Origin of the sequence: Nonomuraea purpurea (genome assembly GCF_042650645.1) — a bacterium.
Classification (GTDB): Bacteria; Actinomycetota; Actinomycetes; order Streptosporangiales; family Streptosporangiaceae; genus Nonomuraea; species Nonomuraea purpurea.
In genome coordinates, this window is the sequence record NZ_JBHSBI010000005.1 from 54,357 (window position 1) to 277,634 (window position 223,278).

General features: G+C 69.4%; 212 protein-coding genes, 5 tRNA genes, 1 pseudogene and 1 riboswitch (2 of these 219 running past the window's edge). Of the genes and pseudogenes, 133 read left to right on the forward strand and 85 right to left on the reverse strand.

Annotated elements, in window-relative coordinates; translation table 11 throughout:
• The 9 genes from ACFOY2_RS11445 to ACFOY2_RS11485 form a co-directional block, all read left to right on the forward strand.
• Window positions 1–737, forward strand: the 3' portion of a protein-coding gene (locus ACFOY2_RS11445; RefSeq protein WP_379527947.1) for a 2-hydroxyacid dehydrogenase. 82 nt of this gene lie to the left of the window's left edge; only the last 737 of its 819 coding nucleotides appear in the window; its start codon lies beyond the left edge, outside the window; it ends in the stop codon at window positions 735–737.
• Window positions 738–975: 238 nt separating this feature from the next.
• Window positions 976–3,711, forward strand: coding sequence for a putative bifunctional diguanylate cyclase/phosphodiesterase (locus ACFOY2_RS11450; protein WP_379527948.1), 2,736 nt, complete (start codon window positions 976–978; stop codon window positions 3,709–3,711).
• Window positions 3,712–3,915: 204 nt separating this feature from the next.
• Window positions 3,916–5,655 carry an acetolactate synthase large subunit gene (locus ACFOY2_RS11455; RefSeq protein WP_379527949.1) on the forward strand — a complete coding sequence of 580 codons (1,740 nt, stop codon included), beginning with the start codon at window positions 3,916–3,918 and terminating at the stop codon, window positions 5,653–5,655.
• On the forward strand, window positions 5,648–6,172 hold the full coding sequence (ilvN, locus tag ACFOY2_RS11460) for an acetolactate synthase small subunit (protein ID WP_379527950.1): 525 nt from the start codon (window positions 5,648–5,650) through the stop codon (window positions 6,170–6,172). Before ACFOY2_RS11455 ends, ilvN begins: the two co-directional genes overlap by 8 nt.
• Before the next feature lie 23 nt (window positions 6,173–6,195).
• Complete coding sequence (ilvC, locus tag ACFOY2_RS11465) at window positions 6,196–7,179, forward strand: ketol-acid reductoisomerase (RefSeq protein ID WP_379528297.1); 984 nt, start codon at window positions 6,196–6,198, stop codon at window positions 7,177–7,179.
• 237 nt (window positions 7,180–7,416) lie between these two features.
• Entirely contained in the window at window positions 7,417–7,935 is a 519-nt protein-coding gene (locus tag ACFOY2_RS11470; RefSeq protein WP_379527951.1) for a PadR family transcriptional regulator, read from the forward strand.
• Window positions 7,936–7,987: 52 nt separating this feature from the next.
• Window positions 7,988–8,710, forward strand: a complete 723-nt coding sequence (locus ACFOY2_RS11475) for a siderophore-interacting protein (RefSeq protein ID WP_379527952.1) — start codon at window positions 7,988–7,990, stop codon at window positions 8,708–8,710.
• 59 nt (window positions 8,711–8,769) lie between these two features.
• A complete protein-coding gene (gene map / locus ACFOY2_RS11480; protein WP_379527953.1) occupies window positions 8,770–9,537 on the forward strand; it encodes a type I methionyl aminopeptidase in 768 nt (255 codons plus the stop codon).
• Window positions 9,538–9,819: 282 nt separating this feature from the next.
• Window positions 9,820–10,080 (forward strand): hypothetical protein, encoded by a 261-nt coding sequence (locus ACFOY2_RS11485; protein WP_357808878.1) that lies wholly within the window; start codon window positions 9,820–9,822, stop codon window positions 10,078–10,080.
• Between the two features lie 122 nt (window positions 10,081–10,202).
• Here ACFOY2_RS11485 and ACFOY2_RS11490 read toward each other — a convergent pair whose 3' ends face one another.
• Window positions 10,203–11,129, reverse strand: coding sequence for an adenosine deaminase (locus ACFOY2_RS11490; RefSeq protein ID WP_379527954.1), 927 nt, complete (start codon window positions 11,127–11,129; stop codon window positions 10,203–10,205).
• A 113-nt stretch (window positions 11,130–11,242) separates the two neighbouring features.
• Here ACFOY2_RS11490 and ACFOY2_RS11495 point away from each other — a divergent pair, with 113 nt between their 5' ends.
• Window positions 11,243–12,385 carry a PucR family transcriptional regulator gene (locus ACFOY2_RS11495; RefSeq protein WP_379527955.1) on the forward strand — a complete coding sequence of 381 codons (1,143 nt, stop codon included), beginning with the start codon at window positions 11,243–11,245 and terminating at the stop codon, window positions 12,383–12,385.
• On the opposite strand, the gene ACFOY2_RS11500 is transcribed toward ACFOY2_RS11495, so the two are convergent.
• A complete protein-coding gene (locus tag ACFOY2_RS11500) occupies window positions 12,350–13,531 on the reverse strand; it encodes a metal-dependent hydrolase family protein (protein ID WP_379527956.1) in 1,182 nt (393 codons plus the stop codon). The two genes, ACFOY2_RS11495 and ACFOY2_RS11500, sit on opposite strands and share 36 nt — an antisense overlap.
• A 219-nt stretch (window positions 13,532–13,750) precedes the next feature.
• On the opposite strand from ACFOY2_RS11500, the gene ACFOY2_RS11505 reads away from it, so the two are divergent.
• From ACFOY2_RS11505 to ACFOY2_RS11525, 5 genes are read left to right on the forward strand one after another with little or no spacing between them, the layout of a single operon-like run.
• Window positions 13,751–14,797, forward strand: coding sequence for an ABC transporter substrate-binding protein (locus ACFOY2_RS11505; protein ID WP_379527957.1), 1,047 nt, complete (start codon window positions 13,751–13,753; stop codon window positions 14,795–14,797).
• Window positions 14,794–15,546 carry an ABC transporter ATP-binding protein gene (locus ACFOY2_RS11510; protein ID WP_379527958.1) on the forward strand — a complete coding sequence of 251 codons (753 nt, stop codon included), beginning with the start codon at window positions 14,794–14,796 and terminating at the stop codon, window positions 15,544–15,546. The genes ACFOY2_RS11505 and ACFOY2_RS11510 overlap by 4 nt, the downstream gene beginning before the upstream one ends.
• Window positions 15,543–16,292 carry an ABC transporter permease gene (locus tag ACFOY2_RS11515; protein WP_379527959.1) on the forward strand — a complete coding sequence of 250 codons (750 nt, stop codon included), beginning with the start codon at window positions 15,543–15,545 and terminating at the stop codon, window positions 16,290–16,292. Before ACFOY2_RS11510 ends, ACFOY2_RS11515 begins: the two co-directional genes overlap by 4 nt.
• On the forward strand, window positions 16,289–17,056 hold the full coding sequence (locus tag ACFOY2_RS11520; RefSeq protein WP_379527960.1) for an ABC transporter permease: 768 nt from the start codon (window positions 16,289–16,291) through the stop codon (window positions 17,054–17,056). Before ACFOY2_RS11515 ends, ACFOY2_RS11520 begins: the two co-directional genes overlap by 4 nt.
• 39 nt (window positions 17,057–17,095) lie before the next feature.
• Window positions 17,096–17,992: a hypothetical protein gene (locus ACFOY2_RS11525; protein ID WP_379527961.1), complete on the forward strand. Its 897-nt coding sequence runs from the start codon at window positions 17,096–17,098 to the stop codon at window positions 17,990–17,992.
• A gap of 129 nt (window positions 17,993–18,121) precedes the next feature.
• On the opposite strand, the gene ACFOY2_RS11530 is transcribed toward ACFOY2_RS11525, so the two are convergent.
• From ACFOY2_RS11530 to ACFOY2_RS11540, 3 genes are all read right to left on the reverse strand, one after another.
• Complete coding sequence (locus ACFOY2_RS11530; protein WP_379527962.1) at window positions 18,122–18,877, reverse strand: CAP domain-containing protein; 756 nt, start codon at window positions 18,875–18,877, stop codon at window positions 18,122–18,124.
• Window positions 18,878–19,056: 179 nt separating this feature from the next.
• Window positions 19,057–20,598, reverse strand: a complete 1,542-nt coding sequence (gene dacB, locus ACFOY2_RS11535) for a D-alanyl-D-alanine carboxypeptidase/D-alanyl-D-alanine endopeptidase (RefSeq protein ID WP_379527963.1) — start codon at window positions 20,596–20,598, stop codon at window positions 19,057–19,059.
• Window positions 20,599–20,691: 93 nt separating this feature from the next.
• Window positions 20,692–21,243, reverse strand: a complete 552-nt coding sequence (locus tag ACFOY2_RS11540; protein WP_357808844.1) for a DUF1707 and FHA domain-containing protein — start codon at window positions 21,241–21,243, stop codon at window positions 20,692–20,694.
• 88 nt (window positions 21,244–21,331) lie between these two features.
• Here ACFOY2_RS11540 and ACFOY2_RS11545 point away from each other — a divergent pair, with 88 nt between their 5' ends.
• The 3 genes from ACFOY2_RS11545 to ACFOY2_RS11555 are packed head-to-tail and all read left to right on the forward strand — an operon-like array spanning window position 21,332 to window position 25,076.
• On the forward strand, window positions 21,332–21,841 hold the full coding sequence (locus ACFOY2_RS11545; RefSeq protein WP_379527964.1) for a PadR family transcriptional regulator: 510 nt from the start codon (window positions 21,332–21,334) through the stop codon (window positions 21,839–21,841).
• Window positions 21,838–22,518 (forward strand): ABC transporter ATP-binding protein, encoded by a 681-nt coding sequence (locus ACFOY2_RS11550; RefSeq protein WP_379527965.1) that lies wholly within the window; start codon window positions 21,838–21,840, stop codon window positions 22,516–22,518. Before ACFOY2_RS11545 ends, ACFOY2_RS11550 begins: the two co-directional genes overlap by 4 nt.
• A complete protein-coding gene (locus ACFOY2_RS11555; RefSeq protein WP_379527966.1) occupies window positions 22,515–25,076 on the forward strand; it encodes an FtsX-like permease family protein in 2,562 nt (853 codons plus the stop codon). Before ACFOY2_RS11550 ends, ACFOY2_RS11555 begins: the two co-directional genes overlap by 4 nt.
• Here the strand turns inward: ACFOY2_RS11555 and ACFOY2_RS11560 are convergent.
• Together ACFOY2_RS11560 and ACFOY2_RS11565 are read right to left on the reverse strand one after the other, a co-directional pair.
• Window positions 25,036–26,397, reverse strand: coding sequence for an MFS transporter (locus ACFOY2_RS11560; RefSeq protein WP_379527967.1), 1,362 nt, complete (start codon window positions 26,395–26,397; stop codon window positions 25,036–25,038). The genes ACFOY2_RS11555 and ACFOY2_RS11560 overlap by 41 nt on opposite strands.
• Before the next feature lie 74 nt (window positions 26,398–26,471).
• Window positions 26,472–27,326 carry a hypothetical protein gene (locus tag ACFOY2_RS11565; protein WP_379527968.1) on the reverse strand — a complete coding sequence of 285 codons (855 nt, stop codon included), beginning with the start codon at window positions 27,324–27,326 and terminating at the stop codon, window positions 26,472–26,474.
• A gap of 240 nt (window positions 27,327–27,566) precedes the next feature.
• On the opposite strand from ACFOY2_RS11565, the gene serA reads away from it, so the two are divergent.
• Window positions 27,567–29,156 carry a phosphoglycerate dehydrogenase gene (gene serA, locus ACFOY2_RS11570; protein ID WP_379527969.1) on the forward strand — a complete coding sequence of 530 codons (1,590 nt, stop codon included), beginning with the start codon at window positions 27,567–27,569 and terminating at the stop codon, window positions 29,154–29,156.
• 416 nt (window positions 29,157–29,572) lie between these two features.
• Here the strand turns inward: serA and ACFOY2_RS11575 are convergent, their stop codons facing one another.
• Complete coding sequence (locus tag ACFOY2_RS11575) at window positions 29,573–30,388, reverse strand: class I SAM-dependent methyltransferase (RefSeq protein ID WP_379527970.1); 816 nt, start codon at window positions 30,386–30,388, stop codon at window positions 29,573–29,575.
• A gap of 106 nt (window positions 30,389–30,494) precedes the next feature.
• Here ACFOY2_RS11575 and ACFOY2_RS11580 point away from each other — a divergent pair, with 106 nt between their 5' ends.
• Window positions 30,495–30,872 (forward strand): SSI family serine proteinase inhibitor, encoded by a 378-nt coding sequence (locus ACFOY2_RS11580; protein ID WP_379527971.1) that lies wholly within the window; start codon window positions 30,495–30,497, stop codon window positions 30,870–30,872.
• A 109-nt stretch (window positions 30,873–30,981) separates the two neighbouring features.
• Here ACFOY2_RS11580 and ACFOY2_RS11585 read toward each other — a convergent pair whose 3' ends face one another.
• Window positions 30,982–31,536 carry a C40 family peptidase gene (locus ACFOY2_RS11585; protein ID WP_379527972.1) on the reverse strand — a complete coding sequence of 185 codons (555 nt, stop codon included), beginning with the start codon at window positions 31,534–31,536 and terminating at the stop codon, window positions 30,982–30,984.
• Window positions 31,537–31,562: 26 nt separating this feature from the next.
• Window positions 31,563–31,701: riboswitch (cyclic di-AMP (ydaO/yuaA leader) on the reverse strand.
• Between the two features lie 100 nt (window positions 31,702–31,801).
• Here ACFOY2_RS11585 and ACFOY2_RS11590 point away from each other — a divergent pair.
• The 3 genes from ACFOY2_RS11590 to ACFOY2_RS11600 all read left to right on the forward strand — a co-directional run bounded on the left by ACFOY2_RS11590 (window position 31,802) and on the right by ACFOY2_RS11600 (window position 34,846).
• Window positions 31,802–32,848 (forward strand): 3-isopropylmalate dehydrogenase, encoded by a 1,047-nt coding sequence (locus tag ACFOY2_RS11590; protein ID WP_379527973.1) that lies wholly within the window; start codon window positions 31,802–31,804, stop codon window positions 32,846–32,848.
• A 215-nt stretch (window positions 32,849–33,063) separates the two neighbouring features.
• Window positions 33,064–34,161, forward strand: coding sequence for a branched-chain amino acid aminotransferase (locus ACFOY2_RS11595; RefSeq protein ID WP_379527974.1), 1,098 nt, complete (start codon window positions 33,064–33,066; stop codon window positions 34,159–34,161).
• A 127-nt stretch (window positions 34,162–34,288) separates the two neighbouring features.
• Window positions 34,289–34,846, forward strand: coding sequence for a Uma2 family endonuclease (locus tag ACFOY2_RS11600; RefSeq protein ID WP_379527975.1), 558 nt, complete (start codon window positions 34,289–34,291; stop codon window positions 34,844–34,846).
• Window positions 34,847–34,901: 55 nt separating this feature from the next.
• Here the strand turns inward: ACFOY2_RS11600 and gltX are convergent, their stop codons facing one another.
• Window positions 34,902–36,278: a glutamate--tRNA ligase gene (gltX, locus tag ACFOY2_RS11605; protein WP_379527976.1), complete on the reverse strand. Its 1,377-nt coding sequence runs from the start codon at window positions 36,276–36,278 to the stop codon at window positions 34,902–34,904.
• Window positions 36,271–37,050, reverse strand: coding sequence for a fumarylacetoacetate hydrolase family protein (locus ACFOY2_RS11610; protein ID WP_357808805.1), 780 nt, complete (start codon window positions 37,048–37,050; stop codon window positions 36,271–36,273). Before ACFOY2_RS11610 ends, gltX begins: the two co-directional genes overlap by 8 nt.
• Window positions 37,051–37,223: 173 nt before the next feature.
• Between ACFOY2_RS11610 and ACFOY2_RS11615 the strand changes: the two genes are divergently transcribed.
• From ACFOY2_RS11615 to ACFOY2_RS11645, 7 genes are read left to right on the forward strand one after another with little or no spacing between them, the layout of a single operon-like run.
• Entirely contained in the window at window positions 37,224–37,709 is a 486-nt protein-coding gene (locus ACFOY2_RS11615) for an Asp23/Gls24 family envelope stress response protein (protein WP_379527977.1), read from the forward strand.
• A complete protein-coding gene (locus tag ACFOY2_RS11620; RefSeq protein WP_379527978.1) occupies window positions 37,706–38,086 on the forward strand; it encodes a hypothetical protein in 381 nt (126 codons plus the stop codon). Before ACFOY2_RS11615 ends, ACFOY2_RS11620 begins: the two co-directional genes overlap by 4 nt.
• Entirely contained in the window at window positions 38,083–38,277 is a 195-nt protein-coding gene (locus ACFOY2_RS11625; RefSeq protein WP_357808797.1) for a hypothetical protein, read from the forward strand. Before ACFOY2_RS11620 ends, ACFOY2_RS11625 begins: the two co-directional genes overlap by 4 nt.
• Window positions 38,274–38,636, forward strand: a complete 363-nt coding sequence (locus tag ACFOY2_RS11630; RefSeq protein WP_379527979.1) for an Asp23/Gls24 family envelope stress response protein — start codon at window positions 38,274–38,276, stop codon at window positions 38,634–38,636. The genes ACFOY2_RS11625 and ACFOY2_RS11630 overlap by 4 nt, the downstream gene beginning before the upstream one ends.
• An 8-nt stretch (window positions 38,637–38,644) precedes the next feature.
• A complete protein-coding gene (locus tag ACFOY2_RS11635) occupies window positions 38,645–39,214 on the forward strand; it encodes a DUF6286 domain-containing protein (RefSeq protein ID WP_379527980.1) in 570 nt (189 codons plus the stop codon).
• Window positions 39,211–39,786, forward strand: a complete 576-nt coding sequence (locus tag ACFOY2_RS11640) for a hypothetical protein (protein WP_379527981.1) — start codon at window positions 39,211–39,213, stop codon at window positions 39,784–39,786. The genes ACFOY2_RS11635 and ACFOY2_RS11640 overlap by 4 nt, the downstream gene beginning before the upstream one ends.
• 16 nt (window positions 39,787–39,802) lie before the next feature.
• Window positions 39,803–40,147, forward strand: a complete 345-nt coding sequence (locus ACFOY2_RS11645; protein WP_379527982.1) for an antibiotic biosynthesis monooxygenase family protein — start codon at window positions 39,803–39,805, stop codon at window positions 40,145–40,147.
• 33 nt (window positions 40,148–40,180) lie between these two features.
• On the opposite strand, the gene ACFOY2_RS11650 is transcribed toward ACFOY2_RS11645, so the two are convergent.
• Window positions 40,181–40,774 (reverse strand): HD domain-containing protein, encoded by a 594-nt coding sequence (locus ACFOY2_RS11650; RefSeq protein WP_379527983.1) that lies wholly within the window; start codon window positions 40,772–40,774, stop codon window positions 40,181–40,183.
• A gap of 183 nt (window positions 40,775–40,957) precedes the next feature.
• Here ACFOY2_RS11650 and ACFOY2_RS11655 point away from each other — a divergent pair, with 183 nt between their 5' ends.
• Complete coding sequence (locus ACFOY2_RS11655) at window positions 40,958–42,559, forward strand: heparinase II/III family protein (protein ID WP_379527984.1); 1,602 nt, start codon at window positions 40,958–40,960, stop codon at window positions 42,557–42,559.
• Between the two features lie 413 nt (window positions 42,560–42,972).
• Here ACFOY2_RS11655 and ACFOY2_RS11660 read toward each other — a convergent pair whose 3' ends face one another.
• Window positions 42,973–43,764, reverse strand: coding sequence for a helix-turn-helix domain-containing protein (locus ACFOY2_RS11660; RefSeq protein WP_379527985.1), 792 nt, complete (start codon window positions 43,762–43,764; stop codon window positions 42,973–42,975).
• 404 nt (window positions 43,765–44,168) lie between these two features.
• On the opposite strand from ACFOY2_RS11660, the gene ACFOY2_RS11665 reads away from it, so the two are divergent.
• Window positions 44,169–44,510 carry a hypothetical protein gene (locus tag ACFOY2_RS11665; protein WP_379527986.1) on the forward strand — a complete coding sequence of 114 codons (342 nt, stop codon included), beginning with the start codon at window positions 44,169–44,171 and terminating at the stop codon, window positions 44,508–44,510.
• On the opposite strand, the gene ACFOY2_RS11670 is transcribed toward ACFOY2_RS11665, so the two are convergent.
• The gene (locus ACFOY2_RS11670; protein WP_379527987.1) at window positions 44,503–44,763 is read right to left on the reverse strand and encodes a hypothetical protein; all 261 of its coding nucleotides are present in this window, start codon (window positions 44,761–44,763) and stop codon (window positions 44,503–44,505) included. The two genes, ACFOY2_RS11665 and ACFOY2_RS11670, sit on opposite strands and share 8 nt — an antisense overlap.
• 358 nt (window positions 44,764–45,121) lie before the next feature.
• Complete coding sequence (locus tag ACFOY2_RS11675) at window positions 45,122–45,481, reverse strand: hypothetical protein (RefSeq protein WP_379527988.1); 360 nt, start codon at window positions 45,479–45,481, stop codon at window positions 45,122–45,124.
• Between the two features lie 159 nt (window positions 45,482–45,640).
• On the opposite strand from ACFOY2_RS11675, the gene ACFOY2_RS11680 reads away from it, so the two are divergent.
• Complete coding sequence (locus ACFOY2_RS11680) at window positions 45,641–46,021, forward strand: nuclear transport factor 2 family protein (RefSeq protein WP_379527989.1); 381 nt, start codon at window positions 45,641–45,643, stop codon at window positions 46,019–46,021.
• Between the two features lie 17 nt (window positions 46,022–46,038).
• On the opposite strand, the gene ACFOY2_RS11685 is transcribed toward ACFOY2_RS11680, so the two are convergent.
• Window positions 46,039–47,187 (reverse strand): Fic family protein, encoded by a 1,149-nt coding sequence (locus tag ACFOY2_RS11685; RefSeq protein WP_379527990.1) that lies wholly within the window; start codon window positions 47,185–47,187, stop codon window positions 46,039–46,041.
• A 51-nt stretch (window positions 47,188–47,238) separates the two neighbouring features.
• On the opposite strand from ACFOY2_RS11685, the gene ACFOY2_RS11690 reads away from it, so the two are divergent.
• Window positions 47,239–47,571: a hypothetical protein gene (locus ACFOY2_RS11690; protein ID WP_379527991.1), complete on the forward strand. Its 333-nt coding sequence runs from the start codon at window positions 47,239–47,241 to the stop codon at window positions 47,569–47,571.
• A 10-nt stretch (window positions 47,572–47,581) separates the two neighbouring features.
• Here ACFOY2_RS11690 and ACFOY2_RS11695 read toward each other — a convergent pair whose 3' ends face one another.
• Window positions 47,582–48,049, reverse strand: a complete 468-nt coding sequence (locus ACFOY2_RS11695) for an NUDIX hydrolase (protein WP_379527992.1) — start codon at window positions 48,047–48,049, stop codon at window positions 47,582–47,584.
• 114 nt (window positions 48,050–48,163) lie between these two features.
• Entirely contained in the window at window positions 48,164–48,634 is a 471-nt protein-coding gene (locus ACFOY2_RS11700) for a hypothetical protein (RefSeq protein ID WP_379527993.1), read from the reverse strand.
• A 227-nt stretch (window positions 48,635–48,861) separates the two neighbouring features.
• Between ACFOY2_RS11700 and ACFOY2_RS11705 the strand changes: the two genes are divergently transcribed.
• Both ACFOY2_RS11705 and ACFOY2_RS11710 read left to right on the forward strand, forming a co-directional pair.
• Window positions 48,862–49,419 carry a WD40 repeat domain-containing protein gene (locus ACFOY2_RS11705; RefSeq protein WP_379527994.1) on the forward strand — a complete coding sequence of 186 codons (558 nt, stop codon included), beginning with the start codon at window positions 48,862–48,864 and terminating at the stop codon, window positions 49,417–49,419.
• 45 nt (window positions 49,420–49,464) lie between these two features.
• Window positions 49,465–49,662, forward strand: coding sequence for a DUF1737 domain-containing protein (locus tag ACFOY2_RS11710; protein ID WP_379527995.1), 198 nt, complete (start codon window positions 49,465–49,467; stop codon window positions 49,660–49,662).
• A gap of 11 nt (window positions 49,663–49,673) precedes the next feature.
• Here ACFOY2_RS11710 and cimA read toward each other — a convergent pair whose 3' ends face one another.
• Window positions 49,674–51,251, reverse strand: a complete 1,578-nt coding sequence (cimA, locus tag ACFOY2_RS11715) for a citramalate synthase (RefSeq protein WP_379527996.1) — start codon at window positions 51,249–51,251, stop codon at window positions 49,674–49,676.
• 198 nt (window positions 51,252–51,449) lie between these two features.
• Window positions 51,450–52,097 (reverse strand): DsbA family protein, encoded by a 648-nt coding sequence (locus tag ACFOY2_RS11720; RefSeq protein WP_379527997.1) that lies wholly within the window; start codon window positions 52,095–52,097, stop codon window positions 51,450–51,452.
• 58 nt (window positions 52,098–52,155) lie between these two features.
• Between ACFOY2_RS11720 and ACFOY2_RS11725 the strand changes: the two genes are divergently transcribed.
• Complete coding sequence (locus ACFOY2_RS11725; RefSeq protein ID WP_379527998.1) at window positions 52,156–52,800, forward strand: O-methyltransferase; 645 nt, start codon at window positions 52,156–52,158, stop codon at window positions 52,798–52,800.
• Window positions 52,801–52,882: 82 nt separating this feature from the next.
• Here the strand turns inward: ACFOY2_RS11725 and ACFOY2_RS11730 are convergent, their stop codons facing one another.
• A complete protein-coding gene (locus ACFOY2_RS11730) occupies window positions 52,883–54,856 on the reverse strand; it encodes a M3 family metallopeptidase (protein WP_379527999.1) in 1,974 nt (657 codons plus the stop codon).
• Window positions 54,857–55,022: 166 nt separating this feature from the next.
• Here ACFOY2_RS11730 and ACFOY2_RS11735 point away from each other — a divergent pair.
• A tRNA-Gln gene (locus ACFOY2_RS11735) sits at window positions 55,023–55,094 on the forward strand.
• Window positions 55,095–55,131: 37 nt separating this feature from the next.
• Here the strand turns inward: ACFOY2_RS11735 and ACFOY2_RS11740 are convergent.
• Window positions 55,132–56,058, reverse strand: a complete 927-nt coding sequence (locus ACFOY2_RS11740) for an alpha/beta fold hydrolase (RefSeq protein WP_379528000.1) — start codon at window positions 56,056–56,058, stop codon at window positions 55,132–55,134.
• A gap of 109 nt (window positions 56,059–56,167) precedes the next feature.
• Between ACFOY2_RS11740 and ACFOY2_RS11745 the strand changes: the two genes are divergently transcribed.
• The 5 genes from ACFOY2_RS11745 to ACFOY2_RS11765 all read left to right on the forward strand — a co-directional run bounded on the left by ACFOY2_RS11745 (window position 56,168) and on the right by ACFOY2_RS11765 (window position 58,881).
• A complete protein-coding gene (locus ACFOY2_RS11745; protein ID WP_379528001.1) occupies window positions 56,168–57,370 on the forward strand; it encodes a sensor histidine kinase in 1,203 nt (400 codons plus the stop codon).
• A gap of 44 nt (window positions 57,371–57,414) precedes the next feature.
• Complete coding sequence (locus tag ACFOY2_RS11750; RefSeq protein ID WP_379528002.1) at window positions 57,415–58,023, forward strand: response regulator; 609 nt, start codon at window positions 57,415–57,417, stop codon at window positions 58,021–58,023.
• A 22-nt stretch (window positions 58,024–58,045) separates the two neighbouring features.
• Entirely contained in the window at window positions 58,046–58,627 is a 582-nt protein-coding gene (locus tag ACFOY2_RS11755; protein WP_379528003.1) for a hypothetical protein, read from the forward strand.
• 85 nt (window positions 58,628–58,712) lie between these two features.
• Window positions 58,713–58,788 (forward strand) — tRNA-Glu (locus ACFOY2_RS11760).
• A gap of 20 nt (window positions 58,789–58,808) precedes the next feature.
• Window positions 58,809–58,881 (forward strand) — tRNA-Glu (locus ACFOY2_RS11765).
• Between the two features lie 216 nt (window positions 58,882–59,097).
• On the opposite strand, the gene ACFOY2_RS11770 is transcribed toward ACFOY2_RS11765, so the two are convergent.
• Together ACFOY2_RS11770 and ACFOY2_RS11775 are read right to left on the reverse strand one after the other, a co-directional pair.
• Complete coding sequence (locus ACFOY2_RS11770) at window positions 59,098–60,810, reverse strand: hypothetical protein (protein ID WP_379528004.1); 1,713 nt, start codon at window positions 60,808–60,810, stop codon at window positions 59,098–59,100.
• Window positions 60,811–60,927: 117 nt separating this feature from the next.
• Window positions 60,928–61,644, reverse strand: a complete 717-nt coding sequence (locus tag ACFOY2_RS11775; protein WP_379528005.1) for an IclR family transcriptional regulator — start codon at window positions 61,642–61,644, stop codon at window positions 60,928–60,930.
• 143 nt (window positions 61,645–61,787) lie between these two features.
• On the opposite strand from ACFOY2_RS11775, the gene leuC reads away from it, so the two are divergent.
• From leuC to ACFOY2_RS11795, 4 genes are all read left to right on the forward strand, one after another.
• Window positions 61,788–63,173, forward strand: a complete 1,386-nt coding sequence (gene leuC / locus ACFOY2_RS11780; RefSeq protein ID WP_379528298.1) for a 3-isopropylmalate dehydratase large subunit — start codon at window positions 61,788–61,790, stop codon at window positions 63,171–63,173.
• A gap of 14 nt (window positions 63,174–63,187) precedes the next feature.
• The gene (gene leuD / locus ACFOY2_RS11785) at window positions 63,188–63,775 is read left to right on the forward strand and encodes a 3-isopropylmalate dehydratase small subunit (RefSeq protein ID WP_379528006.1); all 588 of its coding nucleotides are present in this window, start codon (window positions 63,188–63,190) and stop codon (window positions 63,773–63,775) included.
• Window positions 63,754–63,981, forward strand: a complete 228-nt coding sequence (locus ACFOY2_RS11790; protein WP_357808716.1) for an SCO5555 family protein — start codon at window positions 63,754–63,756, stop codon at window positions 63,979–63,981. Before leuD ends, ACFOY2_RS11790 begins: the two co-directional genes overlap by 22 nt.
• A gap of 99 nt (window positions 63,982–64,080) precedes the next feature.
• Complete coding sequence (locus ACFOY2_RS11795; RefSeq protein ID WP_379528007.1) at window positions 64,081–64,380, forward strand: HU family DNA-binding protein; 300 nt, start codon at window positions 64,081–64,083, stop codon at window positions 64,378–64,380.
• 49 nt (window positions 64,381–64,429) lie between these two features.
• On the opposite strand, the gene ACFOY2_RS11800 is transcribed toward ACFOY2_RS11795, so the two are convergent.
• A complete protein-coding gene (locus tag ACFOY2_RS11800) occupies window positions 64,430–64,636 on the reverse strand; it encodes a hypothetical protein (protein WP_379528008.1) in 207 nt (68 codons plus the stop codon).
• A 51-nt stretch (window positions 64,637–64,687) separates the two neighbouring features.
• Window positions 64,688–65,323: a 2-phospho-L-lactate guanylyltransferase gene (gene cofC, locus ACFOY2_RS11805; protein ID WP_379528009.1), complete on the reverse strand. Its 636-nt coding sequence runs from the start codon at window positions 65,321–65,323 to the stop codon at window positions 64,688–64,690.
• Between the two features lie 425 nt (window positions 65,324–65,748).
• Between cofC and ACFOY2_RS11810 the strand changes: the two genes are divergently transcribed.
• The 3 genes from ACFOY2_RS11810 (at window position 65,749) to ACFOY2_RS11820 (ending at window position 68,706) form a co-directional block, all read left to right on the forward strand.
• Window positions 65,749–66,411 carry a lysophospholipid acyltransferase family protein gene (locus ACFOY2_RS11810; RefSeq protein WP_379528010.1) on the forward strand — a complete coding sequence of 221 codons (663 nt, stop codon included), beginning with the start codon at window positions 65,749–65,751 and terminating at the stop codon, window positions 66,409–66,411.
• Window positions 66,412–66,539: 128 nt separating this feature from the next.
• The gene (locus tag ACFOY2_RS11815; protein WP_379528011.1) at window positions 66,540–67,547 is read left to right on the forward strand and encodes an NAD(P)H-dependent glycerol-3-phosphate dehydrogenase; all 1,008 of its coding nucleotides are present in this window, start codon (window positions 66,540–66,542) and stop codon (window positions 67,545–67,547) included.
• Window positions 67,548–67,611: 64 nt separating this feature from the next.
• Entirely contained in the window at window positions 67,612–68,706 is a 1,095-nt protein-coding gene (locus ACFOY2_RS11820) for a D-alanine--D-alanine ligase family protein (RefSeq protein ID WP_379528012.1), read from the forward strand.
• On the opposite strand, the gene ACFOY2_RS11825 is transcribed toward ACFOY2_RS11820, so the two are convergent.
• Both ACFOY2_RS11825 and ACFOY2_RS11830 read right to left on the reverse strand, forming a co-directional pair.
• Window positions 68,689–69,120 (reverse strand): DUF3515 domain-containing protein, encoded by a 432-nt coding sequence (locus tag ACFOY2_RS11825; protein ID WP_379528013.1) that lies wholly within the window; start codon window positions 69,118–69,120, stop codon window positions 68,689–68,691. The genes ACFOY2_RS11820 and ACFOY2_RS11825 overlap by 18 nt on opposite strands.
• 13 nt (window positions 69,121–69,133) lie before the next feature.
• Window positions 69,134–69,367 carry an Lrp/AsnC family transcriptional regulator gene (locus tag ACFOY2_RS11830; RefSeq protein ID WP_106249262.1) on the reverse strand — a complete coding sequence of 78 codons (234 nt, stop codon included), beginning with the start codon at window positions 69,365–69,367 and terminating at the stop codon, window positions 69,134–69,136.
• A gap of 47 nt (window positions 69,368–69,414) precedes the next feature.
• Here ACFOY2_RS11830 and ACFOY2_RS11835 point away from each other — a divergent pair, with 47 nt between their 5' ends.
• From ACFOY2_RS11835 to thiD, 3 genes are all read left to right on the forward strand, one after another.
• On the forward strand, window positions 69,415–70,383 hold the full coding sequence (locus ACFOY2_RS11835) for a thiamine-phosphate kinase (protein WP_379528014.1): 969 nt from the start codon (window positions 69,415–69,417) through the stop codon (window positions 70,381–70,383).
• Between the two features lie 266 nt (window positions 70,384–70,649).
• The gene (locus ACFOY2_RS11840; protein ID WP_379528015.1) at window positions 70,650–72,404 is read left to right on the forward strand and encodes a hypothetical protein; all 1,755 of its coding nucleotides are present in this window, start codon (window positions 70,650–70,652) and stop codon (window positions 72,402–72,404) included.
• Between the two features lie 17 nt (window positions 72,405–72,421).
• Window positions 72,422–73,216, forward strand: coding sequence for a bifunctional hydroxymethylpyrimidine kinase/phosphomethylpyrimidine kinase (gene thiD / locus ACFOY2_RS11845; protein ID WP_379528016.1), 795 nt, complete (start codon window positions 72,422–72,424; stop codon window positions 73,214–73,216).
• Between the two features lie 225 nt (window positions 73,217–73,441).
• Here the strand turns inward: thiD and rpmB are convergent, their stop codons facing one another.
• The gene (gene rpmB, locus ACFOY2_RS11850; RefSeq protein WP_043618345.1) at window positions 73,442–73,627 is read right to left on the reverse strand and encodes a 50S ribosomal protein L28; all 186 of its coding nucleotides are present in this window, start codon (window positions 73,625–73,627) and stop codon (window positions 73,442–73,444) included.
• 388 nt (window positions 73,628–74,015) lie between these two features.
• Between rpmB and recG the strand changes: the two genes are divergently transcribed.
• The 14 genes from recG (at window position 74,016) to ACFOY2_RS11920 (ending at window position 89,889) form a co-directional block, all read left to right on the forward strand.
• Entirely contained in the window at window positions 74,016–76,196 is a 2,181-nt protein-coding gene (gene recG / locus ACFOY2_RS11855) for an ATP-dependent DNA helicase RecG (protein ID WP_379528017.1), read from the forward strand.
• A gap of 442 nt (window positions 76,197–76,638) precedes the next feature.
• On the forward strand, window positions 76,639–77,205 hold the full coding sequence (gene rsmD, locus ACFOY2_RS11860) for a 16S rRNA (guanine(966)-N(2))-methyltransferase RsmD (RefSeq protein WP_379528018.1): 567 nt from the start codon (window positions 76,639–76,641) through the stop codon (window positions 77,203–77,205).
• Window positions 77,206–77,219: 14 nt separating this feature from the next.
• Window positions 77,220–77,696, forward strand: a complete 477-nt coding sequence (gene coaD / locus ACFOY2_RS11865; protein ID WP_185068071.1) for a pantetheine-phosphate adenylyltransferase — start codon at window positions 77,220–77,222, stop codon at window positions 77,694–77,696.
• 72 nt (window positions 77,697–77,768) lie between these two features.
• The gene (locus ACFOY2_RS11870) at window positions 77,769–78,320 is read left to right on the forward strand and encodes a YceD family protein (RefSeq protein ID WP_379528019.1); all 552 of its coding nucleotides are present in this window, start codon (window positions 77,769–77,771) and stop codon (window positions 78,318–78,320) included.
• 1 nt (window position 78,321) lies between these two features.
• On the forward strand, window positions 78,322–78,501 hold the full coding sequence (rpmF, locus tag ACFOY2_RS11875; RefSeq protein WP_033409409.1) for a 50S ribosomal protein L32: 180 nt from the start codon (window positions 78,322–78,324) through the stop codon (window positions 78,499–78,501).
• A 256-nt stretch (window positions 78,502–78,757) separates the two neighbouring features.
• Window positions 78,758–79,477, forward strand: a complete 720-nt coding sequence (gene rnc, locus ACFOY2_RS11880) for a ribonuclease III (protein ID WP_379528299.1) — start codon at window positions 78,758–78,760, stop codon at window positions 79,475–79,477.
• A 19-nt stretch (window positions 79,478–79,496) separates the two neighbouring features.
• A complete protein-coding gene (gene mutM / locus ACFOY2_RS11885) occupies window positions 79,497–80,342 on the forward strand; it encodes a bifunctional DNA-formamidopyrimidine glycosylase/DNA-(apurinic or apyrimidinic site) lyase (protein ID WP_379528020.1) in 846 nt (281 codons plus the stop codon).
• Window positions 80,343–80,397: 55 nt separating this feature from the next.
• Complete coding sequence (locus tag ACFOY2_RS11890; protein ID WP_379528021.1) at window positions 80,398–80,703, forward strand: hypothetical protein; 306 nt, start codon at window positions 80,398–80,400, stop codon at window positions 80,701–80,703.
• Window positions 80,704–80,733: 30 nt separating this feature from the next.
• The gene (locus ACFOY2_RS11895; protein ID WP_379528300.1) at window positions 80,734–81,009 is read left to right on the forward strand and encodes an acylphosphatase; all 276 of its coding nucleotides are present in this window, start codon (window positions 80,734–80,736) and stop codon (window positions 81,007–81,009) included.
• 190 nt (window positions 81,010–81,199) lie between these two features.
• Window positions 81,200–81,394, forward strand: a complete 195-nt coding sequence (locus ACFOY2_RS11900; RefSeq protein WP_090938435.1) for a hypothetical protein — start codon at window positions 81,200–81,202, stop codon at window positions 81,392–81,394.
• Window positions 81,395–81,558: 164 nt separating this feature from the next.
• Window positions 81,559–85,239, forward strand: coding sequence for a chromosome segregation protein SMC (gene smc, locus ACFOY2_RS11905; RefSeq protein WP_379528022.1), 3,681 nt, complete (start codon window positions 81,559–81,561; stop codon window positions 85,237–85,239).
• A 285-nt stretch (window positions 85,240–85,524) separates the two neighbouring features.
• Window positions 85,525–86,700: a signal recognition particle-docking protein FtsY gene (ftsY, locus tag ACFOY2_RS11910; protein ID WP_379528023.1), complete on the forward strand. Its 1,176-nt coding sequence runs from the start codon at window positions 85,525–85,527 to the stop codon at window positions 86,698–86,700.
• A 252-nt stretch (window positions 86,701–86,952) separates the two neighbouring features.
• Window positions 86,953–88,629 (forward strand): tetratricopeptide repeat protein, encoded by a 1,677-nt coding sequence (locus ACFOY2_RS11915; RefSeq protein ID WP_379528024.1) that lies wholly within the window; start codon window positions 86,953–86,955, stop codon window positions 88,627–88,629.
• A 3-nt stretch (window positions 88,630–88,632) separates the two neighbouring features.
• Complete coding sequence (locus tag ACFOY2_RS11920) at window positions 88,633–89,889, forward strand: MFS transporter (RefSeq protein ID WP_379528025.1); 1,257 nt, start codon at window positions 88,633–88,635, stop codon at window positions 89,887–89,889.
• Here ACFOY2_RS11920 and ACFOY2_RS11925 read toward each other — a convergent pair.
• The 3 genes from ACFOY2_RS11925 to ACFOY2_RS11935 are packed head-to-tail and all read right to left on the reverse strand — an operon-like array spanning window position 89,810 to window position 92,687.
• Window positions 89,810–90,613: an ABC transporter ATP-binding protein gene (locus ACFOY2_RS11925; RefSeq protein WP_379528026.1), complete on the reverse strand. Its 804-nt coding sequence runs from the start codon at window positions 90,611–90,613 to the stop codon at window positions 89,810–89,812. The genes ACFOY2_RS11920 and ACFOY2_RS11925 overlap by 80 nt on opposite strands.
• A complete protein-coding gene (locus tag ACFOY2_RS11930) occupies window positions 90,610–91,653 on the reverse strand; it encodes a FecCD family ABC transporter permease (RefSeq protein ID WP_379528027.1) in 1,044 nt (347 codons plus the stop codon). Before ACFOY2_RS11930 ends, ACFOY2_RS11925 begins: the two co-directional genes overlap by 4 nt.
• Window positions 91,653–92,687, reverse strand: coding sequence for a FecCD family ABC transporter permease (locus ACFOY2_RS11935; protein ID WP_379528028.1), 1,035 nt, complete (start codon window positions 92,685–92,687; stop codon window positions 91,653–91,655). Before ACFOY2_RS11935 ends, ACFOY2_RS11930 begins: the two co-directional genes overlap by 1 nt.
• Before the next feature lie 101 nt (window positions 92,688–92,788).
• Here ACFOY2_RS11935 and ACFOY2_RS11940 point away from each other — a divergent pair, with 101 nt between their 5' ends.
• Both ACFOY2_RS11940 and ACFOY2_RS11945 read left to right on the forward strand, forming a co-directional pair.
• Complete coding sequence (locus ACFOY2_RS11940; protein ID WP_379528029.1) at window positions 92,789–93,760, forward strand: ABC transporter substrate-binding protein; 972 nt, start codon at window positions 92,789–92,791, stop codon at window positions 93,758–93,760.
• A gap of 403 nt (window positions 93,761–94,163) precedes the next feature.
• Window positions 94,164–94,748 (forward strand): sigma-70 family RNA polymerase sigma factor, encoded by a 585-nt coding sequence (locus ACFOY2_RS11945; RefSeq protein ID WP_379528030.1) that lies wholly within the window; start codon window positions 94,164–94,166, stop codon window positions 94,746–94,748.
• Between the two features lie 2 nt (window positions 94,749–94,750).
• Here the strand turns inward: ACFOY2_RS11945 and ACFOY2_RS11950 are convergent, their stop codons facing one another.
• Window positions 94,751–95,587, reverse strand: coding sequence for an EamA family transporter (locus ACFOY2_RS11950; RefSeq protein ID WP_379528031.1), 837 nt, complete (start codon window positions 95,585–95,587; stop codon window positions 94,751–94,753).
• Between the two features lie 95 nt (window positions 95,588–95,682).
• Between ACFOY2_RS11950 and ACFOY2_RS11955 the strand changes: the two genes are divergently transcribed.
• The 3 genes from ACFOY2_RS11955 (at window position 95,683) to ACFOY2_RS11965 (ending at window position 98,190) form a co-directional block, all read left to right on the forward strand.
• Window positions 95,683–96,258, forward strand: coding sequence for a helix-turn-helix domain-containing protein (locus ACFOY2_RS11955; protein WP_379528032.1), 576 nt, complete (start codon window positions 95,683–95,685; stop codon window positions 96,256–96,258).
• Window positions 96,259–96,714: 456 nt separating this feature from the next.
• Window positions 96,715–97,509 (forward strand): polysaccharide deacetylase family protein, encoded by a 795-nt coding sequence (locus ACFOY2_RS11960; RefSeq protein WP_379528033.1) that lies wholly within the window; start codon window positions 96,715–96,717, stop codon window positions 97,507–97,509.
• Window positions 97,510–97,539: 30 nt separating this feature from the next.
• Window positions 97,540–98,190 (forward strand): DUF2461 domain-containing protein, encoded by a 651-nt coding sequence (locus ACFOY2_RS11965; protein ID WP_379528034.1) that lies wholly within the window; start codon window positions 97,540–97,542, stop codon window positions 98,188–98,190.
• Window positions 98,191–98,427: 237 nt separating this feature from the next.
• On the opposite strand, the gene ACFOY2_RS11970 is transcribed toward ACFOY2_RS11965, so the two are convergent.
• Window positions 98,428–100,950, reverse strand: a complete 2,523-nt coding sequence (locus ACFOY2_RS11970) for a hypothetical protein (RefSeq protein WP_379528035.1) — start codon at window positions 100,948–100,950, stop codon at window positions 98,428–98,430.
• A 176-nt stretch (window positions 100,951–101,126) separates the two neighbouring features.
• Complete coding sequence (typA, locus tag ACFOY2_RS11975) at window positions 101,127–102,977, reverse strand: translational GTPase TypA (RefSeq protein WP_379528036.1); 1,851 nt, start codon at window positions 102,975–102,977, stop codon at window positions 101,127–101,129.
• Between the two features lie 292 nt (window positions 102,978–103,269).
• Between typA and ACFOY2_RS11980 the strand changes: the two genes are divergently transcribed.
• From ACFOY2_RS11980 to ACFOY2_RS12000, 5 genes are all read left to right on the forward strand, one after another.
• A complete protein-coding gene (locus ACFOY2_RS11980) occupies window positions 103,270–104,013 on the forward strand; it encodes an AMP-binding protein (RefSeq protein WP_379528037.1) in 744 nt (247 codons plus the stop codon).
• Window positions 104,014–104,124: 111 nt separating this feature from the next.
• On the forward strand, window positions 104,125–106,542 hold the full coding sequence (locus ACFOY2_RS11985) for a LuxR C-terminal-related transcriptional regulator (RefSeq protein WP_379528038.1): 2,418 nt from the start codon (window positions 104,125–104,127) through the stop codon (window positions 106,540–106,542).
• A gap of 56 nt (window positions 106,543–106,598) precedes the next feature.
• On the forward strand, window positions 106,599–107,012 hold the full coding sequence (locus ACFOY2_RS11990) for an AMP-binding protein (protein ID WP_379528039.1): 414 nt from the start codon (window positions 106,599–106,601) through the stop codon (window positions 107,010–107,012).
• Window positions 107,013–107,094: 82 nt separating this feature from the next.
• Window positions 107,095–109,563, forward strand: coding sequence for an ATP-binding protein (locus tag ACFOY2_RS11995; protein WP_379528040.1), 2,469 nt, complete (start codon window positions 107,095–107,097; stop codon window positions 109,561–109,563).
• Between the two features lie 10 nt (window positions 109,564–109,573).
• Complete coding sequence (locus ACFOY2_RS12000; RefSeq protein ID WP_379528041.1) at window positions 109,574–110,326, forward strand: alpha/beta hydrolase; 753 nt, start codon at window positions 109,574–109,576, stop codon at window positions 110,324–110,326.
• A gap of 134 nt (window positions 110,327–110,460) precedes the next feature.
• Here the strand turns inward: ACFOY2_RS12000 and ACFOY2_RS12005 are convergent, their stop codons facing one another.
• Complete coding sequence (locus tag ACFOY2_RS12005; RefSeq protein WP_379528042.1) at window positions 110,461–110,721, reverse strand: GntR family transcriptional regulator; 261 nt, start codon at window positions 110,719–110,721, stop codon at window positions 110,461–110,463.
• A gap of 603 nt (window positions 110,722–111,324) precedes the next feature.
• Here ACFOY2_RS12005 and ACFOY2_RS12010 point away from each other — a divergent pair.
• Together ACFOY2_RS12010 and ACFOY2_RS12015 are read left to right on the forward strand one after the other, a co-directional pair.
• Window positions 111,325–111,630: a hypothetical protein gene (locus ACFOY2_RS12010; protein ID WP_379528043.1), complete on the forward strand. Its 306-nt coding sequence runs from the start codon at window positions 111,325–111,327 to the stop codon at window positions 111,628–111,630.
• A gap of 208 nt (window positions 111,631–111,838) precedes the next feature.
• A complete protein-coding gene (locus ACFOY2_RS12015) occupies window positions 111,839–112,342 on the forward strand; it encodes a hypothetical protein (protein WP_379528044.1) in 504 nt (167 codons plus the stop codon).
• 124 nt (window positions 112,343–112,466) lie between these two features.
• Here the strand turns inward: ACFOY2_RS12015 and ACFOY2_RS12020 are convergent, their stop codons facing one another.
• Both ACFOY2_RS12020 and ACFOY2_RS12025 read right to left on the reverse strand, forming a co-directional pair.
• The gene (locus tag ACFOY2_RS12020) at window positions 112,467–112,832 is read right to left on the reverse strand and encodes a hypothetical protein (RefSeq protein ID WP_379528045.1); all 366 of its coding nucleotides are present in this window, start codon (window positions 112,830–112,832) and stop codon (window positions 112,467–112,469) included.
• Window positions 112,833–113,415: 583 nt separating this feature from the next.
• Window positions 113,416–113,745, reverse strand: a complete 330-nt coding sequence (locus ACFOY2_RS12025; RefSeq protein ID WP_379528046.1) for a hypothetical protein — start codon at window positions 113,743–113,745, stop codon at window positions 113,416–113,418.
• 228 nt (window positions 113,746–113,973) lie between these two features.
• Between ACFOY2_RS12025 and ACFOY2_RS12030 the strand changes: the two genes are divergently transcribed.
• The 6 genes from ACFOY2_RS12030 (at window position 113,974) to ACFOY2_RS12055 (ending at window position 117,360) form a co-directional block, all read left to right on the forward strand.
• On the forward strand, window positions 113,974–114,144 hold the full coding sequence (locus ACFOY2_RS12030; protein ID WP_379528047.1) for a hypothetical protein: 171 nt from the start codon (window positions 113,974–113,976) through the stop codon (window positions 114,142–114,144).
• Window positions 114,141–114,500, forward strand: a complete 360-nt coding sequence (locus tag ACFOY2_RS12035; RefSeq protein ID WP_379528048.1) for a hypothetical protein — start codon at window positions 114,141–114,143, stop codon at window positions 114,498–114,500. Before ACFOY2_RS12030 ends, ACFOY2_RS12035 begins: the two co-directional genes overlap by 4 nt.
• A gap of 18 nt (window positions 114,501–114,518) precedes the next feature.
• Complete coding sequence (locus ACFOY2_RS12040) at window positions 114,519–114,737, forward strand: hypothetical protein (RefSeq protein WP_379528049.1); 219 nt, start codon at window positions 114,519–114,521, stop codon at window positions 114,735–114,737.
• Between the two features lie 181 nt (window positions 114,738–114,918).
• The gene (locus ACFOY2_RS12045) at window positions 114,919–115,107 is read left to right on the forward strand and encodes a hypothetical protein (RefSeq protein WP_379528050.1); all 189 of its coding nucleotides are present in this window, start codon (window positions 114,919–114,921) and stop codon (window positions 115,105–115,107) included.
• 25 nt (window positions 115,108–115,132) lie between these two features.
• Entirely contained in the window at window positions 115,133–115,516 is a 384-nt protein-coding gene (locus ACFOY2_RS12050) for a hypothetical protein (RefSeq protein ID WP_379528051.1), read from the forward strand.
• Window positions 115,513–117,360, forward strand: a complete 1,848-nt coding sequence (locus tag ACFOY2_RS12055) for a cell division protein FtsK (protein ID WP_379528052.1) — start codon at window positions 115,513–115,515, stop codon at window positions 117,358–117,360. Before ACFOY2_RS12050 ends, ACFOY2_RS12055 begins: the two co-directional genes overlap by 4 nt.
• Window positions 117,361–117,877: 517 nt before the next feature.
• Here the strand turns inward: ACFOY2_RS12055 and ACFOY2_RS12060 are convergent.
• The 4 genes from ACFOY2_RS12060 to ACFOY2_RS12075 all read right to left on the reverse strand — a co-directional run bounded on the left by ACFOY2_RS12060 (window position 117,878) and on the right by ACFOY2_RS12075 (window position 124,285).
• The gene (locus tag ACFOY2_RS12060) at window positions 117,878–119,455 is read right to left on the reverse strand and encodes a recombinase family protein (protein WP_379528053.1); all 1,578 of its coding nucleotides are present in this window, start codon (window positions 119,453–119,455) and stop codon (window positions 117,878–117,880) included.
• Window positions 119,456–119,712: 257 nt separating this feature from the next.
• Entirely contained in the window at window positions 119,713–121,146 is a 1,434-nt protein-coding gene (locus ACFOY2_RS12065) for an aldehyde dehydrogenase (RefSeq protein ID WP_379528054.1), read from the reverse strand.
• Window positions 121,147–121,268: 122 nt separating this feature from the next.
• Window positions 121,269–122,759, reverse strand: a complete 1,491-nt coding sequence (locus ACFOY2_RS12070; protein WP_379528055.1) for a hypothetical protein — start codon at window positions 122,757–122,759, stop codon at window positions 121,269–121,271.
• The gene (locus tag ACFOY2_RS12075; RefSeq protein ID WP_379528056.1) at window positions 122,756–124,285 is read right to left on the reverse strand and encodes a M14 family metallopeptidase; all 1,530 of its coding nucleotides are present in this window, start codon (window positions 124,283–124,285) and stop codon (window positions 122,756–122,758) included. Before ACFOY2_RS12075 ends, ACFOY2_RS12070 begins: the two co-directional genes overlap by 4 nt.
• Window positions 124,286–124,486: 201 nt before the next feature.
• Here ACFOY2_RS12075 and ACFOY2_RS12080 point away from each other — a divergent pair, with 201 nt between their 5' ends.
• Complete coding sequence (locus ACFOY2_RS12080) at window positions 124,487–125,383, forward strand: hypothetical protein (RefSeq protein ID WP_379528057.1); 897 nt, start codon at window positions 124,487–124,489, stop codon at window positions 125,381–125,383.
• Here the strand turns inward: ACFOY2_RS12080 and ACFOY2_RS12085 are convergent.
• Complete coding sequence (locus tag ACFOY2_RS12085) at window positions 125,372–126,676, reverse strand: GH1 family beta-glucosidase (RefSeq protein ID WP_379528058.1); 1,305 nt, start codon at window positions 126,674–126,676, stop codon at window positions 125,372–125,374. The genes ACFOY2_RS12080 and ACFOY2_RS12085 overlap by 12 nt on opposite strands.
• Window positions 126,677–126,742: 66 nt before the next feature.
• Here ACFOY2_RS12085 and ACFOY2_RS12090 point away from each other — a divergent pair, with 66 nt between their 5' ends.
• The 8 genes from ACFOY2_RS12090 (at window position 126,743) to ACFOY2_RS12125 (ending at window position 136,032) form a co-directional block, all read left to right on the forward strand.
• Window positions 126,743–127,384, forward strand: a complete 642-nt coding sequence (locus ACFOY2_RS12090) for a TetR family transcriptional regulator (RefSeq protein ID WP_379528059.1) — start codon at window positions 126,743–126,745, stop codon at window positions 127,382–127,384.
• 33 nt (window positions 127,385–127,417) lie between these two features.
• Window positions 127,418–127,777 carry a MerR family transcriptional regulator gene (locus ACFOY2_RS12095; protein ID WP_379528060.1) on the forward strand — a complete coding sequence of 120 codons (360 nt, stop codon included), beginning with the start codon at window positions 127,418–127,420 and terminating at the stop codon, window positions 127,775–127,777.
• 36 nt (window positions 127,778–127,813) lie between these two features.
• Window positions 127,814–129,271: a penicillin-binding transpeptidase domain-containing protein gene (locus tag ACFOY2_RS12100; RefSeq protein ID WP_379528061.1), complete on the forward strand. Its 1,458-nt coding sequence runs from the start codon at window positions 127,814–127,816 to the stop codon at window positions 129,269–129,271.
• A gap of 88 nt (window positions 129,272–129,359) precedes the next feature.
• Window positions 129,360–131,714 (forward strand): ATP-binding protein, encoded by a 2,355-nt coding sequence (locus ACFOY2_RS12105; RefSeq protein WP_379528062.1) that lies wholly within the window; start codon window positions 129,360–129,362, stop codon window positions 131,712–131,714.
• A gap of 341 nt (window positions 131,715–132,055) precedes the next feature.
• A complete protein-coding gene (locus tag ACFOY2_RS12110; protein ID WP_379528063.1) occupies window positions 132,056–132,829 on the forward strand; it encodes an AMP-binding protein in 774 nt (257 codons plus the stop codon).
• A gap of 122 nt (window positions 132,830–132,951) precedes the next feature.
• Window positions 132,952–134,247, forward strand: a complete 1,296-nt coding sequence (locus ACFOY2_RS12115; RefSeq protein ID WP_379528064.1) for an ABC transporter substrate-binding protein — start codon at window positions 132,952–132,954, stop codon at window positions 134,245–134,247.
• Between the two features lie 40 nt (window positions 134,248–134,287).
• A complete protein-coding gene (locus ACFOY2_RS12120) occupies window positions 134,288–135,172 on the forward strand; it encodes a carbohydrate ABC transporter permease (protein ID WP_379528065.1) in 885 nt (294 codons plus the stop codon).
• A complete protein-coding gene (locus ACFOY2_RS12125; protein WP_379528066.1) occupies window positions 135,172–136,032 on the forward strand; it encodes a carbohydrate ABC transporter permease in 861 nt (286 codons plus the stop codon). The genes ACFOY2_RS12120 and ACFOY2_RS12125 overlap by 1 nt, the downstream gene beginning before the upstream one ends.
• Here ACFOY2_RS12125 and ACFOY2_RS12130 read toward each other — a convergent pair.
• The 8 genes from ACFOY2_RS12130 to ACFOY2_RS12165 form a co-directional block, all read right to left on the reverse strand.
• The gene (locus ACFOY2_RS12130) at window positions 136,022–137,026 is read right to left on the reverse strand and encodes a 2-hydroxyacid dehydrogenase (protein ID WP_379528067.1); all 1,005 of its coding nucleotides are present in this window, start codon (window positions 137,024–137,026) and stop codon (window positions 136,022–136,024) included. The genes ACFOY2_RS12125 and ACFOY2_RS12130 overlap by 11 nt on opposite strands.
• The gene (locus ACFOY2_RS12135) at window positions 137,023–137,640 is read right to left on the reverse strand and encodes a histidine phosphatase family protein (protein WP_379528068.1); all 618 of its coding nucleotides are present in this window, start codon (window positions 137,638–137,640) and stop codon (window positions 137,023–137,025) included. The genes ACFOY2_RS12130 and ACFOY2_RS12135 overlap by 4 nt, the downstream gene beginning before the upstream one ends.
• Window positions 137,637–139,100: an FGGY-family carbohydrate kinase gene (locus ACFOY2_RS12140; RefSeq protein ID WP_379528069.1), complete on the reverse strand. Its 1,464-nt coding sequence runs from the start codon at window positions 139,098–139,100 to the stop codon at window positions 137,637–137,639. The genes ACFOY2_RS12135 and ACFOY2_RS12140 overlap by 4 nt, the downstream gene beginning before the upstream one ends.
• Complete coding sequence (locus tag ACFOY2_RS12145; RefSeq protein ID WP_379528070.1) at window positions 139,097–140,572, reverse strand: FGGY family carbohydrate kinase; 1,476 nt, start codon at window positions 140,570–140,572, stop codon at window positions 139,097–139,099. Before ACFOY2_RS12145 ends, ACFOY2_RS12140 begins: the two co-directional genes overlap by 4 nt.
• Window positions 140,572–141,804, reverse strand: a complete 1,233-nt coding sequence (locus ACFOY2_RS12150) for a sugar ABC transporter permease (protein ID WP_379528071.1) — start codon at window positions 141,802–141,804, stop codon at window positions 140,572–140,574. The genes ACFOY2_RS12145 and ACFOY2_RS12150 overlap by 1 nt, the downstream gene beginning before the upstream one ends.
• Before the next feature lie 22 nt (window positions 141,805–141,826).
• On the reverse strand, window positions 141,827–142,588 hold the full coding sequence (locus ACFOY2_RS12155) for an ATP-binding cassette domain-containing protein (RefSeq protein ID WP_379528072.1): 762 nt from the start codon (window positions 142,586–142,588) through the stop codon (window positions 141,827–141,829).
• A gap of 8 nt (window positions 142,589–142,596) precedes the next feature.
• Entirely contained in the window at window positions 142,597–143,679 is a 1,083-nt protein-coding gene (locus ACFOY2_RS12160; RefSeq protein ID WP_379528073.1) for an ABC transporter substrate-binding protein, read from the reverse strand.
• Window positions 143,680–143,812: 133 nt separating this feature from the next.
• Window positions 143,813–144,781 (reverse strand): sugar-binding transcriptional regulator, encoded by a 969-nt coding sequence (locus tag ACFOY2_RS12165; protein ID WP_379528074.1) that lies wholly within the window; start codon window positions 144,779–144,781, stop codon window positions 143,813–143,815.
• A gap of 483 nt (window positions 144,782–145,264) precedes the next feature.
• Between ACFOY2_RS12165 and ACFOY2_RS12170 the strand changes: the two genes are divergently transcribed.
• Window positions 145,265–147,349: a zinc ribbon domain-containing protein gene (locus tag ACFOY2_RS12170; RefSeq protein WP_379528075.1), complete on the forward strand. Its 2,085-nt coding sequence runs from the start codon at window positions 145,265–145,267 to the stop codon at window positions 147,347–147,349.
• On the opposite strand, the gene ACFOY2_RS12175 is transcribed toward ACFOY2_RS12170, so the two are convergent.
• Window positions 147,340–148,326: a LacI family DNA-binding transcriptional regulator gene (locus tag ACFOY2_RS12175; RefSeq protein ID WP_379528076.1), complete on the reverse strand. Its 987-nt coding sequence runs from the start codon at window positions 148,324–148,326 to the stop codon at window positions 147,340–147,342. The two genes, ACFOY2_RS12170 and ACFOY2_RS12175, sit on opposite strands and share 10 nt — an antisense overlap.
• A 92-nt stretch (window positions 148,327–148,418) precedes the next feature.
• Here ACFOY2_RS12175 and ACFOY2_RS12180 point away from each other — a divergent pair, with 92 nt between their 5' ends.
• Both ACFOY2_RS12180 and ACFOY2_RS12185 read left to right on the forward strand, forming a co-directional pair.
• A complete protein-coding gene (locus ACFOY2_RS12180) occupies window positions 148,419–149,567 on the forward strand; it encodes a CynX/NimT family MFS transporter (RefSeq protein WP_379528077.1) in 1,149 nt (382 codons plus the stop codon).
• A gap of 12 nt (window positions 149,568–149,579) precedes the next feature.
• Window positions 149,580–150,248 carry a hypothetical protein gene (locus ACFOY2_RS12185; RefSeq protein ID WP_379528078.1) on the forward strand — a complete coding sequence of 223 codons (669 nt, stop codon included), beginning with the start codon at window positions 149,580–149,582 and terminating at the stop codon, window positions 150,246–150,248.
• On the opposite strand, the gene ACFOY2_RS12190 is transcribed toward ACFOY2_RS12185, so the two are convergent.
• The gene (locus ACFOY2_RS12190; protein ID WP_379528079.1) at window positions 150,217–150,750 is read right to left on the reverse strand and encodes a cysteine dioxygenase; all 534 of its coding nucleotides are present in this window, start codon (window positions 150,748–150,750) and stop codon (window positions 150,217–150,219) included. The two genes, ACFOY2_RS12185 and ACFOY2_RS12190, sit on opposite strands and share 32 nt — an antisense overlap.
• Window positions 150,747–151,814: an amidohydrolase family protein gene (locus ACFOY2_RS12195; protein WP_379528080.1), complete on the reverse strand. Its 1,068-nt coding sequence runs from the start codon at window positions 151,812–151,814 to the stop codon at window positions 150,747–150,749. The genes ACFOY2_RS12190 and ACFOY2_RS12195 overlap by 4 nt, the downstream gene beginning before the upstream one ends.
• A 211-nt stretch (window positions 151,815–152,025) precedes the next feature.
• On the opposite strand from ACFOY2_RS12195, the gene ACFOY2_RS12200 reads away from it, so the two are divergent.
• Entirely contained in the window at window positions 152,026–153,021 is a 996-nt protein-coding gene (locus ACFOY2_RS12200; protein ID WP_379528081.1) for a LacI family DNA-binding transcriptional regulator, read from the forward strand.
• Here ACFOY2_RS12200 and ACFOY2_RS12205 read toward each other — a convergent pair.
• Together ACFOY2_RS12205 and ACFOY2_RS12210 are read right to left on the reverse strand one after the other, a co-directional pair.
• Complete coding sequence (locus tag ACFOY2_RS12205; protein ID WP_379528082.1) at window positions 152,984–154,330, reverse strand: aromatic amino acid ammonia-lyase; 1,347 nt, start codon at window positions 154,328–154,330, stop codon at window positions 152,984–152,986. The genes ACFOY2_RS12200 and ACFOY2_RS12205 overlap by 38 nt on opposite strands.
• 6 nt (window positions 154,331–154,336) lie before the next feature.
• Window positions 154,337–154,717 carry a phage holin family protein gene (locus ACFOY2_RS12210; RefSeq protein WP_379528083.1) on the reverse strand — a complete coding sequence of 127 codons (381 nt, stop codon included), beginning with the start codon at window positions 154,715–154,717 and terminating at the stop codon, window positions 154,337–154,339.
• A gap of 133 nt (window positions 154,718–154,850) precedes the next feature.
• Here ACFOY2_RS12210 and ACFOY2_RS12215 point away from each other — a divergent pair, with 133 nt between their 5' ends.
• Window positions 154,851–155,126, forward strand: a complete 276-nt coding sequence (locus tag ACFOY2_RS12215) for a hypothetical protein (RefSeq protein ID WP_357808531.1) — start codon at window positions 154,851–154,853, stop codon at window positions 155,124–155,126.
• Here the strand turns inward: ACFOY2_RS12215 and ACFOY2_RS12220 are convergent.
• Together ACFOY2_RS12220 and ACFOY2_RS12225 are read right to left on the reverse strand one after the other, a co-directional pair.
• Window positions 155,123–155,899, reverse strand: coding sequence for an FAD:protein FMN transferase (locus ACFOY2_RS12220; protein WP_379528084.1), 777 nt, complete (start codon window positions 155,897–155,899; stop codon window positions 155,123–155,125). The genes ACFOY2_RS12215 and ACFOY2_RS12220 overlap by 4 nt on opposite strands.
• A 49-nt stretch (window positions 155,900–155,948) precedes the next feature.
• Window positions 155,949–156,650, reverse strand: a complete 702-nt coding sequence (locus tag ACFOY2_RS12225; RefSeq protein ID WP_379528085.1) for a hypothetical protein — start codon at window positions 156,648–156,650, stop codon at window positions 155,949–155,951.
• Between the two features lie 118 nt (window positions 156,651–156,768).
• Here ACFOY2_RS12225 and ACFOY2_RS12230 point away from each other — a divergent pair, with 118 nt between their 5' ends.
• The 4 genes from ACFOY2_RS12230 to ACFOY2_RS12245 all read left to right on the forward strand — a co-directional run bounded on the left by ACFOY2_RS12230 (window position 156,769) and on the right by ACFOY2_RS12245 (window position 159,055).
• Complete coding sequence (locus ACFOY2_RS12230) at window positions 156,769–157,161, forward strand: OsmC family protein (protein WP_379528086.1); 393 nt, start codon at window positions 156,769–156,771, stop codon at window positions 157,159–157,161.
• A 261-nt stretch (window positions 157,162–157,422) separates the two neighbouring features.
• Window positions 157,423–158,343, forward strand: coding sequence for a nucleoside hydrolase (locus ACFOY2_RS12235; RefSeq protein ID WP_379528087.1), 921 nt, complete (start codon window positions 157,423–157,425; stop codon window positions 158,341–158,343).
• 41 nt (window positions 158,344–158,384) lie between these two features.
• A tRNA-Lys gene (locus tag ACFOY2_RS12240) sits at window positions 158,385–158,461 on the forward strand.
• Between the two features lie 237 nt (window positions 158,462–158,698).
• Window positions 158,699–159,055, forward strand: a complete 357-nt coding sequence (locus ACFOY2_RS12245; RefSeq protein WP_379528088.1) for a hypothetical protein — start codon at window positions 158,699–158,701, stop codon at window positions 159,053–159,055.
• A gap of 72 nt (window positions 159,056–159,127) precedes the next feature.
• On the opposite strand, the gene ACFOY2_RS12250 is transcribed toward ACFOY2_RS12245, so the two are convergent.
• Genes ACFOY2_RS12250 through ACFOY2_RS12260 form a run of 3 tightly spaced genes read right to left on the reverse strand, consistent with a single transcriptional unit; the run spans window position 159,128 to window position 161,179 of the window.
• Window positions 159,128–159,553, reverse strand: a complete 426-nt coding sequence (locus tag ACFOY2_RS12250; RefSeq protein ID WP_379528089.1) for a nucleoside deaminase — start codon at window positions 159,551–159,553, stop codon at window positions 159,128–159,130.
• Between the two features lie 2 nt (window positions 159,554–159,555).
• A complete protein-coding gene (locus ACFOY2_RS12255; protein ID WP_379528090.1) occupies window positions 159,556–160,413 on the reverse strand; it encodes a DUF4429 domain-containing protein in 858 nt (285 codons plus the stop codon).
• Between the two features lie 55 nt (window positions 160,414–160,468).
• A complete protein-coding gene (locus ACFOY2_RS12260; RefSeq protein WP_379528091.1) occupies window positions 160,469–161,179 on the reverse strand; it encodes a FadR/GntR family transcriptional regulator in 711 nt (236 codons plus the stop codon).
• Between the two features lie 180 nt (window positions 161,180–161,359).
• On the opposite strand from ACFOY2_RS12260, the gene ACFOY2_RS12265 reads away from it, so the two are divergent.
• The 5 genes from ACFOY2_RS12265 to ACFOY2_RS12285 are packed head-to-tail and all read left to right on the forward strand — an operon-like array spanning window position 161,360 to window position 167,744.
• Entirely contained in the window at window positions 161,360–162,964 is a 1,605-nt protein-coding gene (locus ACFOY2_RS12265) for an ABC transporter substrate-binding protein (protein WP_379528092.1), read from the forward strand.
• A complete protein-coding gene (locus ACFOY2_RS12270) occupies window positions 162,961–163,920 on the forward strand; it encodes an ABC transporter permease (RefSeq protein WP_379528093.1) in 960 nt (319 codons plus the stop codon). The genes ACFOY2_RS12265 and ACFOY2_RS12270 overlap by 4 nt, the downstream gene beginning before the upstream one ends.
• The gene (locus ACFOY2_RS12275) at window positions 163,917–165,860 is read left to right on the forward strand and encodes a dipeptide/oligopeptide/nickel ABC transporter permease/ATP-binding protein (protein WP_379528094.1); all 1,944 of its coding nucleotides are present in this window, start codon (window positions 163,917–163,919) and stop codon (window positions 165,858–165,860) included. Before ACFOY2_RS12270 ends, ACFOY2_RS12275 begins: the two co-directional genes overlap by 4 nt.
• A complete protein-coding gene (locus ACFOY2_RS12280) occupies window positions 165,853–166,842 on the forward strand; it encodes an oligopeptide/dipeptide ABC transporter ATP-binding protein (RefSeq protein ID WP_379528095.1) in 990 nt (329 codons plus the stop codon). Before ACFOY2_RS12275 ends, ACFOY2_RS12280 begins: the two co-directional genes overlap by 8 nt.
• The gene (locus ACFOY2_RS12285) at window positions 166,839–167,744 is read left to right on the forward strand and encodes a dihydrodipicolinate synthase family protein (RefSeq protein WP_379528096.1); all 906 of its coding nucleotides are present in this window, start codon (window positions 166,839–166,841) and stop codon (window positions 167,742–167,744) included. The genes ACFOY2_RS12280 and ACFOY2_RS12285 overlap by 4 nt, the downstream gene beginning before the upstream one ends.
• Window positions 167,745–167,778: 34 nt before the next feature.
• Here the strand turns inward: ACFOY2_RS12285 and ACFOY2_RS12290 are convergent, their stop codons facing one another.
• The 3 genes from ACFOY2_RS12290 to ACFOY2_RS12300 all read right to left on the reverse strand — a co-directional run bounded on the left by ACFOY2_RS12290 (window position 167,779) and on the right by ACFOY2_RS12300 (window position 169,867).
• On the reverse strand, window positions 167,779–168,045 hold the full coding sequence (locus ACFOY2_RS12290) for a dsRBD fold-containing protein (protein WP_379528097.1): 267 nt from the start codon (window positions 168,043–168,045) through the stop codon (window positions 167,779–167,781).
• A 110-nt stretch (window positions 168,046–168,155) separates the two neighbouring features.
• Window positions 168,156–169,100 carry a sugar kinase gene (locus ACFOY2_RS12295; RefSeq protein ID WP_379528098.1) on the reverse strand — a complete coding sequence of 315 codons (945 nt, stop codon included), beginning with the start codon at window positions 169,098–169,100 and terminating at the stop codon, window positions 168,156–168,158.
• Window positions 169,097–169,867 carry an IclR family transcriptional regulator gene (locus ACFOY2_RS12300; protein WP_379528099.1) on the reverse strand — a complete coding sequence of 257 codons (771 nt, stop codon included), beginning with the start codon at window positions 169,865–169,867 and terminating at the stop codon, window positions 169,097–169,099. The genes ACFOY2_RS12295 and ACFOY2_RS12300 overlap by 4 nt, the downstream gene beginning before the upstream one ends.
• Window positions 169,868–169,975: 108 nt before the next feature.
• On the opposite strand from ACFOY2_RS12300, the gene ACFOY2_RS12305 reads away from it, so the two are divergent.
• From ACFOY2_RS12305 to ACFOY2_RS12325, 5 genes are all read left to right on the forward strand, one after another.
• Complete coding sequence (locus tag ACFOY2_RS12305; RefSeq protein ID WP_379528100.1) at window positions 169,976–171,217, forward strand: extracellular solute-binding protein; 1,242 nt, start codon at window positions 169,976–169,978, stop codon at window positions 171,215–171,217.
• Window positions 171,214–172,134 carry a carbohydrate ABC transporter permease gene (locus ACFOY2_RS12310; RefSeq protein WP_379528101.1) on the forward strand — a complete coding sequence of 307 codons (921 nt, stop codon included), beginning with the start codon at window positions 171,214–171,216 and terminating at the stop codon, window positions 172,132–172,134. The genes ACFOY2_RS12305 and ACFOY2_RS12310 overlap by 4 nt, the downstream gene beginning before the upstream one ends.
• Entirely contained in the window at window positions 172,131–172,949 is an 819-nt protein-coding gene (locus ACFOY2_RS12315) for a carbohydrate ABC transporter permease (RefSeq protein ID WP_379528102.1), read from the forward strand. Before ACFOY2_RS12310 ends, ACFOY2_RS12315 begins: the two co-directional genes overlap by 4 nt.
• A gap of 52 nt (window positions 172,950–173,001) precedes the next feature.
• Window positions 173,002–174,000: a hydroxyacid dehydrogenase gene (locus ACFOY2_RS12320; protein WP_379528103.1), complete on the forward strand. Its 999-nt coding sequence runs from the start codon at window positions 173,002–173,004 to the stop codon at window positions 173,998–174,000.
• A gap of 71 nt (window positions 174,001–174,071) precedes the next feature.
• On the forward strand, window positions 174,072–175,709 hold the full coding sequence (locus ACFOY2_RS12325) for a serine/threonine-protein kinase (RefSeq protein WP_379528104.1): 1,638 nt from the start codon (window positions 174,072–174,074) through the stop codon (window positions 175,707–175,709).
• On the opposite strand, the gene ACFOY2_RS12330 is transcribed toward ACFOY2_RS12325, so the two are convergent.
• Together ACFOY2_RS12330 and ACFOY2_RS12335 are read right to left on the reverse strand one after the other, a co-directional pair.
• Window positions 175,706–179,104, reverse strand: coding sequence for a WD40 repeat domain-containing serine/threonine protein kinase (locus ACFOY2_RS12330; RefSeq protein WP_379528105.1), 3,399 nt, complete (start codon window positions 179,102–179,104; stop codon window positions 175,706–175,708). The two genes, ACFOY2_RS12325 and ACFOY2_RS12330, sit on opposite strands and share 4 nt — an antisense overlap.
• A gap of 138 nt (window positions 179,105–179,242) precedes the next feature.
• On the reverse strand, window positions 179,243–179,734 hold the full coding sequence (locus tag ACFOY2_RS12335; protein WP_379528106.1) for a shikimate kinase: 492 nt from the start codon (window positions 179,732–179,734) through the stop codon (window positions 179,243–179,245).
• Window positions 179,735–179,772: 38 nt separating this feature from the next.
• Here ACFOY2_RS12335 and ACFOY2_RS12340 point away from each other — a divergent pair, with 38 nt between their 5' ends.
• Both ACFOY2_RS12340 and ACFOY2_RS12345 read left to right on the forward strand, forming a co-directional pair.
• Window positions 179,773–180,054, forward strand: coding sequence for a hypothetical protein (locus tag ACFOY2_RS12340; protein ID WP_357808459.1), 282 nt, complete (start codon window positions 179,773–179,775; stop codon window positions 180,052–180,054).
• Window positions 180,055–180,066: 12 nt separating this feature from the next.
• Window positions 180,067–180,189: pseudogene (locus ACFOY2_RS12345) on the forward strand (ChaB family protein); the annotation flags it as partial.
• A 254-nt stretch (window positions 180,190–180,443) separates the two neighbouring features.
• Here the strand turns inward: ACFOY2_RS12345 and ACFOY2_RS12350 are convergent.
• The 4 genes from ACFOY2_RS12350 to ACFOY2_RS12365 form a co-directional block, all read right to left on the reverse strand.
• Window positions 180,444–180,671, reverse strand: a complete 228-nt coding sequence (locus tag ACFOY2_RS12350) for a hypothetical protein (protein ID WP_379528307.1) — start codon at window positions 180,669–180,671, stop codon at window positions 180,444–180,446.
• A gap of 56 nt (window positions 180,672–180,727) precedes the next feature.
• Window positions 180,728–182,557, reverse strand: a complete 1,830-nt coding sequence (locus ACFOY2_RS12355; protein WP_379528107.1) for a transketolase — start codon at window positions 182,555–182,557, stop codon at window positions 180,728–180,730.
• A 416-nt stretch (window positions 182,558–182,973) separates the two neighbouring features.
• Window positions 182,974–183,981, reverse strand: a complete 1,008-nt coding sequence (locus ACFOY2_RS12360) for an SDR family oxidoreductase (protein ID WP_379528108.1) — start codon at window positions 183,979–183,981, stop codon at window positions 182,974–182,976.
• 7 nt (window positions 183,982–183,988) lie between these two features.
• Window positions 183,989–184,246, reverse strand: coding sequence for a hypothetical protein (locus tag ACFOY2_RS12365; RefSeq protein ID WP_379528109.1), 258 nt, complete (start codon window positions 184,244–184,246; stop codon window positions 183,989–183,991).
• Window positions 184,247–184,387: 141 nt separating this feature from the next.
• Here ACFOY2_RS12365 and ACFOY2_RS12370 point away from each other — a divergent pair, with 141 nt between their 5' ends.
• Complete coding sequence (locus ACFOY2_RS12370; RefSeq protein WP_357808444.1) at window positions 184,388–184,636, forward strand: BON domain-containing protein; 249 nt, start codon at window positions 184,388–184,390, stop codon at window positions 184,634–184,636.
• Entirely contained in the window at window positions 184,620–185,363 is a 744-nt protein-coding gene (locus tag ACFOY2_RS12375) for a metallophosphoesterase family protein (protein ID WP_379528110.1), read from the forward strand. Before ACFOY2_RS12370 ends, ACFOY2_RS12375 begins: the two co-directional genes overlap by 17 nt.
• Here the strand turns inward: ACFOY2_RS12375 and ACFOY2_RS12380 are convergent.
• Together ACFOY2_RS12380 and ACFOY2_RS12385 are read right to left on the reverse strand one after the other, a co-directional pair.
• Window positions 185,360–187,141, reverse strand: a complete 1,782-nt coding sequence (locus ACFOY2_RS12380; RefSeq protein ID WP_379528111.1) for a SpoIIE family protein phosphatase — start codon at window positions 187,139–187,141, stop codon at window positions 185,360–185,362. The genes ACFOY2_RS12375 and ACFOY2_RS12380 overlap by 4 nt on opposite strands.
• Before the next feature lie 135 nt (window positions 187,142–187,276).
• Window positions 187,277–187,426: a GPGG-motif small membrane protein gene (locus ACFOY2_RS12385; protein WP_379528112.1), complete on the reverse strand. Its 150-nt coding sequence runs from the start codon at window positions 187,424–187,426 to the stop codon at window positions 187,277–187,279.
• Between the two features lie 169 nt (window positions 187,427–187,595).
• On the opposite strand from ACFOY2_RS12385, the gene ACFOY2_RS12390 reads away from it, so the two are divergent.
• The 7 genes from ACFOY2_RS12390 (at window position 187,596) to ACFOY2_RS12420 (ending at window position 195,952) form a co-directional block, all read left to right on the forward strand.
• Entirely contained in the window at window positions 187,596–188,192 is a 597-nt protein-coding gene (locus ACFOY2_RS12390; RefSeq protein ID WP_379528113.1) for a nucleotidyltransferase, read from the forward strand.
• Window positions 188,193–188,436: 244 nt separating this feature from the next.
• A complete protein-coding gene (locus ACFOY2_RS12395; RefSeq protein WP_379528114.1) occupies window positions 188,437–189,252 on the forward strand; it encodes an SAM-dependent methyltransferase in 816 nt (271 codons plus the stop codon).
• Window positions 189,253–189,459: 207 nt separating this feature from the next.
• Window positions 189,460–190,320 carry a DMT family transporter gene (locus ACFOY2_RS12400; RefSeq protein ID WP_379528115.1) on the forward strand — a complete coding sequence of 287 codons (861 nt, stop codon included), beginning with the start codon at window positions 189,460–189,462 and terminating at the stop codon, window positions 190,318–190,320.
• Between the two features lie 188 nt (window positions 190,321–190,508).
• Window positions 190,509–192,659: an accessory Sec system translocase SecA2 gene (gene secA2, locus ACFOY2_RS12405; protein WP_379528116.1), complete on the forward strand. Its 2,151-nt coding sequence runs from the start codon at window positions 190,509–190,511 to the stop codon at window positions 192,657–192,659.
• Window positions 192,660–192,853: 194 nt separating this feature from the next.
• Window positions 192,854–194,332: a hypothetical protein gene (locus tag ACFOY2_RS12410; protein WP_379528117.1), complete on the forward strand. Its 1,479-nt coding sequence runs from the start codon at window positions 192,854–192,856 to the stop codon at window positions 194,330–194,332.
• 172 nt (window positions 194,333–194,504) lie between these two features.
• The gene (locus ACFOY2_RS12415; protein ID WP_379528118.1) at window positions 194,505–194,879 is read left to right on the forward strand and encodes a VOC family protein; all 375 of its coding nucleotides are present in this window, start codon (window positions 194,505–194,507) and stop codon (window positions 194,877–194,879) included.
• Window positions 194,880–195,028: 149 nt separating this feature from the next.
• Window positions 195,029–195,952, forward strand: coding sequence for a hypothetical protein (locus tag ACFOY2_RS12420; protein WP_379528119.1), 924 nt, complete (start codon window positions 195,029–195,031; stop codon window positions 195,950–195,952).
• Window positions 195,953–195,957: 5 nt separating this feature from the next.
• On the opposite strand, the gene ACFOY2_RS12425 is transcribed toward ACFOY2_RS12420, so the two are convergent.
• A complete protein-coding gene (locus tag ACFOY2_RS12425; protein ID WP_379528120.1) occupies window positions 195,958–198,333 on the reverse strand; it encodes an nSTAND1 domain-containing NTPase in 2,376 nt (791 codons plus the stop codon).
• A 24-nt stretch (window positions 198,334–198,357) separates the two neighbouring features.
• Window positions 198,358–198,933 (reverse strand): GNAT family N-acetyltransferase, encoded by a 576-nt coding sequence (locus ACFOY2_RS12430; RefSeq protein WP_379528121.1) that lies wholly within the window; start codon window positions 198,931–198,933, stop codon window positions 198,358–198,360.
• Between the two features lie 107 nt (window positions 198,934–199,040).
• On the opposite strand from ACFOY2_RS12430, the gene ACFOY2_RS12435 reads away from it, so the two are divergent.
• The 3 genes from ACFOY2_RS12435 to ACFOY2_RS12445 are packed head-to-tail and all read left to right on the forward strand — an operon-like array spanning window position 199,041 to window position 202,440.
• Window positions 199,041–200,243 carry an acyl-CoA dehydrogenase family protein gene (locus ACFOY2_RS12435; protein WP_379528122.1) on the forward strand — a complete coding sequence of 401 codons (1,203 nt, stop codon included), beginning with the start codon at window positions 199,041–199,043 and terminating at the stop codon, window positions 200,241–200,243.
• The gene (locus tag ACFOY2_RS12440; RefSeq protein ID WP_379528123.1) at window positions 200,234–201,397 is read left to right on the forward strand and encodes an acyl-CoA dehydrogenase family protein; all 1,164 of its coding nucleotides are present in this window, start codon (window positions 200,234–200,236) and stop codon (window positions 201,395–201,397) included. Before ACFOY2_RS12435 ends, ACFOY2_RS12440 begins: the two co-directional genes overlap by 10 nt.
• Window positions 201,394–202,440: an acyl-CoA dehydrogenase family protein gene (locus ACFOY2_RS12445; protein WP_379528124.1), complete on the forward strand. Its 1,047-nt coding sequence runs from the start codon at window positions 201,394–201,396 to the stop codon at window positions 202,438–202,440. The genes ACFOY2_RS12440 and ACFOY2_RS12445 overlap by 4 nt, the downstream gene beginning before the upstream one ends.
• On the opposite strand, the gene ACFOY2_RS12450 is transcribed toward ACFOY2_RS12445, so the two are convergent.
• On the reverse strand, window positions 202,411–203,001 hold the full coding sequence (locus ACFOY2_RS12450) for a TetR/AcrR family transcriptional regulator (protein ID WP_357808396.1): 591 nt from the start codon (window positions 202,999–203,001) through the stop codon (window positions 202,411–202,413). The genes ACFOY2_RS12445 and ACFOY2_RS12450 overlap by 30 nt on opposite strands.
• 183 nt (window positions 203,002–203,184) lie before the next feature.
• Here ACFOY2_RS12450 and ACFOY2_RS12455 point away from each other — a divergent pair, with 183 nt between their 5' ends.
• Window positions 203,185–203,952 carry a nuclease-related domain-containing protein gene (locus tag ACFOY2_RS12455; RefSeq protein WP_379528125.1) on the forward strand — a complete coding sequence of 256 codons (768 nt, stop codon included), beginning with the start codon at window positions 203,185–203,187 and terminating at the stop codon, window positions 203,950–203,952.
• Between the two features lie 7 nt (window positions 203,953–203,959).
• Here ACFOY2_RS12455 and ACFOY2_RS12460 read toward each other — a convergent pair whose 3' ends face one another.
• Complete coding sequence (locus ACFOY2_RS12460) at window positions 203,960–205,333, reverse strand: vWA domain-containing protein (protein ID WP_379528126.1); 1,374 nt, start codon at window positions 205,331–205,333, stop codon at window positions 203,960–203,962.
• Entirely contained in the window at window positions 205,326–206,165 is an 840-nt protein-coding gene (locus tag ACFOY2_RS12465; RefSeq protein WP_379528127.1) for an AAA family ATPase, read from the reverse strand. The genes ACFOY2_RS12460 and ACFOY2_RS12465 overlap by 8 nt, the downstream gene beginning before the upstream one ends.
• A 101-nt stretch (window positions 206,166–206,266) precedes the next feature.
• Between ACFOY2_RS12465 and ACFOY2_RS12470 the strand changes: the two genes are divergently transcribed.
• Window positions 206,267–206,340, forward strand: a tRNA-Lys gene (locus ACFOY2_RS12470).
• A 648-nt stretch (window positions 206,341–206,988) separates the two neighbouring features.
• A complete protein-coding gene (locus ACFOY2_RS12475; RefSeq protein ID WP_379528128.1) occupies window positions 206,989–207,459 on the forward strand; it encodes an RICIN domain-containing protein in 471 nt (156 codons plus the stop codon).
• A gap of 596 nt (window positions 207,460–208,055) precedes the next feature.
• Here ACFOY2_RS12475 and ACFOY2_RS12480 read toward each other — a convergent pair.
• Window positions 208,056–209,276, reverse strand: coding sequence for a TIGR04222 domain-containing membrane protein (locus ACFOY2_RS12480; RefSeq protein WP_379528129.1), 1,221 nt, complete (start codon window positions 209,274–209,276; stop codon window positions 208,056–208,058).
• 19 nt (window positions 209,277–209,295) lie between these two features.
• On the reverse strand, window positions 209,296–209,877 hold the full coding sequence (locus ACFOY2_RS12485) for an MFS transporter (RefSeq protein ID WP_379528301.1): 582 nt from the start codon (window positions 209,875–209,877) through the stop codon (window positions 209,296–209,298).
• A 327-nt stretch (window positions 209,878–210,204) separates the two neighbouring features.
• Between ACFOY2_RS12485 and ACFOY2_RS12490 the strand changes: the two genes are divergently transcribed.
• Together ACFOY2_RS12490 and ACFOY2_RS12495 are read left to right on the forward strand one after the other, a co-directional pair.
• Window positions 210,205–213,372, forward strand: a complete 3,168-nt coding sequence (locus ACFOY2_RS12490) for a S8 family peptidase (RefSeq protein ID WP_379528130.1) — start codon at window positions 210,205–210,207, stop codon at window positions 213,370–213,372.
• A 545-nt stretch (window positions 213,373–213,917) separates the two neighbouring features.
• Window positions 213,918–214,811, forward strand: a complete 894-nt coding sequence (locus ACFOY2_RS12495) for a hypothetical protein (protein WP_379528131.1) — start codon at window positions 213,918–213,920, stop codon at window positions 214,809–214,811.
• Between the two features lie 660 nt (window positions 214,812–215,471).
• Here ACFOY2_RS12495 and ACFOY2_RS12500 read toward each other — a convergent pair.
• The 5 genes from ACFOY2_RS12500 to ACFOY2_RS12520 form a co-directional block, all read right to left on the reverse strand.
• Entirely contained in the window at window positions 215,472–216,758 is a 1,287-nt protein-coding gene (locus ACFOY2_RS12500; RefSeq protein WP_379528132.1) for a sialidase family protein, read from the reverse strand.
• 328 nt (window positions 216,759–217,086) lie between these two features.
• Window positions 217,087–217,551, reverse strand: a complete 465-nt coding sequence (locus ACFOY2_RS12505; RefSeq protein ID WP_379528133.1) for a nuclear transport factor 2 family protein — start codon at window positions 217,549–217,551, stop codon at window positions 217,087–217,089.
• A 68-nt stretch (window positions 217,552–217,619) separates the two neighbouring features.
• Window positions 217,620–218,093 (reverse strand): Atu4866 domain-containing protein, encoded by a 474-nt coding sequence (locus tag ACFOY2_RS12510; protein WP_379528134.1) that lies wholly within the window; start codon window positions 218,091–218,093, stop codon window positions 217,620–217,622.
• On the reverse strand, window positions 218,090–218,944 hold the full coding sequence (locus tag ACFOY2_RS12515) for a helix-turn-helix transcriptional regulator (RefSeq protein WP_379528135.1): 855 nt from the start codon (window positions 218,942–218,944) through the stop codon (window positions 218,090–218,092). Before ACFOY2_RS12515 ends, ACFOY2_RS12510 begins: the two co-directional genes overlap by 4 nt.
• Before the next feature lie 458 nt (window positions 218,945–219,402).
• Window positions 219,403–220,125: a flavodoxin family protein gene (locus ACFOY2_RS12520; RefSeq protein ID WP_379528136.1), complete on the reverse strand. Its 723-nt coding sequence runs from the start codon at window positions 220,123–220,125 to the stop codon at window positions 219,403–219,405.
• A 371-nt stretch (window positions 220,126–220,496) separates the two neighbouring features.
• Between ACFOY2_RS12520 and ACFOY2_RS12525 the strand changes: the two genes are divergently transcribed.
• Complete coding sequence (locus tag ACFOY2_RS12525) at window positions 220,497–220,904, forward strand: nuclear transport factor 2 family protein (protein WP_379528137.1); 408 nt, start codon at window positions 220,497–220,499, stop codon at window positions 220,902–220,904.
• A 377-nt stretch (window positions 220,905–221,281) separates the two neighbouring features.
• Here the strand turns inward: ACFOY2_RS12525 and ACFOY2_RS12530 are convergent, their stop codons facing one another.
• Window positions 221,282–223,278, reverse strand: partial view of a WD40 repeat domain-containing serine/threonine protein kinase gene (locus ACFOY2_RS12530; RefSeq protein WP_379528138.1) — the 3' portion only. The gene runs 1,513 nt beyond the window's last position; only the last 1,997 of its 3,510 coding nucleotides appear in the window; its start codon lies beyond the right edge, outside the window; the stop codon is at window positions 221,282–221,284.

A 223,278-nucleotide genomic window follows, 5' to 3' on the forward strand; every position in this document is an offset into this window, starting at 1 on the left:
TGACCTCGGTGCGGTTGGTGCAGACCGTCACCGCCGGTGTCGAGCAGTACCGTCCGTACCTGCCCAAGGGCGCGGTGCTGTGCAACGCGCGCGGCGTGCACGACGCGGGCACCGCGGAATGGGCGGTCGGGGCCATGATCGCGGTCCTCAGGGAGTTTCCCGGGTTCGTCGACGCGCAGCGCGCGGGCGAGTGGACCTACCACCACACCGGCGTGCTGGCCGACTCCACCGTGCTCATCGTCGGCTACGGCTCCATCGGGGCCGCGCTCGACAGGCGGCTTGAACCGTTCGAGGTCGAGGTCGTCCGCGTGGCCAGGAGCGCCCGCGAGGGCGTGCACGGCATGGACGAGTTGCCCGCGCTGCTGCCGGAGGCGGACGTCGTCGTGCTGCTGGTGCCCGCCACCGCCGCCACGGCCGGGATGGTCGACGCGGCGTTCCTGGCCCGGATGAAAGACGGGGCCGTCCTGGTCAACGCCGCCAGGGGCGGGGTCGTCGACACCGACGCACTGGTCGCCGAGCTCAAAACCGGTAGGCTACGCGCCGCGCTGGATGTGACCGCGCCCGAGCCGCTGCCCGAGGGCCACCCCCTCTGGAGCGCGCCAGGCGTGCTGATCACGCCGCACGTCGCCGGCAGCACCCCCGCCTCGGGCCGGCGCACCCTCAGGCTCATCCGCGCCCAGATCGGGCGTTACGTCGCCGGGGAACCCCTGATCAACGTCATAACCGACTCGTACTGAGAGGATCCCGGAACGTGGCTGGGCCGTGACCTTCGGTGCGTACGGTGGCCTTTGCAGGGAGTTCCTGACTCACTGTCAAGGAACTCTTGGCGGCAATTGGTCTGTGTGGTTATCAGATCGGTGACGACATCGGCATTGTCACCACCCGCGCACCCACGACCGCACACACTGGCGAAGTGGCCTGCCGGACTTCGGCAAGCGACTTGGTACAGAGTTCGAGACGGGATGGGCAACGACTGTGATCCGCTGGCGTGATCCACGGGTGCTGCCGGCCGCTGCGGCGGTGGCAGGCGCGGTTGCGTTCGCCGTCGCGCTCCTCACGGACGGTCAGGCCTTGCTCACCGGCGCGGTCGCCGGAGTGCTGGCGGCGTCCGCTGCCGCCGCCTCCCTGCTGGTCGCCTCGGCGCGCGCCACCAGGCAGCCGGCCAAGGAGCCGCGGGCGGAGTCGGCCGACGCGCAGCGGGCGGAGCCGACTGACGCGCAGCGGGCGGAGTCAGCTGACGCGCAGCGGGCGGAGTCGGCCAACGCGCAGCGGGCAGAAGGTCCGATGGCGCTGGGTGCGCGCTGGATGGCCGCGGGCGCGGTCGCCTGGGCCGCCGGGGTGGCGCTGCGCCCGTTCGCCGAGAGCTTCGTGGTCAGCTTCACCGACCTGTTCATCCTGCTGGGCACCGTCGTCACGGCCGGTGGCGCGTTGATCGTCGCCGACCGCAGATTCCCGGCCAGGGTCGTTTTACGGCACATCTCCGACGCCTACCTGTGTGCCGCCTCGCTCTTCCTGATCGGCTGGGTGGTGACGCTGCGCCACGTCTACGCCGACGCGGCCGACCCCGCCGGGTTCACGCTCGTCATGCTGCCGCCGATGATCACGCTGCTGGTGACCTGCGCCGTGATCCCGTCCGTGCTCACCAGCAGGTCCTCGTCCTGGCTGCTGGCTCTGGGGGGCGTCGGCCTGCTGGCCACCACGACCGTGGCGGGCCTGGCGGTCGCGGTGGCCCGCCTTGAGGGCACCGACCCGCAGACCTGGAGCCTCATGCTGGCGCCGATGGCCTTCCTGCTGCTGGCGGCCGTGCCCTGGGGGCCGCGCGTCAGCCAGCGGGGCGGGTCGGCGATCGGCAACGCGGTCGCGCTGGCGCCGATGGCCCTGGTCGCCGTGGCGGCCTTCACCATGCTCGCCCACCTGGTCGGCGGGCGGCCCGAGCAGCCCGTGACCGGCGTCGTGGTGGTGGCGGTCTCGGTGGTCCTGCTCCTGCTGCTGCGCATGTTCGTGGTGTCGGCGACCAACATGCGCCTGCGCGGCCTGGTCAAGCTCGGCGAGCGGCAGCTCAGGGAGATGGCCGACAGCGCCGGCGACGTGGTGTTCACCTGCGACTACGACGGCGTCGTCCGCGAGATGGGCGCCGGGGTCGAGGCCACCTACGGCTACCGCCCCGACGAGCTGGTCGGCGGGTCGATCTTCGACTACATCCACCCGGAGGACGTGCCCGGCATCCAGCTCGCGCTGCGCGCCATGCACCTCGACGAGGACGCCACCGCGCCGGGCACCTGCCTGATCGCCTGCCGGGTGCGCGCCTCCGACGGCACCTGGCGTCCCGCCGAGTCGGTCGCCACCCGCCACGTCCGCGGCGACGAGCTCATCCTCGTGACGACCAGGGACATCAGCGACGAGGAGGCGCTGCGCAACCAGGTCGCCCACCTGACCTTCCACGACGGCGTCACCGGGCTGCCCAACCGCGCCTACTTCGAGGAACGCACCCGCGAGGTGCTGCCTGGACGCACGTCCGGCAACGTCGCGGTGATCTTCCTCGACCTCGACGGGTTCACCTCGGTCAACGACTCGGTCGGGCACGCCAGCGGCGACTACCTGCTCGGGCAGGCCGCGCGGCGGCTGCGCGGAGCCGTACGCGCCGACGACACGCTGGCCCGCTGGGGCGGCGACGAGTTCGCCGTCCTGGTCGAGACGGGCGGCGACGCGCAACTCGCGGTCGACCTGGCCGAGCGGCTCGTCCGCGCGGTCTCGCAGGAGCCGTTCCGCGTCGCCGACCGCGACGTGGCGCTGACCGCGAGCGTGGGCGTGGCCTTCACCGAGGATGACCTTCCCGCCGCCGACCTCATCAGAAACGCGGATGTGGCAATGGCGCGCTCCAAAGAGCTCGGCGGGCGGCGGGTGGAGGTGTTCGCCGCGCAGATGCACGCCGACGTCGTACGCCGCCTGGAGCTGGCCGCCGACCTGCAGCGGGCGCTCATCGAGCAGCAGTTCGCCATCGAGTACCAGCCCGTGGTCGACCTGGCCACCTCGCGCGTCACCGCGGTCGAGGCGCTGGTGCGGTGGTGGCGCGGGTCGGTGTTCGTGCCGCCTGAGAGCTTCCTCGGCCCGGCCGAGGACACCGGGCTGATCGTGCCGCTGGGCGAGTGGATCCTGCGCGAGGCGTGCCGCGAGGTGGCCGCCTGGCGCGCGTCCTCGTGGGACATCGGCCTGTCGCTGAACCTGTCGGCGCGCCAGATCACCGCGCCCAGGTTCGTGGAGACGGTCGAGGAGGCGCTGGCCGAGAGCGGGCTGCCCGCCTCCGCGCTCACCCTTGAGGTGATCGAGGAGATGCTGGTCGAGGACGCCGAGGAGACGATCAAGCGCCTGTCGGAGCTGCGCGCGCTCGGCGTGCGGCTGGCGATCGACGACTTCGGCACGGGCTACGCCTCGCTGGCCTTCCTCAGGCAGCTTCCCGTCGACATGATCAAGATCGATCCCTCCTTCGTGTCGGGTCTCGGCAGAGACGACACGCTGACGCTGCTCACCAGCACGATCGTGCGGCTCGGGCACGACCTCGGGCTCATCGTGGTGGCCGAGGGCATCGAGCGCCCGGAACAGCTCGACCTGCTCAAGCGCATGGGGTGCACGAGAGGTCAGGGATTCCTGGTGGCCCGCCCGATGGCGGCGCGCGGAGTCGATTCGCTGATGCGTACGAGTCTCACCGTTTGAGACAAGTGTCCACCAAGTTGACACTGAGGCGTTCGGAGCGGCTATCGTGTAAGCCATGCTTCGCAGTGAGATTCTCGTAGTACTTCGCCGGCGCGCAGGCCGATAGCGAAGCACGACGACCTGCGCGCCGCCCCAGACCCGCCGCCCGGTGGGACGGGGCCTTTTTTATGTCCTTAAGCGAGTAGCCACGCAAGGAACGAGCCGATGACCGAACGGATGACAGGTGCACAGGCCCTGGTGAGGGCGCTGGAGCACATGGAAGTCGACACCGTGTTCGGGATCCCAGGCGGCGCCATCCTGCCCGCCTACGATCCTCTCTACGACTCGACCAAGGTCCGGCACGTGCTCGTACGCCACGAGCAGGGTGCGGGGCACGCGGCCGAAGGCTATGCGCAGGCCACGGGCAAGGTCGGCGTCTGCATGGCGACCAGCGGCCCCGGCGCCACCAACCTGGTGACGCCGATCGCCGACGCCTTCATGGACTCGGTGCCGATCGTGGCGATCACCGGCCAGGTCGCCGCGCCGATGATCGGGACCGACGCGTTCCAGGAAGCCGACATCTCCGGCATCACCATGCCGATCACGAAGCACAACTTCCTGGTCACCGACCCCGCCGACATCGCCCGTACGATCATGGAGGCGTTCCACATCGCCTCCACGGGCCGGCCCGGCCCCGTGCTCGTGGACATCTCCAAGGACGCCCTGCAGTCGCAGACCACCTTCAGCTGGCCGCCGACCATGCAGCTCCCGGGCTACCGCCCGGTCACCAGGCCCCACTCCAAGCAGATCCGCGAGGCCGCCAAGCTGATCGCCGAGTCCAGGAAGCCGGTCCTGTACGTCGGCGGCGGCGTCCACAAGGCGGGCGCCTCGGCCGAACTGCTGCAGCTCGCAGAACTGACGCACATCCCCGTCATCACCACCCTGATGGCCAGGGGCACCTTCCCCGACGGCCACCCCCAGCACATGGGCATGCCGGGCATGCACGGCAGCGTGGCGGCCGTGGGCGCGCTGCAGAAGTCCGACCTGATCATCGGCCTGGGGGTGCGGTTCGACGACCGGGTGACCGGGAATCTGTCCTCGTTCGCGCCCCACGCCAAGGTCGTGCACGCCGACATCGACCCCGCGGAGATCTCCAAGAACCGCCACGCCGACGTGCCGATCGTGGGCGACTGCAAGGAGGTCGTCACCGACCTCATCGCCGCCATCGAGGCGTCGGGGCAGAAGGGCGACTACGAGGAGTGGTGGACGCTGCTCAACGGCTACAAGCAGACGTACCCGCTCGGTTACGAGGAGTTCGAGGACGGCTCGCTGGCCCCGCAGTACGTCATGGAGCGGCTGAGCGCGATCGCCGGCCCCGACACCTACTACGTGGCCGGCGTCGGCCAACACCAGATGTGGGCCTCGCAGTTCGTCCACTACGAAAAGCCCGGCACCTTCATCAACTCCGGCGGCCTGGGCACGATGGGCTTCGCCGTCCCGGCCGCGATGGGCGCCAAGATGGGCCGTCCCGACACCACCGTGTGGGCCATCGACGGCGACGGCTGCTTCCAGATGACCAACCAGGAACTGGCCACCTGCGCGCTGGAGGGCGTGCCGATCAAGATCGCCGTCATCAACAACGGCAACCTCGGCATGGTCCGCCAGTGGCAGACGCTCTTCTACGATCAGCGTTACTCCAACACCGATCTGCAGACCACGCGCCGCATCCCCGACTTCGTCAAGCTGGCCGAGGCCTACGGTTGTGTGGGCCTGCGATGCGAGCGTCCCGAGGACGTGGACGAAGTGATCAAGAAGGCCATGGAGATCAACGACGTGCCCGTCGTGGTCGACTTCGTCGTCCACCAGGACGCCATGGTCTGGCCCATGGTGGCGGCAGGCACCAGCAACGACGACATCAAGATCGCCCGTGACATGGCGCCGAAGTGGGAGCACGACGATGAGTAGACACACCCTGTCCGTGCTTGTCGAGAACAAGCCGGGTGTGCTGGCGCGCGTGTCCGCGTTGTTCAGCAGACGGGGCTTCAACATAGACTCGCTGGCAGTCGGGCCGACCGAGCACGACGACATCTCTCGCATGACCATCGTGGTCAGCGTCGAGGAACTGCCCCTTGAACAAGTCACCAAGCAGCTCAACAAGCTCGTGAACGTCCTGAAGATCGTCGAACTCGACACCTCGCAGTCCGTGCAGCGCGAGCTCATGCTGATCAAGGTGAAGGCCGACGCCGACAGCCGTTCCCACGTGCTGGAGCTCGTCCAGCTCTTCCGCGCCCGCTGCGTCGACGTGGCGGCCGACGCCGTGACCATCGAGGTCACCGGCACCCGCGACAAGCTTGACGCGTTCATCAAGGTCCTCGAACCGTTCGGGATCAAAGAACTCGTCCAATCGGGCATGGTGGCCATCGGCCGCGGCGCCCGTTCCATCACCGACCGGTCCCTCAGGGCACTGGACCGTACCGCCTGAAAGGTTTATCGCAAGTGACCGAGATCTTCTACGACGACCAGGCTGACCTGTCGATCATTCAGGGACGCCACGTGGCCGTGCTGGGGTACGGCAGCCAGGGCCACGCCCATGCGCTTTCCCTGCGTGACTCCGGCGTGGACGTGCGCATCGGCCTGCCCGAGGGCTCCAAGAGCCGCGAGAAGGCGGAGAACGACGGGCTGCGGGTCGTCACTCCGGCCGAGGCGGTCGAGGAGGCCAACCTCACCATGATCCTCGCGCCGGACCACGTCCAGCGCGACCTGTACGCCCAGCACGTCGCCCCCAACCTCGTCGAGGGCGACGCGCTGTTCTTCGGTCACGGCCTGAACATCCGCTACGGCCTCATCGAGGCCCCCGAGGGCGTCGACGTGTGCATGGTCGCCCCCAAGGGCCCCGGCCACCTCGTGCGCCGCCAGTTCGAGGCCGGGCGCGGCGTGCCGTGTCTGGTCGCCGTCGAGAAGGACGCCTCCGGCAAGGCTCTCGACCTGGCGCTCTCGTACGCCAAGGGCATCGGCGGCACCCGCGCCGGCGTCCTGAAGACGACCTTCACCGAGGAGACGGAGACCGACCTGTTCGGTGAGCAGGTCGTGCTGTGCGGCGGCCTGTCCGAGCTGATCAAGGCCGGGTTCGACACCCTCATCGAGGCCGGCTACCAGCCCGAGGTCGCCTACTTCGAGTGCCTCCACGAGGTGAAGCTGATCGTCGACCTCATGTACGAGGGCGGCCTGTCCAAGATGTACTGGTCCGTCTCCGACACCGCGGAGTACGGCGGCTACACCCGCGGCCCGCGCGTCATCGGCGACGAGACCCGGCAGGAGATGCGCCGGATCCTGGGCGAGATCCAGGACGGGAGCTTCACCCGCGAGCTCGTCCAGGAGTTCGACAGCGGACAGAAGGAGTTCTCGAAGCACCGCGAGGAGCTGGCCGAGAACCCGATCGAGAAGACGGGCGCCAAGCTGCGTCCGATGATGAGCTGGCTGAAGGCCTAGTTCTTTTCCTGCGACGGGCGGGGCACGCGGGCACTCTCCCGCGTGCGCCCGCCCGTCGTCTTCAATCGCATGCGGCAGGTGGCCGATGAGTTGCGTCTTCTGCCGGATCGTGGCCGGGGACGAGCCTTCGCACTTCCACATCCACATCGGTGACCACTCTCCCCATCGCTGTTCGTTGGGTGAAAACGCGATATAGCTTGTTTACTTCGTTATATCGTTCGATATAGCATCCGACCTATGATGAACGCCCGTCGCACACCGGGCCTCGGCCCCACCGGACGCTTCTTCGGGCCGGGAGAGCTCCGCCTGGCGATCCTCGCGCTGGTCGCCGAGCAGCCCGGCCATGGCTACCAGGTCATGGGCCGCCTCGCCGACCGCTTCAACGGCACCTACGAGCCCAGCGCCGGCTCCATCTACCCGACCCTGCAGCTGCTCGAAGACGAGGGCCTCGTACGGGTCGAGCAGGCCGACGGCCGCAAGGTCTACCAGGTCACCGACGAGGGCAGGCGCGCGGTCGAGGAGCAGATCGATGAGATCGAGCGCCTGTGGGGGCGGGCGGCCAGCAGGGGCGAATGGGGGATGTTCCGCGAGCCCGAGGCCGCGGAGATCGTCGGCCCCGCGCTCCGCCTGGTCAAGGCCGCCGTGAAGACGCTCGCCCACGCCCACGGCGACCCGCGGGTGGTCGAGCGGATCCAGGAGATCTTCGTCGCCGCCCGCCGCGAGATCGAGGAGCTCGACCCGAGGCGGCACCGATGAGGGGGCGATTCCGGCAGGCGCCGCCGGTTCGGCGGCCAGGAAGGAGGAGGACGTGAAGCGCACGATCGCACGGCGGTTACTGGAGCGGATGTTCGTCACCGGCGAGGTCGTCGAGGCGGAGCAGCTCACCCCGAGCATGCGCCGCGTGAGAATCGCCGGAGAGTCCATCCCGGCGCTGGACTGGACCCCGGGCCAGCACGTCCGGCTGCTGATCGGCGACGGCGGCCTGCTCGGGAGTGTGCTGCGGACGTACTCGGTCTGGCGGCACGACCCGGCCGGGGAGTCGATCGACCTCGTCGGGTACGACCATGGCGGCGACTCACCGGGCGTCTCGTGGATCAGGCACGCGAAGGCGGGCCAGGAGATCGCGTTCACCAGGCCGGAAGGACGTTTCGTGGTACGGCGGGAAGCGTCCTGCCATCTGTTCGCCGGCGAGGAGACCGCCTCCGTGGCGTTCGACGCGATGGTGCGGGCCCTGCCCGAGGGCGTGGCGACGTACGGCGCGGTGGAGGCCGACGGCCCCGGCGACCATCTGGAGTTGCCGAAGGACCTGGTCAGGGTGTGCAGGAACGGCGCCTCGGCGGCGGGTTCGCAGCTCCTGGTGGACGCGGTCAGGAACCTGGACCTCCCGGACCGGCCGGGCGTCGCCTATCTGGCGGGTGAGGCGCGCACGATCCAGGCGATCCGCACCCACCTGGTCAAGGAGCGCGGCTGGCAGCGCGGCGACGTCCTGACGAAGCCGTTCTGGACGCCGGGCAGGCGGGGTATGGATTGACCCGAGAGGCGTGATAATAATACCGGTATAGTTATCGACGGAACCGGGAGGAGAAGGCCGTGATCGAACTCAAGAGCGCCGGCGAGATCGCCACGATGCGGGAGGCGGGCAGGGTCGTCGCCGCGATCCAGGCGGCGACGCGGGAGCAGGCGGCCGTCGGGGTGTCGTTGAAGCAGCTCGACGAGGTCGCGCGGACGGTCATCCACGAGGCCGGGGCGGGGGCGTCGTTCCTGGGCTACCAGCCGACGTTCGGGGCCACCCCGTACCCGGGAGTGATCTGCACGTCGGTGAACGGGGTCATGCTGCACGGCCTGCCGTCGCCGTACCGGCTGCGGGACGGCGACCTGCTGAGCGTCGACTGCGGCGCGTTCGTGGACGGCTGGCACGCCGACGGCACGGTCAGTTTCACGATCGGGCACGCCCGCGAGGAGGACCTGAAGCTGATCAGGGTCGCGGAGGAGACGCTGGCCGCGGGCATCAGGGCGGCCGTGCCCGGCGGACGGCTGGGCGACATCGGCCACGCGATGGCCATGGTCGGACGCGGCGCCGGCTACGGCATGCAGAACGACTTCGGTGGCCATGGCATCGGCCGGGCCATGCACGAGTCGCCGTTCGTGCCCAACGAGGCCCCCCAGGGTCGAGGGTTGCGGCTTCGTCCCGGGCTGGTGATCGCGATCGAGCCGAGCCTGATGGCCGGAGGCGACGACGGCTACCGCATGGACGACGACGGCTGGTCGGTCTGCTCGGGCGACGGCAGCAGGAGCGTGCACGTCGAGCACACCGTCGCGATCACCGGGGACGGCCCGGTCATCCTCACCCTCCCGTAGAGGCCCCAGCCCGAATTTGGTGGCCCTGCGTTACATGTACCCATTTTGGGGGGCGGAACGGGCCGCCCGCGATGGTCTGCTTTCGGTCATGAAAGGCGACGGCGACCCCTCGGCCGGACACACGTGATCGTCAAGCGCCCGGCTCTCGGTAATCATTTTGGCTACGTACCGGATTTCAGCAGGTCAAGAGCGAAAATGTGGGCGTTTGTCGAAGTCGGGGCCGGGAAAATCTTCTCCCGATAGCTACGGAGAGTAGTCGTTAGGTATCAGAGGAGAATCGATATGTACAAGCAAGGGCTCGTCCTGGCCGGGATCGTCGGAGGGCTGCTCATGTCCGGCGTCGCCGCGAACGCGGCCACGACCAACTGGCCAAGGCCCAGTGAGGACCACGACAGGAAGCTCCTCATCTGCGGTGACGAGAACATCCTCGCCAACGGTGAGGTCAACAACAGCCACAGCGCCGTGATCAACGTGGAGACCGGCGACATCCTCAGCCAGATCCTCGGCATCAAGAGCAAGGAAAACAAGTGCTCGGTCACCTGATCTGAGTCCTCAGTCTGAGAAGCGTGACTAAGGGGCCCGCCTGTGAAGGCGGGCCCCTTCACTCTGCTCAGCCCTCGAAAGCTGCTCAGCCCTCGAAAGGCGAAGGCGCGTGAAGGCGGTGCTCAGCCCTCGTACGCGAAGGCCGCCTCGAAGGAGTTGCGGGCGATCCGGTCGAGCTGCTCCTCGGTCATCCCCAGCTCCCGCCGCAACGCCGCGTAGTTGTCCTCCACGTAACCCCCGAAGTACGCGGGATCGTCGGAGTTGACGGTCACGACCAGCCCCTCGTCCAGCATCGCGGGCAGGATGTGGTCGCGCAGGGACGGTACGGCCCGCAGCCGCACGTTCGACAGCGGGCACACGGTCAGCGGGATCCGCTCCTCCCGCAGCCGGGCCACGAGCTGCGGATCCTCCATCGCGCGGATGCCGTGGTCCACCCGTTCGACGCGCAGGACGTCCAGCGCCTCCCACACGTAGTCGGGCCCGCCCTCCTCGCCGGCGTGCGCCACTCTGTGCAGCCCTTCGGCGGCGGCGATGTCGAACACCCGCCGGAACAACGACGGCGGATACCCCACCTCGGCCGAGTCCAGCCCCACCCCGATGAAGTGGTCGCGGTAGGCCAGCGCGGTTCGGAGCACCTGCTCGGCCTCCTCGGCGCCCCGGTCGCGGAGGAAGCACAGGATCAGCGCGGACGACGCCTCGCCGTCCTTCAGCGCCGCCGACAGCCCGCCGATCACCACGTCCATCGGCACGCCCCTGCTCAGGTGCGCCTGCGGGTCGAAGAAGATCTCGGCGTGCCGCACCCCCTGTTCGGCGGCCCGCCGCAGGTAGGCGGAGGCGAGGTCGTAGAAGTCCTCCTCGGTGCGCAGCACCGCCATGTTCTCGTAGTACACGTCCAGGAACGACTGCAGGTTCGCGAAGGAGTAGCGCGCCCTGATGGCCTCCACGTCGAAGGTCGGCAGGTCGACCCGGTTGCGCCGGGCCAGCTCGACGACGAGTTCGGGTTCCAGGGTGCCTTCGATGTGCAGGTGGAGTTCCGCTTTGGGACGCATGGCAACGAGTAAACAGCAACCCCTGGAGCCGGAGGTATCGTGCGAACCTCTGAAGTCTGGGGGGTCATGAATGAGAAACCTCCTAATCGGAGGCTGACATACCATCAGATTTCATGAGGCTGGCGGACCTGCTCGCGCGCGACGACCTTCGGCTGAAGCCCGTGACAGGTCACGAAGGGCTCGACCGCGAGATTCGGCGCGCCTACCCGACGGACCTGCCCGACCCCCGCCGTTACCTGCGCTCCGGCGACCTCGTGCTGACCAGCGGCGTCTGGTACGGAGAGCCGTCCGACTGCGAGCGTTTCGCCGACGCGTTGTGGGCCAGCGACGCCGCCGGGCTGGTCGTGGGCCTGATCGTGCTCGGCGAGCTGCCCGACGCGCTGGTCGAAGCCTGCGAACGCCGCCGGCTCCCGCTGCTCCTGGCCGCCCCCGACCAGTCGTTCGGCGCGATCACCGAGGCCGTGACCGCCGATGGCTTCGCCGCCGAGCAGCGCAGGGCCGAACGGGTCAGGGCGCAGACGCTGCTCGACGTGCTCGGCCAGATCCCGCCCGGCGAGGTGTCGGCGCACCTGCGGCTGCTCGGCGCCGACCCCGGGCTGCCGACGGCCGCCGTGGTGGTGAGCCTGACAGGGCCGGGCGCGTATGACCTGCCGGAGATGCTGCACGAGGGCCTGGCCAGGAAGGGCCGGCACCTGATCGTCGGCGGCACGCCCGGCGAGGCGGTCGCGCTGGTCAACGGCAGGGCCTCACGCAAGAGCCTGGCCGACGAACTGCGCGCCCTGGCGGCCGAGCAGCCGGGCCTGCGCATCGCGGCCGGGATCAGCGAGATGGCGGCCAGCGTGTCGCAGCTCGGCGAGGCGCTGGAGACGGCCAGGCGCGGCATGGAATCAGCCAGAGGGGGCGCGGGCCCCGTCTCGATCATGTCGGTGGCCGACATCGACAGCTTCGACCTGCTGCTGGCCACGCTCCCCGCCGGGGTGCGCAGGTCGTTCCGCGACCACCTGCTCGGGCCCGTGGAGGAGTACGACGCGCGGCACGGCTCCGAGCTGCTGCGCACGCTCGACATCTTCCTGGAGACCTGCGGATCCTGGCAGCGCACCGCGGACGAGCTGTATGTGCACGTCAACACCCTGCGCTACCGCATGCAGCGGATCGAGGAGCTCACCGGCAGGCGGATGTCGTCGATGCGCGACCGCACCGACCTGTACCTGGCACTGCGGTCAGGGCAGGTCGCCCGCTACGACGCGTCCTCGTGACACCACGGCCACGATGTTGCCGGTGGCCAGGTCCTCGACGCGCTCCCACGGCCGCCCGCGCAGCACGACGAAGTCGGCGCCCAGCCCCGGCGCGATCCTGCCCACCGGCACGCCGATCGAGTCGGCGGCGTCGGAGGTGGCCGCGCGCAGCGCCGACTCGGCGTCCATCCCGAGGATCCTGGTCATGTGCACGACCTCGGCGAGCTGGTCGCCGAAGTCCACGTGGTGGCCGTTGGCGTCGGTGCCGAGCACGAAGCGCACGCCCAGCGCGGCGGCCTGGGCCAGCAGCACGTTTCGGGTGGCGACCAGCTCGGCGGCCTTGGCCCTGGCCTCGGCGGTGACGGGGACGCGGCCCTCCGCGATGGCCTCGTTGATCAGCAGCGTCGGGGCGACCGGCGTGCCCCTGGCGGCCAGGGTCTCGGCCAGGTCCCTGCTCATGAGCGTGCCGTGCTCGATCGAGTCGACGCCTTCCTCGACGGCCACGCGGATGCCGTCCTCGGAGTGGGCGTGCGAGGCCACCAGCATGCCCAGCGCGTGGGCCTCGTCCACGACGGCCCTGATCTCGTCGCGGGTGTAGTTGCGCCAGCCGTTCTTGTCGCCGATCGACAGGACGCCGCCGCTGGTGGTGAGCTTGATGCCGTCCATGCCGGCGCGGGCCCAGGCGCGCACCAGCTTGCGGCACTCGTCGGGCCCGTCGGCCGTGGGCTTGCGCTGCGGGAACGCCGGCGGCACGAACAGGTCGTTGTGCCCGGCCGTCATCCCCACCACGCCGTGCACCTGGACGCGCGGCCCCGGCAGCACCCCGGCCTCGAAGACCCGGCGCAGCGCGATCTGAGCCTCGTCGCCCGCCAGGTCGCGCAGTGTCGTCACGCCGTGGCGCATGGCCCGCTGGGCGTGGGCGACGCCGTGCAGCACCTGCTCGTCGCGCGTGGTGACCAGCGGCCAGGTCGCGAAGTCCGGCGGTTCGCCGGGACCGGCGTACCCGATCAGGTGCACGTGCGTGTCCACCAGACCAGGGATGACGCACAGGTCGCCGTGGAGTGCCGGGGCCGGGGTCACCGCGGTGATCCGGTCGGGCTCCCAGCTCAGGTCGACCGGGCCGCGGAATTCGGTACCGTCCCAAAGCGGGATTCCGTCGAGTCTCATTTCACGCACGACGCTACAGGAGCCGCCGGGCCGCTGGAGGGATCTACGGTCCTTCCACCGCCCTCTCGTAGGGACCTACAGGGGTTGCCAGCGGTTTTCCCCGATTCCCGCTCCAGGACCATCGGCGGGGCAGTGCTGTCCCAAACCATCGTCACACGATGGTAATAATCGATAGATACCTTCCTGACCTGCATCTTCACCGCCGCTCAAGGATGAATTATGGCTACTTCCCTCGACCGCCGTGCGTTCCTGCGGACAACGGGCCTGACCGGCCTGGCGCTCGGCCTGGCAGCCTGCGGCGAGTCCACGGCGGGCGGTGACCAGGGTGGCGGCCTCGGCTCGGTCAAGCTGCAGCTGTCGTGGAAGAAGAACGTCGAGTTCGCCGGCGAGTACTTCGCCGACAACAAGGGCTACTACAAGGCCGCCGGGTTCTCGCAGGTCGAGCTGCTGTCGGGTGGTGGCTCCGGAACCTCGGTCGAGTCGGGCCTGGCCACCGGGCGCTGCTGGATCGGGCTGTCCGCGCCCACGATCACCGCGCCCGCCATCCTGCAGGGCGCCCCGCTGAAGATCGTCGGCGCGACCTTCCAGAAGAACCCGTTCGCCATCATCTCCCTGAGCAAGAAGCCGATCGAGAGCGCCAAGGACCTGGTCGGCAAGAAGATCGGCGTCCAGGACTCCAACGAGCTGGTCTGGAACGCGCTGCTCAAGGCCAACGGCATCGACGCCGCCAGCGTGACCCGGGTGCCGTTCCAGTCCGACCCGTCGATGCTCACCTCAGGCCAGCTCGACGGCTACGTCGGATTCGTCACCAGCGGCCCCGTGCGGCTGAAGATGCAGGGCCACGACGCCACCTACCTGCTGCTCGCCGATGCCGGTCTGCCGCTGGTCGCCGAGACGTTCACGGTCACGCAGCAGACCATCGACAACGAGCGCGACAAGCTCAAGGCGTTCCTGACGGCCGAGATCAAGGGCTGGAAGGACGCCGTCGCCGACCCGGCCAAGTCCGCCGAGCTGGCCGCCACCGTCTACGGCAAGGACCAGAACCTCGACGTCAAGGAGCAGACCGAGGAGGCCAAGATGCAGAACGAGCTCGTCGTCACCCCCGACGTCAAGGCCAACGGCCTGTTCACGATGACGCCCGAGCTGATCGAGCAGAACATCGCCTCCCTGGCCAAGGCCGGCCTGACGATCAAGGCCGAGCAACTGTTCGACCTGACGATCCTGGACGAGGTCTACAAGGCCGACCCGAGCCTGAAGCTGTCATGAGCGGGATCGCCATCACCGGGCTCAGCAAGGTCTTCGGCAAGGGCCTGACCGCCGTCGAGGGCGTGGACCTCCAGACGAAGAAGGGCTCGTTCCTGTCGCTGCTCGGGCCCTCCGGCTGCGGCAAGTCGACCGTCCTGCGCATCCTGGCGGGGCTGGAGGAGCCCACGACCGGCGAGATCCGGGTGAACGGCGAGACCCCGCGGGAACTGCGCGGAGGCCACCACCTCGGCATCGCCTTCCAGGACTCCGCACTGCTGGCCTGGCGCAGCGTCGCGGCCAACATCCGGCTGCCGCTTGAGGTCGCCGGGATCAGGCCGGAGCCCGGCGTGATCGAGGACCTGATCAAGCTGGTCGGCCTCGAAGGCTTCGAGAAGGCCAGGCCCGCCGAGTTGTCGGGCGGCATGCGCCAGCGCGTGTCCATCGCCCGCGCGCTCGTCGTCAAGCCCAGCGTGCTGCTGCTCGACGAGCCGTTCGGCGCCCTGGACGACATGACCCGCCAGCGGCTCAACCTGGAGCTGCTGCGCATCTGGACGGAGAAGCCCGCCACGACGCTGATGGTCACCCACGGCATCAGCGAGGCGATCTTCCTGTCGGACGTGGTCGCCGTCATGAGCCCGCGCCCCGGACGGGTCGTGGAGCTGGTCGAGATCGGCCTGCCGCGCCCGCGCACCCCCGACATGATGCGCACCCCCGAGTTCCACGCCATCCACGACCACCTCAGCGACCTGCTGTTCGGGCACGGCTCATGAGACGCCTCCAGGGGCTGCTCGGCGTTGTCTCCCTCGTCGCCCTCTGGTGGCTGCTGGCCGCGACCGTGTTCGCCGGCGGCGGCGCCGTGCCGACCCCGGCGGCGGTGCTGACCTCGATGGGCCAGGACGGCTGGGCCTTCTACGGGCCGAACGCCTCCGCCACCCTGTCGGCGGCGGTCCAGGGCTTCCTGTGGGGCAACGGGCTGGCCATCGGCGTGGCGCTGCTGGTGCTGCTCGTGCCCCGGCTCGAAGCCGTCGCCACCCAGCTCGCCGTGATCAGCTACTGCATCCCGCTGCTGGCCATCGGGCCCATCGTGCTGGTCGTCTTCGGCGGCGAGGCCACCGTGGTGTTCCTGGCCGCCATCTCGGTCTTCTTCACCACGCTCATCGGCGCGCTGCTCGGGCTGCGCTCGGCCGACCGGGCCAGCCTCGACCTCATCACCGTCTACGGCGGCGGCCGCCTGGCCAGGCTGCGTTACGTGCAGATCATCGCCGCGTTGCCGAGCACGTTCGCCGGGCTGAAGATCTCCGCGCCGTCCGCGCTGCTCGGCGCGATCATCGGCGAGTACCTCGGCAGCAACGACCAGGGGCTCGGCGTCTCCCTGATGATCTCCCAGCAGCAGTTCCAGGTGCCGCGCACGTGGGGCCTGGCCCTGGTGTCGGGCCTGATCGCCGGGCTCGGGTACGCCCTCGTCGCGCTCGTCGCCCGCCTGGTCACCCCCTGGTCGAGAGGCGAATCATCATGATCGGGCGGACCGTGCTGCGGATCGTCGGCCCTCTCGTCCCCTCCGTGGTCATCGTGGTGGCCGCGTGGTGGCTGGCGCTGGAGGCGTTCGGGATCAGCCCGCTCGTCGGCAAGCGCCCGCCGCAGGTCTGGGAGTATCTGACGGCGTCCGCGGCCCATCGCGAGGCCGTCTTCGGCGCGCTGGGCATCACGATCAGGGACGCCGCCATCGGCTTCACCACCGGCATGGTCGCCGCGATGGCGGTCGCGGTCACGTTCGTGCTGTTCAAGACCGTCGAGCAGACGTTCATGCCGGTCGCGATGCTGCTGCGCTCCGTGCCGCTGGTGGTGATGACGCCGCTGATCACGCTGATCTTCGGCAGGGACCTGCTCGGCGTCGCCGTCATCGGCGGCATCGTGGTGTTCTTCCCCGCATTGGTGAACATCGCCTTCGGCCTGCGCTCGGCCTCCCCGCAGGCGACCGACCTGATCATGGCGTATGGCGGCACCCGCATGACCGTCCTGCGCAAGGTCGCCGTGCCGACGGCGATGCCCGCGGTCTTCGCCTCGGCCAGGATCTCCGTGCCCGCCTCGATCATCGGGGCGCTCATCGCCGAATGGCTGGCCACGGGGCAGGGCATCGGCGCGGAGATCCTGCGGGCGATCGGCGGCTTCCGCTACGACGAGGTGTGGGCGGACATCGTGGTGGTCACGGCCGTGTCGATCCTCGCGTACGCGGTCGTGGGCGTCGTGGAGTCGCTGGTCCTGGCCCGTTTCTCCGACTGAGTTGCCTCTGACACCGTGTCAGGGCCTTCAATGGCCGGCATGGTCGCTTACCAGGGCTCCGGCCCCTACTGCTACACCCATTCGCTGGCGATGCTGCTCGGCCCGGACGCGCCGCCGCCCGGGGTGATCGAGACGCTGACGGGGTCGCCGTTCGGGATGCAGCTCGTCGGCGGCCTCACCCCGTACTTCGACCCTTACGGCTGGGATCCGGAGATCGGCGTGGACGCGGCGCTCGACCTGCTCGGCTGGACCTGCGAGCGCAGCGAGGCGGGCACCCCGCAGGAGGCGCTGACCAGGCTGCGGGCCGCCGGTCCTGCCATGGCGGGGCCGCTCGACATGGCGCTGCTGCCCTACACGCCGCACGGCGACGGCGACCACTACCTCGTGGTGCTGGCGGTGGAGGGCGACACCGTCGTCGTGCACGACCCCCACGGCCATCCCTACGCCACCCTGCCGGTCGCGGACTTCCTGGCCGCCTGGCGGGCGGAGTCGGTGGCGTACCTGTCGACGTCGTTCGTGCTGCGCACCGGCTTCGCCCGGGTCCGCGAGGTGCCCGTGCGGGAGGCGCTGCGCGATTCGCTGCCCACCGCCGTGCGCTGGCTGGACGGGCGGGACGACCTGCCGGTCCCGCCGGGGTCGCTCGGTGGGGCCGCTGCGGCGCTGCGGCTGGCCGAGTTGGTGGAGCAGGGGCTCGACGCCGGCGTGCGCGACCTGCTCACGTACTTCGGCGTGCGGGTGGGCGCCCGGCGGCTCGCCGACGCCGCCGCGTGCCTGGAGCTGCTCGGCCTGGACGAGGCCGCCTCCGTCGCGGCGGGCCAGGCCCGCGTGCTCGGTGGCCTGCAGCATCCGCTCGTCACGGGCGACGACGCGGCCGTGGCGGCGGGGCTGCGGAAGCTGGCGCCGGCCTACGAGCGTCTGCGGTCGCTGCTGGTGTGAAGAAGTGCGGACCCGGCCGCGGTCCTTGTGCGGGGGGAGGCGCGGCCGGGTCCGCCGGGAGGGGAGCGTTTGGGCGTGCGGTGGGAAACCGGCATGGGTGGGGCCGGTGAAGCCCGACGCTCCCTTGGCTCAGGGCGTGGCGAAGACCTGGGTCCAGGTGGGTCCCTTGGTGTTCTGTCCGACGCCGGTGTGGGTGTAGGAGCAGTTCATGATCGTCTTACGTAGGGGTGGGCTGTCGAGCCAGGCGTCGACCACCGCGGCGGCGGTGCGCTGGCCCTGGGCGATGTTCTCCGCGGCCTTGGTGAAGGAGAATCCGGCCGCCCGGATGCGCCGGTCGAAGCTGGTGCCGTCGCTGGAGTCGTGCGTCAGGCGGTTGGTGCGCGCCATGTCCGCAGAGTGCCGCTCGGCCGCCAGGTGCAGCCGGGGGTCGTGCGTCAGCGGGCGGCAGCGCTGCTTGGCCCTGGCCCGATTGACGATCTTGACGACCTCCTCCTCGATCTGCGAGGCGAACTCGCAGGCCAGTTTGACGGGCCGCGACTTGCCGCTGCGGCCCTTGGAGTCGAGCGCGACCACGTAGTAGTGGCGCGGGGCCGCGGCGCACGTGACGCCGGCCGTGACGCGGCCGTTGCGGACGGTCCTGGAGCCGCTCTTGAGCGCCCGGTCGGCGCCTGAGACGGCGACCATGACGCGTACCCGCAGCGTGGCCCGGTCGGCGCAGCCCGTTCTGGTGGCCGTGCCCCGCACCATGCCGCCGGTCGCGACCGGTTTGCCGGCGATCACCTTGCACGCCTGGTTCGAGTCGGCCGACGCCTGCGCAGCGGGCATGGCGGACAACCATGCCGCCAGGCTTCCAAGGCAGGCGATCGCCTGGAGCCGTCTGCGCATTCTCTCCTCCGGTCGGGGCTCGACATTGCATCGAACCCGAATTCTGGCGCTCCAAAGTCGGCTTTGTACGGAAATTCCGGATGCAACCTGGAGTTCCAAGTGGCCGAATCGTGATCCGCCCTTGTTGATCTCGGTAAACCATAGCGGTCCCCGGAACGTCCAGGGACCGCCGGATTCGTCTAGCAGTGCACCGGCTTGAGCCACGAACATTCGAGATCGCCCGCCGTGCCGGGGTCGGCGGCGCGGAGCTGGACGGCCTCGGCCGTCGCGGTGCGGGAGAACTGCGCGAGCCGGACGGCGATCTTGTCCTCGATGTCCTTCGGCGAGGCCGACAGGTACTGGTTCAGCATGATCGAGAAGATCAGCGGTTCGCCGTCGGCGCTCGTGACGTACCCGGACAACGCCGTGACGCCGGTCAGCGAGCCGGTCTTGGCGTGCACGTTGTTCGCGGCCGGCGTGCCCCGCATCCGGCTGCGCAGCGTCCCGCCGACGAACCGGTCGGCGTTGCCCGCGATGGGCAGCGACTTGTACCAGGTGTCGAACCACGGCTTGCCGCGCACGGCCGTCAGCAACCGCACGATCGAGCCGGGGGAGAAGCCGTCGCGGCGCGACAGCCCCGACCCGTCACGCATGTTGATCACCTGGACGCCGTTGGCCCTGGCGTAGTCGGTGCTGACCTTCAGCCCGGCCGACCACGTCCCCTGCCCGGCGACCTTGCGGCCCATGGCCTTGGTGAGGATCTCGGCGTGGATGTTGTTGCTCAGCTTCATGAACGGCACCAGCAGTTCGCCCAGCGTCATCGACTGGCGCGCGGCCAGTTCCTTGGCCCCCGCCGGAGCCGCCCCGGGGACGGTCTGGCCGAGGACCTTGACGCCGTGCTCGGCCAGCGACGTGCGGAACAGCGATGACGCGTACGCCGTCGGATCGTCGACCGCCACCCACTCCTGGTACGGGTCGGCCACCGTGCCGGTGATCACGACCGTGCGCGAGTTGTGCTGCCGCTCGATGAGCACGTCGGTCTCCGTGCCCACGGTGGCCCGGTTGACGATCTTCAGGTAGTCGGTCTCCGGGGTGGTCGTGACCTTGACCTTGCCGCCGTCGGCCGCGACGGCGACGACCACCGTGCCCGCGTCGTAGTCCCTGTCGGGAGAGGCGGTCAGGGCGGAGATCGGCGCCGCGTAGTAGGCGGTCTCGTCGCTCCACGACCAGTCGTTGCCGAGCCGCTGGGAGTCGAACCAGGTGTCGTCGGCGACCAGCCTGCCCGTGACGACCTTGATGCCCGCTTTCGCGATCTTCGCGGCCAGCGCGTCGTAGTCCTCGGCCAGCATGGTCGGGTCGCCGGTGCCGCGCAGGACGAGATCGCCGGTCAGCACGGCGCCCGCTTTGCGGCCGGTGCTCAGCACGGTGGTGGAGAAGCGGTAGTCGAGGCCGAGCGTCTCGACCGCCGCGGCCGAGGTGAACAGCTTGGTGTTGGACGCCGGGACCAGCAACTTGCCGGCGTCGCTCGCGTACAGCTCTTCGCCTGTCGTCGCGCTCTTGACCACGACGCCCGCTCTGGCGACGGTGAGCCGGGAGTCGCTGAGGATCTGGTTGATGTCCTGGGTCAGATCGGCCACGCCCGCCGAGGGGTCGAGCGCGGCAGCGGGGGAGGAGGGTCCGGACGCCCACGCGAGGGCCGCGACGAGCGCGCCCGCGACGAGGGATGCTGAGGTGCGCCGCATGGGGTCTCCAAGTGACTGAGAGTCATGGCGAGCATGAATCAGCGCAGGCGACCTGTATATCCGCAAATCTCCGTATTTATCGGTGGTGGGAGATCAGTGCGACGGCTGGCCCGACGTCACCATGAACCCGCAGTCGCCGAACGAGATCTCATCGCCCGACCTGACCCGGGCGGGCCCCACCAGCCGCCACCCGTTGAGCCGGGTGCCGTTGAGCGAACCGAGATCGACCAGCATCCACCCGCCGTCGTCCTCGCGCCGCAACTCGGCGTGGACCCGTGAGACCGTCAGGTCCGACAGCACGAGATCGCAGGCCGACCCCCGGCCCACCACGTAACGCAGCCGGTCGTCGTCGGGCAGCGCGAGCCGGGGCAGCCGGGGCCGCCGCCACGCCGACTGCATCTTGGTGGTGAACTCCGACACCGACGCCACCGCGTCGGTCAGCCGCTGCCGGAACGTCGGCCGTCGCGGCAGGTCGGCCACCAGTTCGTCGAGTTCCTGCCGGTTCTGCGCCCGCAGCGCCTGGTCCACCCGGCCCACGAACGTGTCGTGGGAGATGCGCCCCTCTACGGCGCGATCCCTGAGCTCGTCGATCGCACGGTCACGTTCCCCATCTGAGGCGCGAAAGGGCGGATGCGTGGAGCTCATGTAGCGAGTATCGGCCTGAACCGCGCCCCCTGTCCAGAAAAGCCGGATCAGTTGCGAAGAGCATACTCGGTATGCATACTCAGTATCTATGTCGATCAGGCACGGACTGCTCGCGTTGCTGAGCAGCGGACCGCGTTACGGCTATCAATTGCGGGTCGAGTTCGAGGCGTCGACGGGGGCGACCTGGCCGCTCAACATCGGCCAGGTCTACACGACGCTCTCCCGCCTGGAGCGCGACCGGCTGGTCGCGCCCGGCGGGGCCGACGAGCAGGGCCGCGCGGTCTACACGATCACCGAGGCAGGCCGGGGGGAGTTGGAGCGATGGTTCAGCACCCCCGTCGCCCAGACCGACCGGCCTCGGGACGAACTCGCCATCAAGATCGCGATGGCGGTGGCGGGCGGCGTCGACGTCGCCGAGGTCATCCAGACCCAGCGGATGGCCACCATGAGCTGGCTCCAGCAGCTCACCAAGGCCAAACGCACCGCCACCGGAGGGCTCGCGCAGCGCCTGGTCCTCGACTCGATGATCTTCAAGGCCGAGGCGGAACAGCGCTGGCTGGACCACTGCGAGGCCGTTTCCAAGGAGAAGAAACAATGACTGTGGTGAGTTTGCGGGACGTGACCCGCGAGCACGGCCAGGTGCACGCGCTCAAAGGCGTGAGCCTGGAGGTCTCGGCGGGGGAGCTGGTCGCGGTCATGGGCCCCTCGGGGTCCGGCAAGTCCACCCTGCTCAACCTGGCCGGCGGCCTCGACAGGCCCACCTCGGGAAGCGTGAGGATCGAGGGCACCGACCTGGCCGAGGTCAAGGACCTGGCCGCGCTCAGACGCGGCAGCGTCGGGTACGTCTTCCAGGACCTCAACCTGATCCCGTCCCTGACCGCCGCCGAGAACGTGATGCTGCCCAGGGAGCTCGACGGCGTACGCGCCGGGCAGGCACGCGAGGAGGCGCTCGCCGTCCTTGCCGAGGTGGGGGCCGAACAGGTCGCCGACCGCTTCCCCGAGGAGCTGTCCGGCGGGCAGCGCCAGCGCGTCGCCATCGCCAGGGCGCTGACGGGGGAGCGGCGGCTGCTGCTGGCCGACGAGCCCACGGGGGCGCTCGACACGGCCACCGGCGACGAGATCCTCCACCTGCTGCGCGCCCGCTGCGACGCCGGCGTCGCGGTGCTGCTCGTCACCCACGAACCCCGCTACGCGGCCTGGGCCGACCGCGTGGTTTACCTGCGTGACGGCGAGATCGTGGAGTCCAACGCCGTCCGGTTGGAGAGCTCCCGATGAGCGCCTTCCGCGCCGCGCTACGCATCTCCCGCAGGGACGCGCTGCGCTTCAAGGGCCGCACCGCGCTGATCATGATCATGATCTGCCTGCCGGTGCTGACCATCACGGCGGTGCTCACGATGGCCGAGACCACCTCGTTGACGCCGCGCGAGGAACTGCCGTCGCAACTCGGCCCGGTGGCCGATGCCAGGATCATGTCCCACTTCCACCGAACTGCCATCAGACAGGACCCGGCGGGCCGCTTCGGAAACCAGGAAGACACCGGCAAGCAGCCGCCGCCGTGGACGACGGCCGAGGTCAACGCCCTGCTGCCGGGTCGGTTGCTGCCGATCCAGGAACACCAGACGGAGGCCCTGCTGTCCGACGGCCTTGACATGATAAACGTGCTGGAGGCGGATCTGCGCGACCCGCTCGCCGCCGGCATCCGCCCGCTGGCCGAGGGCCGGATCCCGGTCACCGACGACGAGGTGGCGGTCACGCCCGGCCTGCTCGATCGAGGTGTCCGGCTCGGCAGCACGCTGAAAGTGACCAGACAGGCCAAGCCGCTGCGGGTGGTGGGCGTCGTCGAGAACCCCAACCAGCCCGGCATCGCGGAGCTCGTGAGCCAGCCGGGCGCGATTCTGCGGGACAAGAGAGACGGGCTGGGCACCGGCTGGCTCATCGACACGCCCTCTCCGGTGCAGTGGTCGGACGTGCGGCGGCTGAACCAGGCAGGACTGCGGGTCGCCTCCCGAGCGGTGATCGAGAGCCCGCGCACCGACCAGTACGACTACAGGCACTCCAACTCGGACGAGCAGATCGCGATCGCGATCGCCGTGGTCCTCATCGTCACGGAGACGACCCTGCTGGCCGGGCCCGCGTTCGCCGTCGGACTGCGGCGGCGCAGGAGAGAGCTGGCCACGATCGCCGCGCAGGGCGGCTCAGCCCGGCACCTGCGGGCGATCGTGCTCGCCGACGGCGTCGTGCTCGGTGGTCTGGCCGCCGTGATCGGCGTCGTGCTGGGGATCGGCGCGGGAGCGGCGAGCGAGACCGTTCTGGCGCGGCGGTTGGACTGGCAGAGCGCCCCACTGGACATCCCCTGGGTCCAAGTGCTCGGCGTCGCCGCGCTGGGCTTGATCAGCGCGTTGGCGGCGGCCCTTGTCCCGGCCGTGCAGGCGGCCCGGCAGAACCCCGCGCAGGTGCTGGCCGGACGGCCGGGCGAGGTGCGCGACCGGGCGGGCCGCCCGGTGCTGGGGCTGGTGCTCGTGGTGCTCGGGCTGGGCGCGATGGCCGTGGCCGTGCGCGGCAGAGAAGTAGCCGTGGTGGCGGCCTCGACGGTGGTCCTGTTCGGGCTGATCGCGTTGATGCCGTGGCTGGTGCGATTCACCGGGCGGCTCGCGAGGCGGCTCCCGCTGCCCGCGCGCCTGTCGGTCCGCGACGCCGCCCGCCACAGGGTGCGTACGGCCTCGGCCGCGGCGGCGGTCATGGCGGCCACCATGGCGGCGGTGACGGCCGGCATCGCCTACAACTCCGAGGCGATGCTCCGCGATGCGAACAGAACGTTCGACATACCTCCCGGCGCTTTGCTCGTCTATGCCGACGACCTCGACGACGCGGGGTGGGCCGCCTTGCGTGCCGAGGCCCAGACGAGACTGCCCGGAGCGAGCCTCGTCCCTGGCCTCGCGACGACCGACGCGGCGGGCCGGGGCGTGATGCTGTCCGCCCTGTGGAAGGGCAAGGCCGACTGCGGAGATTGCACCATCAGCCCCTCCAAGATGGCGATCGGCGACGCCCGGCTGCTCGCCTTCCTCCAGGGCCGGCAGGATCCGGGGGCCGCCGCGGCGCTGGCGGCGGGGAAAGCGGTCGCGTTCGACTCCCGGCTGGTGCGCGACGGCAAGGTCACCCTGGCCACCGAGCGATACGACGGTGACAAGGTTACGACGTCGCGACTTGCCGAGGTGCCCGCCGTGGTGGCCACCGGGGCCGACATCCGGCAGAGCGGTCTCCTGCTCCCGGCCTCGGCGGTGACGGCGGCGGGGCTCAAGACGACCGAGCGGCGGATGTACACCATGTACCGGCCTGACGATTTCCAACGCCTGCAGCGTGGCCTGAATGCGGTGACCGACAAGGCGATAATCAGCTTCAATACCGGAGACGACGGAAGCCTCGTCGTGCTGCTCTCGGCGGCCCTCCTCGCGGCGCTGGTCCTCGTGCTCGGCGGCACGTTCGCCGCCACCGGGCTGGCCGCCGCCGACATGCGCGCGGACCTGGACACCCTGTCGGCCGTGGGCGGACGGCCCCGAACCCGCAAGTTGGTGGTCGCGGCCCAGGCCGGATACATCGCCGGGCTGGGGGCCGTGCCAGGGCTGCTCGGAGGTGTCGTCGCCGGGATCGCGGTCACCGTGCCGATGCCCGGCTGGGGCAGTTCCCGGGGCGTCGGCATCGAGATCGGTCCCACCACGGTCGCCGTGCCGTGGCTCTTCCTGGCCGCGCTCGTGGTGGGCCTGCCCCTGCTGGCGGCGCTGCTGGCCGGGCTGTTCACGCGGACGCGTCCGACGCTGGCGCGCCGGGTGGTGTGAGCCGGTACTTCAAGGTCATCAGCGCCGACGCGAAGATGATCAGCGCGGGGACCGCGGTCTGTCCGATGAGGACCGCGGTCACCGCGCTGTCCGGTTGCTGGACCGGCCGGCTCGGCTCGGACTCGATGAAGCCGCCCAGCGACAGGATGATCCCGAAGATCAACGCCCCGAACGAGCTGACCCCGCTTTCGATGGCCGTCCACAGCCCGGTCAGCACGCCCGCCCGCCGTTTGCCGCTCCGCTGCGCGTCCGCCGCGATCACGTCGGCGAGCATCGAGAACTGCAGCAACTGCACGCCCGCGTACCCGACGCCCACCACCAGGATCGTCACGTGCGCCCACGCCGATCCGAACAGGGGCGTCGCGACGGCTGCCGTCGTCCCGCCTCCGAACAGCACCGTCGCCAGGATCATCGCGCCGCGCTTGTCGAAGCGCCTGGCCAGGCGCACCCACAGCGGCATCGTCAGCAGGATCGGGCCCACCAGCGCGGCGAAGAGCGTCTGCGTGGCGGTGGGCGTGCCGAGGGTGTAGGCGGCGAAGTACGGCGCCGCCGCCAGCATCATGCTCACGGCCAGCATCTGCGTGCAGGCCAGCACGGTCAGCCACAGGAATGCCGAATTGTCCTTGACCGCGGAGAACTGCTCGCGCCACCCGCCCCTGTCGGCCTCGGGCGCGCCGGTCATGGGGGCGCGGGCGGTGCCGAAGAACGCGCCCAGCATCGAGACCAGCATGATGGCCGCGATCGTGGCCCCCATCAGCCGGTAGCTGGCCGGCGTCCCGTCGTCGCCCTGGCTGGTGACGATGGCCGGCGCGAGCACCCCGGCGATCGCGGTGGCCGCGCCGATGAAGACCATCCGCCACTGCAGCAGCGAGGTGCGCTCGTGGTAGTCGTGCGTCATCTCGCCGGGCATCGCCTTGTACGGCACCTCGAACAGCGCGTACGCGGTGGCCGTGGCCAGGAAGCAGGCGGCGATGTACAACGCCGCGGGCACCCCGGTCAGCGGCGGCCCGGCGAAGACCAGGAAGAACGCGATCGGCAGCGTGCAGGCGCCGGCCAGCAGCCAGGGCCGCCGCGGGCCCATCCGCGACCTGGTCCGGTCCGACCAGCGGCCGACCATCGGGTTGATGAACAGGTCCCAGACCTTGGGCGCGGTCACGACCACCCCGGCCAGCCACGCGGGCACGGCCAGGAAATTGGTCATGTAGTAGAGCAGGAGCAGGCCGGGCACGGCGGTGACCGTGGCCGTGCAGAAGGATCCCACGCCGTAACCGAGGCGCACGCCCCTGGACACGGTGGACGTGCTCGCCGCCGGTGCGATCATGGCCTCATTGAAACCGAGCGGAAGCTCGGTTGGGCAGGCCCAGTTTCGGGGACCCGGTCACCCGGGTCCCCGGCTCAGTCGCAGACGTCTGCGCAGACGACGTGCGCGCCGATCTCCAGCATCCGCTGCTCGCTGCGCGCGTCGGCCACCCTGGCCATGAGGATCGGCGCGCCGGAGGCCGCGAACTGCGGCAACCGGGCCCGGACCAGGCGGTGCAGGTCGCGTACGACGTCCTCGGCGGCCGACATGTGCACCTTCACGTGCAGCATGATCCCCGGGGCTCCGGAGGCCGTGCGGGCTTCGGAGATCCAGACGTGGTGCACCAGCGGGAAGTCCATGAGCAGGTACCCGATCGCCTGCCGCAGCGCGGGCAGGATCGGATGCGTGCACCGCCGGTACCCGGGGTCCACCTGCTGCATGGGCCCGGACAGGTGCGGCCGGGGCGCGGGCACCCACGGCAGCGTGGGGGCGTGCGGAGTCGGCGGCGCCACCTGGGCCAGCGCGGCACCGCGTGACACGGTCGCCATCGCTCCCGTCGCGTAGGCGGCTGGCACCGCCCCTGACAGGACGGGCGTCGGCCCCGTACGCGTCATGGTGAGGAAGCGCTGGAGATCGTCGATGGGCACAGCCGCCGCGGCTGGTCCGGCCGCGTCGATCACGATCTCCCGCACGCCGGTGACGCGCTGGATGTCCAGGATGGTGTCGGCGTCGCACGCCGATAGGGAATGACTGCCGCGGTGCCTGGCATAGGTGGCAGGGCCGGTGTAACCGAGCAATACCCGGTCACCCGCCTGGGTCGTCCCGAGGACGACCGAGCGGTCTGGACGCACTGCTACCAGGACTCCACCGTCGGCGAGAGCGCCCAGCAGGCGGTGCGGAGTGCCATGCTGGGCGAGCACGTCGGCAAGCGCAGAATTCCCGATGCTCATATGACGAACCATAGGTAGTCGGCCACGGCTTATCAGGCTAATGGTGAATAAATCCCCCGATCAAGACAAAGATGGCCGCGATGTGGATGAGTTTGCCGCCACGGGGTACCTCAGGACCCGTCTCACATCGTGAGTCCCTCGTGAACGCGTTCACAAGCGGTGGATACACTCTGTGGGACAGCCGGGGGATCCGTGCAGGTGTCCCCCCGAAGCCCGCCGTCCCGCTAAGGATCCACACCCGTGAACAAGCCCGTCGTTCTGGTCGCAGAGGAGCTGTCCGAGGCAGGCCTCGCCGTGCTCGCCGCTGATTTCGAGGTCCGCCACACCGACGGCGCCGACCGTTCCAAGCTGCTGCCCGCCCTGGCCGACGTGGACGCGCTGATCGTCCGCTCCGCCACGCAGGTCGACGCCGAGGCCGTGGCCGCGGCCCCCAAGCTGCGCGTGGTCGCCCGCGCCGGCGTCGGCCTCGACAACGTCGACGTCGAGGCCGCCACCAAGGCCGGTGTCATGGTCGTCAACGCCCCGACCTCCAACATCACCAGCGCCGCCGAGCAGACCGTCGCCCTCATCCTGGCCAGCGCCCGCAACACGCCGCAGGCCCACGCCGCGCTGAAGAACGGGGAGTGGAAGCGCTCCAAGTACACCGGCATCGAGCTCGACGAGAAGGTCATCGGCATCGTCGGCTTCGGCAAGATCGGCCAGCTCGTGGCCCAGCGGCTGCTGCCGTTCGGGGTGGAGATCATCGCCTTCGACCCCTACCTGCCCCCGGCCCGCGCCGCCCAGGTCGGCGTGCAGCTGGTCAGCTTCGAGGAGCTGCTGAAGAAGTCCGACTTCATCACGCTGCACCCGCCGAAGACCAAGGAGACCGTCGGGCTCATCGGCGCCAAGGAGCTGCAGCAGGTCAAGCCGTCGGTGCGGATCATCAACGTGGCGCGCGGCGGGATCATCGACGAGAACGCCCTCTACTCGGCGATCAAGGAAGGGCGCGTCGCCGGCGCGGGCATCGACGTGTTCGCCAAGGAGCCGTGCACCGACAGCCCCCTGTTCGAGCTCGACCAGGTCATCGCGACCCCGCACCTGGGCGCCTCCACGCACGAGGCCCAGGAGAAGGCCGGCACCCAGGTCGCGCGGAGCGTGAAGCTGGCGCTGGCGGGCGAGTTCGTGCCGGACGCCGTCAACGTCCAGGGCGGCGCGGTGGCCGAGGACGTCAAGCCGGGCCTGCCGCTGGCCGAGAAGCTGGGCCGGGTGTTCACCGCACTGGCCGGCGAGGTCGCCACCAAGCTCGACATCGAGGTGCGCGGCGAGATCGCCTCCGAGGACGTGCGGGTGATCGAGCTGGCCGCGCTCAAGGGCGTGTTCGCCGACGTGGTCGAAGAGCAGGTCACCTACGTCAACGCGCCGCTGCTGGCCAAGGACCGCGGCCTCACCGTCGAGCTGGTCACCAGCACCGAGAGCCCCGACTGGCGCAACGTCGTGACCGTGCGCGGCCTGCTCGCCGACGGCCGCCCGGTGTCGGTCTCCGGCACGCTGTCGGGGCCCCGCCAGATCACGAAGATCGTCGAGGTCAACGGCTACGAGATGGAGATCGAGCCGACGGCCCACCTGTGCTTCTTCACCTACACCGACCGTCCCGGCATCGTCGGCGTGGTCGGCAGGCTGCTCGGCGAGCACAGCGTCAACATCGCCTCGATGCAGGTGGCCCGTGACGTCAAGGGCGGCAAGGCGCTCATCGCGCTGACCGTCGACTCGGCGATCCCTGCCGACGTGGTCGAGCAGATCAGGGCCGAGATCGGCGCCGACAGCGGTCGCTCGGTCGACATCGAGGACTGACCTCACCTCGCGTGAAAGGCCGTCACCCGTTCGGGTGGCGGCCTTTTCTGTCTCAGCATGCGAGATACTAGGACGTCCAACGAGATGGCTGAGGTACTGTTACTGGAAATGCGCCAGGTTCTCGTACTCATTACCTGCCGCGGCGGGGCCTGTTAGGGGCAGGTCGACGACCCGTCGCGGTGAGCGGCGTGTGTCGGCCACTAAGTCCCTTTCGTCCGGGTCCGTGATCCGGACCGCGAGTGCAGGCCCGGTCGGGTTCGCGACCGGGATCCGACGTCCCCCGATGGAACACATCCGCGAAACGAGATGAGCCACATGTACGAGATGTATGCCTGGAACCGTGCCGAGGACCACGAGGACGAGGCCGCCGAGGCGTTGCAGATGGCGCTGGACCGCAGGGACAACGGCGGCGCGCCTCAGAACTCCAGCCGGTAGATCACGGCCGTCCGCTTCAAGCTCGGGAGCAGTTCGGCGAGCCAGAACATGATGCGGTACGGGAGCGACAACGTGCCGAACCCGGCCGCGTCGAACGCGCTCAGCGCCGACACGCAGCGCAGCTTCGGATGGATCGCCAGCAGGTCGGCCGGGCCGTCGATGGCCCAGTGCATCGTGGCCCCGGCCCTGCGCACGGGTCCGTTGAACCTCTGTAGCCGCAGCCCCAGCGTGCTGAGCGCGTCGAAGACGAACTGGCCGCAGGGGAAGCGGTCCACGATCGTCCGCAGCAGCCGGGCGCCCTCGGCCGGATCGAGGTAGTAGAACAGGCCCTCGGCGACGACCAGCGCCGGAGCGTCGTCGGGGATCTGGTCCAGCCAGGCCAGGTCGGTGACCGACGAGCCGATCATCGTGTAGCCGGGCGGCCTCGGGAACAGGCGGGCACGCAGGTCGATGACCTCGGGGTAGTCCACGTCGTACCAGCGCACGCTGGGCGGCACGGCCATCCGGTGGTAGCGGGTGTCGAGCCCGCAGCCCAGGTGGAGCACGACGGCCTCCGGGTGCTCCGCCAGGTACTCGGCGGCCCAGTCGTCGACGGAATGCGCCCTGAGCGCGACGGCCGGGGCGATGGCGGGGCCGATGCCCGTCTTGGAGAAGTCGTAGTCGATGCGGTCGATCGTCTCGGCGGCCAGTTTGTCGCCGAGGATCGGGTGACGGGATCGTGCGTCGAGCGCCCTGCCGTACAGGGTGGCGAGCAGGGTGGCTTTCTCCCCCGTCAGGTGCACTTTCTGCTGCCCCATACCACCACGCTACGTCTGCGGCCGAGGGTAGGGACACCTCACCGTCCGGATACGCAGAGCATTGGTAGCGTCACGATCTGTATCCGATCGTCGAGGAGGCCCCCGCATGCCCCTGATCCAGCGCGCCGTCGCCGTCCCTGCCTTCGCGGCCGCCCTGTTCGTCACGGCCGCCCCCGCCCATGCCGAGATCGGGCAGCTGGAGATCACGCGGTACGACGTCCGCTCGGGGGAGAAGCAGCAGTGGTACCTCGCCTGCGATCCGGACGGCGGCACCCACCCTGATCCCGTCGGCGCCTGTGACCGGCTGCGCGGGAGCGACGCCGACCTGGAGCGGCTCCGGTTCGGGCCGGCGCCGTGCCCGAAGATCTACGATCCGGTCGAGGTCGAGATCGTGGGCTACTGGAACGAGGAGCCCCGGCGCTTCCGTCACCGATACCCGAACCCCTGTTCTGTCCGCTACCAGGCGGCTCCTGTCGTGCTGTAGGCGTCCCGGCCCGCGGTGTCCGCGTCGGGCTCCCCGGCATGGGAGGGGGGAGTCGTCCGCACGCCGTGGAAAGACGCGAACACCGCGGGCCGGGAGATGAGGGCTCACCTCAAAGGGTGGCGACGGGCATGGACGGGGCAGGGGTGAGGCTCTGCTTGATCGAGAGCCGCACGCCCTTGGGATCGGGCCGGACGGCGCCGACGAAGGCGTCTCTGCGCCAGTTCGACAGCCGTTCTTCCTTGACCACGTCGCCGGAATGCGGCGCGTGCACCATGAAGCCGGGCTTGGAGATCATCCCGACGTGGCCCAGATTGCTGAAGAACACCAGGTCGCCCGGCTTGAGGTTCTTCCAGGAGATCTTCCTGTCGAACGCGGCGTACTGGTCGTTGGTGACGCGGGGCAGTTCGATCCCCGCGGCTTCGTAAGCTCGGAGCATGAGCCCCGAGCAGTCGTAGCCACTGTCGCTCGCTCCGCCCCAGACGTACGGGATCCCGCGTTTGTCCATGGCGAACTTGAGGGCGATCTTCCAGGCGGGCTTGTTCTGCTTGTCCTGGATGCGCTTGAGCTTAGGGCCGGTCAGAGTGATGTCGGCGCCGTCCTGGGGATCGGCGGCCGCGTGCGCGGGGGTGACCAGAGCGAAGAGCCCTGCTGTGCCCGCCGCCACGAGAATGGCGATGCGAGACAGTGAACTGATCCTTCCACGTGGCCTACCGGGTTAGCTGACGGGCTCGGGCCTGGAAGTAGCCCTACGGCTTGCGCCGATTCGCCCCAGGGGAAAGGTGGGTCCCCGGCTCCACACAGGGCTGTGTGGATTAGGCTGGCTCGGACTCTAACGAAACGGTCAAAGCGTGGCAAATCTGTTAAAACCGGGCGTCCGGACAATGAGATGATGTGTTCGTCAGTCGAGACGAGCCGGTAAGGTACCGCCCATGGACTCGCGTAACATCCGCCTGGCCGTCATCCCCGGGGACGGGATCGGCACTGAGGTCGTAGCCGAAGGACTCAAGGTCCTGGAGGCCGTCGGCACGAAGATCGAGCCCACTCACTACGACCTGGGCGCCGCACGCTACCACCGCACCGGCGAGACGCTGCCCGACGCGGTCCTCGAGGAGCTGCGCGGCTACGACGCGATCCTGCTCGGCGCCGTGGGCGACCCCAGCGTGCCGCCGGGCGTCCTCGAGCGCGACCTCCTGCTCCGCCTGCGTTTCGAGTTCGACCACTACGTCAACCTGCGGCCGGTCAAGCTGTTCCCCGGCGTGGAGACCCCGCTGGCCGACACGCCCGCCGAGGACATCGACATGATCGTCGTCCGCGAGGGCACCGAGGGCCTCTACGCGGGCACCGGCGGCGTCATGCGGCGCGGCACGCCGCACGAGATCGCCACCCAGGAGTCGCTCAACACCGCCTACGGCGTCGAGCGCGTGGTGCGTTACGCCTTCCAGAAGGCCCAGTCGCGGCCCCGCAAGAAGCTCACGCTCGTCCACAAGACCAACGTCCTGACCTACGCGGGCGACCTGTGGCAGCGCACGGTCAACCGGGTGGCGCAGGAGTTCCCCGAGGTCACGACCGACTACTGCCACATCGACGCGGCCTCGATGTTCTTCGTGAGCCAGCCTGAGCGCTTCGACGTGGTCGTCACCGACAACCTGTTCGGCGACATCATCACCGACCTCGGCGCGGCCATCGCCGGCGGCATCGGCCTGGCGGCCAGCGGCAACATCAACCCCGAACGCACCTCGCCGAGCATGTTCGAGCCGGTGCACGGCAGCGCCCCCGACATCGCCGGGCAGGGCAAGGCCGACCCCACCGCCACCATCCTGTCCGTCGCCATGCTCCTCGACCACCTGGGCCTGCACGATGCGTCGGCCAAGGTCGAGCAGGCGGTCGCCGACGACATCCTGGAGCGGCTGACCGGCTGGGCCGGCCGCACGACCCATGAGATCGGCGACGACATCACCGCGCGAGTATCCGGCTAGGACCGCCTAGCCCCGATCAGCGCCTGGCGGTCCGAGGAGGACTGCCAGGCGCTTTTTCGCGTCTACACGGGCGAACCCCGCCAAGGGCCGCTAGCCATCCCATATGGCGAGACAATAGGAAGTACGGACTGCCCTCAGCCGCCGTCAGGCATCGTGAATCCGCAGATCCAGCAGTTTCGGTAGATTTCGCAGAAGTCGCAGAGAGAAGGACCGCCATGACCATCGCTCAGAAGCTCAGCTTCGACGTGCAGCTATCCGACCACGCTCGCACCGCGGCCGAGCGGGAGCAGGTACTGGCGAACCCCGGCTTCGGCCAAACCTTCACCGACCACATGGTCTCGATCGACTACACCGAGGGCGCGGGCTGGCACGACGCCAGGCTCATGCCGTACGGGCCGCTCTCGCTCGACCCGGCCACCTCGGTCTTCCACTACGCGCAGGAGTTGTTCGAGGGGCTCAAGGCCTACCGCCAGACCACGGGCTCGATCGTGACCTTCCGCCCCTACGCCAACGCCGCCCGCTTCAACCGCTCCGCCGTCCGCATGGCCATGCCCGAGCTGCCCGAAGAGGCGTTCGTCGAGTCGCTCGAACTGCTGGTGGAGACCGACAGGGAATGGGTGCCCACGACCGAGGGCCACAGTCTCTACCTGCGCCCGTTCATGATCGCCACCCAGGCGGGGCTCGGGGTCAACTACCCGTCCAAGAGCTACAAGTACCTGGTCATCGCCTCCCCGGCGGGCTCGTACTTCACCGGCGGCATCAAGCCCGTCTCGGTCTGGCTGTCCACCGAGTACACCCGCGCCGCCCCTGGCGGCACCGGCTTCGCCAAGTGCGGAGGCAACTACGCCGCCGCGTTCGTGGCGCAGCGCCAGGCCGTCGAGAACGGCTGCGACCAGGTGGTGTGGCTGGACGCCCACGAGCACCGCTACGTCGAGGAAATGGGCGGGATGAACCTGTTCTTCGTCTTCGGCGACAAGCTCGTCACCCCCGCGCTGACCGGGACCCTCCTGCCCGGCATCACCCGCGAATCCATCCTGGAACTCGCCGGCGACCTGGGCCTGGAGACCGAGGAGCGCCTCATCACGGTCGACGAGTGGCAGGCGGGCTGTGAGTCCGGCGAGCTCACCGAGGTCTTCGCCTGCGGAACGGCGGCCGTGGTCACCCCGGTCGGCTCGGTCAAGGGCGCCGACCGCTCCTGGACCGTCGCCGACGGCACCTCGGGCCCGGTGACGATGCGGGTGCGGGAGGAGCTGGTGGGCATCCAGTACGGCGTCCGCCCCGACCCCCACGACTGGATCCACAAGATCGTCTGATCTGCCCGCCCCCTGTGCCGTTCCTCCCGGCATGGGGGGCGTGAAAATCCGTCGCCGATAAAGCCTCCCCTGTCACAACCCTCGCGCATTACCCTGGGTAACATCACGACTACCCGAGGACGGCGGCATGGTCAGGCCCCTGGAAGAGCGTTTCCGCACGGTCCGCGATTTGTTCCCCGAATTCCGGGTGGAAACCCGGAGAGGGCGGCTCCTGGTGAACGAGTCGGGTACCTGGCAGCACAACACGATTCTTTTTCAGCTGCTTTTCCAGCTCGTCGGCCCGGTGGCCGCGCGAGGCTGGGAAATCTGGCCCAACATCACCGTCTACCTGGGCCAACACGCCGACCGCTACGTGCCCGACCTCACCGTCGTCCCCGAGACTCCGCGCATGGAGGAGGACCACACCGTCCACGGAGATTCGACGCTGCTGCTCGTGAGCGTCGTTTCCGCGAGCAGCTTCTACGACGATTACTTCGTCAAGCCCGGCGATTACTCCCCGAACGGGGTCCCGTTTTATCTGGTGATCGATCCGTTCCGGCGCGAGGTCAAACTCTTCAGCGAGCCGGGAGGCAAGGAATACGGGCGGGAAACGGTCGCGATGGGCGGCGAGCCGCTCACCCTCCCCGACCCGTGGAACCTCGCCCTCGACACCGGAAAACTGCTTTACGGGGACGACGGCGCGTGAGGGCCCCGACGCCACGACGCGCCGGCTGCCGGGGCCACGATCAGCCTGCTGCGGGTCAGGGTTTCTGGAGGCGTTCGAGGGCCGAGCGCAGACGCTCCTTGGCGCGATCGCGCCCCAGCACCTCGATCGACTCGAACAGCGGCAGCCCCACCGTACGGCCGGTGACCGCGACCCGGACCGGCGCCTGGGCCTTGCCGAGCTTGAGCCCGTGGGCCACCCCGACCTCCTCCAGCGCCTGCTTGAGCGACTCGGGGTCCCAGCTCACCGCCTTCAGCCGGTCGAGGTAGTCGGTGAGGATCTCCACCGGGGAGTTCTTCATCGCCTTGTCCCACGACGCCTGATCGAACACCGGCTCCTCAAGGAAGAGGAAGTCGACGTTCTGCCGGATCTCCGACAACACCGTGATGCGGGTCTGGGCGAGCGCGGCGACCTTGCTGAACAGCTCGCGATCCCAGGAATCGTCGAGGTAGGACGTGCAGCGCGCCTCGAACGTCTCCAGCGGCAGCGCCCGGATGTACTCGCCGTTGAACGCGCGCAACTTCTTCTCGTCGAAGAAAGCGTTGGACGGGTTGACGTCCTCAAGGCTGAAGCGCTCCACCATCTCCGACCACGGCATGATCTCGCGGTCGTCACCGGGGCCCCAGCCGAGCAGCATGAGGTAGTTGACCATGGCCTCGGGCAGGTAGCCCTCGGCGCGGTAGTCCTCGAGCGCCACCTTGTCGCGTCGCTTGGACAACTTCTTGCGCTGCTCGTTGACGATCACCGGCAGGTGGGCCCAGACCGGCGGGGTCGCGCCCAGCGCGGGCCACAACAGCTCCTGCCTGGCCGCGTTGGGCAGGTGCTCCTCGCCCCTGGCGACGTGGGTGACGCCCTGGGTGATGTCGTCGACGGCGTTGGCCAGCACGTAGAGGGGCGAGCCGTCGCTACGCGCGATGACGAAGTCTTCCTGCGCGTTGTTGGGGAACTCCACCCGGCCCCGGACCAGGTCGTCGACCACGGTGACGCCTTCGTCGGGCGTGCGGAAGCGAACCGCGCCGGCCGTGAGGCCACGCTCGCGGCAGTGGCCGTCGTAGCCCTTGTCCTTCGAGCCCGTGCGCTCCTGCACCTGCTCACGGGTGCAGTCGCAGTAGTAGGCCTTGCCGTCGGCGAGCAGCTTGGCCACGGCCTCGCGGTGCTGCGGCTCGTAGGCCGACTGGAAGTAGGGCCCCTCGAACACCGGGTTGGTGCCGTTGATGCCGATCCAGTCGAGCGCCGAGATGATGCCCTCGGTCCACTCAGGACGGTTGCGCGTGGCGTCGGTGTCCTCGATGCGCAGGATGAACCGGCCCCCGGCGCGTTCGGCCACGGCCCAGTTGAACAGCGCGGCGCGGGCGCTGCCCACGTGGAACATGCCAGTAGGGGACGGGGCGAACCGGACCCGTACGTCAGTCACGGGAGACCACCTTGTTCGTGAGTGTGCCGATGCCTTCGATGCCGACGCTGACCTCGTCGCCGATCTCCAGCGGGCCGACGCCGGCCGGTGTGCCGGTGAGGATCACGTCGCCGGGGATCAGGGTCATGACCGCGCTGACGTACGCGACCAGCGCGGGGATGTCGTTGATGAGCTGGCTGGTGCGGCCGCTCTGGCGGATCTCGCCGTTGACCGTGGTCGTCAGCGCCAGGTCGCCGGCCTCGAGATCGGTCTGGATCCACGGGCCCAGCGGGCAGAACGTGTCGAACCCCTTGGCCCGCGTGAACTGCACGTCCTTCTTCTGCAGGTCGCGCGCGGTGACGTCGTTGGCGCAGGTGTAGCCGAAGATGACGTCCTTGACCCGCTCGACCGGCACCTCGCGGCACAGCCGGCCGATCACCACGGCCAGCTCGCCCTCGTAGTCGACGCGGTCGGACAGCGACGTGGGATAGGCGATGTTCTCGCCGTGGCCGATCACCGTGGTGGACGGCTTCATGAAGATGAGCGGCTCCTCGGGCACTTCGTTGCCCAGCTCGGCCGCGTGCTCGGCGTAGTTCCTGCCGATGGCGACCACCTTGCTCGGCAGCATCGGGGCAAGCAGCTTCACCTGGGAGAGCGGGAAGCGCTCACCGGTGAACTGCACCTGGCCGAACGGGTGACCGGAGATGCCGGAGACGAACTCTTCCCCCGGACCGCCTTCGACCACGCCGAACGACACGCCACCTTCGCCTGTGGAGAACCTCGCTATACGCACCCGACAAGGCTATCGCCGCTGTCGGAGGGCTCCACCCATTAACGTCACCGCCACGTCAGGAACTGTCGATAAATGCACCTAGAGTCCGCTTTGTCAGGCATCACCCGTGTTGTGACGGTTATCTCATCCTATTGAGCAATGTACGTAGGGGGTGACGGACCGTGTCGGACACGATGTCTACTCGGCCCACGGGCAGCGGCCAAGCCGGGGCCGTGCCACGGGCGAGAACTCAGGAGGACGGCCCGGTGAGCGCGTTGGTCACCGACCGGGGGACCACGACCATCGAGGACGTGGTCGTCGCCAAGATCGCCGGTCTGGCCGCGCGCGAGGTGTCCGGCGTGTACGCCATGGGCGGAGGCGCGGCGCGGGCCTTTGGGAGCGTCCGGGGCATAGTCGGCGGAGACCGGAATCTCGCCCAGGGCGTCTCGGTCGAGGTGGGCGAGCGTCAGGCCGCCATCGACCTCGACCTGGTGACCGAATACGGGACGGCGATTCCCGATCTGGCCGGGGCGGTGCGCAAGAACGTGATCCAGGCGGTGGAGCGGATGTGCGGGCTCGAGGTGACCGAGGTCAACATCAGAGTTGACGACGTCCACCTTCCCGATCAGGACCGGGATCGGGGCATGGAGGACGTCGAACAGGAGCCCAGGGTCCGATGACGGACGCCCCGCCCGGATCCGCCGCGCCCGGCTCGGGCAGGCCCGGCTCCAGCGCGGGATCCGCCGCCCAAGCCGGCGGGAGAGGCGCTGCCGGGGCGGGTGCCGAAGCTGAGGTGTATGCGATCGCCGAACGGGCGCGCCAATGCCCCGGGGTGGTCGGCCTGTCCGGCGGGTTGTTCGGAACGGTGGCCACGTACCTGCCGGGAGGCCGCCTCATGGGCGTGTCCGCGAACGACCGCACCGTGGAGATCTCCATCGTCGCCACCCCGGATCGGCCCCTCCCGGAAACCGCCGCCGAGCTGCGGCGGGTTCTGGCGGGCCTGGCGGGAGAGCGCAAGGTGAACGTCCGCATTGCGGACATCGTGGAGGAAGTATGAACAACAGCCGCAACACGGTCCACTGGCTGCCCCTGATCGGCATGGCGGTCGGCATCATCCTCGGCCTGACCGGCGCCTTCGGCGGCCTCATTGCTTTCCTGCTCGTCCTGGTGCTGGGCGCGGTCGGTCTTCTGGTAGGCCGCATCGCCGAGACGGGCGAGCTGAACCTGCCGGGTCAGAGGCGCAGATGAACTCCACCGTGACGGTCCCCGCGCAGCGCCGCCCGCCGCTGCCGGAGCCGGAGCACCGGGGCCGGACCGAGATCGCCCCCCGTGCGGTCATCAAGATCGCATGTCACGCCGCCAGAGAGGTCCCCGAGGTGCGTGAGGTGCAGATGCGCCCCGCGGGACGGCCGCGGGGACGTGTGTCCAGCGTCCGGGTGCACCGTGACTGGGCCACGGTCCGCCTCAACGTGAGCGTGGTCTACCCGTCGCCGCTGCGCGCTGTGGGGGAGCGGCTGCGGCAGCACGTGATCGAACGCGTCGTGTCCCAGACGGGCCTGAAGGTGGTCCGTCTGGACGTGATCATGACCAACCTGGTTGAACCATGACTGCCGTGATGCCCAGGCCGCGGAACAAGGCGGCCGACCGGGCCGCGATCAGGGCGTTCCGGTCGTATCTGAGGATTCCCGCCATCGTGGTGGCGGTGCTGCTCACGCTCCTGGGCCTGCTCGTCGCCGCCGAGACGATCTCCGCCCTCCTCGGCCGGCCGCTGCGGCTGCTCCCCTATGACGCGATGTCGGCCTGGGCCTCCAGAACATTGTGGTCGGACCCGCAGGCCCTGGCCATCTCCGCGATCGTGGCGCTGGTCGGGCTCGCCCTGCTGGCGACGGCGCTGGTGCCGGGCCGTCCGAAGATGATGCCGGTACACACGGGGGACTCCTCCCTGATCGTCGGCCTGCGTCCCAAGACCGTCAGCAGGGCGCTGGCACACGCGGCCGAGGACGTTCCCGGCGTGCTCTCGGCCCGTGCCGCTCTGCGCGGTGCCAAGATCACTGTCAGGCCGCTCATCGAGGGGCCGGACAACGGGATCGGCCAGAACGTCCATGACGCCGCGCTCGCCAGGCTGACGGCGCTGGACCTGGTCAAGCCCTACCGGGTGGTCGTCAACGTCAGGGAACGCAAATGAACAGGAGGATCAGAGGAGTCAACCGGCTGGGACTGGCGCTGGTCGGGCTGGTGCTGACGGTCCTCGGCGGGCTCGCCCTGGCCCGTGGGCTGGGCGCGTACTCACAGGATTGGGCCGCCGCGCGGACCCCCATCGTGGACGCCAACGTCCGGGACTTCTTCGCGCACACGAGCCCATGGATCTGGTGGGCGGTGGCGGCGGCCGGGATCGTCGTGGCGCTGCTCGGGCTGCGGTGGCTGTTGGCGCAGGCCCGCAGGGACGCACGCCGCCCCGTGCGCCTGGAGAGCGGCCCCGCCGGCGTTACCGAGGTCTCCGCCGACGGCATGGCGCACGCCCTTGCGGCCGACGTCGAGTCGAGCCCCGTCGTGCTGAGCGCGCAGCCGCGCCTGGCGGGCGCCGAGGCGCGGCTGAACCTGGTCGCCGATGAAGCGGCGCCGATGGAGGAGCTCACCAGGCACCTGTCCACGACGGTTCTCCCGCACCTGGCCGACGCGCTGGACCGGGATCGGGTACCGGCGCTGGCCCGCGTTAGCCTGGAGCCCTCATCCGCGCCGCACCGAGTGGTGCGCTGACGAGAGGGGCCCCAAGATGTCCGTCGTGAAGATCAACGTGCTGACCGTGCCCGACGAGATGCGCGAGGAGCTGGAACGCCGTTTCGCCAAGCGGGCGGGGATGGTGGACTCGGCCGACGGCTTCGAGTGGTTCGAGCTGCTGCGGCCGGTGGAGGGCACGGATCGCTACCTCGTCTACACGCGCTGGCGCAGCGAGGAGGACTTCCAGAAGTGGCAGCAGGGCGAGGCGTTCCAGCGCGGCCACGCCCAGGCCGCAGCCGCCGCTCAGGGCCAGGGTCACGGCCACGGGCATGGGCCCGCGGCGACGGGCTCCGAGCTGTGGAGCTTCGAGGTCGCCGAGAGCGCCGGCCCCAAGTCCTGACGGATCACTTCAGCGCGCGGCCCGGCGGAGGAATCAGTCGAGCGGGTTGCGCGCGATCCGGTCGAGGATGCCGCCGCGGACGAACTGTCCGGCGAAGCTCGACGGCTTGCGCGCGCCCTGGTCCGAGATGCAGGCCGCGAACTCCTTGGCGATCTCCAGCCGGGGATGGCGCTCCAGGACCTCTTTGCGGATCGCCTCGGGGAGGTCCTCGGTGCGGCGGCCCGAGATGTCCATGCCGGTGGACAGCTCCAGCAGATGCCCCTCCGGGTCGTCCTCCAGGGGGACCTCCTCCCACATGTGCCGGATGATCACCTCGCAGGCGCGGGTCCGCCGCTCCGGCGACCAGCCGGCCCCGGCGCAGAACGCCCAGGCCACGTGCCCGCCCGCCTCCTCGTAGGGCACCGTGTGGCTGTCGAACTCGGCGACCAGCCCGATGTCGTGCAGCATGGCCGAGACGTAGAGCAGTTCGGCGTCGAACGTGATGCCGCGCTCCCTGGCGTAGGCGGCCGCCCACAGGTAGGCGCGGATCGAGTGGTTGAGCAGGGACGGCGAGTGGTAACGGGCGGCCACTTCGAGCGCGCCGCGGCAGGCGGGTGTGTCCGGGGTCACGAGGTCGTCGAATGTCACGACCCCAGCATGTCGTGACGGGTACGCCGCCGCCAGCAGGGATGGCGGCGACGCCGCATCGGGCGGCTAACGAATCGGACAATCAACTTGACCAGTTGATCAAAGGTCCGAAAGCATGTCCCGCCCTCATCATTTGTCCCGGAAGGAACTGGCGTGCGCCGGTTTGCGATACCTCTTGCCCTGATGCTCGCATTAGGAGCTCTTACGAGCCCTGCCGCGCACGCCGACAAGGTCACCCGCACCGCCGAGTGCCAGGGCGACTGGCTGCCGGGCACACCGACGGCCGACGACGTCATGCGAGGCGAGATCTCGCTGGTGGGCCTGCCGGACTTCAAACTCGGCAAGAAGATCAACTGGGGTGCGAGCCCGTACGGGAACCGCTCGTGGGAGTTCGTCTTCCAGTCGTTGCGCTGGATGGGCACGCTCGTCGTCGCCTACGAGAACAGCGGCGAACGGCGCTACCTGGACCGCGCGACGGAGATCACCAAGGACTGGGTCGCCAACAACAAGTACGGCGCCCGCGGCACGAAGCCGTACGTCTGGAAGGACCACCCCGTCTCGCTGCGCACGCAGCCGCTGCTCTGCCTGAGCAAGCACGTCAACGAGAGCTGGCTGAAGGACAGCCTGGCCACGCACGCGGGGCTCCTGTCGGACCCCCGCCTGTACAAGAAGGGCCACAACCACGGCATCGACCAGGACATCGCCCTCATGGGCATCGGCTGCAGGTACGGCCGCAAGGACTGGGCGAACCTCGCCTCCAAGCGCCTGACCGGCACGGTCAAGCTCGACGTCGACTCGCAGGGCGCGCTCATGGAACAGGCGCCTCGGTACGCGGTGTACGTCTACGGGCGGCTGCAGGTCGCGATGACCAACATGAAGTCCTGCGGGCGCAAGGTGCCAGGCGACATCGCCGAACGCACCGAGGCGATGAAGGACTTCGTCGCCCACTCCACGATGCCCAACGGCTACATGGTGCCCATCGGCGACGGCAGCGCCGAGGTCGAGCCCAAGATGGAGACCGGCACGCCGAAGCAGGAGGTCAAGACGTACCGGGCGGGCTACGTGTTCGGGCGCACGGCGTTCGGCAAGCCGGAGTCGGCCTTCTACTCGATCAGGTTCGGCCCGGGGATGAAGTTCCACGGCCACGAGGACCACCTGGGCGTGACGTACTACGCGCAGGGGCGCGACATCCTGGTCGACGGCGGGTTCCACTCCTATGAGAAGAGCGCCTACCGCCACTGGACGCTCTCGCCCGAGGCCCACAACGTGCCCACCGTCGTGGGCGCGCGCTTCAAGCCCCGTACGGCCTCCAAACTCGTCAAGACCGACTACGGCAAGGACCGCCAGGCCTTCAAGCTGACCGACCAGGCCTACGGCGTCAGCCGTACCCGATCGGTGCTGGTCAACCACGGCGAGGACCTCATGGCGGTGCTCGACACCGCCTCCGGCGGCAAGAAGATCAAGAACGTGTGGCGCTTCGACCCGTCGCTGAAGGTCGTCTCCAACGGCGGGGGCAAGGTCGTGCTCGGGGACGGCAAGTTCAAGGTCACGATGCTCCAGCTGACCTCCTGCTCCAAGGCCGGCGGGCAGAAGGTTGAGCGGGGCGGGAAGCTGGGCTGGGTGTCGCCGACGTACCTGTCGAAGAAGCCGACCAACGTCGTGCTCTCGCCGGCGGCGAAGTCCCTGCTCACGGTGATCGTGCCGGGTACGGACTCGCCCAAGGTGTCGTGCGCCGGCGGCAAACTCACCGTCGACGGCACCACCTTCTCCACCAACCTCCTCTGACCGTGCTACGGGTGGGCCGCCGACGCCCACCCGTCGCCTGGCTACGCGGTGGGCGCGCATCGGGTTCGGATATGTCGCAAGATTGCCGTCATGCGTGCTGTCTCGCTGCTCTGCGGATGATTCGCACTCGCCTCGCTGCTGACATTGGGTGAGGCGAGTCGCGCCGGCGCTCGGCACCGCCGTACCGGTCAGAACGGACGTACGCGCTTCGTCCTGTCGGAACGCAGCCTGGAAAGCCGCGTCCGTGGCGATCAGCGCGGCGGCAGATGGTGGGGCCTGTACCCGAACCCGGACCCGCCTGCACGCCCCGGTCCCGCAAACCCGCCGAACGCCGCCCGTCCCGCTGCTGCATGAAGAGGACGTCCGGATTGCGTCGGAGATGGTCCGCGCAGGGAGGTCGCCGGGCCGGTTGGCTAGGGCGGTGAGGAGGCGGCTGATCGGCGTAGATAGGCGGTGGTTTCGGCGTCGGCGGGGAAGAGGGATTCGACGGCGATCTCTTCGAGGGTGATGTCGAAAGCCGCGCCGAACGTGGTGATCGTGCTGAAGAAGGAGAGTTCGGCCCCGTCGTGGCAGAGGCGGATGGGCATCGCGATGTCGGCGGGGCCGGCCGTCGGAGGATCGTCGCCGGCGCCGTACGAGCGTAGTTCCTCATACAGGGAGCTCAGCTCGGGGTCGCCGGTGCGGGCGGCCTGGCGGGCGAGCCTCGGGAGCAGGTACGCGCGTACCTGACCCAGATTCCGCAGCCGCGGCGCGAAGCCGCGCGGGTCCATGCCCAGCCGCATCATGTTGACCGGCGGCTCCAGCAGCGCGGGGTCGACTCCGTCCAGGAAGATCCCCAGGGCGGAGTTGGCCAGGAGAACGTTCCAGCGATGGTCCACGGCGACCGCCGGGAACGGCTCGTGCTCGCGTAACACCCGTTGGACGGCGTCATATGCCGTGGCCAGCTCCGGATCCTCCAGGGGGCGGCGCGCGTACACGGGGGCGTATCCGGCCGCCACCAGGAGTTTGTTACGTTCCCGTAGTGGTACGTCGAGGTGTTGGGCCAGGTGAAGGAGCATGGGGCGGCTGGGAGTCGTACGTCCCGTTTCGACGAAGCTGATGTGCCGGGTGGACACGTTCGCCTGTATGGCCAGGTCGAGCTGGGTCAGGCGGCGACGGTTCCGCCACTCCCGCAGCAGGGTCCCCACCGAGCGATCGCGTTGCATTCCTCAGTTGTATCCGCTCGCCACACCAGTCAGTCCGGCGGTTGCACATTCCGCGACATGGAATGTGAGACGGGCGGATGCGCCGCGAACTCGCCGGTCGCCCGGTCGCGGCTCGATCTCAAGCGAGTCGTCGCCGATGCCGAGCACGTGGCGCTCCACTCCCACCTGGACTCGAAAACGAGATCTTCGCTCCCGGCCACCCATCAACGAAGGCCGCATCTTGCACTGGTCACACTGGTGACGACACCACCAAACCCGCCAAAGTCACTACCGGCGATGACAACTCAAAGATCGATAAGTGCGGCTGGAGTAATTGGCTGCCGGGCCAGAACGGGCAACGTCTCGGCGAACCCCGGTCATCTATCCATGCGCTAAATGACTGTGTGTGATGCGATGCTGTATGCATGTTCCGTCTCAGCTCCAGGAACCGCCAAGAGTTCTACTACCGCCCTGATCGGCGCAGGTGGTGGTGGCAGGGCCGTGGCGATGATGACGACTTCCCCATGGAGAACCTGGCGTCCGTCGACGAGGGCCGCCAGGTGTGGCGGATCGCCTGGTGGGGCGATGGCTGGGGAGTTTGGGCCGGGCGCTACCCAGACTTGTCCACGCCGCCGGCGTACAGCACGGTCAACATCCCGCACCACATGCATGAGGCCGCCGGCAACTGGGCGCTCGGTGTCGTCCCCCCGCATCCCAACAAGGGGATCACCTGCTCGCATGGGGGAGACCCCGACGCGGTCATGTGACCGATTCCGGATGCTCACAGTCCACGCTGGTCGTGCCCGACTCGTCTTTCACGGTGTACGGCTCCCCGTTGGTGAATGTGCCTGTGATGGAGGCTCGCGCCCGGTAGTAGCCATCCCGGCAGGGAGCGGACGTCAGCGGGTAGGAGTTCGCCAGCCCGGGGAGCTGCTCGTAATAGTCGTGGGCGATCTCGTACCAGTCGCCCAGTCGGCTGTCCTTGTGGTCGATGGCGATGCGGGCGTGGAATGTCATCATGACGATCTGGTCGCATTTGACGCGCAGGCTTGCTCTAACGCGAGGCTCGGCAGTTCCGAACCTGACGGCGACCAGGGGAGCCCATGAGTTCCGGCAACCATGTCTGCCCTCGGGATGGCTGCTGCTGACGCGTCCAGCACTGCAGTCAGCGGGGGCGGAGGTCAGGAGGACGCCGACGGCCACCCCGGCGGCCCACCGCGTCAGCATGAAAGTCCGCAGTGCATCACGTCTCGGACGGTAGTCCAATAAACTACATTCAGTAGCATTGCGTAAGCAGAATGCTACCATCGGGTGAGGCGCGGCGGAGAGACGGGGCCATGTCTATGGCGTCTTTCGGGGAGTAAGTCCCGTTGGCCGTTCAGATGGGCCAGATGCGGACGAAACGCAGACCGGGTTGCACTCGACCCGCGTCGCGCAGGTCGAGCGTGAGGTAGTCCCGGCGCCAGGATCCACGCAGGTCAATGACTCCGTTGTGGAAGTGACTTCGTGTGGTGAAGGAGATGGCTCCCTCGGAGAAGTCATAGCGCGCGACGTGAACTCCGTTGAGCGGTGCCGGCGCGTCGCGGTGGAGCCACGCGGCGACGGCCTGGCCTTCATCGGGTCCTGGAGGGGGCTTGACCAGCACATCCAGCACGACGCCGTCGGGATAGAACCGGAACACCTGTGGTCCGGCCGCGTAGATCCCGGACGGGCGTGACCGGCCTCGCTGTCGTGCCATGAACCCTTCACCTCCTCGGGCGATCTCGTCGTTTCCGCAGAACGGTGACGGCCTCGCACACGCACCAGCGGTCTGCCGCTTATCAGCTCCCTCTACGGTCTTGTCCATTACATCGCATGTAATCGACAGGACTCGACCCCATCCACGAGGGTGGTTCGCATGAGCGAGAACAGCGTCGCCGAACGCAACAGAGAATTGGTCCTGCGCGGCTTCAAGGAGTTCGCGGCGGGAAACGTCGACATTCTGCGAACTCTCCTTCGGGAGGATTTCGTCGAGCACAGCCCGGGAAATCCGTCCGGGCGGGACGCGTTCGTCGAGTTCATCGCGAACTCGCCGGTCGCCCGGTCGCGGCTGGATCTCAAGCGGATCGTCGCCGATGCCGAGTACGTGGTCGTTCACTATCACATGGATACGGGGGACGGCGGGCGCGGGCACGCGGTCGTTGATCTGTGGCGACTGGTGGACGGGCAGATTGTCGAGCACTGGGATGTGGTGCAGCCGGTTCCCGAATCCTCTGACGTGCCGAACGGGATGTTTTAGTGTTGTGATTTGTCTCATCACGACGTTCGGCGACTTCGATAAGGATCGGCGTAGGGTTTCGTCGACTGTTTGACAGACTCCACGATGGGCTGCATAGCCGGGCCGGCCACATAGTAACGGCCTCTCGCCTGCCCCTCGGGTGTCAGCCAATTGAGGCGGCACATCTCTCGGATATCGCGCACGGCCTGCTGAGGGCTGAGTTCTGCGTCCTGCTGGTATACGGTCCGTCGTACGCGCGACGTCCAGAAGGCAGGCAGGAGAGCGAAGACGGTTCGCTCGTCAAGACCGTCTGCGACGGCTGCCTCCGACAGCGCGGACCATGCCCGGCTCAGAAGATCGACTCTGCGCTTCGCCTGTTGAGCCTGGAGGTGGTGGGCACGCAAACAGAATGTGATCCACCCATGTGTCGATCGGCGAGGGCTCCATTCCGGACCACCCACCTCTCCCAGGATCTGGTAGTAGGCGTAGGTGTTCTGCCCTCTGCCCAGCCACTCCTCGATGGAGGAGAACTCCGGAGGGAGCAGGGCTTCCCTGGCGAAGACCAGCGTTGACAGCGCCCGGGACATGCGCCCGTTTCCATCCGCCCAGGGATGGATGTTCACCAGGTTCAAGTGCGCCATTGATGCCCGAACATGGACTGGGGCGTCCACATCACCTTCATTGAGCCATTGAATGAGCTCAGTCATGAGGCCGGGTACCACTTTGTGATCTGGCCCCGTGTAAGCCGCGACCGATGGGTCGTCAGGGCTTGTGACATAGACCGGACCCTGCCGAAGGCGGCCCGGCCGTTTCCTTGAGTGATGCTCCTGCGTCATGAAGTGCAGGCCGTTCAGCAGGCCGAGGTCGTAGCTGAACTCCGCGCCGGCGTCGGAGAGCGCCTGAATGTAGGTCATCGCCCGCCGATAACCCTCCAACTCCCTGCGGGTCGCGTCGCTGGTTTCCAGAGGCGCCTCTCCCGCCATGAGCGCCTCCACGTCTTCGACCGACGCCGCGTACCCTTCGATGGTGTTCGAGCCGACGATGGCCCTGGCGGTGAGGCTCCGGCGCAGCTGCTTCGTCCACCGCTCTTGGGGGCGGATGTGCATGCGCAGGTCGTGCCGCATCTCTTCGATCTCTTCGACCACACGAAGGTCGGCATCGGTCAGTTTGGGCGTCCCATAGAGCATGACTTGATGACACCATTATCGTGTCATCGAGTCAATTCGCCATGGCCGTCCATGGCCGGGTCGATCGGACAGGACACCCCTGACACCGCCATGGCGCTGCGTCGCGAGATCGCCGCACAGGCGATGCTGATGGTCATGGCTGGAGCGCGAACGGGGATCAACCCGCAGGACTTCGAAGCATCGGCGCGTATTGGCCAAGGCGTGACGGCACAACTCCTCCCAGCCCTCGACCGCGTCGCTGGGACCGAACCGGACATCCCACTCGGTCATCCGGCGGTGGCACGGTTCACCGGCAGTCGCAGGCCTCTGGGCGTCATCCGCAACAGGCTTGCGACAGACATCCGTTTCCGGATCGCGTGGGATGGCGCCGCCCACGAGTCTTGACCACATAGGTTCAATCGACGTGTGGGTACGCACGCTCTAGATAGTCGTTGAGCTGCCGCCATTGCGTGGGGTGGATGTCCAGAGAGTGCAGATCTCCCGGCTCCACCCAGCGGACATCACTGGCCTCGTCGTTGGCCTCCGGTCGGCCGCCGACCGGACGGGCGATCAGCATCACCTCGTACTCCTGGCGGATCTCGCCGTCGCTGTAGGCGACGATGTGGCCCGGGTCGGAGTAGATCCCCAGGATGCCCACGGCCTCGACGCGGACGCCGGTCTCCTCCTCAGTCTCCCGCACGGCGCACTGGGACGGCGTCTCTCCGATCTCCATCTTGCCCATGGGCAGCGCCCACTGGCCGGTGTCACGGCGGCGCTGCATGAGGATGCGTCCGGCGTCGTCCACGGTCACCGTGCCGCAGGCCGGCACCAGGCTGTTCGCTTTCGGGGCGTCCGGGTCGTTCCAGTACTCGACTCGTCCCATCAGAAGCCTTTCAGGTCTCCGCACCCGACCAAGGTGCAGCCCCGCCCCAGACACGCTCGGACGATGACGTGCCATCCGGCGGTGGCACGGTAACTCGAGCTCCGCGCTTCGGGCTCATGCCGAAACCTGTACCGGCCCGAAGTCGCCGCTCGTGGGCTTGCGTGCCTTGGCGTAGTGCGCAGGGTCGGCCTTGATCCTGGCGGTGGCTCGCCAGCCCGCGATGACCTCCTGGGTCGTGACGTCGACATCCAGCTCGGCCGCGTCCGAAAGCGCATCGACCAGTTCCAGGGTGAAGGCACGCAGCTCGTCCGGGGACAGGTGGCGAACCCGAGGGAAGACCTCCGGCATGGCGATGACCAGTGCACGCGCGGTGGGATCGTGCTTGATGAAGGCGAGGAACAGCCGGGATGTGGTGGCGAACGTCCGTTCGCGCCCCTCTTCGCGGTCCGCTGCCGTCAGGTCGAAGTCGGGAGCATCCCGATGTGTTATCCGCACGCCTCCCAGGCGTGCCGCACGCTCGGCGACTGCCCTGAGGTTCCTCGACAAGTCAGAAAAGGTCACTGCGCCGGCATCGCTGATGCTCACAGCATGAATGTAGGTCAGAACACGCTCTGAGGTGGGCGAATCAGGACGGCCACAGCGGCTGACAGACCATGAAGCAAGGGCGGAGCCCAGCACTACGCTGGCCCGGTGCCCGACATATCGATGCTTGCGAGCAGTAAGGTGCCTTCCTCGACACCGATCATGGATATGTCGGTGGTCGAAGTCGGCGGAGACATGTTCGTGGTCTGCGCGAACTGGTACGGAGCCGTGTGGACCTGGGACCCGTCGCGCGACTTCTGGCAGGAACGCACCCTGGCGTACGCCTTTGCCCCGGACCCCCTCGCCGCCGAATACCCCGATGCCGAGAACTGCCTCCACGTGGTGGCCGCAGCCGTCACCGACGGACGCGTCGTGCCGGCGGCAGGCGGCCACGAACGAACGCTGACGCGCAGGCGGTCGCGCTGTCGTGCCTCGACGGCCGTCCGATCGTCGCCGCGGCCGGTCCCGGCATCTACGTCTGGGAGATCTCCGAGGACGAGGACGGCGACCCGATTTACGATCCGCTCATCGGGCACGAGGACCAGGTCCTGGCCATGGACGTCATCACGGTGGCGGGCCGGCCTGTTGCGGTGACCGGCTCAAAGGACCGGACTGTGCGCATATGGGACCTGGCTGAGGGGACGCCGATCGGGGGTCCCTTGCGTGGACACCAAGGCGCGGTCGAGTCCGTGGTCACCGCCGTGCTGGACGGCTGCGAAGTCGCTCTGACGGCGGGGCGGGACGGCGTGGTGTGTGCCTGGGATCTCAGCTCTCTGCCCGACTTGTGATCGGGCGTGATAGGGAGGAGTCATGTCGACTGGTGTGAAGACGCTATGAGCGCGCCCCCGGATGGCCTGCCCGTCTACCGGGTACTGACAGGCCCCGATGATGAGGCCTTCTGCCGTCGGATCAGCGAGGCGATCGCGCTTGGGTACCGCCTGCACGAAGGCCCCGCTGTGACGTTCAACGGTGAACGGGTGATCGTCGCGCAGGCGCTGCTGTGGCCGGGAGCGCCTGCGGCGAGTGCTTAGCGCTTGGGTGGTCAGGGGGTTTCGCGGCCGGCTCGGAGGAGGCCGTAGGTTACTGCCTGCTCCAATGCCTGCCACGACGCGTCGATGATGTTCTCGGCGACCCCCACCGTGGCCCACTCGGCCGTGTCGTCGCTGGAGGTGATGAGGACGCGGGTGATGGCGTCCGTGCCGTGCGTGCCCTCGAGTATGCGGACCTTGTAGTCGACCAGTTCCAGTTTGGCGAGCTCGGGGTAGAGCTGCTCCAGCGCCAGGCGTACGGCCTTGTCCAGGGCGTTGACGGGGCCGTTGCCCTCGCCGGTGGCGACGATGCGCTCGCCCTTGGCGTGCAGTTTGACGGTGGCCTCGCTGACGAGTTCGCCGCCCTTGGTGCGTTCGATGATGACGCGCCAGGATTCGACGTCGAAGTGGCGCTTGCGCTCGCCGTGGACGGTGTCGCGCAGGAGCAGTTCGAAGGAGGCGTCGGCGGCCTCGAAGGTGAAGCCCCGCGACTCCAGGTCCTTGACCCGCTCGACCAGCGACTTGGTGTGTTCGGGAGTGAGTTCGTAGCCCAGGGCGCGGCCCTTGAGTTCGACGGAGGCGCGTCCTGCCATGTCGGAGACGAGCATGCGCATGTCGTTGCCGACGAGTGCCGGGTCGATGTGCTGGTAGAGGTTGGGGTCGACCTTGATGGCACTGGCGTGCAGGCCGGCCTTGTGGGCGAAGGCGGAGGTGCCGACGTACGGGGCGTGGGAGTTGGGGGTGACGTTGGTGACTTCGGTGATCGCGTGGGCGATGCGGGTCATGTCGGCGAGCGCGTCCTGGGGGACGAGGTCGAAGCCGCGCTTGAGCTGGAGGTTGGCGACGACGGTGAAGAGGTTGGCGTTGCCTGAGCGTTCGCCGTAGCCGTTGGCACATCCCTGTACGTGCGTGGCTCCGGCCTTGACGGCGGCCAGGGTGTTGGCGACGGCGCAGCCGGTGTCGTCGTGGCAGTGGATGCCGACCCGGGCGCTGGTCCGCACGGCTTCGTGGACGACGTCGGCCAGTTCGTCGGGGAGCATGCCGCCGTTGGTGTCGCACAGGGCGATGACGTCGGCCCCGGCTTCCGCGGCGGTCCTGATGACCTCCAGCGCGTAGGCGGGGTTGGACCGGTAGCCGTCGAAGAAGTGTTCGGCGTCGAGGAAGACCCGCTGGCCCTCCGCGCGCAGGTGGGAGACCGTGTCGCGGATCATCGCGAGGTTCTCCTGGAGAGTCGTGCGCAGGGCCAGTTCCACGTGCCGGTCGTGACTCTTGGCGACAAGGGTCACGACCGGCGCGCCGGATTCGCGCAATGCGGCGACCTGTGGGTCGTCGGCTGCTCGCATACCGGCCCGGCGGGTCGCGCCGAACGCGGCGAGTTGCGCGTGTTTCAGATCGAGCTCTGTTCGAGCGCGTCTGAAGAACTCGGTGTCCTTGGGATTTGCGCCCGGCCAGCCCCCTTCGATGTAGCCGACTCCCAGGCCGTCCAGGTGACGTGCGACGGCGAGTTTGTCGGCGACCGTCAGGTTCAGGCCCTCTTGCTGGGCGCCGTCACGCAGCGTCGTGTCGTAGACGTGGAAGCGGTCGTCGGCCATGAGTCTCTCTTCTCTCTGGGAGCGTCCCCGGGAAAACAAAAAGACCCCTCACGGACGTGAGAGGTCTGCGCGCTGGCGGTGTCCTTCTGTCAGCCAGCGCGCCTGCCGATAATGAGCAGACCGTAGAACATGGTGCCGTCCAGTCTGCCATACGTGTTCACCAGTTGGCACATCGGTCTCACCCCCTGGACGCGGCCGTCATACCGTGACGCCGTCACCGCCGGTGATCAGGCGTTCGAGCGCGGCCGGGTGGCCGAACACCTCGACGTCCAGCATCTGCCCGTCGAGCAGCACGGTCGGCGTGGCCTGGATGGGGAGCTTGGCCGTCTCCGCCAGGTGCGTCTTCGCGTACGACTGCGACCTGATGCACGTGTCCACGGACGCCCCCGCCTTCTTGGCGGCCCCGATCAGCTCCTTGACGGTGAAGCCCGAGGCCACGCCGTGCGGCGCGGGCTGGATGGCGTACAGCTGGTTTCTGAAGGCCAGCCAGTTCGCCTCGGGAAGGCAGCGGGCGGCAGCGGCGGCCCGGACGGAGTTGGAGCGCATGGGCTCGTCCCGGAAGATCGTCACCGCGTGGAAGACGACCTTGACCTTGCCCTCCCTGGCCAGGCGCTGGATCGTGGCGTCGACCCTGGTGTGCATCTGCTTGCAGGCCGGGCAGTCGAAGTCCTCGAACACGTCGAGGACGGGCGCCTTGCTCGATCTGTCGGCCAGGACCATGGATCCGTCGGCCTGCCGTTTCAGCTGTACCCCGTCGGACGACATACCGGGCGAAGAGAACGCCAGAACCCCAAGAACGGCGATCGCCACGCACGCGGCCGCGACCACCATCAACCGCTTCATCATCAGCCACCCTCACCTCATAGATCGCGCAGACCCTACCCGAAACGGAAACAATGTCCGCATGAAGGCATACCTACTTGACCAGGCCGTGGCCCGGTACGTCCTCGAACATTCCACTCCGCCCGACCCCCTATTGCAGGAGCTGGCGAAAGAGACCGTCGAGGCCACGGGCGACAACGCAGGCCTGCAGATCTCTCCGGACCAGGGCGTCTTCCTGACCATGATCACCCAGCTCCTGGCCCCCTCGGTGGCCGTCGAGGTCGGAACGTTCACCGGCTATTCGTCGGTCTGCATCGCGCGCGGGCTGTCCGGCGGGCGGCTGCACTGCTTCGACGTGAGCGAGGAGTGGACGTCGATCGCGCGCCGCTACTGGACGGCGGCCGGAGTCGACGACCGCGTGACGCTCACGCTCGGCCCGGCGCTGGAGACGCTCGCCGCCTTCGACCAGACCATCGACCTCGCCTTCCTCGACGCCGACAAGGGCAACTACCCGGGCTACTACGAGCTGCTGATGGAGCGGCTGCGGCCCGGCGGCCTGATCGTGGCCGACAACACGCTGCGGCGGGGCTGGGTGGCCGACCCCGGGCACGACGAGCCCACGACCGTGGACATCCGCCGGTTCAACGAGCTGGTGATCGGGGATCCGCGGGTGAGCGCCCTGGTGCTGCCGGTCGCCGACGGGATGACGCTGATCAGGAAGAAATAGGGACGCCCGCCCTGGCCTGGCTCGTCCACCGCGGCACGGTGCCGTTCCCGGGGGACGCGCCGGGCCAGGGTTCCGGGTTCGTTCAGTTCAGTCCGCGGCGGACGAGGAGGGGCTCGATGCTGGGCTCGCGCCCGCGGAAGTTCCTGAAGGCGGTCAGCGGGTCGACGCTCCCGCCCCGCGACAGCAGCTCACGACGGAAGTGATCGCCGTTCTGCCTGCTCAGCCCCCCGTTCTCCTTGAACCACTCCACGCTCTCCGCGTCGAGCACCTCACTCCAGATGTAGGAGTAGTAGCCGGCGCTGTAACCGCCGGTCGAGGCGAAGACGTGGGCGAAGTAGTTGGTCCGGTAACGCGGCCTGACCTGCGGGATGGCGATCCCGGCCGCCTCCAGCGCGGCCGCCTCGAACGCCTCGGGGTCGGCCACGCTCTCGCCCGGCTGCAGCTTGTGCCAGGCCCAGTCGAGCAGCGTCGCGGCCAGGTATTCGACGGTCTTGAAGCCCTGGTTGAACTTCTCGGCCGCCTGCAGCTTGTCCACCAGGTCGGCCGGCATCGGCTCGCCCGTCTCGTGGTGCTTGGCGTAGTTGGCCAGGATCTCCGGCCAGGTCACCCACATCTCGTTGACCTGGGACGGGTACTCGACGAAGTCACGCGGCACGCTGGTGCCGGACACCCTTGGGAAACGCACCTGGGAGAACAGTCCGTGCAGCGTGTGCCCGAACTCGTGGAAGGCCGTGTTGACCTCGTCGTAGGTCAGCAGCGTCGGCCCGGAGGCGGGCTTGGCGACGTTGAGGTTGTTCATCACGACCGGCCGCAGCCCGAACAGGTGGGACTGGTCGACCAGGCTGTTCATCCAGGCCCCGCCGCGCTTGCCCTGTCTGGCGTACGGGTCGAGCAGGAACAGGCCGAGCCGGCTCCCGTCCTGTTCGAACACCTCGAACACCGTCACGTCGGGGTGGTATCCGCGCAGGTCGGGACGTTCGGTGAAGGTGATGCCGTACAGGCGGGTGGCCGCGTGGAAGATGCCGTCGCGGTAGACCCGGTTCAGCTCGAAGTAGGGCCGCATGGCGGCGCCGTCGAAGGCGTAGCGGGTCTGGCGCACCTTCTCGGAGTAGAGCGACCAGTCCCACGGCTCGATGTCGAACCCGGCCTGCTCCGCCAGCTCCTGCGCCTCCTTCTGGGCGTTGCGCACGGCGGGGCCGACGAGCTGGCCGAGCATCGCCTCGACCGCCTCGACGGTCTTGGCCGTCTGGTCGGCCACGATGTAGGCGGCGTGGGTGGGGAACCCGAGCAGCGCCGCCCGTTCGGCCCGCAGCGCCGCCATCTTGGCCGCCACCCCGAAGTTGCCGGGGGCGCGGCCGACGCTCAGCTCGTACAGCCTGCGGCGCACGTCGCGGTTGGTGAGCTGGGCCAGGGCGGGCTGGGCGGTGAAGTTGAGCAGCGGCAGGACGTAGGTGCCGTCCTTGCGCAGCGACTCGATCCTGGCCTCGTCGAAGCCGTCGAGCTCCGCCGGGTCCTCGACGACCAGCGCCGACTCGTTGGACGCCCTCAGCAGGCTCTGCGCGAACTCCGTGGCGAGCGCCGACAGTTGCTGGTTGAGCTCGCGCAGGCGGTCCTGCTCCGACTCCGACAGGTCGGCACCGGCCCTGATGAAGTCGTCGCGGTACTTCTCCAGCAGCCAGGACTCCTCAGGATCCTCCGTGCTGACCTGCTTGATCCGCCCCCACAGGGCCCGGTTGAGCCTGATGGTGTCCATGTGCCTGGTCAGCAGGGGGGAGATCTGCTTCTCGATCTCCAAGATGCCGTCGCTGGAGTTGGACGCCGCGACGGTGAAGAAGACCGTGGCCGCACGGTCGAGGATCCGCCCCGATCGCTCGAGCGCCGCGATCGTGTTGTCGAAGCTCGCCGGCTCCGCGCTGCTCGCGATCGCGTCGACCTCGGCCAGTTGCTCGGCCATGCCGCGCTCGAACGCAGGCGTGAAGTGCTCCTCGCGGATGTCGGCGAAGGGCGGCAGCTCGTAGGGCAGGCTACTTGGGGCGAAGAACGGGTTCTCGACCAACGCTCGGGCTCCTCCACATGGTGTTTTGTCCCCATCAGCTTGGCACGACCCGGGCCGTGCTGGGGGCTGTGGAGGGCCCGCCGGTCAATCGTTTTGGTCTTACCCCCGTAGCTGGGCTATTCTTTTCGACGTCGCCAAGCGCAGCTTCGCAAGGGCCGCGTAACGGTGGGGTATGGTGTAATTGGCAGCACGACTGATTCTGGTTCAGTTAGTCTAGGTTCGAGTCCTGGTACCCCAGCAGTGAACGGATGTCCCCAGTGGAGACATCCGTTTTTTCATTTGGCGAGCTTGTGCAGAATGTGAGTGATCTGACGGTACGCCTTGGGCGTCGGCGCGTGCGTGGCCTCGATCGTGAACACCTTGAACGTGTTGCCCGGCGTCGCCGCGTCCGCCTCCCTGATCATGCGGTCCTGGAGTGCGGGCGGGATCACCCTGTCCTTCGAGTGCCTGATGTAGACCCTCGGCACGCGTCCCCATGCGTTCTTGCTGCCCCTGGCGTCGCCGTTCGAGACCAGCAGGCTCTCGTCGGGCAGCAGCGAGTTCAGCATCGCGAGCAGTTCGCCGTCGGTGGCGTCGGCCATGAACGCCTCCTTGACGGCGGCCAGGAACGCCCTGTCGTTGGAGCGCCAGTTGACCCGGATCGCCTTGAGCACGCGGGGGTCGCCGACCAGGCCGCCGAGGATGCCGGTCGCCAGGCTCGGCTTGCCCTCGGGGGTCTCCAGGTATTGCGCGGGCGAGGGCAGCTTGGTGCAGCAGTACGCCGCGTCGTAGACCAGCCGGTCGATCAGGTCGGGCACCTCGTCGGCCACCTTCGTGATCGTCGCTCCGCCCAGGCTGCCGCCCACCAGGATCACCGGGCCGTGTTCGGCGGCGCGGCGCACGACGTTCACCGTGGCCTCGACGTAGTCGTCCAGCGTGACGTCCGTCACGGGCGAGGGGATGGTCGCCAGCTTCTCGAGGTCCTGCGGCGCCTGGTAGGCGAGGTGGAACTGCTCCTCGGGGCCGTGGCCCGGCAGGTTCACGCCCACGGTGCGGTGGCCGCGCAGCGTCAGCTCGGAGTCGCCCGCGGCCACGCCGTTGGCGCCGGTCACGAAGACGAACGTGGTCACCTTCTTGGGCTTGGCGGCGGCGGTGGCGCCGGCGGCTCCGGCGCCCGTGACGGCGGCGTACTGGAACATGTTTCTGCGGGTCATATCGGTCATGGGACGATGTTCGCCCAGGTCGGCAGGGGGCCACATCGTCCACGTGGCAGGACGTGCGGTTGAGGCCGGACATCCACCGATCGGTTGACGACGTGCCAGGCTTGGCCCCATGAGCTGGTTCGACGGTCGCGAGCGCCTGGTCTACCCCGGCCTCGCCTACGGACTGCTCGCGGTCTGCGCGATCGTGGCCGCCGTCTCCGGCGTGCCAGAGGGGACCGCGGGCCTCGCGCGGGCGTTGCCGTCCTGGCCCGTGCTGGCCGTGGCCGCCGCCGGGTGGCTCGCGCCGACCGCCTGGCTCTACGCCCGCCGCGACAGCCGTCGCGGGCTCGTGGTGATCCACTACCTGGTGCTGATCGCGCTCGCCGGGGCGCTGATCCTCAAGAGCGCGCCGTTCGTCGTGTTCGCCGCGATCGGCTACCCGCTGGCGATCGCCCTGCTGCCCGCCCGGCTGGTCATCGCGGGCGTGACGCTCACCGCCGTGGTCACCGTGGTCGCCCAGGCGGGGCCCGGGGCGCAGTCCACGGTGCTCACCGTGATCGCCGGCGTGGCCCTGCCGCTGGTCCTGGCCGGCTGGTACGTCTCCGCCGAGCACGACAAACGCCGCCGCCTCGTCGAGCGTCTGCGCGCCGCCATGGCCGAGAACGCCGACCTGAACGCCAGGCTCCTCGGCCAGGCCAGGCACGCAGGCGCACTGGACGAACGGCACCGGGTGGCGGGGGAGATCCACGACACGGTCGCGCAGGACCTCGTCGCCCTCATCGGCCAGCTCGACGCCGCGGGCCGCGTCGCCCAGGACGCCGCGCTCCGCCACCACCTCGACCAGGCCGCCGAGCTGGCCCGCCGCGGCCTGACCGAGGCCCGCAGGTCCGTACGCGGGCTGCGCCCTGAGCCGCTGGAGGACACCGAGCTTCCCGAGGCGATCAGCCGGATGGCCGGCTCCTGGTCGAAGGCGTCGGGCGTGGCCCTCGCCCTGGAGATCACGGGCACGCCGGTCGCCCTGGACGCCGACGTGGAGGCCGCGCTGTTCCGCGTCGCCCAGGAGGCCCTGGCCAACGTCGCCAAACATGCCAAGGCCACCAGGGCGGGGCTGACTCTGTCGTACACGGACGAAATCCTTCTCCTGGACATTCGCGACGACGGCGCGGGTTTCAATCCGCAGCGGCCCGCTGACGGCTTCGGACTGGACGGGATGCGGCAGCGGGCCCGCGGCGTTGGCGGCACCCTGGAGATCGAGTCGGAGCCGGGCCGGGGCACGGCCGTGGCCGCCGCCGTCCCCGTCATCCCCGCCGCCACGCCGCACCGCGATCGATGAGAGGCTGAATCGTGGACGACTCTCGCGGAGGGCACGGAATACGGGTGAGGCTGCTGATAGCCGACGACCACCCCATCGTGCGCGACGGGCTGCGCGCGGCCCTCGGCGGCGAGCCCGGCGTCGAGGTCGTCGGGGAGGCCGCCGACGGGGCCGAGGCCGTCCGGCTGTCCGCCGAGCTCCGGCCCGACGTCGTCCTGATGGACCTGCGCATGCCCGGCATGGACGGCGTCAGCGCCATCCGCAGGCTCAGCGGCACGGGGCCGAGGGTGCTGGTGCTCACCACGTTCGACACCGACGTCGTGCCCGCGATCGAGGCGGGAGCCAGCGGCTACCTGCTGAAGGACGCCCCTCCTGAGGAACTGGTGCGCGCCGTCCTGGCCACCCACGCGGGCGAGACCGTGCTCGCCCCCGCCGTCGCCGGCCGCCTGGCCGATTCCCTGCGCCGGCCGGCTCGGGGACGGCTGAGCAAGCGGGAACTCGAAGTGTTGCGCCTGGTCGCCGGGGGAGCGACGAACAGGGAGGCGGCGGCGACCCTGTTCATCAGCGAAGCCAGCATAAAGACCCATCTGCTACATATCTATGCCAAACTCGACGTTCGTGACCGTGCTGCCGCCGTCGGCGAGGCCTATCGTCGCGGTCTCCTGACCAACTGACCGCTCCAACCCCCTTCTTTTCATGGATGAATTTCGTATTCGCGCGGGCAGCTTCCCGCGCTTCCTCGCCCCGTTCCTCGCCCCGCTGATCTTCTTCTTCGTCGTCTGCCTCCTCCTGGGCGCCATCTTCACCAACAGCACCCCGCTCGGCGCCCTCATCGGCGCGCTGGCCACCGCGGTCCTGTTCGGCGTCCTCGCGGTCAAACACCGCCGCCTCACCGCCGGCACGGTCGTCCGCTTCTCACCCGACGGGGTGGAACTGAGCGACTCGGCCGGCTTCCACGTCCGGCTCCGCTGGCCCGACATCACCAGAATCGACGTCGTCGACACCCAACTCGCCAACCCCCGCAGCATCGGCCGCCCCGGCGGCGTGCGGGTGCGCACACAGGCCCTGCGCTCGGTGGGGCTCATCGGCTGGGGCGAGCGCACAGTGCCGCCGCGCATCCCCGGCTGGATGCGCGACCGCCTGGCCCGCGTCCCCGTTGACCCCGCGACAGGCCGGCCGGAGGTCACGATCCCGCTCGGAGAGATCGACGCGCAGTGGGAACGAGGACGCATGGGCGAGTGGGTTCGCCACCACAGGCCCGACCTGATGGGCCGGTAAGTGGTTTGGTTGTGGTCTGCGGGGTGCGGTAGAGTTACCGGCGTCGCCAGGGAGGAAACCCCCCGGCACACGAGCTTGTGGACAAGGTCCCGTCGTCTAGTGGCCCAGGACGCCGCCCTCTCAAGGCGGTAGCGCCGGTTCGAATCCGGTCGGGACTACCACTTGTCACAAGCCCGCAGAAGGTCCCGTCGTCTAGTGGCCCAGGACGCCGCCCTCTCAAGGCGGTAGCGCCGGTTCGAATCCGGTCGGGACTACGTCTACACCGCTCCGGCGCCTAACGGCCCGGAGCGTTTTGCTTTTTCCCACCGGTTTCCCGCCGGACGTTTCTCGGGGCGCGATCACCACGTCGGAGGCCCACAGCGCGCACGTCACGGCGCCCGGCCCCGTGAACCGCAGGAGCGTTCCCCTGGACAGGGCCCAGCCACGTGCGGTGGATGGGCCCTCCCGTGCGGAGCCGTAAAAGATGGACTTTAAACAGATCGCGCCTTGAACAGCGCACGCCTGGCCGCCTTGGCGACTTGTTTGTCGGGGTGGACCTGGGAGATCAGGTCGAGGAGCTCCTCCACGTGGGCGTGGGGGATCTTCCAGATCACTTCGAGCAGGTTGCTGACCATCTCGGGCCCGATGTCGCGCAGGCTGCTCACGAACTCCGACCGCCCCAGCCCAGCCGAGATCGTCCACATGTCCAGGATCAGCCAGTGGGTGTCGTCCTGCGTGGGCTCGGGCGCCCCCTCGATCTCCAACTGGCTCAGATGCGTGGCCGCGTAGGGCCGCAGCGAGGGCTGTTTGAGCGCCGCCTGCCAGGCCGGGATGGCGTCCTGGCCGAGCGTGCCGACCACGCTGGCCGCCTGCACCCGGATGAGCGCGTCGCTGTCGTCCTCGGCCGCCGCCTCCAGCAGCTCCTCGGCGGCCTTGCCCGGCTCACGCAGCCGCATCCAGGCGGCGAACTCGGCGTCGGCCTCGTCCTCCGGCAGCTCGGCGCTGAGCGCCAGCAGCTCGTGGGCGCTCATGGACTCGATCGCGGGCCTGGCGTCGACCTCGATGTCGGCGTCGTCCACCAGGTGGACGACGCCCTCGGTGCCCAGCGGCGTGAGCCGCAGCGTCGAGCCGTCGACCTCGACCATGCCGTAGCCGACCAGCCAGTCGATCGAGGAGGCCAGCGGGTCGCCGACCGCCTCCCAGGCGTCGGAGCCCAGCTCGTCGAGGTCGGCGGCGGCCTCGGCCAGCTCCTGCGCCAGCTCTTCGATCTCGCGCGCGCCGCCGGCCAGCAGCAGCCTGACGAGCACTCCCCGCGTCAGGCCCGCCAGGGCCATCGTGAGGTCCTCGTCGTCGAGCTCGGGGTCGCCGTAGTCGACCGAGTGGAGGCCGAGCATCCACGCGTCGAGCACGTCCTCGTCGTCGTCGAACGGCCACTCGGCGGTGTCGTCCTGGACCGCGACCGTGTTGGCGTCGCCGGGTTCGAGGAACTCCAGGTCGACGGCCAGGTTCCAGATGTTCCACAGGTAGGGGACGACCTCGGCGATCGGGCCGTCGGTGTCGGGCTTGGGCAGCCCGACGGCCACCAGAGCCTCCTCCACCTCGGCGTCGCTCAGCAGGGTGTCCTCGCCCACCCGGCGGCCCGAGCCCACCCACAGGGCCAGATCGCGGGCCTTGGCCACCAGCGGCACCTCGCGGGCCGCGGCGGCCAGCTCGGAGTCGGGCCGCAGCCTGATCGTGTCGAGATCGGCCAGCTCGTCGGCGAACGGCTCGAAGTCGCCCAGATCGCCGACCTCCTCCTCGTCCTCGTCGCCGCCTTCGGCGTCTTCGAGCAGCTCCTCCATGAGGTCGACGAACTCGTCCTCGACCTCGTCCAGCTCGGCCTGCAGATCGGTGAGGGAGTCGGAACCCTCGGTCAGCCTGCCGGTCTGGGAGAGGAACGTCAGGTACGCGTCCACGGCCGGGAGCATCCCGTCGGCGGCGGCGTCGGGATCCTCCACGACCTTGGGCATACGGTCGAGCAGCAAATTACGCAGGTCGGCACGCTTCCAGGTGCCGAGATCCTGCGAGAAGGCGAGCCGGTGCCAGAGAGCGGCGGGCCCCACGAGCTCGGGGTCGCTTCCGGGCGCGTTCGCACGCGCCCACAGGATGAACTCTTCGAGCAGGGGTCGCAGCTCAGTGGCGGCTACCTCGATGCGATCTGTCACGCACTCAGGCTAGTGCGCCCGCGAGGCAGTCGGCTCCCCAAATACATCCTTTCGCCGATCATGACGTGGGGAATGCCTGTTTCAGGCCAAGGGATCATGACATGGGACGCATCGGGATCATGACGTGCGGCGCATAGCCTCGGTGATCCTTTCCGCCGCCGCCATCACGGGCACCGCGTGCAGCCGCCCCGGCGCTCGGGTGAGCCGTTCGATGGGTCCCGAGACGGACACGGCCGCGACCACCTTGCCGCCGCTGCCCCTTATGGGCGCCGAGACGCTCGCCACGCCCTGCTCGCGCTCGCCCACGCTGTGGGCCCACCCCCTGCGCCGTACGGAGGCGAGCGTGGCGGCGGTGAACTTGGCGCCGCGCAGGCCGCGGTGCAGCCGGTCGGGCTCCTCCCACGCCAGCAGGATCTGCGCGGCGGAGCCCGCCGTCATCGGCAGCGCGGAACCCACGGGCACGGTGTCGCGCAGGCCGCTGGCCCGCTCCGCCGCGGCCACGCAGACCCGCTCGTCGCCCTGGCGGCGGTAGAGTTGGGCACTCTCCCCGGTCAGGTCTCTGAGCTGCATCAACACGGGAGCGGCCACCGCCAGCAGCCGGTCTTCTCCGGCCGCGGTGGACAACTCGGAAAGCCGCGGGCCGAGCACGAACCTGCCCTGCGTGTCACGACTCACAATGCGGTGGTGCTCCAGTGCGACGGCCAGCCGGTGGGCCGTGGGCCGGGCCAGACCGGTGGCCTGGACGAGCTGCGCCAACGAAGCGGGTCCCGCTTCCAGGGCATTGAGTACAAGAACGGCCTTGTCGAGTACTCCGACTCCGCTAGAGTTGTCCATACACCGATACTGCCGTCTCGACATATGAGAAGGCAAGTCGGAGGCAGACTCCCGCGGGGAGCACCGGCCGCTGAGCGGCGACCAGCGGGGCCGGGCCTCGGCGAGCGATGCGACGGCGCATCGCGAACAACCAGGAGGAGATCATGGGCCGCACACTGGCAGAGAAGGTCTGGGAGCGACACGTAGTACGGCGCGCCGAGGGCGAACCGGACCTGCTCTACATCGACCTGCACCTCATTCACGAGGTGACCAGCCCGCAGGCGTTCGACGGGCTCCGTCTCGCCGGCCGCAAGGTGCGAAGGCCCGACCTCACGATCGCCACCGAGGACCACAACGTGCCGACCGTGCTCGGCCCGATCTCCGACCCGGTGTCCAAGACCCAGGTAGAAACGCTGCGCAAGAACGCCGCCGAGTTCGGCATCAGGCTCCACCCGATGGGCGACGCCGGTCAGGGCGTGGTGCACATCATCGGCCCGCAGTTCGGCCTGACCCAGCCGGGCATGACGATCGTCTGCGGCGACTCCCACACCTCGACGCACGGCGCGTTCGGCGGCATCGCGTTCGGCATCGGCACCTCCGAGGTCGAGCACGTGCTGGCCACGCAGACGCTGCCGGCCTACCGGCCCAAGACCATGGCCATCGAGGTCTCCGGCGAACTGCCCGCCGGTGTCACCGCCAAAGACCTGATCCTGGCCATCATCGCCAAGATCGGCACCGGCGGCGGCCAGGGCTACATCGTCGAGTACCGGGGCGAGGCCGTGCGCAAGCTCTCCATGGAGGGCCGCATGACCGTCTGCAACATGTCGATCGAGGCGGGCGCCCGCGCCGGCATGATCGCGCCGGACGAGACCACGTTCGCCTACCTCAAGGGCCGCCCCCACGCGCCCGAGGGCCAGGCGTGGGACCAGGCCGTCGCATACTGGAAGTCGCTGCGCACCGACGACGACGCCGTCTTCGACAAGGTCGTGGAGATCGACGCCACGACGCTGACCCCCTACGTCACCTGGGGCACCAACCCGGGGCAGGGGCTGCCGCTGGGTGAGTCCGTCCCGGCCCCGGAGAGCTTCTCCGACCCGGTCGCGCGCTCTTCCGCCGAGCGGGCGCTGGAATACATGGGCCTGACCGCGGGCACGCCGCTGCGCGAGATCGAGGTCGACACGGTGTTCGTCGGCTCGTGCACCAACGGCCGCATCGAGGACCTGCGTTCGGCCGCCGAGGTCCTGCGCGGCCGCCAGGTGAAGACCCGCACGCTGATCGTGCCCGGCTCGATGCTGGTCAAGGCGCAGGCCGAGCAGGAGGGCCTGCACGAGGTGTTCAAGGCCGCGGGCGCCGAGTGGCGCGAGGCCGGCTGCTCGATGTGCCTGGGCATGAACCCCGACACGCTCAAGCCGGGCGAGCGCAGCGCCTCCACCTCCAACCGCAACTTCGAGGGCCGTCAGGGCAAGGGTGGCCGCACCCACCTGGTCTCGCCGCAGGTCGCCGCCGCGACCGCCGTCACCGGCCGCCTGACCGCTCCGGCCGACCTGTAAGGGAGAAGACTTCGATGGACGCTTTCACCACCCACACCGGTACGGCGGTGCCGCTGCGCCGTAGCAACGTCGACACCGACCAGATCATCCCGGCCGTCTGGCTCAAGCAGGTCAGCCGCACCGGCTTCGAGAAGGGCCTGTTCGCCGCCTGGCGCGAGGACCCGACGTTCGTCCTGAACGACCCCGTCCACGAGGGCGGCTCGATCCTCGTCTCCGGCCCCGACTTCGGCACCGGATCCTCCCGCGAGCACGCCGTCTGGGCGCTGCAGCAGTACGGGTTCCGCGTCGTGATCGCCGCCAGGTTCGGCGATATCTTCCGCAACAACTCCACCAAGATGGGCCTGCTGCCCGTCATCCTGCCCGGCGAGAAGGTCGAGGCGCTGCAGGCGGCCGTCGAGGCGGAGCCGACCCTGGAGGTCACCGTCGACCTGGTCGAACGCCAGGTTCGCTGGGCCGGCGAGGCTGTCCCGTTCGAGATCGACGACTACACCCGCTGGCGGCTCATGGAGGGCCTGGACGACATCGGGCTGACCCTGCGTCACGCCGACGATGTGGCGGCATACGAGAATGGTCGGCAGCCATGGCTGCCGACGACCGTCTAGAAGACGACGAACTGGCGCGGCGGTTGCGCGAGGCGCACCGCCGCGTCCGCATGCTTCCCGTCACCGAGAAGGAGCGGGCCGCCCGCCGATACCTGGCCATCTGCGATCTGGCCAAGCGCGATCCCGAAAGAGCCGCGGTCCGGCTGGAGGCATTTTTTGCCGCTCTCGACACGCCACGCGAGGGCGAAAACACGCTCGGTGATTGAGTTCCCCCGCAATCCAGCCTACTTTCGAGCGCGTAAGGGGTTTCTACGTCGAACTCGTGAGCTGGAACCCCGAGCCGTAACTGGGGGAGCAGAACTTTCATGAACAAGCGAGAACTCGTCGATGCCGTCGCGGATCGGTTCGGCGACAAGAAGACTGCCAGCGAGGCCGTCAATGCCGTCCTCGACGCCATTCAGAAGGCTGTGGCCAGCGGCGACAAGGTCTCGATCACGGGCTTCGGCGCGTTCGAGATGGTGAACAAGCCCGCTCGCACGGCCAGAAATCCGTCCACTGGTGCGGAAATCAAGGTCGCGGAGAGCTGGGCGCCCAAGTTCCGCCCCGGCTCTGATTTCAAGGATCAGGTCAACGAGGGCGGCAAGAAGATCGGCAAGAAGAAGTAAACCCAGCAGACCTACCACGCCCGGGCCGAACGGCCCGGGCGTGGCGCATTCATGCGCCGGGAACCGGGAAAGTCGAGAGCGTGATGTAGGTGATTTCGGCGCCGGACATCGCGAGATTGACCCGCTGCCCGGTGCGCAGCAGTCGCAGCGGGCCCGCGTCGAAAGCGGGGGCGCCGAACTCCAGCACGGTGCCGTCGTCGAGGAAGACCGTGCCGGAACGGGTGGCCTCGTCGAAACTGCGTACCGTCGCCTGCACGCAGACCAGCGTAAGGGGGCCGCGTCCGGCGGTCCACCGCAGGCGCGGGGGCTACGCGTCCGGCCAGAGCTCCACGACCACCGCCGCCGTGTGCGGGCCCAGCCCAAGGGTGATGGCCGCGCGCAGGTCGTCGGGGGTGTCCACGTCCCGCCGCACCGAGTCGATCCCCGGCGCCCCCAGCTCCTTCGCCCCGCCGGCCAGGTGCTTGGCCCGCGACTCCCCGCCGAACCTGGGCGTGAAGACAAGCCCGGGACGCACCCCGTAGAAGGTCGTCCCGACGTCGAGCGCGTCGGGCACGAACGACTGGTCGAACTCGGCCGCCGCCTCCAGCGCCACGGCCAGCTCGGCGGGCCGCAGGGCGGGCAGGTCGGCCTGCAGCGCCCCCACGCCGTCGCCGGGCGCGACCCGTACGGCATGGGCGGCCCCCGTGCGCAGCGCGGTGTTCAGCCCGCGGTCCGGGTCATGCACCACCTCGGCCCCCAGCGCGCCCAGCGGCCCCGCCGCGGCCGGGTCGGCCGTCACCACGATCACCCGGGCCACGGCGGGACACGAGAGCGCCGCGGCCACGGTGTCGCAGGCCACGGCGACGGCGAACTTCGTGCGATGCGGCCCCGTCGCCGCGGCCAGCCGCGTCTTCGCCGCGACCAGCGTCTTCACCGGGACGACCAGTGACCAGCGGATGCTCATGTGCTCTCCTCAGGCGTGGAGGACGCCCTGGCGGTGTCGAATGCTTGAACGATTCTCACGCGAACGCGCGTTACGATGTGAGGTATGCCACAGAAGGTGAAGCGACGCGGGAAGCCGCCGGTCCTCGTCGGCGCGCGGCGTCCTTCGCCAGGGGCCGGGCGGGCGGAGCGCTGAGACGCCTGTGAAGACGGTGCGAGAGCTCAATCCATTCCTCCGAACGGGCGACTGGCGGCGAAACGGGAAACCTCACGGGCCACCGTAGGCATTCCCGCCTTCCGCGAGGGGAGAAGAGGCCAAAGGCCCGCACCCCGTGCCTCGACATCCCCGGTGACCACCCGAGAGACTTGGGGCGCATCCCGTAAGTGTTGGAGGAGACCATGAGCCGCCCCACGCGACCATCGCGTTTCTGGGAGACACTGGCAGTAGTGATCGTGAAGCCGCTGTCCACGCTCCTGGTCAAGAGGGACTGGCGCCATGGGGAGCGCATTCCCCGCTCAGGCGGTGTGATCATCGCGGCGAACCATCTCTCCTGGGCGGACCCGGTCCTGCTCTCGCACTTCCTGTTCAACAACGGCCGCTGGCCGGTGATTCTCGCCAAGTCCGCCCTGTTCAAGGTGCCCTTGCTGGGCCGGGCCGTGATCGGCCTGCTGGCGATCCCCGTCGACCGCGGCAGCGACGAGGCCGCCAAGTCGCTGCGTGTCTCGGCCCAGCGGCTGGAGGACGGCTGCGCGATCCTGTTCTACCCCGAGGGCACCTGCACCCGTGATCCCGGCCTGTGGCCCATGGCCGGCAAGACCGGCGCGGCCCGGCTGGCGCTGGAGAGCGGGGCGCAGGTCATCCCGGTGGCCCACTGGGGCGCCCAGGAGCTGCTCCCGTACGGTGAGAAGAAGCCCAGGCTGTTCCCGCGCAAGACCTTCCGCGTGCAGGTGGGGCCGCCGGTGGACCTGTCGAAGTACGCAGGCAGGCCCCCGCGGGCCGACGTCCTGCGCGAGGCGACGGCCGACATCATGGCGGCGATCACCGCGCAGCTCGCCGAGCTGCGCGGCGAAAAGGCGCCCGAGACTCCCTACGATCCGGCCGGACGGTGATGGCATGACCGAGCTTGTCGAGGTCATCAATAAGCAGGGAAACATGGGCCCGACGAAGGAGGGTTCATGAGCGAGCTTGTCGAGGTCATTAATAAGCAGGGGAACATGGGCCCGACGCAGGAGGGTTCATGACTAAGGTGGCCGTTTTCGGCACGGGCTCGTGGGGCACCACGTTCGCCGTCATCCTGGCGGAGGCGGGCAACGAGGTGACGCTCTGGGGGCGCAGGCCAGAGCTGGTCGAGAAGATCGACCGTGATCACGTCAACCCCGACTACCTGCCCGGAGTGGCGCTGCCGTCCACGCTGCGGGCCACGACCGACCCGGCGCGGGCGCTCGACGGGGCCGACTTCGTGGTGCTGGCGGTGCCGTCCCAGCTTCTGCGGCCCAACCTGGCCGCCTGGCGCGAGCACATCCCGCCGCACGCGGTCCTGGTCAGCTTGATGAAGGGCATCGAGCTGGGCACGACCAAGCGCGTGAGCGAGGTGATCCGCGAGGTCGCCGAGGTGCCGGAGGAACGCGTCGCGGTCGTGTCGGGGCCCAACCTGGCCAAGGAGATCGCCCAGCGCCAGCCCGCCGCCACGGTCGTGGCCTGCACCGACGAGGCGGTCGCCGGGCGTCTGCAGGCGATCTGCCATCTGCCGCGGTTCCGTCCGTACACCAACCCTGACGTGGTCGGGGTCGAGCTCGGCGGCGCGGTGAAGAACGTGATCGCGCTGGCCGTCGGCATCTCGGCGGGCATGGGCATGGGCGACAACGTCAGCGCCATGCTCATCACCAGGGGGCTGGCCGAGATCTCCCGGCTGGGGGCGGCGCTCGGGGCCGACGCGCACACCTTCGCCGGTCTGGCGGGCATGGGCGACCTGGTGGCCACGTGCACGTCGCCGCTTTCGCGTAACCGCACGTTCGGCGAGAACCTGGGCAGGGGCATGACGCTCGACGAGGTCGTCGCCACCACCAAGCAGACCGCCGAGGGCGTGAAGTCCTGCGAGTCTGTGCTGGCGCTGGCCAGGAAGCACGACGTGGAGATGCCGATCACCGAGGTGGTCGTCGGCGTCGTGCACGACGGCATGTCGCCGGCCGAGGCGGGAATGTTGCTGATGTCACGTTCGCCGAAACCCGAGCGGTACGGGGTGTGAGAAATGCCTGACTACGGCGTGCTTGACTCGCTGTGACCGGGACGTCCCGGTAGATTCGGACACCATGAGCAAGCCACGCGTCGCCGTCGTTTTCGGAGGCCGCAATTCCGAGCACGCCGTGTCCCTGATGGGCGCGGGCAGCGTGCTGGATGCGATCGACAGGAGCAAGTACGAGGTGATCCCCATCGGGATCGCCCAGGACGGCAGGTGGGTGCTGGCCGCTTCCGACCAGCGGTACGCCATCGAGTCGGGCGAGCTGCCCGTCGTCGACACCACGGGCGCGGCGCTGGCGCTGCCCTCCGGTGGCAGCGCGCTGGTGGCCTACGACGCGGGCAGCATCCCCGTGGAGCTCGGCACGGTCGACGTGGTGTTCCCCGTGATGCACGGGCCCTTCGCCGAGGACGGCACGATCCAGGGCCTGCTGGAGATGGCCGGGGTGCGCTATGTCGGCTCCGGCGTGCTGGCCAGCGCCGTCGGCATGGACAAGGCCCACATGAAGACCGTCATGGCCGCCGCCGGCCTGCCGACGGGGTCTTACGTGGTGATCCGCGACCGCGACTGGCGGCTCGGCCGCGAGCTGGTGCTCAAGGAGGCGGAGGAGCTCGGCTACCCGGTGTTCGTCAAGCCGGCCAGGGCGGGCTCGTCGCAGGGCATCTCCAAGGCCGCCGACCGGGCCGAGCTGGAGGCGGCCGTGGAGTTCGCCAGGCAGCACGACCCCAAGGTGATCGTCGAGGCCGCGATCGTGGGCCGCGAGCTGGAGTGCGCGGTGCTGGAGTCACTCGGAGACGAGCCGGCCGCCGCGTCCATGCCCGGCGAGGTGAAGGTCGAGGGCGGGCAGGAGTTCTTCGACTTCGAAGCCAAGTACTACCCCGACCAGATGTCGCTGACCGTGCCCGCCGACATCCCCGCCGAGACGGCGCAGGAACTGCGGGCGATGGCGGTGCGCGCGTTCGAGGCGCTCGACTGCGAGGGGCTGGCGCGGGTCGACTTCTTCTACACCTCCGACGGCAAGCTGGTCTTCAACGAGATCAACACCATGCCGGGATTCACCTCGCTGTCGGTGGCGCCGCAGCTCTGGGCCGCCTCGGGCCTGACCTACCCGGAGCTGGTCGACCGGCTCATCCAGCTCGCGCTGTCGCGCTCACCGGGGCTGCGTTGAGATCCGGGCGATCGGGCTCGACAGGTCCGCGAGCACCCCGGCGGCCACGTGCTCGCCGCCGACCGTGACCTCCACGTAGGCCGTGTCCGTCACCGCGGTGAACAGCGTCGGCTTCTCAGGATCGGCGAACCACCCCACACCGTTGATCTCCCGCAACTCGTCGGTGGGCGCCATCCTGGCCGGTCGCGGCACGCCGCAGCGCAATGCGATGATCCCGCCGCCCCAGACGGCCACGTACGGCGAGTCGGGCGTGGACGTGCCACGCTCCTCGCCGTCCAGTGTCCGGGGCAGCAGGGGAGCCAGCTTGTCGCAGGCCGCCACCGCCTCGCCCTGCGGCGTGGGCGGATCGACCCGTACGGTGCCACCGCAACCGGCGAGCGCTAGGAGAACGAGCAGGACGGCGGCGGCACGCATACGACAACTACCTTCAAATGTGGACGATCGGACACGTAAGAGTACGTGTGATCCCTTCCACGGCCTGAATCTGCGCAACGACGAGCTTGCCCAGTTCGTCGACGTTGTTGGCCTCCGCGCGCACGATCACGTCGTAGGGCCCCGTCACGTCTTCCGCCTGAGTGACCCCGGGAATCCCGGAAATCTCGCGAGCCACGGCGGCAGCCTTGCCGACCTCGGTCTGGATAAGGATGTAGGCCTGCACCATTACGTCCTCCCGGGCGATTCGATCACGCCGAAGGGTAACCGTACCCTGTGTGCGTCAGGAGGTGTGTCATCACAGTCGGAGATCTCGGCGAATTCGGTGTGGTAACTCGTATTACCGGACGTCTGCCCCAAGGAGCGGCGGTAATGCTCGGCCCGGGTGACGACGCCGCCATGATCAGCGCGCCCGACGGGCGGGTCGTGGTCTCGACGGATCTGCTGCTCGAAGGCCGGCATTTCCGGCGCGACTGGTCCGGCGGCTATGACGTGGGCCGCAAGGCCGCGGCCCAGAACCTCGCCGACATCGCCGCCATGGGGGCCGTGCCGACGTCCATCGTGGTCGGGCTCGGCATCCCGGCCGACCTGTCGCTGGAGTGGCTCGACGCGCTGACCGACGGGTTCGGCGACGAGTGCGCGGTGGTCGGCGCGAGCGTGGCGGGGGGCGACATCACCCGCTGCGACCGGGTCGTCATCGGGGTGACCGCGCTGGGCGACCTGGGCGGACGGGCTCCCGTCACGCGGTCAGGGGCCAGAGCGGGGCAGGTGGTGGCGGTGGCGGGCCGGCTGGGGTACTCCGCCGCCGGGTGGGCGTTGCTGGAGGCGGACGCGCCGGCCGACTCCCCGGCCCTGCTTGAGGCGGTGGCCGGGCATCGGCGGCCGTGTCCTCCGTACGCCATGGGGCCGCAGGCGGCCGAGCTGGGCGCGAGCGCGATGCTGGACGTCAGCGACGGGTTGCTGCAGGACCTCGGCCACGTCGCGCGGGCCAGCGGGGTGCGGGTCGAGCTGGACCCGCAGGCGTTCACGATCGGCGAGCCCGTGGCGCTGGCGGCCAAGGAGCTCGGCGCCGACCCTCTGGAGTGGGTGCTCACGGGTGGTGAGGATCACGCGCTGGCGGCGGTGTTCCCTCCAGAGGTGCGGTTGCCGGCGTCGTGGCAGGTCGTGGGCCGGGTGGTCGAGGGTGAGGGCGTCGCGGTTTTCGGACGGGAGATAAGGCGCCGAGGCTGGGATCACTTTCGGTGATGACTTGTCCCGATTTGCGTGAACTTTTCCTGTTTTGGGGTATGACTAGCGGGATTGCTGTGACAACGGCGCAGCAAAGGTGTTATGAAGATTGGCGGCCACTGTAACCGCGAGAAAGGGCAGCCATGGGCCGCCACGGCACAGGTGGATCCGACGACGGGGATGAACGGGGGAACAGCGCGTTTTGGGGTTCTGACGAGCAGGACGAGCAGCCGGGCTGGCCGTCGCTGCCGGACCAGCCTGAGGTGACAGGGCAGTGGGCCCCCATGCCACGGCGCGGGGACGCCCCGCCGCCGCGCGCGCCGCAGTCCGAGCCGTTCGAGACCACCGGGGCCTTCGCGCTGCCCGTCGAACCCGCCGCCGGTCCCGCGGGCGCTTTTCCGCCGGCCCCGGATCCCGCGGGCGGGCAGGCAGGGCCGTTCGAGACGACGGGCGCCTTCGTCCGGCCGTCGGAGTGGGGCCCGCCCTCCGACAACGGGTTGGACACACCAGGCGAACGTACGGCCGTCTTCGGCCAGAACCAGGCACCCGGCGCGCCCGGCGCCGAGCGGGTGCTCGGCCCCGACGCCGTTCCCGGCGGGCCCGGACATCCCGGCCCCCTGGGCGGCCCGCCCCCAGAGGGACGTGGCCTCTTCGAACCGCGCAACAGCGGGCCGTCCGACCGGCCCGGCGCCCCGAAGGACCCCTTTGACGGGCCGGGAGCCGCGTTCTTCGACGAGCCGGGCGGCAACGACACCGCCAGGTTCGACGGGCCGGGCGGCAACGACACGGCCAGGTTCGACGGGCCGGGCGCGGCCTTCTTCGACGAGCCCGGCCAGAACACGGCCAGATTCGACGGCCCACCGGATCGCCGCCCCGGATTCGACGGCGCTCAGGACCGCGGCCCCGGGTTCGACGGGCCTGGATTCGATGGTCCTCAGGACCGTGGTCCCGGGTTCGACGGGCCTGGATTCGACGGGCCCGCGGACCGTACCGCCAGGTTCGACGTGCCGCCGCCTCCCGTGTCGGCGGGACCGCCCGAGCCCGGAGACATCAAGGTCGCCGGTGAGCCGACCGCCGTCCAGGCCCCGGCCTGGGCGAACGCCGACACCAGCTTCCTGCGCGCCGACTGGTCCGACTCCGAGCCTCCCCCCGCCTTCACCGGGCAGGAAGAGCCCAAGGGCCGCCGTGGCCGCCGTAAGAGCCGCGACGACGTGCTCGCCGCCCCGGCCGGGGCGGGCAAGGGCAAGGTTGCGCTGCTGTCCGTGGCCGCCGTGGCCGTGGTGCTCGGCGGCACCGTGGCGGGTGTCAAGTTCATGAGTTCCGCGGGAGAGACGGGCAAGTGCGTCAACACGACCTGCGCCGCCGTACAGGCGCCCTCGAACCAGCCGGGTCCGGCGGCCTCCGATCCCCCCGTGGAGGAGACCGAGCCGGAAGAGGAGCCGACGGAGGAGCCGTCCGGGAAGGACAGCGCGCAGGCCGAGACCCCGACGCCGACGGCCTCCTACAACGTCAGGACGCCGCGTCACACCGAGACCCCCACGCCGACGCCCACCAAGACCAAGGAGAAGGCGTCGGCCAAGCCGACGAAGGAGCGGGAAGAGGCCCCGCCGGCCGAGGAAACCCCGTCTCAGACGCCGTCGGAGGAGCCGTCGACCCTGGACGACGCCGACACCGGCCGCGCGCCGACCATCGACCCGATCCCCACCAACACGGGCAGCTCCGACGTCGGCACCGGCGCGTCTGCCTCGCTGAACATCAGGCAGACGATCAGGCAGAGCCTGGGCACCTACAAGGCCGACCTGGAGCTCTCGAACACCTCGGGGCAGACCCTGCAGGGCCCCACGGTCTCCGTGTCCGTCGAGGGCAAGGTCATGAGCGTGTCGGGGGCCGGCTGGACGCAGGACGGCGACCTGCTGATCCTGGACCTGCCGCAGTCGCTGGCAGTCGGCGACTCGGTCACGGTCTCCTTCACCGCCACCGGCAGGGGCGCGAAGGCCGGCAACTGCGGCATGGTCAGCGGGGAGTGCGCCATTAACTGAAGTGGTTGGATGGGGACATGACGGCTTTGACCCCTCCACGTGTGCTGACCGTCGCCGGCTCCGACTCAGGGGGCGGCGCGGGCATCCAGGCCGATCTGAAGACCATGCTGGCCATGGGCGTCCACGGCATGAGCGTCATCGCGGCGGTGACCGCTCAGAACTCCCTGGGCGTCCAGGGCTACTGGGAGCTGCCCCCTGAGGCCGTGCGGGCGCAGCTCGACTCCGTGCTGGGCGACATCGGCGCGCAGGCGGTCAAGACCGGCATGCTGGCCTCGCCGGAGCTGGTGGAGACGGTGGCGGAGGTGCTCGGCTCGTACGCCGCCCCCGTGATCGTGGACCCCGTGGGAGTGTCGAAGCACGGCGACACCCTGCTCGTGCCCGAGGCCGTGGAGACGATCAAGACCAGGCTGCTGCCCGTGGCCACCATGGCGACGCCCAACCTGTGGGAGGTGGAGCAGCTCACCTCGGTCAAGGTGGAGGACGAGAGCGGGCTGCGGGCGGCGGCGGAGGCCGTACTGGAGCTCGGGCCCCGCTGGGCCCTGATCAAGGGCGGCCACCTGCCCGGCGACCCAGTCGACCTGCTCACAGACGGCACCGACGAGTACCGTTTCGCCGCCGAACGCCTCGACAACCGGCACACCCACGGCACGGGCTGCACGCTCGCCTCGGCCATCGCCTCCCGGCTGGCGCAGGGGGACGAGGTGCCCGAAGCGGTGGAGAAGGCGAAGGAGTACGTCACGGGCGCCATCGCCCATGGTTTCCCGCTGGGCGACGGCATCGGCCCTGTGGACCACGCCTGGCGCTGGCGCTGACCCCTTTTGGACGCCCGGCCCTGAGCGCCGCCCAAGCCCCGCTCACACGTACGCCACGACGCCCCCAGCCCACGGGGCCGGGAAGCGACCACTGGGGCTGTGAAGACGGTCAGCGGTCCGGGGAGACGGGTCCGGGGCGCGGGGGAGTGGGGAAACGACGGCCACGGAACGACGAGAGCCCGCCACCCCCAGCAGGGGCGGCGGGCTCTCGTGGAAGATGGGGAACTAGCGGGTGACCTTGCCCGCCTTGATGCACGAGGTGCACACGTTCAGCTTCTTCGGCGTGCCGCCGACGACCGCGCGAACCGTCTGGATGTTGGGGTTCCAACGACGGCGGGTGCGGCGGTGCGAGTGGGACACGTTGTTGCCGAAGGTCGGCCCCTTGCGGCAGACATCGCAGACGGAAGCCACGGTATCGCTCCTTAAAACAGTCGATGTAGCCCTGTCCGCTGATGTTTTCCTGGCGGAGGGCATGCCGGGACAACCGGCCAGCCAGACGAGAATATCCGATCGACACCCATGGGCGCGAACCAGACCACTGGATCGGGCTCTGAGCGGCGATATCGTCCTCGGACAAAGCTAGCGCATTCGGGGAGATAGGAGTCGCACAGTCGTGGACGCGGGCGGCGCCGGCGCGGCGATCGTGCTGGAAACCCTGGCCGAGGTGATCACCGACTCCTACAGACGGGGAGTGAGCCCCAACGAGTGAGCGGAGCGAGGGAGCAGGGCGAGGGACCAATGAGCAGGGAGGGAGCGTCGGCGGGATTCCTGTCGGCCGCAGGCGGTAGAACTTAATGCCGTGAGCCGTTTCGACGAGCCTCTGACGAAGGCGCTCGACCCGAAGACCGCAAAGCTGCTGCACGACGTGCTCGGCCTGGAGACGGTCGGCGACCTGCTGCGCCACTATCCGCGCCGCTACGCCGAGCGCGGCGAGCTGACCACGCTCGACGCGCTTGAGGTCGACGAGCATGTCACCGTGGTCGGCGAGGTGACCAGGCTCATGCGCAAACCCATGCGCAACCGGGGCGGCACCTGGCTGGAGGTCGAGATCGCCGACGGCAACGGCAACCGGCTCTACCTGTCGTTCTTCGGCAAGGGTTCCCACGCGGCCGAGTCGCGGCTCAAGCCGGGCACGCGCGGGATGTTCGCCGGCAAGGTGGGGCTGTTCGGGGCGCGGGCCAAGCCGCGCTGGCAGCTCGCGCATCCGGAGTTCGAGCTGTTCGAGGACGGCGATGCCGGCGCCGAGGAGTTCGCGGCGGCGCCGGTGCCGATCTATCCGGCGGGCAAGGACGTGACGCCGTGGGCGATCAGGCGGGCCGTCGGCGTGGTGCTCGACACGCTCGGCCCGCTCGACGACCCGCTCCCGGCCGACCTGCGGGCCCGTCACGGGCTGCAGCCGCTGGGCGAGGCGCTGGTGGCCATCCACCGGCCGAAGGACTTCGCCGAGATGGGGCGGGCGCGTAAGAGGCTGAAGTTCGACGAGGCGTTCGTGTTGCAGGCCGTTCTGCTCCAGCGGCGGCAGGCCGCCACCGCCTGGCCCGCCAAGGCCCGTCCTCCGCGTTCCGACGGCATGCTGGCCGATTTCGACACGAGGTTGCCGTTCTCGCTGACCGAGGGGCAGGCGCGGGTGGGCGAGGAGATCGCCGCCGACCTGGCGATCGAGCACCCGATGCACCGGCTGCTGCAGGGCGAGGTCGGTGCGGGCAAGACGGTGGTGGCGCTGCGGGCGATGCTCCAGGTCGTGGACGCGGGCGGGCAGGCGGCGCTGCTGGCGCCCACCGAGGTGCTGGCCCAGCAGCATCACCGCTCGATCACGAACATGCTCGGCGACCTGGCGCAGGGCGGCATGTTCGGGGGTACGGCGGTCACGCTGCTGACCGGCTCGATGGGCGCCGCCGCGCGCCGCGCGGCCCTGCTCGACGCCGCTTCGGGCACGGCGGGCATCGTCGTGGGCACGCACGCGCTGCTGCAGGAGCATGTGCAGTTCGCCGATCTGGGGCTGGTCGTGGTGGACGAGCAGCACCGGTTCGGGGTGGAGCAGCGCGACGCCCTGCGCGCGAAGGCCGGAGAGTCGCGCCCGCACGTCCTGGTCATGACCGCCACCCCGATCCCGCGGACGGTCGCCATGACCGTCTTCGGCGATCTTGAGGTTTCGACGCTGTCCCAGCTCCCGTCGGGCCGCGCTCCCATCACCACCCATGTCGTCCCGGCGGCCGAGAAACCCCACTACCTCGAACGCACCTGGCAGCGCGTCAGGGAGGAGGTCGCGCTGGGGCGCCAGGCGTACATCGTCTGCCCCCGCATCGGCGACCTGGAGGGCGACGAGGGCGACCTGGCGGCTCCCACCAACACCGACGACGAACGCCGGCCGCCGCTCGCGGTCCTCGACGTCGCCCAGCTCTTGACCGAGGGGCCCTTCCACGACCTGAAGGTCGGCACGCTGCACGGCAAGCTCCCGCCGGAGGAGAAGGACGCCCTCATGCGCGCCTTCACCGGGGGTGAGCTCGACGTCCTGGTGGCCACCACGGTCATCGAGGTCGGCGTGGACGTCCCCAACTCCTCCGTCATGATCATCATGGACGCCGACCGCTTCGGCGTCTCCCAGCTCCACCAGCTCCGCGGCCGTGTCGGCCGTGGCGGCCTGCCCGGTCTCTGCCTCCTGGTCTCCGACTTCGCCGAGGGCACCCCGGCCCGCGCCAGACTGGACGCGGTGGCGGCGACACTGGACGGCTTCGAACTCTCACGCGTCGACCTGGAACAACGCCGAGAGGGCGACGTCCTGGGCGCGGCCCAGTCAGGCAAACGCTCCTCACTGAAGCTCCTGCAACTCCTCCGCGACGAGGACGTCATAGCCACAGCCAGGCAGGAAGCCGCCACCCTCCTGTCACAAGACCCGGACCTGACCTCCAACGCCCCCCTGAGAGCCGAAATAGCCCGCCTGAGGGAAGACGAACGAGCGGACTACCTGGAAAAGACGTAGACCAAGGGCAGTGGGGGCGAAAACGGCGGATCACCCTGAAAACGGCGCCCAGGGTGGGAACCACGGAGCCAAGTGAACATGCGCACCGTAACGGCGCCCAGCCAGGTGCGGGTCAGCGGCCGTTCCCCTGGAGGCCGGCACGACGTGCGGCGTCTGGCACAAACCAGGCCGGCCGTAAAAGAAGAAAATAAAATGGTGCCCAGCCGCGGGGACGGCCTCCCCCCGAATGCCGTCCCCGGCTGGGCCCACCCTCGGGTCAGGTGCCGAGGGAACCGGCGTGCGGAAGGGCTCACGATCACGCCGGTCGGCCTTCACGTGGGTCACCTCGAAGGCCGCAGATTCATCATGCGGGCCCATCGACCCGATGCCAATCATCCTTGCGTACTCGAGGCAGACACTTGTCCACTCTTGACCTGCATGAATATGCGGAACAATGGACATCATGACTCGGATCATCGCGGGTAGCGCAGGTGGCAGACGGTTGACCGTGCCGCCGGGGCGCGGGACGAGGCCGACCAGTGACAGGGCGCGAGAAGGGATCTTCTTGACGCTCGATTCACTGTACGGGCTCGATGGCGTCCGTCTCCTCGACCTCTACGCCGGTTCTGGGGCCATCGGCCTGGAGGCGCTGTCGCGGGGTGCGGCCGAGGCCGTGCTGGTGGAGTCCGACCCCAAGGCGGTCCGGACGATCAAGGCGAACGTGCGGACCCTGGGTTTGGAGGGCGCCCAGGTGGTGGCCGACAAGGTCGAGCGGGCACTGATGAAGACGCCCGACGAGCCGTTCGACATCGTCTTCGCCGACCCGCCTTACGCGGTGCCGGACGACGAGGTGGTGCGGATTCTGGAGTTGCTGCGTGACAACGGCTGGCTGGTCGATGAGGCGTTGGTGGCGTTCGAACGGGAAAGCAGGGGAAAAGCCCTGATGTGGCCTGAAAGGTACGTTGAGGAGAGGGTCCGTAGATATGGCGAAGCGTCCGTTTGGTACGGTCGCGCCGCCGGGAACCCGTAGACCTGGGAGGCGTCTTGCGCCGAGTAGTCTGCCCGGGGTCGTTCGACCCCATCACCAATGGCCACCTCGACATCATCGGCCGATCCGCCCGGCTGTATGACGAGGTGACCGTGGCAGTCCTCATCAACGTCGAGAAAAGCAGCCTGTTCACCGTCGACGAACGCATCGAGATCCTGCAGACCGTGACCAAGGAGTACCCCAACGTCAAGGTCAGGAAGTTCCACGGCCTGCTGGTCGACTTCTGCCGCCAGAACGACATCCCCGCCATCGTCAAGGGCATCCGCGTGGTCAGCGACTTCGACTACGAGTTGCAGATGGCGCAGCTCAACTACCGCCTGTCGGGGGTCGAGACGCTGTTCATGCCCACGAACCCCGAATACTCCTTCCTGTCCTCCAGCAGGGTGAAGGAGATCGCCCGCTATGGTGGTGACGTGTCGGGCCTGGTACCGGATCTGGTCCACAAGCTGCTCATCGAGCGGCTCAGGGGCTGAGCTCGACCTGCTATCCTTTGATTTCGGCCTTGTACGACGGCGATTGTCTTCGCCATGCCTAGCGAGAGCAGGATGACTCAGCACCTCGACCCCCGCTCCCCATGGGTGCTTTCGACCCATGACCTGGGTAAGCGGCCGGGCACGATGCGGCAGCTCACCCTGACCCTCCCGGCACCGGCAGACCTCGGCGTCGACATGATCGGTGTCCCCAAAGACGCCGAAGTCGAGCTGGAGCTCCGGCTCGAAGCAGTGATGGAAGGCGTGCTCGTCTCTGGCACGGCGCAGGCCCCGCTCGCCGGGGAGTGCGCGCGGTGCCTCGACCCCGTCGTCTCGGATATCGAGGTCGACCTGCAGGAGCTGTTCTTCTACTCCGACGAGGACGCCTCGGAGGAGGATTCACTGCTCGACGGCGAACTGCTCGACCTCGAGCCGACGTTCCGCGACGCGGTGGTGCTCGCACTGCCGCTGAGCCCCATGTGCGGTGACGACTGCGAGGGGCTCTGCACGGAGTGTGGGATCAAGCTGGCCGAGGCCGGCGACGATCACCGGCACGAGAAGATCGACGCTCGCTGGGCGTCGTTGCAAGGTCTGGTTACCGACAAAGATAACGATCAGGAGAAGTGACGTGGCCGTCCCGAAGCGAAAGATGTCGCGGAGCAACACCCGCGCCCGTCGCTCCCAGTGGAAGACGACTGCTGTCGCCCTGGTGAGCTGCCCGCAGTGCCGTTCGCCCAAGCAGCCGCACATCGCGTGCCCCACCTGCGGCACCTACAACCGTCGTCAGGTCATCGAGCCGTCCGCCTGATCCGACTGACACGAAACCTGCCGGTTCGCATCGCAGGTTTCACGCCGGCAGTTGACGTGATGCCGACCGGGTGCCAAAGTGCCTCGGTCGGCGTTAGCGTCTCAGATGCGTGCGGCGGCGGTTCGCCCGCGGCCGTGGTGGACGCCGGGGCTACACCGTACCCCGACGCCCACCACGTTTTCGGGCATCATTCGCAGCCGACGCGCCTTGTGAAGATGTCCGAGGAGGAAAGCACGTGGGCGCAGGTCCTAAGCCGGTGGCCGTCGAGGTCGCCCGAGACGAGCTGGAGCGGGTCCTTGAGGTCGGCCTCGACCTCGACATTCTCGAGCGGGCGCTGACGCACCGCTCCTACGCGTACGAGAACGGTGGCCTGCCCACCAACGAGCGCCTGGAGTTCCTGGGCGACTCGGTGCTGGGCCTGGTGGTCACCGACACCCTCTACCGCAACCACCCCGACCTGCCGGAGGGCCAGCTCGCCAAGTTGCGGGCCGCGGTGGTCAACATGCGCGCGCTGGCCGACGTGGCCCGCGGCCTCGGCCTGGGGCGGTTCCTGCGGCTCGGCAGGGGCGAAGAGGGCACCGGCGGGCGCGACAAGTCGTCCATCCTGGCCGACACGCTCGAGGCCCTGATCGGCGCGATCTACGTCGACAAGGGGCTCGACGAGGCGTTCAGGGTGGTGCACCTGCTGTTCGACCCGCTGATCGTCCGCTCGGCCTCGCTCGGCGCCGGGCTCGACTGGAAGACCTCCCTGCAGGAGCTCACCGCCTCAGAGGCGCTCGGCGTGCCCGAGTACCACGTCGAAGAGAGCGGGCCCGACCACGCCAAGTCGTTCACGGCCATGGTGCGGGTCGGCGGCGAGACCTACGGGTCGGGCAACGGGCGCAGCAAGAAGGAGGCCGAGCAGCAGGCGGCCGAGGCGGCGTGGACCCGCATCAGGGCCCGCAGGGAGCAGCGCGAGAGCCAGCCCGCGGGCTGAGCGGGGAGCGAGGGCCGGAGTGCCGGAGTTGCCGGAGGTCGAGGTCGTCAGACGCGGCCTCGCGCAGTGGGTCATCGACCGTGAGATCGCCTCCGCGGAGGTCCTGCACCCCCGCGCGATCCGACGCCACGTGCCCGGCGCCGACGAGTTCACGGCGCGGCTCAAGGGCCGTGCCCTGCTGTCCGCCGAGCGCCGGGGCAAGTACCTGTGGCTGCCCCTGTCGGGCGCGGAAGAGGCGCTGATGGCCCACCTGGGGATGAGCGGCCAGTTGCTCGTCGTGGAGCCAGAAGCGCCGCCCGAGAAGCACCTGCGGGTACGCCTGCGCTTCGAGGACGGCGGCCCCGACCTGCGCTTCGTCGACCAGCGCACGTTCGGCCACGTCATGCTGTCCCCGCTGGCGGGCGAGGTGCCCGAGCCGATCGCGCACATCGCCCCCGACCCGTTCGAGCCGGTGTTCGACGAGGCCGAGTTCGGCCGCAGGCTGCGGGCCAAACACACCGAGATCAAACGGGCGCTGCTCGACCAGTCGCTGATCAGCGGCGTCGGCAACATCTACGCCGATGAGGCCCTGTGGATCGCCAGGCTGCACTGGGCCAGGCCCACGAACACGCTCACCCGTCCCAAGATCGCTGAGCTGGTCGCGGCCGTCCGCGCCGTCATGAGCGCCGCCCTCCAGCAGGGCGGCACGTCGTTCGACAGCCTGTACGTCAACGTCAACGGCGAGAGCGGCTACTTCGAGCGCTCCCTGGAGGTCTACGGCCGGCGCGACCTGCCCTGCTCGCGCTGCGGCACCGCGATCACGCGTGAGGCGTTCATGAACCGGTCGTCCTACTTCTGCCCCAGATGCCAGCGACGGCCGCGCTGACGACGGCCGGTCCCGCGCCCGCCCGCATCACCGCGGAGATCGACAGTCGGCCTCCGTGCCGTTGATCGGGCTGGACGGCCCGGCTCCGCGTGCGTGGCGTGAACGGTTGGCACCGTCCGTAACCCCTTCCGGACGGCCGATTTCCCGGGCCGCCACGGTGGCCACCAGCCAGGAGGGCCTGACCCAGGTGGCGCTCAACCGGGGTGGGATGCTGTTCTGCACTCCCACGGCCGACTGTCACAAGCGCCCAGACGTGCGTTTCGTCCCTGTGACCGGGCTGCCGCCGTCGATGCTCGCCCTGGCCGCTGTGACCAGGGAGTTCAGGGAGGCGGCGGCCGGGGAGGACGCCCTGGTGGCGTGAAAGCTGACGGGAGAGGAAATGCCGGAGAACATGGAGATCACCCGACTGACCGCCTGGGTTCGGGGCAGGGTCCAGGGGGTGGGGTTTCGCTGGTGGACCCGGGCAAGGGCCCTTGAGCTGGGCCTGGTCGGCTGGGCACGCAACACGGATGACGGCCGCGTGGAGATCGTCGCGGAGGGACCGCGCGCGGAGTGCGTCAAGCTGCTGGAGCTGCTCAGAGGTTGCGACACGCCCGGCAGAGTCGATGGAGTAGTGGAACGTTGGAGCGAACCCCGAGGTAGTTTGGGTGGGTTTGTAGAGCGGTAGGGCCTTTCGTTAAACCGCCTAAATAGGGTATAGTTGTATGTCGGGAGTGCCCATCAGTAGGGCGCAGCGGTTCCTTCGACTTGACCGCCCACACTGCCGGTGCGACTCTTGTTAGGTACCACGCGCACCCCTCCCGCGGAATAGAAGTGCGCGAACCAGTCTGGTCACTCAGCGTGGAGGACCCTTTACCATGGCGAAGGCTCTACTCGGCCACGTCGGCGGTCCTGACCCTCGAATGGTCTCCGAGATGCGCCGCCTGCAGCAGCGTATCCGGGATCTGGAGGCAGAACTCATCCGACTTCAGGCCACGAATGACGCTCTTGCGGCGCAAACCCGCGACGAGGCGCTAAGCCGCATGCAGGAGCGCGAGCCGGCACTCACCTGAGAGTGATCGGAGCGCAAGACCCTAGGGACGTCTCAGCGAGGCGTCCCTTGTTATTTCCCCCGAACCCCCCGGTAGACGCGGTCCCCGGCCTGTAGATGCCCACCTGGGGCAGCAAGGACCAGTAGTCTTTTCCGAAGTCCGCTCACCGGGGAAAGGGGTCGCGCTTGTATTTGAAGACCCTCACCCTGCGCGGCTTCAAGTCCTTCGCCTCCGCTACCGCCCTGCGTTTCGAGCCGGGCATCACCTGCGTCGTCGGCCCCAACGGCTCGGGCAAGTCCAACGTGGTCGACGCCCTGGCCTGGGTCATGGGCGAGCACAGCGCCAAGTCGCTGCGCGGCGGCAAGATGGAGGACGTCATCTTCGCCGGCACCTCCTCCAGGCCCCCGCTCGGGCGCGCCGAGGTGACGCTGACCATCGACAACACCGACGGCGCGCTGCCGATCGACTACACCGAGGTCACGATCAGCCGGCTGATGTTCAGGTCGGGGCAGAGCGAATACGCGATCAACGGCGACACCTGCCGCCTGCTCGACATCCAGGAACTGCTGTCCGACTCGGGCATCGGCCGCGAGATGCACGTCATCGTGGGGCAGGGCCAGCTCGACGCCGTCCTGCACGCGGGGCCGGAAGACCGGCGGGCGTTCATCGAGGAGGCCGCGGGCGTACTGAAGCACCGCAAGCGCAAGGAGAAGGCGCTGCGCAAGCTCGACTCCATGCAGGCCAACCTGACGCGCGTGCAAGACCTCGCCACCGAGCTGCGCCGCCAGCTCAAGCCCCTGGGGCGGCAGGCCGAGATCGCCCGCAAGGCCGCGGTCATCCAGGCCGACCTGCGTGACGCCCGGCTGCGGCTGATGGCCGACGACATGGGCATCCTGCGCGCGACGCTGGAACGCGAGGCCGCCGACGAGGCCGCGATCACGGCCAGGCGCAACCAGGTGGAGACCGAGCTGGCCGAGGGCCAGCAGCGCGAGGGCGCCCTGGAGAGCGCGGAGGCCGAGGCGCAGCCCAGGCTGGCCGCCGCCCAGGAGACCTACTTCAGGCTCTCGTCCCTGCGCGAGCGCATCACCGGCCTCGAACAACTCGCCGCCGAACGCCACCGCCACGCGCTCGACGCCGCCGCCATCGACCGCCGTGGCCGCGACCCGGAAGACCTCGAACGCGAGGCGGCCGAGGTCCGCGAACACGAGCTCATCCTGCGGGCCGAGCTGGAGCAGGCGCAGGAACTGCTGGAGGAGGCGATCCAGCGGCGGGCCGAGAGCGAGGCCGAGCTGAGCGCCGAGCAGCAGCGGCTCGCGCTGGCCGCCAGGGCCGCCGCCGACCGCCGCGAGGGCCTGGCCAAGCTGCGCGGCCAGGTCGACTCCGTACGCAGCAGGGCCAGAGCCGCCGAGGAGGAGATCGGACGGCTCCAGCAGGCCGTGGCCGACGCCTCCGAGCGCGAGCGGCAGACCAGGGACGAGCTGGAGACGCGGCGGCTGGAAGAGCCCGCCGTCGATCCCGCGCTGGCCGAAGAGCTGGCCACCGCACAGGCCGTGGTCGAGGAGGCCAGGGCCGTGGCCGAGGAGGCCAGGGCCGCCGCGGAAGAGGCCAAGTCCGCGCTCGACGCGCCCCGCGCGGCCGCCCAGGCCGCCAAGTCGGGGGTCGCGACCGCGCGCGCCGCCGACCAGGAGGCGCAGCGCTCGGTGGCCGCCCTCGCCGCCCGCCGCGACGCGCTTGAGCTGGGCCTGGCCAAGGGCGACGGCGGCGCGGCCCTGCTCGACGCCGACCTGGCCGGGGTGCTCGGGCCGCTGGCCGCCACGATGCAGGTCACGCCGGGCGCGGAGCTGGCCGTGGCCGCCGTGCTGGGGCCCGTCGCCGAGGCGATCGCGGTCAAGACGGTCGACACGGCCGTCGAGGCCCTGGAACTGCTGCGTACGCAGGGGTCGGGGCAGGCCACGCTGCTGGTGGCGGGCGACGATCTGGCGACGCCCGAGGCCCGGACGACGGCTCCTGAGGGCGCGAGCTGGGTGGCCGACCTGGTCACGGTCCCCGGCCACCTGCGGCCGGCGCTCGACCACGTTCTCGATGGCTACGTCCTGGTCGAGGGCCTCGACGCCGCCCGCGCGGTCGTCGAGCGCCGCCCGGAGCTGCGGGCCGTCACCGCGGCGGGCGACCTGGTGGGTGCCCATCTGGCCAGCGGCGGCGCCGAGGGCGGCACGTCCGTGCTGCAGGTGCGGGCCGCGCTCGACGAGGCCGTTCGCGACCTGGAAGAGGCCGAGGGCAGGGCCGAGGAGACCGCGGGGGCCCTCGACGAGGCCGTCGAAGGCGAGCAGGCCGCCCAGTCGGCCCTCGAAGCCGCGCAGGCCGGGGTCAACGAGGCCCAGACTGCCGTCACCACCGCCCAGGCCGGCGTCAGCGCCGCCCAGGGGGCGCTCGACCAGGTCAGAGGCCGCCAGCGGGAGGCCGACCAGCGCAACGCCGCCGCCGCCAAACGCCTGGCCCAGCTCGAGGCCGCCGCCAACGCCGCCCGCGACGAGGCCGAGCGGCTGGCCGGCAGCGTCACCAAGGCCGAGGAGGCCCGGACAGAACGCCTGGAAGAGCTGGCCGAGCTGGAGATCCGGCTGGCCGAGGCCGAATACGCCCAAGAGCTGGAGTCCGAGCCCACCACCGACCTGCGCGACGAGCTGGCCGGCGCCTGCGAGGCCGCCAGACAGCGCGAGATGGAAACCCGCCTGCAGGTGCGCACCGCCGAGGAGCGGGTCAAGGGCATCGAAGGCCGCGCCGACGGCCTCCTGCGGGCCGCCCGGCGCGAGCGCCAGGAACGCGCCCAGGCAGCCGCCCAGCGCACCAGGCGCAGGCAGCAGGCGACCGTGGCCGAGGCCGTCAGCAAGGGGGCCAAGCAGGTGCTCAGGGCGCTGGACCAGTCGGTTCAGCTCGCCTCCAGGGAACGCGACGAGGCCGACCTGGCCAGGGTCGCCATCGACGCCGAGCTCAAGCAGGTGCGCCTGCGCGTGCGCGAACTCGGCCAGGAGCTCGACAAACTGGTCAACCGCGTGCACGGCAGCGAGGTCGCCCGCACCGAGCAGCGCCTGCGGCTGGAGCAGATGGAACAGCGGGCGCTGGAGGAGTTCGGCGTCGAGACCGAGACCCTGATCTCCGAGTACGGCCCCGACGCCCCGGTCCCCGGCGACCCGCCCGTGCCCTACGTGCGTGAGGAGCAGGAGAAGCGGGCCAAGGCGGCCGAGCGGCAGATGAACCAGCTCGGCAAGGTCAACCCGCTGGCGCTGGAGGAGTTCGCGGCGCTGGAGGAGCGGCACGCCTTCCTCAACTCCCAGCTCGAAGACCTCAAGAAGACCCGGCGCGACCTGCTGACCGTGGTCAAGGAGGTCGACGACCGGGTCGAGCAGATGTTCGCCTCGGCGTTCGAGGATGTGGCCAGGGAGTTCGAGGAGATCTTCACCCGGGTCTTCCCCGGCGGCGACGGGCGGCTGGTGCTCACCGAGCCGGCCGACATGCTGACCACCGGCATCGAGGTCGAGGCCAGGCCGCCCGGCAAGAAGGTCAAGCGGTTGTCGCTGCTGTCCGGTGGCGAGCGGTCGCTGACGGCCGTGGCGTTCCTGGTCTCGATCTTCAAGGCGCGGCCGTCGCCGTTCTATGTGATGGACGAGGTCGAGGCGGCGCTCGACGACACCAACACGCAGCGGCTGCTGACGTTGTTCGAGGAGTTGCGGCAGAGCTCCCAGTTGATCGTCATCACCCACAACAAGCGCACGATGGAGATCGCCGACGCGCTCTACGGGGTGTCGATGCGGGGCGACGGCGTGACCCAGGTGGTCAGCCAGCGACTCCGCGAACGCGAATCCGCCTGACCCACCTTCCGGGCCCCTCGGGCTTCGCCCCCCAAGGACCGTAATCACGACGATGGGGCGGATGGTTTGCCGTCCCAAAGACCTCAGAGCGCTCACCCACGAGCAACTCCGTTATCTCTCATCAGGACCGTTACCGCGACGGTGGGGTGGGTGGTTTGCCGCTGTTCGGGGTTTGGGGCCCTTGGGGGTTCGTCTTCTTTCCCGAAGGGATGGGGGCGGGAGTTGGGGGTGATCGGGGTGGCCTTGGGCATGACCATGCCGGTCGATCTGGAAAACTGACATCTTGTGGATGGTTACCTCGGCGTCATCGTGATCGTGGCCGTCGTCGCCCTGCTGGCGGCCGGCGGTCTCTTCCTGCTGTTCAGGCCGGGTCGCAAGGCGCCTCCGCCGGTCGAGCCGAAGCAGGCGCCCCCGCTGCCCGAGGAGGAGAAGCGGGCGGGAACGGGTGAGGAGGGCGAGGGCGCGACCACCACGCTGCCGCCCCCGGTCAAGCCCGCCGAGCCGGCCGTGGTCAAGCCCGAGGTCGAGGTGCCGCCCCCGTCCGAGGGCCGGATGGTGCGGCTGCGTTCGCGGCTGGCCCGTTCGCAGAGCGCCTTCGGACGCGGGCTGCTTGAGCTGCTCTCCCGCGACCGGCTCGACGACGAGGTGTGGGACGAGATCGAGGAGCGCCTGATCACCGCCGACGTCGGCGTGGCGGCGACCCGGGCGATCGTCGAGGAGTTGCGGACCAAGGTCAAGGTGCTGGGCAGCCGTACGCCGCAGGAGGTGCGCGGCCTGCTGCGCGAGCAGCTTCTGACCCAGGTCAACCCCGACCTCGACCGCACCCTCCACGTGCGCAAACACGGCGAGCGGCCCGCGGTGGTCCTCGTCGTGGGCGTCAACGGCACCGGCAAGACCACCACCACGGGAAAGCTCGCCCGCGTGCTCGTCGGCGACGGCAAGAAGGTGGTGCTCGGCGCGGCCGACACCTTCCGCGCCGCCGCCGCCGACCAGCTCCAGACCTGGGGTGAGCGGGTGGGGGCCGACATCGTGCGCGGTCCCGAGGGTGGCGACCCCGCCTCGGTGGCTTTCGACGCCGTGGCCAGGGGCACCGAGGAGAAGGTCGACGTCGTGATCGTCGACACCGCGGGCCGGCTGCACACCAAGACCGGCCTGATGGACGAGTTGGGCAAGGTCAAGCGGGTCATCGAGAAGAAGGCCACGGTCGATGAGGTCCTGCTGGTCCTCGACGCCACCACGGGCCAGAACGGCATGCGCCAGGCCCAGGTGTTCGCCGAGGTCGTCAACATCACGGGCATCGCGCTGACCAAGCTCGACGGCACCGCCAAGGGCGGCATCGTGATCTCGGTGCAGCGGGAGCTGGGTGTGCCGGTCAAGCTCGCGGGGCTGGGCGAGGGGGCCGACGATCTGGCGCCGTTCGACCCGGAGGTGTTCGTGGACGCGATTCTCGGCGAGGAATAGGGCGTTTCGGGCGTTCGGTAATTGCCTCGAAAATATCCATTTCCGGATAAATGTTGATATGTGAGTTTTCAATGTGCTGACATGTTCCGGTCATCAGTGATCGCGAAGGGGCGCACATGAAGAAGATCGTCGTTCACCGGCCTGGAACCGTTAAGCCGACCGCCTCGGCCGCGCCGAGGCACGGTCACTGAACCAGTTTCCGGCCGGCGTCCCTCAACGGGGGGCGCCGGCCGTCGCCGGAGCATGCTGGAGGTGGACACGATCATCCTCGACGCCGACCGTCGCATCGACGGCCCCTACACGTTCGGCGCGGCTCTTCTCGCGCAGCTCGTCCCGAGGGCGCTGGAGCGCCGGCCCGACCTGGTCGCCGCGCACGACATCGAGATCAGGGCCGCCGCGCCCGGATTGCGCGAGGTGGTCCAGGCCCGCAGGCGGTCGCTGGCCGAGAGTCTGCCCCGAGGGCAGCGCATACTCGTCCCCGGCGCCCGGCGCAGCCTCAGGATCGCCAACGGGCTGGCCGAGTTCGTCCGCGACCATCTGCGCGATGACGGACCGCTGGCCGTCACCGTCACGAACCTGGACGCCGCCGACCCCACCGACACCGAGCTCGTGGCCGTGCTGCGGCGCAGGCTCGACCCTGGGCTCCTGCGCATCCAGGAGGGCCCGTCCGCGCCCGCGACGGGGCCGCTGCGCTCCGACTTCGACCGCTACCGCGACGAGGGCTTCCACCACGCCATGGCGGAGTCGGGGCTCGAAACGCTGAACGGCATGGCCTACGACGACGACCCGGAGGGCTGGCAGCACCTGCTGCAGCGCATCGCCGCCGCTCTGGAGGCCATCGAACGCGAGGACGAGGCCCGCGAGCTCTACGACCGGTCCAGGCGTGTCAGCACCGACCCCAAACACCGCGCCACGATCGCCTACGCCACCGCCATGACCCTCGTACGCCACCACGACCCGGCCGGCCGCGACCCCGAGCAGGCGCTGGCCTGGATCAACGAGGCGATCACGATCACCTCCCTGCTGCCCGATCCCCGGGAGCGCGCCTTCCACCTCGGGTTCGACCTCAACGGCAGGGCCCTGGTCGAGGTCCGCAGAGGCCGCCGGGAAGCGGCCATGGAGCTGGTGCAAAGGGCCATCGACCTGGCCGAGGCCGACCTGCCTGACGAGCACCCGATCCACCGGCTCGTGCTGTACGCCAACAGGGCCCAGCTCCTGGCCATGGCCGGTCGGGCCGAGCAGGCGCTGGCCGACTACACGCGCGCCATCGAGGCCGACCCTGGCTACCCCGACTACTACCTCGACCGGGGCAACCTGCTGCACAAGCTGGGCCGCCGGGAGGAGGCCCTGGCCGACTACGAGAGCGTCATACGCCTCAGCCCGCCCTTCCCCGAGGCGTACTACAACCGCGCCGAGCTGCGCTTCGAGGCGGGGGACGTCGAGGGCGCCCGCGCCGACCTGGACCACACGCTGGAGCTCGACCCCGAGTTCGTGGCCGCGTACGTGAACAGGAGCGGCATCTTCGTGGCCCTGGGCGAGGTCGAGGCGGCCAGACGGGACGTGGAGCGCGGGATGGAGCTCACGCCACGCGACCCCCACCTGCTGTGCGTGCTCGGGCAGATCGAGATGGCCGAGCGGAAGTACCCGGAGGCGCGGATCGCCTTCGACCAGGCGCTGGAGCTCGACCCCGACCTGGTCGCCGCCTGGGCGAGCCGGGCCGAGCTGGCCTACGAGCGCGGCGACCACGCCGCCGCAGTCGACGACCTGACCCAGGCGCTGAAGCTGGAGGAGAACGCGGAACTGCTGTTCAACAGGTCCGTGGTGCACCGGGCCGCCGGCCTGCGGGAGCAGGCCAGACAGGATCTGCTGCGGGCCGCGGAACTGGCGCCGGGCGACGAGGATGTCAGGCGGGCATTAGCCGAGGCGTGAGCCATGGGGGCGCGCTACTGGCTGCTGCTGAGCGCGTTCCTCTGCTCCTGCCTCGGCACGTGGATCTACCGGCTGGCCCTTCCGCTGCTGGTCTACGACCTGACCGGCTCGGCGCTCGGCACGGGGCTCGTGTACGTCATGGAGTACCTGCCGTACCTGGCGCTGGGGATGTTCGGCGGCGTGCTGGCCGATCGGCTGGACCGCCGCCGCCTGCTCGTCCTCGGCGACCTCGCCTCGGGGGCGATCACGATCCTGCTCGCGCTGCTCGTCACCGCGCAGGTGCGGCAGGTGTGGCTGATCTACGTGGTGGCGTTCCTGCTGGCCTGCGTGGACCCGCTGTACCAGCCGGCCTTCCGCTCGATCCTGCCGTCGCTGGTCGCGGTGGAGCGGCTGCCGCAGGCCAACGCGCGCGTGCACATGGGCGAGCACGCGGTGAACATGATCGGCCCGGTGGTCGGGGGCGCGCTCGTGGTGGGCTTCGGTTACGAGGTCGCGGTCTACGCCGACGCGGGAACGTTCCTGGTGTCGGCGCTGCTGATCTGGCTCATCAGGACGGCCCCGAGCGCGGCGGCGGCGCACGGATGGTCGGTGCCGGCCGACATGCGCGAGGGCCTGCGCTTCCTCACGGGCGGCGACAAGGTCGTGCTCACCACCGCGCTCAGCGCCATGGCCTGCAACTTCGGCGTCTGGCTGCTGCTCGCGGGCCTGGTGTACTACCTCAGCTCCTATCACGGGTTCACCGCGGGCGAGATCGCCGTCGTGTACGCCTTCCAGGGGGCGGGCGCGGTGCTCGGGGCGGTGCTCGGCAGCCGGTTGATCCGCCGTCTGCCGCCCGGGCCGGTGATCTGCTGGGCCACCGCGGCGGGCGGCCTGTCGATGCTGGCCTTGATCCCGGCGCGTGGTCCCGTGCTGATCGGGCTGGCCTGGATGGGGCAGTTCGCCGCTGCGGGCGCCTCGATCGTGGCCACGGCCACCATTCGCCAGCTCCTGGTGCCCGACCGTCTGCTCGGCCGGGTGCTGGGCACGGCCAGGATGATCGCCTTCCTGTCGATCCCGCTGGCCGCGCTCGCGACGGGGGTGTTCGAGTCGGTGACGCGCAACGCCTACGCGCTGATGGCCTTCGCCGGCGTGAGCTGGCTCGCGATCGCCGCGGCCGTGGCGGCTTCGCCGTTGTGGCGGGTCAGGCTCGATGCTCTGGGGGATGCGAACGGGGACCGATCGGCACCACCAGAGGAGTCCCCGCCACCGGATCCGCGATGATCTTGGCGTCCAGCTCGAACGCCTCGCGCAGCAGCTCCTCGGTCAGCACCTCGTGCGGGGTGCCCGCGGCGATCACCTTGCCCGCGCGCATGGCCACCAGCCGGTCGGCGTAGCGGGCGGCCAGGTTGAGGTCGTGCAGGACCATCACGACCGTACGACCGGCCTCCTGGTGCAGATGCCGGACGAGCTCCAGCACCTCGACCTGGTGCGCCAGATCCAGGAACGTCGTGGGCTCGTCGAGCAGCAGCAGGTCCGTGCCCTGGGCCAGGGCCATGGAGATCCACGCCCGCTGCCGCTGCCCGCCCGACAGCTCGTCCAGCGGCCGTTCGGCCAGGTCGGCCAGGCCCGTCATGGACAGTGCCGCCTCGACCGCGCCCTCGTCGTCGGAGGACCACTGCCGGTACCAGGTCTGGTGCGGATGCCGGCCCCTGGCGACCAGGTCGGCCACGGTCAGCCCCTCGGGCGCGACGGGCGCCTGGGGGAGCACGCCGAGGATCTTGGCGACCTCGCGGGTGGGGATGCGGTCGATGCGTTTGCCGTCCAGCAGCACCTCGCCGCCCTGCGGCTTGAGCAGGCGGCCGAGCGCCCGCAGGAGGGTGGACTTGCCGCAGCCGTTCGGGCCGATGATGGTGGTGACGGTGCCCGCCTCGATGCCCAGGTCGAGACCGTCCACGACGACGCGGTCGCCGTATCCGAGCTTGACCCCGGCGGCCTGCAGCCTCATTTGCGTGCCTTCCAGATCAGGTGGATCAGGTACGGAGCGCCCAGGACGGCGGTGACGATGCCGACGGGCAGTTCGATCGGTGAGAAGGCGGTCCTGGCGATCAGGTCGGCGGCCGTGGTGAGCACGCCGCCGATGATCGCCGAGCACAGCAGCGGCGGCCGGCCCGAGCGGGCGAGCCGGAGCGCGATCTGCGGCGAGGCGAGCGCCACGAACGCGATGGGCCCCGCGGAGGCGGTGGCCACCGCGGCCAGCAGCACGGCGGCCAGGATCATCAGGGCGCGGGAGGTGTTGACACGGACGCCGAGCGAGGTGACCGTGTCGTCGCCGAAGCGCAGGGCGTTGAGCGAGCGGGTGCCGAGCAGGGCCAGCGGCACCAGCACTGCCAGGGCGAGCGCCGTGGGCGTCACGTGCTCCCAGCCCCGGCCGTTGAGCGAGCCGCTGATCCAGACCATGGCGCGGCTGGTGTCGTTGACGTCGCCGACGGTCAGCAGCCAGAACTTGACGTTGGTGAACACCGCCGCCACGCCGATGCCCACCAGCACCAGGCGGTAGCCGTCCAGGCCGCGCCGCCACGCCAGGCCGTACACGACGGCCGCGCCGACGAGGCCGCCGAGCAGGGCGAGCGCGGGGATGCCGAGGGTGGACAGCAGACCGCTGGCGCCGCCGTACGCGCTGCCGCTGGCCACCACGCCGGCCACGACCGTGACGGAGGCGCCGGAGGTGACGCCGAGGATCTCGGGGCTGGCCAGCGGGTTGCGCGCGATGGACTGGATGATCGCGCCGGACAGCGCGAGCGCGGCCCCGACCAGGGCGCCGGTCAGCGCGCGTGGCAGGCGCAGTTCCATGATCACGAAATGGGCGGCGCTGTTGCGGTCGAAGGTGCCGGCGACGACCTCCGCCAGCGTCATCTGGATGTCGCCGATGCGCATGTTCAGCGCCATGAGCAGGCCCAGCAGGGCCAGCCCCGTCACGGTGATGACGACGCCGCGCGGGCGCACCTGCCAGGACAGGCCGCCGACGCGCAGGGGGAGGGTGGTCATCACAGCCGCACCGGCTTCCTGCGGCGCACCAGGGCGACGAAGAACGGCGCGCCGATCAGCGCGAGCACGACGCCGACCTCCAGCTCTCCCGGCGGGGCCACCACCCGGCCGATCACGTCGGCGAGCAGCAGCAGCGCCGCGCCGATCAGCCCGGAGTACGGCAGCAGCCACCGATGGTCGGTGCCCGACAGCGGCCGGGCCATGTGGGGCACGATCAGGCCGACGAACGCCAGCGAGCCGCAGGCCGCGACGGACGCGCCCGACAGCAGGGTGACGGCGGCGACGCCGACGGCGCGGGTCATGGCGATGTTCTGGCCGAGGCTCCTGGCCACGTCCTCGCCGAGGGAGAGCGCGTTCAGGCCCGGCGCGTTGATCATCGCGAGCACCAGGCCCACCAGGATGAACGGCATCACCTGCCAGACCACGTCGGAGCCCCTGGCGGCGATCGAGCCCGCCTGCCAGAAGCGGAAGACGTCCATCGCCTGCTCGTCGAGGAGCACGATGGCAGAGGTCAGCGCGTACAGGAAGGCGCTCACGGCGGTGCCGGCCAGCGCCAGCGTGACCGGGGTCGGGCCGCCTCTGCCGCCGACCATGCCGAGCGCGAACACCGCCACGCTGGCCACCAGCGCTCCCGCCAGGCCGAACCAGATGTAGACCAGCAGGCTCGATGCGCCGAACACGATGATCGAGGCGACCATCGCGAACGCCGCCCCCTGCGTGACGCCGAGCAGCCCCGGGTCGGCCAGCGGGTTGCGGGTGTGGCCCTGCATCAGCGCGCCCGCCACGCCCAGGGCGATTCCGGCGAGCACCCCTAAGACGGTCCTCGGGATGCGCAGGGAGCGGATGACGATGTCGTTCTCGGAGCCCGAGGGGGCGGTCAGGGCGTGCCAGGCGTCGGCCAGTGGCACGGACTTGGAGCCGATCGTGATGCTCAGCACCACCGCCACGCCCACGGCGGCCAGCAGGGCGAGCAGGACGGTGAACCGCCTGTGACGAACGTCGCGGAGGCGCGGCGCGACGGCGGTTGCGCTCACCGGTCCTCCTCCGCTGTCTTGTCGATCCTGGTGAAGTATGCCAGCTTAGGCTGGGCTAACCTAATTTAGGGTTGCCTTACTTTTCTTTGAAGGGATGTTGGATGAGACCGTTGCACGCGTTGGCCGGCGTTCTCCTCGTGGCGGGGCTCGCCGCCTGCGGTACGTCGGCCGGGCCCGCGTCCGCCCCCTCGTCGAGCGCCCCCTTCAGGACGATCAAGCACGCCATGGGCGAGACGGTCATCCCCGCCCAGCCCAAACGGGTGGTGGCGCTCGACCAGAGCTTCGTCGACGCCGTGCTCACGCTGGAGACCCCCGTGGTGGGGTACACGACGTACCGGTCGATCGACACCAAGCTGCCCGACTACCTCGGGGCCGTCGCGGCGGAGTTCGGCAAGGAGGCGGCCCCCGTCGGGACGCTGGAGCAACCCAGCCTCGAGAAGGTCATGGCGCTCAAGCCCGACCTGATCGTCTCGGCCAAGGTGCGTCATGAGAAGGACTACGACAAGCTTTCCAAGATCGCGCCGACCGTGTTCAGCGAGACCACGGGGGCCATCTGGAAGGAGAACCTCCGGCTCATGGGCCAGGCCCTGGGCAAGGAGCAGCTCGCCGACGCCCGGATCAAGGAGTACGAGGCGCGGGCGGCGAAGATCGGCCAGACCATCAAGGCCAAGGACGGCAAGCTGCCGACGATTTCGATCGTGCGTTTCGCCGGCGAGCCGACGACGCGCCTGTACGTCGAGAACTCCTACTCGGGCCTGGTGATGAAGGACGTGGGTTTCCCGCGTCCCGAGGGCCAGCCGACCGCCCCTGACGCCATCGCCGTCGACGTGAGCCAGGAGCGGATCGCGGACCTGGACGCCGACCAGATCTTCGTCGCGACCTATCCGGATCCGTCGGCTGACGGGCCGAAGGAGAAGTTCGTCGCAAACCCGCTGTGGGGCAGGCTCAAAGGCGACAAGCACGAGGTCAGCGACTTGACATGGATGAGCGCCGTGGGTATCCAGGGGGCGCACGCGATGCTGGACGACGTCGCCAGGTTCTTCGAGGTCGATCCGGCCCGCCCGGCCTCCTGACGCCGCCATGTCGTTCCGATATGGCAGCTCGATCAGATTCCCGTGAACCTTATGGGGGTGTCCGGTCGTCTTTCCATGTAGAGGTTTACGCCCCCACGCGGGGGCAGCGGAACGACGTGCGAGAGCGACCATGGTGGGCACGCTGCGGCTGGCAGGTCTTATATGCCATCGAGTGTGACTCTGACCACTATTACGGCAAAATTGGGTGGTTAGTGTTATGATAACGAGACTTGTCCGGCCGTGGACGTGACCACGCACGCCGCGAGCAGATGGACTCACACCCCTACTGGCCCAAGCGGAACCCCTAACGCGGCCCTTACCTGGGACTTGCGATGATGGTGACGCCGTCAGTGCGGCTTGTGCCGAAACGGGGGATAGCGCAAGGGGGAATGATTTGATCACTATGACCGATGAGCAGCGTCAGGACTGGTTCGAGCGCGATGTCGTGCCCGTGACGTCGCAGCTTTTCGCTTCCGCCATGCGCCTGACCCGCAACGCAGCCGACGCCGAGGACCTGGTGCAGGAGACGGTGGCCAAGGCATACACCTCCTACCACCAGTTCCGCGAGGGGACGAACCTCAAGGCGTGGCTGCACCGGATCCTCACCAACAACTTCATCAACGACTACCGCAAGAAGCAGCGCTCGCCCAAGTTGTCCGCCGCAGAAGACATCGAGGACTGGCAGTTGCACGCCGCCGAGTCGCACAGCTCGACCGGCCTGCGGTCGGCCGAGACCGAGGCGCTCGACCGGCTGCCCGACAGCGTCGTGATGAACGCCCTGCGATCCCTGCCCGAGGACTTCCGCGTGGCCGTCTACCTGGCCGACGTCGAGGGCTTCGCCTACAAGGAGATCGCCGAGCGGATGGGGACGCCCATCGGCACCGTGATGTCCCGTCTGCACCGTGGCCGCCGCCAGTTGCGCGGCATGCTGGAGGAGTACGCCCGCGAAGAGGGCGCGGTGCGCCTGCCCGCTCAGCGCGCCGCCTAGCACTAACCGGGCTGCGCGACGGCTATCAGCGCCACCGCGCCGAGCGCGCATGCCACGCCCGTCACCTGGATGGCCCGCAGCCGTTCCCCGAGCACCCGCCTGGCCAGCAGCAGGGTGCTCGCGGGGTAGAGCGAGACCAGCACGGCGACCAGGCTGAGCAGGCCGCCCTGCTGGGCCATCAGGTAGAGCACGTTCGCGGCCATGTCGAGGACGCCCGCCGCCACGATGATGTGCAGCGAACCCGCGCCGGGCCGCAGCGTCCGCCGCGTGACCAGGGCCAGCAGCGCCACCGTCCCCACCGAGCACAGCCGGGCGCCGACCAGCGGCCACAACCCCGCCTCGTGCGGCGCCATGGACAGCAGGATGAAGAACCCGCCGAACCCCGCCCCCGCCGCCAGCGAGGTCAGCACGGAGGCGAGCGAGGCGCCGCCGCCCGATCTCTCCTGGCTGACCAGCAGCACCGAGCCCAGCGCCAGCGCCACGCCCACCAGTGCCCAGAACTCCGGCCGCTCACCCGCCGCCAGCCCGAACAGCACGGGCAGCGCCGCCGAGGTGACGGCCGTCGTGGGCGCGACCACCGACATGACGCCCGTGGCCAGCGCCCGGTAGAACAGCACCATCCCGACGGCCCCCGACAGGCCGGCGGCCAGCCCCCACGCCAGCGCCGCGCCGCTGACCGCGCCGGGCAGCAGGGGCAGCAGGACGAGGATCAGCGCCAGGCCGGCGAGTTGCGAGAGCACGACGACCGAGAACACCTGGGAGCGCCGGGTGGCCAGGCCGCCGAAGAAGTCGGCCGTGCCGTACACCATCGCGCAGGCTGTCGCCAGGATCACCGTCACCAGGGGGTTCCTCTCATCAGTTCAATACATTGAACCGTTGGTACAATGCGAAGAGTACATCACACTGCAAATGTGATTCACTAGACTGCACTCCCGTGGAAGACCAGGAGCTGATCACCCAGGCCATCGCCAGCAACGTCCGGGCCCAGCGTGCCCACCGAGGGCTGACTCTCGACGCGCTGGCCGCCAGATCAGGGGTGAGCAGGGGCATGCTGGTCCAGGTGGAGCAGGGCCGGACGAACCCGAGCGTTTCCACCCTCACCAGGATCGCCTCCGCCCTCGGGGTCACCGTGGCCAGGCTGGTCGAGGTCGGCGACGTGCCGATCGTGCGGGTGGTCGACAAGGCCGACGTCGTCACCTTCCACCAGGGAGACGTGCGGGCGCGGCTGCTGGTCGGCGCCGACATGCCGATGATCATGGAACTGTGGGACTGGCGGCTCGCGCCCGGCGAGCACCACGACGGCGACGCGCACCCGCCGGGCACCCGCGAGATGCTGACGGTGCTCGACGGCGAACTGACGCTCACGGTGTACGGCAAGAGCCATCGCATCACCAAGGACGACGCCGTCCTGTTCACCGCCGACCGCCCTCATCGCTACGCGAACATGGGCGACGAGGAGCTCAGGTTCGTGATGGTCGTCGCGGAACCACGCGATACGCAGGACCAATAACGGCGAATGCCCTCCGGATCACCCGACGGAGTTTGATGATTACTCCATGTCTTGGACGGCTGATGCCCGTTGGTGGGTACATCCTTGGTGTTCGGCCGAACGTCGACAGGGGGGTGGCGTGTGAGTGAGGCCCGAGACGCGACGGAGAAGCTGCAGGCGGAGCTTCATGGTCTGGGCGTCACGAGCGCGTACGAGGTGGGGGACGACGCCACCATCTCAGTGTGGATCGGCCTGGTCGTGCGGTATAGAGATGGTTTTTACCGTTGGCAGGAAGGACCGGTGAAACGTCGGCATCTGGGTACGGATCCGGTTGGATGTGCCATGCGCGTGGCGCGCCGCCACAAGGAACTGCAGGCCGATATCCCACTCTGGTGGGACGACCTGGCCAGGGAATTGCGGGGGAGACCGGCTCAGGACTATCCATAGGCCCCCGCATGCGGCGTTTCGGGGGGAAGCATGCGCGTATGGGCCTTGCCGCTGGCCCTGCTCGCCTTGGTGAGTTGCGTCACCCAGTCGGTGCCGCGCCGCCAGCAGCAGACCAGGGCGCCGATCGTGCCCGCCAAGCCGGCCGTCATAGATCCCGTCGCACTGGCCAAACGGCTGGCGTCGATACAGGCGGGCTGGCCGCGCAGCAGGCAGTTCGACTGCGCTCGGATCAAGTGCGTGGCGCTGACCTTCGACGACGGGCCGGGTGAACACACCTGGCGGCTGCTCGACATGTTGCGCCAGCGTGATGTCAGGGCCACGTTCTTCGTCGTGGGGCAGATGGTGGCGGCCGACAAAGGGGGCCGGATCGTCCACCGCATCGTGGACGACGGTCACGAGATCGGCAACCACTCCTGGAGCCATCCATCGCTCTCGGGGGTCTCGCACGAGGAACTCCAGCGCCAGCTCCAGTACACCGACGAGATCGTGTGGCGGCTGACCGGGGTGAAGATGCGGGTGATGCGGCCGCCGTACGGGGCGACGAACAGCAACGTCGCGGCCGAGACGCGCCGCGAGGGGCTGGCCCAGATCCTGTGGAACGTCGACACCCTCGACTGGCGTGACCGGGTCGCCACGATCGTGGCCAGACGGGCCGGAGGGGCCAAACCCGGATCAATCATTCTTATGCACGACATCCACCGCAGCACCGTGGACGCCGTGCCGTCAATACTCGACACGCTCGCCAAGAAGGGCTACACCTTCGTCACCGTCTCCGAGCTGTACGGCAAGACGCCGACGCCCGGGCAGATGTACACCGAGCGCTGACTGTCGGCGCCGCATGGCACCCTTGTCGGCATGGGTTTCACCGGCTTCCCCGACGAGGCGTTCCTCTTCTACGAAGGTCTCGAGGCTGACAATTCCAAGGCATACTTCGCGCAGCACAAGCAGCTTTACGAGGACGCCGTGCGGGCGCCCATGCTGGCGCTCACCGACGAACTGGCCGCCGAGTTCGGCTCGGCGCACCTGTTCCGGCCCTACCGGGACGTCCGCTTCGCCAAGGACAAATCCCCCTACAAGACGCATCAGGGGGCCTTCGTCGATCGGATGCCCGGGATCGGGCTGTACGTCGAGATCAGCTCGGAGGGGGTGTTCGCGGCCGGGGGCTGCTACACCCGGGCATCCGACCAGGTCGCACGCTACCGGGCCGCCGTCGACGAAGACCTGACGGGCAAACCGCTGTCCTCGATCACGGACGCGCTCGTCTCCGCCGGTTACGTCCTGGAGGGCGAACGGCTCAAGACACGGCCGAGGGGCTTCGACGAGGACCACCCCCGCATCGACCTGCTGCGCCACAAGTCGCTGTACGCGGGGCTGGTATTCGAGCCCGAGCCGTGGGTCCACACGGCCGCGGTACACGGACGGGTGGCGGACGCCTGGCGCGCGTTCGGACCCCTGGTGGAGTGGATGTCCACCAACGTCCGCGGAAGCGAACTACCCCGCCGCTGACACGCTGCCACCACACCCAGAACCCGGGGACGCACGACACAGCCGGAAGAACCTCGCGCCGCTCCGGCGTCGGGTCGTCGGGGAGTCGCACGGCGACGTTCGGCGCGACGCGGTGAGGTGTGGGAGCGGTCCCGCCGCGGTTGACGCTCGGCCAGACCGGCGCCGGATCGGTGGGCCCGTTGTGTGGCGGTGTTCGGCGCGATGTGGTCGGTGGCCGACGGGGGTTGGGGTGGGAGGTCAGCGGGGGGTGGTGACTTGGTCGCCTTTGAGGATGCGGTCGACTGTTTGGCCGGCGGCTGAGGCGGCGGCCGTGGTGCCGACCGCCAGGATCAGGGCCAGGGCCGGCGCGGCGAGGCTGCGGACGCTGCGGAGGTTGCGGACGCGGGCCCAGGGTTCGTCCGCCAGGTGCATGATGCGCCACTCCCAGAACAGCCCCAGGCCGACGCACACCGTCATGACCTGCCCCACCACGATCCCCACCACCTGGGCTTTGTCGAAGGCTCCGATGTCGGGTTCGGCGAGCGTGGACAGGTAGCCGGACAGTTCGGTCAGCAGGGCGGCGGCGGTCAGGTGGAGGGCTTTGGTCATCGGCTGGGTGCCACGGACGCGCGGGTAGAAGTAGCCGAACAGGAACCCGAAGGCGGGCAGCGTGATCAGGTAGCGGGCGTCGAAGACGTAGCTGGTCAGGTCGGGGCCCTGGGGCCGGCCGTACACGATGGCGAAGGGCAGGCTGAGCAGCAGGCTGACGGTGAAGGCGTGCACCCCGTTGTGCCAGGGCGTGCAGCCGGCGGCCGTGGCGAAGGCGCTTTCCGGGTGGCGTCCGTGCTGGCGCAGCGCGGCCTCCAGCGCGTGCCGCCGCTGGTCGAAGTCGGCCATCGACATCTCGCCCGAGCCGATGCGGCCGCGGCCGATGCGGTAGAGCTCCTGTTCGGAGACGAGCAGCAGCCGTTTGTGCAGGGCGGCCCTGACGAGTCGCCGGTGCTCCTCCTGGTTGGCGGGTTCGACGATGGGTGTGTGCGGGCCGGTGAGGAGCCAGCGGGAGGTGGCCCAGGCCACGATGGAGGTGATCGCGAGGAGTGGCAGCGGTACGTCGATGTCGGCCAGGGTGGTGGTGCCGCCGGGTGTGATGTAGAGCACCATGAGTACGGCGATCATGGTGGATTCGGCGACCCGGTTGCCGATGGCCGGCAGTTCGCCGCCGAGCCGCCGCAGCCGGAGCACCAGCATCACGAAGCCGAGCAGGAGCAGCCCGAGCGCGCCTCGGACGATCGGGTCGAGGGTGAGGACGCCGATCTTGGGTTCCGGCTGGGCCACCGCCAGGCTCCACGACCCGGAGTCCAGCCATTCCGTCGGCCAGCCCTGCACCAGCAGGCTCACCAGGACGGCCCCGGCCACGGCGCCGCGTTTCCACTGCCTGGTGGCCACGGCGATGGCGGCGATCGGGATCAGGGCCCAGCTCAGCGCCGGCACCAGGCGGATGCTGTCGGGCGGGTACACCCCGGTCGTCAGCGCCCGCAGCCACAATGCCAGGGCGAGCAGCCCGATCGCGGCCTCCGCCGACAGCACCGCCGAGCGTATGACGACGGGTCTGACTCCGAGGTCCACGCTGAAGGCGATGGCCGAGCCCGCCGCGGCGACGGCCGCCACGGCTCCGCCCGCGAGCAGGATCTGGCCAGGCAGTTGCCCGTGCAGCCAGGACCAGCTCAGCATGCCGAGTCCGAGCAGGCCGCCGAGACCGGTCACGATGTGCAGGTCGCGGGTGTTCCAGGGCGGGCTGGTCGGCAGCGTCCGTCCGGCGTGCCGGAGCGCGAGCAGGGGCACCGCGACGAAGAGAATCATGTACGCGACCGGCGACCAGTTCTTGGCGAACAGCGGGATCAGCAGCGTGGGCGCGGCCAGCGCGAGCCCGATGACGAGTTCCCTGTTGGGCACCCGCCCCCACCATCCGCGTCCGAGTGAGCGCAGCAGGAACACCAGCAGCGCGACGGCCGTCAGCACGCCGAGCGCGGTGGCCCACGAGAAGTCGTCCTCCACCATGACGTCGGCGAAGCCGAAGGAGTCGGGCGCGAGCGTCATGCTGACCGGATAGGCGCCGACGGAGAACTCCAGCCGCTTGTCCTGCTCCCGCGTCGGCGTGATGCCTTCCAGGCGCAGTACCCGCCATTCGCCGGGCAGTACGGCGATCGAGCGGCTCGTGACGATCAGCGGGTGGGCGTTCGGGGCGTTGAAGTCGAGTTTGAGCAGCTCGTCCCGTTTCACCTGGCGCAGCAGCGTCACGGTGAAGCCGGCGGTGGTGCCATGGGAGTCGGAGACCAGGATCGGCGCCAGGCGCGTCGTGGGCGCCAGCCCGGGGCCGCTCGCCTTGATCGCGCCGAACGCGGCGTCCGTGACCTGCTTGAGCGCGCCGGGGAAGCCGCCGCCCTGGCGTAGCGCCTCGATGAGCGGGTCCTTGCGGGCCATCTTGAGCCGGTGGACGGCGGTGATCTTGACCTGTCGTTGGCGGGGGTCGATCCGCCCCCGTGGCGCGGGATCCAGATCGCCCTCGCCCGCCCTGGTGATCACGACCTGGGTGGTGGCCTCACGGGCCCAGCCGACCAGGGGGTCGGCGCGGGAAGCGGCCGCCACCCACGGGTTGGGCACCGCGACGTCCTTGGGCGGCGCGGGCGCCGCCACCGGTCTGGCGGCGACGGTGCACCAGACGATCGCCCCCAACGACACCAGAGCCAGCCCGAACGCTATTGCGATCCGGAGCTTCCCCACATTTTTGATGATTCTCCGGCATGCGGGTTTGTTCCATGTCTTAGGGTCACGGTGTTATTACAGCTACTCCCATGACAACTTTTCTTTACGCCAGGACTGGGGAGCATCCACACATCGCAGGTGGACAACCCCAAAGGATTACTCCACCCACTAACGCCGGAAAAAGCCGGTTGAACTCAGGCGCGCTTTGCGCGGGCCGCGGCCCGCCCGCGGGTGGCGGCGTCGAGAACGACCTTGCGGATGCGCACCGCCTCCGGGGTGATCTCCACGCACTCGTCCTCGCGGATGAACTCCAGCGCCTGCTCCAGCGACAACACCCGCGGCGGAATCACCTTCTCCGTCTCCTCGCTGGTCGAGGAGCGCATGTTGGTGAGCTTCTTCTCCTTGGTGATGTTCACATCCATGTCGTCGGAACGGGAGTTCTCGCCGACGATCATGCCTTCGTAGACCTCGGTGGTCGGCGAGACGAACAGCACGCCGCGCTCCTGCAGGTTGAGCATGGCGAACGCGGTCACGGGGCCGGACCTGTCGGCCACCAGGGAGCCGTTGTTGCGGGTGCGCAGCTCGCCGAACCAGGGCTCGTAGGCGTCGAAGACGTGGTGGACCAGGCCGGTGCCGCGGGTCTCGGTCAGGAACTCGGTGCGGAAGCCGATCAGGCCGCGCGCCGGCACCACGAACTCCATCCGGATCCAGCCGGTGCCGTGGTTGGTCATGTGCTCCATGCGGCCCTTGCGCACGGCCAGGAGCTGGGTGACCGCGCCGAGGTACTCCTCAGGGCAGTCGACCGTCAGGCGCTCGACCGGCTCGTGGACCTTGCCGTCGATGGTCTTGGTGACGACCTGCGGCTTGCCGACGGTCAGCTCGTAGCCCTCGCGGCGCATCTGCTCGACCAGGATGGCCAGCGCCAGCTCGCCACGGCCCTGCACCTCCCAGGCGTCGGGCCGGTCGGTGGGCAGCACGCGCAGCGACACGTTGCCGACCAGCTCCTTTTCGAGGCGGTCCTTCACCATGCGCGCGGTGACCTTCGCGCCCTTGACCTTGCCCACCAGGGGCGAGGTGTTGGTGCCGATGGTCATGGAGATGGCCGGCTCGTCGACCGTGATCAGCGGCAGCGGGCGCGGGTCGTCGGGGTCGGCCAGCGTCTCGCCGATCATGATCTCGGGGATGCCCGCGATGGCGATGATGTCGCCGGGGCCGGCCTCCTCGGCCGGCTTGCGCTCAAGCGCCTCGGTCATGAGCAGCTCGGTGATCTTGACCCGCTGGATCGACCCGTCGGTGCGGCACCAGGCCACCTGCTGGCCCTTGCGCAAGACACCCTGGTGGATGCGGCACAGCGCGATGCGGCCGAGGTAGGAGGAGGCGTCGAGGTTGGTGACGTGGGCCTGCAGCGGCGCGCTCGGGTCGTACATCGGCGCGGGGATGGTCGACTTGATGATGTCGAACAGCGGCTCGAGGTCATCGGAGTCGGGCATGCCACCGTCTTCCGGACGGTTCATCGAGGCGCGGCCGGCCTTGGCCGAGGCGTAGACGATCGGGAAGTCGATCTGCTCCTCGGTGGCGTCGAGGTCCATGAACAGCTCGTAGACCTCGTCGACGACGTCCTTGATGCGGGCGTCGGGACGGTCGACCTTGTTGATGCACAGAATGACCGGCATCTTGGCGGACAGCGCCTTGCGCAGCACGAAACGGGTCTGCGGCAGCGGCCCCTCGGAGGCGTCGACCAGCAGCACCACGCCGTCGACCATCGACAGCCCACGCTCGACCTCGCCGCCGAAGTCGGCGTGGCCGGGCGTGTCGATGATGTTGATGGTCATGCCGCCGTGCTGGACCGCGGTGTTCTTGGCGAGAATGGTGATGCCCTTCTCGCGCTCGAGATCGTTGGAGTCCATGACGCGGTCGTCGACGTCCTGGTTGGCGCGGAATGCCCCGGACTGCCAGAGCATGGCGTCGACCAGCGTGGTCTTGCCATGGTCGACGTGCGCGATGATCGCGATGTTCCGCAGGTCGTCGCGGCTGTTCAAAGGCATGATGACGTCTCGCTCTGTGTCGTGGGGTCGGCCGCGCGAAGTCGCGACCTCATAAGTCTAGTTGATCCCCTCTGATGGCAGGAGCGGGACGAGATGACGGCCGGCGTAAGCGCGGGTGTCCTCCAGGCGGTGATCTTGGCCGGTCTCGCGCGCCTGGCGACGTCGTCCATGGTCAACCGGTGCGGTCCCTGGTCGAGCAGCGACGCGGAAGCGTATGGGGCGGGCCCACGTACATAGCCGGTTGCACAATTGTGCGCATGGCAATCATGGCCGCGATCCCTAGATTTGCGGCATGACCTGGACAGAGCTGGTTATGGCCGCGGCACCGATGCAGGGCGATCAGCCGGCGGTGAGCGACGTCAGGACCGGCGAGGTGCTGTCGTACGCGGCGTTCGTCAGACGCGTCACGCGGGCCGCCGAGGGGCTGCGCCGTCACGGCCTGCGCTTCGGCGACCACGTGATCGTCGACGTTCCGCTCGGCGCGGCCCTGCCGGTGGCCGTCCACTCCGTGGCCTGGGCCGGCGGGATCGTGGTCTTCGGCGCGTCCGGCTCGGCCCGGATGATGATCACCCAGCGCCACTACGACCCGGCCGCGGTCAAGGTGGAGCACGTGTTCTCCTTCCAGCCCGCCCCCGGGGCCAAGCCGTTCAGCGGCCTGTTCGCCGAGCGGCCCCTGGAGTTCGGCCCGCTGGCAGGCCCGGCGCTCACCTTCGACGGCGTGCGCATGCTCGACCACGACCAACTCGCCGGCGACCTGCGCAGGCTGGCCACGCGACTGGTGATCAGCAAGGACGACATCGTGATCAACGCGGTCAGCGAGCCGTTCCGCGGGCTGCGCGTGATCGATTTAGCCATGATGTCCGGCGCCCACGTCGTGGTCGCCCACGAGCCGAGCCTGATCGGCTGCCGCGTGCTGGCCGCCGAACGCCGGGCGACCATGGTCGTCGCGCCCTACGACCTGGCCAGACGCCTGCTCGGCGATCCGATCCTGCGGGTCGTCGACGAGCGGGCGATCGTGAGCTCGCTCGGCCTGTGACGCGGAGCCCGCCGACGCCGGCAGGACCGCAGGCCAAGGGCGGGTTTCTTGTTGACGAAGAAGTGCGACACTGTGGGAGAGTGTGATCCTTCCGCGACGCAGGGTGACCGCATGCCAGATTCCCCCCGGCACAACCTTCCGGCAGAGCCCAACCGGTTCGTCGGCCGCGAACGCGATCTCGACGACCTGCGCGGCCTGGTCGGCGAGGCACGAGTGGTGACGCTGTGCGGGGTGGGCGGCATCGGCAAGACGCGGCTGGCGCTGAGGGCCGCCGCCGGGCTGATGGCGTCCTATCCCGACGGCGTCTGGCTGGTCGAGCTGGCCAGGTTCAGCCGTCCCGAACTCGTCGAGCAGGAGATCGCCCGCGTGCTCGGCGTGCGCGAGGAGACCGGCAGCCCGCTGCTCGACACCATCACCGCACGCCTACGCGACCTGCGCTGCCTGCTGCTGCTCGACAACTGCGAGCACCTGGTCGACCGGTGCGCGCAGGTGGCCGCGGCGATGGTCGCGGCCTGCCCCCTGCTGAGCATCCTGGCCACCAGCAGAGAGCCGCTGCGCATCGCCAGCGAGCTGATCTGGCGGGTGCCGCCACTCGACCTGCCCGACGCCGGCGCGTGCGACGCCGAGTCCGTGCAGCTCTTCATGGATCGCGCGGCGGCGGCCGGCACCAGGCTCGGCGCCGACAGCCTGCCCGACGTCGTGCGCCTGTGCCGGGCGCTCGACGGGCTCCCGCTGGCGATCGAGCTGGCCGCGGCCCGTACGAGCCTGCTCAGCCCCGGTCAGATCGCCGACCGCATCGACGACCGCTTCTCCCTGCTCACCACGGGCGGACGCACCGCCCCTGCCAGGCAGCGCACGCTGCTCGCGGCCGTCGAGTGGAGCTATGACCTGCTGTCGGCGGGCGAACAGGTGCTGCTGCGCAGGCTGTCGGTGTTCGCCGGGGCGTTCGACCTCGACCTCGCCGAGCAGATCTGCGCCGAGCGGCCCATCTCCGAGGCGGAGATCGTCGATCTGCTCGGCGGCCTGGTCGACAAGTCGCTGGTGTTGTGCGACGAGGGCCGCAGGCGCTATTGGCTGCTCGAAACGATCAAGCGGTACGCGCTCGGGCGCCTCGAACAGGCCGACGAGCGCGAGGCCCTGCGCGAGCTGCACCTCGGCGTGCTCTGCCAGTTGCAGGAGCGCCACTTCATGACCGAGATGGTCGAGCCCGGCCTCCCGTGGTCGCGCAGGCTGGAGGCGCTGACCATGAGCAAGAGCCTGGTCGACGACCAGCGCGTCGCGCTCGACTGGGCGGCCGAGTCCGGCAACGCTCAACCGGGCCTGCGCCTGTGCGCCTTCAGCACCGGGCTGATGCCGATCGGCGGCGGCGGTCTGATGGAGATCGTCGGCTGGGTCGAGCGGCTGCTCGTGCTCGGCGCCGCCGACGTGCCGGCCGAGCAGATCGCCCAGGCCAAGGCGTACCTCGCCTACGGCCTGGAGGCCAGGGACGAGCTGAGCCGCTCGCTGGAGATGGCGCGCGAGAGCCTGGCGGGGCTGCCGGAGCAGAACGTGTTCACCCGCTGCGTCATGCACAGCCTCATGGTCGTGGTGCTGCTGCGCATGGGCCGGGCCGACGAGGCGCTGCACCACGCCGAGCAGGGGCTGCGCCTGGCCACGGGCTCGGGCGACGCCTGGAACCAGGCGGCGGGCCTGGCGGGGTTGTCGGCGGTGGCGCTCACCCGCGGGCGGCTGCGCGAGGCGCAGCGGCACGGCGAGGAGGCGCTGGCGCGGGCCCGCGAGCACGGCCACCGCTGGATCATGGCCAGGACCGCGGCCCAGCTCGGCGGCGTGGCCGAGGCCCGCGGCGACCTGGTGGCCGCCAAGGCCCAGTACGAGACGGCGGTGCCGTGGCTGCGTGAGCTGGGCAGCGATCTGGAGCTGGGGCGCTGCCTGGCCAGGATCGGCCGGGTGGCGGCGATGCTGCACGAGTTCGGCACGGCCAGGCAGTGGCTGGCGGAGAGCTTCGCGCTGGGCAGGCAGACGGGCCAGCGCCAGGGGGTCGCCCGCTGCCTGGTGGGGCTGTCGGTGCTGGCGGAGTACGAAGGCGACCTGGAGGGCGCCGTGCTGGCCGCGGCGGCGGCGGCCACGCTGCGCGAGTCCATCGGCCAGCACTCCGCCACCATCCGCATCGAGGAGCTGCTCGCCCGGGCCAGGACGAAGCTGGGCGAGGGCCGCACCGCCTCCCTGTGGTCCAGCGGCCGGGCGATGAGCCCCGACGCCGCCGCCCGCCACGTGCTGGAGGGCGAACGGCTGACGCCCAAGACGCCCGTGCCGGCCGAGCCGGTGCGCCACTCGCTGCTGACCGCCCGAGAGCAGGAGATCGCCGCTCTGCTCACCCGCGGCCTGTCCAACCGGGCCATCGCCGGAGAGCTGGTGATCAGCCCGGCGACGGTCGCGCGACACATCGCCAATATCATGGAGAAGCTCGGCTACACCTCTCGTGCGCAGATCGCGGTGTGGGCCGCCGAACGCCCGAACGCTTCTGCATAGGGATCTGCATATTCCGCCCCATGTACGTATGAGACGCCCTCCCTAGCGTGTGCAGCATGGATGAGCGCATCGTGATGGTGGACTCGGGCACCGGCCTGAAGCTCACCGAGGAGCAACTGGACGAGAGGTCCGCCGTCGCGACCGTCCAGTTGCGGCGCAGAGGGGTGCGTGCCGGTGACTCCGTGCTCATCTGCCTGCCCGTCGGCCCCGACCTGCTCGTGGCGACCGACGCGGTGATCGCCGCCGGCGCGGTGGCCTGGCCGCTGCCCGTCGAGCTCGACGCCGCGGTCCTCAGAGAGCGCATCGTGGCCAGCGACGCCCGGGTGATGATCTCCGACCTGCCCCGCGCGCTGGACGCGGCGGACGAGTCGCGCGTGCGGATCGTCATGGGCGTCGCGGACCTGGGCGCCCTGCATCCCTATCCGTCCAGTCGCGGGTTCCGCACGGAAAGTGATCGCATCCGGCCCTGAAGCTGTGAAAGATAGGGACCGAGCTTGTCGAGGTCATCAATAAGCACGGCACCCAGGTCATGAGACCGACGATGGAGGGCTCGTGACCGCGTACGTCCCGCACAACCTGCCCGCCGAGCCCGACGGCTTCGTCGGCCGCGAGAGAGACGTGGCCGAGCTGTGCGCGCTGGTCGGCCACGTGCGCGTGATCACCCTCAGCGGGGTGGGCGGCGTCGGCAAGACGCGCCTGTCGCTGCGCGTGGCGGCGAAGGTGGCGCCGCTGTTCGCCGACGGGGTGTGGCTGGTCGAACTGGCCCGCGTCACCGGCCCCGCGATGCTCGTCAACGAGCTGGCCGCGGTGCTCGGCGTCCGCGAGGAGATCCCGGGGCGGCTGCTCGACGGCCTGCGCGTGCGGCTGCGCGCGTCCAGGGCGCTGCTCGTCCTCGACGGCTGCGAGCACCTGGTCGAAAGCTGCGCCGAGCTGGTGTCGGGGCTCCTCGACGGGTGCCCGTGGCTGCGTTTCCTGATCACCAGCCGCGAGCCGCTGCGCATCCCCGGCGAGCTGATCTGGCGGGTGCCGCCGCTGGAACTGCCCGGCGAGCACCGTCCGGACGCCGAGTCGGTGCGGCTGTTCCTCGAGCGGGCGCTGGCGGCGGGGGCGCGCGGCGTGCGCGACGACATCGCAGAGGTCGAACGCCTGTGCCGCGTCCTCGACGGCCTGCCGCTGGCGCTGGAGCTGGCGGCGGCCCACGCCGGCGTGCTGAGCCCGGGCCGCATCGCCGACCGCGTCGCCCTGGCGGCCACCGGTCACCTCGCGGTCCCGGCCAGGCAGCGCCCGCTTCTGGCCGCCGTCGAGTGGAGCCACGACCTGCTGCTGCCCAAGGAACGGGTGCTGCTGCGCAGGCTGTCGGTCTTCGCGGGGCTGTTCGACCTCGGGCTGGCCGAGCGGGTGTGCGCCGACGGCGGCATCCTGCGCAGGAGGGAACTGGCCGGCCTGCTCGGCGGCCTGGTCGCCAAGTCTCTGGTGTCGCACCACGACGCCGAGGGCCGCTACCGCCTGCTGGAGACGATCCGGCGGTACGCGGCCGACCGGCTGGCCGAGGCGGGCGAGGCGGTGTCCCTGCGCGCGCGGCACCTGCGGGTGATCTGCGAGGAGATGGAGCTCTGCCACGCGGCGGGCTCGCTGGAGCGGCGGATGCCGTGGCCGGCCAGGTTCGCCCACCTCACCAGAGGGCGCGGCCTGCTCGACGACTGCAGGATCGCGATCGAGTGGGCGGTGGAGTCGTGCGAGCCGGTGCTCGGGCTGCGCCTGGCCCGCGCGGCGCTGGCGGTCGGCGGCGACCTGGGCGAGAGCGTCGGCCGGCACGAGCGGCTGCTGTCGCTCGACCTGTCGGCGGTGCCCGCCGACATGGTCGCGGTGGCCAAGGCCGGGCTGGCGTACGGGCTGGAGCAGGGCGACGAGCTGGGCCGCGCCGAGAAGCTCATCGTGGAGGGCGTCGAGGGGCAGCGCGGGCACCCGTACACCCCCTGGCTGGGCTTCACCTACGGCGTGGCGCTGACGGTGTTCCTCCGCACGGGCCAGAGCGAGCGGGCCCTGCACTGCCTGGAGGAGCTGGAGGCAGCGGCCGGCGCCCACGACGACCTGTTCAACCTGGTCACGGTCCGCATCGCCCAGCTCGACCTGGCGCTCTCGCAGGGGCTGCCGCGCCAGGCCAGGCGGCGCGGCGAGCAGGCGCTGGCACTGGCCGGGGAGTCGGGGCACCACTGGTCGCTGGCCAGGGCGCTGACCCGGCTGGGGGTGGCGGCCGAGGCCGACGGCGACCTGGAGGCGGCCATGTCCCACCACGCGGCCGCGCTGCCGCTGCTGGAGGAGATGGACGACCGGGTCGAGCAGGCCCGCTGCCATGCCAGGCTCGGCAGGGTGGCCGCCGGGCTGGGCGACCACGTCGCCGCCAGGCGGCACGTGGCCGCGAGCCTGGAGCTGAGCAGGCGGGCGGGCAGGAGCAGGGGCATCGTGCGGGCTCTCGTGACACTGTCGGCCGTGGCCCGGGCGGAGGGCGACCTGGCGGGTGCGGTGCTGGCGGCTTCCGCGGCCGAGGCGTTGCGCGCGTCCATCGGCCGGTTCGGCCCGCCAGGACGCCTCCAGGAGTTGCTCACGCTCGCCCGCGCGGAGCTCGGCGAGGACCGGCTGGCGCTGCTGTGGGCCAGGGGCGCGGAGGAACCGCCGGAGGAGGTGGCGGGACGGGTGCTCGGCGGCGAGGCGGAGTCCGCCCCACTGCCGGTGCCGAGTCGGCTCGGTGGCGAGCCGGCGGTGCTGCGCCGGCGCGGCGGCGGGCAGGCGTCCGCCGCGCTGCCGGTCCTGCGTTACAGCGGCCTGACCCATCGGGAGCGGGAGATCGCCGGGCTGGTCGGCCGTGGCCTGAGCAACCGGGCCATCGCGCTGGAGCTGGCGATCAGCCCGGCGGCCGTGACCGGGCACGTCGCCGGCATCATGGAGAAGCTGGGCCTCCACTCGCGTGCGGGCATCGCGGTGTGGGCGGCCGAACACGGGATGGACGCCGGGCGAACATAAGCTCGTATCCATGCCTCTCGCGCAGAATTTTCCCGTCATGCTCATGACCGAGGACGGGGTCCGCATCGACGCCGCGCACACGCCCGCCACACGTACGGACATCGGCATCGTGGTGGCGCACGGCTTCACCGGCTCCTGGCGGGAACGCTCCGCGCGCCGCATCGCGCACGTGCTGAGCGGATACGGCGGCGTGATCGCCTTCGACTTCCGCGGCCACGGCCGCTCGCGCGGCGAGTCGACCGTGGGCGACCTGGAGATCCTCGACGTGGACGCCGCCGTCAGGCACGCCCGCGTGGTGGGCTACTCCAAGATCGCGGTCGTGGGCTTCTCGATGGGCGCGGCGGTGGCCGTGCGGCACGCGGGCCTGCGCGGCGGCGTGGACGCCGTGGCGGCCGTGAGCGGCCCGGCCCGCTGGTACTACCGGGGCACCAAGCCGATGCGCCAGGTGCACTGGGCGATCGAGCGGCCGTTCGGGCGGTGGGCGGCCAGGGTGGTCAAACGCACCAGGATCGCCCGCGGGCGGTGGGACCCGATCCCGATGCCGCCCCACGAGGCGGCGGCGCTCATCTCGCCCGTCCCGCTGCTGATCGTCCACGGGGACGCCGACACGTTCTTCCCGCTCGACCACGCCCACCAACTTCACGCCGGCGCGCGCGAGCCCAAGGAGTTGTGGGTCGAGCCCGGGTACGGCCACGCGGAGTCGGCCGCGTCCCCCGATCTCGTCCGCCGGATCGGCAAATGGATCTCCTCGAACCTTTCTTGAGTAATACACGTCTACCCGAGTATGGGGATTTGTTGTAAGACCGAGACCTAACAGGCGGAGCCCCGCAAATCAGCGCACCTAGTCTGACCTGCGCTGTTGGCGGGGCTCCGTGAAGTTCGAGGCGGGGCGGGAGCTTACTCGCTTGCCTTGGCTGGCCGTTCGGCTACGAAGCTGCCCATGCCTGGCTCTGTTCGGATCAGTCCATCTTTGCGCAGTGCGCGATGGACCTTTTGCCCCGTTGACGTGGCGATGCCGTACATCTGCTGAAGCCTCAGGACAGACGGAACCTGATCGCCCGGAGCACGCTTCCCGCTCTCAATCTCGCCTTTGAGGATCTCGTACACCTGGACCCATCGGGGTATGCCGGGTCTCCACTCAAGTTCCTGATCAGCCACACCTGAACGCTAGGCATGTGGCACCATGGCAGGCGAGATTCGGCATGCCTGGTGAGCTATAGCATGGTGTACTACAGTGGGAGCCATGACCCCCAGCAAGACGGCCCTCCATCGGCTCCTGACTCCGCCCTTAGCCGGTCAGGGCGAAAGGGTGCGCGAAGTTGCGGGCAACCACGCTGCACACCTCCACACCTGCATCGGAGGAGAGATCAATGCCCAAACCTCTAGCGATCGAAATGACGGCGGCAGAGAACCTAGAAGAGGGCTGGCTTCTGGCGTTCGATATCTCCAAAGAAGAACCATCCAAGACTTCTATCGCCACAACGACCGAACCCCCGAATGGAGTGCACCGCATTTGGGGCAAAGTCGTAGAGCGCACTCGTCCCGACAATAAGCACTTCCGCACCTGTACACGGTCAAAGGCTGAGGTATGGGTGATGTGTGAGTTCTCTATGGGCGTCTCGATTATCACCTGCATTCACCCTGACATAAAGGTGCCAATCTACAGAGATCTAACGAGCAGGCAAGAGGCATACGAGTACGTTCTCCGATACGCGGCGCTAAAGCCGCCATGGGAAATCTAGCCGAGTCGAAAGGAAAGTGATGCACGAGCAAATGGATCCGAACGCCGCCCTGGATTCTATTCAGCAGGCATACAACCAAGCGGCTGCGGCACTTCAAAACTCGTCTGATCTTGAGACGGCTTACCAAGTCGCAACTCGTCTAGCGGATAATATGAGAGAACTGGCTGACGCGGCGGCACTGATTCGGGCCAAATCCGCCCAGCGGATATGGGAATCAGAGCAACTGTCTCTGAGCGGCCTTGCTGCAAAAATAGGTGTTTCAAAGGCGCGGGCCGACCAGCTAATTAAGGCGGCACGAAACAGTGACCAGAATGACGCTGCGTAGGTTGCCTGAACCCTAGGCCGGAATCCTCCAGCCTCACCAGAGCGTCCCAGGCTACGGCCCTACCTTACTCACACCGTTGCCTGGGGCATGAGCCCCCACAGAAGATGCCATTGAGCGGTTTCGCTGCCCGCCATCACCGCTCGAAAGCGCTCACTGTGGGGGCTCTCATCCCACACCTGTACTTATAAATGACCCACGGAGAAAGATAATGATCACCGCAACCTCTTGCTATGTTTACAGCGATATAACCACCACTGTGGCTTGGCGCACAGAAGAGAATGAGTGGTTCATATCCGATGCCCCGGACATTAAATACGACGACAAGGCCGCGCTGCGGCATATGTTGGAACTTGAATATCAGCACCAAAGGCAGCAGGGTCACGAAGCAGCCCTCTCGGATCTCACCAACGTGTCCGAGAGAGAAATTTGCGACCGCGCAATGAGGTTCATTGTAGAAGCCCGAGCCATTCTCGTTACCTCAAGGCGAGAGGGAAATATGCACCTCGACGGCTCTAGAAAGCAAATCAATTTCCTTTTGACTATGGCTCAAATCGCCATACTCGACTATCAAGGCGAATTTCAGTCGCTCCTTAGAAACTGCTCACTATGCCGATCGCAAAAGCTCCCAGTGAGGCGAGTTGGCAGCAACGACAAGGGCGATGCTCTGTTCGCCTGCATGCAATGCCTATGGAACGCGATGCTTTTTGCCTAATGGTAGGCAGGCGTTGCGTTTGGCATCTGCGATTTCAGAAGCCCTCACAGGGGATGTGATTGACCTGGGCTACACGTCCAGCCAATAGCGCACCACTGTGAGGGCTCGTTTATAAATCAGTCTGCTAGACGTCTGCGGTAAGAGCGATGGACAATCCGAGGTAATTATCCGTCACTTCGGCGCGAAGTCTAGTTGCACCTTCGGCATTTGTTTCGTCGGGAAGCCGCTCTGCATTGATGGCTTGACGCCATACCTCAAAGTCCTTGCGTCGCTTATCGGTATTTCCCGCGTCGCACGTTCCGGTAAGAGCTTCCTTGGCTGGGTTGCTGTGAATCGACCAGCTAATTACTGGCAACCCTTCATTTGTGATGCGCGCCAGAAGACCCGTGAGGGCTTCTACAGTCCGTTGCTGCAAGTGCACCTGAGATTCGCGAGCTTTCTCGGCGTGTACCCGCGCACTCAGCGCATCCAGCCTCTCTTGTTCGGGCACTTTCCTTACCTCGTTTCCCGTGTACCTTTGCTATCGCGCGTCTTGTCCTTCAGGAAGCGTGATCGGCTCCTGCCCATGCTCGTGGTCGTACATGCCTGCGAGCGCCGGACGAAATACGGCTAGGTGATCGGGCCATCTGCCGCATAGCGCTGACCGTGCGGCGGAGTCCGTTTGTAGCAGGAATTGCAAATGCCGCATTCCATGCATGAGCACATCGATATACCTAGGAAGCGGCGCTTCCGTCGCCTCTACCGGAATCGGCTTCCCTACGGCATCGGGCAGAGCTGGACTGATTGGCGCTGCGGTCGCCCATTGGTCACGAACGAAAGCGCCGCAACCGATTACGGCTACGTAGGTGAGAACGACGGCAGTTCCTTCAGCACGCCAGGAAGTAGAGTGCAGGAGCTTTACACCGGTTGCGGCCCCATTTTCTTCTAGAAGGTTGGTGACGGCGGTATGAGGATCGCTGTTCTGTCGAACTGCCTCTGAACGCCAGGCGTCTTTGCCGCTAATCAGCCACAGGCCAACATCGTCGGCCGACACCGGCCAAACCTCCACAACGACCTCTGTTCGGTCGCTCACCCTAATCCCCCTCCGTCGCGTGTCCATTTCTGTTGCTTGCATCTTTGGCGGTCTTCATTAGCTGAGCTGCGCGTGCTTTCGATACTCCAATGTGGTCGGCCAGGCCAGCCAACGACATTTGCTCATGATCAAAAATGCGGGCAGCCGAAAGGGCTCGCTGATCCCCCGAAGCCTCAACAAAGCGCCTCAGCGTCTCTACCAGTTCCGTGGCACCGGCATATGACCGGTTGTGATCCGGCTCCGCATTGATCGCTTTCAGCACTGCATCGAAGGCGTGTTCGAGGTCAGCAAGCGCGGTCAGAACCGCCCCGCTCACGTCTTCCTTTGCCATGCGCGCCAGGGTACGCGCTCCGTCCAGGGGGGGCTATACCCATTCCGTATAGCCCCCCCTTGACGCCCGTGTAGGGGGGCCTGTACGTTCGTTCGTGTAGTCCCCCCTGTACGGGCCGCCGACCAGGGGGAGCAACGGCAACGACCGGAGGCGACGGATTGGAGGTGATCAACGGTGGTCGGACACGAAGATGCACGACTCTCCCGCTTGATCACAGTCATCCGCACTGTGGCCGAACTGCTGGACAACTGCGCAGACGGGCTGATTTCGGATGCCATCGCCGCAACGGTGTTGCTGCTGATGATCATCACGCTTCACGGCGTGGCTGATGCGCTGGAGAACTGCCCCGACGTGCTCACCCTCTACGTCACGCCCTTGAAAGGAGCTGATCTCCGTTGACCCACAACATGCCCGCAGCCCACCGGGAGCGACTCATCGCTGATCTCCGTGGCCTGGCCGACCTCCTGGACAAGAACCCGCATCTCCCCGTTCCCAAGTACGGAGTGCGGGTCTCGGTCCACCCTCGCTACGACACCGACGCCACGTCAGAGGCGGAGGCGATCGCCGAAGTTGAGCGGATCGCCGCTCTGTTGGGCGTCGCGACCAGAGCGGAGGACGGCCAGCACGTCGCTTGGGCGGACTTCGGCACGGTCTCCTATGAGGCTGTCGTGGTCACGCAGGCAGCCATGGACCGCCGCAATGCGCGCGATTCGTACCGGGACTGCATTTCCACTGATCCGCCTATGGGTGCCTGAGCGGTGGACGTGCCGGTCTTGATCATCACTCTTGCGCTGGCAGCAGCGCTGATCGTGCTGGTGCTGTTCGTGCTCGCAGTGTGCGGCATCCGCGCCGATGACCGCCGCCGCCCGTTCGCTGATCCCCGTTCAGAGATCGAGCACGTGACCCGGAGCGTGCTCATGTACGCCCGTCGTCAGGACCACCCCACCGAGGCCGCCCCCACCCCGAACCCCCACAGAGACAGGAGGAGGTGAAATCCGCTGCGTACTTTCCCGCTGCTGCGTGGGTGCCCTTGTGGTGCCGCGTTGGAGTCCGGCAACAAGGCTTGCCGCAAGTGTCGCGCCCGCGCTCGCTGGCGTCGCCGTAAGGCGCGTCACGACGGCATCTGACCTCCCCAAGTCCGCCGCCTAGGTCGGAAAGGAGGTGAGAAACCGTATGGAGATCACCATTCCCTTGGTCGTGATCGTGGGCGGGATCGTGTTCATCGCCTGGCGCTATCTCGGATTGCGCCTGTGGCAGGCGTTCATTGCCCTCGTGTTCGGGTTCCTGCTGGCCACGACCACGCTCGGCCCCAGCATCAGCGCTGTGATCGACGGCATCGCAGCGTGGATCACCAACCAATGACCCCCCGGCTTAAGGAGGGATGCCAGTGCCAAACCACCACCCCTACCCACACACCGATCTTCAGGAGGTTAGCTCCCGCAACCAGACCGCCGCTCAGATCATGACGGCGCTTGCCCGAGCCCCCTTGCCCGTGCAGCTCATGTGGGCACAAGTGATTGCCGCCCTCGCCGACATCGACGCTCTGATTGATGAGGTCACCGGCCTACGCGCCGAACTGACCAGCATCCGCCATCAGCGCGCCAACGCCCTAGCGGCTATGCGCGCCACGCTGGCCGCCGACCGAGATGGCGACGACGACCCCCTGTACTACGTCCGTGACGAGCTGGACGCCCAGGCCAACAGGTCGGACCGACTCATGAGACCCGAGACGACTCACGAAGCGGCCACAGACCACACAGGCGGCCAATGAGCAGGCACGGGCAGGCATCGCGCTACCAGATGCGCCGGAACGCGCGCCGGATGCGTCGCTACGGCATCCAGCCCATGGCCACGGTCAATGACCTGGACATCCCACCCCTGGCCATCGTCGGCATCTCCCGTCTGGCCTGGCGCTACCGCTCCGAACTCGCACCCCTCACCATCGCCGCATCGATCCTGCTCACTGGCATGATCATGCGGCGGTGGTCCCCCGAATGGTGGCCTGCGGTCCTGATCAGCACGATAGCGATCACTAGCGCACTGGCTATCGGGGGCCGGTGGGTCAACCTTCCCCGTCCGATCGAACGCGGCTATGCCACAGTCACCACGGCGTTCGCCGGAACGTGGCTCACGCTGGCCGCCTACCTGGGGCCGTTCACGCCGCCCCTGCCTGCCGTTCTGAGCGCTGGCGCGTTCGTGCTGGCCGTGCCCTGGTGGACGCACCGGCGGAGGCGTGCCCGCGTGCGCGTTGAGCGCACGCTGGCCGCCTGGCCAGACATCGCTCAAGCCGTCGGCCTGACGGGATCCCGCATCCAATCGGCGATTGTCGATCTGTGGGGCTACCGCGTGCGGCTCAGGCTGGGGCGTGGCCAGACGGTAGAGGATGCGATCAGGCAAATGCCCGCGCTGGAGTCCGCCCTAGGAACGCGGCGCGGCGCGATCCGCATTCAACCCGTTCCCGCGCTGGCCAACCGCGCCGACGTTCGGGTGATCGAAAAGGATCCGCATGCCGACGCGATCCCTTGGCCTGGTCCATCGATCACGTCTGTGAAGCAACCCGTCAAGCTGGGGGTGTTCGAAGACGGTAGTTCTGTGCGCGTGTCGCTGCGGCGGCGGCATGGGCTGTTCGGCGGGATCGCCGGTGCGGGCAAATCGGGGGGCGTGAATGTCCTGTTGGGAGACCTCACGGCTTGCCCCGATGTGATCATCTGGGGCATCGATCTCAAGCGTGGGATGGAACTCATGCCTTGGGCATCCTGCCTGGATCGGCTCGCCACCACACCGCAGGCGGCAGACACGCTGTTGGCCGATGCCGTCGCGATCCTGGACGCTCGCGCCGATCACCTCGCCCAACAGGGGCTGCGCGTGTGGGATCCCCGACCGGACGCTCCCGCTCTGATCATCCTGGTAGATGAGTACGCCGAACTCATCGAGGAAGCCCCCGGTGCAGAGCGCTACGCCGACTCAATCGCACGGCGGGGGCGTGCTCCGGCTGTCACCCTCGTAGCTGCCACTCAACGGCCCTCACAGCGCGCTATGGGTAAGGGCGCGGTGCGTTCACAGATGGACATCCGCCTGTCGTTCCGGGTACGCGAACAGAGGGATGTGGATCTCATCCTTGGCCAGGGCATGCTCAAAGCCGGATGGCACGCGCACCGGCTTGACGCTCCGGGCAAGTTCCTGATCAGTGCGCCGGAACATGACGTGCCTCGGCGCGCGCGAACCTTCCTGCTGGACGACGAGGGAGTTCAGCGCACCGCCGAACGGCACGCGCCCAGTCGCCCCCAACTGGACGCGGTCTCTGCCGCCGCCCTGGAGACCCGCGCCGACGCCCGAGAGCCCCTGAGAGCCCCTGAGGGTGTTTCGGAGAGCATCGCTGGGACATCGCCCCGGCATGCACGCTCAAACGCGCCTGAGGACGCTGAGGGAGCTCTCATCGCCGCACTGGCGGCGGCACCGGAAGCCGGGGCGTCGGTGGCCGATCTCATGACCGCAACGGGGATGGGCAAGCGATGGGTCTACTACCGCGTCCGCGCGCTTGTTGATCAAGGGCGGGCCGTACAAGTGGCACGGGGACACTGGCGCGCCGCACCGAGGTCAGCTACCGGCAGTTGATTTCAAGATCAACTTTTGGGGGCTCGCCGGCAAAACCCCAGATGTTGATCTTGGAACACGCTCGGCTCTGCCGACGCAGACCTGACGGTCCGTAACCAGAATCACGAATCATGCACGTGCACGCCTCGCGCGCGTCTGCACCTAAAGGCGGCATGCACGGACGTGCACGTGCACTCCCCCGCACTACGCACTGTAAGGGCTCAAGAGGGGAGGTGGTGACGCTTTCGGGAGATCTCAAGAGGCGGGCATGCTCTCGCCGGAACAGCGAGCGATGATCCGATTGGCAGGCATGGCGCACGCACGCAAGACGAGGCGCGCGCAGGGGTTGCCAGATCACATTGAAGATCCGATAGGAATCGCGGAGATCCTTCCGCTATTCCAAGCGAGAACGAATCGAAAACCGAATGCCAAGCCAAAGAAGGTTCGCGGAGAGAAACGAGCACGATCAACGGAATAAACGGAAAGGGCATCGTGAGGGTAAGATCTCACGATGCCCTTTCCGTTTATCGCTGCAAGCCTAGAATCGCCAGTCGAAATCCAGGCGCTGTTCGATGATCGCAAGCTGCTTTTCCGTTCGTACTTTTCTGTCCTTGATATATCCGTACATGTTGCGGGGTGCGCCTTCAGGCAGAGGTAGAACGATTATTTCGCGCACGGCTGACTTGATTGCCCTGCGCCTACGATCGATTGACCAGCTTTCCCATGCTTCCGCAATTGACTGATCGGCTGGGATACCCGACAGAACGGATTCCGATTCTCCGCTGAGCCGATCATAATCGCGGCGCAATCTAGCTATTTCTGTCTCGCACTGAGTCTTGATTGTGAGCCATTCGTCGCGCTCTATGATGCGCGGTCTCCTGTAATAGTCGCTTCTGGCCTCGGCTTTGATTTCCTCTTGCTCAGCTATCTCGCCTAGGATTCGCTCTCGTTCGCCGGTGGAATCGCCGGAGCTTGCTTGCGCTCTAACGAATTCCGGCGAAGAGAGCGCCTGCTGAATGGCTCCTGTGACGAATTCTTCGGCAAGGTCCGCCTTGATCGAGATTTTTCCGCATCCGCCGTGCACGGTTTGAACGCATGAGTAGTTGTCGCCTGCCCTTCGGTACATCTTGCGCTTGCACAGGCAGCAACCGAGCACTCCGCCGAGTAGGTGATCTTCGCGTTTCGTGTACGTCTTATCCTTGGCGCGATCGCCGAGTATCTTCCGTAGCCGTTTGTGCTCATCCAAGCTGATGATTGCAGGCCAATTACCCTTGTAGAGCTGTCCATCCCATTCGCGATATCCGGCAATGAACGCGGACAGAAGAACCGTCGTAAGGGTGGTTACGCTGATGGGTTTTCCCGTCACGCCAACTATGCCGCGCCCCTTCCAGTCGTGGCAGATATTGTTGACGCTGGAATGGTCGTCAAAGATCCGGTCCGCCGCTTCCCGGATGAGACCGTTTTCTGTCGGGTGTAGCTCGACACGGATAACTTTGTTCTTCTTTGACTCGTCTTCTGGATCGCGTTCGGCGTAGATGTAGACGTATCCGAAGCGTCGCGTTCCGCCTGCTGCGCGCCTGCCTTTCCGTGCCTGACGTTCTGCTGCTTCATGTACGCGCTGCCCTTTGACCGCGCTTTCCTTGCGAGCGCGTAGCGCTTCCATCCCGCCCTTGTATGAGCCGTCCGGGGTGCTGAGGTCATAAACGGCCCCCGTGCTGTACTCCGTGAGTACGACACCGTTGGATATGCATGCCTGCTCTAGGCGATTCCAGGCAGTTAGGTTGCGTACGAGCCGATCGATATCGCGAACGATTACTACGTCGATAGATTCGGATTCGATGGCTTCGATAGCAGCATCGAATCCGTCACGCGTCACCTCATGAAATGCTGAATAACCGTCATCTTTGAACTCTGCGACGACCAGGACGTTATTCTCTGTCGCGTATTTGTTGCCATTCGCGAGTTGAGTTGGCACCGATTCCGCCGCATCCCATGATTCGCTGAGACGCGCGTACAGCAACCCACGCCGGGGGGAGTCGCCGGAGTCGGTGGGACGTGGCGTTAAAGCTGCACGTCGGGACGTTGCCGCCCTACGCTGGGGAGATCTCTTGGCCATGAGCCCATGTTCTGACAAATCTCTAGACTTGGGTACCTAGGGCGGATGGAAGGAAACCGCCGGGAGAAAGTCCCTGGGGAAGGAAACCGTCGAGGCGGTGGACATGGGACATACTTCTGTAGTCGGGCGGTTGCCCAGCGTCGCGGGGGCGCGCTGGGCGGACATCCCACATGATGGGGCCCCGTGGTCGTGCCACGGGGCCCCACCGTGCTTGTCCGTTCGCACGTTAGCGGGCTTGTCCGTTCGCACGTCAGCGGTCATCCGAGCCGGGAGATGGACTTGTACTCCAGGTAGCCGTTCAGGCCCTCGGGGCCGAGCTCGCGGCCGATGCCGCTGGCCTTGAAGCCGCCGAAGGGCGCGTTCGTCTCCAGCATGAAGCAGTTGACGCCGTAGGTGCCGGTGCGGACCTGGCGGGCCACGTCCATGCCGCGGTCGGCGTCGCCCGTCCACACCGTGCCGGCCAGGCCGTAGTCGCTGTCGTTGGCGATGCGGACGGCGTCGGCCTCGTCGTCGTACGGGATCACCGACAGGACCGGGCCGAAGATCTCCTCGCGGGCGATGCGCATGTCGTTGGTGACGCCGGCGAAGACGGTGGGGGAGACGTACCAGCCGCGGTCGCGGGGGCGGTCGAGGCCGCCGACGGCGACCTTGGCGCCCTCGTCCATGCCGATCTTGATGTAGCCCTCGACCCGGTCCTGCTGGCGCTTGGCCACCAGCGGGCCGATGCCGGTCGCCGGGTCGGCGGGGTCGCCGACGGGCTGGGAGTTGACCATGGCCACGACGGCCTCGACGACCTCGTCGTAGCGGTTGCGCGAGGCCAGGATGCGGGTCTGGGCCACGCAGGCCTGGCCGTTGTTCATGAGGGAGGCCATCGACAGGAAACCCATGCTGGCGGCCAGGTCGGCGTCGTCCAGGATGATCGCGGCGGACTTGCCGCCCAGCTCCAGGCTGACCCGCTTGAGCTGCTCGCCGCAGATGGCCGCGATGCGCCGGCCCGCGGCGGTCGAGCCGGTGAAGGCGACCTTGTCGACGCCGGTGTGGGAGATCAGGTGCTCGCCGACCTCGCGCCCCGCGGCCACGATGTTGAGCACTCCCGCGGGCACGCCGGCCTCGGCGACCCACTCGGCCAGCAGGTAGGCGTCCAGAGGCGTCTCGGGCGCCGGCTTGAGCACGATCGTGCACCCGGCCAGCAGCGCGGGCGCGAGCTTGGTCATCGTGACGAACTGCGGCACGTTCCACGGCACCACGGCCGCCACCACGCCCACGGGCTCCCTGCGCACGGTGATCGGGCCGAACAGTCCTGGCCGCTCCTCTTCCTGCTGGAAGTCCTTGCCCAGTTCGGCGTAGTACTGCAGCATGCCGAGCGGCTGAGGCGCCTGCGCGAGGTTGGAGAACGTGATCGGCGAGCCCATCTCCTCGGTGATGAGCTGGGCCATCTCGCCCTGCCGCTCGTTGTAGATGCCGGCCAGCCTGCCGATCACCGCCGCCCGCTCGGCGAACGTCATCCTCGGCCACGGCCCGTGGTCGAACGCCTGCCTGGCCGCGGCGACCGCACGGTCCATGTCCTCGGCCGTGCCCTCCGGCACCCGGCCGACGACCTCCTCGGTGTGCGGCGAGACGACGTCTATGGTTCCGGTGCCCGCTGGGGCCACCCATTCGCCCCCGATGAACAGCGTGTCGTGCTGGCGCATGTCGTGAGCCTCCCGCTTGAGCGAATGCTTGCTTGCTAAGGCTACGCCTCAAGGCGACCGAACCATGTTCTGTCCGGACACGCAAGAGGGGCGGGGCACGCGCCCCGCCCCTCTTCATGACCTCAGCCCAGCAGGTGCCGCATGGACCGCTTGACCAGGTCCGCGCGGGTGGCCGGATCACTCACGGCCTCCACGCCGAAGCCGAGATAGACGGTGTCCTCGGTGACGACGCCGCCGCCCTCCTCGAAGACCTGGTCACTCCTGAACCAGTTGTTGACCGACGGGGACGTGCCCTCGGGAGGCGCCCCGACGGCCCAGCCGCCCAGGTCCGACTCGAACGAGGTCTGCTCGCTCGTCACGCCGTCCAGGGTGAGCGCGAAGTCGTCCAGGAAGACGCCCGCGCCCTGGGTGCTCCAGTCGCTGGTGTAGGAGATCGACAGCTCGACCCGCTTGCCCGCGTACGCGCTCAGGTCGATCTTCCACTGCTGCCAGCCGCCCGAGTTGCCCGAGGCGGCGTTCCAGGAGCCGGAGGTGCCGGTGGACTCGCAGCCGGGGCCCTGGTAGCGCCGGGTGAACGGGTGGAGCGTCCACCAGCCCTCGCCGCCGCTGGGCGGGTCGCAACTGCTGCCGGTCTCGGTGGTGGTGTGCCCGTTGGCGTCCGGCAGCGTGGTCCAGTCGTCACCGCCCGCCGTGCGCGCCTCGACCGTCAGGAAGTCCCAGGAGCTCTCGGTGTCGTACGACGTCCAGAACGACAGGTCGCCGCCCGACTTGCCGGTCAGGTCGACGGTCTTGGTCAGCCGCTTCCACGACACGTCCGCGATGCCGCTGTAGACGTCCCAGGAGCCGCTGTGCGGGTCGAAAGGACCGCCGGGACGCGCCCACTTGACAGGGGCCGAGCTCGCGAACAGCGGGAAGCGCTCCGAAGGCAGGATGGCCGAGGTCGCCACGAACGAGTTGGTGTGGCCGGGCTCGATCGTGGCGTTGAAACCGTCGAACCTGCCGCCGTTGCCCCGCAGCGCGAACGGCTGGCCGGTGCCCTGGTCGGTGCCCGCGTCGTCGAAGAAGACGTAGGCGCCCAGCCAGTACTGCTGGAAGTCGTTGAACACCGGGATGCACGGCGGGTCGTCGGGCACCGTGCACTCGGGCTGCGCCGGTTGGTCGGGCTGGTAGTAGTACGCGCCGTTGTTGTTGGCCGCGTACGACGGGTACTTGCCGGCGTGCAGCAGCTTGCCGCCCTCGTTGAGGTAGTCGCGCACGGCCTGCTCGGTGTCCACGCCGCCCTTGGACGTGGTGCCCGCGACCTGGCCGGTCGTCCGCGGGATGATGTCGTCGCCGGTCTCCCAGACCACGGCCTTGTAGTGGCTGAGCACGCCCAGCGGATGGGGCGCCTTGCGTCCCATCTTGTCCATGTCGTACACGTCGGAGGTGTAGCCGGCCGAGGTCAGCGCGGCGGCGTACTCGTCGGCGTACTTGGCCTCGCTGACGCCCTGCGCCGGGCTGATGCCCGTGACGTCCTCGGTGGCGAGGATCAGCACCTTGCCGCCGATGTCCGTCGAGACGCTGTAGGTGAAGTCCGCGCTCTTCCTGCCGATCGAGCTGAACCAGACCTTCACCCTGTCGCCGGACTTGGTTCCGGTGATCTTGCCGCGCAGCCGATGGTAGTAGCGGTTGTAGCCGTTGCCGTAACGCTCGCCGCCCTTCCACCCGGCAGTCGCGACCGTCTTGGTGCGGCCCCGTTGACCTGGTAGTTCAGGAACACGGGGCCGAGCTTGCGCTTGGCGTTGACCTGGACGACCTGCGACTTGCCGTAGCTGACCTCGAAGGGGTCGATCTCGAAGTCGGGCGTCGTGTTGCCCAGGTGGTTGACCGGCTCGACCGGGTTGACCGCCGACCTGGCCACGTCGAGCGCGAACGGCAGGCCCTTCTCGAACTCCGCCCGCACCAGCGCCTCGTCGTCGGGGAAGACGAACCCGCAGCCGTCGCAGCCCTCGTCGAGCTCAGGCGTCCACGACAGCGTGCCGTACTGGAAGTGCGCCCGGTCGTTGGTGTCGCCGTTGGTGGTGTACAGCTCGGCGCTGAGGTCGGGGTCGAAGCCGGGGATCGCCGGTTTGGCGTCGTTGCCGGTCAGGGCCTCGTAGATGGGGTTGTCGGCCGCCTCCGTGGCGATCTGGAAGCCGACCGGGTAGAGCAGCAGCGGGCCGTAGGAGTGGTAGTTGAGCTGCATCTCGAAACCGACGCGCTTGAGCAGGCCGTCCATGGCCTTGGTCTCGGGCTCGCTGGCCGGGCCCGCGCCCCGGTAGGTGTCGCTGCTGGGGATGCTCGACGAGCCTTCCTCGTCGTAGTGGAAGTTCGTGGGGAAGTTCCTGTTCGGGTCGACGCCGTCGCCGATCGTGATCCGGCCGTCGCCGTCGTTGTCGCGCAGGTTCTTGCGCCACAGGCGGTTGCCCTCGGTGAAGGTGAAGTCGTAGCCGTCGGGGTTGGCCACCGGCACGAACCACAGCTCGGTCTTGTTGAGCAGGTCCTTCAGCGTGGCCCTGTTCGCGATCACGTACTTGAGCAGCCGCATGTCGACCTCGGTGGCGATCCACTCGCGGGCGTGCTGGGTGGCGGAGTAGAGGGTGGCCGGCTTGACGCCGTCGGGCAGCAGCCGGGCGCCCGTGGTCACCTTGGCGGCCAGGATGTCCTGGCCGCGCAGGGTCTTGCCGATCGACTGCAGCTTGACGATGTCCCTGTTGGCGGCGGCGATGGCCTTGAGCTGGGCGGCGATGCCGCCGGGCTCGGAGTAGGACCGCCAGACGGTGTAGCCTCCGGCAGCCTGCGCCCTGGCGGCCTCCAGCTGGGTCTGTCCCTGCGGGTTGCGTACGGGCTCGGGCTTGTGGCCGAGCTTGCCGAGCGCGTCCAGGTCGGTCTGGGCCGCCGTGAGTTCGATGTGCTCCTTGCCGTTCTCGATCTCCTGCTGGACGACGTCGAAGCCCTTCTCCCTGAGCGTCTGCGCGGTGCCGGGCGGGCTGTCGAGCTGGTACAGCTCGATGCGGTCGCGCGGCGGCAGCGGATCCGCCGACGCCTGCGGAGTCATGGTCACGAGACAGCCGCCTAAACCCAGGACGAGGGCGGCGGCGAGGGTGAGTGGTCGAGACACGGTCTGCCCCTTCGCAGAGACGAGTTCGACCGCCATCTCAGACCGTTGGAGCGGTCTATACAAGGCCCAATCTTTTAGATCCTCCTTATTTAGTACAAATGATAAAAACTTCGCCAAAGGGGCGGCAGTTCGATCGTTCAGATGACAGATATCAAGATCATCTTCTATAGTTTCGGACCGTCATGAGGGGAGGGGGCGAACGTGAGAATCTGGCGGATCGCCGTTCTTGCCGTCGTCCTCGCCGGGCTGCTCGCGATCCCCGAGTCCCGGCCGGCCGCCGCCGCGCCATCCCCCGCCGAACTGCGCAAGCTCACCAAACAGGCGGCCCAGCTGAGTGAACGCTACCGAGGCCAGATCCAGAGCCTGGAGGAGATCAGGATCCAGGCCAAGCGGGCCACCGACACATCGGGCAACCTGGACGCGCAGCTCAGGGCAGCCGAGGCGGACGTCGCCCGCATCGCCCAGAACGCCTACATGCTGGGCCCCCTCGACAACACCCAGCTCTTCACGCCGACGATGGACCCGTCCACGATGCTGGGCCAGGCGGCCAACCTGGCCCAGATGGCCAATGAGCGCGCCCAGCGCGTCGAGAGCATCAAGAAGCTGATCGAGAAGTCCAAACAGGCGAAGGTCGACGTCAATGACAAGATCGAGAAGCTGAAAAAAGAGATCAAGACCATGCAGGGCAAGCGGCGCGAGATCGAGCGCCTGCTCTCCAAGTACGGTTTCCAGCAGCCCGGCGGCGCCGAGGGCCTGACTCAGCGGATGATTTCCGTACGCGCCGACATCATGCAGAACTTCCCGATGAAGTACGGCGTCGGCTGCCTGCGCCCCGGCGACCCCGGCGAGCACGGCAAGGGCCGCGCCTGCGACTTCATGATGTCCAGGGGCGGCACCATGGCCGCCGGGGCCGACGCACAGGTCGGCGACGCCCTCGCCGACTACCTGATCAAGAACGGCGCCCGGCTCGGCGTCATGTACATCATCTGGAAGCAGCGCTACTACGACATCAGGTCAGGCGGCGGCTGGGACCCGATGTCCGACCGGGGCGGGGTCACGGCCAACCACTACGACCACGTCCACGTGTCAGTGTTCTGAGGCCAGAAACCCCTTCAGCCACCGGTAGGACGCCTTCGGGGTGCGGCGCTGGGTCGCGAAGTCCACGTGGACGAGGCCGAAACGCTGGTGGTAGCCCTCGGCCCACTCGAAGTTGTCCAGCAGGGACCAGACGAAGTAGCCGCGCACGTCCACGCCCTCCCGCATGGCCTGCCTCATCGCCCCGATGTGCGAGTCCAGGAAGGCGATCCGCTCCGCGTCCTCGATCGTGCCCCGTCCGGTGACGAGGTCGGGCTGGGAGCAGCCGTTCTCCGTGATGTGGACGGGCGGCAGGGCGGCGCCGTAACGGGCTTTGAGCCCGGTGAGCAGCTCGCGCAGGCCGTCGGGGACGACCGGCCAGCCGAAGGCCGTGGTGGGGTGGCCGGTGATGCCCGCGTCGGAGAAGGGGAGGCCGTCGGCGGTGGGGGCGGCGATGCGGGTGGGGTTGTAGTAGTTGATCCCCAGGGCGTCGATGGGAGTGGCGATGACGTCGAGGTCGCCGTCGCGGAGGAAGTCGAGGGCGGGGGTGTAGGCCGACAGGTCTGGATATTCGCCGATGAGGACGGGGTCGAGGAACAGGCGGTTGTGCAAGATGTCATAGGCCTGCGCGGCCCTCAGATCGGGCTCCTGGGGCGAGGCGGGCCAGACCGGGGTGCAGTTGTTGGTGAGCGCCACTTCGCGCGCCCCTGCCGCTCTCAGGGCCCGCACGGCCAGTCCGTGGCCGAGGAGTTGGTGGTGGGCGGCGGGCAGGGCCCCGGTCAGCAGGGCCTGGCCGGGAGCGTGGAGGCCCATGGCGTAGCCGTAGGCCATGTGCACGAAGGGCTCGTTCAGGGTGATCCAGAGGGGGACGCGGTCGGCCAGGCGGGCCCCGGCGACGGCGGCGTAGCCGGCGAAGATCTCCGCGACGTCGCGGTTCATCCACCCGCCGCGATCCTGCAGCGGCTGGGGCAGGTCCCAGTGGAACAGGGTCGGCACCGGCTGGATGCCCGCCTCCAGCAGGGCGTCCACGAGGCGGTCGTAGAAGTCCAGGCCCTTGTCGTTCACCTCACCCGTGCCGTGAGGCTGGACGCGCGGCCAGGCGATCGAGAAGCGGTAGGCGTTCACGCCGAGGTCCGCCATGAGGGCGACGTCCTCGCGCCAGCGGTGGTAGTGGTCGCACGCCACGTCGCCGGTGTGGCCGTCCCTGACCCGGCCGGGTTCGTGGGCGAAGGCGTCCCAGATGGAGACGCCTCTGCCGTCCTCGCCGACGGCGCCCTCGATCTGGTAGGCGGCCGTGGCCGTGCCCCATAAGAACATCCCTGCTCCTCACGTGATCTCGACGTCGCGAACTTTACTCGTTGGTAATAAGTCAGGATGGGGGTCATGAGGAGTACCTTGCGCCGCCGGCCCGCCCAGCGCCGCAGCGTGGAGCGGGTGGAGCGGATGCTCGACGAGTGCGCGCTCCTGCTCGACGAGGTCGGCTACGAGGCGTTGACCACCAAGGAGGTCGCACGGCGGGCCGAGGTCCCGATCGGCACGTTCTACCAGTTCTTCCACGACAAACAGGGGCTGGTGCGGGCCCTGGCGCTGCGCAACCTGGAGGCGTTCCTCGAACGGGTGGCCGAGCGCATCGCCGCGGCCGAGCTGGGCCACTGGACCGACCTGGTCGACCTGGCCGTCGACGAGTTCGTCGACATGAAGCGCACCACGCCAGGGTTCTCCGTGGTCGACTTCGGCCAGGTGCTCCTCGGGCCGGGCGGAGCCGCGCTGGAGGGTTCCAGACGCGCGCTCGACGGCGCGCACGAGAACAACGTCGTGGTGGCCGATCGGCTGCGCGCGCTGACGGTGGAGCAGCTCGACGCCCCGGCGGGCCCCGGGTTCGACCGCGCGCTGCTGGTCGCGATCGAGGCCACCGACGCGGTGCTCAAGCTGGCCTTCCGGGCCGATCCCTCGGGCGACGAGGAGCTGATCGCCGAGTGCAAGCAGCTCGTCAGGCGCTACCTGGCCGATCATCTGGGCCATTGACCTGGAGCCCACTCCAGGTGGGATCCTTGGTGCGTGAGCGTGTACACACCCGCGGAAGTCGTTGTGGAGACCGGCTTCAGCCTCGACACCCTGCGTTACTACGAGAAGATCGGCCTGCTGCGGCGCATCGGCAGGAACGCGGCCGGCCAGCGCAGGTTCAGCCAGGAGGACGTCGGCTGGCTGGGAATGGTGCGCTGCCTGCGCGACACCGGCATGCCCATCGCGCAGATGCTGCGCTTCGCCGAGCTCGTGCGCGCGGGCGACCATACCATCCCCGACCGGATCAAGCTGCTGGAGGAGCACGACCAGCAGGTCCAGGCGCAGATCGAGAAGCTCGCCGAACGGCAGAAGTACATCCACAACAAGATTTCCCACTACCGCGACGTCCTGTAGCCGGAGCTTTGCCCGCCGCTTGTTAGACCGAGATCCATGGCGGATGGATCGAGGGTGCGGCGGGCAGACGTCCCGCTGGGCCGTCTCGCCCTGCTCTGCGCGGCGATGTTGTTCCTCCTGTTGGGGCACATCACCCTCATCCAGGCGTTCGGCTCGCACGCGCTCAACGCCGACCACAGGAACCAGCGGCCGGTGATCGCCCGGTACGCGCACCCGCGCGGCGACATCCTCACCTACGAGGGCACGCCCATCGCCGCCAGCGTGCCGTCCGACTCGGGGCCCTACCGCTACCGGCGGGTCTACCAGCACGGAGAGCTGTACGCCGCCGTCACCGGGCACATGTCGCCGCGCCGCCTCACCGGCATCGAGCACGCCCAGGACGCGCTGCTGTCCGGCGACGACCCGAAGGTCAGGGTGCGCTCCCTGGTCAGCGAGCGGGACGTCGAGGGCGCCGACGTCCGGCTGACGATCAGCGAACGGGTGCAGCGGGCGGCCTACGAGGGGCTCAAGGCCGCGGGGATCCCCGGGGCGGCCGTGGCGCTCGACCCCGCGACAGGGGCGGTCCTGGCACTGGCCACGTATCCGACCTACGACCCGAACACGCTGACCGCCTTCGACCCCGCCCGGCTCGCCGAGGCGACCAGGCGGCTCAGGCAGGCGCCGGGGCAACCGCTGCTGAACCGGGCGCTGCACCGCCTCTATCCGCCCGGATCGACGTTCAAGCTGGTCACCGCGGCCGCCGCGCTGGCGTCGGGGGAGTACACGCCCTCGGCCCCGGTGGACGCGCCCCCCAGGCTGCGGCTACCGGGGACGCGGACCTACCTTCGCAACTCGGGCAACGCCGCCTGCGGCGACGGCCGCCCCACCCTCCTGTACGCCTTCCAGGCCTCCTGCAACACGGCCTTCGCCACCATCGGACTGAAACTCGGCCAGGACCTGCTCAGGGACCAGGCGGAGGCGTTCGGCTTCAACGCGCGCGACCTGCGGATCCCGCTGGCCACGGAGCCCAGCAGGTACCCGCTGGGCATGGACCGCCCGCAGACCGCCCTGGCCGCCATCGGGCACCATGGCGACCGCGCCACCCCGCTGATGATCGCCATGCTGTCCGCCGCGGTGGCCAACGACGGGGTGCTGATGCGGCCCTACCTGGTGGAGGAGGTGCGGCTGGCGGACGGTTCCGTCATCAACCGGGCCGGGCCCACGCCGTACCGGCGGGCCGTGACGCCCGCGCTGGCGAAGTACCTGGCCATGATGATGACCAGGACGGCGCAGCCGAACGGTTCCGGGACCAAGGCGGCCGTCCCGGGGGCGGCGGCGTCCAGAACCGCCGCCGCCGACATCGTGCCGGGGGCCGAGGACCACGCGCTCATGACGGCCTTCGCGCCTGCGGGGACGCCGGAGGTGGCGGTGGGGGTGGTGCTGGAGCATCCGGGGACGCGCGCGGACGCGGTGACGACCATCACGCGCGCCGTCATCGACGCCGCCCTGTCGTGACGGCCGCTCAGCGCATGCCTGTGGGCACCGGCAGTTCTCCACCGATTACGTCTGGGCGCATGGCGTAGTTGGTGACACACTCACAGTGATGCTGCGATCTGCCGACTTCAGCAACCTGCCGGCCGAGCCGAACGCGTTCGTCGGCCGGGAGTCCGATGTGGACGAGCTCGTCCAACTGGTGCGTGTGTCGCGGGTGGTGACCCTCTGCGGGGCCGGCGGCATCGGCAAGACCCGGCTCGCGCTGCGGCTGGCCGCTAGGATCGCCCGCGACCACCCCGGAGGCGGCTGGCTGATCGAGCTGGCCGACCTGGAGAAGGGCGAGGTCAGAGGTCATGTCGCCGCCGCGCTGCGCATCGCGGGCGACCTGGCGGAGACGATCGGCGCCCGCCGCGTGATGCTGGTACTCGACAACTGCGAGACGGTGATCGCCGAATGCGCCGAGCTCTGCCGCGACCTGCTCCGCGCCTGCCCAGGGCTCACCGTGCTGGCCACCAGCCGCGAGCCGCTGCGCGTGCCGGGCGAGACGGTGTGGCGGGTGCCGCCGCTGTCGGTGGACGGGGCCGAGAGCGAGGCGGTGCGGCTGTTCGTGGCCAGGGCCGGCGCCGCCAGGTCGGGGTTCGGGCTGAACGCCGAGACGCTGCCGCTGGTCGTGGCGCTGTGTCAGGCCCTCGACGGGCTGCCGCTGGCCATCGAGCTGGCCGCCGCCCTGGTCAGGGTGCTGTCCGTCGGCCAGCTCGTCGAGCGGCTCGACGACCGGTTCAGGCTGCTGGCCGGCGGCGATCGCACGGCTCCCGCCCGGCACCGCACGCTCAGGGCCGCGGTCGACTGGAGTTACCGGCTGCTCACCCCGCAGGAGCGCCTGCTGCTGCGCCGTACGGCCGCCTTCCGCTCGTCGTGGACGCTCGACCTGGCCGAGGCCGTCTGCTCAGGCCCTGGCCTGCCCGAGGAGGAGGTGCTGCCCAGGCTCTGCGACCTGGTCGACAAGTCGCTGGTCGCGCTCGACGGCGAGATCGCCGGCCAGGCACGCTACCGGCTGCTGGAGACCGTCCGCGACTACGCGCTGGAGCAGCTCGCGGAGTCCGGCGAGGAGGCCGAGCTGCGGCGCAGGCACCTGATGGCGGTGGCCGGGCTGGCGGCGCGGGTCAAGGCGGCGCTGTCGCCGGAGACGCGCACGTCGTGGCCGGTGGTCGAGCGCTACGTCACCCTGTTCGACGGGCTCAAGGCCGAGGTGGCCGCGGCCTGCGACTGGTCGGCCGGCGTCGGCCTGCCGGAGGTCGCGCTCGGCCTGCTCACCGACGTGCGCTTCCTGCTGGTCGGCAGCGGGCGCAAGCTCGACGTGGCCGAGCGGCTCGACCGGCTGCTGTCTCTCGACGCGCCCCAGGTGCCGCGGCCGCTGCGGGGCCAGGCCATGGTGCTGCGCGGCGAGCTGGCGCTGGTGGCCGGCGACCTGGAGCTGGCCGAGCGGTGCGTACGCGCCGGGCTCGGGCTGTGCGGGGCCGCCGACGACGTCTACGGCGCGGCCGTCGCCATGATCGTGCTGGCCAGGATCACCGGCGAGCAGGACGCGCTGACCCACGCGATCGAGGTGGCGGGCCGGTCGGGCGACCTCGTCCTGGAGTCGATGGCCCAGGGCGCCAAGGCCGCCTTCGGCCTGCACCACGGCCGCCTGCACGAGGCGCAGCGCGCCTTCGAGCAGGTCCTGTCGATCAGCCAGGAGCTCGGCAACCACTACGTCCAGTCCTTCAGCCACATCGGCCTGGCCCAGGTGGCAAGGCGCGCAGGCGACGCCTCGGCGGCCAGGCGGCACTACGAGTCGGGGCTGCGCCTGCTGCGCCGCGTGGACGCAGGGCAGCAGATCGTGAGCTGCCTGGCCGGGCTCGGCCAGGTGGCGCTCGACCAGGGTGACCTGGTGGAGGCCAGGGTCAGGCTCACCGAGGCGCTGGTGCTCAGCCGCGACGCCGGGTTGCGCGCCAGCATCGGACGGCGCTTGGAGGCGTGGGCCCGCCTGGTGGCGGCCGAGGGCGATCATCGGTGCGCGGTGCTGCTGGCCTCGGCCTCGGTGGCGCTGCGCGCCCGCCGGCCCGACGCGCGTACCGAGGAGGTCCTGCGCCCGGCGCGTGACGCGCTGGGCGAGGCGGTCGTGGACGTGTTGTGGGCCGAGGGCGGCGCCATGACCGCCGACCAGGCGGTGGCCTGCGCGCTGGACGGCACGCTGCCCGCGCTCCCGCCCGCCCCGGTCCTCCCCGCCGACCAGGGCAGCAGGCTCACGCCCAGGGAACGCGAGATCGCCGAGCTGGTCACCAGAGGGCTCAGCAACCGGGCGATCGCCGACGAGCTCGTCATCAGCCCCGCCACCGTCGCCCGACACGTGGCCAACATCCTGGCCAAACTGGGGTTCAGCACGCGTACACAAATTGCCGCATGGATGATCCAGACCCGCTGATCCGCCGACCTCTCTACACAATGCGGCGCCCGCCCGCTTACATCTACGAATGGCCATGTCGGCGCATGTGCCGACCCCTTCTGCACACCTACCGTTTCTTCCTGTGATCGACCGCGTGGCGCACGCCCCCATCGAGTCGGGGCAACTGCGGCCGATCAGCCGGGACGTCACGCGTCCCCGTGGAATTGGGCCTCCTCGGAGGGGTGGAGGCCCGGTTCCAGGCGCGTGACAGCGGGCTCGAGCCGCGCAGGGCTCGGGCCCGCCCTCCCCGGCTGAATGCACATCGGCCTACATACATCGGGGGATGCTGCCGCGACCCCGGCCGCCGTACGTTGTCGGGCATGAAACCCCGCGTATCGACCTCCGGCACCGTGATCCACGAGGTGTTCCGCCGGGCCTACGAGCGGGGTGACCGGCCGGCGCTCGTCGACCTGCGCGGCGGCCACGTCTACGGCTACCGCAAGCTGGTGACCCAGGTGACCAGGGCGGCCTCCGGGCTGGTGCGCAGGGGCGCCAGGCGCGACCAGGTGGTGGGCGTGCACGTGCCGACCGCGGGCGCGCAGACGCTGGCCATGCACACGGTGCTGGCGGCGGGCGGGGTGGTCGCGCCGGTCGATCCGGCGCTGTGCCCCTTCGAGATGGCCGCGTGGTTGCGCCAGTGCGACGCGCGCACGCTGATCACCACGCCCGACCTGGCCGAGAAGGCGGTCATGGCGGCCGAGGCGTCGCGGGTGCGCCAGGTCGTCTCGCTCGGCTCGGCGCTCGACACGATCGATTTCCGCAGCCTGCTCAGGCTGGCGCCGACGGCGCTGCCCGCGCTCGACGCCAAACGTCAGGGCGCGCTCGTGCTGGCCGAGGGCCGCCGCCTGTCCCATGCGGGCCTGCTGATGAAGATGGCCGAGCTCGATCTGTCCGTCCGCCTGGCCGAGTCCGACGTGGTGCTGACCACGTGGCGGCCCGACGGCGGTTGCGACCTGCCCGCCCTGGTCTGTCTGGCCGTCTCGAAGGGCGCGCTGGTGGTCGTGTCGGGCGGCGGCGATGTGCCCGGCACCGGCCACGACTACAGGGTCACCGTGGTGACGAGCCCGGCGGGCGAGCTGAAGCGCGTCCGCTGAATATGCGGAGCTGTTATCCGCCCATCCCTTGACGCCGCGCGGCCGGAAGTGGGTTGATAGCCGTTGTTGACAACGTTGTCAAAATCACCAACTTCGGGGGCTTTCGAAGGAGATGGTGTGCGATGCGACGGTGGTTGGCGGCCGTCTCGATCACGATGGCGAGCGTGCTGGGCCTGGCGGCCTGCGGCGGTGGCGGCGGGCAGACGGCCCAGTCGCCGACCGCCAGCGGCGGCGGAGGCAAACAGCAGGTTGAGGTCTTCTCCTGGTGGACAGGTCCCGGTGAGGCCGACGGCCTGCAGGAGATGCGCAAGATCTTCGAACAGCAGAATCCGAACTACACCTTCTTCGACGCCGCCGTGGCGGGCGGCTCGGGCGACAAGGCCAAGGCGTTGTTGCAGTCGAAGCTCCAGGCCAGCACCCCGCCCGACACCTTCCAGGGCCACGCGGGCGCGGAGCTGCAGGGCTACATCAAGGCAGGCAACCTGGAAGACCTGACCTTCCTCTATGACGAGCTGAAGCTGAAGGACGTCTTCCCCGCCCAGCTCGTCGAGCAGATCAGCGTCGAAGGCAAGATTTACTCGGTGCCGGTCAACATCCACCGCTCCAACGTCCTGTGGTTCAACCCGGCCGTGCTGAAGGACGCGGGCGTGGCCGGCGCGCCCAAGACGATCGAGGAGTTCGTCGCCGCGCTGGAGAAGGTCAAGGCCAAGGGCAAGATCCCGCTGTCCATCGGCTCGGAGTGGACCGTCACCCACCTGATGGAGAACGTGCTGCTCGGCTCGATGGGCACCGACGCCTACAACGCGCTGTTCAAGCCGGGCGCCGACTGGAACAGCCCGCAGGTGACCACCGCGCTGCAGAACTTCGCCAAGATCATGACGTACGCGGGCGACCCGCAGGACGACTGGCAGCCGGCGGCCAAGCAGGTCGCCGACGGCGAGGCCGCCTTCAACGTCATGGGCGACTGGGCCTACGGCTACTTCCACAACCCCCCGGACGGCGGTCTGGGCAAGACGTCGAAGACGGACTTCGACTGGGCGCCCGTCCCCGGCACCGCCGGGACGTACATGTGGCTGTCCGACAGCTTCACCCTGCCCAAGGGCGCCAAGAACCGCGACGGGGCCGTCGCCTGGCTGAAGGTCGCGGCCAGCAAGGAGGGCCAGGACGCCTTCAACCCGAAGAAGGGCTCCATCCCCGCCCGCAAGGACGCCGACCAGGCGCTCTACACCGACTACCTGGCCGACGCGCTGAAGGACTGGTCGAGCGACAAGCTCGCCGGCTCCATCCAGCACGGCGTGTCGGTGAACCAGCCCTGGCTGGCCGCGATCAACGAGGCGGTCGGGCTCTTCCTCGCGAGCAAGGACGTCAAGGCCCTGCAACAGGCGCTGTCCGACGCCGCCAAGTCGAACGCTCAGTAGCTCATCGGGGGTACGGCTCGCCGTGCCCCCCTGGGAGGGAATGGTTGTGAGGCGGGCACGCAGCTGGCTGCCCGGGCTCCTCCTCGTCACCCCGTCGATCATCCTGATCGGTGTGTTCGTGTACGGCATGCTGGGCTGGAACTTCCGGCTGGCCATGACCGACAAGCACGATGAGGTGTCGGAGGGGAAGTTCGTGGGGCTGGAGAACTTCGTCAGCATCTGGGACCAGCCCCGATGGCACATCTCGGTCAACCACGCCATCGTGTTCACGATCGCGTTCGTGCTGGGGGCGCTGCTGCTCGGGTGGGTGCTGGCGTTCCTCATGGAGAAGGGGATCAGGGGCGAGGCCACGTTCCGGGCGATCTACCTGTTCCCGATGGCCATCTCGTTCGCCGCCACCGGCATCGTGTGGCGGTGGCTGATGAACTCGGGCACCGAGGAGCGCGCGGTCGGGCTGAACCGGCTCTTCGACTGGATCGGGCTGCCGCAGTGGCAGTGGTTCAGGGACCCCGACTGGGGGATGGCGGCGATGGCGCTGCCGGCGATCTGGCAGATGTCGGGCTACATCATGGCCCTGTTCCTGGCGGGGTTCCGCGGCGTGCCCGAGGAGCTGCGGGAGGCGGCCAGGGTGGACGGCTGCACCGAGTGGGGCGTCTACCGGCACGTGGTGCTGCCGCTGCTGCGCCCCGTGACCCTGTCGGCGCTGATCATCCTGGGGCACATCTCGCTCAAGGTGTTCGACCTGATCGTGGCGGTGTCGGGCAAGCAGATCATCACCGACGTGCCGGCGGTCTTCATGTGGGTGGCGGTGTTCGACTCGCACGATCCGGCCAAGGGGGCCACGATCGCCTCCTACATCGTCCTGAGCGTGGCGATCTTCGTGATTCCGTACCTGATCTGGTCCGTGCGTAAGGAGAGGCGCTGATGGCGGCGGTGGCCGGGCGCAGGGCGGCGGGGTTCGCGTGGGCGCGCTTCGGCCTGCTCGTCGTGTTCGTGGTGGTCTTCCTCATCCCGATCTACGTCCTGCTGGTGACCAGCTTCAAGCCGCTCACCGAGGCCGACCCGGGCCAGGCCTGGAACCTGCCCCAGACGTGGACGACGGAGGCGTGGCGGGTCGCCTGGGAGAAGCTCGCCCCCGGGTTGTGGAACAGCGTGCTGCTGGCCGTGCCAGGTTCGCTGCTGTCGTGCGCGCTCGGCTCCATGAACGGCTACGTGCTGTCCAAATGGCGCTTCCCCGGGGCGGACGTGCTGTTCACGCTGTTCCTGTTCGGCATGTTCATCCCCTACCAGGGGGTCATGATCCCGCTGGTGCAGCTCCTCGTGGGGCTGAACGAGCTGACCGGCCTGGACGGCGTCTTCTACGGCGGCATCCCCGGCCTGGTGCTGGCCCACGTGGTGTACGGCATCCCGATCTGCACACTGATCTTCCGCAACTACTACGTCACCATTCCCGACGAGCTGATCGAGGCCTCGCGGGTGGACGGGGCGGGGATGTTGCGGGCGTACTGGTCGGTGGTGCTGCCGGTGTCGGGGCCCGCGATCGCGGTGGTGATCATCTGGCAGTTCACCTCCCTGTGGAACGACTTCCTGTTCGCCGTCTTCCTGACCGGGCCGACGAGCTGGCCGACGACCGTGATGCTGGTCAACATCGCCGGTGCCCAGGCCACCCCCTACAGCCAGCAGATGGCGGCGGCGATCCTGGCCTCCGTCCCGACGATGTTGATCTACGTCCTGCTCGGCCGGTTCTTCATGCGGGGGCTCATGGCGGGGGCGCTCAAGGGTTAGCGCAGTGCGCCAGGGGCTCGCCGCGCACGTAGCGGGCCACGTCGGCGGCCACGATCGCGGCCGCCTTCATGGCCGTCTCCTTGCTGGCCCCGGCCAGGTGCGGCGTCATCACCAGGTTGGGGACGGCCAGCAGGCGCGAGCCCGGCGGGATCGGCTCCTCGGGGAAGACGTCCATCGCGGCGCCGAACAGGTGGCCCGACTCCAGGGCGTCGCACACGGCGTCGTAGTCGAGCAGCGCGCCCCTGGCGCAGTTGACCAGGACCGAGCCCCGGGGCATGGCGGCGATCTCGGCCGCGCCGATCATGCCGGTGGTCTCGGGGGTGGCGCGGGCGTGCAGGGACACGAAGTGGGAGCGTCTGAGCAGTTCGTCCAGGCCGACCTTGCCGGGGACGTCCACGTACGGGTCGTAGACGAGCACGGTCGCTCCGAAACCTTCGAGCATCCGCGCCACGCGGCGGCCGATCGCGCCGTAGCCGACCAGCCCGACCGTGTTGCCCTCCAGTTCCGGGCCGACGTTGTCGTACATGTAGTAGTCACCCCGCCACACGCCCCCGGCCAGGTCGGCGTGCGTCTGCGGGATCCTGCGGGTGGCGGCGAGCAGCATGGCCAGCGTGTGCTCGGCGGTCGCCACCGCGTTGCGGCCCGGCGCGAACGTCACCGCGACCCCCGCCTGACTGGCCGCCTCCAGGTTGGCGTTGACCGGGCCGCCCCGGCTGACGCAGAACAGCCGCAGCTCGGGCGCGGCCTCGATGACGCGCTTGGTCAGCGGCGCCATCTGGGTGAGGCAGACCTCGACGTCTCGCAGCGCCTCGATGAGCTCGTCCTCCACGTCGGAGGCCTCGTCGACCTCGCCCACCCGGCCGAACGGCCGCACCGGCCACGGCAGCGTCAGCTCGCGGATGTCCAGCTCGCCGGGGACCGCGTGCCTGAGGGCGTCGATGAGCAGGCTGTTGGTGACGAAGTGGTCGCCCGCGGCAAGCACTCGGATGGTCAACGAACGGCTCCAATCGGGGAGTTGTACCGCAGCATCGCTGCCTTTTCGCGCTCGCGCACGCGCAGCTCGGTCAGGGCGCAGTTGTCCAGGCGCGGGAACAGCCGCCGGTACTCGCCCAGCGGTACGCCGATCAGCCGGCACAGCGCCAGCCTGATGGCGGTCGTGTGCGCCACCACCAGCACGCGCCCGCCGGGGTGCGCGGCGCCGAGGTCGTGGAGTGCGGCGACGAAACGGGCGGCGGCCAGGTGCGGGTCCTCGCCGCCCGGCAGCGGGTGCGCGGCGGGGTCGGACTCGAAGGCAGCGCGGGCCTCGGGGAAACGGGCCAGCATCTCCGCCGACGTCAGGCCCTCGCCCTCGCCGAAGTCCAGCTCGCGCAGCCTGGGGTCGGTCTGGAGCGGCACCCCCGCCTCGGCCGCGGCGGCCTCGGCGGTGATCCTGGCGCGGCTCAGCGAGGAGGCCCACACAGCGTCCAGGCCCGCCTGCCCGGCCCAGCCGGCCAGGTCGGCGGCCTGCCGGTGCCCGCGCGGGGTCAGCTCGATGTCGCTGACGCCGGCGTAGCGGTTCTCGGCGTGCCAGACGGTCTCGCCGTGGCGGACGAGCACGAGGTCGGTCATCGGGCGCTCCTTTCGCGGGCGTGTCGCGCGGCGGTCGCGTCGAGCCAGCCGCGCCGCTCCAGTTCGGAGACGAAGCGCAGGTACGGCTCGCGCAGGTCGGCCCCTGACGGGTCCACGACCGCCCTGGTCCTGATCATCCTGCCGGGGTCGCCGCCCGCCAGGACCGCCATGCCCATCGCGGGCTCGGCGTTCTCGCGCAGCGTCACAGGACGGCCCAGGACGTCGGCCCTGAGCCTGGTCCAGTACGCGCTGCGGGTGGCGCCGCCGGTGAGGATGAGCTCGCCGTCCACGGGGGCGCCGAGCAGGTCGAGGTAGTCGAAGCAGAGGCGTTCGACGAAGGCGGCGCCCAGCAGGATGGCCGCGTAGCGCTCGACGTCGTCGGCCGGGTCGCCGAGCGTGAAGCCCTCGGCGTCGGGGGCGGCGAACGGGAAACGCTCGCCGCGCGAGACGAGCGGGTAGGTGACGGCGGGCGGCACGCCCAGCCGAGCGGCCGAATGGCTCAGCGCGTCGAGGTCGCGTCCTGGCAGGTCGCGGGTCAGGACGCCCGCGCCGGTGCTCGACGCGCCGCCGGGCAGCCACGATCCGTCGGGGGCGCGGTGCGAGTACACCACTCCCAGCGGGTCGTGGATGAGCTCCTTCGTCACGCCCTTCAGCACCAGCGTCGTGCCCAGCACCGAGTTCCAGCTGCCCACCCGCAGGGCGCCCGCGCCGAGCTGGGCCGCGCAGCCGTCCGTGGTCCCGGCGATCACCGGCGTGCCCGCCGGGATGCCGGTCTGCGCGGCGGCGGCCTCGCAGACCACGCCGAGCCGGGTGCCGGGCCGGACGACCTCGGGCAGCATCCCGCCGGGCACCAGGCCGAGCACCTCGTCGGGCCAGCGCTCCTCGATGAGGTCCACGCCGGTCTTGAGCGCGTTGCTCAGGTCGGTGGCCACCTCGTGTCCGACCAGGCGGCGGTTGACGAAGTCGCTCTGGTGGGCGGCCCGCGCGCCCGCGAGGGCGCCCCGGCGTGCCGGGCCGGTGGCGGCCCGTCCGGCCGAGCTGCCGGCGGCGTCGAGCAGCCACAACAGCTTCGGCAGTGCCCAGTTCGGCTGCATGCGCCGGTAGCCGAGCCGTTCCCACACGCGTGCGCCCGCCTCGTTGACCCGGTCGGCGTCGGCGCGGCGGTCGTCGTACATGAGCGCGGGGGTCAGCGCCCGGCCGGCGGCGTCGGTGAGCAGGATCGTTCCAGAGGTCGCGGCCACGGCCACGCCGGACACCCGCTCGGGCGGCACGTCCCGCAGCGCCTCGCGGGTGGCGGCGGCCAGCTCGCGCCACCACTGCTCAGGGTCCTGCTCGTGGCGGGGCCCGTCGCGGTGGCTGGTCAGGGGGCGGCCGGCCGCGCCGAGCACGTCGCCGTCCCCGGTGACGGCCAGCGCGCGCACGCTCTGGGTGCCGAGGTCGATGCCGATCCACACGCTCATGCTCGGCTCCGCATCTGCCCCAGCAGGGGCCAGGAGGTCGCGTTCGTCCCGCGCAGCGCAAGGAAGTCCGCGAAGAACCGCTCGTAGAGACGGCGGCGTTCGGGGTCGGGTCCGACGGCGTCACGCAGGCGTACGTGCCGGGCGGCGGCCTGCGCGATGGACGGCGCCGCGCCCGTGGCGGCCAGCCCCACCAGGTACGCCCCCCGCGCCCCCACCTCGGCGTCGGCCGAGCGGCGCACGGGCAGGCCGGTGACGTCGGCGATCAGGCCGAGCCAGGTGGCGCTGGCCGCGCCGCCCCCGCACGCCCGCAGCTCGGTCGGGGTCGCGCCGGTCGCCGCCAGGCAGTCCTTGATGACCATCGTGAGCCCTTCGAGCGCCGCCCGCGCCACGTCCTCGCGGCCGTGCTCGAACGACAGGCCCAGCAGCGCGCCCCTGGCCAGCGGGTCGGAGAAGGGCGCCCGCTCACCGGCGGGCGACAGGTACGGCAGGAACGCCAGCCCGCCCGCGCCCGGCGTGCTCGACGCGGCCAGTTCGCCCAGCTCGGCGGGGCCGGACAGGCCCAGCAGGCGGCACGTCCACTGGACGACCTCCGTGCCCGCGAAGGTGGGGAAGGCCCGCAGGTAGCCGTCCGGCAGCGCGATCGTGATGCCGATCGGGTCGCCGTCCAGGTCGGGGGAGTCGAGGAGGACCTCGGTGCACAGTGTGGTGCCGAGGATGCCGCACGCCTGCCCGGCCGTCACCGCGCCCGCGCCGAGCGCCGTCGTGACGATGTCGTAGGGGGCCATCACGACCGGCGTCCCCGCGGGCAGGCCCAGCGGAGCGGCGGCGTCCCTGGTCAGCTCCGCGACGGGGCAGGAGCGGATCGGGGGCAGCAGCCGCTCGGCCCACTCCGTCCCGAACGCGCTCAGCAGCGCCGGCGAGTACGCCCGCGCCCGCAGGTCCATGAACGGCGCGGACGCGTCGGACTCCTCGGCCAGCAGCTGCCCGGTCATCTTCGCGAAGATCCAGCCGCCGCAGGTGAGGTTGGCGTGCGACCGGTCGAGCCGTCCTGGGTCGTTCGCCCGCAGCCAGGTCAGGATCGCGTGCGGCAGCCCGGAGGCGGCCGACGAGCCGTTGCGGCGGAAGGCCTCCTGAGCCGTGCCGTCGCGCGTCCAGGCGTCGACGGTCGCCGCCGCCCTGGCGTCGTTCCAGAGGATGGCGGGCCCGGTCGGCTCGCCGGCCGCGTCGACCAGCCAGCAGCCGTCGCCCTGCGCGGTCACGGCCACGAACTCGACGTCGCCGAGCCGGGCCGCGACCTCGCGAACCGTGCCGGCGACCGCGTCCCAGACCGCGCCCATGTCCTGCTCGGCATGGCCGGGAGCGGGCCTGGACACCACGGTTTCCCGCCGGGCGACGACCGTTTCCGCGCCCGAGGCGTCGTACCCGACTGCCTTGATGACCGTGGTTCCCGCGTCCACGCAGATGATCGCCATCACGCCCTGCCGTGAGAGGTCCTCGACCGGCGCGACACGGAGTCGACGATCACCGCGAGCAGCAACACCGCGCCGGTCACCACGAACCGGATGGAGGAGTCGAGGTTCAGCAGCGTCAGACCGCTGGAGATCGACTGGATCACGATGATGCCGAGCAGCGCGCCGAACGCCGTGCCGCGTCCGCCGAACAGGCTCGTCCCGCCGATCACGGCCGCCGCGATCGCGTTGAGGTTGACGTCGCCCGAGCCGCTGCTCTGGTTGGCCGCCGCCAGCCTGGCCGCGGCGAGGATGCCGCCGACCGCGGCGAACGTCGAGCAGAGCACGAACACCGAGGTGTAGATCGCCCTGACGTTGATGCCCGCCCGGCGCGCCGCCTCCACGTTGCCGCCGACGGCGTAGACCGCCCGGCCCCACTTCGTCCGCGACAGCAGATAGTGCATGATCAGCACCAGCGCGACGAAGAAGACGAACATCCAGCCGACGCCGCGCGTCTGGCCGAGGTACCAGACCACGAACGCCAGCACCGCGAGCAGCGCCAGGCTCCTGACGGCCAGCGTGGAGACGCTCCTGGCCGACAGCCCGGCCCTGCGGCGCTCGCGGGCGTGCAGGAAGCCGCTGGCGAACAGCCACACCGCCGCGATCACCGCGAACGTGTACGACAACCAGGCCGGTACGAAGTCGAGCTGGGCGAAGTTCACCAGCCCCGAGTCGAAGGGCAGGTTGATCGAGCCCTTGGTGCCCAGCACGTAGAGCTGGAGCCCGAGGAAGGCGAGCAGCCCGGCCAGCGTGATGACGAAGCTCGGCACCCCGAACCGGTTGAACAACTGCCCGTACACCCAGCCGATGACCGCGCCCAGGATCACCGAGGCCGCGATGGCCAGCCACACCGGCAGCCCCTGGCCCACGAACAGCACCGCGAGCACCGCGCCCGACAACCCGCTGACCGAGCCGACCGACAGATCGATCTGGCCCACCAGCAGCACGCACACGATGCCGAGCGCGATGATGCCGACGGCGGCGGACTCCAGGGTGAGGTTCACCAGGTTCGCGCTGGACAGGAAGATCGGGTTGAGGAGCTGCAGGACCGTCCAGATGACCACGAGCCCCACCACGACGGGGATCACGCCCAGGTCGCCGCCCCTGGCCCGCTCGACCACGTCGGTGAGCGCCCCGCGCACCCCGGCCCGCTCCTGGAGCCGCTCGTCCTGCCGGTCGGTGGTTGTTGTGTTCATGGCCTCACTCCGTTCGGCGGGCTCACTTCGACGCCCCCTTTTGCGCGCGGCGGGAGACTGCGTTGTCGGTGGCGCCGGTGATGGCGGCGATGATGTCCTCGGTGGAGACGTCGGCCACGTCGAACACTCCGTTGTTGCGGCCCAGCCGCAGCACGGCCACGGTGTCGGCGACGGCCTTCACATCGGCCATGTTGTGGCTGATCATGATGACGCCGAGGCCGTTCTCGCGCAGCCGCTCGACCAGGTTGAGCACCTCGGCCGTCTGGGCGACGCCGAGCGCGGCGGTGGGCTCGTCGAGAATGATGATCTTCGGGTCGCCGAGCAGCGACCTGGCGATGGCCACCGTCTGCCGCTGCCCGCCCGACAGCGCCGCGACCGGCACCCGCACGCTCGGGATCTTGGCGGAGAGCTGGCGCAGCAGCTCCCACGAGCGGGTCTCCATCGCCACGTCGTTCAGGCGCAGCGGGCGGATCTCCTGGCCGAGGAACAGGTTCTGGATCACGTTGAGGTTCTCGCAGAGCGCCAGGTCCTGGAAGACGGTGGCGATGCCGAGCTTGTGCGCGGCGGCGGGGGAGGGGATCTCGACCGCGCGCTCCTCGAACGTGATCGTGCCGGAGTCGGGCGGGTGGACGCCTGAGAGGATCTTGACCAGCGTGGACTTGCCCGCGCCGTTGTCCCCGACGACGGCGACGACCTGGCCCGCGTCGACTTCGAGTTCGATGTCGGTGAGCGCCGCGACCGCGCCGAAGGTCTTGTTGATCCCGCGCAGGGAAAGGACGGTCATCGGCTCTCCTACTTGATGCCGAGCTCTTCGCAGCCCTTGGCGTACTCACCGGAGCAGACGTCGGCGGCCTTCATGATGCCGCTGTCGAACAGCACCTCCTTGATGTTCTCCTTGGTCACGACCGTGGGGACGAACAGCTCGGACGGGGTGTTGTACAGGGTGGTCTTGCCGGCGGGCTTCTTGCCCTCCATGAACTGGAAGGCCGTGTTCGCCGCGGCCTCGGCCACGATCTTGATCGGCTTGGAGATCGTGTTGTACTGGTCGCCCGCGACGATGCGCTGCGCGGCGGCGATCTCGGCGTCGTTGCCGGTGACCGGCGGCACCTTGACACCAGCGGCCTTGAACGCGGCGATCGAGCCGCCGCCGGTGCCGTCGTTGGCCGCCACGACGCCGACGATCTGGTCCTTGAACTGGGTGATCTGGCCGCTGACCCAGGTCTGGGCCTTCTCCGGCTGCCAGTCGGGGGTGTCGTACTCGGCCAGCAGCTTGAACCCGCTCGGGTCGACCGCGCTGTGAATGCCCTTCTTGATCAGCCCGGCCGCGGCGTCCGTGGGGGAGCCGTTCACCTGGAGGATGCCGCCCTCGGCCTTGTCGGCCTTGAGGTGCTCGACGAGCGACTGGGCGATCATCGAGCCGATCTTCTCGTTGTCGAAGGAGATGTAGTAGTCGGCGGGCGTGGCCGGGATCGGCCGGTCGTAGGCGATGATCGGCACCTGCTGCGACTGGGCGGACTTGACGATGGTGGCCGCGGCGGCGGAGTCGACCGGGTCGATCACGATGGCCTTGACGCCCTGGGCGAGCGCGGAGTTGGCCTGTTGCTGCTGCTTGGCGGCGTCGGAGTCGGCGTTTTGGTAGATGACCTGGCAGCTTGGGCACAGCTGCTTCATCTTGGCCTCGAACAGCGGCTTGTCCTGCAGTTCGTAGCGGGTCGACGCGAGGTCGGGCATGAGGAAGGCGACCTTGGCGTTCTCCGTGCCGCCGCCGGTGGTCCCGCCGGTCGAGCCGGAGCCTGAGCCGCACGCGGCCAGCACCGAGCCTGCGAGCACTGCCACTGCGGCGAACGCGGAGGTCCGTATTTGAGCTCTGTTCACGGGTGGTTTCCTCACTTACGCAGATTCGTGACGCTCGCTGCCCCCGAGACAGGGACATGCCCTCACGGAAGGGCACATCCTGTGGTGCGGCTCACGTTAGCGCGCGTTCAGAAACTTTGTCCAGCAAAAATGTTCAGAGCTGGCGTGCGGCTGCGACCAGGCCCTCGGCCGTCGGGGCGTCCGTGACGAGCTGGTTGAAGTAGCCGCCCCTGGCCCCCGCGACGATGGAGAGCACCTTCTCGGCCCCGACCGCGACCGCGATCGTGTGCGGGATACGGCGCAGCTCCTCCAGTTTGGTGGCCACCAGCCGTTCACTTCCCGGATAGGTGACGGGGGCGCCGTCGCGGTCGTAGACGCGCATGCACACGTCGCCCACGGCCTGGCGCAGGCTGTCGGCGTCGCGGGGCATCAGGGCGGGCACCATCTGCCGCATCAGGGGCGCGGAGCCGACGCCGACGACCGCGCACTTGGCGTGCGCCCACAGGTCCATGACACGGCGCACGGACGGCTCGTGCTGGAGCGAGTAGAACAGCTCGGGGCCGGGCAGCGCGGGCGCGTACAGGTAGGCGGGCACGCCGCCGACGCGTTCGGCCAGGATGCGGGTGGTCTCGTTGGTCTGGTACCAGGGCTGGGGCTCCTCCTGGCCGCCGACCGCGGGCGCGATCGTGACCCCCGGGTACTGCCCGAGACCCTCGCGGGCGCACTCGTAGACCGTGGTGCCGGACGAGACCAGCACGACGTCACCCGACTCCAGCCCGACCTGGGCGAGCGCGCGGGCCACGCCGGGGGCCAGCCACGGGCCCAGCGTCGGGCCGCTGACCTTGGGGACCAGGTAGACGCGCTGGAGGTCGAGCGCCCGCGCCACCTCCTCGGCCAGCGGGCCGTCCTCCAGCGTGGCGGGGCGATGCACCCTGATCTCGACGATGCCCTGCTTGCGGGCCTCGGTGAGCAGCCTGCTCACCGTCGCCCTGCTGACGCCCAGTCGTTTGGCGATGGCGCCCTGGGTGGCGTCCTCCATGTAGTACTGGTGCGCCGCGGTGTACATCAGCTCCTGCGGGAACCTGGTCTGCTGCGCGTCGGGTGCGACGTCTGCGGCATTCATGCGCGCGCTCCTGGAATCGGATCCGTGAACATCTTTGCAGAACTGATGCGCAACGACTATACCTATCGAAGAGAAGGGTATGAATCGCTCCTCGTTTGGTATGACAATCTGAGGTTCTGTTGTGGACTTTTAGTCCGTGCTGTGCCGGTGGAACGTGGTCCCGGGCTGGCCTGCTGTCAGCTCGGCGTGGGGCGTGGGGCGTGGGGCCTGGCTTGGACGAGGTTGGTTTGGCCGATGAGGTTCGTCATGGGAGTGGGTCTCCGGCCGGCAGGAGATGTCAGCCGGGGTGGCCAGCTGTTCCACCGGGGTCGGCGAGGTGAGGGGCAAGTATCGGTATTCGGCGGATGCGTGTCGCTCATAGGTTCTAGCCAACGGCGTAAACTCTGAGTAGAGTTTCGATTACATATTGTGTTGGGTGGGGGTGGGCAGGGTGCAGGTTGGGCGGTGCACACGTCGATGCCGCCGCGTGACCGGGGACAGGGCGTGAGCAAGCTCACCGCGACCGCCTCCTGTACCGCTCACGCCGCTACGGCGGACAGGACGGGCGAGGTCGTTCCTCAGGCGCTCCTGGTGCAGCGGGTCACCTGGCTGGCCGCTCTCGCGCAGGGCCTGAGCGCCCGCATCGTCACCGCCCGGTGGAATGCGCCTGATCTGGATGCGCTGGCCTGCGGGGTAGGGCCGGACGGGCGGGCGTTGCCGTCGAAGGGCTGGATGGCTGTCCGGAGACTGGGTTGGGGAGCGCGCCCCGCCACTGGCGTGTACGTTTGCGATCGGGTGCAGCGGTGTGCTCAAGAGCAGGCCGCCCGCGCCTTGAGGCTCGCACTGCACCGGCGCGCCTTGTTGGAGGCGATCGTGGCGACCTGGCCGCATGACCCGGGGGCGCGCACCGACGCCGAATGGCACGCGCTACGTGCGGTGCTGCCGAACGGGGCCACCCCTGCCCAGATCCGTAACCGGACCCGGCAGGTTCGCGCGTTTCTCAACGAGCACGGCACACTCCCAGCCGATCTAACCGAGCTGGAACAGCCCCCAGACGTTGCGGCGGAGATTGTGCTGGCGGCGGCGGACCGGCAACTTCTCACCTTGGAGCGCACGGGTACCCGCAGCGCCCGACTACGGGTGCGGCTTCCCCTGACCGCCTCTCCCGCCTGCGGCAAGGACTGGGCCTGGCACGTGTTGCCGATCACATTGCCGCCGACCGTCCCGGCGCAGGCGACGGTGTGCACCCCCACCCTGCGAGTGACACAGGGCCGGGTGCGCGTTGATCTGCCGTTCCAGATCCCGATCGGCTTCGCGCCCGCCACCGGTCATGTGATCGCGTGTGGCTTCGACTGGGGTCTCAACACATTGCTGACCGGCGTGGCAGGGCAGCTGGCCAATGACCGGGTGATCTCCGACGGGCGGCCGCTGGCCTACGATGCGAGCGGTGTCTCGGCCAAGCTGCACCGGCTGAGGGCCGAGCGTGAACATCTGGCTGCCAAGCACGAGCATCAGGAAAGGCTCCTGGTGGGCATGACTGCCGCCGACCCCCGCGTCGCGGAGTTGAGCATGGCCTGCCAGAAGGTCGGCGTCGAACACGAGCGCCTGTGCGCTCGTATCCGGCGTCTGAACAAGGCGCTGGCCTGGTCGGCAGCACGATGGGCCGTCGATCAGGCCGTCGCCGCCGGAGCGACGGTCATCTACTTGGAAGACCTGGCCACCCTGGAAACACGCGGACGCAACGCGAGGGCGAACGCGCGCCTGTCGGGTCAGGTACGCGGGCAGATCGTCGAAGCAATCCGGCACCTGGCCGCCAAACACACCATCGCCGTGGTCACCGTCCCCGCACGCGGCACCTCCCGATACTGCCCCCGCTGCGGAGAAGGCACGTCAGTGCTGCGGCACTGCCCGGCCCCTGACCGACTCGCCGAACGAGGTTGGAAGTGGGCGTACTGCTCGGCCTGCGGCCTGTCTTGTGATCGGGACTGGGCGGCGGCCGAGCGGATTGTCTCACGTGGTCTGCTGGGCCAGAACGCCACCCGCACCGACCACACCACCGGGGTCCGCACCATCTCCAAGGTCGTGGAAGGGAATGTGGCTCGCGCCCGCCGGACGCGCAAGCCCGTCCGCGCGGCCCGGCGTGCCCGCCGCACCCGGACGGACCTGCTTCCCCAGTCGGCAGCGCGGGACAGATCTAAGAACCGCCCCACCCCGAAACGACCGGCACGAACGAAACGCGCCGTCGACAACGCGGTGAACAACGCGGTCGACCATGTGATGACCTCCAGCCGTGTGCCCGACCGGCGCACGGTGCCCGCCCCACCGCCTGCTGGCGGCGGACAGCGTCCGGCGGGCCATGCACCCAAGCCGGGACGGCCCACGCCGCACCGGACAGGGCATGTCAGGAATTCGCACCACCGGACCGGCTTCCACCACGCCAAAGCCACCCCCGTGCTCACGCTCACCAAGCACCGGGCAGCCCAAAGCAGGCCACGCCCGTCCGAGTTGCCTGATTCCCTCAGGGAACTACAGCGAATTCAAGACGCTCTGTCCGAGCAGGGCCGAGAGCCGGGGTCAGCTCAGTCATAGGGTGACATCTCGCCCGAGCCGCGGCCGATGAGCCGGACCGGGAGTTGGATGTGCTCGGAGGGGCCCGAGTCGCCGCGTAGCCGGCGGAACAGCAGTTCGGCCGCCACCCGTCCCATCCACGACGGGTCCTGGGCCACCACGGTCACGCCCGGGTCGAGCAGGTCGGCCAGTTCGAAGTCGTCGAATCCGACCAGCGCCACCCGCCGCCCGCGCAGCGCCCTCAGGGCGGTCACCGTGTAGCGGCCGTTGCCGGTGAACAGGGCCGTCGGCGGCTGGTCCAGCGCGAACATGCGGGTCAGGTCCGCCCGGACGGTCTCCAGTTCCGGCGCCCGCATCGACACCAGTCGCTCGTCGAACAGCCCGCCGAGCGTTTCGCGGTAGCCGCGCAGCCGCTCGGCGGCCGTGAAGATGGCCGGGTCGTCGCCGAGGAAGGCGATGCGGTGGTGGCCGTGGCCGAGCAGGTGGCGGACCGCCTGTTCGGCCCCCGCCGCGTTGTCGGCCAGGACGGTGTCCACGTCGAGCCCCGCCCCCGGCGGCCGGTCCGCGAACACGACGGGCGTGCCCGCTTCCAGTTCGCTTCGCAGGTAGGTGTGATCCTCCCCGGCGGGCACCACGATCAGCCCGTCCACCCGGCGCGCGCAGAACGTCTCGACCAGTTCCCGCTCCCTGCCGGGCTCCTCGCCGGACGAACCGCTCAGCAGCAGGCAGCCGTGGCCGATGACGACCTCCTCCACGGCCCTGCTCAGACCGGAGTAGAAGGGGTCGGCGACGTCCTCGATGACCAGCCCGATCGTGGCCGTCCTGCCGCTGCGCAGCACCCTGGCGCTCTCGTTGCGGCTGTAGCCCAGCCGGTCGATGGCGGTGCGCACCCGTTCGGCCGTGGCGGGGTGCACGCCGGGCTCGCCGTTGACGACGCGCGAAACGGTCTTGAGCGCCACGCCGGCCGCCGAGGCGACGTCCTTCATGGTGGGTCTCACGCCTGGATCATTTCCTACTCGGTACCGGCAGACAACGTTGTCAGGAGGCTATGCGAGAGTGGTCCTCTATGCCGTTCAGATCCGTCTTGCTTGTGGCGGGCTTTGCCCTCGCCGCGCTCAACCTGCGGCCCGCCATCGCCGGCATCTCCCCCCTCCTCGACGAGATCATGGACGACGTCGGCCTCTCGCCCGCGGGCGGCGGCGCGATCACCACGGTCATGGTGGTCTGCCTGGGCGTGTTCGGGCCGCTCACGCCGCTGCTCGCGCGCCGGTTCGGGCTCGACCGCACGCTGCTGGCGGGCCTGGTCGTCATCGCGGCGGGCGTGATGCTGCGCGGCCTCGACGGCGCGCCCGTGCTCTACCTGGGCTCGGCCCTGGCCGCCACCGCGATCGCCGTGATGAACGTCTCCATGCCCGGCATCGTCAAACAGCACTTCCCCTCCCGCGTCAACCTCCTGACCGGCGTCTACGTCTCCTGCGTGGTGGCCGGCGCCACGATCGCCTCCGCCGTGGTGATCCCGCTCGAACGCGCCACGGGCTTCGGCTGGCGCGGAGTCTCCGCGCTGCTGGCCGTGCCCGCGCTGCTGGCGGCGCTGCTCTGGCTGCCGCAGGCCCTGGGCGGACAGGCCGGGACGCAGAACGGGCCCAGGCCGTTCGGCGCGGTGCTGCGCAGCCGGACGACCTGGTACGTGACCGCGCTGATGGGCCTGCAGTCGCTCACCTTCTACGTCATGCTGGCCTGGCTGCCGACGATCTTCGTCGAGGCCGGGCTCCCCGCCGACCAGGCCGGATACCTGCTCAGCCTGACGAATCTGGTCCAGGTCGGCACCTCGCTCGCGATCCCCGTGCTGGCCGGGCGGCGGGCCTCGCAGGTGCCGTACGTGGTCGGGGCGGGCCTGCTGACCGTGCTCGGCTACCTCGGCATGCTGCTGGCCCCGGCCGCCGCGCCGTGGTTGTGGATGATCGTGCTCGGGATCGGGCAGGGCGCCTCGTTCGCGCTGGCCCTGCTGATCATCGCGCTCCGGCCCGCCGACCCCGCCTCGGTGACCGCGCTGTCGGCCGTGGCCCAGTCGGTGGGATACGCGATCGCGGCGCTCGGGCCGGTGCTCTTCGGGTTCCTGCGGCAGGTCTCCGGCGGCTGGACGGTGCCGCTGCTGGCGGGCCTGGGCGCGGTCGGGGCGCAGATCGTGGCTGGCTGGTTCGCCGGACGCCCTGCTACCTTAGGTAAGGCTAACCTTTAGGGGGATTTCAGCGTGCTGACCGAGGCGCTCCGGCGGCTGGCCGACGAGCGAGGCGGGGTGATCGGGGTCGAGCCCGGCCTCGTCATCGAGCCCGACGAGAGCTGGACCCCGGTCACCGACCTCCTGCGCGAGCCGTACTCACTGTTGGAAGAGCTGATCGGAGAGACGGCCGCGCGCTGGAACGCGCCACGCCACGTCGGAGCGGCGCTGTTCTGGAAGACCTACGGATACTGGCACACGCTGCCGATGGCGCTCGGATGGGCGCTGGACGGCCAGGTGCCGATCATGCGCCTGGCCGACACCTGGTTCAAGGTGTCCGGCGCCGGGGTGACGATCGCGGCCACGCGCGTGAGCTGGGCCACCGGCGCCCGCGCGATCGCCGCCGCGCTGGAGGAGTCGCAGCGGCCGCTGGTCCAGGTCATCAGCTCCATGGCCAAAGTGGGCGAGCGCACGTTGTGGGGGTCGACGGCTGAGGCGTTCGCCCATCCGCTGACGTCCATCGTGCCCGGCGACTACATGGCGCTGCTCAAAGAGATCGGCCCGCCGGTCGACGGGCTGATCGAGGCGGTCGGCGACGGTTACTTCCGCAGGACCTGCTGCCTGTGGATCGTGCTCCCCGACGTGGAGCCCTGCGGAAGCTGCTGCGTGCTCAGGCCACCACGACGTCGTCCAGCGGTCTGAGCTCGTCGGCGTAGCTGACCGAGACCCGGCGCATGACGCCGGTGCCGTCGATCGAGTACTGGCCCAGGCGCCACAGCGGCGGCGAATAGGCGTGGATCGAGACGCTCCTGTCGACCGCGCCGCTGAGCCGGTGGATGTGGTCGGGGCCGAACGAGAACGACTGCCTCTCCGTCACCATCGTCTCCAGGTGCTCGCCGCCGATGCGCGGGTTGCACTCCAGCAGCGCGCCCTGCACCACGTGCACGGCACCGGAGGAGACGTCGTGGTCGTGCCAGCCCGTGTCGTCCTCGGGACGCCAGCACAGCAGCCAGACGTCCACGTACGCGTCGCGGTAGAGCGAGGCGTAGTGCCGCCCGCCGTCCGCCGGGAACTCGACCTGGTCACGCCACTGCTCCGGGCGGGCGGCCAGCTCGTTGACCAGGTCGCGCAGCTCACGCCTGTCGAGTGCGCGTTCCGGGAGCCGGGCACACACGCTCCCGCCCTGGATCTGGTTGGTGCTCACTTACGAGTCTCCCTTCTCTGCTCATGGCCGCCACTCCGTGACGGCGGGCTCGGTCGCCTCACGCCGCCGTCTTCCCCCCGCTCCGGTCGCTGCGCTCCCTCCGCTCCTCCCAGACGACGGCACTCCCTCGCCAGCAGACGACGGGGATTGGTGACCCTGATGGCGTGGCTGGCCGCCGCGCCGAGTCCGGGGTCGGGAGCCTTGGCGTAGGGGGCGTCCGAGCCGTTGACGACGACGTCGATGCCCAGTTCGCGGACGATCGCGTCGATCGCGCGCGGGCCGTAGGAGGAGGTTTCCACGAAGAAGTTCTGGTCGACCAGGCCGCGCCCGCCGCCGCCCCTGGCGATCAGGCGTTCCGAGTGCAGTGGGGCCAGGCCCGCCAGCAGCGCGAAGCACACGCGCAGCCTCGGGTGCCTGGGGCGGACGACGGCGTGGAAGTAGTGCCAGGCGGCGTGCATCTGCTGCACGTACGGCACCAGCGCCGGCCACCACGGCGGCGTGCCGGGCGTGGCGGCGGCGGGACCGGGGTGCACGAACAGCGGCAGGTCCCTGTCGGTGAGCACCTCAAGGAGCCGGTCATCCGGCACGGCGGTCGCCGGGATCTGCAGCCCGGCGACCTTCCCGGCGTGTCCTCGCTGGGCTGCGCGTTCTTTGGCCGAGCTTTGCTCGGCGTGCTGTGACGGATGTCCTCGCTTCGCTGCGGATCCGTCCCAGCCTCGGTCGAGGTCGGCGGCCAGGCGGTCGGGGTCGGGGTCGCTGTGGCAGGTGGCGGCCCAGGCGCCGAAGGGTTCGCCGAGCGCCAGGGCGCCCTCGTGGTAGGCGTCCAGCAGTGGCCAGCACTCCTCCGGCGGCAGGAACTCGATGCCCAGCGGCGACGACAGCGACACCAGCGCCAGCTCCAGTCCGCTGGTGTCGCGGTGCTCGTGGTCCTTGGGGTTGACCTCGTAGGGCGGCTCGCCGTCGAGGATCAGCGTCCAGCCGTCGAGGCGCGGCGGCGCGGTGCGGGCACGCAGCGCGTCGACGAACGAGCCGGTCCACAGATGCTGATGTACGTCGACGGTCACGATCACACCTCCCCCTATTTCCTACTCACATTACAGGTAAACCCGCCACGCTGCGAAACCGAACTCGTGAACCGTTTCAGTGATACGATTCAGTGAAACGCTTCACCTGCGCAATTGTCAACGCTTCCCCCCGAACCGGAGCAAGCCGACAATCCCGACAAGCCCATGGTGGGAATCTGCTTCTGTCGGTGTCACGCAATAGGCTGGCTGAATGCCTCGCAAGAGAGCCACGATCCGTGAGGTGGCCCAGGCCACGGGCCTGTCGCCGGCGGCCGTGTCCTACGCGCTACGCGGCCTGCAGGTGTCAGAGGAGACGAAGGAGCGGGTGCGAGCCGCGGCGGCTGAGCTCGGCTACGAGGCCGACCCGATCGCAAGAGCGCTGGCCAGCGGCCGCACCGGCATGATCGGCCTGCTCTGCGGCTCGCTGGAGGATCTGTGGCAGCAGTCACTGGCGGTCGGCATCAGCAGGGGCCTGCGGGAGAAGGACCGCTACGCCCTGATCCTCGACGCGGTGGGCGACCCGGCCAGAGAGCGGGCCCTGGCACAGCAGCTACGCGACCAGCGTGTCGACGGGATGATCGTCCAGCCGATCGACCCGGCCGCGGCGTTCTGGCCCGAGCTGTGCGAGTCGCTGCCGGTGGTCGCGATCGGCGACTCGCTGGCCGGCACCGCCGCAGAGGTCGTCTTCGACAACCGGCGCGGGGTGACGCTGGCCCTTGAACACCTGCGCGACCTGGGCCACCGCAACATCGCCGTGCTCACCTCCACCCGTTCCAGCACCCCCGACCGCCCCGCCGACGTGCACGTCACGGCCGAGGCCGACCGGCTCGACCTCGACATCGAGGTCGCCACGGCCCCCCACGGCCTGGCCGGGGCGACCTCCGCCGCCCGCGACATCCTGTCCGCCAAGCGGCCGAGCGCCGTGTTCTGCTTCGCCGACTCGATCGCCTACGGCGTCTACGCGGCGGCCCAGGAACTGGGGCTGTCGATCCCCGGCGACGTGTCGGTGATGGGCTACGACAGCTACCCGATGTCGGGCCTGCTCACGCCGGGGCTGACCACGGTCGACTGGGACATCGACGGCATCGTGCGGGCGGCGGTGCGGCTCGTCGCGGCGGCGGCCGACGGGAGCGGCACCCGCAGACGGCGGGTCGTCCAGGCGCCGACGCTCAGAGAGCGGGGGTCGGTGGCGCGAGTCCCTGGGTGATCGTCTGACGCGATTCCTCCAGCTCGTCCGTCAGCGGCCGGTCGGGGCCCGGGGTGCGCAGCGCCCGGGTGGCGGCGGCGTGCTCGCAGGCCAGCACGATCTCCAGCGGTTCCAGGCAGCGCAGCGCGTGGCGGGCGGCCTGGGTGGCGAAGCTGGCGTGGTCCTCCGTGCCCCGCGACAGCGTGGCGGTGCCGGTCGTCGCCGGGGTCGCGAGCTGGCGCAGCTCGGCCAGGGCGTCCTGGGCGACGTACTCCAGGATCAGGGCTCCCGAGGCGCCGGGACGATCGGCGAGGAAGGGATGGCGGCCGGTGTAGGCCGGGTCCATGAGGGTGGCCAGCCGGACGGTGCTGAGCTGGGCCGTCTGGACGAGCGCCGTCCGCAGCGCGTCGAGGGCCAATGCCACGGGGGCGCCGTGGAAGTTGCCGTTGTGCCAGGCCAGGGAGCCGGCGATGAGCGGGTTCTCGGTGGCGGAGTTGAGGTCGATCTCGACGGTGGCGGCGGCCCGGTCGAGGACGTCCATGGCGGCGCCGTGCACCTGGGCGAAGGCGCGGAAGCCGTAGGGGTCCTGCACGCGGCCGGCCGGCTCGCGGGTGATCAGGGCCCGCAGGCGGGCGGCGACGACGGCCTGCCCGTGGTGCGGGCGGGCCTCCTGGACGGCGGCGGCCAGCGGCTCGGCGGAGGCGTCCACGGCCGTGAACGACAGCGCGGCGACGTCGACGGCGGTCTCGAAGAGCGCCCGCAGCCGATGGCAGGCGATCGCGGCGTCGGCCAGGGTGGCCGCCCCCGAGCTGATGAACGGCAGCGCGTCGGCCGGGTCCAGGTCGAAGCGGGGGTCGGGCCCCGCCGACGGCTCCCGCCGCCAGGGAAGCTCGCCGAGCAGGCAGAGCGCCGTGGTGGACAGAGCAGTGAGGTCGCCGGTGCCGATGGCGCCGTATGTGCGGATCGGCGGGGTGAAGCCGCCGTTGATCGCGTCGGCGAGTACCGGCAGCAGGGCGGGGTCGACGCCCGATCCGCCCGCCAGGAGCTGGTTGAGCCGGACGACCAGCATCGCCCTGGCGCGGGCAGGCTCGACCAGGGGGCCGGCGCCGCAGGCGTGGCTACGCAGCAGGTCGATGCCCGCGCCTTCGCCGAGCAGGACGTCCCTGTTGGCGCCGACGCCGGTGCTGCGGCCGTACAGGGGGCCGGTGAGCTCCTGGGCAGCGGCCCACGCGGCCCGGGCCCGATCGAGGGAATTGATCGTGACCCGGGCCGCGTCGTACGTGGCCGCGTGGACCTGCGCGCAGGTCAGTCCGGCACCGTCGAGCACCATGGACGCTCAGTCGTTGTCGGGGATGAACAGCCCCAGCAGCCAGCTCACGACGCTGATGATGATCGCGCCCCAGAAGGCGGCCGGGTAGAAGTTGGCGACGTGGAAGGGGATGTCGAGCTGACCGGCGATCCAGCTCGTCAGCAGCAGCATGGCCGCGTTGATCACGAGCAGGAACAACCCCAGTGTCAACACGATGAGCGCGCAGCCCAGCGCCTTCACGATGGGCTTGACGATCGCGTTGATCACACCGAAGATCAGGGCCACGATCAGCAGGACGCCCCAGTACCTGGCCGTGTTGGTGGGGGTGCTGACCGCGATGCCGGGGACGAGCTGGATGGCGACCCACAGGGCCACCGCCGCCGCGATGGTTCTGATGATGAATCTCACGCTGGTTGATCCTCCCACTTCAGAGCGGCACCGCGATAGAGGCCCGGTCACTACGATGCCCGTCGCTCACTCCCGGTAGTCACCGGTTATCGGCGGGCCCAGGCGGGAAGGGGCGTGCTTGGGAGGGAGTGAGATGGACGCGAACGAGCTCGAGTCGTTGCCGGCCGCCGAGTTGCACGACCGGGCGGTCCGCTACGCCGTACGCCACGGGGACCTGGGGTTTCTGTGGGATCTGTTGAAGGTGATCCCGGCCGCCGAGGCCGCCAGCGGTCACGACAACGAGTCCGCCAACGACCTCAGCAGGGTCTCCGCGCTGCTCAGCGACGCCCTGGCTTCGGGCGAGGGCGAGCTGGGCGAGGCGCTGCGCCCTATTTACGTGAACTATCTGCGCCGGCATCCGGACGCCTAGCCCGCCATACGGGCCTCCGCGCCGCTGTAGCCGGCGAAACCGGGCGTGCTCACCTCCTGCCCGTCACGTGTGATGATCATCGTCTGGTACGGCCCCGACTCCGCCAGATCGGCGGCGAAGCGCCTGGCCAGCAGGGGGCCCATGGCGTAGATGGCGGTGGCGTGGGCGTCGGCCACGCCGAGGTCGGGGCCGATCACGGTGACCGAGCCGAGTCCCTCGACGACCTCGCCGGTGTGCGGGTCGCGGATGGGCGCGCTGCCCGAGGTGGCGACGCCCAGGTCGTTGGCGAAGACGACCTTGCGGATGACGTCCTTGCGCGGGTCGCGGATGCCGATGCGCCAGCGTTTGCCGGGGGCGGCGGAGCCGCGCACCCTGATGTCGCCTCCCGCGTTGATGCGGTGGTCGCCCGCGCCCGCGTTGGACAGGGCGCGCGAGAGCCGCTCAAGCGCCCAGCCCTTGATGTACCCGGACGGGTCGGTCACGCCGTTGATGCGGGCCTCGAACCAGCCGTCGGTGGCCCGGCTGAGCTCGTCGCAGCGGTGCAGGACCTCGATCAGTTCGGGGATCTGCCTGATCGTCTGACCGCGGTTGAGCCGGCCGATCTGGCTGTCCTCCTTGACCGGACTGAAGGTGTCCTCCACCCACCTCAGCCAGGCGAACGCGTCATCCAGCAGCGGATTCAGCTCGCGAGCCGGCAGGGCGGTGCGGATGTCCACACTCACAGGCCTGCCCATGACCATCTCGACGCGAGCCGTTCCGGGGAAAATCGTCACCTTGCCTCCTTGTCCGCTCCCACCGTTGCAGAAGACCCGTAATGTGGGCCTAAACCTTTTGATGTGATCTGAAATGAATCTGTGATCTTGGGACAGCGAGGCGTGACAAGGCGCCGCCGACGTACCGCTTGAAGTGCCGCGGGCCGGCCACGACCACGTCGCGCTCGGTGATGTCGGGAATCTCACGCTTCAGCCCTGAGGCGCTCACGCGCTCCTTGACCCGAGGGTCGTGCTCGTCGCCCACGACGAGGATGAGGCCGTGCCCGGACTCCAGGTCGCGCAGCTCGTCGGTGGCGCGTTCCGCGCGGTAGATCGCGACGGTGCCGGGCTCCGCCGCCAGGCGGGCGCGCACGGCGGCCGGGCTCAGGCCGGTGGCGATCAGCAGGGTCGGTCTGGTCGTCTGGGGGACCTGGTGGCTCAGGACCGCCATCACGGCCGCACCCGCGTACAGGATGAGCGAGCCCACGCGGCTGGGCCCGGTCGCGTAGGCCGTGGAGCTGAACTGGTGGGCCACCAGCAGCGTGCCCGCGAGGTAGCCGCCGAGGCGCAGGCGCTGCCTGGCCTCCTCGGTACGCAGATAGTCGGCGAGCCTGACGCTGATCAAGCCGAGCGCGACGAGCAGCGCCGCGGCGGCGTAGGCGGTGGGGCTCCACGGATAGCCGAACCCCGGCTGGATCGCGCCGAACTCGGCCGCCGCGACCCCGCACCAGAACAGGACGGGCCCCTGATGAGCATTCGCCATGCTAGCCATGGCTTCACGATCCTGAACAAACATGAAAGGTTTCTGAGTGTTGCCGAGAAATCGGCTAAATCTGGCCGGGGGTTGCCCGCCTCCTCGACGCCGTCCGGTGGTCGGTATCGTCGCGAACATGGCAAATGTGCGTGTTGAGCGGACCGACGACGGCGGGTTCAGGGCGACGAACGACCGCGGCGCCGAGGTGCGGATCGGGGGCGGAGACGAGGACGGCGTGTTCACCCCTGTCGAGTTGCTGCTGGCGGCGGCGGGCGGGTGCAACATCGTGACCGTCGAGCCGCTGACCGCCCAGCGCGGGCACCGGCTGGTCCGGCTGGCGATGACGGTTCAGGCGGAGAAGGTCGAGTCGAACAAGCTCGGCCCGGTGACGATCACCTACGACGTGGAGTTGCCCTCGGAGGAGGCGGACAAGGTGTACCGGGCAGTGGCGGGCCGGGTGCACGAGAAGTACTGCACCGTGGGCAGGACGCTGGAAGAGGGTACGGAGGTCCGGTTGGAGCTTCCGTAGATGGGATTAAACGCATATTCGACCCCCTTATGACGTGACCGTTGCATTCGTCTAGGTAGCGTTGTACCAGGTCAAGAGACCTATGGACCTTCACCGATGCGGACGCGGAGGGGGACCGCGGTTCGCAAGTGCGGGACCGCCGACGTTTTTGGGGGAAATCGTCGGCCTGGACCGCCAACGATCGGGCCGGGCAGCTTTGGGGGAACTGCCCGGCCCGATCCATGCGTATGGTCCGTTCGCACGGGAGCGTATAGTCCGCCCGTGACAAAAGTACTGATTGACTGTGACCCCGGCATTGACGACGCGCTCGCCCTGGCCCTGGCGGCAGGCTCTCCCCTCGACGTCGTGGGGATCACCACGGTGGGCGGGAACGTCGATCTGCCGCTGACCACCGCGAACGCGCTGGCGCTCAGGGAGTTCCTGGGGTTCGGGGACGTTCCGGTGACGCCGGGCAGCGCCGGGGCCCTGCTGCGGCAGACGGTCCGGGCCACCGCTGTGCACGGCGCCGGCGGGCTTGGTGACGTGGTGCTGCCCGCGCCGGTGCGGGGGCCGTCGGAAGGGCACGCCGTCGATTTCATCGTGGAGACCCTGCGGGCCGCGCCCGGCGAGATCACGCTGGTCGCCATCGGCCCGTTGACGAACATCGCCCTCGCCGTACGCAAAGAGCCGCGCGTCGTCGAGTGGGCCAAGGAACTGATCATCATGGGCGGCTCGTACACGCGGGGCAACCACAACCCGGCCGCCGAGTTCAACATGCTGGCCGACCCGGAGGCGGCGGCGATCGTCTTCGAGGCCGGGTGGACGGTCAACATGCTGGGGCTCGACGTGACCCTGTCGGCGGTGGTGACCTCCGACGTCCTGGACCGGATGCGGCCCCTCGGGCGGCTGGCGGAGCTGCTGGTGCCGGCGGCGCAGTCGTACGGGGTGGTACGCGCCGACGGCGGGCCTGCCATCCATGACGCCTGCGCGGTGGCGTACCTGCTGGACCCCTCGCTGTTCACCTGCGTTCCCGCCGTGGTGGACGTGGAGACGGCCGGGCTCTACACCCGGGGGATGACCGTGACGGACTTCAAGCTGAGGGACCGGCAGGCCAATGCGCTCGTGGCCACGTCGCTGGACGTCAAACGGTTCTGGGACCTGGTTCTGGGGGCGTATGAGGGGGTCGCCGGTCGGCTCGGATGATGTGCGGGCAGCGCTTGGCGGCTGATACAGTTACACCTGTTGCGCCGCTAGCTCAGTTGGTTAGAGCAGCTGACTCTTAATCAGCGGGTCCGGGGTTCGAGTCCCTGGCGGCGCACCACACCGAAACCCCAGTTCAGGGCGCTGAGCTGGGGTTTCTCGGTTTTCGAGTGGCTCCGGCCGTGGAGAGGGGCCCGTGTGGTCGCTCTTCGGTGAACGGTGGCGGCTGCCCATCCAGGACGGTGATCGGCTCCGGCATGCCCCGTCCGCTCCGGGACCGGTCCCGGAGGACGAGGCACATACTGGGCGCGCTCAGGACTTTTCCGTACCGATCCCCACGTGGAAACCAAGGAGGATCATGTCCGCCATGATCAGGACCGCCACCCTGGCGGTAGCCGCGTCCCTCGTCCTCGTCCCCGCCGCCGTCCCCACGGCCTTCGCCGCCGCCAAGCCCAATCTGAGCGCCTGTTACGACGGCAACTGCAAGATCACCATCACCAAGAAGGTCTCGTTCCGGATCGACCCGAGCTTCGGCTTCACCAAACTGACCATCTCCTTCAACGCCAACGGCGTCAAGGTGAATGCCAGCGGGCCGGGCATGAGAGGCTCGGCGTACTTCACTGATGGAGGCGCGTCGAGCACGCTCAACGGCATCACCATGTACGCACGCTCGCTGTCGAAGAAGAAGGCGGCGCTGGTGCTGACGACAGGCTGAGCCGGGCATGTCGTGGCCGGTCGCGTACCGACATGATCGGCCAGGACACCCCGTGATCCAGCGCCGGTTGGATCACCAGTAGCCCTCAAGGGGCACGCGGGCCTCGGCGTACAGGGCCGGGCCCTCGGCCGGCGGCTCGGCGGAGGCTCTGCCCGGCGGCTTGAGCGCGTGGAGCTGCTCGACCGACAGGGCGTAGACGACCCGGCCGAGGCCCGAACGGGCGATGGCGCCCGCGCACATGCCGCAGGGCTGGCAGCTCGTGTACATGGTGGTGGTGGCCGCAGCGGCCGGGTCGAGCTCGCGGGCGGCCCAGCGGGCCAGCTTGAGCTCGGGGTGGGCGGTGATGTCGCGGTCGGTGAGCGTGGAGTTGCGCTCTTCGGCCAGGATCGTGCCGTCGGCGGTGGCCAGGAGCGAGCCGAACGGCGGATCGCCGCCCGTGCGGGCTTCTGCGGCCAGGGCGATGGCCCTGCGCAGCAGTTTCTCTTCGTCGTGGGTCATGATCATCCCTCCAAGCGGCGGATCACGGCCTGCTTGGCCATGGCGAACTCGTCGTCGGTCAGCACGCCGGAGCGGTGGAGCTCGCCCAGTTCGGCCAGGCGGCGCAGTACGGCGTCGTGTACGTCGTCGGAGACCGGGGGCGGCGGCGGGGGCAGCTCGGCCGTCTCGCGCGGCAGCCGGGCCAGCACGGCCGCGGCGACCAGGGCCGTCGCGCCGCCGAAGCGCTGGACGCCCCATGAGACGCAGCGCGGGTCCTTCTGCGGCGGCTGCGCGGGGCCCTCGCCCTTGACCCGGAAGCGCAGGGTGCCGTAGCCCATGCCGGACTGCGGCTTCCACTCTACGCCGACCAGGTCGGACAGGGGGTATTCCTGCGGCCCCGCTCTGTCCTTGTCGCTGCTGGCGAACCCGGACCACTCCAGGCGCACGCGCTCGCCGTCGAAGATCGCCGTGCCGTCGCCGGCCGTGGCCGAGATGGGCACGCCGGGGCCGGGCAGGAGGTAGTCGTCGCAGGGGCTGTTGGGCGTCTGGTAGACGAGCAGGGTGTCGCGGACCTCGTCGGCGAAGTATTCGGCGACGCCGGCGCGGGCCTTGGGGACGGCCAGCCGGTAGGGGTCGGCGGGCGGGCCGAGCGAGCCGGCGACCGCGTCGGAGAGGGGATCGGCCCCTTTGCGCAGGCGCAGCCGCAGGTGGCCGCCCTTGCGTGAAGGCTCGAACGCCATCCCCGCGATCGCCTCCATCGGCACCACGACCTCGCCCATGGTCTTGCGCAGTTCATGGACGCCTTTGTCGCTGCCGGGCACGATGCGCAGGAACTCGCCATTGAAGGTCCACGAACCGTCGTGGACGGCGATTTCGGCCATGTTCTCAGCCTAGGGCACGCTCGCGGCACGGCCATGTGGACGAGCGCCGGACCGGTCAGCCGTGGATCCTGGCCACGCGGTTGCGTACGCCGTCGAAGTGGGCTTGCACGGCGGCCACCGCGGCGGTCCTGTCGCCCGCGATGACGGCGGTGTAGATGTCGCGGTGGCGCTTGGCGACGTCGCGGGGCGTCTCGTCGGGGGTGCCGAGGGCGTCGCGGAGCTGGTAGTAGACGTCCCAGAACGCGCCGAGCAACTGGCTCACCAGGGGGTTGCCGAGCGGCCGGTAGAGCAGGTCGTGGAAGAGGCGGTCGGTCTCGGGGGAGACGGGCCCGGCCTGCGCCTCGGCGTCCATCCTGGTGATGACGTCGGCGATCGGCGTCAGGTCGGCTTCGGGGCCCAGATCGATCAGGCGCTGGACGAGGCCGCTCTCCAGGATCTCGCGGATCTCGATGAGGTGGGCGAGGTGGTTCTTGCCGTTCTGCAGCGTGATGCGGCTGTGGAAGGTCAGCTCGTCCACCAGGCCGGCCAGTGACATGCGCCCGACGAACATTCCGAAACCATGGCGGATCTCCACGATCCCGACCGCCTGCAGGGCCTTGAGCGCCTCTCTGATCGAGTTGCGGCTGACCCTCAGCTCCTCCATGAGCTCCGATTCGGTGGGCAGCGGATCGCCCGCCACCAGCCCGCGCGTGACGATGAGGTCCTTGACGCCCTCCTGGGCCTCTACGGCGCGACTGAGCCGTGCCGGGCGCGGGACAGTGGCCATGAAAAATCCCTTCGTCGTAGGTAACATTCCGGAAATCTTCAGTTGACCTCAGGTCCGCTCAGCATCTAGCGTCCACTTTACGCACAACATAGGACATGGGATGTCCCACGTTCTACATCTGGCCGCGATTTCGTGGCCGATGCAGGTAGCGGGAACTGCACCTACCCCCAGGAGGCATCCGTGAGCTCTGACTTCAGCCGCCGGGACTTTCTGCGATACAGCGGAGCGACGGGTGCGGCGGCGTTCATCGCGGCCACCCTCTCCGCCTGTTCCGGCGGCCCGGCCTCGACCGGCTCCGTCGGCGCGGGAACGAACAAGGACCTGATCACCGCCGTCATCGGCTACGGCAACGACCAGAGCTGGGACCCGACCCAGACGGCGTCGGCGTTCGCGATGGCCGGCATCCAGCACGTTTACGAAGGGCTGCTGGACACCGACCCGATCACGCGCGAGCCGTACCCGGCCCTGGCGACCGCACTGCCGGCCGACCTGAACGCGACCACGTGGACGTTCACGCTGCGGGACGGCGCCAAGTGGCACGACGGGCAGCCCGTCACCGCCGACGACGTCGTGTTCACCTTCGAACGCATCCTCGGCCCGGACAACGTCCTGACCGGCAACTTCTTCAAGTCCTGGCTGAAGGAGGTCAAGAAGGTCGACGACAAGAACGTGGAGCTGGTCTTCAAGTTCGCCTTCCCCGACGCCGCGCCCAGGCTGACGATCGCCAAGATCATGCCCAAGCACGTGTTCAGCCAGCCGGGAGCCTGGGACCAGGCCAAGAGCGGCAAGGCCGTGGGCTCGGGGCCGTACAAGCAGACCGCGCACAACCCCAAGTCCAACACCCAGTTCGAGGCGTTCGACGGCTACAGCGGCCCGCGCCCGGCCACGGTCAAGAAGATGAACTGGCTGACGATCGTGGACGCCGCGGCGCGCGTGGCCAAGATCTCCGGCGGCTCGGCCGAGGCGCAGATCGCCGACAACATCCCCTACGCCAACGTCGACCAGCTCAAGCAGCAGGGCCTGACGGTCGAGGGCGGCAAGGGCATGAACCACATGTTCCTGATGTTCAACACCGGCACCAAGCCGTTCGACGACGTGCGGGTGCGCCAGGCGCTGCACTATGCGATCGACAAGAAGAAGATGATCGACGTGGCGCTCAAGGGCCACGGCACGGCGTCGAGTTCGTTCCTCAACGAGGGGCACCCCGACCACAAGCGGGCCTCCGTCGTCTACGACTACGACCCGGACAAGGCCAAGGCGCTGCTCAAGGAGGCGGGCGTCAGCAACCTGACGGTCAACCTCATGGCCGTCAATGTGAGCTGGATCGTGGACTGCCTGCCCACCATCGCCGCCTCCTGGGAGGCCGTCGGCATCAAGACGACGCTGGAGCCGCAGGACACGGCCGCGCTGTTCACCAAGATGGACCAGTTCCAGGACTACCAGGTGGTCGCCGCCGCCTCGAACCCCCAGCAGTTCGGCATGGACGCCGACCTGATCCTGCACTACAACTACGTGCCCGGCGGCCTGTGGATGAAGTACAGCCATTGGGACGGCAGCAAGGACGCCGAGAAGCTGTTCTCGATGATGGACGAGGCCGGCAAGGAGACCGACCAGGCCAAGAAGAGCGAGCTGATCCACAAATATCTGGATCTGGTCGCTGAGGTGGCCATCCTCTACCCGGTCGTCCACAACGAGCTGATGACCGCCTGGGACCCGAAGAAGATCTCCGGCATCCGCGCCCAGCCGTACCCCGGCATCAACGTGCTGCAGGCCAAGAGGACATGACGCTCGTCGCCCGGATGCTGCTGCGGCGGCTCCTCATCCTGATCCCGTTGGTGCTCGGCGTGGTCGCGTTCGTGTTCATCGTGATGCGTTTCTCCAACATCAAGCCGGAGTACGCCTACTTCCAGGGCGCGAACCCGACCGCCGAGCAGATCCGCCAGTTCCAGATCGAGAACGGCCTGCTGGACCCGCTGCCGGTGCGTTACGTCCGCTTCGTCGCCGACCTGGCGCAGGGCGACATGGGCACCAGCGTGCTCACCAAGAAGCCGGTGCTGGAGTCCGTCACGACCGCGCTGCCGCTGACGCTGCAGCTCACGTTCCTGGGCCTGGCCGTGGCCGTGGTGGTGTCGCTGGTGTTCGGCGTGACGGCGGCGCTGTTCCGCGACCGCTGGCCCGACCAGGTGATCCGGGTCGTGTCGCTGGTCGGGGTGGCGGCGCCGCCGTTCTGGCTCGCGCTGCTGATGATCCAGTATCTGGCGGTCGGCGAGGGCCTGTTCCCGACCGGCGGATACATCAACCCGGCCGACTCGGCCGTCGGCTGGCTGCAGTCGATGACGCTGCCCGCGCTGTCGTTGTCGTTGCCGATCGCCGCCCAGCTCACCCGCATCATCCGCACCTCGATGGTGGAGGAGCTGGACAAGGACTACGTGCGTACCGCGATCGGGAGCGGCCTGCCGCCGATCGTGGTCGTCGGCCGCAACGTGCTGCGCAACGCCCTGATCACCCCGCTGACCGTGCTGGGCCTGCGCATCGGCTACCTGATCGGCGGCACGGTCGTCATCGAGACCATCTACGGCCTGCCCGGCATGGGCCAGCTCATGATCAACGCCGTGCGCGACGGCGACCCCGCGGTCGTCCAGGGCGTGGTGCTCACCATCGCGGTCGGCTTCATGGTCGTCAACCTGGTCGTGGACATCCTCTACCTGCTGGTCAACCCTCGCCTCAGGAGTGCCACATGAGACGTGGACTGACGGAACGGCTGTCCCGCCCCGGCGTCGGGCTGCGCAGGCTCAAGCCGCTGTCGTGGGTCGCGGTCGGCATCGTGGCCGTGGTCGTGCTGGCCGCGCTGCTCGCGCCGTGGATCGCGCCGCACTCGCCGTACTTCCAGGCGGCCACGGGCGGCGGCCCGTCGGCCGAGCACTGGATGGGCCTCGACAGCGCCAACCGCGACATCCTGTCCAGGCTCCTTTACGGCTCCCGCTGGTCGCTGATCATCGGCCTCGGCGCGACCGGGCTGGCCCTGGTGGCCGGGGCGATCATCGGCGCGGTCGCGGCCACCTCCCGCAAGGCCGTGGACGAGACCATCATGCGCGTGCTCGACGTGATCATGGCCTTCCCCGGCATCGCGCTGGCCGCGGTGCTCGTGGCCGTGTTCGGCGGCAGCGTCTCGGTGCTGGTCATGGCCATCGCCTTCCTCTACATGCCGTCCGTGGCCAGGGTCGTGCGGGCCAACGTGATCGCCCAGTACGGCGAGGACTACGTGGCGGCCGAGCGCGTCATCGGCGCCCGCACGCCGCACATCATCATCAAGCACGTCGCGATCAACTGCGCGGCCCCGGTTCTGGTGTTCTGCACGGTGATGGTGGCCGACGCGATCGTGTTCGAGGCGTCGTTGTCGTTCATCGGCGCCGGCGTACGCCCCCCGGACCCCTCCTGGGGCAGCGTCATCGCCGACGGCAAGAACATGGTGCTGCTCGGCGGCTGGTGGGCCACGGTCTTCCCCGGCCTGCTGATCCTCATCACCGTGCTCGCGCTGAACATCCTGTCCGAGGGCATCTCCGACTCCTGGGCCGCCCCGGCCGCGCGCAAGGCCCCAATAGATCAGCTCGCCAAGAAGGACGACGCCTTCGAGCAGGCCCGCCCCGGCTCCGGCGAGGTCGTCGAGCTGCCCGGGCTGGCCGAGGCCGCCCAGAGGCTGGCCGAACGGGCCCGTCCGCTGCCGCAGGGCACGCCGGTGCTGGAGGTGGAGCGGCTGCGGATCGGGTTCGGCGACGGCGTGGACATCGTCGACGGCATCGGCTTCGTCGTCCGTCCCGGCGAGGTGCTCGGTCTGGTGGGCGAGTCCGGCTGCGGCAAGTCGCTCACCGCGCTGACCGTCATGGGCCTGCAGCCTCGCGACGCCCGCGTCAGCGGCCAGGTGCGCTTCAACCAGCGGGAGTTGCTGGCCGAGTCGCGCCGCGCCCGCCGCCGCCTGCTCGGCCACGAGATGGCGATGATCTACCAGGACGCCCTGTCCTCCCTCAACCCGGCCATGACCATCAAGGCCCAGCTCAAGCAGCTCACCCGCCGCGGCGGTCGGCGCACCCCCGCCGAGCTGCTCGAACTCGTCGGCCTCGACGCTCCGCGCACGCTGTCGTCCTACCCGCACGAGCTGTCCGGCGGGCAGCGGCAGCGGGTGCTGATCGCGATGGCGCTGTCGCGCGACCCCAAGCTGATCGTCGCCGACGAGCCCACCACGGCGCTCGACGTGACGGTCCAGGCACAGGTCATCGAGCTGCTGCTGAGGCTGCGCGAGGAGCTCGGGTTCGCCCTGATCCTCGTCTCGCACGACCTCGCGCTGGTCGCCGACGTCACCGACCGCGTGGTCGTCATGTACGGCGGCCAGATCGTCGAGACCGGCGCCACGGCCACCCTGGTCGGCGCCCCGGCCCACCACTACGCCCGAGGCCTGCTCGGCTCGGTGTTGTCATTGGAGTCGGGGGCCGAGCGGCTCACGCAGATCCCCGGCGTGGTGCCGTCCCCCGCGGACTTCCCTGCCGGGTGCCGCTTCGCCGACCGGTGCCCGATGGCCTCGGAGGTGTGCCGTACCGAGACCCCGGTACTGACGGGGGACGACACCCACGCGGTGGCCTGCCACCACCCGGCGCAGACTCTGGTGAGGAGTGAGCAGCGTGCTTGAGCTGAAGGACGTGCACGTGGTGCACAAGGCCCGCTCGGGCGGCCTGTTCTCGCGCGACCGCGTCTACGCGCTGACCGGCGCCGACCTGACGGTCGCCCCCGGCGAGACCGTCGGGATCGTGGGCGAGTCCGGCTGCGGCAAGTCCACGCTGGCCAAGGTGCTGGTCGGGCTGCAGCGCCCGACGTCGGGCACGGTCAGCTTCCGAGGCAGTGACCTGTGGGCGCGCAAGGAGTCCGAGCGGCGGGCGCTGATCGGGTCGAACGTCGGGATGGTCTTCCAGGACCCGTCCACGGCGCTCAACCGGCGCCTGCCCGTCAGGCAGGTGCTGCGCGACCCGCTCGACGTGCACCGCCGCGGCACCCCCGCCGAGCGCGACGCCCGCGTACGGGAACTGCTCGACCTCGTGGGCCTGCCGGCCGGCGTCGCGGAGGCGCTGCCGAGCCAGCTGTCCGGCGGGCAGCGTCAGCGTGTGGCGGTGGCCAGGGCGCTGGCGCTCGAACCCGAGCTGATCGTGGCCGACGAGCCCACCAGCGCGCTGGACGTGTCGGTCCGCGCCCAGATCCTCAACCTGCTGCTGGACCTGAAGGAGCGGCTCGGGCTCGCGCTGGTGTTCGTCTCCCACGACATCCAGACCGTCCGCAGGATGAGCGACCGCGTCGTGGCCATGTACCTGGGCAGGATCGTCGAGCAGACGCCCGCGCAGGCCGTGCCGTTGGGCGCGCGGCACCCGTACACGCGGGCGCTGTTCTCCGCCACCCCCGGGCTCATCTCGCCGATCAACCCGATCCCGCTGGTCGGTGCTGTGCCTTCGGCCACCAGGCCGCCGAGCGGGTGCCCGTTCCGCACGCGGTGCTGGCGGGCAGATGACCTGTGTGCCGACGGCTGGCCCGCGGCGCAGGCCGACGACGACCACCTCTTCCACTGCCACCACCCGGTGGCGGCGGGAGCGACCGACCTTGAACTGATCCAGGAGCGCGCATGAGCTTGACCGGCGTCATTCCCCCCGTATGCACCCCTTTGACCCCTGACTACGAGGTGGACACGGCCTCGCTCGTCCGGCTGGTCGATCACTTGCTCACGGGTGGGGTGAACGCCTTGTTCGTCCTCGGGTCCTCCTCGGAGGTCGCCTACCTGACCGACGCGCAGCGGCGCACGGTGCTCGACACCGTCGTCGGGCACGTGGCCGGGCAGGTGCCGGTGCTGGCCGGGGTGATCGACATGACCACGCCGCGGGTGCTCCAGCACGCGCGCGTGGCCGTCGAGGCCGGGGCGTCCGGGCTGGTGGCCACGGCGCCGTTCTATACGCGCACCCACCCCGACGAGATCCGCACCCACTTCCGGACCATCGCCGAGCGGGGCGGGCTGCCGCTCTACGCCTACGACCTGCCGATCGCCGTGCACACCAAGCTCAGCGCCCCCATGCTGCTCGAACTGGCCGCAGAGGGCGCGCTGGCCGGGGTGAAGGACTCCAGCGGCGACGACGGCGGCCTGCGCGAGGTCATCCTGGGGCGCGAGGCGCCGTTCAGCGTGCTGACCGGCTCGGAGGTGACCGTGGACTCCGCACTGTGGATGGGCGCCGACGGAGTCGTCCCCGGCCTGGGCAACGTCGACCCGCACGGGTACGTCGAGCTGTACCGCTGCGCCGCCCGCGGCGACTGGCAGGCGGCACGGACGGAGCAGGAGCGCCTGGTCAGGCTGTTCGAGATCGTCAAGGTCGGGGGCGGCCGCATGGGCGGCAGCTCCTCGGGCCTCGGAGCGTTCAAAGCCGCGCTTCACCTGCGCGGCATCATCGACTGCCCGATCACCGCGCTCCCGCAGACTCCGTTGAACGACGACGAGGTCGGCCAGATCGGCAAGCACCTGGCGACCGCAGGACTCCTTTGAGCCCTTTTAGACCGAACCCTTCTGGCCGGGCCCCTTAGGCTGGGCTCGCCATCCTGGCCACGTCGTCGGCGCCGTCCTCGATCAGCTTCGCGGACAGGTCGGCCAGCGCCCGCCCGGCGGCGAGTTCGTCCCCGATCCCGGGTACCGGCCGGTCCCCGGGCTTGCGGCGGGCGTGGGCCACGCTCTCGTGGCGCTTGCCGTCGGCGGTGAACAGCACGGCCGTGGCCGTGGTGACCGCGTCCTGGTCGTCCTCACTGATCCAAATCTGGATGTTCCACTCCTTGTATTCCATAATCACCATCTCCCTCTCTTCGAGCGTCTCTCCATCGAGCCCGCGCGTAAAAGTGGGAGCACACCATCCGGGAGAGGGTTTTGACCGTCACGTGCCCGGCCCTTTGACAAGCGGGCCTCTCACCTGCTGACGCCGTCGGCGGGCCGCCGCAGCAGGCTCAGGTCGGCGCGGCGCGGCAGGCTCTCCCAGTCGCCCTGGGAGGTGACCGCGAACGCCCCCGCCGCGCACGCCGTGCTGAGCCGCTCGTCGGGGTCGGCCCCGGCCAGCCAGTCCGCCAGCCAGCCGGCGGCGAACGCGTCTCCGGCCCCGACGGAGTCGACCTCGGTCACGTCGTACGGCTCCGCCCGGCGTACGACGCCGTCGGACAGCTCCATGGCGCCCTCGGCCCCGAACTTGACCAGCACGTGCCGGGGGCCGAGCGCCGCCAGCGCCTTGGCCAGCTCCTCCGCCCCCTCGACGGCGGTGATCAGGCGTCCCTCCGCCTCGGTCGCGAACAGCACGTCCACCTGGCCGACCGCCTCCCGCAGCCACGCGCCCGCCTCGGCCGGCGTCCACAGGGCTCTGCGGTAGTTGACGTCCAGCGAGACGAGCACCCCGGCGGCCCGCGCCGCCTCGATCGCGTGTTCGACGGCCGCGCGCGCCGACGGCGACAGCGCGGGAGTGATGGCCGAGACGTGCAGCACCCTGGCGGAGGTGATGAGGCCCAGGTCGAGGTCATCCGGACGCAGCCGCGAGCCCGCACTGTTCTTGCGGTAGTACCGCACGTCGATCAGGTCGGCCGTGCGCCTGCCCTTGATCATCAGCCCGGTGGGCGCGTCGGGATCGACGACGGCGCGCACGTCCACGCCCTCGCCCGCCAGCGTGAACCGGATCAGGTCGCCGAACTCGTCGGCCCCCACCCGCCCCGCCCACGCCGCGCCGTGGCCCAGCCTGGCCACGCCGATGGCGACGTTGGACTCGGCGCCGCCCAGGCCCAGGTCGAAGCCGCGGGCGAAACGCAAGGGGCCGGTGCGGCGGGCGGCGAACAGCGCCATGGTCTCACCGAAGGTGACGAGGTCGGTCATCGGCTCGGGCTACCCAGCTTTCTTGAGATCCGTGACGCCGCCTCCGCCACCAGCGGCCCCAGCTCGCGCACCCGCGCGGCGGTGATCCGCGAGGTGAGCCCGGAGACGGAGATGGCGGCGGTGACGGCGTCGTTGTGGTTGAAGATCGGCGCGCCGACGCAGCGCACCTCCGGCTCGTTCTCGCGGTCGTCCACCGCGTAGCCGCGACGCCTGACGGCGGCCAGCTCGGCGCGCAGCCGCTCGTGGTCGGTGATCGTGTGCTTGGTCCTGGGGTCGAGCACCAGCTCGGCCACGGCCTCGGCGGGCTGCCAGGCCAGGATCGCCTTGCCGACCGCGGTGGAGTGGGCGGGGCCCCGGCTGCCGATGCGCGAGGCCATACGGACGTTCGCCTCGTTCTCCACCTTGTCGATGTACACGACGTGGGGCGGGTCGTAGACGACCAGGTGGACGGTCTCGCGTACCTCGCTCATCAGCCGGTGCGACTCCTCGGCCGCCACCGCGCGCAGGTCGAGCGTGGCCAGGTAGGCCTGGCCGAGCCGGACCGTGCCGTGGCCCAGCCGGTAGACGCCGGTCCTGCGGTCGCGTTCGAGCAGCCTGGCCTCGATGAGCGGGGCGGTCAGGCGCAGCACCGTGCTCTTGGGCAGGTCGGCCGCTTCTGCGAGCTGGGTGAGTGAGAGGCCGGAACGCTCGCGTACGTGGTCCAGCACGGTCAGAGCGCGTCTGAGCGAGGCGGACTGGTTGCGTTCCGGCGGCACGAGGATCAACATACCGGGCTCGGCGCTGTTGCAGCACGAAGTTCTGCAATGCAGAACAAATACTGACAACTCTTCCCGACTCCCGGACGTGTTCTTAGTGTCAGCGCTCAGGAGGTAATAGTGAAGTTTCTTTACTTTGCGGTGGCCGTGCTCACGCTGGCCGCCTGCGCCCCCTCGACCGGCCCGGCCTCGGGCGGAAGCGACGAGAAGACGGGAACGCTGCGGGTCTGGTTCTACGACGAACCCAACCGCGCCCCCAAGGACAAGGTTCTCAACGAGGCCGCCAAGGAGTTCACCGACCGCCACCCCGGCGTCGAGATCGAGATCACCTACATCCCGACCACGCCCGCCAGGCACGAGCGGTTCAAGGGCGCCTTCAACGACCCCGCCAGCTCGCCCGACGTTGTCGAATACGGCAACACCGACCTGGCCGAGTACGTCGCCGCCGGCGGCCTGGCCGACCTCACGGCGGACCTGGAGGGCCAGGACATCGCGGCCCACCTGTTCCAATCCGTCTCCGTGGACGGCAAGAAGTACGGCCTGCCGTGGTTCATCGGCATTCGCGCCCTGTACTACCGCACCGACGTCTTCGACGACCTCGGGCTCATTCCACCCACGTCGATCGGCGGCCTCAACGTGGCCGCGCGCACGATCAGGGCGAAGCGTCCCGACCTGTACGGCATCGCCGTCGGCGGCGAGTACACCTTCGGCGCCCTGCCCTTCATCTGGGACTCCGGCGGCGACATCACCGAACTGGACTCGGCCGAGTCGCGCAAGGGCGTCAAGGCGTACACGGGCCTGATGACGCAGGACATCTGCCCGCCCCGTTCCTGCGTCTCCCTGACCGGCGGAAAGACGGTCGAACTGTTCGCCGCCGGCAAGGCGGCCATGGGCATCCTGGGCAACTTCAGCCGCTCGGCCGTGGACGCGGGACCGGCGGCGGGAAACTACGACGTGGTGCCGCTGCCCGGCCGGAACGACGGCTCGATCGCGCCCGCCTTCGCCGGCGGCAACAACCTCGGTGTCATGAAGAACGCCGAACACAGGACGCTGGCCGTGGACTTCCTCAAGCTGCTGGGCAGCGAGGAATACCAGACCAAGATGTACAAGGCCATGGGCAACCTGCCCACGCTGACCGGGGTGCGCCAGAAGCTGGCGAAGGAGGAGCCGTTCTTGGAGCCGTTCCTCGCGACGGTCGACAGGGGGACCAGGTTCGTGCCGATCGACCCCGCCTGGGTGAAGATCGACAACGGCAAGGTCATCCCCACGATGCTGCAGAAGATCGCCACCGGGCAGGCCACCGTGGAAGCGGCCACCTCGGAGGCGGCCGCCGCCGTCAAGACGGCCTTCGGGCGCTCGTGACGGCGCTCGCCGTACGCCGGGCCGGGCGCGGGACCGGGCGCACGGCCGGACGGCCCCGGCCGTGGCTCTACCTGCTGCCCGCGGCGGCCGTGCTCGTGCCGCTGTTCGGCTACCCGCTCTACATGCTGGGCCTGCTGTCGGTCTTCGACTACCGGCAGGCCCAGGTCGGCGGCGGCCGGCCGAGCACGTTCGTCGGGTTCGGCAACTACGCGACGCTGTTCGGCGACGCCAGGTTCTGGCAGGTGCTGCTGCAGACGGTCGGATTCGCCGCGGCCCTCGTGGTCGCCACGCTGGCCGTCGGCGCGGCGCTGGCCGTGCTGCTGACCAGGGTCGGCCCGGTGCCCAGGACGGCGCTGTCGCTGGCGGCGCTCGGCGCGTGGGCCGCGCCCGCGATGACCGGCTCGACCGTGTGGATGTTCCTGTTCGACGCCGACCTCGGGCTGGTCAACCAGGTGCTCGGGCTGGAGGGCTTCAACTGGTTCTACGACCGGTGGGTGAGCTTCGGGGTGGTCGGGGCGACGATCGTGTGGCACTCCTTCCCGCTGGTCATGGTCACGCTCTACGCCGGGATCCAGGCGATCCCGGCCTCGGTGCTGGAGGCGGCGGGGCTGGACGGGGCCTCGGCGTGGCAGTCGTTCTGGAAGATCATCGTGCCGCTGTTGCGGCCGCTGGTCGCCATCGTCGTCATCCAGTCGGTGATCTGGGACTTCAAGGTGTTCACGCAGATCTACGTGATGACCAACGGCGGCGGCGTGGCGGGCCAGAACACCGTGCTCAACGTCTACGCCTACCAGACCGCGTTCGGCTCCTCAGAATACGGGCTCGGCTCGGCCGTCGCCGTGGTCATGACGCTCATCCTGCTCGCGATCACGCTGCTGTACATCAGGGCGCTGTATCGCGGTGGGGAGCGGCTGTGAGGAGACGTCTGCTGCCGAACGCCGTGGCGCTGGTCGTGGCGTTCCTCACCGCGTTCCCGCTGTACTGGATGGTGTCGTCGGCGCTCAAGCCCGACGGCGAGATCCAGTCGCTGGACGTCCGGCCGTGGACGCTCCATCCCACGCTGGACAACTTCACCCGGGTGCTGACCGGCGAGGGCTTCGGCCGCTACCTGCTCAACAGCGCGGGGGTGGCGCTGTCCGTGGTGGTGCTCTCCGCCGCCGTCGCCTTCCTGGCCGCCGTGGCCGTCACCCGGCTGCGTTTCCGGTTCAGGACCACCGTGCTGATCATGTTCCTGATCGCGCAGATGGTGCCCGTGGAGGCGCTGACCATCCCGCTGTTCTTCGTCGTCAGGGACCTCGGGCTGCTCAACACGCTGGCCTCGCTGGTGGTGGTGCAACTGGCGTTCACGCTGCCGTTCGCGGTGTGGATGATGCGCGGGTTCGTCGCGGCCGTGCCGGAGACGCTGGAGGAGGCGGCGATGATCGACGGGGCCGGGCGCGCGACCGTGTTGTGGCGGATCCTGTTCCCGCTGGTCGCGCCCGGCCTGGTGGCGACCAGCGTGTTCTCCTTCATCACCGCCTGGAACGACTTCGTCTTCGCCAGGACCTTCATCATCTCCGCCAAGGACAACCAGACGCTGCCCGCGGCGCTGCTCGTCTTCTTCAAACCGGACGAGAACGACTGGGGCGGGATCATGGCGGCCTCGACGCTGATGACGATCCCGGTGCTGATCTTCTTCGTGGCGGTGCAGCGGCGGCTGGTGTCGGGGCTCGGAGGCGCGGTCAAGGACTGATGCCTTCGTTATGATCGATTTGACGGAATTTTGGCTCGGGGGGAGCAAAACAATGGAATCGCGGCCGAAAACGCTGCTCGCCATGGGCCACCAGATCGCCGCCAAGCTCATCACCGGCCAGGTGCGCGACCGCCTCGTGACGATCGCCGACGTGGACCCCGGCTTGGTGGCCGCGGACTTCGCCGACCCCGCCGTGGAGGCGGCCCTGGCCGAGGCCGAAGTGCTCTGCACGAGCTGGTGGTGCCCGCCGATCACCCACGACGTGCTGGCCCGGGCGCCCAGGCTGCGGGCGATCGTGCACGCGGCCGGCTCGGTCAAACACCACGTCACCGAGGCGTGCTGGCAGCGGGGCATCGTCGTCTCGTCCGCGGCGGCGGCCAACGCCGAGCCCGTCGCCGAGTACACACTGGCCTCCATCCTGTTCGCCAACAAGCGCGTCCTCGACATCTCCAAGCTCTACCGCGAGCACCGGTCGGGCCTGGACCTGGACGAACGTTTCCCCGGGTTCGGCAACTACCGGCGCACGATCGGCATCGTGGGCGCCTCCAGGATCGGGCGGCGGGTGATCGAACTGCTGCGGCCGTTCGAGCTGGACGTGCTCGTCGCCGACCCGTACCTGACCGACGACCTGGGCGTGCCGCACGTCGAGCTGGACGAGCTGTTCGAACGGTGCGACGTGATCAGCCTGCACGCGCCCGCGCTCCCCGAGACCAGGCACCTCATCGACGCCGCCCGCCTGGCCCGCATGCGCGACGGCGCGACGCTGATCAACACGGCCAGAGGGGCGCTCGTCGACCAGGACGCGCTCGTCGCCGAACTCGCCGGCGGCCGGCTGTACGCGGTCATCGACGTCACCGAGCCCGACGTGCTGCCCGCCGACTCGCCGCTCTACGACCTGCCCAACGTCCTGCTCACACCCCACATCGCCGGATCGCTCGGCGGGGAACTGGCGCGCATCGCCGACTCCGCGCTGGACGAGCTCGCCAGGTACGCGCAGGGCCTGCCGTTCTCGTACGGCGTCGAGGCGGAGAGCCTGACCATCAGCGCCTGAACAATTGACGCAGAGCCTGACACCCGGGCGCTGATGGCGGCGACAGTGGCGCGGGCCCTACGCTGCTCTGCATGCGCAGACGGGTGATCGACGACCGCTTCGAACTCGTGGAGCGGCTCGGCGGCGGCGGCATGGGCCTGGTGTGGCGCGCCTGGGACGTGGCCCTGCACCGCGAGGTCGCGCTCAAGGAGGTGCGCCCGCCCGACCCCTCGATGGACGAGCACGATCCGGCGGCCGCCCGTGAGCTGCGTTCCAGGGTGCTGCGCGAGGCCCGCGCCCTGGCCAGGCTGAACCACCCCCACGTCGCCACCATCCACCACATCGTCGACCCCGGTGAGCACGGTTACCCGTGGATCGTCATGGAGCTGGTCACCGGCGGCTCGCTCCAGGACCGCCTCCAGCGCGGGCCCATGCCGCCGCAGGAGGCGGCGCGGCTCGGGCGGGAGGTCCTGTCCGCGTTACGGGCGGCGCACGCGGTCGGCATCCAGCACCGCGACGTCAAACCGGCCAACGTGCTGCTGCGCGCGGACGGCCGGTCGGTGCTCACCGACTTCGGCATCGCGGCGGTGCGGGAGTCCACGAACCTGACGGCGACGGGGGCGTTCATCGGCTCGCCCGAGTACATGGCGCCCGAGCGCATCAACGGCCTCGAAGGCGATCCCGCCTCCGACCTGTGGTCGCTGGGCATGATGCTGTACGTGGCCGTCGAGGGGCGGCATCCGCTGCGCAGGAGCACCACGCTGGCGACGCTGGCCGCCGTCCTCAACCAGGACGTGCCGCCGCCGGAGCGGGCAGGGGCGCTCACCCCCGTGCTGATCGCCCTGCTCAGGCGCGACCCCGCCGCCAGGCCCGACGCCGAGACCCTCGACCGCCTGCTGACCGACCCCGGCCCGGCCCCATACCCACCGCCGGCCCCCGCCACCCCGGAACCCGCGATGCCGCCGGTGGCCTCAGGGCCGCAGACTGTGCCGCCGCGGTTCGCGGGGGCGCAGACCGTGCCGCCCATGCCCGGGTACGCCCGTCCGGCGCAACAGCCCCCGTCGCGTCCCCGTCGGGCCGCCCGCAACGCGGTGCTCGCGGCGCTCGCGGTGTCAGCCGCGGTGGTCGTCGTGGTCGGCGTCCTGGTGTGGCGGCTGCTTCCGGCCGTGTTCCCCGATCAGGGTGACGACCCGGACGGTGGCCGGCTGACGCTGCCATCCGTCCCGATGCCGACCCGCGGCTTGGAGCGCGAGAATGACGATGACACGCCCGAGACGCCCGCGCGCACCGCGAGCCTGCTGACCTCCGCGGGCATCCGCGACCTGATCGCCAAGGTCAAGTCGGCCACGGGCGGCAGCAAGGTCGTCAGGATGTCGGTGCACGCGACCCACGCCGTCATCAACGCGCCGATCAAGCGGGACAAGGAGCTCTACGACACCTACATGTACCGCGACGGCGAGCTGACCCGGTCAAGCGCCGGCGGCACGGTGGACGGCCCGCTGGCGGACCTGGACGCCTACAACTGGGACGCCCTCCCCGGCCTGCTCAAAAGGGCGAGCACCGGCTTGGGCGTCCCGAAACCGACCACACGGTATCTGATCGTGGACCCCGACTTCGCCTTCGCCAACCCCCGTCAGGTGCTGCTCGTCTACGCCAGTGACGGCTACCGCTCCGGCTACCTGGTCGCCAACCTTCAGGGCAAGGTCGTCAAGACCTATCCGCACGACTAACAACTCTTCTGGTAGTCGCTCTCGGGGATCAGCCGGGTCCACTCCGCCTCGCTCAGCGCCCCACCCGCCCTGGCGCACACCTCCCGCGCCGCCAGCGAGGGATCGACCGCGCTCTCGCGTACGGTGCCGTCGAGCGCCATGCCGCGCAGTCGCGTGCCGTCCTGGCTGAAGGCCAGCCCGGCGGCCCACGAGCCGACCTGGCCGACCTCGCGCATGGTTTCGACCTCCCATACCGAGGTGCGGGCGGCGTCGACGGCCAGCAGGTCGCCCTCGGGGGAGAAGCGCAGCTCGTTCACCGAGGTCGTGCCGCTCTCGATCGTGCCCACGGCCCGGCGCTCGCGCACGTCCCAGAGCAGCACCCGGCCGCCTTCCAGCCCGAACGCCAGCGTGCGCCCGTCGGGGGAGAACGCCAGCGCGGTCGGCGTCACCGCGGCCTCGGGGGAGAAGGCGGCCGCCGGGGTTGCCGCGCCGTTGGAGAGGTTCAGCGGGACGATCCTGCCGGTAGGCAGGTCGAGCAGGTTGGGCCCCGCGGCCAGCGTCGAGCCGTCGGGGCTGAAGGCCAGCGCCAGATCGCCCGCCCCCTCGTACACCTTGATCCGCCGGCCGTCGCGCACGCCCCAGGTCTCCAGCGTCCTGCCGCGCGCGGTGGCCAGCGTGCGGCCGTCGGGGGAGAGCGCCACGGCCGGCACGTCGCCGCCCGCCTGGATGACGCTCACCCGCTTGCCGCTGGGCACCTCCCACACCGTCACCGGGTCGCCCGCGACGGCCAGCAGCTTGCCCGCGGCGTCGAAGGCCAGGTCGCCGGCGGCGGCGATGCGGCCGAGCGGCCTGCGGTCGACGGTGTCGGTGAGCTCGATGGCGTCGCCGACCTCCTTGGCCACGACCCGCCCGTTGCCGGAGAACCGGGCGGCGGCGCCGTCCTCGGCGGGCACCGGCAGCCCCGAGACGTCGAGGGAGACGACCGAGCCCGTGCCGCTCAGGTAGCGCAGCGACCGGCCGTCGGCGGAGAAGGCCAGGCCGTGCTCGGGGTCGCGGAGCGGGTAGGCGCCCGCGAGGCGGCGCTCGGCCACGTTCCAGACGCGGACCTCACCGGCGCCGTGCAGGGCGATGAGGCGGCCGTCCGGGGAGAAGACGGGCGGGTGGGCCGCGGCGTCATGGGCCGTGCCCAGGGCGTCGACGGCCTCCACACCGCGAGGCGGGCCCTTCCCCTCCGTGCCCGGCGTCTTCTCGGCTCCGGGGGGCAGCCGGCCTTTCGAGCGTTCTGAGGACTTCTGCTGGGGTAGGGAGGCTGACGGGGGCGTGCGTTCCTCACCGAACCCGTGTGCCCGCTCGGCGCGTAGCGTGCCCGTGCGCCCCGCCTGCACGAGCGTGACCCCGTCGCGGCCCACCACGGCCAGCGTGTTGCCGTCGGGGCTGAACGCCAGGGCGGGGGCCGCCGCGTCCGCGCCGGTGACGGCCTGGACCTCGACGACGCTCGTCCGTGTTTTGCCGGGCAGGTTCCACAGCTCAACCCGCCCGTTCAGGCCCGAGAAGGCGGCCTTGGCGCCGTCGCGGGAGATCGCCACCTTGCGGTCGGTGACGTCGAACAGCAGCGCTCCGTCGCGGTAGACCCTGGTCCTGTTGCCGCTGCTGATCGCGTAGGCGCCCCTTGCGGGCGCCTGGGCCGTGGCCACCTCGAACGGTTTGCCGTCCGGCCCCTCCGCGAAGCGCCCGTCGTCGCTCAGCGCCGTGCTGCCCGGGGGCAGGGGGTAGGTGGCGAGCCTGCGGCCGTGGGCCACGTTCCAGACGGTGACCGTACTGGTGTCCCATTTGACTAGTTCGTCGCCGCGCAGCAGGTAGCGCGCCCGCAGGTCGGCGTCCGGGTCGGTGAAGACCCCCAGCTCCGGCTGCACGAGCGAGGCCTGCACCGCGGCCCGCGCCTCGAACACCGGCGACAACTTCCACGCCGCCAGGCTGAGCCGCATCGCGGTACGCGGGTCGCTCGCGCGCATCGCCTCGGCCCTGGCGGCCACGGCCCGCGCGTTGGCCTCGACGAGCCGGCCGCGCAGGTCGTTCTGGCCGTGCACGGACACCACCGCCATCGTCACCGCGATGGCCAGCACCGCCGCCACCGCCGTCAGTGACGGGGTCAGCAGCTTCCTGCGCTGCTTGGACAGGGCGACACTGTCGTTGATGAAGTCGCGTTCGAGCTGGTTGAGGCGCAAGTGGCGGCGCTTTGTCGCGGCCCAGCCGAGCGCGGTGTCCAGCTCGTGGCCGCGGAGTAGGCGGCTGCTTCCGCGCCGGTGCTGCGACCACTCCCTGGCCGCCTCGCGGATCCGCCCGTGCACGGGCATGCCCTCGCGCTCGTCGGCGACCCAGCCGCGCAGCCGGGGCCAGGCGTGGTAGAGGGCGGCGCTGGCCGGGGCCAGGCGGTCGTCGCTGACGGCCACGAGCTTGCCGGCCGAGGTCTCTGACGGGGGCACGCGCACGCTGCGGCGCACCAGGAGGCCCGCCTCCATGAGCGGGCCGAGGACGTCGCCCTCGTCGTGGGGGCTGTCGCCGTCGAGCAGGCGCAGCAGCAGCCCGGGCACCTCTTCCTGCTGGCGTGGCGTGAGCGTCTGGTAGACCTCCTCGGCCACCTCGCCCAGCGACCGCACGCCGCCCGCGAGCCCGTCCGGAGGCTCCAGCTCGGTCCGCGTCTCGATCACCAGTTCGGCGGCGGCGGGGCGCTCGGCCGGATCCTTGGCCAGCGCCCGCCCCACGGGCTCGCGCAGGGAGTCGGGAAGCACGCTCAGGTCGGGATCGACGGTCAGCAGCCGGTGCATGACGCCACCGAGGCTCTCGCCGTGGAAGGGGTCGTGCCCGGTGGCCGCGAACAGCACCACCGCGCCCCACGCGAACACGTCGGCCGCGGGACCCGCCTCACCCCCGGTCAGGACCTCGGGCGGCTGATAGGTATACGTGCCGCCGACCGTGCCCCCCGCGGGCACGCCCAGCTCGATCACCCTGGGGCCGTCCGGCGACAGCAGCACGCTCTCCGGATTCAGCCCGCGATGCGTCAGCCCAGCCTCGTGCAGCGCCCGCAGCGCCGAGGCCAGCGCGCCCGCCAGGGCGACCAGCTCGTCACCCGCGTACGGGCCGTGCGCCTTGAGCGCGCGCCGCAGGTCGGGCCCTGGCACGAACTCGCTCACCACGTACGGCACACCATCGTCGGCTCCAACCGCGACCACCTCCGCCAGATGGCGGCACGTCACCCGCTCGAAGCTGCGACCGACCTCGCCCCGCGGCGCCGTGACCGCGAACCTGCGTCCTTCGTCGTCGTATGCGTCGTAAACTACGCCGCGCCCGCCCGCGCCGAGCCTGGCCGCCAGCCAAAAGCCGCCGAGCCTCTCGGGGTCACCTGGCACCAAGCGCATCGTCACTGATGCTTAGATGCACGACACCGCCCATTGGTTGCCTGAAAGACGCCACAGGTCCCCCGCGCGCCTCGGGGGACCCATGCGTCATGATCAATTATGCCAGGCTTTCTGATCTTACTTACCATTTTGTCCCGATCACCGGTCCAGTTCGTCCAGCACCGCGTCCCTGACCTGCTCGGGGCTCAGCGTCCCGACATCGTAGGTCACGTCCGCCACCTCCCGGAAATAGGGTTCGCGACGGGCACGCATGACCGTCGGGTCGAAGTCGGGGCGATGGTCGCTGGTGCGCATCCGTCGTGACAACACCTCGTCGGAGGCGTCCACCCACACCACCAGCGCCTTGCGCAGCGCCTGACGCACCTCCGGGTCCTCGACCGTGCTGGCCGCCGCCGCGATGACTTTCGGCTCGCCCTCCAGTTCGCGCAGCACGTGTTCCGCCTCGTAACGGTGCAGCGCGTCCGCACCCTCATGGACGGCGATGGGCGCGGCCGTGCCGCCGTGCTCGCGTTGAAGCCACTGGTCGCTGTCGCTGAACGGCATTCCGAGCGCCTGCGCGATGAGTGTTCCCGCCGACGACTTCCCCGAGCCCATCAGTCCGACCACTACGACTGGTTTGTTTTTCGACATGTGGATAGAGGTTCTTTCGTGTCAAGGAGGTAATTTCGATGACCATCGCCGGAAGCATCATCCTCATCATGCTCGGTGCGATCCTCACCTGGGCCGTCGAGTTCGACCTCGCTGGCCTCGACATCAACGTAGTAGGTGTCATCCTCATGCTCGGCGGCCTTGTCGGACTCGGGTTCGGCATATACCGAATCACGGTCACACGCAGGGCCGTCGGTCCGATTGACGAGCCGGTGCACCGACACGAGGTATACGAGGAGCCCGAGGCTCGCCGTACCACTGTGTACGAGGAACGTCGCCGCTACGACGAACCACCGCTGTAGGAGGTAATCGACATGCCAGCTGTACAAGAGCTGCCGTCGACCATCAAGCGTTCGCCGAAGAAGGCTCAGAACACCTGGATCAAGGCACACGACTCCGCCGTCAAGGAGTACGGAGAAGGGCGGCGCGCGCACATGACCGCGTTCGCCGCGCTGAAGAGCTCCTTCGAGAAGGTCGGCGACCACTGGGAGCCCAAGAACGGTAAGGGGCCTTCACGCAAGGCCTCGATGAGCCGGACCACGAGCCGCGCCACGAGCCGGACCACGAGCCGGACCAGGGCCGCCATGGGGCGCACGACCAAGGCCGCCATGGGGCGCACGACCAAGGCCGCGACGAGCAGGGCCGCTCGGATGACCGAGACGGTCAGCGCCAGCGACACCAGAGAGCATCTTCAGATGATGGCCGCCAAACTCAACGTGGTCGGCCGCTCGAAGATGACCAAACAGGAGCTCATCAACGCCATCAGGCGGGCCAAGAGGAGAGCCGCCGCGTCGACGACGTCGAGGACGAGCGCCACGCGGACGACCACGTCCCGGTCGAGGGCGACCCCGTCGAGGACCACCAGGTCCACGACCACGTCGAGGTCGGCCACGTCGGGCAGGACCTCCCGCTCCGCCACGTCGAGGACGTCGAGGACGAGGGGCAGGTCTCGCTGACCCCCGTCCCCGGCTTATCTCACAACAACCGCTTGACCGCCTGGCGAATCGCCTGGCGGTCAATGCGTGCGTCGGACAGTTGCTCCTCGGGCGTGGCCGACCCCGGCAGCTCGGTCACGGCCAGCTTCACCACCCGGGGCCCGAGTTCGCTGACGGCGTCCATCACCGCGTCCCCCAGACCGCCTTCGAGGCGGTGGTCCTCGACCGTGATGAGGTTGCCCGTGGTCGTGGCCGCCTCGACCAGCACCGCCGAGTCGACGGGCTTGATCGAGTACAGGTCGATGACCCCCACGGGAACCCCCTCCGCCTTCAGCTCGTCGGCCGCCGCCAGCGCCTCGTGCACGGTCACCCCTGCGGCCACGATCGTGGCCCTGTCACCGGGGGAGTGCCGCAGCACCCGCGAGCCGCCCACGGGGAAACGTTCGCCCGGCCCGTAGATGACCGGCGTGTTCCCGCGCGTGGTACGCAAATACGACACGCCCTCCACATCCGCCATCTCGGCGGTCAGCGCCGCCGCCTGGTTGGCGTCACACGGGTAGAGCACAGTGCTCCCGTACACCGTACGCATCATGGCCAGGTCCTCCAGCCCCATCTGGGACGGCCCGTCCTCGCCGATCTCCACCCCGGCGTGCGACCCGACCAGCCGGATCGAGGCCCCGCTCACCCCGGCCATCCTGATGAAATCGTGAGCCCTGGTCAGGAACGCCGCGAACGTGGCCGCGTACGGCCTCAACCCGCGCACCTGCAACCCGATGGCCGCGGCCACAAGCTGCTGCTCGGCGATGTACATCTCGAAGAAACGCTCGGGGAACTCCTTGCCGAACGCCTCCGTCCTGGTCGAATCCGCCACCTCGCCGTCCAGCGCCAGCACGTCCCCCCTGGCCGCGCCGAGCGCCGCCAGAGCCTGCCCGTACGCCGTCCGCGTCGCCACCTTCTCGCCCACCTCGTACGCGGGCAGCTCCAACGGCTTCGAGGCGAACCGGTACGGCTCGGGGGCCTCCTCCGGCCTGTGCCCCTCCACCCGGAGGTCACGCCGGCCGCCCAGCTCGTCCACGGCCTTGCCGGGATTCTTCAGGGCCTTGCCGTGGGCTCCCTCGCGGTTCTCCACCTCCACCGCGCCCTCGCCCTTGCGCGTCTTCGCCAGGATGACCGTCGGCCGCCTGCGCGTGTTGCACGCGTCGCCCAAGGCGTAGTCGATCTGGCCGGGGTCATGCCCGTCGATCTCGATCGTGTGCCAGCCGAACGCGCCGAACCTGCGCGCGTACGCGCCCGTGTCCCACCCATGCCTGGTGGGGCCGCGCTGGCCGAGCCTGTTCACGTCCACGATCGCCGTCAGATTGGCCAGCCCCTCGCACCCCGCGTGCTCCGCCGCCTCCCAGATCGACCCCTCGGCCAGCTCACTGTCCCCGCACAACACCCACACCCGGTACGGCAACCGCTCCAGCCGCCCGGCCATCGCCACCCCGACACCGATCGGCAACCCCTGCCCCAGAGAACCGGTCGCCACGTCCACCCACGGCAACCTCGGGGTCGGATGCCCCTCCAACCGGCTCCCGTGCTTCCTGAACGACAACAACTCCTCGTCGTCGATGACGCCCGCCGCCTTGAACAGCGAATAGAGCAAGGGGGAGGCGTGGCCCTTGGAGAAGATCAGATGGTCGTTGGCCGGGTTGCCGGGGTGGTCGAAGTCGTAGCGCAGGTGGCAGGCGAACAGCACCGCCATGAGGTCGGCGGCGGACATGGACGAGGTCGGATGGCCCGAACCGGCCGCATCGGCCGCCCGCACGGAGTCGACACGCAGTTGCGCGGCCAACTCGGTCAGGAACTGAAGATCGCGTTCGGGCATCATGGCCTCCTCGAAACGGTTTCCCGCCGCCTACCCGTCCCGGGCCTCTTTAAGTCACCCACGCCCCACGCTCCTTGCGGATCCTGCGGCACCAGGGACCTCCCGCCAACCCTCCTCCCGGGCCACCTGGGAACGGCCACGCCACCACGCCATGGACGCCGTGCCGCCCACCGAACACACGGGACGCGTCGTGCGACACTCACCAGGCGTACGGCTCCGGGCGACGTTGCGGGCCGCTGTCGCGCAGCGTTCGGGCGCCGGGTCGGCGGGGTGTGGTGTGGCGGTGTGCGGCGCAATGGGGTCGGCGCAGGACCGGGGCGTGTGGCGGCAAGGCCAGGAAGGTCATGGCCGGGCCGGGGAATGTGGGGGCAGGGCGGGTGGCTTGGGCAGGGAGCGCTGTGGCGGGGGTTGGAAGCGGGTCAGCGTTTGGGGCGGCGGAGGGTGGCGAGGGCGGCGGCAGCGGCGCCGGCCAGCGCCAGCAGGAGGGGGCCGCGGTGCTGGGAGAGCCAGACCTGGGGGCTGTGCGCGTGCGAGCGATGGTTGAACGCCCCGTGCGCCCCGTAGTCGCGGGCTTCGTCGGCGGGTCTCCAGAGGTTGGAGATCCCGGTGGGCGGCCGTTCGTCGGTCTGCTGTGACCGGATTCCGGTTCTGGCGACGTACCGGTCCACCAGGGCAGGAGCCACGCGCTGGGCGAGCAGGGTGGCGGCCGTGCTGGCTCCGACCCAGTACTCCTTGCGTTCGGGGTGCTCGGCCGCGTACACGATCGCCCTGGCCGCCACCTCCGGCTGGTAGATCGGGGGGACGGGCTGCGGATGGCGGCGGAGTTTGGACAGGACCCAGTCGAACTGCGGGGTGTTGAGCGCGGGCAGTTGCACCAGCGTGATGTGGATGCCGCTCCCGTCCGCCAGCAGCTCCGTGCGTACGGACTCCGTGAAGCCCTTGATGGCGTGTTTGGCGCCGCAGTACGCGGACTGCAGCGGGATGCCACGCTGGGAGAGCGCCGATCCGGCCTGGACGATGGCGCCGGCGTTGCGCGGCCCCATGAGGTCCAGGGCGACCTTGGTGCCCCAGACGTACCCGAGGTACGTGACCTCAGTGGTACGAACATACTCGTCTGGGGAAATGTCAGTAAATTTGGCGAAAACTGAGGAAAAGGCGGTGTTAATCCAAACCGAGATCGGGCCCATCTCCGCCTCGATCCGTTCCCCCGCCCGCCTGACCTGATCGTAATCCGCCACATCGGCCTCGAAGACCTGCGCGCTGCCCCCTTCCACCCCCACGTCCACGGCCGCCGCCCCCAGCCCGGTCGTCCCCCGGGCGATCAGCGCCACCCTGGCCCCGCGCGAGCCCAGCTCGCGCACGACCGCACGCCCGACCCCGCCGCTGGCTCCCGTCACCACCACGACCCGCCCTCGGAGTGGCGTCATACGCGGATCAGCCCGCCTCTCCGTTGCTCCGCCGCTCCTGGCGCCGTACGGCCAGCACGATGTCGATCACTGTGACGATGGCCAGGACGAGGGCGATCGCCGTCATCACGGGCGCTCCGGTGATGAGCCCCAGCACCGTGAACGCGAAGAACGCCACCAGCAGGAACGATCCCACCCTGATGTGCACGACGTCGCGCGGTGTGGCGGGGACCATGGCGTGGCCCCTGGCGTCCCTTTCCTCGTGCCACTTTCCGTTGTCTTGCATGCCGGACACCTGCCCGTCCCGTTTGTCGCCTAACGTCCGGGGCCGGTCGTCAGCACGGCCGAACGGGGGGTCATCGAACTTATCCAAGCTGTTTGAGCTGTCCTTACCCGGGCATGCGGCGACAGAAGAAGGAGGCGAGCGATGGAAGCTCCGCAGTACGTCGCGGCCCGCGTCCAGCAGGCGCTGGCCGAGGACGCACGCACCAACGAGCTCGGCATCCGCGTCGACATCCGAGGCGATCAGTTGTTCCTGCGCGGCCAGGTGACCGGGGCCGGGCAGCGCGAACGGCTCGGCCAGGTGGCGCACGAGGTCGCGCCCGAGCTCCACGTGCACAACGAGATCAACGTCGTGGAGGCCAACGTGCCGGGGGAGGATGAGCATCTTGACTGACCTGCGCATCGCGGCCGTGGGCGACATCCACCTGGGCGAGGACATGGGGGGCCAGTACCGGCGCAAACTCGAGGGAATCGAGGACCGCGCCGACGTCTTCATGCTGACGGGCGACCTCACCAGGCACGGCACGCTGGAGGAGGGGCGCGTGGTGGCCGACGAGCTGCGCGGCCTGCCGATCCCGGTCGTGGCCGTGCTCGGCAACCACGACTATCACTCTGATCTGCAGTACGAGATCGCCGGCGAACTGCGCGACGCCGGGGTCATCGTGCTCGACGACGACGGCGTCGTGGTGCAGTGCGGTGACAAGAAGCTGGGCGTGGTCGGCGGGAAGGGGTTCGGCGGCGGGTTCGCGGGCAAGTGCGCCAGCGAGTTCGGCGAACGCGAGATCAAGAACTTCGTCTCCCACACCCGGTACATCGCCGAGGCGTGGAAGGTCGCGTTGAAGGAGATCGTCGCCGACGAGCGCGTGGTGTTGTCGCACTATTCCCCGATCAAGGAGACCTTGGAGGGCGAACCCCCGGAGATCTACCCGTTTTTGGGCAGTTACCTGCTGGCTGAGGCGGTCGACACGGCGGGGGCCGACCTGATCCTGCACGGGCACGCCCACAAGGGCCAGGAGAAGGGCATGACGCCCGGCGGCATCAGGGTCCGCAACGTGGCGCTGCCGGTGCTGGGCAGGGCGTACGGCGTCTACTGCCTGAACGACGGCAACGGAGCCTGCTAGAGCACCCGAACGGCCAGCAGGCACACGTCGTCCTCCGCCTTGTGGCCGCTCAGCCGCTTGAGCAGGCAGTCGATCAGCTCCTCCGGATCGTCGTCGACGCACTGGCGCGCGGCCTGGACCAGCGCCTCCATCCCGACGCCCAGGTCCTGCCCGCGCCGGTCGACGATGCCGTCGGTGTAGAGGACGAGGGAGTCGCCGGGTTCGAGCCGGGTGGTGTTCATTCCGTACTCGGTGGCGTCGAAGGCCCCCAGCATCATGCCGGGCGTCGACTCCAGCAGTTCGGCCCGGCCCTGCCTGACGAGCACGGGCGCGGGGTGACCGGCGTTCGTCCAGGCGAAGGTGCGCTCCTCGGGGTCGAAGTGGCCGACGATCGCGGTGCCCGTGACGGTGACGCCCTCGTTGGAGTGCACGATGAGGTCGTTCAGCCACGTCGTGAGCTGTCCCGCGGGTGCGCCGGTGTAGGCCAGCCCGGCCAGCCCAGAACGCATCTGGAGCATGATGCTGGCCGCGGTCAGCCCGTGGCCCATCGCGTCGCCGATGGCGAGCAGGACCCGGCCGTCGGGGATGAGCCTGGCCTTGAACCAGTCGCCGCCGAGCCTGGTGAGCTCCTCGCCCGGCAGGTAGCGCACGCCGACCGTCAGGCCGGGCAGCTGGATGAGCCCGCGGCGGATCGGCATGATCGTGTTCTGGAGCTGGACGGTGACGCGATGCTCCTCCTCGGCCCGTTTGCGCTGCCGGTGGGCCAGCTCGTGCGCCACGGCCAGGGCGCGTTCCCTGCGCCGGTTCTTGGTCACGTCCTGGACCAGGCAGCGCACCTTGACCGGCAGCCCGTCGGCGTCCAGGATCGGCTCGCTGAACACGCCGAGGTGCCGCACCCCGTGCCGGTGCTGGATCCTGAACTCGGTCTCGACCGCTTCCCTGTACTCCAGCAGCGAGCGCATCTGCTCCTCGACCACGGGCAGGTCCTCCGGCATCACCACGCAGGGCAGCTCCTCCAGGGACATCGGCCCTTCGGCGCGGTCGCGGCCGAACATCTCATACATCTGGGGCGTCCACAGCGTGCGGCCGGTGGCCAGGTTCCACTCGCCCCAGCCCAGCTCGGCCAGGCGCTGGGCGCGTTCCCAGCCGGAGACGAGCAGCTCCTCGTCGTCGAGCGTGCGCCAGCTCACCAGCAGCCCGTCGTTCACGCGGGCCGCGCGCACGCTCAGCGTGGCCGGCCAGAGCAGGTAGTCCATGACCTCGACGAACTCCAGCGGCTCCCGGTGCACGGCCTCGCCGCTCTCGTACACGGTGATGTAGTCGTCGAGCAGCCCCGAGCTGGCCACGCCGGGGCTGGCCGCCATGAGCCGCCGTCCCCTCAGCTCGGAGGCCGTACGCCCGGACACGGTCCTGGCGTGCTCGTTGGCCGCGAGGATCAGGAAGTCCACGACGCGGCCCATCGAGTCCTTGACTGGGGTGAGGTAGAGGGCGGAGGCGTGGACGGCCTCCAGCATGCCCTGCACCCAATCGGGCACGTCGAGGGATGGCCGCTCCTGCTCGGGCGGCCGTTCGATGCCCCGGGCGATCTCGATCAGTTCGAGGCCGCTGTGCTGCGCCATCCTGGCGAGTTGCTCGGCGGCCTCGGCGGGACGGATGTTCATCTCGGTGGCCAGCCGGGCCGTCGCCTCGTCGAGAATGGCCTCGGTACGCATGTGGTGCCGCAGCCGCGTGAGCTGATCGCGGACTCTCGCCGAGGCCGCGCTCGTCTCATAGCGGCTGAACGGCGGAAAAGTGCTCACACGCCTCTCATGCCCCCGCGGGCGGAAAAGAGGTGCGGTGGCGCCGATATTTCGGCAAAACTATCGGGGCCGCCGGACCGTTCTCGGGGTTCGGCCCGGCGGCAGGATGTATGGGGATCGGGGCCGTGCCGCCCCCTAGACATTGAAGATGCTGATCCCGCCCGGTCCGACCAGGAACCCGAGGACGATGAGCACGATCCCCCACAGGAGGTCGCGACGGGCCAGGATCACGTAGATCCCGGAAACGACGAGTATTACCGCGATGATCCAGAGCAAAGTAGCCATGACGCTCCCTCTGCCCGTGGGGGACACCCTTTAACATGTTTTTTCCGCTACGACGAACAGGGAAATTTTCTGCTATTTCCTGACGTACTCGAAAACGCCCAGGAATTTAAGGTCATGTCCATGCTCCGATCCAACGCCTAGTTGACGATCGTTTGGGTAGCCCGACCACATGAGCAGCCACGGCCACGCGGTCACCGACGCCATCCTCGACACCCTGAAGCGAGCCAGCTCGGGGTTGAAGGATGCCGGGGTGAAGTTCGCGCTGGCGGGCGGCTGCGCGGCCTACGCCAGAGGCGCGGCGCCCTCGCTGCACGACGTGGACTTCGTGCTCACCGAGCATGATGTGCCCGCCGCGCTGGAGGCGCTGCGCGCGCTGGGCTTCCGTACGGCCAAACCCCCGGAGGATTGGCTGGTCAAGGCGTACGACGAAGGGCGGCTGGTGGACCTGATCTTCCGGGTCTCCGACCTGCCGATCACCGACGCGCTGCTGGACCGGGCCGAGCCGTTGAACACCTCGGCGGTGATCGTCCCCGTGCTGGAGGCGACCGACCTGGTCATCTCGTGGCTGCTGCCGCTGTCGGAGCACGCCTGCGACTACGGGGCGCTGCTGGCCCCGGTGCGGGCGCTGCGGGAGCAGGTCGACTGGCCTCGGGTGGCGGCGGTGATGGAGAGCTCGCCGTACGCGGCCACGTTCATCACACTTCTGGAGCGGCTGAACGTGCTGAACGGCCCCGTCGAACCCTCCGGCGACCCCAAGTGGCCCTGACGACCCCGCCGCTTGAGGGCCCGCGCAGCCGAAGGGCCGCGATCGGGCGCTCCTTCCTCTCTTCTTCCGTCTTCTCGGGCATCCCTCCGCTACCCGGGCAACTGTAGGTAAACGTCGGGCAAAGCACTCGTATACCTAGAAAGACTGACAAATCGGGCAGGCTCTGCCTGACTGCCTGCGGTCATGGCAGGGCGTGAGGACCTCCGGCTACCATCCGCGTCACCGACAGGATGGGGAACAAAGGATGAGTGTGGACCCCGGACACGAGTGGGTGCCGCCCGGGGTCGACCCGGAACGGCCCAGCGTGGCCCGCGTGCACGACGCGCTGCTCGGCGGCCAGGAGAACTTCGCCTCCGACCGCTCGGTGGCCCGCCGCCTGAAGGACGCCGTCCCCGAGGTGGTGAACCTCGTCTGGTGCAACCGCGCCTTCATCGGCCGGGTCGTCGACTTCCTCGTTCGCGAGGCGGGCATCCGCCAGATCATCGATCTCGGCGCCGGGCTGCCCACCGTGGAGAACACCCATGAGGTCGCCCAGTTCGCCGACCCCACGTGCCGGGTCGTGTACGTCGACATCGACCCCATGGTGGAGCCGCACGCGAACGCCCTGCTGAGCGGCAACCCGTACGCCGCCGCCGTCACCGCCGACGTCCGCGACGCGGCCTCCGTGCTCGGGCACCCGTCTCTGACCCGCGTCATCGACCTGTCGCAGCCCACGGCGATCCTGGCCATCGGGGTGCTGCACCTGTTCTCCGACGACGAGGACCCGCACGGGCTGGTCAAGCGCTACATGTCCGCGCTGCCGCCGGGCAGCCACCTGGCCGCCTCCAACATGCTCGCCGCCGTCAACCCCAAGGCCCAGGCGCTGGAGGCCATGCTCCACGCCACCATGGGCACCGGCTACTTCCGCGACCGGGAGTCGATCGCCGCCTACTTCGACGGCCTGGTGCCGGTGGATCCTGGGGTGGTGCACTTCCCCGAATGGCGCCCCGACGAGCGCATCCCGGGGCCGCTCGCGTCCTGGGAGGAACTGCTGCTGGGCGGGGTGGCCCGCAAACCCTGAGGCGTACCGCGCACTCGTGATATTCGGATGATCCGCGATGGCTCGTAGGGCTAGGGTGTGGCCCGTGCCGAGACGTCTGATCTGTTCTCCTCCGCCGGCCCTCTAGCGGGCGGCGTTTCCAGAAATATCCGGGTCTGACCGATCCGGGGGTGGTCGCTGCCCGCACACCGGGCCCATTCCGATCACTCCATCCGGAGAACTCCTGTCATGACCCATGTCTCCGCCCGCCGGGGCACCCTCTACGTCTGCGTGGCCGCGACCGCCTGGGGCACCGGCGGCGCCGCCGGTTCACTGCTGTTCGAGACCGGCGGCCTCGGCCCCGTCGGCGTCTCCCTGTGGCGCTACCTCCTCGGCGCCGCCTTCCTCCTGGCCCTGCGCCCTTCCCCCGTCCGGCTCAACCGGCGCGTCCTGGTGGTGGGGGCCGGCATGGCCGTCTACCAGACCGCCTACTTCGCCGCCATCGCCCACTCTGGCGTGGCCGTCGCCACCGTCGTGACGATGGGCGCCACCCCCGTCTTCACCGCCCTCGGCAGCCGCTTCCTCCTGCGCGAGCCCCTCGGCCGGGTCGCGCGCGCCGCGCTGGCCGCCGCCCTGATCGGGCTCGTCCTGCTCACGGGGGAGACGGCACTGCAGTCGCGTACGTACTCCATCGCCGGGATCGCCGCCGCCCTGGCCTCGGCCGCGGGGTACGCAGGGGTGACATTGTTCTCACGCGTGCACAAGGACGACTCGCAGGGCACGGCCGTCGGCGGCCTCCTCGTCGGCGCGGCATGCCTGGTGCCGTTCGCGCTGGTGGAGGGGGTGGTGCCCGAGGTCAGTGCGGTGTCTGTCGCGCTGCTGCTCTACCTGGGGGCGGTGCCGACCGCGCTGGCCTACGGGCTGTTCTTCCGCGCCCTGACGGCGTTGCGCGCCACCACGGTCTCGATCATCTCGCTCGGCGAGGCCGTGGGCGCGGCCATGCTGGGCGTGGTGCTGTTCGGCGAGCAGCTCACACCTCTGGCCTGGTCAGGGTGCGTCCTGCTGCTCGCCGCCGTCGCGGTCCTCGCTCTTGGGTCCGAAGCGGGCTGACTCGGGCGTGAGCGGGTGTGACGGTTCGGGCGTCAGGATGAGTTAAGGTCCGGTACGGCGACGCTTGCCGTATCGTCGCTCCGCTCCCACCCCTCGCGTGAGGGAACGGTGTCGGCGAAGCGCGCGTTGGAGGAACTGTGGCCTCACTAACGGGAATTCTCAGGAACCTCCTGGATCGTCCAGGTGGGGTGCCCCTGACCCCCTACTTGAAGATCGTCAAGTCGGCCGACAGCCAGGCCGATCGGGTCGCCAAGCTCGACGAGCTGCCCAAGCCCGACATGAACGATCTGGCCGAGTTCTGTGCCATCGCGCGCGAGGCCGCCGACAGGACCCTCGGGCTGCGGGCGTACGACGTGCAGTTGCTCGGCACTCTGGCCCTCCTCGCGGGGAAGGTCGCCGAGATGGCGACGGGCGAGGGCAAGACGCTGTCGGGCGCCATGGCGGCGGCCGGCTACGCGTTGCAGGGCAAACGCGTCCACGTGATCTCGGTCAACGACTACCTGGCCAGGCGCGACGCGGAGTGGATGGGCCCCTTCTACGAGGCCCTGGGCGTCACCGTGGGCTGGATCGGCCAGAACTCGACCCCCGACGAGCGGCGTGCGGCGTACGCGAAGGACGTGACGTACGGACCGGTCAGCGAGATCGGCTTCGACGTGCTGCGCGACCGCCTCCGCACCGACCCTGGCGAGATCATCGTGCCCGCCCCCGAGGTCGCCCTGATCGACGAGGCCGACTCCGTGCTCGTCGACGAGGCCCGCGTGCCGCTCGTGATGGCCGGCGCCGCCGACCCCGGCAGCGCCGTGCCCGAGATGGCGGCGCTGGTCAGGCAGCTCGTACGCGGCTACCACTACGAGATCGACGAGCAGGCGCGCAACGTCTACCTCACCCCCAAGGGCGCCGACAGCGTCGAGAACCTCCTCGGCGTCGAACTCTACGACGAGCACGAGCCGGGCGCGCTCATCGAGCTCAACCTGGCCCTGCACGCCCACGCGCTGCTCGCCCGCGACGTCGACTACATCGTGCGCGACGGCAAGGTCCAGCTCATCAACCCCTCGCGCGGCCGGGTCGCGCTGCTCCAGCGCTGGCCCGACGGCCTGCAGGCGGCCGTGGAGGCCAAGGAGGCGCTGCCGCCCAGCGAGAAGGGCGAGATCCTCGACTCGATCACCGTCCAGGGCCTCATCAGCCGCTACCCGCAGATCTGCGGCATGACCGGCACGGCCGTGGCGGTCAACGAGCAACTCGGTGAGTTCTACGGGCTCAAGGTCGCCGTCATCCCGCCCAACCGGCCGTGTGTCAGGCAGGACGAGCCCGACCGCATCTACCCGACGGTCCCCGACAAGGACGCCGCCCTGGTCGAGGAGATCCAGGCGGCCCACGCCACCGGCAGGCCCATCCTCATCGGCACGCTCGACGTGGCCGAGTCCGAGAACCTCGCCAAGCTGCTGCAGCGCCGGGGGCTGGCGCCGGTCGTCCTCAACGCCAAGAACGACGCGGAAGAGGCCGCGATCATCGCCAAGGCCGGCGAGCGCGACGCCATCACGGTCTCCACCCAGATGGCCGGTCGCGGCACCGACATCCGCCTCGGCGAGGGCGTCGCCGAGCTCGGCGGCCTGTACGTGATCGGCTCGGGCCGCCACGCCAGCAGCCGCCTCGACGACCAGCTCCGTGGCCGGGCGGGCCGCCAGGGCGACCCCGGCGCCTCGGTCTTCTTCATCAGCACGCAGGACGACCTCATCAGCCAGTTCGTCCCCGACGAGCGACCGCCGGCCGCCGACGCCGACGGCCTCGTACGCCACCGGCGCGGCGTATACCTGGTCGGCCACGCCCAACGCGTCGCCGAGGGCGTCAACGTGGAGATCCACCGCAACACCTGGCGCTACACCCGCCTGCTGGAGCGCCAGCGCGAGCTCATCCTGGAGTGGCGCGACAAGGTCCTGCACGGCGACGCCGCCTCCAAAGCCCTGTCCTCGGCCGACCCCGACCGCTGGGCGGCCATGCCCGAGGACACCAGGGACGAGACGGCCCGCCAGATCGTCCTGCACGCCATCGACCGCTGCTGGACCGAGCACCTGGCGTTCCTGACCGACCTGCGCGAGGGCATCCACCTGCGGGCGCTGGGCCGTATGAGCCCGATCGACGAGTTCCATCGGGAGGCGGTGGCCGAGTACAAGGCGCTGCTGGCGGAGGTGGAGCGGCGCTCGCTGGAGTCGTTCGAGGCGCCGGAACCCGACCTCAAGCGGCCCACGGCCACGTGGACATATCTGGTCCAGGACAACCCGTTCGGGACGGAGTGGGACCGCATTCTCAAGCGGGTCACATCAGCCGTAAGGCGGCGCTGACCTCGGTCGTTTGAGCGATTCCGGAGACCTACGGGGTCACTGTGCGTAAAGTTTGACCCCAGAATAGGCGATGGGGAGCGGCTCTTTCGAGCGGCTCCCCTGCCCTAGACATGTTCACCATAACTCCCCCGGCCGCTGATCGCAATCGTTATCCGTAACAGTACGTCCGGGGAATGTGACTCTTCGGAGGCGAGATGGCCCGCTCGGACGTAGATGCCCTGATCAAGGCCCGCGTGTGCGAGCTGGTTGAGTCCTGGCAGCCGTGGCATCGGCGACTCTGGGATCTTGGAACGGTCCTGGCCATGCGCGAAGCCGTCGAAGCCGCCGACTGGGTGGATCGTCACGTGCTGTCGCAGAAGGCGATGTCCTGGTGCGTACGGAACTCGCTCCTGCCCAGGCTGGCCACGGACAGCGCGATCGGGGACGGGCAGATCCGCAGGCAGATCCATCTGACCTGCAAGACCCCCGTCAAGTCGGGCACCCGGGGCCAGCGCACGCTCGTCCTGCTCGCAGATCTGGTCTGCGACGGATACCTCCGGCGTTGGCGGGACCTCATCGCGGACGGCCATGTCGACGTGGAACGTTCCGCCCGCTGTCTCGCCTCGCACATGCTTGACGGTGGCTTCCACCAAGACTTCCTTCGTCGCGAACTGCGAATCCGGCTCGACGCTTCGGCCACCGCCGTGGACCTGGTCGAGCTCTTCATGGCCCTGGAATCCCGTGGGGAGCGTGACTACGAGGGCATGGTCGTCATCCAGGACAAGATCCCGGCGTCGCAGTCCGCGGTGAAATCATCGCTCTGGCTCGCCAAGGACGAGGTGAAGAGGCGGCTGGATGGGTTCCCGAGCATCGCGGCGGTCAGGGCGAGCGGTGGCCTGCTGTTCCGCGTACACGCCAGGGACCCGATCTCGGCCGTTCACGAGATCACCGAAAGGCTCGACCGCATCCGCAACCGTGTCCGATACCGCCGTCGCCGGACCCCGTTCGACGTCTATCCCAAGGTGTTCATGAGCGGAATCGCCGAGCCGCTGGACTTCCGCCGGGGCGATCCCGCCGTCAACGTGCTCGCCCTGGAACGGGTGGACGCGCTGTACGAACTGCCGGAGATCGGCACCCCCGGGTCGCGCATCGATGACGCGCTCGAACTCGCCTCCGCGCTCACCGAGAGTTCGCCGAGCAAGGCCGTGGCGGGGGCGTGGGCCGCGCTCGAAGCCCTGCTGTTCTGCGACACCGACGACGCCGACCGCGACGAGGGCCGTGCTGTCTCGGCCGATCGTGCCGCCGCGCTGGTGACCGCCGGGTGGCCGCGCGCCGAGCTGACCGCCTTGAGCCATGACAAGGAGATCCTCGCCGCCAACTCCCGTCTCGCGTACGACCTGTCCCGCATCGGTGCCAACAACAGGGAACGGGCCCGGCGCATGGCCGATTGGCTGCGTACGCGTCCCGAGACCCCTTCGGCGGTCCCTGCCACTGTCGCGGCGTTCGAGCGTACTCAGGAGCTCGTCTCCAACCCGGCCGAGCCCCTCGGCCGGGTCAACCGCTATCTCCGAGCCGGATTGCGCCGCCTCTACCGGCAGCGGAACATCATCCTCCACGGCGGGTCCACGCGTTCCGTCGCTCTGGCCGCGACTGTCCGTACCGCCGGTCCTCTGGTCGGGGCGGCACTCGACTGACTCGCCCATGGCCACGCCACTCTCGACGTCCTGCCGCTCGATCTGGCCAGCCGTGCCGACCTCGCCCTCCGCCTGGCCGGTGACAAGGAGGGCTGGCGCCTCCACGACCTTCTCAGCACCTGAGGAACGTACCTGACAGGAGGTGACAGGTACGCCTGGAACCCTGGTCCGCATGACGACGAAAGCGAAGCTCATAGCGTTCACCATCGACTGCGCGGAACCGAAGAAGCTGGCCGCGTTCTACCACGAGGTCACAGGGCTGGACATCCAGTACTCGGAGGACGAGTACGCGGCCGTAGGGGACGGGACGACGAACATCTACTTCGGCCGTGTCCCCGACCGTGAGCCGGTGCGGTGGCCCAGCCCCGGCAAGCAGTTCCACCTGGACTTCCGGGTGCCGGACGTGGAGCGGGCGGCGGAGGAGTACGTCAAACTCGGGGCGACCAAGCCGGAGTTCCAGCCTGGGGTCACAGACGGGAAGGTCGGCTGGATCGTCCTTCAGGACCCGGAGGGCCACCTGTTCTGCGTCTGTCCGGAAAAGTCCTGACCCGCGACCCCAAAGATGCACCGCAGGTTCATGCGGATCACGCATAGTTGTTTGCGAACGATCCATCCAAAGTATGATTCGGGCGCTTCGCTCGCCTCATAAGCTAGAGCAATGCTCTTGGAAGGATCCATGCCCCTGCGCGGGCGACGATGACCTGGGTCGGGATGATCATCGCGCTGGCGGGAGCGCTTGGATACGCGATCGGCGCGGCCCTGCAGCAGTACGAGGCCGTCGCCGAGGGCGCCTCGCTCAAGCTGGTCAGACGCCCGCGCTGGTTGATAGGCGGCATCATCGGCTTCACCGGTGCCAGCCTCCACGCCGTCGCGCTGAGCTTCGCCCCGCTCGTCGCCGTCCAGCCGATCAGCGTCGCCACGCTGGTGTTCGCGGTGCCGCTGGCCGCGTTCATGTACGGGCGCAAGCCGTACCGGGCCGAGATCTTCGGTTCGATCGCGGTGGCGGTCGGCCTGCTCTGGCTCATGCTGCTGGTGCCCCAGCACAACGTGACGCCGAGGCTGGGCAACGGGGCGGCGCTCGGGTTCGTGGCCGTGATCGGCGTGATCGTCCTGGTCTCGCAGGTGATGGCGAGCCGCGTCCAGGGCGCCAACAAGGCGTTGCTGCTGTCGGTGGGGGCGGGCGTCGTCACGGCGACCGTCTCCACGTTCGTACGCGTGGTGGGCGGCGGCATGCAGGGCGACTGGGGCAGGCTCGTGCACTGGTTCACCCTCGCCGTGCCGGTGCTGCTGATCTGCGCGGTGGTGCTGCTCCAACGCTCGTACGCCGTGGGCTTCTTCGGCATCGCCTACGCCGGCGTACAGGTCATCGACCCCATCACCTCGGTCCTGGCGGGGGCGATCCTGCTCGGCGAACCTCTGCCGACCAGCCCGTCCACCGCCATCCCCGCGCTGCTGGCCAGCGCCCTGACCATCGGCGGCACCATCACCCTCGGCCGCCTGAGCCCCGACCACTCCCGCCCCGCCCCGGCCCCCGAGCCCGAGGAAGCGGAAACGAGGCAGGAGGACGCCACCGCGGCGTTGACCCCCGGCGTCGTCTCGGAGGACGTCACCGCACGCTAGACCCTTCAGCAGGTGTCGCGGTAAGGCAGCTCGGGCAGGTGACGGGCCCAGTCCTGAGGGGACAGGCCGCCGTAGCGGGAGCAGATGTCGTCGGCGGTCGGCGGGGGGCCGCCTCCGAGGTCGATGGTCAGGACGGTGCCGCGGCCGGTCAGCACCCGCAGCCGCCGCCCGTCCGGGGTGAAGACGGCCTGCGCCGAACGGTCCGCGCCGGTCGCCGCCACCGGCCGTGCGGCGAGCAGGGCGCCGTCGGAGAGCCGCCACACCCGTACGTGATCGTTGTCCGTGCCGGCCAGCAGCCGCCCGTCGGCGCTGAAGCGCAGGTTCCCCGGGGAGGGCCGCAGCCGGGTGTCCTCGGTGGGGACCCCGTCGAGTTCGTAGACCTGGATGCCGCTCTCCTCGGCGATCGCCACCCGCCGCCCGTCCGGGGCGAAGGCCGCGTACTCCCAGGGCATCCGCTCCAGCCACGGCGCGGGTGTGGCCCGGCCGTCGCGGCGCAGCTGCGACTCCTTGCCCGCGAACACCAGCGCCACCCGATCATCCGGCCCGACCACGGCGTACTCGCCGACGTAGGCGGCCCGCCGCGCCCGCAGGTCCCATGCCCATCGCTCGCCGGACTGCCTGGCGGCCGCGAACAGCAGCCCGCCGCCGGGACTGAACCACGCCGACTGTTCGCCTGGCGTGCCGAGCCCTCTGCCGAAGGGCGGGCCGAGGCGCGCGGTGGCGACGTCCCACAGGTAGGAGCGGTCGACCCCGACGAGGGCGAGGGTCCGGCTGCCGGGTGCCCAGGCCATCGCCCGCACACTCTGCTCGGGCCCTGCCGTACGGGCGATCTCGCGGCCTGTGTCGAGGTCGTAGACCCGCAGCGTCCCTTCGTCCAGGGACGCGAGCCGGGCCCCGTCGCCGCTGACGGCGTGCATGGAGCGCGGCCCCGCCAGCGGGTCGGTGAAGGCCGCCACGGCCGCGTCCACGGCCCCCAGCGCCCGCCGCGACTCGGGGACGGGGGCCAGCCGCCAGGCGGCCAGGCTCAGCCGGCGCGCCGTCACCGGGTCGGTCAGCCGCAGCGCCTCCGCCCGCGAGGCGGCCACCCTGGCCATGGCGTGTTCGAGCCGCCGTTCCGTCTCGCCCTGCTGCCGCAGCGTCTGCCAGCCTGCCAGGAGCACGACCACCGCCAGCAGTCCCGCCGTGAACACCCTGCGGCGGCGTGCCCGCCGCCGCACCCGCGCCACCCCCGCGTCGAGGAACGTGCGCTCGCCCCCGCTCAACGTCACCCGCCGCCGTCCGCCTGCCGCCCACGCCAGCGCCCTGTCCAGCGGTTCCCCCTGGAACAGCGCCGCCTCCTGCCGCCCGCCCGCCTCCCATCGCCGCGCGGCCCGCGCCAGTTCGCGGTGCACGGCCAGCCCGTCCCGCTCGCCGTCGAGCCATTCGCGCAGCCGGGGCCAGGCCCGCAGCAGCGCCGGGTACGTGATGGCCAGGGTGCCCCGATCGCTGATCAAGCCGGCCTTGCCGTACGCCTCCAGCACCCGCCTGATCGAGGCCGCCTCGTCGTCGGAGCGTCCTGAGACCAGTTCGTCCCAGGCCACCTCGTCGTCGGGGGCCACCTCCACGAGCCGCAGGAACACGTCGGCCACCAGTTCCTGGTCGGAGGGGGCCAGGCGCGCGTAGAGGGCTTCGGCGCGGGCGCCGAGCGGCGGGTCGTCGACGGGTTCTGGAGGGAGCAGGCGGCCCTGCTGGGACTGCGGGGCATCGAGCAGGGACATCAGGAGCTGGCGGGCGTTCGGGCGGCGGTCGGGGTCGGGGTGCAGCGCGGCGGCGACGATCCCGCGTAAGGGGCGATCCAGACGTTCGCCCTTGCCTAATCGGTCGTCGGCGCCGTAGGCGGCGTAGACGAGCAGCCGCCCCCAGGCGTGCACGTCGGCGGGCGGGCCGCCGTCGCCGTCCGCCAGGCCCAGCCCGACCAGCCGGGGCCCCTCGGCGCCCAGGACGACCTTCTCGGGGGTGAGCGCGCCGTGTGCGGCGCCGGCCTCGTGCACGGCCGCGAGCGCGGTGGCGGTGGCGGTGGCCAGCCGGTAGAGGTCGTCGCCTGTGTAGGGGCCGTGGCGGTTCACGACCTGGCGCAGGGTGGGGCCGGGGACGTACTCGCTGACCAGGTAGGGCGGCTCGCCGTCCGGGCACGCCTCGGTCAGCGTGGCCACCGACAGCGAGCGGACGTGCCCGGCCGCTTTGGCCGAGGCGGCGAACCTGGCCCTGGACGCGGCGTCCGGCAGCAGGGGCACTCCCAGCGCATGGCGGGTGCCCGACTCGTCGTAGGCTTCGCGGACGATCACGTGCCCGCCGCCGTCGAGCCGGGCGCCGAGCCAGTAGCCCCCCAGCCGATCAGTCATGCGGGACCAGAGGCCGCCTTCCCGTCAACGTTGTAGCCGAGCCCGATGCTGTGGCCACTCCTCTTCGAGGATGCCGAAATACGCGGTGTCGCGCCAGGTTCCGTCGGGCCTCTTGCGGTGGCGTCGCAGGGTGCCCTCGTGCACGCCGCCGATGCGCCTGATGGCGTTCTGGGATCTGAGGTTGCGGATGTCGGTCTTGAGCAGGACGCGGTTGTAGCCGAGCTCGAAGGCGTGGTCGAGGAGGAGCAGCTTGCAGGCGGTGTTCACGGCCGTGCGCCAGACCGAGCGGCCGTACCAGGTCCAGCCGATCTCGACGCTTTCGGCGAAGCCGGGCACGTCGCCGTAGGTCGTCCAGCCCACCGCCCGCCCGCTCTCGACGGGGACGACGGCGAACGGCACGTGCGCGTCGTCGTCCATGAGCCCTCTGGCGACCTTGCCCAGTTCCTCCTCGGAGCGCGGCGCGGAGACCGGCATCCACCGCCAGATCTCCTCGTCGCAGCCCCCTGCGGTGAACAGGTCGGGAACGTGGTCCAGGGTGAGCGGTTCGAGCCGGACGACGTCGTTCTCGAGCACCACAGGGGCAGGCAGCTTCGCGGTCATGGCGGCAACCCTAAGGGTGTCCGGGAAATGGCTTTGATGGCCACATGCACCTTTTTGTGGGAGACCACCTGTCGACACTCATACCGGCCGGTCGGTAGGCTCACGGCATGGACTTCGCCTTCGACACCGTCACCGAGGACCTGCGCGAACGACTGCTGCGCTTCATGGACGAATGCGTCTATCCCGCCGAGGCCCCCTTCGAGGAACAGGCGGCGACCAGCGGCTGGGGCCCTCCGCCGCTGATGGAGGAGCTGAAGGGCGAGGCCAGGAAGCGCGGACTGTGGAACCTGTTCCTGCCCGGCGAGCACGGCGCCGGGCTGACGAACCTCCAGTACGCGCCGCTGGCGGAGATCATCGGCCGGAGTCCGACCATCGCCCCGACGGCCACCAACTGCGCCGCGCCCGACACGGGCAACATGGAAGTGTTGTCCATGTTCGGCAGCGAGTGGCAGCGCAAGGAGTGGCTGCGTCCGCTGCTCGATGGGGAGATCCGCTCGGCGTTCGCGATGACCGAGCCCGACGTGGCCTCCTCCGACGCCACCAACATCGCCACCTCGATCGTCCGCGACGGCGACGAGTACGTCATCAATGGCCGCAAGTGGTTCATCTCCGGCGCGATGAACCCCACCTGCAAGATCTTCATCGTCATGGGCAAGACGGACCCCGACGCGCCCAAACACCGGCAGCAGAGCATGATCCTCGTGCCCCGCGACACGCCGGGGATGCACATCAAGCGCGGCATGCACGTCTTCGGCTACACCGACGCCGACCACGGCGGCCACGCGGAGATCGTCTTCGAGGACGTCCGCGTTCCCAAGGAGAACCTCATCGGCGAGGAGGGCGGCGGCTTCGCCATCGCCCAGGCCAGGCTCGGCCCCGGCCGCATCCACCACTGCATGCGCCTGATCGGCATGGCCGAGCGGGCGGTCGAGCTGATGTGCAGGCGGGCGCTGGCCAGGACCACGTTCGGCAAGCCCGTCGCCCAGCAGGGCGTCGTCCAGGACTGGATCGCCGAGTCCCGCATCAGGATCGAGCAACTGCGCCTGCTCGTGCTCAAGACGGCCTGGCTCATGGACACGGTCGGCAACCAGGGCGCCCACACCGAGATCCAGGCCATCAAGATCTCCACTCCGATCACCGTGGAGTGGATCCTGGACAAGGCCGTGCAGGTGCACGGCGCGGGCGGCGTCTCGCAGGACTTCCCGCTGGCCGGGCTCTGGGCGGGGGCGCGGGCCCTGCGCCTGGCGGACGGCCCCGACGAGGTGCACAAGCGCTCTCTTGCCTACCAGGAGCTGAAGCGATGGATGTGACCGACGTCGAAGCGCGGGTGGCCGCGCTCCTGGAGGCGCACGACCCCGACGGCGACCGGCTGGAGTTCCTGCGGGCCAGATTCGACGCGGGGCTGGCCTGGGTGTGGTTCCCCGAGGGGTGCGGCGGGCTGGGAGCGCCCAGGGACCTGCAGCAGGTCGTCGAACGGGAGCTGGCCCATACGCCGCAGATCGACCCCGGTGCCCAGGTCATCGGCCTGGGCATGGCCGCGCCGACGATCCTGGCCTTCGGTACGGAAGACCAGAAACGCCGCTTCCTCCGCCCGCTGTGGACGGGGGAGGAGATCTGGTGCCAGCTCTTCAGCGAGCCGGGCGCCGGGTCCGACCTGGCCACGCTGGCGACCAGGGCCGTCAGGGACGGGGAGGAGTGGGTGGTGGACGGTCAGAAGGTGTGGACGTCGGGCGCCCACCACGCCCGCTGGGCCATCCTCGTCGCCCGCACCGATCCCGACGTGCCGAAACACCGCGGTCTGACGTACTTCGTGTGCGACATGCGCGCGCCCGGCGTCGAGGTGCGGCCGCTGCGGCAGATCACCGGCGAGGCCGAGTTCAACGAGGTCTTCATGACCGGCGTGCGGCTCCCCGACGACCTGCGGCTCGGCGCGGTCGGCGACGGCTGGCGGGTCGCCCAGACCACGCTGATGAACGAGCGCGTCGCCATCGGCGGCGCCCCCGTGGGGCGCGGGGGCGGCATGGCCGCGGCGGTGCTCGACGCCTGGCGCGAGCACCCCGAGCTGCGCACCCACGACCTGCACCAGCGGCTGCTGTCGCTCTGGGTGGAGGCCGAGGTCACCCGCCTGTCGGGGGCGCGGCTGCGCGAGCAGCTCGCCGCCGGCCAGCCGGGCCCGGAAGGCTCGGGGATGAAGTTGTCGTTCGCCGAGCTCAACCAGGCGCTGTCGGGGTTCGACGTGGAGTTCCGGCGCGATCTCGGCTACGACGACTGGACCTTCCGCCGCTCGGAGGACGTCGACTTCTACGGCCGCGGCCCCGGCTACCGCTACCTGCGGGCCAAGGGCAACTCGATCGAGGGCGGCACCTCCGAGATCCTGCGCAACATCATCGCGGAACGGGTGCTCGGACTGCCCTCGGAACCCCGCGTCGACAAGGACGTGCCATGGAAGGAGCTGCCGCGATGACACTCCTGTACTCCGAGGTCGAGGAGGAGCTGCGCGCGGCCGTGCGCGGGCTGCTCGCCGACCGGTGCCCGCCCGCCGCCGTGCTCGCGCGGATCGAGTCGGACCCCTACGACCTGGACCTGTGGAAGACCCTGGCCGGCGAGATCGGGGTGGCGGGGCTGCTGATCCCCGAGGAGCACGGCGGCGCGGGGGCGACGGCCAGCGAGGCGGCCGTCGTGCTGGAGGAACTGGGCCGGGCGGTGGCGCCGGTGCCGTTCTTCACCAGCGCGGTGCTGGCCACGCGGGCGCTGCTGCCCACCGGCGACGCCCTGCTCGCAGAGCTGGCGGAGGGGCGCAGGGCGGCGGCGCTGGCGGTGTCGTTCGCGGCGTCGCCGTACCGGCCGGGGTGGGGAGCCGCGCTGCGGCTCGACGGCGCACGCCTGTCGGGGAGCGTCACCGGCGTGGCCGGGGCGGAGGTCGCCGACGTGCTGCTGGTGCCCGTCGATGGCACGCTCTACGAGGTCACCGAGGGCGCCTCGGTCGAGGTGGCGCCCTCGCTCGACCTGACCAGGCCGGTCGCGACCGTGACGTTCGACGGGGCGCGGGTCAGGCCGGTGGGGGCATGTGATCTGGCCGAGGTGTTGCGGGCGGCGGCGGGGCTGCTGGCGTCGGAGCAGCTCGGGGTGGCCGAATGGTGCCTCGACACGACGCTCGCCTACGTCAAGGAGCGCCGCCAGTTCGCCAGGCCCGTCGGCTCCTTCCAGGCGATCAAGCACCGGCTGGCCGACCTGTGGCTGGACGTGGTCAGGGCCAGGGCCGCCGCCAGGAGCGCCGCCGCCGACCACTCGGCCGTCTCGGTGGCCGTGGCCCAGGCGTGGAACGCGGAGGTGGCGGTGCGCGTCGCCGAGGAGGCCGTGCAACTGCACGGCGGGATCGGGATGACGTGGGAGCACCCCGTGCATCTCTATCTCAAGCGCGCCAAGGCCGCCGAGATCGCCCTCGGCACGCCCGGCGACCATCGGGCGGCGCTGGCCTCACTCGTCGACGTCCCCGGCCCCGAGTGAGGTGAGCAGCAGGTCGGCGAAGTGCTTGCCCACCTGGGCGCCGGTCAGCGGCCCCGCCGTGTGGAACCACGTGCCCAGGTGGTGCACGGAGCCGAAGAAGTAGTCGACGACCAGCTCGGCGGGGACGCGGTCGCTGAAGATGCCCTGGCGCTGCCCCTCGGCCACCAGGGCGCGGAAGCGCTCGTGGTAGCGGCGGCGCTCGGCGCGCACGTTCTTCTGCGTCTCCGGCGCGAGCAGGTGCATCGACCTGAAGAAGATCTTGGAGTCGTCGAGGTTGGCGGTCGTCGTCTCCACGACGTCGGCCGCCGCCCGGTGCAGGCGCTGGCGCAGCGTCCCCGGGCCGTCGGCGATCTGCGTCAGCCGGTCCATCTGCATGCGCAGCACCCGGCCGTAGATCTCGTGCAGCAGATCATCTTTGGAGTCGAAATAGTGGTACATGGCGCCCTTGGTGACGCCGGCCGACGCGACGATCTCCTGCACCGAGGTGCCCTCGAAGCCGCGCTCGGCGAACAGCCTGGTCGCCTCGGCCAGCAACCGCGCTCTGACCGGTTCTTCCTTCACATCGTCCCCCTTGTCACCGCCTTAGCATACCGACTGGTCGGTCGAGGGCCATTTGCTGGTCTTGCGGGTACTAATTCCCTCACCTTAGGCTCGCCTTGGTTGAGAGGCGGGTATCTCTTGATCGGCGAGGGATCTTCGGTGCGGCAGATCCCGTATTCCATCTACGCATTCGGGGAGTTTGCCGTGGCTGGTGGCTCTATCTACGTGCAGCCAAACGACAAGTACACAGGGTCGTCCCCGCAATGGTGGTACGAGAAGTTCTGGCGGGAGGACGCCGAGAACCGGCGCCGGGCCCGGTACGTCAAGGCCGGCGTGGGGTTCGTGATCGGGGTCGCGCTCGCGCTGAGGTTCGATCTCACGGGCGCCTCTCCGTTCATCGGCCTTCTGCTCGCCGGCCTCGTCGCCGCGGGAGACTGGTACCTCGACTGGCGGGCCTTCCACAAGACGGCCGTGTGGCGTGGAGCCCGGCGGGGTGAGACGATCACCGCACGGAAGTTGCGCAGGTCGCTGAGCCGGCGCGGCTACAGCGTCCTCGACGGCCGGGCCATCCGAGGTCAGGCCTCCATCGACCACCTGGTGATCGGCCCCGCGGGGGTGTGGATCATCGACAACGAGTCGTGGAGCCCCGACACCGAGATCGCCTGCTACGTGGGAAGGCTGTTCTTCGGCGAGAAGTACGGCAGCAAGACCGCCAAGCCGCTGGTCGAGGCCGCCGAGGCGTTCGCCGAGCTGCTGACCCGCGAGTCGGGCGTCCCCGTGACGATCACGCCGATGCTCGCCGTCCACTGCGGGATCCTGCCCAGGAGCGGCATGGTGGTCGCGGAAGGGCTCACGCTGCTCAAGCCGCGGCTGGCGGCCAAGGTGATCAGGTCGGTCGAGGGCAGGGTGCTCAGCGCCGAGCAGATCGAGGTGCTGACCCGCATCGCCGCCAGGGAACTGCAGCGCGTGTGAGGCGCTTTCACGCCAGGGTCTCGATGAACGCGGTGAGCTGGGCGACGTTGCGGCACTCCGACATCGGCACGACCGAGCCGTACGCGCCCGCGATCGAGTCGCCCGTGTCCCACTGCGCCTGCGGCTCGGGGTTGAGCCAGTAGGCGTGGCGGCACCCGGCCGCCAAAGACCTGAGCACGTCCAGGGCGGGCTGCTGGTAGTTGGAGCGGGCGTCGCCGAGGATCAGCAGCGAGGTCCTGGGGCCGATCGCGTCGCCGTACCGTTCGGCGAAGCGCTCCAGCGCGTGCCCGTAGTTCGTGCGGCCGAAGCGGACCATGTCGGCCTCGTTCGCCAGCCGCGTCATCGCCTCGACGATGTCGGCGCCCGGCACGAAGAACCGGGTGATCTCGTCCACCGTGTCCACGAAGCCGAACGCCCGCACCTTGGTGAACTGCTCTCTGAGCGCGTACGTGAGCAGCAGCGTGAAGTGGGCGAACGACGAGACCGAGTCACTGGTGTCGCAGAGGATGACCAGCTCGGGCTTGTGCGGCCGGGGCGGCTTGAAGCAGGTCGTGAGCGGCACGCCGCCGCTCTGCAGCGAGGCCCGCATCGTCCTGCGGAAGTCGAGCCGGCCCCGCCGGCCCTTCCTGTGCTTGATCGTCAACCGCGCGGCCAGACGCCTGGCCAGCGGGTACACCTCCCTGCGCAGCCTGGCCAGGTCGGCCTTCGTGGCGCGCAGGAAGTCGATCTGGTCGAGCGGCGGACGGACGGCGGAACGGGCGATGCGCTCGACGCCCGACTCCTCGGCGATGCGGCGGCGCACGTCGGAGGCGACGGCGTCCTCGAAGCGCCGGATGCCGGCGGTGACGCGGCGGCGCACGTTCTTCTCGGCCAGGCCGCCGCGTTCGCCGTCCCGCAGCACGTTCCTGAGGATGCCGGCCATCAGCGTCTCCGGCGACAGGGCGCGCAGCACGCTGAAGGAGAACCAGCTCTGGCGTCCCGGGCTGGCCGGTTGCCTGCCGAAGCGCTCGACCATGGCCTGCGCGAAGGCGCGCAGCTCCTGCTCGGCCCCCTCGGTGCCTTCGGTGAGCAGGTGGGCGAGGTGGTCGCGGAGCTCGGGGACCGTCGCCGTCTCCGGATCGATGGCCTGGTGCGGACGTTCGGCGTGCAGGCCGGTCGTCGAGGCCGGGAACCACAGGTCGAACAGCACGTCGAACCCCGGCCGGTAGGCCGGTTTCTTCACCAGCGTGGCCGCGTAGGCGGCCCGCAGCGACTCGCGGTCGGCCAGCTCGATCACCCGCAGCGCCCGCGCCGCGTCCAGCCCTTCGGCAGGCGACACCGGGATCCCGGCCGCCCGCAGCGCGCGCAGGAAGCCGACGTGCCGCTCGAGGAGATCAGGCATCCGGCAGCCCCAGCTCCTTGATCGCCCGCGTCTGGTCGGAGGCGTGCTTGAGCACCACGCCCAGCGTCCCGGCCATCGTGACCTCGTCCAGCTCCGCGCGGCCGAGCGCGAGCAACGTGTTGGCCCAGTCGACGGTCTCGGCCACCGACGGCGCCTTCTTCAGCTCCAGGGCGCGCAGCGTGGCCACGGTCCTGGCCAGTTGCTCGGCCAGGCCGGTCCGGATGTCCGGCACCTGACTGAGCACGATGTCGCGCTCACGCTCGGGGGTGGGGTACTCGATGTGCAGGTAGAGGCAGCGCCGCTTGAGCGCCTCCGACAGCTCGCGGGTGGCGTTGGAGGTCAGCACGACGTACGGCCTGCGGGTCGCGGCGATGGTCCCCAGCTCGGGGATCGTGATCTGGAAGTCGGACAGCAGCTCCAGCAGCAGCCCCTCGACCTCGACGTCGGCCTTGTCGGTCTCGTCGATGAGCAGCACGGTCGGCCCCTCGGCCCTGATGGCCTTGAGCAGGGGCCGCTCCAGCAGGAACTCCTCGGAGAAGATGTCGTCGTCGGCGCTGGTGGCCTGGATGCGCAGGAGCTGCTTCTTGTAGTTCCACTCGTACAGCGCCCTGGCCTCGTCGAGCCCCTCATAGCACTGCAGCCTGATCAGCTCGGCGCCCGTGGCCCGGGCCACGGCCTTGGCCAACTGCGTCTTGCCGACCCCCGCGGGGCCCTCGACCAGCAGCGGCTTGCCCAGCGCGGCCGCCAGGAACACCGAGGTGGAGACGGCGTCGTCGGAGAGGTAGTCGACGGCGGCGAGCCGCTCCGTCACGTCGGCGGGCGAGTCGAACATCAACGCTCCTGTCTGGGATGCCGAACTTTATTCTAGCCATGGCCGTCCGGCTGATACCGATTCGACCAAGCTCTGGATCGCCGGTATATTCCTTCCTGCAAGCGCCGCTAGCTCAGTTGGTTAGAGCAGCTGACTCTTAATCAGCGGGTCCGGGGTTCGAGTCCCTGGCGGCGCACCGCACAGAAACCCCAGCTCGGCACGCTGAGCTGGGGTTTCTCGGTTCTTGGAGGACCTCCGTCTGTCTCTGGATAGACCGAGGCGCGCCGTTGGTTGCTTTTCGGCACGGTTCCGGCACATGATCGGACGTTCATCGCCGAAGCGAGGGCCAAGGTCGGCGCGGCCGAAGTTCACCCGCTAGCAGATCTGCACCGCGACCGCGATCGCCGAAGCCGGCGGCCGGCCGGGAGTAGAGATACTCCTTGGCCGTCACGACAGCCGTGGCCAGCCCGGCCCGGCTGCGCACGATGCTGCGCCACCTCGCCAAGGTCCTGCATCCGGGTGCTCAACGACTGCTTCTATCAGCCCACTGTCGCCGTCTGCGGCAAGCGCGAAGCCGCTCGGCCGCCCACTGCCGATGATCAACATGTCCCAACTCACGACGGGCTGCCGTTCACCTTCCCCGTCTCCGCATGGCCCGGGACCAGGCCCAGGACGCCCTCGACGCTCCGGACGAGCTGAGCTTCTGGCGGCTCCGACGGTCGCCCGGCCGGAGGTCGATCAGTTGCACAAGGAGGATGTGTTGTTGAAGACACACCGAGGTCGCGGCACACGCGGCCTCATCCGGACCACCCTGGCATCGGCTCTGCTGCTCAGCTCCTGGGCGATGACCGGCCTGACCACCGCAGCCACCGCCAACAGCGCCCAGGCCGCAGCTCCCTCGAACACCTACCGGATCACCAACGTCGCCTCACACAGCACGCTACGCGCCTACCAGGCAGGCGAGGAGGTCTTCGTCTCCAGCACCCGGGAAAGCCCAGGCCCGTTCGAACTCTGGCACTTCGAACGGAGCGAGAGCGGATACACCATCCAGAACGTCGGCCTCAGCATGACCCAAACGTCCGACAGCTACGCCGCAGCGCGGCAGGCAACAGAAGGAGAGGCGGTCATCACCAGCCGCGACGCCACCGTCTGGTCCATTGAGCCGGCCGGCAACGGCACCTTCGTCATCAAGGTCCCCGGCGAGGACCTGCTCTGGAATGCCGAGCCTCCAGTGATCCCGCGAGGCAACGTGAAGCTGCGCGACGCGAACGGATCCGACACCCAGCGCTGGACCTTCGTCCCAGCAACGCAATGAAACGTCCGCGCACCCGGCCCTGACCACCCAGACGCCCTGTTTTCCTGATCGGGGCGGCCCCGGCCACCAACCCCGATCTCCCACCTTCCAGCCACCCCTGACGAGCCATGGCCCGCCCTCTCACGCGAGGAGGCGGGCCATGGTTCCGGATCCGGTTCGGCTCGGGGAAGCGTACGGACGCCTACGCGCGCCTGCTGAAGCTCACGAAAACGGACTCCAGTGCGCTCGATGTCGTGATCGGCATGGCTCGGCGACGGTCGCCTAACTTATCTGGTACCGGAGTGGATCGCCGAACGCTAGGTCCACACACGAGCCCAGCTGCGCCTCGCTCGCCCCTGACTGAGGACCTGCCTCATCCATGAGAGAAACCCGCCCGCCCCGCTAGCTCAACACTCGCCCGGGCCCGGCGCGGGTTTCGGAACTTCCGTCCCGCACTCGCCCAACCGGTCGGCGCACCCATACGCACCAGACCCGGCTCCGGGACGTCCGCCAGGCATCCCAACCGCCGACCCGCGCCCCGCTACAACGTCGGCAAGACCGTCAAACGTGGCCGCACCCTCGCAGCACTTCAACAATTCGGAGGACGAAGAACAGGTTCAGTACGACCCGTGGTCCCAAGTACTGCTTGCTCCGCCGCTCTCGTGGCTCGAACTCCCACTCCCGGAGCTCGAGCCCCCACCCCCGTGACTTGAACCCCCGTTGCTGTGTGTGGAGCCGCCATCGTGATCAGAGCTCTCCCCGTTGCCCGATCCTCCGCCATGACCCGAACTCTCCCCAGAGTCCCGATCTCCATCGCGGCTGGAAGCGTCGCTGTCCCCAAGGCCTGCGTCCCCTGTGCCCCATGGATCCCCGATGTCCCATTCATCCCCTCCGTCCTCCCCATCGTCACTCAGGTTCTCACCATCGGCCAGACCCATGCCGGCCTCGCTGTTGCTGCTTGAACCTCCGCCACCAGCGGGGTGCAGACCGCTGTCGTGGCCTTTGAGTCCCGGCCCGGTCATGTTGCCCTCGTCCGTATCGTCTTTCCACGGCAATGTCTCGGAGAAGCCCACCGCGAGCGCCTCCCTCAGATCCAAGTCGTCGAGCACGCTCAGTCCATACAAAGCCATCGCAAGGGACGGCGACGTGCTCACCGACGTGAGTGGGCACACTGCCCTCGCGTCCTCCAGCACGCCTTCGCCGATCCGCGTCGGTGAATCGGCCACCGCCTTGCCGCGTCTGCGCGCCGACGACAAAGCCTGCCCGCTCAGAGCAGCCACGACCGCCGCAATGGCGAGGGCCAGCGTCCGCATCCAGAGGCCGCCCTGGAGGAGTATCAGGACCAGCTCGATTGCAGCCGTGGCGAGCGCCGCCGCCGAGGACCAGCGGAGTACGCCAAGCCACCGGCGAAGGTGGCCGGAGGAGGCGCCTGGATCCAGCAACCCCAGAGCGGTCAGGAACTCCTTGATCTCGGCCACCTCGGAGCTCGCAGCAACTTCCCGCTTTAGTGAGCCCGCCTGGGTCACTGTACCGGCCGGAAGGCGGTCCAGCACGGCTCTCTCAACCCGGTCGGCAATGCCGGGACCGTCGATGACGCGCTGCACTCCGCCTACCCGGGAGACGAGCACCGCTCCGGACGAGGCCATCACCCCCAAAGCGGTGGTCGCCACACCCTCAGGTCCGCCAACCAGATAGGCCACCTCGTAGTGACCAAGCCCGCGTGACCGGGCGGCCGCTGCGGCGGTTCGGAGGGCGGCCCGAGTCCCACTGATCACTCCTCCGGCCCAGAGAGCCAGAGCGGCCAGCGCCATCGCTACTAACAAGAGCATCAAATCCATGTACGCCTCCGCATGCCGTTCAGCGAGGGATCATCAGGATCTCAGACTTGAATCTCTTTATGCGGAAAGGGCCACCTGCTTGATCATGCTGCTCATTCTCCCGACGGCTCGGCCACGACGAGCACGAACGCTCCGGCAACGAGACGGGTACGCCAGGTTGAACTCGTAGAGTCGTGGCGGCGATCGAGATCAGCGCCATCGCGCCCGCCAGGATCGCGGAGGTCGCGACCGGGCCGATGGATCCCACCAGGAGCCCGCCCCCGAGGTTGCCCAGGGGAATCGTGCCCCAGGTCACGAACCGGGCGGCGCTCTGCGTACGGCCCTGCAGGTGGTCGGGGGTGAGCGCGTAGCGGTAGAGGCCGACCAGCACGTTGAAGGCGGGCCCCGTCGCCCACGTCACGCCGACCACCGCCCCCAGCCAGATCGGATCCTCCAGCAACGGCAGCACCGCCAGCAGCGCGGCCCACACCCACAGCGAGCCCAGCAGGACGGCACGGTTGCTCAGGCGGCGCAGAATCCACGGCGCCACCAGCGACCCGAGGACAGCTCCGGCTCCCAGGAAGGCGAAGATGCCGCCGATGAACGCGGGCGAGGCCCCCAGTTCGCGCGCGTACGATCAGCACCAGCGACGGCGGCGTGAAGACGATGTTGCAGCCGCCGATGAGCACCACCAGGGTGCTGAGCAGCCGCTGCCTGAGCAGCCATGCGATCCCCTCGTGGTCGGGGATGAAGCGCGGCACCCGCCTCTGCGCCTGCGACCAGCCGCGGGCGGCCACCACGTCCTGCTCGCCGGCCGCGCCGATCACGAGCGCCGGACGCGACTCCACCGCTCTGGAAATCGCTGGCGCCGTACAACCTGGAACGACGTCCCGGCGTTTGGTTATAGCGAGTGATCATCGCCAACGGATTCGGAAAGGGAGAAGACGGAGTGCGAAAGACGACGACGAGAGCGGCGGGCGCGTTCCTGCTGGTGGCCGCGTCCATCATCGTGTTACCCGCCGCCCATGCGAGCGCCGGGGTAGCGGGGAACGCCCGCAGTGTCACCCTGATCACCGGCGACCGGGTGGTCCTCGCACCGGACGGAAGTCCCCTGGTCACGCCGGGCGAGGGAAGGAAGGGTATCGACTTCCACACCTTCGGCAGTGGCGGGCGGTTGCGGGTCGTGCCGGGTGACGCGATCGAGCCCCTGCGGCAGGGGCGCCTGGATCCGCGCCTGTTCGAGGTGAGCGCGCTGGCCGAGTCCGGTTACGACGACCGGCGTCAGGACCTGCCGCTCGTCGTCACCGGCGCGCCCGCGCCCAGATCGTTGCGCGGCGGGGCGGGGCAGCGGGAGCTGGCCGCGGTCGGCGGCTTCGCCGTGCGGCAGGACAGGGCACAGGCCGTCCGGTTCTGGCAGGACCTGCGGAACGTCGGAGGCAAGATATGGCTCGACGCGCGTGTCAAGCTGTCCCTTGACACCAGCGTCAAGCAGATCGGCGCTCCCGCGGCCTGGGCGAAAGGGCTGACCGGCGCGGGAGTCAAGGTGGCGGTGCTGGACTCCGGCATCGACAGTGCCCATCCGGACCTGGTCGGGAAGGTGGTCGCGCGGGCGGACTTCACCGAGACGCCCGACGAACGGGATGTGGCCGGGCACGGCACACACGTGGCGTCCACCATCGCGGGCACCGGAGCGTCCTCCGGCGGCAGGTATCGTGGGGCGGCGCCGGACGCCCAACTGCTGGACGGCAGGGTGTGTGAATCGGGTTTCTGCACCTACTCCGCCGTTCTGGCCGGGATGCAGTGGGCCGCCGACCAGGGCGCCCGGGTGGTCAACCTGAGCCTGGGCGGCCAGGACGAGCCCGGTCTCGACCCGCTGGAGGAGGCCGTTCAGCGACTGAGCGAGAGCCACGGCACGCTTTTCGTGGTCGCGGCGGGCAACAGCGGGGCCGAACGTTCGGTCAGCTCCCCCGCCAGCGCGGACGCCGCCCTGGCCGTGGGGGCCGTGGACAGGACGGACCGACTGGCGGACTTCTCCAGCAAGGGCCCGCGCGTGGGCGACTCCGGGCTGAAGCCGGAGATCACCGCGCCGGGCGTGGAGATCACCGCCGCGCGGAGCAACGACAGCGCGGGCAGCGGGCCGTACGTGGCCATGTCGGGGACCTCGATGGCGGCCCCGCACGTCGCGGGAACGGCCGCGCTGCTGGCGGGCGCGCACACGAGTTGGAAGGCGGCGGAGCTGAAGGCCGCGCTCATGGGCTCGGCCAGGCCCCATCCGCAGACGGGGGTGTTCTCCCAGGGAGCGGGACGCGTGGACGCCGAGCGGGCAGCCACGCAGGCGGTGACCGCGGACCCGCCCGGCCTGGGGTTCGGCCTGCAGCGCTGGCCACACGCCGACGACGAGGTGCTCACCAGGAAGCTCACCTACCACAACCACGGTGATACGCCGGTCACCCTCGACCTCGGCGTCACGTCGGGCACGACCTTCTCCGTGAGCCCGGCCACGCTGACGGTGCCCGCCGGCGGACAGGCGGAGGCGACGGTGACGGCGGACACGCGCACCGGCGAGCCCGACGGCTTCCTCGGCGCTTTCGTCGAGGCCAAGGGACCGGGCGGCGTCGTGGTGAGCACGCCCGCCGCGGTGGAGAAGGAGATCGAGAGCTACGACCTGACCGTCAACCAGACCGACCGGTCGGGCAAGCCGACGGCCGACTACCAGATGGTGATCTGGCGGCTGGACGCCGCGGGACCGTCGCCCCAGGTGTTCTGGCCGACCGAGAGCTCGATGACCTTCCGCCTGCCCAGGGGCGAGTACCTGCTGGACACCACCATTCTGAGCGAGGACGGCGTGGCGCTGCTGGTGCAGCCACGCCTGCGCCTGGACAGGGCGTGGACCGTCGAGGCGGACGCCCGGCTGGGCCGACCCACGTCGATCCGCCCGCCCACGCCCGGCGCGGTGCTGAAGGAGGGCAGCGTCGCGTACTCGTTCAGGACGCCCGACCGGTTGAACACCAGGGGCTGGTACTCGAGGAACTTCGCCAGGGCGTTCACCGCGCAACTCGGCCTCGAGCAGACAGAAGAAGGCATGCTCACCCGGGTGAGCGCGCACTACCAGGCGGGTCAGGACAGTTACCAGCTCGCCTGGTTCGAGCGGGACCGCATGATCACCGGCTATGACCGGGCGGTGGATCCCAAGGATCTGGCGCGCGTACGTGTCGACGTCGCGGAACATCTGCCGGGCGCCCGCGTGCTGGTGGGCCGTCAGGCCGTGCCGAGCCAGGGCGTCATGCTGACGCATGCCAGCCTGAACGAGCTCACCCCGCCGTCGACGTTGACCGAGTACGTCAACACCGACGACGGCATCCGCTGGCAGGCCGCCGTGGCTGAGTCCGGGGCCGACGGCCAGATCACCGCGTTCTCGTCCGCTCCCGTGCGGTTGCGGCCGGGCAGCGTCACCACGGAGTTGTGGAACCGTGGAGTGTTCGGCCCCTCACTCCCGTCAGGGGACCAGCCGCGCGAGCCCGCGAGCCGCACCGGCGACGTGATCGCGGTGAATCTGCCGATGTTCGGCGACGGGCGCGGGTCGATCGGGGATTCCGGGCCGGCCACCGAGCACGTATCCCTCTACCGCGATGGCGAGCTCGTCGGCGAGAGCGACTGGCTGATGGAGTGGTTCACCGTACCGCCGGGCGAGGGGACGTACCGGCTGGTCGCCCGCGCGGAGCGGGGAGAGTCTGCGGTGTTGTCCACGCGCAGCTCGGCGACGTGGACGTTCCGGTCGGAGAGCACGAACTCGCCGACCCGGCTGCCGCTGTCCGTGGTGCGGTTCACCCCGGACCTCGACGTGCGGAACTCCGCTCCGGCCGGGCGGCGCTTCGTGGTGCCGTTCACCGTGCAGCGGCTGGCCGGAAGCGCGGCGGGCCCGGCACGTGAGGTGGTCGTGGAGGTGTCCTACGACGACGGCGTGACCTGGAGCCGGGCGAAGGTCGCCGGGTCCAAGGTCGTCCTGGACCATCCCCTGCGCAGCGGGTTCGTGTCGCTTCGGGCCAGCTTGGCCGACGTTCACGGCAACATGGTGGAGCAGAGCGTGATCCGCGCCTACCGGATCACCGCGCCGTAGCGGTGCGTTCGCTCCCGGCGGTCCCTGGCGGGGCCGCCGGGCACGTCCTTTCAGCGGTGGTAGCAGCTCTGGGGCGGGTGGTTGGTCCGGACGGCGACCGTGTCCTCGTTGCTGATCGACTTGTGTTGTCGATGCCTCGGGAGGTCAGCGCCGTGCGGCGGGGCGCTCAAAGACCTCAATCCCAAGGAGCGGAGACACCCACCCGACCGGGTCCAGCGCATGGGATCCCGCCGTCGCAAGACCCTCGTCGTCTGCTGTGAATGCCATGAGGACATGCACGCCGGACGTCCCACACGCACACCACGATGAGCGCTGGAGAGCCGGCTGCCACGGAAAGCGGGCACGGCTGGTTCGGAGGCGCCGTCAGAAAAGGGCCAGGTCAGCTGGCACCTTGTCGGCGCCCTACCCTGCTTCACGGACGGATCTGTGGAGCCGGGAGGTGCGACTCCTCCCGGCTGCCCGACAGGCTGGCGCGTACTGTCTCTGGCTGGACATATGCGAGATATGAGAGGTGTTTGGTGCGGTTTTTCCGAAGGGGACTGGCGGTGGCACTGCTGGCGGCGGTGTGTGGTTGCGCAGGGATCGGTTGGAACGAGCGCCCGCAGGCAGTTGAGACCCCCGCCGCGACCGCGACCTCCCCAAAGGTCACTAAGGATCCCGCCGACGCGCGCGAGCTCTACCTGGAGTCGCTGCGGCAGCAAGCGCTGCAGCCATCACTCAATCTGGTACAGGAGTACTACCGTCAGAAGGGGTCCTATCCAGGTGGCAGTCGTACCGTCGTGGTCTCGGGGTTCGATTACGGAACCAAGGACGTGCGTCTGGAGAAGACGGAGGTGATCGTGGCGGATGGCAAAACTTGGACGGCGGGGGCGACCTGGTGCATCGACGGGTCGAAGGACTGGTCTTGGAATCGCTATCGCGGCTGGACCCTCAGGTCCTCCCTCCAGTGCCCGAGCCTCCCCTCCCAGGCGTGGCTCAATGACGGTCTCGGCGTCGGCGGGCTGACCGAGAAGCAGGCCGACACCTTCGTCGGGGAACTCGCCGGTATTGAGGGGTTGATCACAGCCGGCAGAATGAGCAACGTCAAGCGTGACGGCAAGTCGTACGTGCGCCTCGAGATCCAGGTGAAGCCGCAGCAACTCGGCGGCGGCGGCATGCCGGTGGGTGCGGGGCTTTACCTCGACGCGTTCAAGTACACCGAGCTTGACGCAATCACACATCCATATGGCTTGCTGGCCGGCGGCAGATCCGCCATGGACATCGTCCGCTACATCGACCCCGAGACCCGGTTGCCCGTCTACTCGGAGACGCTGGAGACCGGCGAAGGAACCTGGGCGATGCACAGAGTCGAGTACGAGTTCGGCAGCCCGGTAGGCAAGAGCGTCCGGCCCACCAAGCCCAGCATCGCCCAGCTGGCGTGGCAGCCAGAAGAGAGCTGAGCGCTTCTGGCCAGCGCGAATAGCGTTCCTCGATCTGAGGCTGTTCCAGGAACACCACCGGCTGCAAAACCGGCTCTGGCTCGCTTTGTGGCGACGGTCGGTGACCCCGGGGCAGTTTCAGCAGTGCCATCTTCCTGAGTAGGTGTGTCCAGGTTGGCTCGGCCGGTGGGCGAACCGAATGGTCAAGGCCGCGCAATCGCCCGGCCGGTTGCTCGGTGGTTGCTCTTCGGCCATCGGCACCCGTGAACCCGCAGCGGCATTTTGGGGCATTTCGAGAGCCACGGAAAGGGGCGGAGCGTTACAAGGAAGTGCATTGAGGCATGGTCTGACACAAAGGCTAGCGACTCTCAATCAGCGGGTCCGGGGTTCGAGTCCCTGGCGGCGCACCGCACAGAAACCCCAGCTCGGTACGCTGAGGTGGGGTTTCTCGGTTCTTGGAGAACCTCCGCCTCTCTCTGGATAGACCGAGGCGCGCCGATGGTCGCTCTTCTGCACATGATCGGACGTCCTGACCCTCGACATGGACCCGATGGTCAACACCGACATCGATCTCGCCGTCCGGACCCTGCAGGCTCCATCTCGGGGTTGAGGAACCGGCGGGCAGCCGTTGGCTCTTGCCGGCAACCCGGAAACCTTGAGCTTTGGGGGAGGTCCCGACAGCTATCCCGGCGGCGGTTCTGGGCGGCCGTTGGCGATCCAGGCAGGGTGGAAGCGGCGGAAGATGATGCTCATGTTCTTGTCGCTGCCCGAGCTGTTCTGCTCGCCCCACTCGATGGCCGCGCCGACCTGACTGTCGGCGGTCTGCAGCATGCTGGAGTAGCCTCCTTCGACCCCGTTCACGTTTGGCCTGCCGTCCCGTCCCTTCGGCCGGGGCGCGGGAAAGTCGCCGAGCAGGCGTGTGTACGGCCAGCCGACGCCGTCGTCGTAGCTCATCCAGACGCGCATGGGGATCCGGCTTCGGGAGGCGCCGCCCGGGTGGGGGCCGAGGAACAGGATCCGGTTCGGCGACCCGGCGAAGCGCAGCGTCGAGGCATGGCAGTCGGGATCGGGCAGGACACGGCCGTCCGGTTCGAGGTGATCGGCGTAGCCGGAGAAGCCACCGTCGAGGGTGCCGGTGGCGACCAGTCGCTTGAGCAGCGGCGGATCGCCGGCGTTGGCGAACCTGGCACGATCGTTGCGATAGAGGTCGCCGCCGAACCGCTGCAGGATCGTGGCCTCGTCGGTCTTGGTGACGTCGGTGTTCGTCAACTCCTGGTAGCGCCAGTCGGTATCTCCTGGCCGCTTGTAGATGTTGCGCCACTTGGCCGGGATGACCAGAGTTCCGTCGGTCATCTTGATGCCGGCACCGGGGCCGATCGAGTCGTTGAACCATCTCCTGTTCAACGGATCGCTCGGGTCCTTGTGCGGTTTGAGCGTGTCGGTCTTCTCCGTAAGGGTCCAGCCGCCGGTGGGCAGGCCGTTGGCGTCGGTTGCCGACGAGGCCAACCACACCTCGCGGTCGTCCCAGCTGTCGAAGTCGCCGACGCTCGTCCAACTGGCCGCCATCCGGTTGAAGAACAGGTAGACGGTTTGCCCGTCGAAGACCGCGGTGGGGTTGCCGACAGCGTCCGGCCACCCGGTGGCCACCGCCTTGATCCCGGACCAGGTGCCGGGTTTGCCGGAATCCCCGGAAGTCTTGTAGATGAGGTCGATGTTGCCGTAGTCGTCGTTGTCGCCGACCCGGCCTTCGGCGAAGGCGATGACCGTGTTCCCCTTGGTACGGATCACGGCCGGCGCGCGGAAGGAGTGGTAGTCGACTCGGTAGGCGCCGTTGACGTAGGCTTCGTTGCCTCCGTCGAAGAGCACTTCTGCGGTGGGCGTGGGCGCCGCCTCGGCTGGAGCCGCTATGAGGAGGCTCGCGGCGACCAGTGCGACGGCCGCGAGCGATCGGGCACGTAAAGGTCTCACCGTCCGAAAGTACAATTATCTGGTGACCATGGGGAGCCCGGGACGGAAGAGACCGGACATTCACCCTTCGGCTCCGTCGTCGTGCCTGCACCCGCTCGATACGAACGGCGGCAAGGGTCGACGTATTCGGCCGGACAGCGGGAATCGGACCTCACCCGCTCATCACCGCCTCGTATCCCGGCTGGTCGCCGAAGGGGTGGACCAGGTCGAGCTCTTCGGCGCGTTCGGCGCGGTCCGGCACGCCGAGGCTGGCCGGGTGATCGGCGGTGAGGTGCTGGTGGCGGACGTCTGCTACGGCTTTGAGTCGCTGTGGCGGGTTGGGTGCGGATCAGTTCAGCTCGATGCGTTCAACGAGCTCCCGTACGGCGATCATGTCCAGGAAGGCGTGGCAGCGCACAACGTGGCCTCCCCGTAGCTGCCAGATCCAGCAGTACTCGTTGTGGTACTCGACGCCGTCGACCGCCGTCGCGTGGCCATCGAAGCGTATGACCACCGTGTCGCCCTCAGTCCAGAGGTCTCGGATCGTCATCACGAGCACCGACGCCAGCCGGTCCAGGATCGGCGCTGACCCCTCCGTCAGGAACTCGGCCTTGGACGTGTAAGTGCGTCCGTTGACGATCTTCCACTCCACGTCGTCGTGGAGGATCTCGTAGATGTCGCCGCCTGCGTTCTGCCGCTCGAAGGCCCGGATCACCGCCGCCTTGTTGCGGCCTTCTCGGGTCAGCCGGTCCGAGTGTGGCCCGCCGACGGCCTCGCGAGATGCCGCCGAGGCGGTGGCAGACCCAGACAGCATCGTCAGTCCTCCGGCGACCGCTGCTGTCATGAATATGCGCCGACCCTGGTGCGAAGTGCTGTCTGCCATCATCGTTCCTCTCTGACCTGTTGGTGTGCGTCGCTGCCCTCGCGGTAGAAGACGTAGCCCCCGTGGTGCAGTACGTCTCCGTCAAACGTCCCGTCCGCGCTGAATCCGGTGTCGTCGACGTACTCGATGCGGGTCCCGACAATCCGGTATGCACCTGTGTAGGCGCTCTCCTGCTCTCCGCGGGCCTCGTCGTAGCGGCCGTTCGCAAGGAGCATCTGACGGATGTGCCCGTCGGCCGTCACCCACATCCCGACGTATAGGTGTGGCGACATCTCTCCGCCCTCGGCCGGCGGCGTCCCAGGTGTCCGCCTGGGCGGTGTCTCCGTTGCGGACGACGGGGAAACCCCCTGCCTTCGCTGAGCGGCGTCGTCAGGAGACGCGGACCCCCCGCTGCCCGGCCGCACCGAGAATAGGATGAAAAGCACCGCGACGACGCCCGCGCCACCGACCATGGTCCAGGAACGGGCCCTCATGAGACCCCCTCGCGTGAGTTGTCGCCGTGTTGGGGCCGGGACACCGTCAGCGAGCCGAGCAGGCGCAGCGCGTCCGCGGTCCGGGTGCCCTCCTGAGCGTGGTAGACGATCAACTGCTGCCCCGGGGCGGAGCGCACGTCGAAGGTCTCCATGCGAAGGGTGAGCTCGCCGACGTCCGGATGCAGCAGGACCTTCGCCGCGTCGGACTTGCCCCGCGCGTCGCGTCGCCGCCACAGGTCCGCGAACTCGCGGCTGTCCTCCATGGCCGTCCGCAGCACCTCCTGGATCCGTGGATCGTGCGGCCGTGCGCCTTCCAGGAAACGGAATCCCGCGACCACGTTGGCCGCAGCCGTCTCCCAGTCTCTGTAGAACGAACGGACCGACAGGTCGAGGAACATTGCCAGCAGCAGGTTCGTGCCGGGTTCGAGGTGATGGAAGACCGCACGCCCCAACGCGTTCGCGGCCAGGACGTCGTAGGCCCGCCCCAGGATCACCGCCGGCGTGCGGTCCCACAGCTCGGCCAACGCCAGCAACCGAGGGTCGGTCCGCTCGACACCGCCCTCGCGGCGCGGCAGCGGACTCATCCCCGCGACTCGGTACAGGTGCAGCCGACCGTCGTCGTCCAGCAGCAATGCGTCGCTCAGGGCGTCCAGGACCTGCGGCGACGGTCGCCGCTCACGACCCTGCTCCAGCCGCAGGTAGTAGTCGACGCTGATGCGCGCCAACATCGCGACCTCTTCGCGACGCAGGCCGGGGACGCGTCGCCTCCCGTCCTCGGGCAGACCGACATCAGGCGGCATCACCTGCGCGCGCCGACCTCGCAGGTAGTCACCCAGCCTTGAAATCGTCATGTCGACCAGGCTAGATTCCCCACCCGCTGGAAGCCTGGTCCCAGCGCTCCCAGTCGGGACACGGGCCTACTCAGACACAGGGCTTCATCATGGGCAAACCGAATGGTCAAGGGTGCACCATTGCCCAGCCGGTTGCTCGGTGGTTGCTCTCCGGCGCGGTTCCGGCACATGATCGGACGTCCTAGCCCTCGACATGGACCCGATTGTCAACACCGGTCCATGCGAACGTCCAGGTAAGGGCAGCCTGGAAGGCTCTGGCTGCGTATCCAGGCGGGTTCCTTTTGCTCCCAGCTCAAGCCCGGATGAGGCGGCTGTCGGGGATGGAAATGGGGTTGATCAGCACTGGAGCCGGACTTGGTCTGACTTTGCCATGGTTACTTCCAGCATGGTGACACCGGGATCGGTGACCGGCGGCTCGCGTGGACGCTGCGACAGCGCAGCACGCACCGTGCGGCCGTCTAGCGGTGCTCGGGGTTTTCGAAGTCGAAACGGCATCCCGCGTCCCATTCCGATCGCTGGTTGCCGTGGGCCGGGATGCCTCCGGCGTCCTTGAGCATGCGTGCCAGATGCAGCAGGTTCCAGGTCATGAAGGTGGTGTTGCGGTTGGTGAAGTCGTTTTCCGGCCCGCCCGAGCCCGGGTCGAGATAGGAGGGGCCGGGCCCGGCCTCGCCGATCCAGCCGGCGTCGGCCTGGGGTGGGATGGTGTAGCCCAGGTGCTGCAGGCTGTAGAGCACGTTCATGGCGCAGTGCTTGATGCCGTCCTCGTTGCCGGTGATCAGGCAGCCGCCCGCCCGGCCGTAGTAGGCGTACTGGCCGGACTGGTTGAGCAGGCTGGAGCAGGCGTACAGTCGCTCGATGACCTTCTTGGTCACCGAGCTGTTGTCGCCGAGCCAGATCGGTCCGGCGATGACGAGGATGTCGGCGGCCAGCACCCGCTGGTAGAGGGCGGGCCACTCGTCGCTCTCCCAGCCGTGCTCGGTCATGTCCGGCCACACGCCGGTGGCGATGTCGTGGTCGATCGCACGCAACTGCTCGACGCGTACGCCCTGCCTGTCCATGATGTGTGCGCTGAGATCGATCAGGCCCTGAGTGTTGCTGCGCTCAGGACTCCTCTTGAGGGTGCAGTTGATGAACAGCGCCCGCAGATCGTCATAGCGGGCAGGCGCTCCGTTGACGGTCATCGTGCCCGCTCCCTTCGACGCGGTCCCGGTGCCTCCGTAGGCAAGCATCGGGCTGATACCTGCGCTCCGGCCAGGAGGCGCGCCGCGTCGCGGCAGCCGATCACACTCGCCCCCCGGCGCGCTCGGACCGGTGGTCTCGGCAAGGGTCAACCGTCGGGCCGACCTGCGCGCGGGGGTGCCCCAGGTGGGCCGCCCGTTCGTCGGCGATCAGCCGTTCCGGGCCGCCCGCCTGCACGACCTCGGCGTTGTACCGTCAGGTTTCACCCCGAAGACCTCTGCCCAGGCCGCGCGGTCCCAAGCTGTAGGAGATCCCTCGGGTAACATCTGTCGTGCGAGCTGGCCACATTTCTTCTGGTCATGGGGGCTAACGGGTGAACAGCGCAAGTGATCCTGAAGCCGACATCCGGGCTCGGCTCCAGCAGCACTGGGAGGCCTCCGAACGCGGGGACGTCGACGCTGAGCACGCGATCTACGCTGCCGACGCGATCCTGGACTACCCGCAGTCGGGCGAGCGCTTCCGAGGCCGGTCAAGGATCCAAGCGCAACGCGGTGGGCACCCGGCCGAACGCCACTTCGCCATCCGCCGGATCCTGGGCGGCGGCGACCTTTGGGTGAGCGAGTGCGTGATCACCTATGACGGCGTGCCCACGTACTCGCTCAGCGTCATGGAGATTACCGATGGTCTCGTAACGCACGAGACCCAGTACTTCGCCGACCCCTTCCCCGCGCCTCCCGGGCGCGCTGCGCTGGCTGAGCCTATTCCGGTCCGCGACCAATAAGCCGATTGGGCTGTCCAGTCGATGGACGACATCGACCGACGTTGCGGATTTCCAGCTGGAGGACCTCTTTGCGGACCAACGCCTGGGACGCCTGCATGGGGGCGGCGTAGCCGGGGGAGATCGATGTAGCGGGACGGATTGTCGAGCAGAAGATTCTCTGGTCGAGCAGGGTCAGGCCACCGATCTGGTGCATCGCAAAGCCAACGGGGCCAATCCGATGCACGGCCGACTGGCCTGGATCGGTGCCGGGAGAAATCGGCGGTGACAGCGGCGTGGCCTGCAAACTCGCAGCTCTCGCCTCGGTCTGCGAAGAGACTCGCGCCGAGTTCAGGAACCTGCCGACCGCACGGGCGGCAGGGCTCGTCGTGCGACCGGAACTACTCGGTTAGGCAGATCTCGCGATATGAGACATCGCCCAGGTGTTGCTTCCACTCCACCGGGGTCAGCGTGCGTCCGGCTCGTCGGCATACAGCCTTGGCGATCCGATCGCCGGAGACCGGGAGCGTGGTCACGGCGCCTTGCTGGTCGGTGACGACAAGCGAGGCGCTGTCGCCGGTGAAGCCCAGCGCGGTGGTGAAGTCGACGTGGAGCGGGATCGTGGCCAGGCGGCGCTTGGTGCCGACATCCCAGAGTTGGACCAGCGTGGTGGTGCCGGAATCGGTTATGGCGGCCAAGAGCGTGCCGTCCGGGGAGAAGGCGAGATGGCCCAGGGTGCCACCTGGCGTTCCGCGCAGCATCGGCGACAACGCGGTCTGCTGCCGGGAGTCCCACAGTGCCACCGTTCCGTCGACGCCGCTGACGGCCATCAGCGGCCCGGTGGGGCTGGTGGCGATGACCGAGTTCTCGTCTGTGGTGTTGAAGCCCGTGCCCACGGGGCTACCGGTGCGTGGATCGAGGATCCGGCCGTAGACCGAGGTCAGCGACTTGCCGTCGGCGAGGAAGGCGATGGCCCCTGCGTCGGTCTCCAGCGGCGCCTTGCTGATCGGCCGCCCGCTCGCGGCGTCGAGCGTCAGCAGGTGCCGTCCCTGGCCTGACGAGTTCGGGGCGCCGATCGCCGCGACGAACGTCTTGCCGTCCGGGCTGAAGGCCATCCCGGACACCTCGCTGTCCTTGGGGACGGGGCGTTTCCACCGCAGCGTGCGCGTTGCCACCTCCCACGCGTGAAATTCGCCGTTGTACCGCTGGGCGACCAGCATGCGGCCCTGTCTGTCGAAGACGGTCTCGTCTGAGGCCTGCTCGGAGCCGGGCAGCGTCCCGACGAACCTGCGTGCCTGAACGTCCCAGATGCGCATCGGAGTGTTCTCGCCGCCTGCGGCGATCCAGCGGCCGTCGGGGCTGATCGCCTGGCCGTAACTGCCATTCGGCATCTTTGCCGCCATGACGTTGGGCTGCACGTCGAGGCTGACGACCGAGTCGTCCTGGAGGTAGCGGATCGTGCGCCCGTCGGGGTCGAGCCAGGCGTCGGACGCCGTGCCCTCAGTTCGATGGGTGAACACCACGGCGCCCGTCGTCGCGTCCCACAGCCGGATCGACTCGTCGGCGAACCCGAGAAGCAGCTTGCCGTCTCGGCTGAACCGCATCCCGGTGTGCGCCGCTTCGTCGAGTTCGGCCGACGAATCCGTTCCCGTCCACCGCCACTCGCCGTCGGGCGAGGTCACCTTGGTGGCGCTCTCCAGGTCGTAGGTGGTGATGGCGCCTCGAGCGCAGAGCAGGTGCCTGCTGTCGGGGCTGAACGCGACGAGTCTGCCGCATGCTCTGGGAAGGCGCGTGTCCTGTGTCATCTGCGGCAATCGCAGCATGTGGAGCCTGCCCATCCGGACCGCTGCCAGCATGCGGCCGTCGGCGGAGATGCTCATGCTCTCCAGCGACTCCAGCGGGACCTTGGACGCCCTGCCGGTGCGCACGTCCCAAAGGGACTCGATCTCGCGCTCGATCGTGATCGCGACGATCCACTCGTGATCGCCGAAGGCCACCCGGAGCAGCGGCGCACCTTGGCGGACCGTGTGCTGCGCGCGCTTCCTGCCTGTCATCACGTCCCATGCGGTGACCTGGCCTTGAGCGGCCGTGACGAGCAACCTGCCGCTCGGGCTCAGCGCGGCGCCGGTCGGGAAGCGGCCATGGCCACTCGGCCAGGACCAGAACGCGGTCCGCCGGCCCGTGGACACGTCGTAAACGCGAACTCCGTCCTCGCTCACGCTGGCCAGCCTGCGTCCGTCGCCGCTGACCGCCCGCAGGGTGAGGCCCTTGGCGGGCGGTTGACGGAAGGCGGCGCTTTCCGGCCGATAGAGCGAGGCCGTCATACTGGACCTGGTCTCGGCACCGGGCGCGAGCCGCCAGCCGGCCACGCTCAGCAGCATCGCCTTGACCGGGTCGG

What these genes read in the sequence shown, in the direction of transcription:
- ACFOY2_RS12000 (WP_379528041.1), top strand. Translation starts at nt 109,574, where the DNA reads ATGCCTCTCGCGCAGAATTTTCCCGTCATGCTCATGACCGAGGACGGG.
- ACFOY2_RS11490 (WP_379527954.1), bottom strand. Translation starts at nt 11,129, where the DNA reads ATGCGTCCCAAAGCGGAACTCCACCTGCACATCGAAGGCACCCTGGAA.
- ACFOY2_RS11575 (WP_379527970.1), bottom strand. Translation starts at nt 30,388, where the DNA reads ATGGGGCAGCAGAAAGTGCACCTGACGGGGGAGAAAGCCACCCTGCTC.
- ACFOY2_RS11580 (WP_379527971.1), top strand. Translation starts at nt 30,495, where the DNA reads ATGCCCCTGATCCAGCGCGCCGTCGCCGTCCCTGCCTTCGCGGCCGCC.
- ACFOY2_RS12120 (WP_379528065.1), top strand. Translation starts at nt 134,288, where the DNA reads ATGGTTGTGAGGCGGGCACGCAGCTGGCTGCCCGGGCTCCTCCTCGTC.
- ACFOY2_RS12360 (WP_379528108.1), bottom strand. Translation starts at nt 183,981, where the DNA reads ATGACGCCACTCCGAGGGCGGGTCGTGGTGGTGACGGGAGCCAGCGGC.
- ACFOY2_RS12100 (WP_379528061.1), top strand. Translation starts at nt 127,814, where the DNA reads ATGGCGGATGGATCGAGGGTGCGGCGGGCAGACGTCCCGCTGGGCCGT.
- ACFOY2_RS11540 (WP_357808844.1), bottom strand. Translation starts at nt 21,243, where the DNA reads ATGAGCTCCACGCATCCGCCCTTTCGCGCCTCAGATGGGGAACGTGAC.
- ACFOY2_RS12430 (WP_379528121.1), bottom strand. Translation starts at nt 198,933, where the DNA reads ATGACCGCGAAGCTGCCTGCCCCTGTGGTGCTCGAGAACGACGTCGTC.
- ACFOY2_RS11745 (WP_379528001.1), top strand. Translation starts at nt 56,168, where the DNA reads ATGAGCTGGTTCGACGGTCGCGAGCGCCTGGTCTACCCCGGCCTCGCC.
- ACFOY2_RS12400 (WP_379528115.1), top strand. Translation starts at nt 189,460, where the DNA reads ATGACCCATGTCTCCGCCCGCCGGGGCACCCTCTACGTCTGCGTGGCC.
- ACFOY2_RS12245 (WP_379528088.1), top strand. Translation starts at nt 158,699, where the DNA reads ATGTCCGCCATGATCAGGACCGCCACCCTGGCGGTAGCCGCGTCCCTC.
- cofC (WP_379528009.1), bottom strand. Translation starts at nt 65,323, where the DNA reads ATGAGCATCCGCTGGTCACTGGTCGTCCCGGTGAAGACGCTGGTCGCG.
- ACFOY2_RS12110 (WP_379528063.1), top strand. Translation starts at nt 132,056, where the DNA reads ATGAAACCCCGCGTATCGACCTCCGGCACCGTGATCCACGAGGTGTTC.
- ACFOY2_RS12330 (WP_379528105.1), bottom strand. Translation starts at nt 179,104, where the DNA reads ATGCGCTTGGTGCCAGGTGACCCCGAGAGGCTCGGCGGCTTTTGGCTG.
- ACFOY2_RS11930 (WP_379528027.1), bottom strand. Translation starts at nt 91,653, where the DNA reads ATGACCACCCTCCCCCTGCGCGTCGGCGGCCTGTCCTGGCAGGTGCGC.
- ACFOY2_RS12480 (WP_379528129.1), bottom strand. Translation starts at nt 209,276, where the DNA reads ATGGATTTGATGCTCTTGTTAGTAGCGATGGCGCTGGCCGCTCTGGCT.
- leuD (WP_379528006.1), top strand. Translation starts at nt 63,188, where the DNA reads ATGGACGCTTTCACCACCCACACCGGTACGGCGGTGCCGCTGCGCCGT.
- ACFOY2_RS12065 (WP_379528054.1), bottom strand. Translation starts at nt 121,146, where the DNA reads ATGCGCCAGCACGACACGCTGTTCATCGGGGGCGAATGGGTGGCCCCA.
- ACFOY2_RS11925 (WP_379528026.1), bottom strand. Translation starts at nt 90,613, where the DNA reads ATGAGGCTGCAGGCCGCCGGGGTCAAGCTCGGATACGGCGACCGCGTC.
- ACFOY2_RS11645 (WP_379527982.1), top strand. Translation starts at nt 39,803, where the DNA reads ATGTCCGTCGTGAAGATCAACGTGCTGACCGTGCCCGACGAGATGCGC.
- ACFOY2_RS12060 (WP_379528053.1), bottom strand. Translation starts at nt 119,455, where the DNA reads ATGGCCAAGAGATCTCCCCAGCGTAGGGCGGCAACGTCCCGACGTGCA.
- ACFOY2_RS11685 (WP_379527990.1), bottom strand. Translation starts at nt 47,187, where the DNA reads ATGCTCTATGGGACGCCCAAACTGACCGATGCCGACCTTCGTGTGGTC.
- ACFOY2_RS11815 (WP_379528011.1), top strand. Translation starts at nt 66,540, where the DNA reads ATGACTAAGGTGGCCGTTTTCGGCACGGGCTCGTGGGGCACCACGTTC.
- ACFOY2_RS12125 (WP_379528066.1), top strand. Translation starts at nt 135,172, where the DNA reads ATGGCGGCGGTGGCCGGGCGCAGGGCGGCGGGGTTCGCGTGGGCGCGC.
- ACFOY2_RS11600 (WP_379527975.1), top strand. Translation starts at nt 34,289, where the DNA reads ATGGTCAGGCCCCTGGAAGAGCGTTTCCGCACGGTCCGCGATTTGTTC.
- ACFOY2_RS12300 (WP_379528099.1), bottom strand. Translation starts at nt 169,867, where the DNA reads ATGTTGATCCTCGTGCCGCCGGAACGCAACCAGTCCGCCTCGCTCAGA.
- ACFOY2_RS11455 (WP_379527949.1), top strand. Translation starts at nt 3,916, where the DNA reads ATGACCGAACGGATGACAGGTGCACAGGCCCTGGTGAGGGCGCTGGAG.
- ACFOY2_RS12145 (WP_379528070.1), bottom strand. Translation starts at nt 140,572, where the DNA reads ATGGCGATCATCTGCGTGGACGCGGGAACCACGGTCATCAAGGCAGTC.
- ACFOY2_RS12460 (WP_379528126.1), bottom strand. Translation starts at nt 205,333, where the DNA reads ATGCCTGATCTCCTCGAGCGGCACGTCGGCTTCCTGCGCGCGCTGCGG.
- ACFOY2_RS12275 (WP_379528094.1), top strand. Translation starts at nt 163,917, where the DNA reads ATGAGACGTGGACTGACGGAACGGCTGTCCCGCCCCGGCGTCGGGCTG.
- ACFOY2_RS11825 (WP_379528013.1), bottom strand. Translation starts at nt 69,120, where the DNA reads ATGCGTGCCGCCGCCGTCCTGCTCGTTCTCCTAGCGCTCGCCGGTTGC.
- ACFOY2_RS11530 (WP_379527962.1), bottom strand. Translation starts at nt 18,877, where the DNA reads ATGCGCAGACGGCTCCAGGCGATCGCCTGCCTTGGAAGCCTGGCGGCA.
- ACFOY2_RS11985 (WP_379528038.1), top strand. Translation starts at nt 104,125, where the DNA reads ATGCCAGATTCCCCCCGGCACAACCTTCCGGCAGAGCCCAACCGGTTC.
- leuC (WP_379528298.1), top strand. Translation starts at nt 61,788, where the DNA reads ATGGGCCGCACACTGGCAGAGAAGGTCTGGGAGCGACACGTAGTACGG.
- ACFOY2_RS11625 (WP_357808797.1), top strand. Translation starts at nt 38,083, where the DNA reads ATGAACAACAGCCGCAACACGGTCCACTGGCTGCCCCTGATCGGCATG.
- ACFOY2_RS11635 (WP_379527980.1), top strand. Translation starts at nt 38,645, where the DNA reads ATGCCCAGGCCGCGGAACAAGGCGGCCGACCGGGCCGCGATCAGGGCG.
- ACFOY2_RS12515 (WP_379528135.1), bottom strand. Translation starts at nt 218,944, where the DNA reads ATGACGATTTCAAGGCTGGGTGACTACCTGCGAGGTCGGCGCGCGCAG.
- ACFOY2_RS12425 (WP_379528120.1), bottom strand. Translation starts at nt 198,333, where the DNA reads ATGACTGATCGGCTGGGGGGCTACTGGCTCGGCGCCCGGCTCGACGGC.
- ACFOY2_RS12390 (WP_379528113.1), top strand. Translation starts at nt 187,596, where the DNA reads ATGAGCAGCCACGGCCACGCGGTCACCGACGCCATCCTCGACACCCTG.
- ACFOY2_RS11755 (WP_379528003.1), top strand. Translation starts at nt 58,046, where the DNA reads ATGGATGAATTTCGTATTCGCGCGGGCAGCTTCCCGCGCTTCCTCGCC.
- thiD (WP_379528016.1), top strand. Translation starts at nt 72,422, where the DNA reads ATGACGGCTTTGACCCCTCCACGTGTGCTGACCGTCGCCGGCTCCGAC.
- cimA (WP_379527996.1), bottom strand. Translation starts at nt 51,251, where the DNA reads ATGGCCGACGACCGCTTCCACGTCTACGACACGACGCTGCGTGACGGC.
- ACFOY2_RS11525 (WP_379527961.1), top strand. Translation starts at nt 17,096, where the DNA reads ATGGTCGCTTACCAGGGCTCCGGCCCCTACTGCTACACCCATTCGCTG.
- ACFOY2_RS12135 (WP_379528068.1), bottom strand. Translation starts at nt 137,640, where the DNA reads ATGACCGACCTCGTGCTCGTCCGCCACGGCGAGACCGTCTGGCACGCC.
- ACFOY2_RS12200 (WP_379528081.1), top strand. Translation starts at nt 152,026, where the DNA reads ATGCCTCGCAAGAGAGCCACGATCCGTGAGGTGGCCCAGGCCACGGGC.
- ACFOY2_RS11630 (WP_379527979.1), top strand. Translation starts at nt 38,274, where the DNA reads ATGAACTCCACCGTGACGGTCCCCGCGCAGCGCCGCCCGCCGCTGCCG.
- ACFOY2_RS12115 (WP_379528064.1), top strand. Translation starts at nt 132,952, where the DNA reads ATGCGACGGTGGTTGGCGGCCGTCTCGATCACGATGGCGAGCGTGCTG.
- ACFOY2_RS12505 (WP_379528133.1), bottom strand. Translation starts at nt 217,551, where the DNA reads ATGCTGTCTGGGTCTGCCACCGCCTCGGCGGCATCTCGCGAGGCCGTC.
- ACFOY2_RS11670 (WP_379527987.1), bottom strand. Translation starts at nt 44,763, where the DNA reads ATGATGACATTCCACGCCCGCATCGCCATCGACCACAAGGACAGCCGA.
- ACFOY2_RS12285 (WP_379528096.1), top strand. Translation starts at nt 166,839, where the DNA reads ATGAGCTTGACCGGCGTCATTCCCCCCGTATGCACCCCTTTGACCCCT.
- ACFOY2_RS11740 (WP_379528000.1), bottom strand. Translation starts at nt 56,058, where the DNA reads ATGACCGATATGACCCGCAGAAACATGTTCCAGTACGCCGCCGTCACG.
- ACFOY2_RS11945 (WP_379528030.1), top strand. Translation starts at nt 94,164, where the DNA reads ATGACCGATGAGCAGCGTCAGGACTGGTTCGAGCGCGATGTCGTGCCC.
- ACFOY2_RS12045 (WP_379528050.1), top strand. Translation starts at nt 114,919, where the DNA reads ATGGAGATCACCATTCCCTTGGTCGTGATCGTGGGCGGGATCGTGTTC.
- ACFOY2_RS12155 (WP_379528072.1), bottom strand. Translation starts at nt 142,588, where the DNA reads ATGACCGTCCTTTCCCTGCGCGGGATCAACAAGACCTTCGGCGCGGTC.
- ACFOY2_RS11990 (WP_379528039.1), top strand. Translation starts at nt 106,599, where the DNA reads ATGGATGAGCGCATCGTGATGGTGGACTCGGGCACCGGCCTGAAGCTC.
- ACFOY2_RS12215 (WP_357808531.1), top strand. Translation starts at nt 154,851, where the DNA reads ATGGACGCGAACGAGCTCGAGTCGTTGCCGGCCGCCGAGTTGCACGAC.
- ACFOY2_RS11510 (WP_379527958.1), top strand. Translation starts at nt 14,794, where the DNA reads ATGAGCGGGATCGCCATCACCGGGCTCAGCAAGGTCTTCGGCAAGGGC.
- ACFOY2_RS12415 (WP_379528118.1), top strand. Translation starts at nt 194,505, where the DNA reads ATGACGACGAAAGCGAAGCTCATAGCGTTCACCATCGACTGCGCGGAA.
- ACFOY2_RS12105 (WP_379528062.1), top strand. Translation starts at nt 129,360, where the DNA reads ATGCTGCGATCTGCCGACTTCAGCAACCTGCCGGCCGAGCCGAACGCG.
- ACFOY2_RS11895 (WP_379528300.1), top strand. Translation starts at nt 80,734, where the DNA reads ATGGAGATCACCCGACTGACCGCCTGGGTTCGGGGCAGGGTCCAGGGG.
- ACFOY2_RS12420 (WP_379528119.1), top strand. Translation starts at nt 195,029, where the DNA reads ATGACCTGGGTCGGGATGATCATCGCGCTGGCGGGAGCGCTTGGATAC.
- ACFOY2_RS11660 (WP_379527985.1), bottom strand. Translation starts at nt 43,764, where the DNA reads ATGCAACGCGATCGCTCGGTGGGGACCCTGCTGCGGGAGTGGCGGAAC.
- ACFOY2_RS11680 (WP_379527989.1), top strand. Translation starts at nt 45,641, where the DNA reads ATGAGCGAGAACAGCGTCGCCGAACGCAACAGAGAATTGGTCCTGCGC.
- ACFOY2_RS12340 (WP_357808459.1), top strand. Translation starts at nt 179,773, where the DNA reads ATGACCATCGCCGGAAGCATCATCCTCATCATGCTCGGTGCGATCCTC.
- ACFOY2_RS11545 (WP_379527964.1), top strand. Translation starts at nt 21,332, where the DNA reads ATGTCGATCAGGCACGGACTGCTCGCGTTGCTGAGCAGCGGACCGCGT.
- ACFOY2_RS11695 (WP_379527992.1), bottom strand. Translation starts at nt 48,049, where the DNA reads ATGGGACGAGTCGAGTACTGGAACGACCCGGACGCCCCGAAAGCGAAC.
- ACFOY2_RS12150 (WP_379528071.1), bottom strand. Translation starts at nt 141,804, where the DNA reads ATGAACACAACAACCACCGACCGGCAGGACGAGCGGCTCCAGGAGCGG.
- ACFOY2_RS11665 (WP_379527986.1), top strand. Translation starts at nt 44,169, where the DNA reads ATGTTCCGTCTCAGCTCCAGGAACCGCCAAGAGTTCTACTACCGCCCT.
- ACFOY2_RS12205 (WP_379528082.1), bottom strand. Translation starts at nt 154,330, where the DNA reads ATGGTGCTCGACGGTGCCGGACTGACCTGCGCGCAGGTCCACGCGGCC.
- ACFOY2_RS11775 (WP_379528005.1), bottom strand. Translation starts at nt 61,644, where the DNA reads ATGGACAACTCTAGCGGAGTCGGAGTACTCGACAAGGCCGTTCTTGTA.
- ACFOY2_RS11725 (WP_379527998.1), top strand. Translation starts at nt 52,156, where the DNA reads ATGAAGGCATACCTACTTGACCAGGCCGTGGCCCGGTACGTCCTCGAA.
- ACFOY2_RS12055 (WP_379528052.1), top strand. Translation starts at nt 115,513, where the DNA reads ATGAGCAGGCACGGGCAGGCATCGCGCTACCAGATGCGCCGGAACGCG.
- ACFOY2_RS11965 (WP_379528034.1), top strand. Translation starts at nt 97,540, where the DNA reads ATGGGTTTCACCGGCTTCCCCGACGAGGCGTTCCTCTTCTACGAAGGT.
- rsmD (WP_379528018.1), top strand. Translation starts at nt 76,639, where the DNA reads ATGACTCGGATCATCGCGGGTAGCGCAGGTGGCAGACGGTTGACCGTG.
- ACFOY2_RS11615 (WP_379527977.1), top strand. Translation starts at nt 37,224, where the DNA reads ATGTCTACTCGGCCCACGGGCAGCGGCCAAGCCGGGGCCGTGCCACGG.
- ACFOY2_RS12015 (WP_379528044.1), top strand. Translation starts at nt 111,839, where the DNA reads ATGATCACCGCAACCTCTTGCTATGTTTACAGCGATATAACCACCACT.
- ACFOY2_RS12225 (WP_379528085.1), bottom strand. Translation starts at nt 156,650, where the DNA reads ATGGCTAGCATGGCGAATGCTCATCAGGGGCCCGTCCTGTTCTGGTGC.
- ACFOY2_RS11470 (WP_379527951.1), top strand. Translation starts at nt 7,417, where the DNA reads ATGATGAACGCCCGTCGCACACCGGGCCTCGGCCCCACCGGACGCTTC.
- ACFOY2_RS12260 (WP_379528091.1), bottom strand. Translation starts at nt 161,179, where the DNA reads ATGGCCACTGTCCCGCGCCCGGCACGGCTCAGTCGCGCCGTAGAGGCC.
- ACFOY2_RS12325 (WP_379528104.1), top strand. Translation starts at nt 174,072, where the DNA reads ATGCGCAGACGGGTGATCGACGACCGCTTCGAACTCGTGGAGCGGCTC.
- ACFOY2_RS12290 (WP_379528097.1), bottom strand. Translation starts at nt 168,045, where the DNA reads ATGGTGATTATGGAATACAAGGAGTGGAACATCCAGATTTGGATCAGT.
- ACFOY2_RS12435 (WP_379528122.1), top strand. Translation starts at nt 199,041, where the DNA reads ATGGACTTCGCCTTCGACACCGTCACCGAGGACCTGCGCGAACGACTG.
- ACFOY2_RS12475 (WP_379528128.1), top strand. Translation starts at nt 206,989, where the DNA reads ATGACCGGCCTGACCACCGCAGCCACCGCCAACAGCGCCCAGGCCGCA.
- ACFOY2_RS11675 (WP_379527988.1), bottom strand. Translation starts at nt 45,481, where the DNA reads ATGGCACGACAGCGAGGCCGGTCACGCCCGTCCGGGATCTACGCGGCC.
- ACFOY2_RS12395 (WP_379528114.1), top strand. Translation starts at nt 188,437, where the DNA reads ATGAGTGTGGACCCCGGACACGAGTGGGTGCCGCCCGGGGTCGACCCG.
- ACFOY2_RS11500 (WP_379527956.1), bottom strand. Translation starts at nt 13,531, where the DNA reads ATGAGACTCGACGGAATCCCGCTTTGGGACGGTACCGAATTCCGCGGC.
- ACFOY2_RS12165 (WP_379528074.1), bottom strand. Translation starts at nt 144,781, where the DNA reads ATGAATGCCGCAGACGTCGCACCCGACGCGCAGCAGACCAGGTTCCCG.
- ACFOY2_RS11655 (WP_379527984.1), top strand. Translation starts at nt 40,958, where the DNA reads ATGCTCGCATTAGGAGCTCTTACGAGCCCTGCCGCGCACGCCGACAAG.
- ACFOY2_RS11565 (WP_379527968.1), bottom strand. Translation starts at nt 27,326, where the DNA reads ATGAGCATCGGGAATTCTGCGCTTGCCGACGTGCTCGCCCAGCATGGC.
- ACFOY2_RS12355 (WP_379528107.1), bottom strand. Translation starts at nt 182,557, where the DNA reads ATGATGCCCGAACGCGATCTTCAGTTCCTGACCGAGTTGGCCGCGCAA.
- ACFOY2_RS11940 (WP_379528029.1), top strand. Translation starts at nt 92,789, where the DNA reads ATGAGACCGTTGCACGCGTTGGCCGGCGTTCTCCTCGTGGCGGGGCTC.
- ACFOY2_RS11795 (WP_379528007.1), top strand. Translation starts at nt 64,081, where the DNA reads ATGAACAAGCGAGAACTCGTCGATGCCGTCGCGGATCGGTTCGGCGAC.
- ACFOY2_RS11495 (WP_379527955.1), top strand. Translation starts at nt 11,243, where the DNA reads ATGAGGCTGGCGGACCTGCTCGCGCGCGACGACCTTCGGCTGAAGCCC.
- ACFOY2_RS11620 (WP_379527978.1), top strand. Translation starts at nt 37,706, where the DNA reads ATGACGGACGCCCCGCCCGGATCCGCCGCGCCCGGCTCGGGCAGGCCC.
- ACFOY2_RS11710 (WP_379527995.1), top strand. Translation starts at nt 49,465, where the DNA reads ATGAGCGCGCCCCCGGATGGCCTGCCCGTCTACCGGGTACTGACAGGC.
- ACFOY2_RS11790 (WP_357808716.1), top strand. Translation starts at nt 63,754, where the DNA reads ATGGCTGCCGACGACCGTCTAGAAGACGACGAACTGGCGCGGCGGTTG.
- ACFOY2_RS12320 (WP_379528103.1), top strand. Translation starts at nt 173,002, where the DNA reads ATGGAATCGCGGCCGAAAACGCTGCTCGCCATGGGCCACCAGATCGCC.
- ACFOY2_RS12465 (WP_379528127.1), bottom strand. Translation starts at nt 206,165, where the DNA reads ATGTTCGACTCGCCCGCCGACGTGACGGAGCGGCTCGCCGCCGTCGAC.
- ACFOY2_RS11870 (WP_379528019.1), top strand. Translation starts at nt 77,769, where the DNA reads ATGACTCAGCACCTCGACCCCCGCTCCCCATGGGTGCTTTCGACCCAT.
- ACFOY2_RS12010 (WP_379528043.1), top strand. Translation starts at nt 111,325, where the DNA reads ATGCACGAGCAAATGGATCCGAACGCCGCCCTGGATTCTATTCAGCAG.
- ACFOY2_RS12385 (WP_379528112.1), bottom strand. Translation starts at nt 187,426, where the DNA reads ATGGCTACTTTGCTCTGGATCATCGCGGTAATACTCGTCGTTTCCGGG.
- ACFOY2_RS11640 (WP_379527981.1), top strand. Translation starts at nt 39,211, where the DNA reads ATGAACAGGAGGATCAGAGGAGTCAACCGGCTGGGACTGGCGCTGGTC.
- ACFOY2_RS11595 (WP_379527974.1), top strand. Translation starts at nt 33,064, where the DNA reads ATGACCATCGCTCAGAAGCTCAGCTTCGACGTGCAGCTATCCGACCAC.
- ACFOY2_RS11900 (WP_090938435.1), top strand. Translation starts at nt 81,200, where the DNA reads ATGGCGAAGGCTCTACTCGGCCACGTCGGCGGTCCTGACCCTCGAATG.
- ACFOY2_RS12440 (WP_379528123.1), top strand. Translation starts at nt 200,234, where the DNA reads ATGGATGTGACCGACGTCGAAGCGCGGGTGGCCGCGCTCCTGGAGGCG.
- ACFOY2_RS12410 (WP_379528117.1), top strand. Translation starts at nt 192,854, where the DNA reads ATGGCCCGCTCGGACGTAGATGCCCTGATCAAGGCCCGCGTGTGCGAG.
- ACFOY2_RS11485 (WP_357808878.1), top strand. Translation starts at nt 9,820, where the DNA reads ATGTACAAGCAAGGGCTCGTCCTGGCCGGGATCGTCGGAGGGCTGCTC.
- typA (WP_379528036.1), bottom strand. Translation starts at nt 102,977, where the DNA reads ATGCCTTTGAACAGCCGCGACGACCTGCGGAACATCGCGATCATCGCG.
- ACFOY2_RS11690 (WP_379527991.1), top strand. Translation starts at nt 47,239, where the DNA reads ATGGCCGGGTCGATCGGACAGGACACCCCTGACACCGCCATGGCGCTG.
- ACFOY2_RS11820 (WP_379528012.1), top strand. Translation starts at nt 67,612, where the DNA reads ATGAGCAAGCCACGCGTCGCCGTCGTTTTCGGAGGCCGCAATTCCGAG.
- ACFOY2_RS12250 (WP_379528089.1), bottom strand. Translation starts at nt 159,553, where the DNA reads ATGACCCACGACGAAGAGAAACTGCTGCGCAGGGCCATCGCCCTGGCC.
- ACFOY2_RS12255 (WP_379528090.1), bottom strand. Translation starts at nt 160,413, where the DNA reads ATGGCCGAAATCGCCGTCCACGACGGTTCGTGGACCTTCAATGGCGAG.
- ACFOY2_RS11920 (WP_379528025.1), top strand. Translation starts at nt 88,633, where the DNA reads ATGGGGGCGCGCTACTGGCTGCTGCTGAGCGCGTTCCTCTGCTCCTGC.
- ACFOY2_RS11550 (WP_379527965.1), top strand. Translation starts at nt 21,838, where the DNA reads ATGACTGTGGTGAGTTTGCGGGACGTGACCCGCGAGCACGGCCAGGTG.
- ilvN (WP_379527950.1), top strand. Translation starts at nt 5,648, where the DNA reads ATGAGTAGACACACCCTGTCCGTGCTTGTCGAGAACAAGCCGGGTGTG.
- ACFOY2_RS12335 (WP_379528106.1), bottom strand. Translation starts at nt 179,734, where the DNA reads ATGTCGAAAAACAAACCAGTCGTAGTGGTCGGACTGATGGGCTCGGGG.
- ACFOY2_RS12140 (WP_379528069.1), bottom strand. Translation starts at nt 139,100, where the DNA reads ATGAGCGTGTGGATCGGCATCGACCTCGGCACCCAGAGCGTGCGCGCG.
- ACFOY2_RS11590 (WP_379527973.1), top strand. Translation starts at nt 31,802, where the DNA reads ATGGACTCGCGTAACATCCGCCTGGCCGTCATCCCCGGGGACGGGATC.
- ACFOY2_RS11720 (WP_379527997.1), bottom strand. Translation starts at nt 52,097, where the DNA reads ATGATGAAGCGGTTGATGGTGGTCGCGGCCGCGTGCGTGGCGATCGCC.
- ACFOY2_RS12520 (WP_379528136.1), bottom strand. Translation starts at nt 220,125, where the DNA reads ATGACCGTCAACGGAGCGCCTGCCCGCTATGACGATCTGCGGGCGCTG.
- ACFOY2_RS12375 (WP_379528110.1), top strand. Translation starts at nt 184,620, where the DNA reads ATGAGCATCTTGACTGACCTGCGCATCGCGGCCGTGGGCGACATCCAC.
- ACFOY2_RS12270 (WP_379528093.1), top strand. Translation starts at nt 162,961, where the DNA reads ATGACGCTCGTCGCCCGGATGCTGCTGCGGCGGCTCCTCATCCTGATC.
- ACFOY2_RS12295 (WP_379528098.1), bottom strand. Translation starts at nt 169,100, where the DNA reads ATGACCGACCTCGTCACCTTCGGTGAGACCATGGCGCTGTTCGCCGCC.
- ACFOY2_RS11555 (WP_379527966.1), top strand. Translation starts at nt 22,515, where the DNA reads ATGAGCGCCTTCCGCGCCGCGCTACGCATCTCCCGCAGGGACGCGCTG.
- ACFOY2_RS11980 (WP_379528037.1), top strand. Translation starts at nt 103,270, where the DNA reads ATGACCTGGACAGAGCTGGTTATGGCCGCGGCACCGATGCAGGGCGAT.
- ACFOY2_RS12510 (WP_379528134.1), bottom strand. Translation starts at nt 218,093, where the DNA reads ATGAGGGCCCGTTCCTGGACCATGGTCGGTGGCGCGGGCGTCGTCGCG.
- ACFOY2_RS12370 (WP_357808444.1), top strand. Translation starts at nt 184,388, where the DNA reads ATGGAAGCTCCGCAGTACGTCGCGGCCCGCGTCCAGCAGGCGCTGGCC.
- ACFOY2_RS12090 (WP_379528059.1), top strand. Translation starts at nt 126,743, where the DNA reads ATGAGGAGTACCTTGCGCCGCCGGCCCGCCCAGCGCCGCAGCGTGGAG.
- ACFOY2_RS12085 (WP_379528058.1), bottom strand. Translation starts at nt 126,676, where the DNA reads ATGTTCTTATGGGGCACGGCCACGGCCGCCTACCAGATCGAGGGCGCC.
- dacB (WP_379527963.1), bottom strand. Translation starts at nt 20,598, where the DNA reads ATGCGGCGCACCTCAGCATCCCTCGTCGCGGGCGCGCTCGTCGCGGCC.
- ACFOY2_RS12445 (WP_379528124.1), top strand. Translation starts at nt 201,394, where the DNA reads ATGACACTCCTGTACTCCGAGGTCGAGGAGGAGCTGCGCGCGGCCGTG.
- ACFOY2_RS11505 (WP_379527957.1), top strand. Translation starts at nt 13,751, where the DNA reads ATGGCTACTTCCCTCGACCGCCGTGCGTTCCTGCGGACAACGGGCCTG.
- ACFOY2_RS12230 (WP_379528086.1), top strand. Translation starts at nt 156,769, where the DNA reads ATGGCAAATGTGCGTGTTGAGCGGACCGACGACGGCGGGTTCAGGGCG.
- ACFOY2_RS11830 (WP_106249262.1), bottom strand. Translation starts at nt 69,367, where the DNA reads ATGGTGCAGGCCTACATCCTTATCCAGACCGAGGTCGGCAAGGCTGCC.
- ACFOY2_RS12025 (WP_379528046.1), bottom strand. Translation starts at nt 113,745, where the DNA reads ATGGCAAAGGAAGACGTGAGCGGGGCGGTTCTGACCGCGCTTGCTGAC.
- ACFOY2_RS11515 (WP_379527959.1), top strand. Translation starts at nt 15,543, where the DNA reads ATGAGACGCCTCCAGGGGCTGCTCGGCGTTGTCTCCCTCGTCGCCCTC.
- ACFOY2_RS11960 (WP_379528033.1), top strand. Translation starts at nt 96,715, where the DNA reads ATGCGCGTATGGGCCTTGCCGCTGGCCCTGCTCGCCTTGGTGAGTTGC.
- ACFOY2_RS12365 (WP_379528109.1), bottom strand. Translation starts at nt 184,246, where the DNA reads ATGCAAGACAACGGAAAGTGGCACGAGGAAAGGGACGCCAGGGGCCAC.
- ACFOY2_RS11840 (WP_379528015.1), top strand. Translation starts at nt 70,650, where the DNA reads ATGCCACGGCGCGGGGACGCCCCGCCGCCGCGCGCGCCGCAGTCCGAG.
- ACFOY2_RS11520 (WP_379527960.1), top strand. Translation starts at nt 16,289, where the DNA reads ATGATCGGGCGGACCGTGCTGCGGATCGTCGGCCCTCTCGTCCCCTCC.
- ACFOY2_RS11560 (WP_379527967.1), bottom strand. Translation starts at nt 26,397, where the DNA reads ATGATCGCACCGGCGGCGAGCACGTCCACCGTGTCCAGGGGCGTGCGC.